Origin of the sequence: Marinobacter litoralis, from assembly GCF_003336705.1 — a bacterium.
GTDB lineage: Bacteria > Pseudomonadota > Gammaproteobacteria > Pseudomonadales > Oleiphilaceae > Marinobacter > Marinobacter litoralis.
Genome location: NZ_QMDL01000002.1, coordinates 403,554 through 622,712, shown reverse-complemented (window position 1 = coordinate 622,712; position 219,159 = coordinate 403,554). Strand labels below are relative to the sequence as shown.

General features: G+C 54.8%; 236 protein-coding genes and 1 pseudogene (2 of these 237 running past the window's edge). 122 read left to right on the top strand and 115 right to left on the bottom strand.

Annotated features, from left to right (window positions below):
- The 3 genes from DOQ08_RS08445 to gpmM form a co-directional block, all read right to left on the bottom strand.
- A protein-coding gene (locus tag DOQ08_RS08445; RefSeq protein WP_114334465.1) for a S41 family peptidase crosses the window boundary here: on the bottom strand, nt 1-393 show its start. The gene continues 1,002 nt to the left of window position 1, outside the view; the window shows 393 of its 1,395 coding nt (coding positions 1-393); the start codon lies at nt 391-393; its stop codon lies beyond the left edge, outside the window.
- Nucleotides 394-489: 96 nt separating this feature from the next.
- The gene (locus DOQ08_RS08440; protein ID WP_227537553.1) at nt 490-1,626 is read right to left on the bottom strand and encodes a murein hydrolase activator EnvC family protein; all 1,137 of its coding nucleotides are present in this window, start codon (nt 1,624-1,626) and stop codon (nt 490-492) included.
- A gap of 20 nt (nt 1,627-1,646) precedes the next feature.
- Complete coding sequence (gene gpmM / locus DOQ08_RS08435; protein ID WP_114334464.1) at nt 1,647-3,194, bottom strand: 2,3-bisphosphoglycerate-independent phosphoglycerate mutase; 1,548 nt, start codon at nt 3,192-3,194, stop codon at nt 1,647-1,649.
- Nucleotides 3,195-3,356: 162 nt separating this feature from the next.
- On the opposite strand from gpmM, the gene DOQ08_RS08430 reads away from it, so the two are divergent.
- The gene (locus tag DOQ08_RS08430; protein ID WP_114334463.1) at nt 3,357-3,773 is read left to right on the top strand and encodes a rhodanese-like domain-containing protein; all 417 of its coding nucleotides are present in this window, start codon (nt 3,357-3,359) and stop codon (nt 3,771-3,773) included.
- A gap of 137 nt (nt 3,774-3,910) precedes the next feature.
- Nucleotides 3,911-4,408, top strand: a complete 498-nt coding sequence (gene secB / locus DOQ08_RS08425) for a protein-export chaperone SecB (protein WP_114334462.1) — start codon at nt 3,911-3,913, stop codon at nt 4,406-4,408.
- Between the two features lie 67 nt (nt 4,409-4,475).
- Here the strand turns inward: secB and trmL are convergent, their stop codons facing one another.
- From trmL to traF, 4 genes are all read right to left on the bottom strand, one after another.
- On the bottom strand, nt 4,476-4,940 hold the full coding sequence (trmL, locus tag DOQ08_RS08420) for a tRNA (uridine(34)/cytosine(34)/5-carboxymethylaminomethyluridine(34)-2'-O)-methyltransferase TrmL (protein ID WP_114334461.1): 465 nt from the start codon (nt 4,938-4,940) through the stop codon (nt 4,476-4,478).
- A gap of 5 nt (nt 4,941-4,945) precedes the next feature.
- The gene (locus DOQ08_RS08415) at nt 4,946-6,124 is read right to left on the bottom strand and encodes an acetyl-CoA C-acetyltransferase (protein WP_114334460.1); all 1,179 of its coding nucleotides are present in this window, start codon (nt 6,122-6,124) and stop codon (nt 4,946-4,948) included.
- A gap of 114 nt (nt 6,125-6,238) precedes the next feature.
- A complete protein-coding gene (locus tag DOQ08_RS08410; protein WP_114334459.1) occupies nt 6,239-7,342 on the bottom strand; it encodes a multifunctional CCA tRNA nucleotidyl transferase/2'3'-cyclic phosphodiesterase/2'nucleotidase/phosphatase in 1,104 nt (367 codons plus the stop codon).
- A gap of 144 nt (nt 7,343-7,486) precedes the next feature.
- Entirely contained in the window at nt 7,487-8,755 is a 1,269-nt protein-coding gene (gene traF / locus DOQ08_RS08405) for a conjugal transfer protein TraF (RefSeq protein WP_114334458.1), read from the bottom strand.
- A 249-nt stretch (nt 8,756-9,004) separates the two neighbouring features.
- Here traF and DOQ08_RS08400 point away from each other — a divergent pair, with 249 nt between their 5' ends.
- Entirely contained in the window at nt 9,005-9,556 is a 552-nt protein-coding gene (locus tag DOQ08_RS08400; RefSeq protein ID WP_114334457.1) for an LPP20 family lipoprotein, read from the top strand.
- A 33-nt stretch (nt 9,557-9,589) separates the two neighbouring features.
- Complete coding sequence (locus tag DOQ08_RS08395; protein WP_227537552.1) at nt 9,590-10,801, top strand: flagellar assembly protein T N-terminal domain-containing protein; 1,212 nt, start codon at nt 9,590-9,592, stop codon at nt 10,799-10,801.
- Nucleotides 10,802-10,803: 2 nt separating this feature from the next.
- Here DOQ08_RS08395 and DOQ08_RS08390 read toward each other — a convergent pair whose 3' ends face one another.
- The 8 genes from DOQ08_RS08390 to trhP form a co-directional block, all read right to left on the bottom strand.
- Nucleotides 10,804-11,265, bottom strand: coding sequence for a SufE family protein (locus DOQ08_RS08390; RefSeq protein WP_114334455.1), 462 nt, complete (start codon nt 11,263-11,265; stop codon nt 10,804-10,806).
- A complete protein-coding gene (gene sufT / locus DOQ08_RS08385) occupies nt 11,262-11,804 on the bottom strand; it encodes a putative Fe-S cluster assembly protein SufT (RefSeq protein ID WP_114334454.1) in 543 nt (180 codons plus the stop codon). The genes DOQ08_RS08390 and sufT overlap by 4 nt, the downstream gene beginning before the upstream one ends.
- Nucleotides 11,805-11,822: 18 nt before the next feature.
- Complete coding sequence (locus DOQ08_RS08380) at nt 11,823-12,179, bottom strand: HesB/IscA family protein (protein ID WP_114334453.1); 357 nt, start codon at nt 12,177-12,179, stop codon at nt 11,823-11,825.
- A 12-nt stretch (nt 12,180-12,191) separates the two neighbouring features.
- Entirely contained in the window at nt 12,192-13,445 is a 1,254-nt protein-coding gene (locus tag DOQ08_RS08375) for an aminotransferase class V-fold PLP-dependent enzyme (protein ID WP_114334452.1), read from the bottom strand.
- Nucleotides 13,446-13,449: 4 nt separating this feature from the next.
- Complete coding sequence (gene sufD, locus DOQ08_RS08370; protein ID WP_114334451.1) at nt 13,450-14,736, bottom strand: Fe-S cluster assembly protein SufD; 1,287 nt, start codon at nt 14,734-14,736, stop codon at nt 13,450-13,452.
- A gap of 15 nt (nt 14,737-14,751) precedes the next feature.
- A complete protein-coding gene (gene sufC, locus DOQ08_RS08365) occupies nt 14,752-15,513 on the bottom strand; it encodes a Fe-S cluster assembly ATPase SufC (RefSeq protein WP_114334450.1) in 762 nt (253 codons plus the stop codon).
- Between the two features lie 55 nt (nt 15,514-15,568).
- A complete protein-coding gene (gene sufB, locus DOQ08_RS08360) occupies nt 15,569-17,017 on the bottom strand; it encodes a Fe-S cluster assembly protein SufB (protein ID WP_114334449.1) in 1,449 nt (482 codons plus the stop codon).
- A gap of 216 nt (nt 17,018-17,233) precedes the next feature.
- A complete protein-coding gene (gene trhP, locus DOQ08_RS08355) occupies nt 17,234-18,559 on the bottom strand; it encodes a prephenate-dependent tRNA uridine(34) hydroxylase TrhP (RefSeq protein ID WP_114334448.1) in 1,326 nt (441 codons plus the stop codon).
- A 186-nt stretch (nt 18,560-18,745) separates the two neighbouring features.
- On the opposite strand from trhP, the gene DOQ08_RS08350 reads away from it, so the two are divergent.
- Nucleotides 18,746-19,102 carry a helix-turn-helix domain-containing protein gene (locus tag DOQ08_RS08350; protein WP_114334447.1) on the top strand — a complete coding sequence of 119 codons (357 nt, stop codon included), beginning with the start codon at nt 18,746-18,748 and terminating at the stop codon, nt 19,100-19,102.
- Here the strand turns inward: DOQ08_RS08350 and fabB are convergent, their stop codons facing one another.
- The 3 genes from fabB to DOQ08_RS08335 form a co-directional block, all read right to left on the bottom strand.
- Nucleotides 19,103-20,314 carry a beta-ketoacyl-ACP synthase I gene (fabB, locus tag DOQ08_RS08345; RefSeq protein ID WP_114334446.1) on the bottom strand — a complete coding sequence of 404 codons (1,212 nt, stop codon included), beginning with the start codon at nt 20,312-20,314 and terminating at the stop codon, nt 19,103-19,105. It lies immediately after the preceding gene.
- Nucleotides 20,315-20,325: 11 nt separating this feature from the next.
- Nucleotides 20,326-20,835 (bottom strand): bifunctional 3-hydroxydecanoyl-ACP dehydratase/trans-2-decenoyl-ACP isomerase, encoded by a 510-nt coding sequence (gene fabA / locus DOQ08_RS08340; protein ID WP_114334445.1) that lies wholly within the window; start codon nt 20,833-20,835, stop codon nt 20,326-20,328.
- Between the two features lie 134 nt (nt 20,836-20,969).
- Entirely contained in the window at nt 20,970-22,154 is a 1,185-nt protein-coding gene (locus DOQ08_RS08335) for an NnrS family protein (RefSeq protein ID WP_114334444.1), read from the bottom strand.
- A gap of 124 nt (nt 22,155-22,278) precedes the next feature.
- Here DOQ08_RS08335 and DOQ08_RS08330 point away from each other — a divergent pair, with 124 nt between their 5' ends.
- The gene (locus DOQ08_RS08330) at nt 22,279-22,656 is read left to right on the top strand and encodes a SirB2 family protein (RefSeq protein WP_114334443.1); all 378 of its coding nucleotides are present in this window, start codon (nt 22,279-22,281) and stop codon (nt 22,654-22,656) included.
- 85 nt (nt 22,657-22,741) lie between these two features.
- On the opposite strand, the gene DOQ08_RS08325 is transcribed toward DOQ08_RS08330, so the two are convergent.
- The 16 genes and pseudogenes from DOQ08_RS08325 to DOQ08_RS08250 all read right to left on the bottom strand — a co-directional run bounded on the left by DOQ08_RS08325 (nt 22,742) and on the right by DOQ08_RS08250 (nt 37,171).
- Nucleotides 22,742-24,193 (bottom strand): catalase, encoded by a 1,452-nt coding sequence (locus DOQ08_RS08325; RefSeq protein ID WP_114334442.1) that lies wholly within the window; start codon nt 24,191-24,193, stop codon nt 22,742-22,744.
- An 80-nt stretch (nt 24,194-24,273) separates the two neighbouring features.
- Nucleotides 24,274-25,089: an ion transporter gene (locus DOQ08_RS08320; protein ID WP_114334441.1), complete on the bottom strand. Its 816-nt coding sequence runs from the start codon at nt 25,087-25,089 to the stop codon at nt 24,274-24,276.
- 74 nt (nt 25,090-25,163) lie between these two features.
- The gene (locus tag DOQ08_RS08315; protein WP_114334440.1) at nt 25,164-26,114 is read right to left on the bottom strand and encodes a 5-oxoprolinase subunit C family protein; all 951 of its coding nucleotides are present in this window, start codon (nt 26,112-26,114) and stop codon (nt 25,164-25,166) included.
- Nucleotides 26,111-26,803 (bottom strand): 5-oxoprolinase subunit PxpB, encoded by a 693-nt coding sequence (pxpB, locus tag DOQ08_RS08310; protein WP_114334439.1) that lies wholly within the window; start codon nt 26,801-26,803, stop codon nt 26,111-26,113. Before pxpB ends, DOQ08_RS08315 begins: the two co-directional genes overlap by 4 nt.
- Nucleotides 26,803-27,540 (bottom strand): 5-oxoprolinase subunit PxpA, encoded by a 738-nt coding sequence (locus DOQ08_RS08305; protein ID WP_114334438.1) that lies wholly within the window; start codon nt 27,538-27,540, stop codon nt 26,803-26,805. The genes pxpB and DOQ08_RS08305 overlap by 1 nt, the downstream gene beginning before the upstream one ends.
- Nucleotides 27,541-27,632: 92 nt before the next feature.
- Nucleotides 27,633-28,082 (bottom strand): EVE domain-containing protein, encoded by a 450-nt coding sequence (locus DOQ08_RS08300; RefSeq protein ID WP_114334437.1) that lies wholly within the window; start codon nt 28,080-28,082, stop codon nt 27,633-27,635.
- A 14-nt stretch (nt 28,083-28,096) separates the two neighbouring features.
- A complete protein-coding gene (gene trhA / locus DOQ08_RS08295; protein WP_114334436.1) occupies nt 28,097-28,774 on the bottom strand; it encodes a PAQR family membrane homeostasis protein TrhA in 678 nt (225 codons plus the stop codon).
- Between the two features lie 73 nt (nt 28,775-28,847).
- Nucleotides 28,848-29,564 (bottom strand): Crp/Fnr family transcriptional regulator, encoded by a 717-nt coding sequence (locus tag DOQ08_RS08290; protein ID WP_114334435.1) that lies wholly within the window; start codon nt 29,562-29,564, stop codon nt 28,848-28,850.
- 117 nt (nt 29,565-29,681) lie between these two features.
- On the bottom strand, nt 29,682-31,166 hold the full coding sequence (locus DOQ08_RS08285) for a cytochrome D1 domain-containing protein (protein ID WP_206074815.1): 1,485 nt from the start codon (nt 31,164-31,166) through the stop codon (nt 29,682-29,684).
- 66 nt (nt 31,167-31,232) lie between these two features.
- Nucleotides 31,233-32,042, bottom strand: a pseudogene (gene cobA / locus DOQ08_RS08280) (uroporphyrinogen-III C-methyltransferase); the annotation flags it as partial.
- Nucleotides 32,043-32,107: 65 nt separating this feature from the next.
- A complete protein-coding gene (nirJ, locus tag DOQ08_RS08275; protein WP_114334432.1) occupies nt 32,108-33,307 on the bottom strand; it encodes a heme d1 biosynthesis radical SAM protein NirJ in 1,200 nt (399 codons plus the stop codon).
- Nucleotides 33,308-33,427: 120 nt separating this feature from the next.
- On the bottom strand, nt 33,428-33,952 hold the full coding sequence (gene ahbB / locus DOQ08_RS08270) for a siroheme decarboxylase subunit beta (RefSeq protein WP_114334431.1): 525 nt from the start codon (nt 33,950-33,952) through the stop codon (nt 33,428-33,430).
- Nucleotides 33,927-34,427 carry an Lrp/AsnC family transcriptional regulator gene (locus tag DOQ08_RS08265; protein WP_114334730.1) on the bottom strand — a complete coding sequence of 167 codons (501 nt, stop codon included), beginning with the start codon at nt 34,425-34,427 and terminating at the stop codon, nt 33,927-33,929. Before DOQ08_RS08265 ends, ahbB (DOQ08_RS08270) begins: the two co-directional genes overlap by 26 nt.
- Entirely contained in the window at nt 34,411-34,956 is a 546-nt protein-coding gene (ahbB, locus tag DOQ08_RS08260) for a siroheme decarboxylase subunit beta (protein WP_114334430.1), read from the bottom strand. Before ahbB (DOQ08_RS08260) ends, DOQ08_RS08265 begins: the two co-directional genes overlap by 17 nt.
- Nucleotides 34,953-35,417, bottom strand: coding sequence for an AsnC family transcriptional regulator (locus DOQ08_RS08255; protein WP_114334429.1), 465 nt, complete (start codon nt 35,415-35,417; stop codon nt 34,953-34,955). The genes ahbB (DOQ08_RS08260) and DOQ08_RS08255 overlap by 4 nt, the downstream gene beginning before the upstream one ends.
- A gap of 29 nt (nt 35,418-35,446) precedes the next feature.
- Complete coding sequence (locus DOQ08_RS08250; protein WP_114334428.1) at nt 35,447-37,171, bottom strand: nitrite reductase; 1,725 nt, start codon at nt 37,169-37,171, stop codon at nt 35,447-35,449.
- 216 nt (nt 37,172-37,387) lie between these two features.
- On the opposite strand from DOQ08_RS08250, the gene DOQ08_RS08245 reads away from it, so the two are divergent.
- From DOQ08_RS08245 to DOQ08_RS08225, 5 genes are read left to right on the top strand one after another with little or no spacing between them, the layout of a single operon-like run.
- Nucleotides 37,388-37,735 carry a c-type cytochrome gene (locus tag DOQ08_RS08245; protein ID WP_227537551.1) on the top strand — a complete coding sequence of 116 codons (348 nt, stop codon included), beginning with the start codon at nt 37,388-37,390 and terminating at the stop codon, nt 37,733-37,735.
- A 33-nt stretch (nt 37,736-37,768) separates the two neighbouring features.
- A complete protein-coding gene (locus DOQ08_RS08240; RefSeq protein WP_406565355.1) occupies nt 37,769-38,959 on the top strand; it encodes a cytochrome D1 domain-containing protein in 1,191 nt (396 codons plus the stop codon).
- Nucleotides 38,960-38,984: 25 nt separating this feature from the next.
- Nucleotides 38,985-39,683 (top strand): type 2 periplasmic-binding domain-containing protein, encoded by a 699-nt coding sequence (locus tag DOQ08_RS08235; protein WP_114334426.1) that lies wholly within the window; start codon nt 38,985-38,987, stop codon nt 39,681-39,683.
- A gap of 17 nt (nt 39,684-39,700) precedes the next feature.
- The gene (locus DOQ08_RS08230) at nt 39,701-40,483 is read left to right on the top strand and encodes a CbbQ/NirQ/NorQ/GpvN family protein (protein ID WP_114334425.1); all 783 of its coding nucleotides are present in this window, start codon (nt 39,701-39,703) and stop codon (nt 40,481-40,483) included.
- Nucleotides 40,455-40,829: a hypothetical protein gene (locus DOQ08_RS08225; RefSeq protein ID WP_114334424.1), complete on the top strand. Its 375-nt coding sequence runs from the start codon at nt 40,455-40,457 to the stop codon at nt 40,827-40,829. The genes DOQ08_RS08230 and DOQ08_RS08225 overlap by 29 nt, the downstream gene beginning before the upstream one ends.
- A 155-nt stretch (nt 40,830-40,984) precedes the next feature.
- Here DOQ08_RS08225 and DOQ08_RS08220 read toward each other — a convergent pair whose 3' ends face one another.
- From DOQ08_RS08220 to DOQ08_RS08195, 6 genes are read right to left on the bottom strand one after another with little or no spacing between them, the layout of a single operon-like run.
- Complete coding sequence (locus DOQ08_RS08220) at nt 40,985-41,224, bottom strand: cytochrome C oxidase subunit IV family protein (RefSeq protein ID WP_114334423.1); 240 nt, start codon at nt 41,222-41,224, stop codon at nt 40,985-40,987.
- Between the two features lie 12 nt (nt 41,225-41,236).
- Entirely contained in the window at nt 41,237-41,812 is a 576-nt protein-coding gene (locus DOQ08_RS08215) for a cytochrome c oxidase subunit 3 (RefSeq protein WP_114334422.1), read from the bottom strand.
- A gap of 14 nt (nt 41,813-41,826) precedes the next feature.
- Nucleotides 41,827-43,650, bottom strand: a complete 1,824-nt coding sequence (locus DOQ08_RS08210) for a nitric oxide reductase activation protein NorD (protein WP_114334421.1) — start codon at nt 43,648-43,650, stop codon at nt 41,827-41,829.
- 14 nt (nt 43,651-43,664) lie between these two features.
- Nucleotides 43,665-44,615 (bottom strand): 4Fe-4S binding protein, encoded by a 951-nt coding sequence (locus tag DOQ08_RS08205; RefSeq protein ID WP_114334420.1) that lies wholly within the window; start codon nt 44,613-44,615, stop codon nt 43,665-43,667.
- A 59-nt stretch (nt 44,616-44,674) separates the two neighbouring features.
- Complete coding sequence (locus DOQ08_RS08200) at nt 44,675-46,090, bottom strand: cbb3-type cytochrome c oxidase subunit I (RefSeq protein WP_114334419.1); 1,416 nt, start codon at nt 46,088-46,090, stop codon at nt 44,675-44,677.
- A gap of 10 nt (nt 46,091-46,100) precedes the next feature.
- Entirely contained in the window at nt 46,101-46,550 is a 450-nt protein-coding gene (locus tag DOQ08_RS08195) for a c-type cytochrome (RefSeq protein ID WP_114334418.1), read from the bottom strand.
- Nucleotides 46,551-46,739: 189 nt separating this feature from the next.
- Between DOQ08_RS08195 and DOQ08_RS08190 the strand changes: the two genes are divergently transcribed.
- Nucleotides 46,740-47,657 (top strand): AEC family transporter, encoded by a 918-nt coding sequence (locus tag DOQ08_RS08190; protein ID WP_114334417.1) that lies wholly within the window; start codon nt 46,740-46,742, stop codon nt 47,655-47,657.
- Here the strand turns inward: DOQ08_RS08190 and DOQ08_RS08185 are convergent.
- The 3 genes from DOQ08_RS08185 to DOQ08_RS08175 form a co-directional block, all read right to left on the bottom strand.
- On the bottom strand, nt 47,654-48,313 hold the full coding sequence (locus DOQ08_RS08185; protein WP_114334416.1) for a cation diffusion facilitator family transporter: 660 nt from the start codon (nt 48,311-48,313) through the stop codon (nt 47,654-47,656). The genes DOQ08_RS08190 and DOQ08_RS08185 overlap by 4 nt on opposite strands.
- Nucleotides 48,314-48,392: 79 nt before the next feature.
- Nucleotides 48,393-48,854 (bottom strand): Cd(II)/Pb(II)-responsive transcriptional regulator, encoded by a 462-nt coding sequence (gene cadR, locus DOQ08_RS08180; RefSeq protein ID WP_114334415.1) that lies wholly within the window; start codon nt 48,852-48,854, stop codon nt 48,393-48,395.
- Nucleotides 48,855-48,917: 63 nt separating this feature from the next.
- Nucleotides 48,918-50,450, bottom strand: coding sequence for a cryptochrome/photolyase family protein (locus DOQ08_RS08175; protein WP_114334414.1), 1,533 nt, complete (start codon nt 50,448-50,450; stop codon nt 48,918-48,920).
- 177 nt (nt 50,451-50,627) lie between these two features.
- Between DOQ08_RS08175 and hemN the strand changes: the two genes are divergently transcribed.
- The 3 genes from hemN to DOQ08_RS16060 all read left to right on the top strand — a co-directional run bounded on the left by hemN (nt 50,628) and on the right by DOQ08_RS16060 (nt 54,364).
- Complete coding sequence (gene hemN / locus DOQ08_RS08170) at nt 50,628-52,037, top strand: oxygen-independent coproporphyrinogen III oxidase (protein ID WP_114334413.1); 1,410 nt, start codon at nt 50,628-50,630, stop codon at nt 52,035-52,037.
- A 516-nt stretch (nt 52,038-52,553) separates the two neighbouring features.
- Nucleotides 52,554-54,233, top strand: coding sequence for a sodium:solute symporter family protein (locus DOQ08_RS08165; RefSeq protein WP_114334412.1), 1,680 nt, complete (start codon nt 52,554-52,556; stop codon nt 54,231-54,233).
- The gene (locus DOQ08_RS16060) at nt 54,230-54,364 is read left to right on the top strand and encodes a putative transporter small subunit (RefSeq protein ID WP_227537550.1); all 135 of its coding nucleotides are present in this window, start codon (nt 54,230-54,232) and stop codon (nt 54,362-54,364) included. Before DOQ08_RS08165 ends, DOQ08_RS16060 begins: the two co-directional genes overlap by 4 nt.
- Nucleotides 54,365-54,423: 59 nt before the next feature.
- Here DOQ08_RS16060 and DOQ08_RS08160 read toward each other — a convergent pair whose 3' ends face one another.
- The gene (locus tag DOQ08_RS08160; protein WP_114334411.1) at nt 54,424-57,150 is read right to left on the bottom strand and encodes an EAL domain-containing protein; all 2,727 of its coding nucleotides are present in this window, start codon (nt 57,148-57,150) and stop codon (nt 54,424-54,426) included.
- Nucleotides 57,151-57,389: 239 nt separating this feature from the next.
- Here DOQ08_RS08160 and ubiU point away from each other — a divergent pair, with 239 nt between their 5' ends.
- Complete coding sequence (gene ubiU, locus DOQ08_RS08155) at nt 57,390-58,385, top strand: ubiquinone anaerobic biosynthesis protein UbiU (RefSeq protein WP_114334410.1); 996 nt, start codon at nt 57,390-57,392, stop codon at nt 58,383-58,385.
- Between the two features lie 12 nt (nt 58,386-58,397).
- Complete coding sequence (locus tag DOQ08_RS08150; RefSeq protein WP_114334409.1) at nt 58,398-59,291, top strand: U32 family peptidase; 894 nt, start codon at nt 58,398-58,400, stop codon at nt 59,289-59,291.
- Nucleotides 59,292-59,317: 26 nt separating this feature from the next.
- On the opposite strand, the gene DOQ08_RS08145 is transcribed toward DOQ08_RS08150, so the two are convergent.
- Nucleotides 59,318-59,764: a hypothetical protein gene (locus DOQ08_RS08145; RefSeq protein ID WP_114334408.1), complete on the bottom strand. Its 447-nt coding sequence runs from the start codon at nt 59,762-59,764 to the stop codon at nt 59,318-59,320.
- Between the two features lie 206 nt (nt 59,765-59,970).
- Between DOQ08_RS08145 and DOQ08_RS08140 the strand changes: the two genes are divergently transcribed.
- Together DOQ08_RS08140 and DOQ08_RS08135 are read left to right on the top strand one after the other, a co-directional pair.
- Nucleotides 59,971-60,333, top strand: a complete 363-nt coding sequence (locus tag DOQ08_RS08140; protein ID WP_114334407.1) for a DUF488 domain-containing protein — start codon at nt 59,971-59,973, stop codon at nt 60,331-60,333.
- Between the two features lie 55 nt (nt 60,334-60,388).
- Nucleotides 60,389-61,567, top strand: a complete 1,179-nt coding sequence (locus DOQ08_RS08135) for an L-lactate dehydrogenase (protein ID WP_114334406.1) — start codon at nt 60,389-60,391, stop codon at nt 61,565-61,567.
- On the opposite strand, the gene ubiT is transcribed toward DOQ08_RS08135, so the two are convergent.
- From ubiT to DOQ08_RS08120, 3 genes are all read right to left on the bottom strand, one after another.
- A complete protein-coding gene (gene ubiT / locus DOQ08_RS08130) occupies nt 61,564-62,070 on the bottom strand; it encodes a ubiquinone anaerobic biosynthesis accessory factor UbiT (RefSeq protein ID WP_114334405.1) in 507 nt (168 codons plus the stop codon). The two genes, DOQ08_RS08135 and ubiT, sit on opposite strands and share 4 nt — an antisense overlap.
- A gap of 69 nt (nt 62,071-62,139) precedes the next feature.
- Entirely contained in the window at nt 62,140-62,799 is a 660-nt protein-coding gene (gene narL / locus DOQ08_RS08125; protein WP_114334404.1) for a two-component system response regulator NarL, read from the bottom strand.
- Between the two features lie 29 nt (nt 62,800-62,828).
- Nucleotides 62,829-64,682, bottom strand: a complete 1,854-nt coding sequence (locus DOQ08_RS08120) for a HAMP domain-containing protein (protein WP_227537549.1) — start codon at nt 64,680-64,682, stop codon at nt 62,829-62,831.
- A gap of 189 nt (nt 64,683-64,871) precedes the next feature.
- On the opposite strand from DOQ08_RS08120, the gene DOQ08_RS08115 reads away from it, so the two are divergent.
- The 8 genes from DOQ08_RS08115 to DOQ08_RS08075 all read left to right on the top strand — a co-directional run bounded on the left by DOQ08_RS08115 (nt 64,872) and on the right by DOQ08_RS08075 (nt 75,255).
- Nucleotides 64,872-66,119, top strand: coding sequence for an MFS transporter (locus tag DOQ08_RS08115; protein ID WP_114334402.1), 1,248 nt, complete (start codon nt 64,872-64,874; stop codon nt 66,117-66,119).
- Between the two features lie 240 nt (nt 66,120-66,359).
- Nucleotides 66,360-67,025: a Crp/Fnr family transcriptional regulator gene (locus tag DOQ08_RS08110; protein ID WP_227537548.1), complete on the top strand. Its 666-nt coding sequence runs from the start codon at nt 66,360-66,362 to the stop codon at nt 67,023-67,025.
- Between the two features lie 158 nt (nt 67,026-67,183).
- Nucleotides 67,184-69,295, top strand: coding sequence for a transcriptional regulator NosR (nosR, locus tag DOQ08_RS08105; RefSeq protein ID WP_114334728.1), 2,112 nt, complete (start codon nt 67,184-67,186; stop codon nt 69,293-69,295).
- Nucleotides 69,296-69,367: 72 nt separating this feature from the next.
- On the top strand, nt 69,368-71,263 hold the full coding sequence (gene nosZ / locus DOQ08_RS08100; RefSeq protein WP_114334400.1) for a TAT-dependent nitrous-oxide reductase: 1,896 nt from the start codon (nt 69,368-69,370) through the stop codon (nt 71,261-71,263).
- A 308-nt stretch (nt 71,264-71,571) separates the two neighbouring features.
- Nucleotides 71,572-72,840: a nitrous oxide reductase family maturation protein NosD gene (locus DOQ08_RS08090; protein WP_114334398.1), complete on the top strand. Its 1,269-nt coding sequence runs from the start codon at nt 71,572-71,574 to the stop codon at nt 72,838-72,840.
- Nucleotides 72,837-73,769, top strand: coding sequence for an ABC transporter ATP-binding protein (locus DOQ08_RS08085; RefSeq protein WP_114334397.1), 933 nt, complete (start codon nt 72,837-72,839; stop codon nt 73,767-73,769). The genes DOQ08_RS08090 and DOQ08_RS08085 overlap by 4 nt, the downstream gene beginning before the upstream one ends.
- On the top strand, nt 73,766-74,596 hold the full coding sequence (locus DOQ08_RS08080) for an ABC transporter permease (protein ID WP_114334396.1): 831 nt from the start codon (nt 73,766-73,768) through the stop codon (nt 74,594-74,596). The genes DOQ08_RS08085 and DOQ08_RS08080 overlap by 4 nt, the downstream gene beginning before the upstream one ends.
- Before the next feature lie 23 nt (nt 74,597-74,619).
- Nucleotides 74,620-75,255 (top strand): nitrous oxide reductase accessory protein NosL, encoded by a 636-nt coding sequence (locus DOQ08_RS08075; RefSeq protein WP_114334395.1) that lies wholly within the window; start codon nt 74,620-74,622, stop codon nt 75,253-75,255.
- A gap of 222 nt (nt 75,256-75,477) precedes the next feature.
- On the opposite strand, the gene moaA is transcribed toward DOQ08_RS08075, so the two are convergent.
- Nucleotides 75,478-76,470 carry a GTP 3',8-cyclase MoaA gene (gene moaA, locus DOQ08_RS08070; protein ID WP_114334394.1) on the bottom strand — a complete coding sequence of 331 codons (993 nt, stop codon included), beginning with the start codon at nt 76,468-76,470 and terminating at the stop codon, nt 75,478-75,480.
- A 471-nt stretch (nt 76,471-76,941) separates the two neighbouring features.
- Here moaA and DOQ08_RS08060 point away from each other — a divergent pair, with 471 nt between their 5' ends.
- The 3 genes from DOQ08_RS08060 to DOQ08_RS08050 all read left to right on the top strand — a co-directional run bounded on the left by DOQ08_RS08060 (nt 76,942) and on the right by DOQ08_RS08050 (nt 79,723).
- A complete protein-coding gene (locus tag DOQ08_RS08060) occupies nt 76,942-77,304 on the top strand; it encodes a YbaN family protein (protein ID WP_114334393.1) in 363 nt (120 codons plus the stop codon).
- A 16-nt stretch (nt 77,305-77,320) separates the two neighbouring features.
- The gene (locus DOQ08_RS08055) at nt 77,321-77,761 is read left to right on the top strand and encodes an Rrf2 family transcriptional regulator (protein ID WP_114334392.1); all 441 of its coding nucleotides are present in this window, start codon (nt 77,321-77,323) and stop codon (nt 77,759-77,761) included.
- Between the two features lie 114 nt (nt 77,762-77,875).
- Nucleotides 77,876-79,723: a sensor domain-containing diguanylate cyclase gene (locus DOQ08_RS08050; protein WP_114334391.1), complete on the top strand. Its 1,848-nt coding sequence runs from the start codon at nt 77,876-77,878 to the stop codon at nt 79,721-79,723.
- Here the strand turns inward: DOQ08_RS08050 and DOQ08_RS08045 are convergent.
- Nucleotides 79,698-80,771, bottom strand: coding sequence for a fatty acid desaturase family protein (locus DOQ08_RS08045; protein ID WP_114334390.1), 1,074 nt, complete (start codon nt 80,769-80,771; stop codon nt 79,698-79,700). The two genes, DOQ08_RS08050 and DOQ08_RS08045, sit on opposite strands and share 26 nt — an antisense overlap.
- A gap of 49 nt (nt 80,772-80,820) precedes the next feature.
- A complete protein-coding gene (locus tag DOQ08_RS08040) occupies nt 80,821-81,927 on the bottom strand; it encodes a ferredoxin reductase (RefSeq protein WP_114334389.1) in 1,107 nt (368 codons plus the stop codon).
- Nucleotides 81,928-82,125: 198 nt separating this feature from the next.
- Between DOQ08_RS08040 and DOQ08_RS08035 the strand changes: the two genes are divergently transcribed.
- Complete coding sequence (locus DOQ08_RS08035) at nt 82,126-82,749, top strand: TetR family transcriptional regulator (RefSeq protein ID WP_114334388.1); 624 nt, start codon at nt 82,126-82,128, stop codon at nt 82,747-82,749.
- A gap of 3 nt (nt 82,750-82,752) precedes the next feature.
- Here the strand turns inward: DOQ08_RS08035 and DOQ08_RS08030 are convergent, their stop codons facing one another.
- The 5 genes from DOQ08_RS08030 to tmpT all read right to left on the bottom strand — a co-directional run bounded on the left by DOQ08_RS08030 (nt 82,753) and on the right by tmpT (nt 89,956).
- Complete coding sequence (locus DOQ08_RS08030; protein ID WP_114334387.1) at nt 82,753-84,186, bottom strand: WS/DGAT/MGAT family O-acyltransferase; 1,434 nt, start codon at nt 84,184-84,186, stop codon at nt 82,753-82,755.
- Between the two features lie 143 nt (nt 84,187-84,329).
- The gene (locus tag DOQ08_RS08025; RefSeq protein ID WP_114334386.1) at nt 84,330-85,886 is read right to left on the bottom strand and encodes a SpoVR family protein; all 1,557 of its coding nucleotides are present in this window, start codon (nt 85,884-85,886) and stop codon (nt 84,330-84,332) included.
- A complete protein-coding gene (locus DOQ08_RS08020; RefSeq protein WP_206074813.1) occupies nt 85,883-87,172 on the bottom strand; it encodes a YeaH/YhbH family protein in 1,290 nt (429 codons plus the stop codon). The genes DOQ08_RS08025 and DOQ08_RS08020 overlap by 4 nt, the downstream gene beginning before the upstream one ends.
- Nucleotides 87,173-87,198: 26 nt before the next feature.
- Nucleotides 87,199-89,121 (bottom strand): PrkA family serine protein kinase, encoded by a 1,923-nt coding sequence (locus DOQ08_RS08015; protein WP_114334384.1) that lies wholly within the window; start codon nt 89,119-89,121, stop codon nt 87,199-87,201.
- A gap of 175 nt (nt 89,122-89,296) precedes the next feature.
- Nucleotides 89,297-89,956, bottom strand: coding sequence for a thiopurine S-methyltransferase (tmpT, locus tag DOQ08_RS08010; protein WP_114334383.1), 660 nt, complete (start codon nt 89,954-89,956; stop codon nt 89,297-89,299).
- Nucleotides 89,957-90,029: 73 nt separating this feature from the next.
- Between tmpT and DOQ08_RS08005 the strand changes: the two genes are divergently transcribed.
- Together DOQ08_RS08005 and DOQ08_RS08000 are read left to right on the top strand one after the other, a co-directional pair.
- Nucleotides 90,030-90,962 (top strand): D-2-hydroxyacid dehydrogenase, encoded by a 933-nt coding sequence (locus DOQ08_RS08005; RefSeq protein ID WP_114334382.1) that lies wholly within the window; start codon nt 90,030-90,032, stop codon nt 90,960-90,962.
- A 74-nt stretch (nt 90,963-91,036) separates the two neighbouring features.
- Nucleotides 91,037-92,347, top strand: coding sequence for a YihY/virulence factor BrkB family protein (locus tag DOQ08_RS08000; protein ID WP_114334381.1), 1,311 nt, complete (start codon nt 91,037-91,039; stop codon nt 92,345-92,347).
- Nucleotides 92,348-92,374: 27 nt separating this feature from the next.
- Here DOQ08_RS08000 and DOQ08_RS07995 read toward each other — a convergent pair whose 3' ends face one another.
- The 4 genes from DOQ08_RS07995 to DOQ08_RS07980 all read right to left on the bottom strand — a co-directional run bounded on the left by DOQ08_RS07995 (nt 92,375) and on the right by DOQ08_RS07980 (nt 96,964).
- Nucleotides 92,375-93,412, bottom strand: coding sequence for an HDOD domain-containing protein (locus tag DOQ08_RS07995; protein WP_114334380.1), 1,038 nt, complete (start codon nt 93,410-93,412; stop codon nt 92,375-92,377).
- Nucleotides 93,413-93,497: 85 nt separating this feature from the next.
- A complete protein-coding gene (locus DOQ08_RS07990; RefSeq protein WP_114334379.1) occupies nt 93,498-94,727 on the bottom strand; it encodes a hypothetical protein in 1,230 nt (409 codons plus the stop codon).
- Nucleotides 94,728-94,864: 137 nt separating this feature from the next.
- Nucleotides 94,865-95,599, bottom strand: coding sequence for a 16S rRNA (uracil(1498)-N(3))-methyltransferase (locus tag DOQ08_RS07985; protein WP_114334378.1), 735 nt, complete (start codon nt 95,597-95,599; stop codon nt 94,865-94,867).
- Between the two features lie 15 nt (nt 95,600-95,614).
- Nucleotides 95,615-96,964: an adenosylmethionine--8-amino-7-oxononanoate transaminase gene (locus tag DOQ08_RS07980; RefSeq protein WP_114334377.1), complete on the bottom strand. Its 1,350-nt coding sequence runs from the start codon at nt 96,962-96,964 to the stop codon at nt 95,615-95,617.
- A gap of 250 nt (nt 96,965-97,214) precedes the next feature.
- On the opposite strand from DOQ08_RS07980, the gene DOQ08_RS07975 reads away from it, so the two are divergent.
- A complete protein-coding gene (locus DOQ08_RS07975) occupies nt 97,215-97,703 on the top strand; it encodes a DUF2505 domain-containing protein (RefSeq protein ID WP_114334376.1) in 489 nt (162 codons plus the stop codon).
- A gap of 82 nt (nt 97,704-97,785) precedes the next feature.
- On the opposite strand, the gene DOQ08_RS07970 is transcribed toward DOQ08_RS07975, so the two are convergent.
- The 8 genes from DOQ08_RS07970 to DOQ08_RS07935 form a co-directional block, all read right to left on the bottom strand.
- Nucleotides 97,786-98,556, bottom strand: coding sequence for a putative 4-mercaptohistidine N1-methyltransferase (locus DOQ08_RS07970; protein ID WP_227537547.1), 771 nt, complete (start codon nt 98,554-98,556; stop codon nt 97,786-97,788).
- Nucleotides 98,557-98,650: 94 nt separating this feature from the next.
- Nucleotides 98,651-99,397: an amino acid ABC transporter ATP-binding protein gene (locus DOQ08_RS07965; RefSeq protein WP_114334374.1), complete on the bottom strand. Its 747-nt coding sequence runs from the start codon at nt 99,395-99,397 to the stop codon at nt 98,651-98,653.
- A 13-nt stretch (nt 99,398-99,410) separates the two neighbouring features.
- A complete protein-coding gene (locus DOQ08_RS07960; RefSeq protein WP_114334373.1) occupies nt 99,411-100,082 on the bottom strand; it encodes an amino acid ABC transporter permease in 672 nt (223 codons plus the stop codon).
- A 71-nt stretch (nt 100,083-100,153) separates the two neighbouring features.
- Nucleotides 100,154-100,909: a transporter substrate-binding domain-containing protein gene (locus tag DOQ08_RS07955; protein WP_114334372.1), complete on the bottom strand. Its 756-nt coding sequence runs from the start codon at nt 100,907-100,909 to the stop codon at nt 100,154-100,156.
- Between the two features lie 217 nt (nt 100,910-101,126).
- Entirely contained in the window at nt 101,127-101,996 is an 870-nt protein-coding gene (metF, locus tag DOQ08_RS07950) for a methylenetetrahydrofolate reductase [NAD(P)H] (RefSeq protein WP_114334371.1), read from the bottom strand.
- A 12-nt stretch (nt 101,997-102,008) separates the two neighbouring features.
- A complete protein-coding gene (gene ahcY, locus DOQ08_RS07945; RefSeq protein ID WP_114334370.1) occupies nt 102,009-103,382 on the bottom strand; it encodes an adenosylhomocysteinase in 1,374 nt (457 codons plus the stop codon).
- 60 nt (nt 103,383-103,442) lie between these two features.
- The gene (metK, locus tag DOQ08_RS07940; RefSeq protein WP_114334369.1) at nt 103,443-104,633 is read right to left on the bottom strand and encodes a methionine adenosyltransferase; all 1,191 of its coding nucleotides are present in this window, start codon (nt 104,631-104,633) and stop codon (nt 103,443-103,445) included.
- A gap of 118 nt (nt 104,634-104,751) precedes the next feature.
- On the bottom strand, nt 104,752-105,780 hold the full coding sequence (locus DOQ08_RS07935; RefSeq protein WP_114334368.1) for a metalloregulator ArsR/SmtB family transcription factor: 1,029 nt from the start codon (nt 105,778-105,780) through the stop codon (nt 104,752-104,754).
- 181 nt (nt 105,781-105,961) lie between these two features.
- Here DOQ08_RS07935 and tkt point away from each other — a divergent pair, with 181 nt between their 5' ends.
- The 11 genes from tkt (at nt 105,962) to DOQ08_RS07885 (ending at nt 115,743) form a co-directional block, all read left to right on the top strand.
- Nucleotides 105,962-107,962 carry a transketolase gene (gene tkt / locus DOQ08_RS07930; RefSeq protein WP_114334367.1) on the top strand — a complete coding sequence of 667 codons (2,001 nt, stop codon included), beginning with the start codon at nt 105,962-105,964 and terminating at the stop codon, nt 107,960-107,962.
- On the top strand, nt 107,962-108,990 hold the full coding sequence (locus tag DOQ08_RS07925; protein ID WP_114334366.1) for a type I glyceraldehyde-3-phosphate dehydrogenase: 1,029 nt from the start codon (nt 107,962-107,964) through the stop codon (nt 108,988-108,990). The genes tkt and DOQ08_RS07925 overlap by 1 nt, the downstream gene beginning before the upstream one ends.
- A gap of 63 nt (nt 108,991-109,053) precedes the next feature.
- A complete protein-coding gene (locus DOQ08_RS07920) occupies nt 109,054-110,214 on the top strand; it encodes a phosphoglycerate kinase (protein WP_114334365.1) in 1,161 nt (386 codons plus the stop codon).
- A 221-nt stretch (nt 110,215-110,435) separates the two neighbouring features.
- On the top strand, nt 110,436-111,500 hold the full coding sequence (gene fba / locus DOQ08_RS07915) for a class II fructose-bisphosphate aldolase (RefSeq protein WP_114334364.1): 1,065 nt from the start codon (nt 110,436-110,438) through the stop codon (nt 111,498-111,500).
- A 151-nt stretch (nt 111,501-111,651) separates the two neighbouring features.
- Nucleotides 111,652-112,857, top strand: coding sequence for an iron-containing alcohol dehydrogenase (locus DOQ08_RS07910; RefSeq protein WP_114334363.1), 1,206 nt, complete (start codon nt 111,652-111,654; stop codon nt 112,855-112,857).
- Nucleotides 112,858-112,926: 69 nt separating this feature from the next.
- Entirely contained in the window at nt 112,927-113,181 is a 255-nt protein-coding gene (locus tag DOQ08_RS07905; RefSeq protein ID WP_114334362.1) for a Rho-binding antiterminator, read from the top strand.
- Between the two features lie 12 nt (nt 113,182-113,193).
- Entirely contained in the window at nt 113,194-113,460 is a 267-nt protein-coding gene (locus DOQ08_RS07900) for a DksA/TraR family C4-type zinc finger protein (RefSeq protein ID WP_114334361.1), read from the top strand.
- Nucleotides 113,461-113,517: 57 nt separating this feature from the next.
- Nucleotides 113,518-113,769: a TMEM175 family protein gene (locus DOQ08_RS15985; RefSeq protein WP_206074810.1), complete on the top strand. Its 252-nt coding sequence runs from the start codon at nt 113,518-113,520 to the stop codon at nt 113,767-113,769.
- 87 nt (nt 113,770-113,856) lie between these two features.
- Nucleotides 113,857-114,096: a hypothetical protein gene (locus DOQ08_RS15980; RefSeq protein ID WP_206074809.1), complete on the top strand. Its 240-nt coding sequence runs from the start codon at nt 113,857-113,859 to the stop codon at nt 114,094-114,096.
- Nucleotides 114,097-114,201: 105 nt separating this feature from the next.
- Complete coding sequence (locus tag DOQ08_RS07890) at nt 114,202-114,708, top strand: hypothetical protein (RefSeq protein WP_114334360.1); 507 nt, start codon at nt 114,202-114,204, stop codon at nt 114,706-114,708.
- Between the two features lie 66 nt (nt 114,709-114,774).
- Nucleotides 114,775-115,743, top strand: coding sequence for a surface lipoprotein assembly modifier (locus tag DOQ08_RS07885; RefSeq protein WP_165823631.1), 969 nt, complete (start codon nt 114,775-114,777; stop codon nt 115,741-115,743).
- Here the strand turns inward: DOQ08_RS07885 and DOQ08_RS07880 are convergent.
- Complete coding sequence (locus DOQ08_RS07880) at nt 115,721-117,088, bottom strand: S8 family serine peptidase (RefSeq protein WP_114334358.1); 1,368 nt, start codon at nt 117,086-117,088, stop codon at nt 115,721-115,723. The genes DOQ08_RS07885 and DOQ08_RS07880 overlap by 23 nt on opposite strands.
- Before the next feature lie 127 nt (nt 117,089-117,215).
- On the opposite strand from DOQ08_RS07880, the gene DOQ08_RS07875 reads away from it, so the two are divergent.
- Both DOQ08_RS07875 and DOQ08_RS07870 read left to right on the top strand, forming a co-directional pair.
- Complete coding sequence (locus DOQ08_RS07875; RefSeq protein WP_114334357.1) at nt 117,216-117,707, top strand: RNA polymerase sigma factor; 492 nt, start codon at nt 117,216-117,218, stop codon at nt 117,705-117,707.
- The gene (locus DOQ08_RS07870; protein WP_114334356.1) at nt 117,704-118,438 is read left to right on the top strand and encodes an anti-sigma factor family protein; all 735 of its coding nucleotides are present in this window, start codon (nt 117,704-117,706) and stop codon (nt 118,436-118,438) included. The genes DOQ08_RS07875 and DOQ08_RS07870 overlap by 4 nt, the downstream gene beginning before the upstream one ends.
- A 32-nt stretch (nt 118,439-118,470) precedes the next feature.
- Here DOQ08_RS07870 and DOQ08_RS07865 read toward each other — a convergent pair whose 3' ends face one another.
- The 5 genes from DOQ08_RS07865 to DOQ08_RS07845 all read right to left on the bottom strand — a co-directional run bounded on the left by DOQ08_RS07865 (nt 118,471) and on the right by DOQ08_RS07845 (nt 122,933).
- A complete protein-coding gene (locus DOQ08_RS07865) occupies nt 118,471-118,911 on the bottom strand; it encodes a hemerythrin domain-containing protein (RefSeq protein ID WP_114334355.1) in 441 nt (146 codons plus the stop codon).
- Nucleotides 118,912-118,988: 77 nt separating this feature from the next.
- Nucleotides 118,989-119,597 carry a DUF2894 domain-containing protein gene (locus tag DOQ08_RS07860; RefSeq protein WP_114334354.1) on the bottom strand — a complete coding sequence of 203 codons (609 nt, stop codon included), beginning with the start codon at nt 119,595-119,597 and terminating at the stop codon, nt 118,989-118,991.
- Nucleotides 119,597-120,253, bottom strand: a complete 657-nt coding sequence (locus tag DOQ08_RS07855; protein ID WP_114334353.1) for an OmpA family protein — start codon at nt 120,251-120,253, stop codon at nt 119,597-119,599. Before DOQ08_RS07855 ends, DOQ08_RS07860 begins: the two co-directional genes overlap by 1 nt.
- The gene (locus tag DOQ08_RS07850; RefSeq protein ID WP_114334352.1) at nt 120,253-122,244 is read right to left on the bottom strand and encodes a DUF802 domain-containing protein; all 1,992 of its coding nucleotides are present in this window, start codon (nt 122,242-122,244) and stop codon (nt 120,253-120,255) included. Before DOQ08_RS07850 ends, DOQ08_RS07855 begins: the two co-directional genes overlap by 1 nt.
- The gene (locus DOQ08_RS07845; RefSeq protein WP_227537546.1) at nt 122,241-122,933 is read right to left on the bottom strand and encodes a DUF3348 family protein; all 693 of its coding nucleotides are present in this window, start codon (nt 122,931-122,933) and stop codon (nt 122,241-122,243) included. The genes DOQ08_RS07850 and DOQ08_RS07845 overlap by 4 nt, the downstream gene beginning before the upstream one ends.
- A gap of 194 nt (nt 122,934-123,127) precedes the next feature.
- Here DOQ08_RS07845 and DOQ08_RS07840 point away from each other — a divergent pair, with 194 nt between their 5' ends.
- From DOQ08_RS07840 to DOQ08_RS07795, 9 genes are all read left to right on the top strand, one after another.
- On the top strand, nt 123,128-124,093 hold the full coding sequence (locus DOQ08_RS07840) for a DnaJ C-terminal domain-containing protein (RefSeq protein WP_114334351.1): 966 nt from the start codon (nt 123,128-123,130) through the stop codon (nt 124,091-124,093).
- 14 nt (nt 124,094-124,107) lie between these two features.
- Nucleotides 124,108-124,452 (top strand): chaperone modulator CbpM, encoded by a 345-nt coding sequence (locus DOQ08_RS07835; RefSeq protein WP_114334350.1) that lies wholly within the window; start codon nt 124,108-124,110, stop codon nt 124,450-124,452.
- 159 nt (nt 124,453-124,611) lie between these two features.
- On the top strand, nt 124,612-126,033 hold the full coding sequence (locus DOQ08_RS07830; protein WP_114334349.1) for a DUF5666 domain-containing protein: 1,422 nt from the start codon (nt 124,612-124,614) through the stop codon (nt 126,031-126,033).
- 78 nt (nt 126,034-126,111) lie between these two features.
- Nucleotides 126,112-127,032: a DUF6502 family protein gene (locus DOQ08_RS07825; protein ID WP_227537545.1), complete on the top strand. Its 921-nt coding sequence runs from the start codon at nt 126,112-126,114 to the stop codon at nt 127,030-127,032.
- Nucleotides 127,013-128,440, top strand: coding sequence for a DUF5666 domain-containing protein (locus DOQ08_RS07820; RefSeq protein WP_114334348.1), 1,428 nt, complete (start codon nt 127,013-127,015; stop codon nt 128,438-128,440). The genes DOQ08_RS07825 and DOQ08_RS07820 overlap by 20 nt, the downstream gene beginning before the upstream one ends.
- 40 nt (nt 128,441-128,480) lie before the next feature.
- Nucleotides 128,481-129,062: an acyl carrier protein phosphodiesterase gene (locus tag DOQ08_RS07815; protein WP_114334347.1), complete on the top strand. Its 582-nt coding sequence runs from the start codon at nt 128,481-128,483 to the stop codon at nt 129,060-129,062.
- 13 nt (nt 129,063-129,075) lie between these two features.
- Nucleotides 129,076-129,807 carry a DsbA family protein gene (locus DOQ08_RS07810; protein ID WP_114334346.1) on the top strand — a complete coding sequence of 244 codons (732 nt, stop codon included), beginning with the start codon at nt 129,076-129,078 and terminating at the stop codon, nt 129,805-129,807.
- A 278-nt stretch (nt 129,808-130,085) separates the two neighbouring features.
- Entirely contained in the window at nt 130,086-131,105 is a 1,020-nt protein-coding gene (gene trhO, locus DOQ08_RS07800; protein WP_114334344.1) for an oxygen-dependent tRNA uridine(34) hydroxylase TrhO, read from the top strand.
- A 25-nt stretch (nt 131,106-131,130) separates the two neighbouring features.
- Complete coding sequence (locus DOQ08_RS07795) at nt 131,131-131,865, top strand: DUF481 domain-containing protein (protein WP_114334343.1); 735 nt, start codon at nt 131,131-131,133, stop codon at nt 131,863-131,865.
- 76 nt (nt 131,866-131,941) lie between these two features.
- Here DOQ08_RS07795 and DOQ08_RS07790 read toward each other — a convergent pair whose 3' ends face one another.
- From DOQ08_RS07790 to DOQ08_RS07780, 3 genes are all read right to left on the bottom strand, one after another.
- Nucleotides 131,942-132,889: a YbgA family protein gene (locus DOQ08_RS07790; protein ID WP_114334342.1), complete on the bottom strand. Its 948-nt coding sequence runs from the start codon at nt 132,887-132,889 to the stop codon at nt 131,942-131,944.
- Nucleotides 132,890-132,974: 85 nt separating this feature from the next.
- Nucleotides 132,975-133,988 (bottom strand): DUF6160 family protein, encoded by a 1,014-nt coding sequence (locus tag DOQ08_RS07785; protein WP_114334341.1) that lies wholly within the window; start codon nt 133,986-133,988, stop codon nt 132,975-132,977.
- 171 nt (nt 133,989-134,159) lie between these two features.
- Nucleotides 134,160-134,816 (bottom strand): GntR family transcriptional regulator, encoded by a 657-nt coding sequence (locus DOQ08_RS07780; protein ID WP_114334340.1) that lies wholly within the window; start codon nt 134,814-134,816, stop codon nt 134,160-134,162.
- Nucleotides 134,817-134,972: 156 nt separating this feature from the next.
- Between DOQ08_RS07780 and gloA the strand changes: the two genes are divergently transcribed.
- Nucleotides 134,973-135,521: a lactoylglutathione lyase gene (gene gloA, locus DOQ08_RS07775; protein ID WP_114334339.1), complete on the top strand. Its 549-nt coding sequence runs from the start codon at nt 134,973-134,975 to the stop codon at nt 135,519-135,521.
- Between the two features lie 26 nt (nt 135,522-135,547).
- Here gloA and DOQ08_RS07770 read toward each other — a convergent pair whose 3' ends face one another.
- Nucleotides 135,548-136,492, bottom strand: a complete 945-nt coding sequence (locus tag DOQ08_RS07770) for a DMT family transporter (RefSeq protein WP_114334338.1) — start codon at nt 136,490-136,492, stop codon at nt 135,548-135,550.
- 101 nt (nt 136,493-136,593) lie between these two features.
- Nucleotides 136,594-136,866: a ComEA family DNA-binding protein gene (locus tag DOQ08_RS07765; protein WP_114334337.1), complete on the bottom strand. Its 273-nt coding sequence runs from the start codon at nt 136,864-136,866 to the stop codon at nt 136,594-136,596.
- A 634-nt stretch (nt 136,867-137,500) separates the two neighbouring features.
- Here DOQ08_RS07765 and urtA point away from each other — a divergent pair.
- The 20 genes from urtA to DOQ08_RS07665 all read left to right on the top strand — a co-directional run bounded on the left by urtA (nt 137,501) and on the right by DOQ08_RS07665 (nt 154,774).
- Nucleotides 137,501-138,799 (top strand): urea ABC transporter substrate-binding protein, encoded by a 1,299-nt coding sequence (urtA, locus tag DOQ08_RS07760; RefSeq protein ID WP_114334336.1) that lies wholly within the window; start codon nt 137,501-137,503, stop codon nt 138,797-138,799.
- Nucleotides 138,800-138,872: 73 nt separating this feature from the next.
- A complete protein-coding gene (gene urtB / locus DOQ08_RS07755) occupies nt 138,873-140,477 on the top strand; it encodes an urea ABC transporter permease subunit UrtB (RefSeq protein WP_114334335.1) in 1,605 nt (534 codons plus the stop codon).
- A 3-nt stretch (nt 140,478-140,480) separates the two neighbouring features.
- Nucleotides 140,481-141,620 (top strand): urea ABC transporter permease subunit UrtC, encoded by a 1,140-nt coding sequence (urtC, locus tag DOQ08_RS07750; RefSeq protein WP_114334334.1) that lies wholly within the window; start codon nt 140,481-140,483, stop codon nt 141,618-141,620.
- A complete protein-coding gene (gene urtD / locus DOQ08_RS07745) occupies nt 141,617-142,441 on the top strand; it encodes an urea ABC transporter ATP-binding protein UrtD (protein ID WP_114334333.1) in 825 nt (274 codons plus the stop codon). The genes urtC and urtD overlap by 4 nt, the downstream gene beginning before the upstream one ends.
- On the top strand, nt 142,441-143,139 hold the full coding sequence (gene urtE, locus DOQ08_RS07740; RefSeq protein ID WP_114334332.1) for an urea ABC transporter ATP-binding subunit UrtE: 699 nt from the start codon (nt 142,441-142,443) through the stop codon (nt 143,137-143,139). The genes urtD and urtE overlap by 1 nt, the downstream gene beginning before the upstream one ends.
- A complete protein-coding gene (locus DOQ08_RS07735) occupies nt 143,136-144,032 on the top strand; it encodes an urease accessory protein UreD (RefSeq protein WP_114334331.1) in 897 nt (298 codons plus the stop codon). Before urtE ends, DOQ08_RS07735 begins: the two co-directional genes overlap by 4 nt.
- A gap of 28 nt (nt 144,033-144,060) precedes the next feature.
- The gene (gene ureA, locus DOQ08_RS07730; RefSeq protein WP_114334330.1) at nt 144,061-144,363 is read left to right on the top strand and encodes an urease subunit gamma; all 303 of its coding nucleotides are present in this window, start codon (nt 144,061-144,063) and stop codon (nt 144,361-144,363) included.
- 10 nt (nt 144,364-144,373) lie between these two features.
- On the top strand, nt 144,374-144,691 hold the full coding sequence (locus DOQ08_RS07725) for an urease subunit beta (protein ID WP_114334329.1): 318 nt from the start codon (nt 144,374-144,376) through the stop codon (nt 144,689-144,691).
- A gap of 147 nt (nt 144,692-144,838) precedes the next feature.
- Nucleotides 144,839-146,542: an urease subunit alpha gene (gene ureC, locus DOQ08_RS07720; RefSeq protein WP_114334328.1), complete on the top strand. Its 1,704-nt coding sequence runs from the start codon at nt 144,839-144,841 to the stop codon at nt 146,540-146,542.
- A 22-nt stretch (nt 146,543-146,564) separates the two neighbouring features.
- A complete protein-coding gene (gene ureE / locus DOQ08_RS07715) occupies nt 146,565-147,113 on the top strand; it encodes an urease accessory protein UreE (protein ID WP_114334327.1) in 549 nt (182 codons plus the stop codon).
- Nucleotides 147,085-147,798, top strand: coding sequence for an urease accessory protein UreF (locus DOQ08_RS07710; RefSeq protein WP_114334326.1), 714 nt, complete (start codon nt 147,085-147,087; stop codon nt 147,796-147,798). The genes ureE and DOQ08_RS07710 overlap by 29 nt, the downstream gene beginning before the upstream one ends.
- Before the next feature lie 23 nt (nt 147,799-147,821).
- Nucleotides 147,822-148,460, top strand: coding sequence for an urease accessory protein UreG (ureG, locus tag DOQ08_RS07705; protein WP_114334325.1), 639 nt, complete (start codon nt 147,822-147,824; stop codon nt 148,458-148,460).
- Nucleotides 148,461-148,503: 43 nt separating this feature from the next.
- Entirely contained in the window at nt 148,504-149,079 is a 576-nt protein-coding gene (locus DOQ08_RS07700) for a HupE/UreJ family protein (protein ID WP_114334324.1), read from the top strand.
- A gap of 166 nt (nt 149,080-149,245) precedes the next feature.
- Complete coding sequence (locus DOQ08_RS07695; RefSeq protein WP_114334323.1) at nt 149,246-150,028, top strand: nuclease-related domain-containing protein; 783 nt, start codon at nt 149,246-149,248, stop codon at nt 150,026-150,028.
- Nucleotides 150,029-150,034: 6 nt separating this feature from the next.
- Nucleotides 150,035-150,535: a hypothetical protein gene (locus DOQ08_RS07690; protein ID WP_114334322.1), complete on the top strand. Its 501-nt coding sequence runs from the start codon at nt 150,035-150,037 to the stop codon at nt 150,533-150,535.
- 304 nt (nt 150,536-150,839) lie between these two features.
- Complete coding sequence (locus DOQ08_RS07685; protein WP_114334321.1) at nt 150,840-151,874, top strand: DUF2806 domain-containing protein; 1,035 nt, start codon at nt 150,840-150,842, stop codon at nt 151,872-151,874.
- 99 nt (nt 151,875-151,973) lie between these two features.
- Nucleotides 151,974-152,591 carry a hypothetical protein gene (locus tag DOQ08_RS07680; protein WP_114334320.1) on the top strand — a complete coding sequence of 206 codons (618 nt, stop codon included), beginning with the start codon at nt 151,974-151,976 and terminating at the stop codon, nt 152,589-152,591.
- A gap of 273 nt (nt 152,592-152,864) precedes the next feature.
- Nucleotides 152,865-153,410 (top strand): PIN domain-containing protein, encoded by a 546-nt coding sequence (locus tag DOQ08_RS07675; protein WP_114334319.1) that lies wholly within the window; start codon nt 152,865-152,867, stop codon nt 153,408-153,410.
- Between the two features lie 69 nt (nt 153,411-153,479).
- Nucleotides 153,480-154,409, top strand: coding sequence for an NERD domain-containing protein (locus tag DOQ08_RS07670; RefSeq protein ID WP_114334318.1), 930 nt, complete (start codon nt 153,480-153,482; stop codon nt 154,407-154,409).
- Nucleotides 154,410-154,471: 62 nt separating this feature from the next.
- The gene (locus DOQ08_RS07665; protein WP_114334317.1) at nt 154,472-154,774 is read left to right on the top strand and encodes a hypothetical protein; all 303 of its coding nucleotides are present in this window, start codon (nt 154,472-154,474) and stop codon (nt 154,772-154,774) included.
- Between the two features lie 8 nt (nt 154,775-154,782).
- On the opposite strand, the gene DOQ08_RS07660 is transcribed toward DOQ08_RS07665, so the two are convergent.
- The 5 genes from DOQ08_RS07660 to DOQ08_RS07640 all read right to left on the bottom strand — a co-directional run bounded on the left by DOQ08_RS07660 (nt 154,783) and on the right by DOQ08_RS07640 (nt 158,092).
- On the bottom strand, nt 154,783-155,289 hold the full coding sequence (locus DOQ08_RS07660; RefSeq protein WP_114334316.1) for an MOSC domain-containing protein: 507 nt from the start codon (nt 155,287-155,289) through the stop codon (nt 154,783-154,785).
- On the bottom strand, nt 155,282-155,827 hold the full coding sequence (locus DOQ08_RS07655) for a nucleoside 2-deoxyribosyltransferase (protein ID WP_114334315.1): 546 nt from the start codon (nt 155,825-155,827) through the stop codon (nt 155,282-155,284). Before DOQ08_RS07655 ends, DOQ08_RS07660 begins: the two co-directional genes overlap by 8 nt.
- A gap of 36 nt (nt 155,828-155,863) precedes the next feature.
- Complete coding sequence (locus DOQ08_RS07650) at nt 155,864-157,210, bottom strand: hypothetical protein (protein ID WP_114334725.1); 1,347 nt, start codon at nt 157,208-157,210, stop codon at nt 155,864-155,866.
- A 232-nt stretch (nt 157,211-157,442) separates the two neighbouring features.
- Complete coding sequence (locus tag DOQ08_RS07645; RefSeq protein ID WP_114334314.1) at nt 157,443-157,799, bottom strand: type II toxin-antitoxin system RelE/ParE family toxin; 357 nt, start codon at nt 157,797-157,799, stop codon at nt 157,443-157,445.
- Between the two features lie 5 nt (nt 157,800-157,804).
- On the bottom strand, nt 157,805-158,092 hold the full coding sequence (locus DOQ08_RS07640; protein ID WP_114334313.1) for a type II toxin-antitoxin system ParD family antitoxin: 288 nt from the start codon (nt 158,090-158,092) through the stop codon (nt 157,805-157,807).
- Nucleotides 158,093-158,389: 297 nt separating this feature from the next.
- On the opposite strand from DOQ08_RS07640, the gene DOQ08_RS07635 reads away from it, so the two are divergent.
- The 3 genes from DOQ08_RS07635 to DOQ08_RS07625 all read left to right on the top strand — a co-directional run bounded on the left by DOQ08_RS07635 (nt 158,390) and on the right by DOQ08_RS07625 (nt 159,762).
- Nucleotides 158,390-158,635: a hypothetical protein gene (locus DOQ08_RS07635; protein WP_206074807.1), complete on the top strand. Its 246-nt coding sequence runs from the start codon at nt 158,390-158,392 to the stop codon at nt 158,633-158,635.
- 214 nt (nt 158,636-158,849) lie between these two features.
- Nucleotides 158,850-159,290, top strand: coding sequence for a thioredoxin TrxC (gene trxC, locus DOQ08_RS07630; RefSeq protein WP_114334312.1), 441 nt, complete (start codon nt 158,850-158,852; stop codon nt 159,288-159,290).
- Between the two features lie 169 nt (nt 159,291-159,459).
- On the top strand, nt 159,460-159,762 hold the full coding sequence (locus DOQ08_RS07625; RefSeq protein WP_114334311.1) for a glycine zipper domain-containing protein: 303 nt from the start codon (nt 159,460-159,462) through the stop codon (nt 159,760-159,762).
- Between the two features lie 257 nt (nt 159,763-160,019).
- Here the strand turns inward: DOQ08_RS07625 and DOQ08_RS07620 are convergent, their stop codons facing one another.
- Nucleotides 160,020-160,217, bottom strand: coding sequence for a hypothetical protein (locus DOQ08_RS07620; protein ID WP_133297162.1), 198 nt, complete (start codon nt 160,215-160,217; stop codon nt 160,020-160,022).
- A 224-nt stretch (nt 160,218-160,441) separates the two neighbouring features.
- Between DOQ08_RS07620 and DOQ08_RS07615 the strand changes: the two genes are divergently transcribed.
- From DOQ08_RS07615 to DOQ08_RS07585, 7 genes are all read left to right on the top strand, one after another.
- Nucleotides 160,442-161,704 carry a dicarboxylate/amino acid:cation symporter gene (locus DOQ08_RS07615; RefSeq protein ID WP_114334309.1) on the top strand — a complete coding sequence of 421 codons (1,263 nt, stop codon included), beginning with the start codon at nt 160,442-160,444 and terminating at the stop codon, nt 161,702-161,704.
- Nucleotides 161,705-161,761: 57 nt separating this feature from the next.
- Complete coding sequence (locus DOQ08_RS07610; RefSeq protein ID WP_114334308.1) at nt 161,762-162,241, top strand: FKBP-type peptidyl-prolyl cis-trans isomerase; 480 nt, start codon at nt 161,762-161,764, stop codon at nt 162,239-162,241.
- Nucleotides 162,242-162,244: 3 nt separating this feature from the next.
- On the top strand, nt 162,245-162,748 hold the full coding sequence (locus DOQ08_RS07605) for a CPCC family cysteine-rich protein (RefSeq protein ID WP_133297161.1): 504 nt from the start codon (nt 162,245-162,247) through the stop codon (nt 162,746-162,748).
- A gap of 109 nt (nt 162,749-162,857) precedes the next feature.
- Nucleotides 162,858-163,808 (top strand): hypothetical protein, encoded by a 951-nt coding sequence (locus DOQ08_RS07600; protein WP_114334306.1) that lies wholly within the window; start codon nt 162,858-162,860, stop codon nt 163,806-163,808.
- Nucleotides 163,805-164,923, top strand: coding sequence for a hypothetical protein (locus tag DOQ08_RS07595; protein WP_114334305.1), 1,119 nt, complete (start codon nt 163,805-163,807; stop codon nt 164,921-164,923). The genes DOQ08_RS07600 and DOQ08_RS07595 overlap by 4 nt, the downstream gene beginning before the upstream one ends.
- Nucleotides 164,924-165,051: 128 nt before the next feature.
- On the top strand, nt 165,052-165,276 hold the full coding sequence (locus DOQ08_RS07590; RefSeq protein ID WP_114334304.1) for a hypothetical protein: 225 nt from the start codon (nt 165,052-165,054) through the stop codon (nt 165,274-165,276).
- Between the two features lie 5 nt (nt 165,277-165,281).
- Complete coding sequence (locus DOQ08_RS07585; protein ID WP_133297160.1) at nt 165,282-165,947, top strand: ferredoxin reductase domain-containing protein; 666 nt, start codon at nt 165,282-165,284, stop codon at nt 165,945-165,947.
- 129 nt (nt 165,948-166,076) lie between these two features.
- On the opposite strand, the gene DOQ08_RS07580 is transcribed toward DOQ08_RS07585, so the two are convergent.
- A complete protein-coding gene (locus DOQ08_RS07580) occupies nt 166,077-166,388 on the bottom strand; it encodes a hypothetical protein (RefSeq protein ID WP_114334302.1) in 312 nt (103 codons plus the stop codon).
- A gap of 219 nt (nt 166,389-166,607) precedes the next feature.
- Here DOQ08_RS07580 and DOQ08_RS07575 point away from each other — a divergent pair, with 219 nt between their 5' ends.
- The 4 genes from DOQ08_RS07575 to DOQ08_RS07560 all read left to right on the top strand — a co-directional run bounded on the left by DOQ08_RS07575 (nt 166,608) and on the right by DOQ08_RS07560 (nt 170,521).
- Nucleotides 166,608-167,030, top strand: a complete 423-nt coding sequence (locus DOQ08_RS07575) for a hypothetical protein (protein ID WP_114334301.1) — start codon at nt 166,608-166,610, stop codon at nt 167,028-167,030.
- 15 nt (nt 167,031-167,045) lie between these two features.
- Nucleotides 167,046-167,357, top strand: coding sequence for a hypothetical protein (locus DOQ08_RS07570; RefSeq protein ID WP_114334300.1), 312 nt, complete (start codon nt 167,046-167,048; stop codon nt 167,355-167,357).
- Nucleotides 167,358-167,417: 60 nt separating this feature from the next.
- Nucleotides 167,418-169,187 carry a DEAD/DEAH box helicase gene (locus tag DOQ08_RS07565; RefSeq protein WP_114334723.1) on the top strand — a complete coding sequence of 590 codons (1,770 nt, stop codon included), beginning with the start codon at nt 167,418-167,420 and terminating at the stop codon, nt 169,185-169,187.
- Between the two features lie 158 nt (nt 169,188-169,345).
- Nucleotides 169,346-170,521, top strand: a complete 1,176-nt coding sequence (locus tag DOQ08_RS07560; protein ID WP_114334299.1) for a helix-turn-helix transcriptional regulator — start codon at nt 169,346-169,348, stop codon at nt 170,519-170,521.
- Between the two features lie 64 nt (nt 170,522-170,585).
- Here the strand turns inward: DOQ08_RS07560 and DOQ08_RS07555 are convergent, their stop codons facing one another.
- Nucleotides 170,586-172,289, bottom strand: a complete 1,704-nt coding sequence (locus DOQ08_RS07555; protein WP_114334298.1) for a hypothetical protein — start codon at nt 172,287-172,289, stop codon at nt 170,586-170,588.
- Between the two features lie 106 nt (nt 172,290-172,395).
- Between DOQ08_RS07555 and mtgA the strand changes: the two genes are divergently transcribed.
- The gene (mtgA, locus tag DOQ08_RS07550; RefSeq protein ID WP_114334297.1) at nt 172,396-173,100 is read left to right on the top strand and encodes a monofunctional biosynthetic peptidoglycan transglycosylase; all 705 of its coding nucleotides are present in this window, start codon (nt 172,396-172,398) and stop codon (nt 173,098-173,100) included.
- A 108-nt stretch (nt 173,101-173,208) separates the two neighbouring features.
- Nucleotides 173,209-173,367 carry a hypothetical protein gene (locus tag DOQ08_RS15945; protein WP_165823629.1) on the top strand — a complete coding sequence of 53 codons (159 nt, stop codon included), beginning with the start codon at nt 173,209-173,211 and terminating at the stop codon, nt 173,365-173,367.
- 70 nt (nt 173,368-173,437) lie between these two features.
- Here DOQ08_RS15945 and DOQ08_RS07545 read toward each other — a convergent pair whose 3' ends face one another.
- The 10 genes from DOQ08_RS07545 to DOQ08_RS07500 all read right to left on the bottom strand — a co-directional run bounded on the left by DOQ08_RS07545 (nt 173,438) and on the right by DOQ08_RS07500 (nt 180,989).
- Nucleotides 173,438-173,644, bottom strand: a complete 207-nt coding sequence (locus tag DOQ08_RS07545; RefSeq protein WP_114334296.1) for a cold-shock protein — start codon at nt 173,642-173,644, stop codon at nt 173,438-173,440.
- 184 nt (nt 173,645-173,828) lie between these two features.
- Nucleotides 173,829-174,626 carry a DeoR/GlpR family DNA-binding transcription regulator gene (locus DOQ08_RS07540; protein WP_114334295.1) on the bottom strand — a complete coding sequence of 266 codons (798 nt, stop codon included), beginning with the start codon at nt 174,624-174,626 and terminating at the stop codon, nt 173,829-173,831.
- A 16-nt stretch (nt 174,627-174,642) separates the two neighbouring features.
- Nucleotides 174,643-175,416 carry an HAD-IIB family hydrolase gene (locus tag DOQ08_RS07535; RefSeq protein ID WP_114334294.1) on the bottom strand — a complete coding sequence of 258 codons (774 nt, stop codon included), beginning with the start codon at nt 175,414-175,416 and terminating at the stop codon, nt 174,643-174,645.
- 71 nt (nt 175,417-175,487) lie between these two features.
- Entirely contained in the window at nt 175,488-176,297 is an 810-nt protein-coding gene (gene phnE / locus DOQ08_RS07530; protein ID WP_114334293.1) for a phosphonate ABC transporter, permease protein PhnE, read from the bottom strand.
- Entirely contained in the window at nt 176,291-177,109 is an 819-nt protein-coding gene (gene phnE / locus DOQ08_RS07525; RefSeq protein ID WP_114334292.1) for a phosphonate ABC transporter, permease protein PhnE, read from the bottom strand. The genes phnE (DOQ08_RS07530) and phnE (DOQ08_RS07525) overlap by 7 nt, the downstream gene beginning before the upstream one ends.
- Nucleotides 177,106-177,900 (bottom strand): phosphonate ABC transporter ATP-binding protein, encoded by a 795-nt coding sequence (phnC, locus tag DOQ08_RS07520; protein WP_114334291.1) that lies wholly within the window; start codon nt 177,898-177,900, stop codon nt 177,106-177,108. The genes phnE (DOQ08_RS07525) and phnC overlap by 4 nt, the downstream gene beginning before the upstream one ends.
- Before the next feature lie 53 nt (nt 177,901-177,953).
- Nucleotides 177,954-178,946, bottom strand: a complete 993-nt coding sequence (phnD, locus tag DOQ08_RS07515; protein WP_114334290.1) for a phosphate/phosphite/phosphonate ABC transporter substrate-binding protein — start codon at nt 178,944-178,946, stop codon at nt 177,954-177,956.
- Nucleotides 178,947-179,155: 209 nt separating this feature from the next.
- Entirely contained in the window at nt 179,156-179,824 is a 669-nt protein-coding gene (locus tag DOQ08_RS07510; RefSeq protein ID WP_114334289.1) for a glutathione S-transferase family protein, read from the bottom strand.
- A 77-nt stretch (nt 179,825-179,901) separates the two neighbouring features.
- Nucleotides 179,902-180,381 carry a nucleoside deaminase gene (locus tag DOQ08_RS07505; protein WP_114334288.1) on the bottom strand — a complete coding sequence of 160 codons (480 nt, stop codon included), beginning with the start codon at nt 180,379-180,381 and terminating at the stop codon, nt 179,902-179,904.
- Nucleotides 180,378-180,989, bottom strand: coding sequence for a DUF938 domain-containing protein (locus tag DOQ08_RS07500; protein WP_114334287.1), 612 nt, complete (start codon nt 180,987-180,989; stop codon nt 180,378-180,380). The genes DOQ08_RS07505 and DOQ08_RS07500 overlap by 4 nt, the downstream gene beginning before the upstream one ends.
- A gap of 146 nt (nt 180,990-181,135) precedes the next feature.
- Between DOQ08_RS07500 and DOQ08_RS07495 the strand changes: the two genes are divergently transcribed.
- From DOQ08_RS07495 to DOQ08_RS07485, 3 genes are all read left to right on the top strand, one after another.
- Nucleotides 181,136-181,774 carry a DUF1294 domain-containing protein gene (locus tag DOQ08_RS07495; protein ID WP_114334722.1) on the top strand — a complete coding sequence of 213 codons (639 nt, stop codon included), beginning with the start codon at nt 181,136-181,138 and terminating at the stop codon, nt 181,772-181,774.
- Between the two features lie 37 nt (nt 181,775-181,811).
- Nucleotides 181,812-182,765 carry an adenosine deaminase gene (locus DOQ08_RS07490; protein ID WP_114334286.1) on the top strand — a complete coding sequence of 318 codons (954 nt, stop codon included), beginning with the start codon at nt 181,812-181,814 and terminating at the stop codon, nt 182,763-182,765.
- Nucleotides 182,766-182,834: 69 nt separating this feature from the next.
- On the top strand, nt 182,835-183,734 hold the full coding sequence (locus tag DOQ08_RS07485; protein ID WP_165823627.1) for an alpha/beta fold hydrolase: 900 nt from the start codon (nt 182,835-182,837) through the stop codon (nt 183,732-183,734).
- 30 nt (nt 183,735-183,764) lie between these two features.
- Here the strand turns inward: DOQ08_RS07485 and DOQ08_RS07480 are convergent, their stop codons facing one another.
- Complete coding sequence (locus DOQ08_RS07480; RefSeq protein ID WP_114334284.1) at nt 183,765-184,262, bottom strand: DUF2780 domain-containing protein; 498 nt, start codon at nt 184,260-184,262, stop codon at nt 183,765-183,767.
- Nucleotides 184,263-184,439: 177 nt separating this feature from the next.
- Here DOQ08_RS07480 and DOQ08_RS07475 point away from each other — a divergent pair, with 177 nt between their 5' ends.
- The 8 genes from DOQ08_RS07475 (at nt 184,440) to DOQ08_RS07440 (ending at nt 188,489) form a co-directional block, all read left to right on the top strand.
- On the top strand, nt 184,440-185,174 hold the full coding sequence (locus DOQ08_RS07475) for a ZIP family metal transporter (protein ID WP_114334721.1): 735 nt from the start codon (nt 184,440-184,442) through the stop codon (nt 185,172-185,174).
- Between the two features lie 77 nt (nt 185,175-185,251).
- Nucleotides 185,252-185,704 carry a GatB/YqeY domain-containing protein gene (locus DOQ08_RS07470; RefSeq protein WP_114334283.1) on the top strand — a complete coding sequence of 151 codons (453 nt, stop codon included), beginning with the start codon at nt 185,252-185,254 and terminating at the stop codon, nt 185,702-185,704.
- 39 nt (nt 185,705-185,743) lie between these two features.
- Complete coding sequence (locus DOQ08_RS07465) at nt 185,744-186,130, top strand: DUF2750 domain-containing protein (RefSeq protein ID WP_114334282.1); 387 nt, start codon at nt 185,744-185,746, stop codon at nt 186,128-186,130.
- Between the two features lie 126 nt (nt 186,131-186,256).
- On the top strand, nt 186,257-186,580 hold the full coding sequence (locus tag DOQ08_RS07460) for a DUF883 family protein (protein ID WP_114334281.1): 324 nt from the start codon (nt 186,257-186,259) through the stop codon (nt 186,578-186,580).
- A 2-nt stretch (nt 186,581-186,582) separates the two neighbouring features.
- On the top strand, nt 186,583-187,071 hold the full coding sequence (locus DOQ08_RS07455; RefSeq protein ID WP_114334280.1) for a hypothetical protein: 489 nt from the start codon (nt 186,583-186,585) through the stop codon (nt 187,069-187,071).
- Nucleotides 187,072-187,194: 123 nt separating this feature from the next.
- Nucleotides 187,195-187,539, top strand: coding sequence for a PBPRA1643 family SWIM/SEC-C metal-binding motif protein (locus DOQ08_RS07450; RefSeq protein WP_114334279.1), 345 nt, complete (start codon nt 187,195-187,197; stop codon nt 187,537-187,539).
- A gap of 27 nt (nt 187,540-187,566) precedes the next feature.
- Nucleotides 187,567-187,998, top strand: coding sequence for a DUF3010 family protein (locus DOQ08_RS07445; protein WP_114334278.1), 432 nt, complete (start codon nt 187,567-187,569; stop codon nt 187,996-187,998).
- Between the two features lie 32 nt (nt 187,999-188,030).
- Nucleotides 188,031-188,489, top strand: coding sequence for a DUF4112 domain-containing protein (locus DOQ08_RS07440; protein ID WP_206074806.1), 459 nt, complete (start codon nt 188,031-188,033; stop codon nt 188,487-188,489).
- Between the two features lie 45 nt (nt 188,490-188,534).
- Here DOQ08_RS07440 and DOQ08_RS07435 read toward each other — a convergent pair whose 3' ends face one another.
- Together DOQ08_RS07435 and arfB are read right to left on the bottom strand one after the other, a co-directional pair.
- Nucleotides 188,535-188,738: a DUF3185 family protein gene (locus DOQ08_RS07435; protein WP_114334277.1), complete on the bottom strand. Its 204-nt coding sequence runs from the start codon at nt 188,736-188,738 to the stop codon at nt 188,535-188,537.
- A 165-nt stretch (nt 188,739-188,903) separates the two neighbouring features.
- On the bottom strand, nt 188,904-189,317 hold the full coding sequence (gene arfB, locus DOQ08_RS07430) for an alternative ribosome rescue aminoacyl-tRNA hydrolase ArfB (RefSeq protein WP_114334276.1): 414 nt from the start codon (nt 189,315-189,317) through the stop codon (nt 188,904-188,906).
- Between the two features lie 105 nt (nt 189,318-189,422).
- Between arfB and DOQ08_RS07425 the strand changes: the two genes are divergently transcribed.
- Entirely contained in the window at nt 189,423-190,097 is a 675-nt protein-coding gene (locus tag DOQ08_RS07425) for an NAD(P)H-binding protein (RefSeq protein ID WP_114334719.1), read from the top strand.
- On the opposite strand, the gene DOQ08_RS07420 is transcribed toward DOQ08_RS07425, so the two are convergent.
- Together DOQ08_RS07420 and DOQ08_RS07415 are read right to left on the bottom strand one after the other, a co-directional pair.
- A complete protein-coding gene (locus tag DOQ08_RS07420) occupies nt 190,083-190,766 on the bottom strand; it encodes a PspA/IM30 family protein (RefSeq protein WP_114334275.1) in 684 nt (227 codons plus the stop codon). The genes DOQ08_RS07425 and DOQ08_RS07420 overlap by 15 nt on opposite strands.
- A gap of 4 nt (nt 190,767-190,770) precedes the next feature.
- A complete protein-coding gene (locus DOQ08_RS07415) occupies nt 190,771-191,040 on the bottom strand; it encodes a YiaA/YiaB family inner membrane protein (protein ID WP_114334274.1) in 270 nt (89 codons plus the stop codon).
- Nucleotides 191,041-191,194: 154 nt separating this feature from the next.
- Here DOQ08_RS07415 and DOQ08_RS07410 point away from each other — a divergent pair, with 154 nt between their 5' ends.
- From DOQ08_RS07410 to efpL, 6 genes are all read left to right on the top strand, one after another.
- A complete protein-coding gene (locus tag DOQ08_RS07410) occupies nt 191,195-191,959 on the top strand; it encodes a helix-turn-helix domain-containing protein (RefSeq protein WP_114334273.1) in 765 nt (254 codons plus the stop codon).
- A gap of 107 nt (nt 191,960-192,066) precedes the next feature.
- Entirely contained in the window at nt 192,067-192,867 is an 801-nt protein-coding gene (locus DOQ08_RS07405; protein WP_114334272.1) for an SDR family oxidoreductase, read from the top strand.
- 16 nt (nt 192,868-192,883) lie between these two features.
- The gene (locus tag DOQ08_RS07400; protein ID WP_114334271.1) at nt 192,884-193,261 is read left to right on the top strand and encodes a hypothetical protein; all 378 of its coding nucleotides are present in this window, start codon (nt 192,884-192,886) and stop codon (nt 193,259-193,261) included.
- Between the two features lie 100 nt (nt 193,262-193,361).
- Nucleotides 193,362-194,060 carry a crotonase/enoyl-CoA hydratase family protein gene (locus DOQ08_RS07395; RefSeq protein ID WP_114334270.1) on the top strand — a complete coding sequence of 233 codons (699 nt, stop codon included), beginning with the start codon at nt 193,362-193,364 and terminating at the stop codon, nt 194,058-194,060.
- Between the two features lie 575 nt (nt 194,061-194,635).
- Nucleotides 194,636-195,133 carry an acyl-CoA thioesterase gene (locus DOQ08_RS07390; RefSeq protein ID WP_114334269.1) on the top strand — a complete coding sequence of 166 codons (498 nt, stop codon included), beginning with the start codon at nt 194,636-194,638 and terminating at the stop codon, nt 195,131-195,133.
- Nucleotides 195,134-195,205: 72 nt separating this feature from the next.
- Nucleotides 195,206-195,772, top strand: a complete 567-nt coding sequence (gene efpL / locus DOQ08_RS07385; protein ID WP_114334268.1) for an elongation factor P-like protein EfpL — start codon at nt 195,206-195,208, stop codon at nt 195,770-195,772.
- Nucleotides 195,773-195,815: 43 nt separating this feature from the next.
- Here efpL and DOQ08_RS07380 read toward each other — a convergent pair whose 3' ends face one another.
- Together DOQ08_RS07380 and DOQ08_RS07375 are read right to left on the bottom strand one after the other, a co-directional pair.
- Nucleotides 195,816-196,583 carry a spermidine synthase gene (locus DOQ08_RS07380; RefSeq protein WP_227537542.1) on the bottom strand — a complete coding sequence of 256 codons (768 nt, stop codon included), beginning with the start codon at nt 196,581-196,583 and terminating at the stop codon, nt 195,816-195,818.
- Nucleotides 196,583-197,296: a lytic transglycosylase domain-containing protein gene (locus DOQ08_RS07375; RefSeq protein ID WP_114334717.1), complete on the bottom strand. Its 714-nt coding sequence runs from the start codon at nt 197,294-197,296 to the stop codon at nt 196,583-196,585. Before DOQ08_RS07375 ends, DOQ08_RS07380 begins: the two co-directional genes overlap by 1 nt.
- A 158-nt stretch (nt 197,297-197,454) precedes the next feature.
- Between DOQ08_RS07375 and DOQ08_RS07370 the strand changes: the two genes are divergently transcribed.
- On the top strand, nt 197,455-197,694 hold the full coding sequence (locus tag DOQ08_RS07370; RefSeq protein ID WP_114334267.1) for a TIGR02647 family protein: 240 nt from the start codon (nt 197,455-197,457) through the stop codon (nt 197,692-197,694).
- Between the two features lie 59 nt (nt 197,695-197,753).
- On the opposite strand, the gene DOQ08_RS07365 is transcribed toward DOQ08_RS07370, so the two are convergent.
- From DOQ08_RS07365 to DOQ08_RS07355, 3 genes are all read right to left on the bottom strand, one after another.
- On the bottom strand, nt 197,754-197,930 hold the full coding sequence (locus DOQ08_RS07365) for a DUF1328 domain-containing protein (RefSeq protein WP_114334266.1): 177 nt from the start codon (nt 197,928-197,930) through the stop codon (nt 197,754-197,756).
- 104 nt (nt 197,931-198,034) lie between these two features.
- A complete protein-coding gene (locus DOQ08_RS07360) occupies nt 198,035-198,487 on the bottom strand; it encodes a hypothetical protein (RefSeq protein ID WP_114334265.1) in 453 nt (150 codons plus the stop codon).
- Nucleotides 198,484-200,169, bottom strand: a complete 1,686-nt coding sequence (locus tag DOQ08_RS07355) for a L,D-transpeptidase family protein (RefSeq protein ID WP_227537541.1) — start codon at nt 200,167-200,169, stop codon at nt 198,484-198,486. Before DOQ08_RS07355 ends, DOQ08_RS07360 begins: the two co-directional genes overlap by 4 nt.
- A gap of 64 nt (nt 200,170-200,233) precedes the next feature.
- On the opposite strand from DOQ08_RS07355, the gene DOQ08_RS07350 reads away from it, so the two are divergent.
- Complete coding sequence (locus DOQ08_RS07350) at nt 200,234-201,010, top strand: TSUP family transporter (RefSeq protein WP_114334264.1); 777 nt, start codon at nt 200,234-200,236, stop codon at nt 201,008-201,010.
- Nucleotides 201,011-201,295: 285 nt separating this feature from the next.
- On the top strand, nt 201,296-202,978 hold the full coding sequence (locus tag DOQ08_RS07345) for an AMP-binding protein (RefSeq protein ID WP_114334263.1): 1,683 nt from the start codon (nt 201,296-201,298) through the stop codon (nt 202,976-202,978).
- A gap of 69 nt (nt 202,979-203,047) precedes the next feature.
- Here the strand turns inward: DOQ08_RS07345 and DOQ08_RS07340 are convergent, their stop codons facing one another.
- Entirely contained in the window at nt 203,048-203,242 is a 195-nt protein-coding gene (locus tag DOQ08_RS07340; protein WP_114334262.1) for a hypothetical protein, read from the bottom strand.
- Nucleotides 203,243-203,360: 118 nt separating this feature from the next.
- Here DOQ08_RS07340 and DOQ08_RS07335 point away from each other — a divergent pair, with 118 nt between their 5' ends.
- Together DOQ08_RS07335 and DOQ08_RS07330 are read left to right on the top strand one after the other, a co-directional pair.
- Complete coding sequence (locus DOQ08_RS07335; RefSeq protein WP_114334261.1) at nt 203,361-204,260, top strand: LysR family transcriptional regulator; 900 nt, start codon at nt 203,361-203,363, stop codon at nt 204,258-204,260.
- 162 nt (nt 204,261-204,422) lie between these two features.
- Nucleotides 204,423-205,253 carry a DUF2059 domain-containing protein gene (locus DOQ08_RS07330; RefSeq protein ID WP_114334260.1) on the top strand — a complete coding sequence of 277 codons (831 nt, stop codon included), beginning with the start codon at nt 204,423-204,425 and terminating at the stop codon, nt 205,251-205,253.
- Between the two features lie 45 nt (nt 205,254-205,298).
- Here the strand turns inward: DOQ08_RS07330 and DOQ08_RS07325 are convergent, their stop codons facing one another.
- Complete coding sequence (locus DOQ08_RS07325; RefSeq protein ID WP_114334259.1) at nt 205,299-205,577, bottom strand: peptidylprolyl isomerase; 279 nt, start codon at nt 205,575-205,577, stop codon at nt 205,299-205,301.
- Between the two features lie 183 nt (nt 205,578-205,760).
- Here DOQ08_RS07325 and DOQ08_RS07320 point away from each other — a divergent pair, with 183 nt between their 5' ends.
- The 4 genes from DOQ08_RS07320 (at nt 205,761) to DOQ08_RS07305 (ending at nt 209,339) form a co-directional block, all read left to right on the top strand.
- Complete coding sequence (locus tag DOQ08_RS07320; protein ID WP_114334258.1) at nt 205,761-207,347, top strand: ABC-F family ATPase; 1,587 nt, start codon at nt 205,761-205,763, stop codon at nt 207,345-207,347.
- Between the two features lie 213 nt (nt 207,348-207,560).
- Complete coding sequence (locus DOQ08_RS07315) at nt 207,561-208,130, top strand: DUF1415 domain-containing protein (RefSeq protein WP_114334257.1); 570 nt, start codon at nt 207,561-207,563, stop codon at nt 208,128-208,130.
- Nucleotides 208,131-208,319: 189 nt separating this feature from the next.
- Nucleotides 208,320-209,051 (top strand): polyamine aminopropyltransferase, encoded by a 732-nt coding sequence (locus DOQ08_RS07310; protein WP_114334256.1) that lies wholly within the window; start codon nt 208,320-208,322, stop codon nt 209,049-209,051.
- A gap of 72 nt (nt 209,052-209,123) precedes the next feature.
- Nucleotides 209,124-209,339, top strand: a complete 216-nt coding sequence (locus DOQ08_RS07305) for a dodecin (RefSeq protein ID WP_114334255.1) — start codon at nt 209,124-209,126, stop codon at nt 209,337-209,339.
- A 65-nt stretch (nt 209,340-209,404) separates the two neighbouring features.
- On the opposite strand, the gene DOQ08_RS07300 is transcribed toward DOQ08_RS07305, so the two are convergent.
- The 3 genes from DOQ08_RS07300 to DOQ08_RS07290 all read right to left on the bottom strand — a co-directional run bounded on the left by DOQ08_RS07300 (nt 209,405) and on the right by DOQ08_RS07290 (nt 215,580).
- Entirely contained in the window at nt 209,405-210,817 is a 1,413-nt protein-coding gene (locus DOQ08_RS07300) for a sodium-dependent transporter (RefSeq protein WP_114334254.1), read from the bottom strand.
- Between the two features lie 92 nt (nt 210,818-210,909).
- The gene (locus DOQ08_RS07295; RefSeq protein WP_114334253.1) at nt 210,910-212,010 is read right to left on the bottom strand and encodes a Leu/Phe/Val dehydrogenase; all 1,101 of its coding nucleotides are present in this window, start codon (nt 212,008-212,010) and stop codon (nt 210,910-210,912) included.
- A 66-nt stretch (nt 212,011-212,076) separates the two neighbouring features.
- Nucleotides 212,077-215,580 carry an indolepyruvate ferredoxin oxidoreductase family protein gene (locus DOQ08_RS07290; RefSeq protein ID WP_114334252.1) on the bottom strand — a complete coding sequence of 1,168 codons (3,504 nt, stop codon included), beginning with the start codon at nt 215,578-215,580 and terminating at the stop codon, nt 212,077-212,079.
- Between the two features lie 304 nt (nt 215,581-215,884).
- Between DOQ08_RS07290 and DOQ08_RS07285 the strand changes: the two genes are divergently transcribed.
- Nucleotides 215,885-216,631: an AzlC family ABC transporter permease gene (locus tag DOQ08_RS07285; protein WP_114334251.1), complete on the top strand. Its 747-nt coding sequence runs from the start codon at nt 215,885-215,887 to the stop codon at nt 216,629-216,631.
- On the top strand, nt 216,621-216,932 hold the full coding sequence (locus DOQ08_RS07280; protein ID WP_114334250.1) for an AzlD family protein: 312 nt from the start codon (nt 216,621-216,623) through the stop codon (nt 216,930-216,932). Before DOQ08_RS07285 ends, DOQ08_RS07280 begins: the two co-directional genes overlap by 11 nt.
- Nucleotides 216,933-216,951: 19 nt before the next feature.
- Here DOQ08_RS07280 and DOQ08_RS07275 read toward each other — a convergent pair whose 3' ends face one another.
- From DOQ08_RS07275 to DOQ08_RS07265, 3 genes are all read right to left on the bottom strand, one after another.
- A complete protein-coding gene (locus tag DOQ08_RS07275; RefSeq protein WP_114334249.1) occupies nt 216,952-217,617 on the bottom strand; it encodes a hypothetical protein in 666 nt (221 codons plus the stop codon).
- Between the two features lie 48 nt (nt 217,618-217,665).
- Nucleotides 217,666-218,823: a GNAT family N-acetyltransferase gene (locus tag DOQ08_RS07270; protein WP_206074804.1), complete on the bottom strand. Its 1,158-nt coding sequence runs from the start codon at nt 218,821-218,823 to the stop codon at nt 217,666-217,668.
- Nucleotides 218,824-218,884: 61 nt separating this feature from the next.
- Nucleotides 218,885-219,159, bottom strand: partial view of a hypothetical protein gene (locus DOQ08_RS07265; protein ID WP_114334247.1) — the 3' portion only. 61 nt of this gene lie beyond the right edge of the window; 275 of the gene's 336 nt are visible here — the last part of the coding sequence; its start codon lies off the right edge, out of view; the stop codon is at nt 218,885-218,887.

The following is a 219,159-nucleotide window of genomic DNA, read 5'->3' as shown; positions in this document are numbered from 1 at the left end:
AATGCCCAAACCGCCAAATTCGCCGGAGGTGCTTTCTTCAAGCTCTTCGTAGTCTTTCGGGGCAAGGTAGGTTGAGTGCGGGTCCAGGTCGGAGAGCATGCCTTTGATCGCGCTTTCAAGCAGCTTGCTGTCTGACACTTCTTCGACGTAAGCGCCTTTGATGCGGGCAAATACTTCGGTGAACTTGCGCAGGTCTTCCAGTGGAAGCTGTTTTTCCGGGTCCGGTAATTTCAGTTCAACTCGCTGCCCGTCCTGAAGCCCCTGGATCACCTCATGAGGTTGGGTGTCATTGTCTTGAGCAAACGCCAGTCCGGGAAGGGTGAAAAAACAGGTGGCCACGAGTGCGAGAGAACGTAATGGTGAAATCTGGAGAGAGCTTGGGACCCGTTTCATTCACATATCCTGTTTTGTTTCCAATAGTTGGACGGGAAAGTTGTTTGCCACAGTATGGCGTTCACACGAACGTTTGTCAGCCTTTCAGTTCTCAGCTTAAAGTTTGTTTAGCCAAGAGGTTGGATTAACCGGCTTTCCGTTCTTGCGCACTTCAAAATAGAGCGCAGGATCTTGGGTGCCTCCGGTGCGGCCAGCCAAGGCGATGGTTTGGCCGGGTGTAACCCAGTCGCCCGGAGCCGTGAACAGGCTGCTGCTGTGGCCGTACAGTGTCATGTAGCCGTCGCCGTGGTCGATGATGGTCATCAGGCCAAAACCACGAAGCCAGTTGGCAAAGACAACCCGGCCATGATGTACCGCCGTTACCTCGGCCTCTTCCTGAGTGTTAATGATCATACCGTTTCGGCGCAGCTTGCCGTCTGCGTACAGAGCACCGTATGGGCTGACCACTTTGCCTCGTACCGGCCAGCCAAGTTTACTGCGTTGTGATTTGAAGGGCCGCGACTCGTTGGGGGAAGGGATGTTGGCGATCGCCTGCTGCACTTCGTCCAATAGTTTTTCCAATCGTTCCTGATCGGCTTCAAGATTCTTCTTTTCGCTGCGACGGTCTTTTATGTCGCTCTTTAGGGCAGCTAAGGTTTTGCTTCGCTCTTTCCGGCTCTCGGCGAGGCGGTTTTGGCGCTGTTCCAGGCTGGCTTCGGTGTTAGCCAGCTCGACCCTTGTGGCTTGTACTTCCGCGCGAGCAGCTTTTAGTTCGCGAAGGCTGCGCTGGAAGGCTTCCAGCCGCTCGACGGTATCTTTGCTCAGATATTCGTAATAGGTCATGGTGCGGGCAAGATTGCCCGGCTCGGTTTCGTTCAGTAAGACTTTCAGGGCAGGGGCTTCGCCTTCCATCCAGGCGGCCCGAATTTGCTTCATCAGGCTTTGACGCTGAACGTTCAGGGTTTCGGTGAGTTCGTTCTCTTGCTTTTTCAGCGTTTGCAGGCGGCTCTTCTGCTCGGCAGCTTGTCGGCGCAGCTCCCGGCGTTCGCGGGTCAGTTTGCTGATGTTTCGCTCGGTGGCGGCGAGTTGTTGTTCCAGCTTGGAGCGGTCTTCTTCTGCATCGGCCAGCCACTCATCTATGTTGGCGATGCGCTTCTTCAACGCTTCAACCTGTTCGGGCGTGACGTCTTGCTCGGCGTATAGCGGCGCAGCCCCCAAAGTGAGGGCCAGCGCCAAGGCAATGAGACGTTTCAAAATGCTCGCCGTTATACCGATCAGCCTATCTCAGCCAAATTTTGGCCGGTCATCTCTTCCGGCGCTTTGTCACCCATCAGGGTCAGCAGCGTAGGGGCAATGTCGCTCAGGCTGCCGTTGTCTTTCAGGGTGATGGTGCGCGGGCCGGTGTAAACCAGCGGTACCGGGCCGATGGTGTGAGAGGTGTGAACCTGGCCGGAGTTGGGGTCGGTCATTTGCTCGCAGTTGCCATGGTCTGCTGTGATCAGTGCTTCACCGCCCACTTCGTCCAGTGCTTCAACCACGCGCTGAACGCACTGGTCGAGACATTCGGCCGCTTTGATGGCTGCGTCCAGCTTGCCGGTATGGCCAACCATGTCGCCATTGGCGTAGTTGCACACGATCAGGTCGTACTTACCGCTCTTGATAGCGTCCACCAGCTTGTCGGTGACCTCAGGTGCGCTCATTTCCGGCTGCAAGTCGTAGGTGGCCACTTTCGGAGAGGGCACCAGAATACGATCTTCGCCTTCAAACGGTGTTTCCATACCGCCGTTGAAGAAGAAGGTCACGTGGGCGTATTTTTCAGTTTCGGAAATGCGTAGCTGGGTTTTGCCCAGTTTCGCCATGTATTCGCCCAAACCGTTCGTGAGTTGCTCGGGCGGGTAGGCACAAGAGGTTTTAATGTCGGCGGCGTATTCAGTCAGCATGACGAAATCGGCCAGTTCCGGATGCTTGCGGCGATCGAAACCGTCAAAATCCGGCTCTACGAAAGTGCGGGTCATTTCCCGGGCGCGGTCCGCACGGAAGTTCATGAACAGAACGGCGTCGCCATCGTTAATGGTGCCTTCCGGTTGGCCATCTTTATGAATGCGGGTCGCTTTCACGAACTCGTCGTTTTCGCCGCGCTCATAGGCTTGCTCCAGTGCGGAGATCGGGTCACCGAAGGTGAATTCTGCATCGCCCAGAGTCATGACGTTGTAGGCGCTTTCGACACGGTCCCAGCGATTATCGCGGTCCATGGCGAAGTAGCGCCCAACGATGCTGGCAACGCGGCCAACGCCGAGGCTTTCCATTTTGGCCGCGGCTTTTTCCAGTGACGGGCGAGCGCTGCGTGGCGGCATGTCGCGGCCATCCAGAAACGCGTGGATATACACTTCTTTTGCGCCGCGTGCGGCCGCCAGTTCAGCAGCAGCCAGGATATGATCTTCGTGGCTGTGAACACCGCCGGGAGACAGCAGGCCCATAATGTGCACCGCTTTGCCGTTGTTGGCGGCTTTATCAATCGCGTTGCACAAGGCCGGGTTGTTTTGGAACTCGCCGTCTTCCAGGTCTTTGTCGATGCGCGTCAGGCTCTGATACACCACCCGGCCAGCGCCGAGGTTCATGTGGCCGACTTCCGAGTTGCCCATCTGGCCTTGTGGCAGGCCAACAAACATACCTGAGGTGTTAATCAGGGTTTTCGGCTGGTTCTGCCAGAGTTTGTCCCAAAACGGGGTGTTGGCGTTCGAGATGGCGTTGTCATCAGCCGGGTCACGGTGGCCCCAGCCGTCGAGGATAATCAGTGCAGTGGGCTTGCGCGTCGCGGTCATCGTATTGTCCGGTTGGTTGTAGATTGAACGAATAAAAAGTGGGGTAGATTGTAACCGTTTTCATTTGCGCAGGCCACGCAGTAACGCTCGAGGCTGCCCGCCTTCTTTGAGCGGGTGTGGGTGTGTATAATCCGGCCAAACTAATTTTCAGGGTAGCGCTCCATGGATCGTTTGTTTGAATTCGTTGTTAATCACTACATTCTGGTATCAATTTTTGTCGCGCTGATTCTGGCGATTCTGGCCCTAGAATCTCGTCGCGGTGGCGCAAAAATTTCAGCCCAAGGTGCGGTCACTTTGATTAACCGGGAAGAAGCCGTGGTGCTGGATATCCGTGATCGCAAAGAATTCGGAGAAGGGCGCATTACGGGTTCGATCAACATTCCACTGAGCGGTTTGAAAGATCGTCTGAACGAACTGAACAAGCACAAAGAAAAGCAGATTGTGGTCGTGGATAAAATGGGCCAGCACTCTGCCATGGCCGTCAAGCAGCTTAAAGAAGCCGGGTTTTCGGACGTTGTTCGCCTGAACGGCGGCATTGCTGACTGGAAAGCCAGTAACTTGCCGGTGGTTAAGAAGTAATAGGGCTTGATCTGATCGGCGATCTATCGCACTGTTTCACATTACTTGTCCGGGGCAGGCGGTAGACTGTTCTGGCAAAGCGTGACTAGGACAATGGGCTTTGCCCATGCTACGAAATAAAAACGAAAGGACGGATCATGGCTGAGAATCAGCAAGCCGCAGGCAACGAAAACCAGAATCAACCCCAGTTTGCCCTTCAGCGTATTTACGTGAAGGACCTCTCTTTTGAATCGCCGAATGCGCCGATGGTGTTTCAGGAGCAGTGGAAGCCGCAGGTAAATCTGGACCTGAATACCTCTCACACCAAAGTTAGCGACAATCAGTACGAAGTGGTGCTGTCGATGACCGTGACCGCTAAACTGGGCGAGAAAGTTGCCTACATTGTTGAGATCCAGCAGGCAGGCGTCTTTATGGTAGCGGGTATTGAGGGGCCTCAGCTTGGCCAGATGCTAGGAGCCTACTGCCCGACCATTCTGTTCCCCTACGCCCGTGAAGCCATTGATGGTGCGGTCGGCAAAGGCAGCTTCCCGGCTTTGATGCTGGCACCGGTGAATTTCGATGCGATCTACGCTCAGGCGCTGAAAAAGAAGCAGGAAGAAGCGGCTGGTGAGGCCGGGGCAGAGCAAACGCACTAAGCGTTTCTCGCGTCCAGACATAAAAAAACCGGCAGATTAGCCGGTTTTTTTTGTCTGCTTGAAAGGCTCAGGTTGCGCCGGGAAAGCCCAGCTGGCGCCATGCTTCATACACCACCAACGCCGCCGTATTGGACAGGTTCAGGCTACGACTGTCGGGTTGCATAGGTACCCGCAGCCGATGACTTTCTTCCAATCCTTCACGAACATCTACGGGTAAGCCACGAGTCTCGGGGCCGAACATCAGGTAATCACCGTCCTGATAGGCGACCTCATGGTAATGGCGAGAACCTTTAGTTGTAAGACCGAACAGCCGCGCAGGCCGTTCAGTTTCGAGAAAACTCGCGTAATCCTTGTGGATCTTTACCGTGGCGTATTCGCTGTAGTCCAACCCGGCCCGGCGCATCTGTTTGTCTTCGAGAGAGAATCCCAAAGGCTCAATAAGGTGCAGCTGGCAGCCGGTGTTGGCGCAAAGCCGGATGATATTGCCGGTGTTCGGCGGTATCTCCGGCTCGTATAAGACAACGTGTAACACCCGCCTTAGCGCTCTACTGCCAAGGCAACGCCCATGCCACCACCGATGCACAAGGTAGCCAGACCTTTCTTGACATCACGGCGCTGCATTTCGTGCAGCAGGGTAACCAGAATCCGGCAGCCGGACGCACCAATGGGGTGGCCAAGGGCGATGGCGCCGCCGTTAACGTTCACCTTGCTGGTGTCCCAGCCCATATCCCGGTTAACGGAAATGGCTTGCGCCGCAAAGGCTTCGTTGGCTTCGACCAGATCCAGGTCTGCCGCGGTCCAGCCGGCACGCTCCAGGCAACGCTGGCTGGCAGGAATTGGGCCGGTGCCCATGATGGTAGGATCAACGCCGGCATTGGCGTGGGCTTTGATCGTGGCTAACGGGGTTAAGCCCAGCTCTTTGGCTTTCTCGGCGCTGCAAACCATAACGGCGGCCGCACCGTCGTTCAACGAGGATGCGTTGCCGGCGGTGACAGAGCCGTCTTTCTTGAACGCTGGGCGCAGTTTGGCCAGACCTTCAGCAGATACGCCATCCCGTGGGCATTCATCTTTATCAACCACGATCGGGTCGCCCTTCCGCTGCGGAATGCTGACCGGAACGATCTGGCCGTCAAAGCGTCCGTCGTTCTGAGCAGCCACAGCTTTTTGTTGGGATGCCGCGGCGAATTCATCTTGTTCTTCACGGCTGATACCGTACTTCTCAACAATGTTCTCGGCGGTGATGCCCATGTGGTAGTCGTTAAAGGCATCCCAAAGGCCGTCGGTGATCATGGTATCCACCATGTTCCAGTTGCCCATGCGCTGGCCGTTGCGGCTATTGGGCAGTACGTGGGGAGCCTGGCTCATGTTTTCCTGACCACCGGCAATGATCATCTCGGCATCGCCACAGCGAATAGACTGAACGGCCATATGAACGGCCTTCAGGCCGGAGCCGCAAACCTTGTTGATGGTCATGGCCGGAACCGACGCAGGGAGCCCTGCGTGAATGCTGGCTTGGCGAGCCGGGTTCTGGCCGCTGCCGGCGGTCAGTACCTGTCCGAGGATGACTTCGTTGATCTGCTCGCCGGAAACGCCTGTGTCTTCAATCAGGGCTTTGATAACAGCCGCGCCGAGCTGGTCAGCACGAACGCTCGACAAGCCACCACCAAAACTGCCGATGGCGGTACGTTTTGCAGCAACAATGACAACATCACGCATGGAATCTCTCCGTTATATATATGCAGGTTCAGCCGGTCGGCTGCCCGGGAATGAAAAGTATTGGCAGCTATTGTAGCCGGAAAGCATGAGTGCGCCAAAACCACCAAAGTCGAGTTATGGTGCCATGGCTCGCGTAATACGCGTGAGCCGCTCATTGCGGATGGCATCGCCCAGCTCTTTGCCCTTGAAGCCTTGTTTTAGCAAATCTTGCGGGCTTACACCCTGCGCCGATTCAGCCGCAATGCTCAATGGCTTCACATGCTGTTGATGGGGCGTGCAGGCGAGAGAAGCTAATAGCTGCTCAAAGCGCTCAGGCCGGCGCCACAAGTCCGCTTGGTCAAACATGTCCAACACGGCTTCAGGGGGCAGGGCCCCGCTGTTGTGTTTTGAAAGCCAGCCGCTGAACCGACACACCAGCCGGGTGAGATCCCGGCAGTCGTTCGGGCTTTTCATGGCCTTTGCTCGGGCGCTGGCTTCTGGTTCAGGTAGAGCGCTTAGCAATGCCGCGAATCGCTGGGCGGTTGTGCTGTTTTGGGCGCTTATGCATTGCAAAGCTTGAAGGCCAGCTTCGAAACGTTCGGTGTCGGCCAGTTCGGGCGTCAAAATGTTCAGGGCTCCCAGCTCGTGCAGTACCTGAAAAAAGATTGCGGGGGATTTTTCGTGCAGCGCACGCTGAACTTCCTGCCACACGCGCTCCGGCACCAAATGCTCCAACTCACCGCTGCGAATCATGTTGCGCATCAATGCCATGGTGTCCGGGCAGATGGTGAAACCTAGCGGGTGGAAGCGGGCGGCGAAACGGGCCGTTCTCAGAATACGCAATGGGTCTTCGGCAAAAGCCTCGGACACGTGCCTCAGGGTTTTTTGTTCCAAATCGGCCAGGCCGTTGAACGGATCGACCAAGGTGCCATCTTCGCGCTCGGCCATGGCGTTGATGGTCAGGTCCCGGCGTAACAGGTCTTCTTCAAGCGTGACGTCTGGAGCGCTATACACGGTAAACCCGTGGTAGCCGTGGCCCTGTTTTCTCTCTGTGCGCGCAAGGGCATATTCTTCTCCGGTTTTCGGGTGCAGAAAAACCGGGAAATCGGCCCCCACTTGGCGGTAGCCCTTTTTTGTCATGGCCTCCGGCGTAGCGCCGACCACCACCCAGTCGCGATCTTTGACCGGAATGCCCAGCCGCCCGTCGCGCACTGCGCCGCCCACAAGGTAGATTTCCATGGAGTTCGCCCTGATTGGTATTAGGTGCCGTATTTGGCTGAAATCGTAGGCGGGATTATCGGTGCGTTAGGGAAGTGACGCAAATCGGAGGGCAGGGAAAGTGTTCGGGGGCCGCTTGCGTGCCCCCGAAGTAACTGACGTTGTTCAGAAGGCTGCGCCAAACTCGATAGCGGCACCAACATCGGCGCTGCTGTACAGAGCGCCGATGTCCAGGCGAGCGCCCATTAGGTTCAGGCCGAAACCGGCGGTGAACTGGGTGGTCTCTTCAACGCCGTCGTTATCGTTGTTGCTGGCAAGGTTGTGGCGAACACCAGCACGCAACTGGGCGTAGCGCCAGGCATCAAATTCGGCACCTACCGCCAGCCATTGGGTATCGTCTTCGTAGCCGAAGGCTTCTTTCTTGGTGAGGTCCAGCTCAGCGGTTACCATGTGATAGGCGCCTTTGTGGGCAATGCCGGCGGTGACCATTGGGTTGAGTTCGAGGGTGTGCTTTTCTTCCATCTTACTAGGGTCGGAACTGACAGCAGAATCCAGCTCCATCGGGATCAGGTTTTTCACCACTACGCCGGCGTTCCATTCCTGCTGCTCACCGAACGCGTATGCGGCACCGATGTCCAGGTTGAAGCCGCTTTTTTCCGTTTGGTATTCGTCGCTGTCAAATTCGTCGTCTTCAAAACCGGAAACGGTTTCGGTGTATTGAAACGTGCGCAGTTCAACGTATTTCGGTGTGACGCCCAGCTGGAAACTTTCGCCGTTATTCAGCTCAATCGTTTTGGCGACGCTGATGCCGGCTTCAACCACTGCCGAGGCGAGGATTCGGCCACGAGACTTAAGATCCCGGTCCAGGTCTGCAAGCAAGAGTTCCGCGGTTGTGGCGTTCTCTAACTCTTCCAGATAGGCATTGTCGTCCTCGTCAAACTCACCTCGAACAGTTGCGCGGAGACTCGCGTTCGTCATAAAGCCAACGGAAATAGAGTCCGTAGGGATCGCGAAGGCTAAGCCAAGGCCGGCGTCAACACGGACGGTGTCTTTGTCGAATTTGTTCATCCGCTCACGAAGGTCTCTCGCCAAGTCACGAGCTTCCTGCGAATTGGAAGCACGGTTTAGCTCCTGAAACTCATCAATCACATCCTGAATGCCGTCAATCTGGTCAACGGTTTCTTCTTCATCGGCCGCTCGAACGTTCACGGATGGCAACATCAACCCAAAATCATCGGCCCAGTCGTGTTGCTGTGAGGCCATCATGGCCGGGTTGGCGCTTGGTGCGGCAGAAGGTGCGGCTACCGCGACACCGGTTCCTGCCATGGCAAAGGAGCGCGACGACATGAAGGCTTGAGGGCTGGCTAAAGCGGAAGTGGTGGCGATGGATAGGCCGATGGCCAGGGACAGTTTGTTAAAGCGATTGACGTTCATGCAGAGCCTGCTGTGTATGTTGTTGTGTGCTACAGAAAACAGATTATTAGAAGGTTAGGCTAGAGGAGTAGGATAAACAGCACTCAAGGCGTAACGGTTTGTTTTAGATTCGTAAACAGGGGCAAGAATCTGCCGGTTTGTTGGCCAACGAGCGTAGGCTATTTTGAAAATCCTTTTTAATCATTTGGTTATCCATAATGGCGTGATTTTTTCATGATTATGGGAAATCTGTTTTTCGGAGACGAGATAATGACACTGAGATGGCGCTTTCTGCCCGTCTTGCTAGCCATGATGTTGGTTGGCTGTGCAACCGGAGGCCGGCCGGATACCTCGGATGAGTTTGAGCCTATCGTGGTTCAAGTCAGCGGTTTTGGTGTCTACGGGCAAGCCCAACAAGGCCGCTCTAACCCCAAACAGCGGCTGATGGCGCTCAGGGCCTCGAAGCTGGACGCCTATCGCAATCTGGCTGAGCGGGTATACGGAACCGTGATCTATGGCCATTCTACGGTGGATGAATTTGTACTGAGGGACGACAGCTTCCGAGCCTACGTGGATAGCTACATTCGTGGGGCCCGCACCTTGTCTGTGAATGAGCATCCCGGGGGCGTCGTTGAAACCGTTATGGAGTTGAAGCTTGAACCCCGATTCCTCAAATGCGCATCTGAAGTGGCAGATGACCAGGTGAGAGATGTCTGCGCAATTCCGATGCCCAGCCACTACGAACCTAAAAAAGACGTGGCAATTAATAAGGCCAATGAGGCGGAAGGCCAAAAAGTTGATTCACTCTATTATCTGGATTAAGCCAGCTGTGCGTCGGCTGGTATTGGGAGCATTATGATTCGCATCGTTATGTTGTGTGTGATGGTGGTTTGCTCAGGTTGGGCTGGCGCCACGGTTCTTGAGGGTGTGGGGCATGCCAACATCCGCGAGGATAACCTGGATCAGGCCCGTGCCGAAGCCCGGCAAGCTGCGATGCGAGACTTGGCGTTGCAGTACCAAACTCAAGTTACCACTCGGGATACGGTTGAAAACGGGCAGTTGACGGAATCTAAAACCGAGCTGTCTTCTAAGGTGGAGCTCCGTAACGCGACCATAGTTGACGAATATCGGCGTGGAAATTTGTTGCGGGTGGTTGTTCGGGCTGAACTTTCCGGTGAATCTGCAGGCGGTAGCGCGAGCTGTAAGGCCGGAGAGGCTTCCGGGCTGCGTAAGCGGGTAGCCGTAACGGGCTTCCCGATTGTCGTACCATCTCAAGGCGGCGATCCCGGGCTCGATGATGCCGGTGAGCAATTGCCGCAAGCGTTGGTTGCGCGAATGCAAAAACAGGGCACGCTGCAGGTACTGGGTGCTACATCGCTTCGCCTGTTCAGTCATTTGCCGGATGCGCCTACAACTCAGAGCAACATGGCCAGCAATCGACTGACTAACGTCGTGCAGTTGGCTCGCGAGCTGGGTGCACAGTTTGTCGTGACCGGCGTTATTCGAGATATGGGGCTGGTAGATCCGGATGCTTGGGGCACATCGGTCTTTGAAAAAATGCAGAGAAGGTTAGGTTTTGGCGATAAAACCCGACGCTTCGAAGCAGAGGTTATGGTGTTTGACGGCTTCAGTGGCTCACCGGTATTCAGGAAGCGATTTGAAACCGCTGCCAATTGGACACCAACCGGCAGTGGTACGGCTGGCTTTGCTTCAGCGGGGTTTGAGAATAGTGAGTGGGGAGCCGCTGTTTCGGGAGTGATCGACGAGATGACGGCCGCTGTTGGGGATGCGCTGAACTGCCAGCCATTTATGGCCAGTATCACGCGCGTGACTGACGATAAGATTACCCTGGCATCTGGCGCTACCGCTGGCTTACGCCCCGGTGATCAATTGAATGTCTATCGCAGCCAGCGCTACTTTGATTCACTGGGTGGCACGCCGGAGCTGGCCGATGCCGGGGTGATGATTACGCTGGACAGCGTTCACCCCGATTTTAGTACCGGTCGCATTGGCACCATCGGACCGCAGGTCAACATCCAGCGGGACGATCTGGCGATTATCTGGTGATCTCAGGCAGCGGCTTCGGCCGCTGCAATGTCCCGAATCTTGCCGACCATGGCGCGTAGGCCGTTGCCGCGAGTGGGGGAGATATGGCGCATCAGGTCGAGCTGCTCGAACAGTTCGTCAATGTCGGTCGCCAGCAAGTCGCGGGGCGACTTGGCGTTGAGCGCCACAAGAATGATGGCAGCCAAGCCGCGAACGATCATGGCATCAGAATCAATCAACAGGAACAGCTTGCCGCTGTCTTCATCGTACTGATGAATAACCCATACCTGGCTTTGGCAGCCATGCACGTAGTTCTCTTCAGTGCGAGCCTCATCCGGAAATTCAGGTAACTGCTTGCCCAGATCGATGATGAAGGCGTAGCGATCTTCCCAGTCGTCCAGAAACTCGAAAGCGTCCAGAACGTCTTCCAATGTGGTTTTTTGGCCGAGAGGGTTGTCCAGAAATTGCTGTTTGCTAGCGGTCATAGCATACCCAGTTCAAGTTTGGCTTCGTCGGTCAGCATGTCGTTGTTCCAGGGCGGATCAAAGGTGAGCTCTACCGTCACCTTGTCCACATTGGGCACGTGCTCTACTTTACGCTTCACGTCGTCGGTAATCACCGGACCCATGCCGCAGCCGGCGGCGGTCAGAGTCATTTTGATGTAAACGTGGTTGCCGTCTTCGGTGCCGTTTTCGATCTTGCACTCGTAAATCAGCCCCAGATCGACCACGTTGACCGGGATTTCCGGGTCGTAGGCGCTGCGCATGGCTTCCCAGACCTGATTTTCATTCACCGTGCCATCGGCAGGTGTTTCGAAGCTACTTTCCAGCGGTTTTTTGCCCAGCGCGTCTGCGTCGTGGCCTTCGATGCGAGCCAGATTACCGTTGACCGCAACGGTGAATGTGCCGCCCAAAGATTGGGTGATGGTCACGAAGGTATCTGCAGGAATCATGATTTCCGTTCCCACAGGCACCAATCGTGCTTCCACTTCGCGCTTCGTCAGGACAACTTCCCGTTCTTGCATGCTCAATAAAGCCTCTTTTTACGACACCGTAAAGCTTTCGCCGCAGCCACATTCCGCAGTCGCGTTGGGGTTGCGGAAGCGAAACAGGGAGTTGACTCCCTCGGTGACAAAGTCGATTTCAATACCGTTAACCAGGGGCAGATGTTCCTGCTTTACATAAACATCCACACCGTCGATGGGGAAAATTTGGTCGTCGGCTGCGGACTCTTCTACCCACTCGGTTTCATATTTGAAGCCGGAGCAGCCGCTCTTTCTGATGGTGAGGCGAATGCCTTTGGCTTCCGGTTTCTTATCCAATTGTTTGCGAACGTGTTTGACGGCCGTCGGCGTCATGGTCACTGTGACATCGTTCGGGGTGAAGACTTCGGCTGACATGTTTCCACCTCCTCAGGTAAACAGGCGCTGAATTTTCTGAAGGCCGGCGAACAATTGCTCGACCTCTTCCAACGTATTGTAGAATGCGAATGAAGCCCGAGCTGTACCGGGAACTCCGTAGAAGTCCATTAATGGCATGGCGCAGTGATGGCCGGTGCGAATGGCGATGCCTTGCTGATCCAACAGGGTGCCGATGTCGCTGGGGTGTAGCCCGGCGATCTTGAACGACATGACCGGCACTTTTTTTGCGGCGGTGCCGATAATTTCCATGCCTGGTACTGTACTTACTAACTCGTTGGCACGGGCCAGAAGGGCGTTCTCAGCCGCTTCCATGGCCTTCCGGTCAAGGTTGTCCAGATAGCGGATGGCCGCAGCCAGGCCTACTGCTTCAGCAATAGCCGGTGTGCCTGCCTCGAATTTGTAGGGCAGAACGTTCCAGGTGGTACGCTCGAACGACACCCGTTCGATCATCTCGCCGCCGCCCTGATAGGGGGGCATTTGTTCCAGCAATTCCGCGCGACCGTACAGTACACCGATGCCGGTGGGGCCGAACAGTTTGTGGGACGAGAACACGTAGAAATCACAATCCAAAGCCTGAACGTCAGGCTTAAAGTGGGGTACCGCCTGGGCGCCGTCGATCAACGTCAGTGCGCCCTGATCTTTAGCTTTCTTAATCAGAGAGGCAATCGGGTTCACGGTACCCAATACGTTGGATACGTGAGTGATCGCCAGAATGCGGGTGCGCTCATTCAACAGACTGTTGAAGGCGTCCAGATCCAATTCGCCAGCGGAGTTAACCGGCACCGGAACCACCTTGGCACCTGTGCGTTCGGCCACCATCTGCCAGGGCACGATGTTGGCGTGGTGTTCCATGTGGCTAACCAGAATCTCGTCACCTTCTTTCAGGCGAGGAGCCAAACCGTTAGCGACCAGGTTGATGGCTTCGGTGGTACCGCGGGTCCAGATGATTTCGCGCGAGCTGGGCGCGTTTACAAAGCTGCGAACGGTTTCCCGAGCACCTTCAAAAGCCGCTGTAGCGCGATCGCCCAGAGTGTGAGCGCCCCGGTGTACATTGGAGTGCATTTCCCGGTAGTAACGGTCCATGGCGTCTAACACGGCAATCGGCTTTTGGGCCGAGGCGCCGTTGTCCAGATACACCAACGGCTTCCCGTTAACCTCTTGGGCCAGAATGGGGAAGTCGCGCCGGATGCGTTCTACATCAAACGCTTTGGTGCTGGTGTTGTTTGCCATGGACAGATCGCTCATGCCTTCAGATCTCCTGGAAGGTTTGCTCGAAGAATTCGTTCAGACGTGCCTGGGCCGTATCCCGCACCACTTCGAGCGGTATCTGGCTAACCAGTTCGTTGATGAATGCCATGGTGAGCAGTACGTTTGCATCACGGCGACCAATACCCCGTGACAGCAGGTAGAAAATGGATTCTTCGTCCAGCTGGCCGATGGTGGCACCGTGGGCACACTTCACATCGTCGGCGTAGATTTCCAGTTCCGGCTTGGTGTCGATCTCGGCACCGTTGTTCAGCAACAGGTTTTTGTTATTCATATCCGCAAAGGATTTTTGTGCGTCCTGATGGATATGAATACGACCATTGAAGATCGCGTGGGACTGGTCGGCTGCGATGTTGCGATAGGTTTCTTCGCTGTTACAGTTGGCCGCTACGTGATCAATGGAGGTGTGGTTGTCGTAGTGCTGTTTGCCTTGAGTAACCACAACGCCGTTAAGCTTGGTTTCGGCTTCTTCGCCAACCAGACGCACCTGCAGATCGTGCCGGCGCAGCGGGCCGCCAAAGCCAACGCAGTGGCTTTCGAAACGCGAACCGTGGTTCTGGACCACGCCAGTGGCACCGATATGCTGAACCGATTCACCTTCCATGTTCAGGCGAATGCTGGTCACGTTTGCGCTGTCTGCCAAAGTGAATTCGGTCACTGTGTTAACGAACGCAGGCGCATTGCCACTGGAGGTGTACTCTTCTACCAGCGTGATCTGGCTGTTTGCTCCGGCTTCTACAAAGATGCGCGGGAAGGCCGAGCCAGTGGCATCTGCCGCGGTTTCATGAATGATGAACAGCGGCTGGTCCAAAACCGCTCCGGCTTCAAGCCGCACCAGCAAACCGTCGTCAAAACGGGCACCGTTCAAGCGAGCGAATTGCGCCTGATCGTGGTCCAGAGTACTGCCGAGTTGGAGGGCGAGTACATCCGCTTCTTCGTTACTGAGATCACTGAAGCTCTGAATGGTGATGCCATCCAGATCAGGATAATCACTGGCTTCAGGGATCAAAATCCCGTTGCGGAAGACGACTTTGTAGCCGGACACCGCCAGGCTGTTGCCAGTTTTGCCCTCTGCAGGCAGGGAAATGGCCATCTCGTCTGACAGCTTCAAATACTTGCTGGAGTACTTCCAGTTTTCGGTTTTACGGGTGGGCAATGGCATATCGACCAAAAGACTCGCCCGTTGTTTGCGCAGCGCCAGCAGCGGTTCAGGCAGTGTTTGCCCGGCCGGATGCAGGAAGGCGCTGGAAAGCATAGGTGCTTGTTTCATTCCGCGGCCTCCTGATCAGTTGCTGGTTTCTTCGTCGTTGATTCCCAACCAGCCGTAACCGCGTTCTTCCAATTCGAGTGCCAGTTCACGGCCACCGGATTTAACGATCCGGCCGCCTGCCAATACGTGCACGTAGTCTGGCACGATGTGGTTAAGCAGGCGCTGGTAGTGGGTCACCATCAGGATGGCGCGATCTTCAGCACGCAGGGCGTTAACGCCGTTGGAGACTACTTGCAGTGCGTCGATGTCGAGGCCTGAGTCGGTTTCGTCCAGAATCGCCAGCTTCGGCTGAAGCAGCAAGGCTTGCATGATTTCGTTACGCTTTTTCTCACCACCGGAGAAATCTTCGTTAACACCACGCTTCAGGAACGAAGGGTCCAAATCCACTTGCTTGGAAACTTCTTTCGCCTGCTTCATGAATTCGGCCGCGTTCATTTCTTCTTCGCCGCGGTGTTTGCGCATGGCGTTAACGGCGGTGCGAAGGAACTGAAGGTTGCTCACGCCGGGAATTTCGACCGGGTATTGGAACGCCAGGAAAACGCCTTCGCGAGCGCGTTCTTCGATGGCGAGGTCCAGCAGGTTTTCACCGTTCAGGGTGACTTCACCGCTGGTGACTTCAAATGCCTCGTTGCCTGCCAGAACCTGTGACAGGGTGCTCTTACCGGAACCGTTGGGGCCCATGATGGCGTGAACTTCCCCGGGCTTGACGTCCAGGTTGATGCCTTTGAGGATTTCTTTGTCCTCAACGGATGCGTGCAGGTTTTTGATGCTCAGCATTTGTTGCTTCTCTCTTTTAACCGTCTGAATTCTTTGTGTTTGCCGTGGTGCTAACTTAACCAACCGAGCCTTCGAGGCTCACTTCCAGTAGTTTGCCGGCTTCTACCGCAAACTCCATCGGCAGCTCTTTGAACACCTCTTTACAGAAGCCGTTCACGATCATGGAAACGGCCTGCTCCGGGTCGATACCGCGCTGGCGGCAGAGGAACATCTGCTCGTCGCTGACCTTGGAGGTGGTGGCTTCGTGTTCCACGATGGCCGACTTGTTCTTGCTTTCGATGTACGGGAAGGTGTGGGCGCCACAGCGGTCGCCGATCAGCAGCGAATCACACTGGGTAAAGTTACGTGCGCCATCGGCAGCAGGACCGAATTTCACCAGTCCGCGGTATGCGTTTGAGCTGCGACCTGCCGAAATACCTTTGGAAATGATGGTGCTCCGGGTGTTTTTGCCCAGATGGATCATCTTGGTACCGGTGTCTGCCTGCTGATAGTTGTGGGTCAATGCGACGGAGTAAAACTCGCCGACACTGTTTTCACCACGCAGTACACAGCTCGGATATTTCCAGGTGATGGCGGAGCCGGTTTCGACCTGCGTCCAGGACACTTTGGAGTTCTTGCCGATACAGGCGGCGCGTTTGGTTACAAAATTGTAGATGCCGCCTTTGCCGTGCTCATCGCCCGGGTACCAGTTCTGTACCGTAGAGTACTTAACCTGGGCATCGTCGAGGACAACGATTTCAACAACCGCCGCGTGCAGCTGGTTTTCGTCCCGCATGGGGGCGGTGCAACCTTCCAGGTAACTCACGTAGCTGCCTTCTTCGGCAACGATCAGCGTGCGTTCGAACTGACCGGTGTTGGCAGCGTTGATCCGGAAATAGGTGGACAGCTCCATGGGGCAGCGAACGCCTTTGGGGATGTACACGAAAGAGCCGTCAGAGAAGACCGCCGAGTTCAACGCGGCGAAGTAGTTGTCGCCAGCAGGAACCACGCTGCCCAGGTATTTCTTGATCAATTCTGGATGCTTATGCACAGCTTCGGAAATCGGGCAGAAAATAACGCCGGCTTTTTCCAGAGGTTCTTTGAACGTGGTGGCTACAGACACGGAGTCAAAAACCGCATCAACCGCAACGCCGGCCAGTTTGGCGCGTTCGTGCAGAGGAATGCCCAGCTTTTCATAGGTGCGCAGCAGCTCTGGATCGACTTCGTCCAGGCTCTGGGGCATGTCTTCTTTTTTCTTGGGCGCTGAATAATAGGAAATGTCGTTGTAGTCCACTTTCGGGAAATCAACGTGGGCCCATTCGGGTTCTTCCATATCCAGCCAACGACGATATGCTTTTAGGCGCCATTCAAGCATGAACTCCGGTTCTTGCTTGATTTCTGACAGGCGGCGGATTACATCTTCATTGAGGCCGGGTTCGAAGGTGTCTGATTCAATTTCGGTCACGAAACCGTGTTCGTATTCCCGTTTGATCAGCTCTTTCACCTCATTGTCGGTGGTCGCCATGATCGTCGCTCCGTAATTCTCTCATCTGGGGCATGGTGCCCTGTGTTTCGCCGGGGGAGCCAAATGAATAAAGGGGCTCCTCCCAATGCTTCTGGCGAATGATTATACAATACCAGAGTAATTTAGTCAGGTATTAAATCGGCCGTGTAGGGATTATACCTTAATCAAACGTGCAGCCCTACTTATGAGCTGCACGCCGGGAACGTTCGGACGGGGTTAAGTGGTGGGCAGAATGCGTGTCAAATAACTAAAGCGAAGAGCGTTTGGCAGCCCTTGGGGTTTGGGGATGCGTACGATGTGCCCACTACCCGGTGCGCAGGTCATGGTGTCTCCGTTGCGGTTCTGCATGGTGCTGGCGGTAAACCGCAGGTTTCCGGCAGGGTTGATCAGTTCAAGTTGGTCACCCGGTGAAAATTTGTTTTTCACATCAATGCTTAGCCACTGGTCGTCGGCATCTGTAATGGTGCCAACCACTTGCTGAGTGCCAAGAAAGGATGATCCTTGCTCGTAACTCTGGTACTCCTGGGGCACATGGCGACGCAGGAAACCTTCCGTGTAGCCACGGTTCGAGAGTGCCTCCAGCTCATCCATCATTTGCATGTCGAACGGCTTGCCGGCAACCGCGTCGTCGATGGCGCGGCGGTAGGTTTGAGTGGTGCGAGCAACATAGTAGGTGCTCTTGGTGCGGCCTTCGATTTTCAGCGAATGCACGCCCATGTTGACCAGTTCAGCTACGTGTTGAACGGCCCGTAAATCTTTCGAGTTCATGATGTAAGTGCCGTGCTCGTCCTCGTAAGCCGGAATATAGCTGCCCGGACGGTTCGGCTCTTCCAGCAGTATTTCTTTAGGCTCGAAGGACTGCACGTTTTGTTCAGGCGAGCTGGCAGTGGTGGCAATCAGGTCACCGGTTTGATCGGTGGCGTGGGCCACGGGCTGGTAATTCCAGCGGCAAGCGTTAGTGCAGGCGCCTTGGTTGGCGTCGCGGTGATTCATGTAGCCGGAGAGCAGGCAGCGGCCCGAGTAAGCCATGCATAAAGCGCCGTGAACGAACACCTCCAGTTCCATCTCCGGTACTTTTTTCCGAATTTCGCGGATTTCATGAAGTGCGAGTTCCCGGGACAAGATTACGCGGCTGATGCCTTGTCGTCGCCAAAATTCCACGGTCGCCCAGTTGACCGCGTTCGCTTGCACAGAAAGATGGATAGCTTGGTCGGGCCAGGCCTCTTTGACCAGCATGATTAAGCCAGGATCCGACATGATGAGGGCATCCGGCTTTTGCTCAAGAATGGGGGCAAGGTCCCTAAGGTAGCTGCGCACCTTGTCATTATGAGGCGCAATGTTTGATACCAGATAGAACTGTTTCCCCAGCTCATGGGCTCTGGCGATGCCGGCACCCAATGCTTCAACGTTTTTGAAACTGTTGTTTCTTACTCGCAGGGAGTACCGGGGTTGGCCAGCGTATACCGCATCCGCTCCGTAGGCGAAGGCGGTTTCCAGGTGTTCGGGAGTGCCGGCAGGGGCGAGCAGTTCCGGGGTTTTCATGGTTTCTCCGAGAGTGTGGGGGCGGGTGGGGCTGTGGTGATTTTAACCGGGTCGCATTTTGCCGGAATGTGGTGCCTTTTCTATTGATCTTGCTCAAAGGTCTTATTGATCCTTTTCAGCTAACATGTGTACGCTGACGAGCATGTACTATGCTCAAAGCTTAACGGGTAGTGGGAGGGAAGAATTATGGGATCAGGTAATGTGTCGCCGGATGCGGCAAAGAGGTCTTTGGGTGCCCGGGTCAGTTTGTTGATCAAGATCCATTTGGCGCGAGGAAAAGTCGGGGTTGAAACCGTTTCGGGCCAATTGAATATGAGCCGTTACACGTTGCACAAGAAATTGCGTCAGGAAGGGGTGACGTTTGCGGCGTTGTTGGAGCAGGTTCGCCGAGAGCAGGCGATTACTTATATGAAAGACAAATCCAAGCCGTTGGTAGAAATTGCCGAACAGCTTGGTTTTTCGGAATTGAGTGCATTCAGCCGGGCGTTCAAACGCTGGATGGGAACGCCGCCGGCTGAATATCGTTCGCTTCGTATGTCCTGATCAGACTTTCTTGAAAATCAGGGTGGCGTTCGTGCCGCCAAAGCCAAAGCTGTTACTCATTACCAAATCCAGATTCTGGTTGTCCATGCGCTCCCGGACGATCGGGAAGCCTTCAGCACCTTCGTCCAGATTCTGGATGTTGGCCGATGGTGCGATAAAGCCTTCTCTTTGCATAATCAGCGAGTAAATGGCTTCGTGTACACCCGCAGCGCCCAGAGCGTGACCGCACAGGGGTTTGGTGGAGCTCAGGGGCGGAATCTTGTCGCCAAAGGTTTTTCTGAGTGCCTGCAGTTCTGTGATATCACCGGCAGGAGTGCTGGTGCCGTGGGTGTTGATGTATTTAATCTCGCCATCAACGTTGGCCATTGCCTGCTGCATGCAGCGAATGGCACCTTCGCCACTTGGCGCAACCATGTCGGCGCCGTCTGATGTTGCACCAAAACCGACTAGCTCGCCCAGGATGGTCGCGCCTCGCGCTTCCGCATGCTCCAACGCTTCCAGTACCAAGGTGCCGCCACCGCCAGAAATGACAAAACCATCGCGGTCGGCATCGTAGGTACGAGAGGCCAGTTCCGGCGTGTCGTTGTACTTGGTGGACAGCGCGCCCATGGCATCGAACATCAGGCTGAGGGTCCAGTGGATATCTTCACCACCACCCGCGAGCATGACATCCTGACGGCCCAGTGCAATCTGATCAGCGGCGTGGCCAATGCAGTGTGCGCTGGTGGCGCAGGCAGAGGTAATGCCGTAATTGATGCCGGTAATGCCGAACGCGGTGGTGATAGAGGCGTTGATGGCGCTGCCCATCGTGCGTGGGACGCGGTAGGGACCAACCCGGCGAATACCTTTGTTGCGATGGGTGTCGATGGAATCGAGCAACTCAACAGTTGATGCACCGCCAGTGCCGAACACGGCCCCTGTGGTGTTGGCGCGAATTTGTTCGTCGGTCAGGCCAGCCTGCTCAATGGCTTCTTTGGTGGCTAGATAACTGTAACCGGCTGCCGGGCACATGAAGCGCCAGATCTTGCGATCAATCAGCTCTGACAGGTTGAGATCAATTTTGCCGGAAACGTGGCTGCGCAAACCGTTGTCGCGGGCCTCTTCGCTGATCGCAATACCTGAGCGTGACTCGCGCAGAGATTCGGCGACTTCTTTTTGATTGGTTCCAAGGCTGGAGACAATTCCCATGCCAGTGATTACAACACGACGCATCTTGCTAGCTCCTAAAAGTCGTCAGTGGAGGTGAACAGGCCAACCCGCAGATCTTTGGCGGTGTATATTTCACGACCATCCACTTCCATTCGGGCATCCGCAATCGCCATGGTTAATTTACGGCGAATCAGGCGTTTAATATCCAGATAATAGGTGACCTTTTTATTGCTAGGCAGCACCTGACCAAAGAATTTCACTTCACCGGCACCCAGTGCCCGACCTTTGCCTTCGCCTCCGCCCCAAGCCAGGAAGAAGCCAACCAGTTGCCACATGGCATCTAGGCCCAGACAGCCCGGCATGACCGGGTCGCCCTGGAAGTGAACTTTGAAAAACCAGAGATCCGGATTGATATCCAGCTCGGCTATCAGGCTGCCTTTACCGTACAGACCGTCATCAGCCCCAACGTGGGTAATGCGATCGACCATCAGCATTTCGTCGATGGGCAAACGCATATCGCCGGGGAACAATTCGCCATGACCGCAACGGATCAGGTCTTCTTTGTCAAAGTGATCAGGGTACATATTGCAGGTGTCTCTGTTTCAATATTTGATACACCTACTTTAGCGCCTGATACGAAAACAGCTATTGACCTTTAGTGGATGATTGCAAAATTGACACGCCTGTTTGATTTCCGTCACGGTTGTCTAGAGCTGATTCAGCCCTCTTTGCCGTCTGCTCTCGGGCTCGCCAGAACACCGGTGTAGCGAATGAGGAATACGCCGTATGCAAACACCCAAAGCACGGTGCTCGAGCCAATGCCCGGGTGCCATGGGATAACTTCGAGAGCGGTCAGCACCCGGATAAGTGCCGCCAACTGAATGGCAACAAACGCCGCCACCATGCCTCTCGGTAACTGGAGCGGGCGGCCGGTGTGGCCGAGGGATACTCGGGCAATCACACCCAGTATCAAACAGCCGACTGCGCCAGTGCCTGCCGCGTGACTCCACGCGCTTGAGGGCCATCCGGCCAACAGCGAGCCGGCCAGAAGAATCAAAGCTACAGGCACCCAGAGTAAGGACAGATGCAAAATCCAGAGCAAGGGTTCCGAGCGCGCGAGCCAGCCTTTCCAGTTAAACAGGCGAGTGAGCATTAGTCCGGCTGCGATCAGAGCGAGAATGGCTGTCAGGATTTGCCAGCCGGTAACCAGTGAGGCCATCAATACAACCATGGCGAGCAAATTGACCAGATCCAGCGGTGCAATCATTTTCACGCGAGACGCATCGTAACCACGCTGACGCAGCCAGCCAGCGGTAAATGCCGGCGTGATTCGGCCGCCCACGATGCTGATCAAAGCCATTGCCATAATCAGTGCGCCGTAACTGAAAGACATGTCGAGTCGGGTAACGAAGCCGACCTGCATCAGCCAGAGCAGGCCGAGTACGGCCAGAATCATGAGCTGCCGTTTTTGCCGTGCATGCCAGATGCGCCAGCCAGCATCGATCATCACCAGAGGTAAAAAGGCCAGATTGACGGCGTGTACTAACAGCTCTGGCAGGCTGCCGCCCAGCGCCAGCAGCAAACGCCCGGCCAGCCAGACGGCCCACAGCAACATCAGCGGAATCCCGTGTATGCGCTCTGTTTGGGTCCAGACACAAACAGCGGTCAGCAAAAATCCGGCAATGGCGGCGGATAAAAAGCCGAACAGCATTTCGTGTTGATGCCAGAACAGTGCGGGCATGGCCAAGGGCAGTTGAATGACCCCGGACACTTCCAGCACCCAGAGCGGAATGCCGACAAGCGTTAGCACTGTCATTGACAGGAAGAAGATCCGGAACGGATAGGCGAACAGTTGCTTAAGGCTCGCGCCGCTTTGTTCTGCAGAGGTTGGGTGCGCCTGCATAGATGTCTCCCATATACATATATTTTACGTATATGTTAATCCCCCGGTTATTTATTCACCATACCTGCTTGGGGGTATTTTGCGTACAATGGCGGCAACATTCTGAAGGAAAAGGGAAGTTTGAATGACCGCCTATATGATTTTAAAGCACTTGCACATGACTGCCGCGTATCTGACCATAACCTTGTTCGCGCTGAGATTGCTGCTGGACGTTGTTGGCCGCCCGGGTTGGCGGGAAACACCCCTGCGTTGGATTCCCCATGCTAACGATACCGTTCTGTTGGTAGCGGCCATCGCTCTGTTGTTTGTGGCGGGTTACGCATCAAGCATGCCGGGCTGGCTGATTGCCAAGATCGTGTTGTTGGTGGGTTATATTGTTGCAGGTGTGTTTGCCATCAAACCCAAGTTTTCCACGCCGGTTCGGGTGATTGCTGCCATTCTTGCCCTGGTGCAGGTGAGCGCCATTTTCCATTTGGCCATGGCTAAGCCGTTGCTGGGTTAACGCTCAAGGCTAAAAACCCCGGTAGAAAGAAAACGCCCATGCTTCTGTTCGAGGCATGGGCGTTTTTTATGGCTGTGTTTTCCGTTTATTTGGGTACTTTCAAACCCATTGCTTTCGCAACGCCTTCGCCGTAGGCGGGATCTGCTTTCGCGCAATGTCCGATATGCCTCAGCTTGATCTCTTCGGGCACGCCGTCCATGTTGCGGGCGGTGTTTTCAAACAGTACTTGCTGCTGTTCGGGGCTCATCAGACGGAACAGGTTGCCCGGTTGCGTGAAGTAGTCCGGTTCTGTTTCCCAGAAGTCGAAGCGATCTGCATCACCTTCCAGAGCGAGTGGCGGTTCGGAGAAGTCTGGCTGCTCCTGCCATTCACCGTAGCTGTTTGGCTCGTAGTGCAAGCGGCTACCCTGGTTGCCATCTACCCGCATCAGACCGTCCCGGTGATAACTGTGGAACGGGCAGCGTGGTGTGTTGACCGGGATTTGTGAGTGATTAACCCCCAAACGATAGCGTTGCGCATCGCCGTAGGAAAACAGGCGACCCTGTAGCATTCGGTCGGGCGAGAAGCCAATGCCCGGAACGACATGCGCCGGGTTGAATGCAGCCTGCTCAACATCAGCAAAGTAGTTCTCAGGGTTTTTGTTCAATTCGAAGTAGCCGACCTCGATAAGCGGGTAATCGCCTTTAGGCCAAACTTTGGTCAGGTCGAAGGGGTGGTAGGGCACTTTCGCCGCGTCCGCTTCCGGCATGATTTGCACATACATGGTCCAGCGCGGGAAATCGCCGCCCTCGATGGCTTCGTACAGATCACGTTGGGAGCTTTCGCGGTCCTGACCAACCAGTTCAGCGGCTTCCTGGTCTGTCAGATTTTTGATGCCTTGCTGGGTCTTAAAGTGGAACTTCACCCAGTAGCGTTCATTGTCCGGACTGATGAAGCTGAACGTATGTGAGCCGAAACCATGCATATGACGGTAGGACGCCGGGATTCCGCGGTCACTCATCACGATGGTGACTTGGTGCAAGGCTTCCGGCAAACCTGTCCAGAAATCCCAGTTATTGGTTGGGCTGCGCATGTTGGTGCGCGGATCTCGTTTTACCGCATGGTTCAGATCAGGGAATTTTAGCGGGTCGCGGAAGAAGAAAACCGGGGTGTTGTTGCCCACCAAATCCCAGTTGCCCTGTTCGGTATAAAAGCGCATCGCAAACCCGCGAATATCACGCTCGGCATCGGCTGCGCCACGCTCGCCGGCGACCGTTGAAAAGCGCACAAACATGTCGGTTTTCTTGCCGATCTCGCTAAACAGAGCGGCTTTGGTGTATTGAGTAATGTCTTGGGTTACGGTGAATTGGCCGAACGCGCCCGAACCTTTAGCGTGCATGCGCCGTTCCGGGATTACCTCACGGTCGAAGTGCGCCATCTTTTCCAGAAACCAGGCGTCTTGCAGTAATATCGGGCCCCGCGGACCAGCGGTTAGGCTGTCTTGGTTGTTCGCGATCGGGCAGCCTGAAACAGACGTTAACTTGGGCTTATCGGCCATGTTTTTCTCCTCTGATAAGTGGGAAAACTAATCTAGAGAGTAGAAGATAAAGCCAGTTGAAGCCAACGCCTGCCCGCAAATCACCGCTCCAGTTTCTCGCTCAGTTCATCAAGTTTGCGCTGAACCGATTGGAGTTGCTGCACGATTTGGTCACGTTCATCGTGGGCCTTCTGTGCCGCCTCAGCATTTTGCTCCTCGCCCATTACTTCCAGAATCGCCCCGATCATCATGTTCAGAAATACGAACGCGGTGAGGAATATAAAAGTGAGATAGAAAATCCAACTGAGTGGATAATCTGCCATGGTGGCGTACATGACATCGGTCCAGTCTTCGAACGTGGCCACCCGGAATAGGGTGAGCATCGATATGGCCACATCGCCCCAGAGTTCCTCATCCACGCTGGCGAAGAACATCGAGCCAATCGCCGCGTAGATGTAAAAGATGATGAACATCAGCAGCGCGATGTAGCCCATTCGGGGAATGGCTTTGAGCAGCGAGTTAATCAGGAATCGAAGTTCGGGCACCACGGAAACCAGTCGCAAAACCCTGAATACCCGAAGCAGTCGGCCCAGCAGTACCGCCTCGGAATTGTCGAGCGGGATCAAACTGCCGATGACCACTAAGGTATCGAAGAGGTTCCAGCCATCCATCAAAAACCGGCGTTTGGTCGGGCAGGCGGCGAAACGGAAGAGTATTTCGACCAAAAAAAACAGCGTGATGGCGTTGTCCAGCACCGTCAGGGATTGCTCGACGATCGGCGGTAAATCATAGGTTTTCGCGCCAATGGTCAGGGCGGAAAGAATGATGATGGCAATGACCGCGCCTTGAAAAATCTTGCTGGATTCAATGCGCTTGAGTTGTTCAAAACTGTTGGAAGAGGACAGCTCAACAGACATCACTAGGGCTCCGGGTAAAAGAATCGAGGCAATTCTAATGCTCTGGTGCGGCTGGTGGTAGCTTTGTGTTCAGGTCAGACTGAGCCAGCGGTTCTGAAAAATGCCAGAAACTGACGTTCTTCCTGCTGGGCTTCCGGTAAGGGTATTTCCCGGAAACGAAGCTGGGTTCCCGGTGGTCGCTGGGCCAGGGCATCCAAGCTTCGCGGCGTAACCGCGCCCAGCTTTGGGTAACCACCGATGGTTTGCCGGTCGTTGAGCAGAATGATGGGCTGGCCATCTGCCGGCACCTGAATGGCGCCCAAACTGGTGCCTTCTGAAATCAGTGTGCGGTCTGCAACTTCCAAAGCGGGGCCGGTAAGTCGCGCGCCCATGCGGTCAGCTTGGGGGCTCAAGGTATAGATGTTATCAAAGAAGGTCTCAAACACGGCTTCGGAAAACCGATCGACCTGTGCGCAGGAAATCACGTTCAGAGTCAGCGGCTCGTGGTAATCGGGAATCCATTGGCTGGGGATCTTTCGATTTGCGGCCGGCGGGGTGGCATCACTACACGGTATAAGGTCGCCTTGCCCAAGCGGTTGGCCATTGCTGTGAAGACCGCCAGTCCCTTCGCGGACTACCGTGGCGCAACTGTTGCCCAGATCCGTGTTGACTATAAAGCCGCCGCGTACGGCAAAATAGGAGCGGACACCGGCACGAGGCGCACTTAAGGACACGCTATCTCCGGCGTTCACTCGGATGGTGGTCCAGAGTGGTTTTGGCTTGCCGTTCACCGTGAGCTGAACCTCGGCACCGGTCACGACAATTTGGGTGTTCAATCCACTGGTGAATGCCGCTCCACCAAAGGTGATTTCCAACGCGGGTGTTCCGTACCTGTTGCCTAATAAACGATTCGCCCAGGCCCATGCATGCCGATCCATGGCCCCGCCCGAGGTGAGCCCCATGTGCATCACACCGCGGCGGCCCGCATCTTGCAGCAAGGTGAAAAAACCTGGTTTGGTTACATGGAAACCCGCATGTGAGCTCATTCGATCTGCCCGCCCAGAGCGAGGAATTCGTCTCGCGAGATTGCTCGAAACCGCACTTGCTGCCCCGCGCTTAACAGCGATGGTTGCTCCCGACGGGCGTCAAACAGGGAGATCGGCGTGCGGCCAATCAGATTCCAGCCCCCGGGTGATGCCATTGGATAAATTGCGGTTTGCCGATCAGCGATCCCAAGGCTGCCAGCGGGGACGTTTGCACGAGGCGTGGCAAGCCGAGGTGTTTCCAGTTCTTGCGGAACTTCGCCTAAATAGGCAAACCCGGGTGCGAAACCGATCGCAAACACGTGGTAAAGCTGATTGCTGTGGCGTTGAATCACTTGCTTGACGGATAAAGCCGATCGTGCAGCAATCGCTTCAAGGTCGGGGCCTACACTGGGGTGATAAAACACAGGGATGTCGATGATGCCTGTGTCCTTTTGCTCTGCAGCGTGTTCCGGTAAGTCATCCAGTGTGGATTTTACATCTGCGAGCAGGCTTGAATAATCGTCGTTCAGCAAGTCATAGCGCAGTAAGAGCGATGTATAAGAAGGCACCAGATCAACAAGGCGCGGTCCAAGTTTGCTTGATAACGCTTCGGAGGCGACGCGAATCTTTTCAGTGAGCGCGATATCGATACGGTCGCCAAAATACAGGGTGAGGGTATCGATACCGGTCACCTGACACTGCCAGCGCATTAATGAAGGTCCTTCAGCGCCTTGCGGATCGCTTCAACAGCGGCGATTGAATCGGGGTTATCGCCGTGCACGCACAAAGAATCCGCTTCAAGTTGCAGTGGTTTGCCACTGATCGTTTGTATTGGTGTGCCGGCTGCAAGATTGCGTGCCTGTTCAACGATGGTGGCGGAGTCTTTGTGAACGGCACCAGCTTGAGTTCGCGGAACAATAAATCCGCGTTCGTCATAGCCTCGGTCGGCAAAGGCTTCGAGGATAAGCGGCACGCCATGTTTTTCGCACAGGGCTTTCAGAGTGCTGTTGTCGGCGGTAGACATGGCCATCAGAGCGAGGTCGTGGGGCGAGCATCTCAGAGCTTGCAGAATGCTTTCGAGTATTTTTTCGTCGCGCATCATGTCGTTATACAGCGCACCGTGGGGTTTTACGTAACTTACGAGGCCCCCTTGGGAGGCCGCAATATGGTTAAGTGCGCCGATCTGGTAACTGATCATGGCGGTGATTTCGTCGGGCTGAAGCGTCATCGAGCGTCGGCCAAAGCCTTGCAGGTCTGGATAAGACGGGTGCGCGCCAAGGGCCACGCCGTGGCTGAGCGCTAACTGAACTGTGCGCTGCATGGTAACCGGGTCACCGGCATGGAAACCGCAGGCAATGTTGGCCTGGTCGATGAACGGCATGACCTGCTCGTCTATACCCATGGTCCAGGCTCCAAAGCTTTCACCTAAATCGCAATTCAGTAACATGGCAGTCTCCGAAAGGGGGCATAACCAGACGTTGTGCTCTTTATATACTACCTGATCCTAACCGAAGAGCGGTGTTTGGCACGTTAAGCAGGCTATCCGAGAATACGCTGCCATTCGTCCTCGCTGACAGGCATAACGGAAAGTCGGTTGCCTTTGCGCACCAAGGGCAAATCTTCTAAACCGTCCATGTTTTTCAGGCGATCCAAAGAAATCAGTTTCGGGAGTTTTTTTACGAACTGCATATCAACGGCTTGCCAGCGGGGCTGTTCGTGTGTGCTTTTGGGGTCGTGGTAGGGCGACTCGGCATCAAATTGTGCCGGGTCAGGGTAGGCGCTTTTTGTGACCCGAACGATACCTGCAATGCCAATGTGCTTGCAGCTGGCGTGGTAGATAAAGACTTGGTCGCCTTCGGCCATCTGCCGCAGAAAATTGCGAGCCTGATAATTGCGAACGCCATCCCAAGGAATACTGGCGTCGGGTTTCTGCGCAAAATCATCGATGCTGCATTCAGACGGTTCCGTTTTTACCAACCATTTGGCCATGCGTATCGAACCCTTTAGACGGTGTATGGAAGCACGCCAACATAGATGGCGCCGAAATGGCAGGCACTGCCGCCGATAACAAACAGGTGCCAAACCGCGTGCATGTAGGGGATTCGGTCTGCAAGATAAAACACCACGCCCGTGGTATAAACGATACCTCCCGCAACGGTTAGGTATAGGGCCGTTTCACTTAGGCTGGCGGCCAAATCTGAAGAAGCAAAAGTAATTAACCAGCCCATCGCTACGTAGATGCCAACGCGAGCCAGTTTAAAGCGGTTTTTAAAGATCACCTTTAATACCACGCCGGTAAACGCCAGTGACCAGATCACCGCGAACAACGTCCAGCCGGTTGTGCCGCGCATGTTGACCAGCAAAAACGGGGTGTAGGTGCCGGCGATTAACAGGAATATGGCGCAGTGGTCCAGCGTCTTATAGAGGGACTTTAATTGCGGACTACGGGCGCCGTGATACAGAGCGGAAGCCATATAAAGTAGTATCAGCGATGAGCCAAATACGCTGAAACTGACGATCTTCCAGATGTCGCCCATCTGACTGGCACCGGCAATCAGCGCAGTGGTGCCGATAACACTCAAAACGGCACCCAGTCCGTGCGTGGCGCTGTTGATCCATTCTTCGATGCGGTCGTGGGCGATGTTTGTGGTTGTTCCGCCGGGGTTTAATTCTTGTGTCATCTGCGTCACCTGACTCATCCGCTGAATAAATAATGCGATTGAGCGTACAGGTGTACGCAGAGATTTTCCATTACTAATCGCGGTTTCCCACAGCGTTTTTGTTAGCCGTTTTAAGGCGGGAGAAGGTTGCAGGAACAACTCCCAGCCACGCTGCCAGTTGGTTGTCGGGCACTCGCTTTACGAGCTCCGGATATTCTTCAAGCAAAAGCGCGTACCGTTCCTGGGCTGGCATGGTCTGTTTACGAAATTCCCGCATGCTGGTCAGTTCTGCTATCTCTTCCGTAAGCATTAACGCAAATTTGGCCCATAGGCCGTCGCCATGGCGCTGTATCGCTGAGCGAAAGGCTGAGAAATCTGCTACCCAGAGCGTTGCCGGAACAACGCTGGTGAGGCACAGGGTGTTACGAACGGTTCTGGCGCGACCAAATACTGGCCAGACCAGGTCGCCCTCTGTGAAAAAGTGATGAACCGCTACTTTGCCGGATGAGGATTCCCGGAATAAACGCAATATTCCGTACTGGATAAGATAAACGTTCGACCAAGAGCGGTCGTGCTTTTCCAGCGGAGTTTCGGCATCAACACGACGCTGATGAAACAGGCGGGCTATGTCGCTCAGAAACAGAGCTTCGTTGGTGTTTTGTTTTTCGTTCAGACAAATGCCAAAGGCACGACTAAGTCCGTTCAGCAGGGCGACTTCCGCAGGCGCCGCGCTGTCATGAATAATCTCCGGATCGTCATCGCCCAGCAAGCAGGGGGCAGAGGCCAGAGGTGGCTTGGTTCTGCTGTTCATTTTCTAACCCCTTTGAGGTGACTTAGATCAATTATCCTACCATAAAACAAATATTCCAAATGACTTTAATGGTTAATGGTATTTCATTTGGCCGATGAGGACTCAAACCTTCAAAGATCAGTGACTGGTGCCCTCTTCGTAATTGATCTTATTCCACACGTTGTACTTGCCAGAGGGTTTTTTCATCGGGATCCGTTTTTCTTCTTCCAGTGTGTCCGCGTCGTACACGATGATGGCACCGTCGTTATCCCAGACACTCAATAGAAGCTTCTCGCCGTATCGATCAAACTCCACGTGGGCCGCTACTTTGCCGGGTGCGGGCTGTAGGGTTTTCACGATTTCCAGTGTCTGCTTGTCGATAATGTGCACCTTGTCGGCATTGGGCCCAAAGAATACATCGGCCCAGGCATAGCGAGAGTTTTCATGGCTGCGCATGAAGAACCCTGGGCCTTCGGTTTTCAGGGTTTTGATAACCTCCCAAGTGTCCATGTCGATGATGGAAATGGCACCGGCCCGGAAATGCGGTGTGGCCATTACGCGCCGGCCTTGATACTCCCAGGTAATGCCTGAGCCCAGATGTGGCATGCCCGGCAATGGCAATTCGGCGGTTGTCTTCCCGGTGTCCAGATCGATTACCACGCCGTGCTTGCCATCTCGCGCTGCGCCGATCAGGTGCTGGTAGCCGGGGTCGAAGAAAAAATCGTCCAGCAGGGTGTCGGTGGTCATTCGGCGGAGTTGGGCTTTATTGTCTTGCACCGTAACTTCCCAGGCTTCGGGAATGTCTTTTAGGGCTGCGATAAAGCTACCTCTGGGCGGAGCGGTATAAACCGCGCTGACTCGCGAGCTTTCGCCCTGAGCGTTCTCTACCGGAATGAAATCGAGAAGATCGAGATTGTCGGCATCAAACAGCACTAGTGTGTGGGGAAGGTAATTGGCGGCCATGACATATTGGCCATCCGCAGAGACGGCGATATTACGCATGTTGATACCGGCACGAACCTCGGCAACCACTTTCAGGTTATAAATGTCGTATTTGGTGATCCAGCCGTCCCGAGAGCCAAAATAGACAAAGCGACCATCCGGGCTGTATTTAGGCCCGCCGTGCAGCGCGAACCGGCTGGGGAAGCGGTGAATAGGCTCCATGTTGTCACCGTCCAGCAAGGTGACATGGTGATCGCCAATTTCAACCACCAGAAACAGGTTCATCATGTCGGCTTCGAACACCGGGTCATCTGGCAGTGTGCCGGCGGCATGATTCACCACCTGACTGTTCCGGATTTCAGGGCGGCCCCACTTGAGTTCGTGGCTCGGCGGCTGGTAGATGTACTTCGTCAGGTCAGCGATTTGCTGGTCGTTGAGAATGTCCTTGTAGCCGCCCATCTGGGTGGCTGGCCGGCCTTCGCGAATGACTCGCTCAGCTTCGGTTTGTTTCAAGCGCCCAAGATTCTCTGGCAACAAGGCCGGACCCATTCCGCCCAAGCGGTCAGGACCATGACATGCGGCACATTGTTGAAGGTAGAGCGTCTCGATGCCGGAATCATTTGCATTAGCGGCTTGCCACGGCAAGGCAAGAAATGCGCCTGCCAGCAGCAGGCTTTTCATCAGGTTTGCTCGGGTTTGATAACACATCACCAGCAGAGGCTCCCGGTCAGGCTATGTAGGTCGGTTTCAGGCAGGTAAGCGGCTGCCAGTTATTGCTGTGCGGTTGGTCAGTGCGCTGTGCCAGCCAGCTTGCGCCGGGCGGGCGAGTTTTTCTGCCAGCTGCACCACTTCACCCACAATAATCAGCGTTGGCGGTTGGAAATCTTCACGATCAATGGTGTCCACGAGGTCGTTCAGCGTGGTCACTGTCATGTGTTGAAGAGGGGTGGTGCCGCGCTCAACCAGAGCAACCGGACAGTTGCCGTCAAGCCCATGAGCGGTCAGTTCACGCACGATGGTGGGCGCGTTGTGTAGCCCCATGTAAAACACGCGGGTTTGCCCCGGTGCGGCCAGAACCTGCCAGTTCAGCTCCAGGGCATGATCGGCTTTGCGGTGGCCGGTAACAAAGGTCACGCTTTGGGCGTAATCCCGGTGAGTCAGCGGGATGCCGCAGTAAGATGAGCATCCGGCCGCCGAGGTAATGCCCGGTACCACGAGGAAGTCGATGTCGTTTTCCACCAAAAACTCGGCTTCTTCGCCGCCTCTCCCGAAGATGTACGGGTCGCCTCCTTTCAGACGAACCACGCGGCGCTGCTGGATGGCCAGCTTTACGAGTAAATCGTTGGTTTCGTCTTGTGGCACAAAGTGACAGCCGCTGGCTTTACCAACGTGGATTCGTTCTGCTCCGGGCTTCACCAGCTCCATAATCTGGGGTGACACGAGCCGGTCGTAAACAATGGCATCGGCTTGCTGAATCAGCATCAGGGCTCTAAGTGTGAGCAGACCGGGATCGCCGGGGCCGGCACCAACAATGGCGACTTCTCCCGGGCGCAAGGGTTGTTCGGCCAGTTGGAATTCCACCAGGCACTTTTGTCGTGGAGCTGTGTTCATGGTGTCGTTCCTTACAAGTTATTGACCGGGATTTCGATCGCTGCGGCAGCCACCCGCCTTGGCATGCTTTCTACAACACCAATTTCTTCGTTGGTGAGGTAGCAGCCGGGGTCTTCTTCCCAGAAATCGCGAGAGATGTTGTAAGCCCGAACCCGGGTGTTGCCGTTACAGATGTTCAGGAACTTGCACTCGGCGCAGCGGCCTTTGACCGGGCGAGGGTGTTGGCGGAAACCCTGCATTAACGGGTCTTTGGTTTCGGACCAGATTTCCGAGAACGGCGTTTCCCGAACGTTTCCGAGGTTGTAGTCCCACCAGAAGGTGTCGGGATGCACGGTGCCCAGATTGTCGATGTTGGAAATGTTCACGCCGGAAGAGTTGCCGCCCCAATTGGTCAGGCGTTCGGTCAGTGCATCGACCTGATCCGGGTAATGCTCTTTCGCCCACTCGATCAGGAACGGGCCGTCGGCATCGTTGTTGCCGGTGACGTACTCCCGCTCAATGCCGCGCTGAAGTTCGTTGTGGCAGTGGTTGAACAGCAGCGTCATGGCGTCGCGCGTCATGTCGTACCAGGCATCGCGCTTGCGGTTTCGGCCCCCGCGGCCGGAGTAGTTCAGGTGCGACAGGTAGAATTTGTCGATGTCGTGTTCATCGAGCATTTCCAGCATCGCTGGCAGCTCCGGGTAGTTGTCTTGTGTCAGCGTGAAGCGCAAGCCAACTTTAATGCCCGCTTGTTTGCACAGTGCAACCGCGTGCATGGATTCCCGGAAAGCGCCTTTCTTCTGACGGAATTCGTCGTGGGTCTTTTCCAGGCCGTCGATGCTGATGCCTACGTAGTCGTAACCGACGGCTTTGATCTTGTCGATGTTGTCTTCGGTGATCAGCGTGCCGTTGGTGGACAGCCCCACGTAAAAGCCCATTTCTTTTGCCCGGTGGGAAATGTCGAAAATGTCCGGTCGCATGAGAGGTTCGCCGCCCGACAGAATCAGAACCGGCACACCGTAGGCTTTGAGATCGTCCATCACGGTGTAGACTTCCTGAGTGCTTAACTCGCCTTTGAAATCGATGTCGGCGGAGATCGAATAGCAGTGTTTGCAGGTCAGGTTGCAGCGCCGGATCAGGTTCCAGATTACCACCGGACCGCTGGGTTTAGGGATCGCGCGGACCGGAGTCGGGTTCATCAGGGTTTTGATGTAACGGGTCATGCGGAACATAAAATTCTCTCTTTCATCAGGCGGGGCGTTGCGGGCCCTCCGGGCTGGCCGTTAGCGGCTCTCTATACTGTTCACTATCCCCTCTGGTGCCGGTGGTATCTATACCTTTGATGGAGTACTTCAAGGGGTAGGTTGCTGTTTTCTTAACCGTAATCCGGTTTTTTTCAGGATCGCGGAGCTGTAAAGAATGGTGTTGCCTGAACAGGTGTCGCCCAGCAGCGCTTTTATCCGTTGCGCTTTTTCTTCAACCTCTTCGCGGCTGGTGCCGTGCACCATGGCAAACAGGTTAAAGCTCCAATAGGGCAGGTGGCGGGGGCGTCGGTAGCAGTGGCTGACGAAGGGCAGGTCACCGACTTGCTGGCCCATTTCTGCGATGGCTTCATCGTTCACGTCCCAAACCGTCATGCCGTTGTAGCGGTAGCCCAGTTTGTAATGGTCGGGCACCGCAGCTACGCGCCGGATTACACCGCTGTTTTGCATTTCCTGAAAGCGGGCCAGCACGTCTTCGGGGGCCATATTGAGCTGGCGGCCGAGTTCGCCCCAAGGGTCTGGAACCAGCGGCAATCCTTCTTGTGTGGCCATGATCAGTTCGCGGTCTTGCTGCGTGAGGGGGCGCTGCTCAGACTTCAAAGTGGAGGTTGACATGAAACTCTTGCTCCTTGGGCATGTTGTAAACGGGGTGGCCCGTGAGCGCTTCGATACGCTGAATGGTGTCGGCAATACCATCGGGTGTTTCCGTTGCCAGCACGAACCACATATTCAGTTCGTGTTCCCGGCGATAGTTATGGGCCACTTCCGGAAAGCTGTTCACTTGTTCCGTGACTCGCTCAAAGTCTTCTGAGGGAATGCGCATGGCGGCCAGAGTCAGGCCACCGCCCATTTCGCCGGCGTGAAACATCGGGCCGAATCGAGTCAGAGTGCCATTGGCTAATAGTGCTTTTAGGGTGTCTAACAGCATTTGCTCGCTGATGCCGAGTTCTTCCGCAACATCCCGGTAGGGTGCCGGAGTCAGTGGCAGGCCGTATTGCAGACGATTGATAACAGCGCGTTCTGTGTCGGTGAATTCGGGGATTTCGGTTGAGCTGTTCCCGCGGTTGGATGGCTTAGCTATTGCTGACATAGCGCCCTCCCCGTTGAAGATAAGCTTTGTTGCTGAACAGCACTGAATGGCGAATGTCGGCCAGATCGTGTGTTTCGATCATTTGCTCAAGCTGCCCCAACACACGCTCCCGGTTTACACCGTGAATCATGCAGAACAGGTTGTAGGGCCAGTCGGGCAATCGTCTGGGGCGCTGGTAGCACAAGGTCACGAAGGGAACCGCGGCCAGTGTTTTTCCGAGTTGGCTCACGTTTTCGTCGGGAACATCCCACACCACCATGGCGTTGGCGGTATAGCCGAGGGTGCGGTGTTTCACGATCAGGCCGTTACGCTTGATCAGGCCTTGCTGTTGCCAGTGTTCGACCGCACCCAGCACCTGTTGTTCGGTCAGGCCGGTTCGCCTGGCCAGTTCCAGATAGGGGCGTGGTGTCAGCGGGAGGCCTTCTTCAAGATGCTGACGGAGCCGTAATAACCCCCAGGCGCTGAAGGCTTCGGTGTTAAACAGAAAATTGCCGGTTTGGCGGTTCGGCTGTGGGGCTGGGGTGGTCATGATAGTGCGTCCCAGTCGATGTCGAAGCCCAGGTCGATGTGATAGCCCTCAACCATGGGAAGCCTGAGTATGGGCAACTTCAAACGCTGCTCCAGCTCGTCCAGCCGTTCGTCCAGAGTGTGTTCATCCGGGGCGGTCATCACGAACCAGAGATTGAATGGGTGCTCCCGCGCGTAATTGTGATTTACGCCGGGAGCTTCGTTGATCCGGGCTGCAACCGTATCCATTTCGGTGGGGTCGGCAGCCACGGCAGCCAGCAGGCTGGCGCCTGCCCGGCTGTGTTCAAACACCGGGCCAACCCGGCTGAGAACCTGGTGCTCCTGGAGCGAGGCCAAGCGGCAGATCACTTCGTCCTCGGAAATGCCCAGGCTACGGGCCATTTCCAGGTAAGGGCGCTCACACACCGGCAAATTGCGCTGGTAGTGATCGATCAACTGTTTGTCTACGGAGTCCAGTCTCATCAGGTTGTCTCCTCCGGGCCGGAGCCGGATCAGTACACGTCGTGCTGAGTGTTGTAAGTGTTGAACTTACCGGTCGGGGTGACCATGTAGTCGCCCTTGATGACCTTCTTCAGCTTGCGTGTTTTGTCGTCAACCACAACGATGGCGGAGTTCTTGTCGGAAGTGTTCCAAACAGAGAACCAGACTTCGTCGCCCGCTTTGTTGTATTCCGGCTGAACCACACGCTTAGGGCCTTCACCCAGTTTTGCCCATTCGGCAATGGGCAGTACTTCATAGCCCGCATCGAAGTTGTTGATATCGAATACCGCTACGCTCTGACTGACGGCTTCAGCGGGGTTCAGAGCAGTGTCTACCCACAGGTTGGTGGACTTGGGGTGGGTCTTCACGAACAGTGAACCACCACCTTGACCGTCAACCGTGCGTACCACTTTCCAGGCCTTATCCGGGTGGCCGTCGGGGTCGGTGCCGATCATCTGGATGGTTTGATCACCCAGGTGAGAGGTGGCCCACACAGGTCCATGCTCGGGGTCTACAAAGTTAGCACCACGGCCCGGGTGAGGGATTTTGCCCACTTCAACCATGGCTTCCAGGTTACGGTCTTTGGCATCAACCACTGCAATCTTGTTGGAGTTGTTGGCCGCAGACATGAAGTAACGCATGCTGCCGTCCCAGCCGCCATCGTGCAGGAACTCGGCTGCATCAATAGAAGCGATGTTCATGTTGCTCAGATCTTCGTAGTTCGCCAGCAGGATTTTGCCGGTTTCTTTTACGTTGATGATGAACTCGGGATGCTCGTGTGAAGACACAATCGCAGCAACACGCGGCTCAGGATGGTATTCCTGATTACTTACGGTCATGCCACGGGTACTGACAATTTTCTTGGGCTCAAGGGTGTCGCCATCCATGATCACGAACTGGGGTGGCCAGTAGGTGCCGGCAATGGCGTACTTGTCTTCCCAGCCTTTGTACTTGGAGGTTTCAACCGAGCGCGCTTCCATGCCAACTTTGATCTTGGCAACGGTTTGCGGCTCTTCCATCCACAGGTCGATCATGTTGATCAGAGCGTCACGGCCAATCACCATCACGTAACGACCGGAGGCAGACATCCGGGAGATGTGTACCGCGTAGCCGGTGTCGATGATTTTCACGACTTCCTTGGAATCGCCGTCGATCAGGGCAATCTTACCGGCGTCACGCAGGGTGACACTGAATATGTTTTCCAGATCCAGATCGTTCATCTGCTTGGTTGGGCGATCTTCCGGTGCCACGATGACTTCCCAGGTGTTCTTCATGTCAGCCAGGCTGAACTCGGGAGGCTGTGGTGGCTCGTGCATGATGTACTTGGCCATCAGCTCTACGGTTGCTTCATCGAAGTCACCGGAGGTCAGCCAGTTCGGCATACCGGCCGGGGAGCCATAGCTGATAAAGGCTTTCAGGTAATCAATTCCGCGCTCCTGAGTAATGTCCGGAGTCAGTGGCTTACCGGTAGCGCCTTTACGCAAAACACCGTGACAACCGGCGCAGCGCTGGAAGTAAATTTCCTTGGCTTTTTCAAACTCGGCATCGGTCAGATCCGGTGCGCCGGGGCTGCGGACAACCTTCGCAGACTCGGCGTCAACGGCACTAGCAGTTCCCTCATAAGCGAGGGAGGTGCCGTCCACGTGCTTCTCGGCAGCGTGGGCAGACATTACGCCGAGCGACGTAACGGCCACGGCCAGCGCCAGTGGTTTCATAATCATTTTGGTCACTCTCATCGGGTTCTCTCCTTGGGCTTTGCGAGTACTGCTAGGGTTCTCTTATTACGACTTATGGACATTGATTTATGTCAGAAAAATTTGGTTAAGCAAGAGAGTACCTCCCCATGGGTATGCCCAAAGATCACTAGCTACCTCTGCCGAATTTAAGCAATATCAAGGCTGAGATTTGGTAGGCGTTTCAGCATGCCGTTGCAGGTTCCCGGAGGTTTTCGAATGGCTCGTAGGATGGGTGACAGGTTCAGGTATTTGCTGCTTATGGTCGTGCTGACCCTATGGCCGGCTTTTGCCCATTCTGCAGAAAAGAAAACGGAGGCCGAGCTTCGTAACTTTGTTGTTCAGGATTGTGGTTCTTGCCATGGGTTAACGTTCAAAGGTGGTCTGGGGCCGCCGTTGCGACCTTCCGATATCGAGCAGCTGCCAGTGGCTGCGATCGAAGCGATTATTCGCGAAGGTGTGCCCGGAACGGCCATGCCTCCCTGGAAAGCGTTGCTGACCGATGACGACATGGCGTGGATTAGCCGCCAGCTGAAATCCGGCGCGCTGCTTGAAAAGACCCGCTAATTAAATGAGCAAGGATTGACCATGACAAAGTTAATGTGCCGGATTGTAATGATGATTGCCGTGGCCGCGTTAGTCGGCTGTCAGGCACTGCAGTCTCAGCAACCTCTGCCGCTTCGAGGCACCGGAGATCTGGGGCTGATCATCGAGCGGGCTACCGGTTCCGTGCTGGTGGTCGATCACACCGAGCGCGATGTACTGGGGCGTGTGGAAGGTTTGGGAGACTTGTCTCACGCCTCGGTGGTGTATTCCCGGGATGCTCGTTATGGCTATGTCTTTGGTCGTGATGGCGGGCTGACCAAAGTCGATTTGCTGACCATGACAATCGCGAACCGCGTGATCCAGTCGGGCAACAGCATTGGTGGCGCCATCTCTCAGGATGGGCGCTATGTTGCTGTGTCCAATTACGAGCCCGGCGGCGTGAATATCTTCGATAGCGAAACCCTCGAAACCGTGTTGGAAATACCCGCGTCTTACGTTAATGCGCAGGGTGAGCAAGACCAATCCAAAACCGTTGGCCTGGTGGATGCACCTGGCAACCACTTTGTTTTCAGCCTGTTTGAAGCTGGTGAAATCTGGACCGTGGACATGATGGCAACGCCGCCTGAAATCACGCGCTTCGATGCCGGTAAAGAACCCTACGATTCCCTGATTACCCCCGATGGCCGCTACTACATTGCCGGCTTGTTTGGTGAAGACGGTCTGTCGATGATGGACTTGTGGCACCCGGAGCAGGGCGCCAAAACCATCCTTCCGGGTTATGGCAAAGGTGAACAGCGCCTCCCGGTATACAAAATGCCGCACTTGGAAGGCTGGGCGATTGCGGATGGCCAGGCCTTTGTGCCCGCTGTAGGTCGCCATGAAGTGCTGGTGGCAGATATGAAGGACTGGAACATGGTGCAGCGCATTCCCGTTCAGGGCCAGCCGGTATTCGTGATGTCCAGCCCGGATAACCGCCAGATCTGGGTCAGCTTTGCACACCCGAAAAACAACGTAGTACAGGTTATTGATTCCCAGAGCCGCGAAATCATCCGAACCCTGGAGCCGGGTCAATCCGTGTTGCACATGGAATTCACCCCCCGCGGCGAAGAGGTGTGGGTGTCATCACGGGATAGCAATCGCATTACCGTTTACAACACTCGGACTTTAGAGGAAGTGACGACTTTGCCGGCACAGAAGCCCAGCGGAATCTTTTTTACCAACCGGGCTCATGCGCTGGGGTTGTAGTCTGAAACCGGTGGCCGGGTGCGTCATGGCTCTGCTGGCGGCAGTGCCAGCCGCAGAGGCCGGTGGCCTAGTGCAGTTGAAGGTGCAAACCGAAGCTCGATCAACGGTGGTTTCGAAGAACCGGCTCGAAAGATTTCTAGCTGAAAACGGTTGTCAGGCTGAGCTGGTGTTTGACCAAGGCGCGCCCAGCCATCTGAGCTTTAGCCGCGGCCAAGGTGTGGGGCAGCCTCTGCTTTTAGCGGTTAACCGAGAAAGTACAGCTCCGACCCCTGTCTGGGTCACCCGCGCGACCGCCGGAGTACGAGCTTTGGCGGAGTTACGGGGGCGAGACGTGTCGGTGGTTGCAGGCTCCGATCCGATAGGAAACCGTTTGGCGTTGGCCGCCTTGGCGGAAAAAGGCGTGGAGCCAGGCCCCGGCCAACGGTACGAAACCGCCGATTACAGTTCGGCCTTGGGATTACTGCTGCATAACAACACCCATGCCTCGGTTTCCGAACTGGGTTTCGTGCGGCCGTTTGTGGCATCGCAAGGACTGGTTATCACCTGGCAGGGGCAGCCGGTAGAAGGTGCGGGCTGGTATGCAGGTCGCCTTCATACAAAGGCGAATACAGATACTGACCGTTGTTTGACCGCATTGGCGAACCTTGAGCGAGAAGACGACCGCCAGACATTTCAAATTTTTCCGGAGTGGGTGTACCGATTTGTTGCGCCTCAATCCAAGTGAAACAAGGAACCATACCCATGACGTTTTACCAACCAGCAGGAAACGAAGTAGAGCTGTTCCGTGCTGCCGCTGAAAACAGCTTGCCCGTGCTTATCAAAGGCCCGACAGGATGCGGTAAAACCCGTTTCGTGCGCTACATGGCCGAGCAGCTGGGGCGCCCGGTTTATACCGTCGCCTGCCACGACGACCTCACCGCATCTGACCTCGTTGGCCGCCACCTGATCGGCCCCGAAGGCACCTATTGGCAAGATGGCCCACTGACCCGAGCGGTCAGAGAAGGCGCCATCTGCTACCTTGATGAAGTGGTGGAGGCGAGAAAAGACACCACCGTGGTATTGCACCCGCTGGCGGATGACCGAAGAGAACTCCCAATCGAACGCACCGGCGAACTCCTGCAAGCCGCACCCGGCTTTATGTTGGTAGTGTCATACAACCCGGGTTACCAGAGCCTTCTGAAAGGCATGAAACCAAGCACCCGGCAGCGTTTTGTGTCTATGAGCTTCGACTACCCGGAGCCGGAAGTAGAACAAGTGATTGTGCAGAAAGAATCCGGATGTGACAGTGCCTTGGCCAAGCAACTGGTGGATTTGGCGACTTCTCTACGGAAACTCAAAGATCACGATTTGGAAGAAGCGGCTTCAACACGGCTACTGATCCACACGGCATACCTGATGCACTCAGGAATGTCCCCTGTGGAAGCCTGTCGAGCTGCGATGATCGAACCGTTGTCGGATGACGCGGTTACTGTAAATGCACTCATGGAGGTGGTGTATGCCTTATTCGGGCAGTCGGAAGAGTGAATCCCCCGGAGCCATTGCTCCGGTCGCGTGGTACTTACTGAACTTACTGGCCCTGCCGATCATCGGCTTTGTGGTTCTGCTGACCATCATGCTGAAATCAGCAGACGCCAGCCCGTTACGGCAAGCCCACAGCAAAGCAGCCGTTTATATGTCCATCCTCGGCGCGATATTGATCGGTTCAGGTGTGGGCATATCCTGGATGATGTTCGGCAACACCGGTAACTTCTGGACCTTCGCCATCGTGTGGGCCATCGTTTTGCACACATCGTTCGTGCTGTGGGGCATGATTGCCTTGGCGCAGGCTATTGGGAATAAGCCGCCGTATTTTCCTCGGCGGCTTTTGTGATTTTGCAGAACCGAACTTGAAGGTCAGAGGGCGGGAGTGGAGTAGTCGATCCAAAAATGTGCGCAGCCATGGATGGCGGAGCAGAAGCGTCACATGGACGTGCCGAAGGAGCGGTTTTTGGATCGACTACTCCACTCCCGCCTAACTCCAAAAAATCAACTCGCCAAATGAATCCCAGCCAAAACCGCCACCACAACAACAGCCCACCCCTGGGAAGCCAGCCTCCACCCCCAAGGAGAATGCTTCATCTCCATAAAGTGATCCACCAGCAGCACCGCCTTCACCAACACCAAACCAAACACCATCCAAACCAAAATCCCCGGATCCACGCCCGCCTGCATAGCAACAACCGGCCCCATGGTGCACAACATCAGAATGATATAAACCGCCAGCATCAGCCAGACTCCTTAAGCCAGAACGTAAAGCACCGGAAACAACACCAGCCACACCAAATCAACCATATGCCAATACGAAGCACCGGATTCCATACCATTCATGTCATCGCCGGTGTACTCACCTTTTTTCACCTTAACCGCCAACACCACCAAAATAATCTGGCCCAACACCACATGCATAAAGTGAAAAAACGTCAGGAAAAAATAGAACATAAAGAACGCATCGGTTCCCAGGTTGTAGCCGTTGGAATACAGCTGCGCGTATTCCCAAACCTTACCGAACGTGTAAATAGACGAAGCCGCCACCGCCCACCACAACAGCCCCGCCGTACCTGCCCGGTGATCACGGAAACGATGCACCGCCAAAGCAACGAAATAACTGGCCGTGATCAGACCAATGGTATTCACCAAGCCCGTCCATGGGTGAAGCGCCTCCCGACCTGCCGAAAAAGTGGCCGGGTCCATGCTTCGGGCAACGCCGAAGCCGATGAACATAATGCCGAACACCGCCAGTTCCGCAAAAATAAAGAACCAGACGGCAATATCGCCTGGTAAATGCCGATTACGAACGGCCACACCGTCAGACATCGCTAAACACTCCGTTATCGAGTCAGATTCAGATAAAGCTTGGGTAACTGAGCGGGCAGTTGTGTGGGGTCTTTGATCACCACGAAGTTAGAGCTGCCGAACACATACGGCAGGTACTCATTGGCCTCTTCGTCGATGGTCACGCAGAAGGGCGTAATTCCCGCTTTCTGGGCCTCTTGAACCGCCATACGTGTGTCCTCAACACCGTATCGGCCTTCGTATAAATCCAAATCGTTCGGCTTGCCATCGGTTAGCAGCAGAAGAATTCTCTGGTGCTCGGGTCGGCCCTGAAGTAGCTTGATGGACTGGCGAATTGCGGCGCCCATGCGGGTGTAGTAGCCCGGTTCCAACGCCTGAATTCTTCCCCGTGTTGTGTCGTTGTACGGCTCGTCAAACGACTTGATGTGATGAAAGCGCACGTGATCCCGGCGGCGTGAAGAGAACGCAAAGATAGCAAACGGGTCGCGGCTGGCGGTCAACGCCTCGCTTAGCAATTGCAAACCATCGCGAGCCACATCGATAACCCGCAGGTTGTTGTTGATGTAAGTGTCGGTGGACAAAGAAACATCGGTTAACACCAAGCACGCCAAATCCCGCTGGTTGTGCTTGCATTGTCGGAACAGCTTTTGGTCCACCTCGCCAATCCCGCGCCGGAATTGCACCGTGCGATCCAGGCAGGCGTCTAAATCCAGTTCTTCACCGTCTAGCTGCCGGCGCTCCCATTGACGTAACGGCTTGAGAGAACTGAATTGCCGGCGCAATGTTTGAGCGGAGCGCTTTAAGTGTTCAGGCAGCGGTGAAGGCACAGCTTCTTTACTCAGCATGGGCTGCAGGCAGCAGAACTTTTCACGAAATGCCTGGCGGCGCCAATCCCACTCCGGCAGGTGAATGCCCGGGCCTAGATACAGGTCATCGTTTTCTTCGGACGGTAAATCTAGGTCGAATTTAATAGCGGAAGAAGCTTCGCGGCGATCTTTCGACACAGAGATCATGTCCATATCTTCCGCCACCGCATCAGCATCATCTTCATCGCTGTCATCGCCGGCTCGGTCAACGGGAATAAACTCGGACCAGGTAAACAGGTTTTCCAGCCGGAACAGCATGATGCCTTGGTCTTTGTCGAAGGCATCAACCCGTTCGGCCCGGCGGCGCTTGCGCTTTTTGGCCAAACCGCCGGATTTGGATTGTGTGTTATCGTCGCCCAGAATTTGCCCGGTCACTTTGCCTCGCCCTAACACGGGGTAAAGCCAAAGCACCACGGGCCACGGGTCGGTGAGGGCCTCGGGCAGGTCATCCACGCTGCCCGGATGAATCAGGGCTTGGCGAATAGCGGCTTCACGCTTGGCTTCTTTGCCAGAAAGACTCTCCGGAGTGGGGCGCCATTGCAAGGCGTGCTTTACCAGCCGTTGGTACATTGGCTCAAGGCCGGGCCAACGGGCAAGTAACTCCAGAACCATCGCCTGATTGCCTTTCAGCCAACTGTAGTTGCTGACCTCGCCTAACGAAGCCAAAGCGGCCAGCCAAAGATAAAGTTCTCTGTTCAGTTTTTTCGAGGGGAACAGCGCCAGCTGGTCCGGTAAGCGCAAGCTTTCGTCATCCCGCCAGGCCAACTCGAATTTACGGTGCGTGCCCGCAAGCTTTTGCAGGAACTTACGGCGAATCTGAAAATGACGGGGCTCTGCCGTTACCAGACTCAGCGCCGGGTCACCGCCCATGGCGCGGAACAGCACGCCCAAGGTGCGAGCCTCGTCTTTCAGGTGCACGGCGTATTCCGGGAATTCGCCCATGGCCTGGCGGGTCACATAATCGTGCCACTTTAATCCGACCCACTCTTCCATATCGACTCCTTAACTCAGGCTCGCGGTTGACGCGGCTTGGTATCAATTTCACGCACCGGGATTAAGACCGTTTGCTTGCCCGGTATTCCGGGCTCCCAGGTCAGTAGAGAGCCTTCCGGATTGTCTTTTTGTACTTCGCGACAAGCACTTACACATTGCAGGCATTGCGTGCAGGAAAACTTGGCGCGCTTATGGCTGCGGGTAGGCAGCCGCATAGGGCAGGCTTCGTCGCAGGCCTTGGTGCAGTCACGGCAAGCCGCCGCGCGTTTGGTGTCGAAGGTGACGACCTTGCCCTTGCCATTGGCCATCCAGGCAATGCTCTGTACCAGCCCGACGGCGCAGCCGTATTTGCAGAACAAATGGCGTGCAAACAGGAAATCAAACGTGAACGCTGCGCTGGCAACGCCGAGAAAAATAGCCGGATACAAACCGATTTGGCCGGTTACCAGATCGGTATACAGCGGAAGCGGAGGCAACAGGTAAGACAGCAACGCCAAGGCCCATGAAAAACCGATAAGCGCACATACCAGCGTCAGGCCGGCCCAGTGAATGGCTTTGCCCGTGCTGCCTTTGTTTAGGGCTTCCCAAAGAGTAGGGCGGCCGGTGATGCGAGTCATTAGGCCGTTGATGGTCTCAACCACCGAAAAGTGTGGGCACAGCCAGCCGCAGTATAAACGGCCCCATTTGAACGCGATCCAGAGCGCGAGGGGCACTAACACAAGAATGGGCAGGATGAACCAGAACAAAATCTGCCCGGCGACTTCGGCTGGCGAGCTTTGCGCCACCCAGTCGAGGTGCAGATTAAACGAAAGCGGGAAACCAAAAAGAACAAAGTGGGTTTCGGTCAGGTCGTAGCGGAAGATGTTGAGTACAGGCGCGAGCAAAAACAGCAGGAAAAAGGCACCGCGGGTGATCAGGCGCTTCTGCTGGAGCGTGTCTTTAGGATTGACGGTTTGCGCATGCACGGAGTTGGTCCAAAGTTGATGTGAGTGCCGGGGCCCGAAGGCCCCGGCGGTTTGCTTTATCAGGACTCAGCGTTGGCGGGGCCACGGACTTCTTCAGCGGGGCCAGCCTGACCCTTGATGAAGAAGCTGCCGAAGTACACCACCAAACCAGCCATGAAGAAGCAGCCAGCCACCAGACGCATCCAGTAGAAAATGGCAATCTGATCCTGGCCTGCCATGAACGACATAGCACTGCCGCTTTCCGGTATGCGTTGCAGCCAAACCTGCAGTACGCCAGCGCCGGTCAGGAACAAAGTGATGAATACCATGGAGATGGTCATCAACCAGAAGCCCCACATTTCAACAATTTGTGCAGTGTTGCTGTTGCCGTAAGGACGGCCACGCATAATGGGCACCGCGTAGGAAATGATGGTCAGCACGATCATGACATAGGCGCCGTAGAACGCCATGTGGCCGTGAGCTGCCGTGATCTGGCTACCGTGAGTGTAGTAGTTCACCGGAGCGAGAGTGTGCAGGAAGCCCCAGACACCAGCACCGAGGAACGCCATAACCGTTGTACCCATGGCCCACAGAGTGGCGGCTTTGTTCGGGTGGTTCCGGCGCCGACGGTTGATCATGTTGAAAGCGAACACCACCATCATGAAGAACGGTAAAGGCTCGATTGCCGAGAACACAGAACCCAGCCACAGCCAGTACTCGGGCGGCCCAATGTAGAAGAAATGGTGACCGGTACCGATGATGCCGGAGATCAGTGCCATGGCGATGATCAGGTACAACCACTTTTCGATGACCTCACGGTCTACACCGGTGAGCTTGATCAGAACGTAGGCCAGAATGGCACCCATGATCAGCTCCCACACGCCTTCAACCCACAGGTGAACAACAAACCACCAGAAGTACTTGTCTGTGGTGAGGTTGCTCGGGTTGTAGAAAGAGAATAACCACAGTACTGCCAAACCGACCAAACCGGTGATCAGCACGATGTTGACGACGGTTTTACGGCCCTTCAGCGCTGTCATGGCAATGTTGTAGAGGAACGCCACGACCACAACCGCTATACCGATCTTGGTTATAGTGGGCTGTTCAAGGAATTCCCGACCCATGGTGGGCAACAGTTTGTTGAGTGTTACGTCCGCCAGAGTGGCGTAGTCCACAAACAGATAGCCCAGAATGGTCAGCGTACCGGCCGCGGCAAATACCCAGAACAGAATCCAGGCCAGCAGCGGGCTGTGCAGTTCAGTTTGAGCTTCTTCCGGGACCATGTAGTAGGTTGCGCCCATAAAACCGAATAGCAGCCAGACAATCAGCAGGTTGGTGTGCACCATGCGCGCGACGTTGAACGGGATTTCCGGAAACAGGAAGTCGCCAACAACGTATTGGAGCCCGAGAATCAGGCCGAACAGGATCTGACCGGCAAACAGAACCAGGGCAAAAATGAAGTAGGGCATTGCTACCCGTTGAGATTCGTATTTCATGTCTGCTTCCTTAGCCTTCGATGTTTGGCGGCCAGTTGTTGTCGTCGATCTTGGACGTCCATTCCAGGAACGCAGCCAGAGCATCGATGTCTTCATCGCTTAGATTGAAGTTCGGCATTTGGCGGCGGCCAGGGATGTTCGTCGGCATCGCGTTCATCCACGCGCGCATGTAAGACTTGAAAACTTCGGTATCGCTAGCGCCGCGACGGTCAAACACGTTCGCAAGTTCGGGGGCAAAATATGCACCTTCACCCATCAACGAATGACAGCCCACGCAGTTATTGGTCTCCCAAATGTGTTTGCCGTGTACGACTTGCTCGGTGATCTGGTCGCGGTTATCCCGCTCGGGCATAGCCCGAAGCTGTGTGTCAAAAGTCAGGGCCAAGAACAACAGGACGAAGAACGCACTTCCTCCCAGATATATGTTCCTGGCCATGCTTTTGGTAAAGCGCTCGGCCATGGGTTTCTCTCCTTGGTTGTTAGAAATAACTGACTGCGGCACTAGGATATAAAGATGTATTTGTGATGCTGTTGATCATTATCAAAGATGGTCAGCCGTTTCTCTATTGCGCCGGGGAGTTACCTCCACATAGGTAGGTGGTAGACTGCCCCGCTTGTAGTATTCGTTGGTAATTGCCTTGGAGGCACCATGGCAGCTGCGCTGGCCCTGTTCATAAAACTTCTACCTCTCTACGTAACGGTTGCCCTTGGCTGGGTGGCAGGGCGCTATCTGGAGGTCAGCGGAAAGCACATTGCAGGCATGATGTTGTACATCGTGACACCCTCTGTGGTGTTCTCTGGCGTGATGGCAGCCCCCCTGTCTGCCGAGGTGATTCTGCTGCCATTTCTGGTGATGGGTTTTTGCACCCTGATCGCCTTGCTGCACATGGTGTTCGCTCGCAAACTTTTGAGCGATGGCAGTGAAGTGGTCATACCTTTGACGGTGGGAACAGGCAACACCGGTTATTTCGGTATCCCGGTTGCGTTGTTGCTGTTCGGGGAGCAGGGGCTGGCGATTTATATCGTTTGCATGCTGGGTACGACCTTGTTTGAAAACTCCGTCGGGTTTTATCTGGCTGCTCGGGGGAAATACAGCGTTCGGGATGCGCTGGTTCGGGTGGCAAAGCTACCTTCGGTCTATGCCTTTGTGCTGGCTGTTTTACTGAACCTTTCGCAAGTCGGCATTCCTGATCCGTTCGTTCCGCTCTTTGATAACTTGCGCGGTGCCTACAGCATATTGGGCATGATGATCATCGGGATGAGCATTCTGAGCTTCAGGGGGCTGGCCGGAAACCCGGTGTTTACCGGGTTGGCGTTTTTCGGAAAGTTTGTTTCCTGGCCGGTGCTGGCTTTAGGTTTCTGGTGGCTCGACGCGAATGTTCTGGGGATCTACGACCAAGCAGTACACCAAGCCATTTTCCTGATTTCCATCACACCGATTGCAGCTAATACCGTGGTGATTGCCACGCTGCTGGACGCATCACCCCAGCAGGCGGCCGGTACCACACTTCTCAGTACATTGTTTGCGCTTGGCTTTATTCCGGTGATGGTTTCACTGGTGCTTTAATGGCTGTGTGATGGCGATGTCGTCACCTCGTGGGCCACGTTCTCAGCGCGGGCAGCGGCAATATCTTTTCGGGCATGGCGCACCACACTGATCCCGGCAGTAATGGCCAGCGAACCCATGATTGCAGCCACGGCGAGGTCCGGCCATGCGGTACCTGTGCCGAACACACCCAGTGCCGCGCCCATAACGGCGATGTTGCTGATGGCATCGTTGCGACTGCATAGCCACACCGAGCGCATATCGGAATCGCCTTCCCGAAACTTGAACAACACAACCGCCACGCAAACGTTGGCCACCAGTGCGAGGAAACCGACGCTACCCATGGTGAAAGGTTCCGGTGTGGTGCCTGCCTCCAGCACCCACAGTGCCCGGGCCCAGACGACTGCGCCAAACAGGGCCATGGTAATGCCTTTGACCATGGCCGCACGGCCACGCCACAGCATGCCCATTGAAAGAACCGTAAGCGAAAGAATGTAGTTGGCGCTATCGCCGAAGAAGTCGATGGCGTCGGCCATCAGCGATACCGAACCGGACGAAAGGCTGGCAACGCCTTCCACCAGAAACATGGCAAGGTTCACCCATAGCGCAAACCACAAAGCGCGACGGAAGCCGGGTGCGGGTGTTTTGGGTGTAGGGGTAGAGCAGGAACAAGCCATAGTGACCTCCAATGAATCAATGTCACCATTAAAAACCCTGTAGTTGCTACAGGGTCAAGCCCTTTGAACGATGATCTGCCTAGCCACCGTTACTGGCTCCATGAGTGCCGGGTACATGATTGTGGGGCTCCGTATCAGAGAGTTTTTCCAACTCGGTATTCAGGCCGTCAAGAATGCCGCAATCGCTGATGGCCCCGGGAGATGCGCAGGCACGCTGAAGGCTTACCAAAGTTTGTTCAAGGCTGGCTAGCTCCTGAAGGCGAGCCCGAACATGGGAAAGATGGCGGGCGAGCAGCGCATCCACTTCCGAACAGTCGGCGGTGGGCTTTTCGGCCAGCCGAAGCAATTCGCGAATTTCGTCTTGCGCCATATCCAGATTGCGACACCGCCGGATAAACAACAGGCGTTCCAGGTGTGCTTTGGCGTAACTTCGGTATCCGTTTTCCCTGCGCTCCGGGGCTGGCATCAGGCCGATCTTTTCGTAATAACGAATGGTTTCGACGGGCACGTTGGCTTGTTGGGAAAGTGCGCCGATTTTCATGCTCTACCTCATTTAGCTTAAGGGGCTCACTGTTACCCACTTTATGGGTTAGGTAAACCCTCGCTACAGCTCCTCAATGTGTTCGAGCAACCAGTTTGCCCGCTTTATCAGCGCCTCGCGCCGTTCCGGTTTCTGCTTGTCCCAGTTCCGATACATCATGCCCATGCGATGATTGTTGGCGAAATCGTCCCGGTGGCGATCGATGAAGTGCCAATAAAGCGCGTTGAAGGGGCAGGCATCATCTTCCGTTGCCTTGTTAACTTTGTAGTGGCAGTTGGCGCAATGGTCCGACATACGATGTATGTATTTGCCGCTTGCAGCGTAGGGTTTGGAACCCAAATAGCCACCATCAGCGTGCATGACCATGCCGAGCACATTGGGCAGCTCCACCCAATCGTAGGCGTCTGCATACACCGCAAGATACCAGTCACAGATTTCCTCGGGTTTGACCCCGGCCAGAAGCGCGAAGTTGCCGGTGACCATTAAGCGCTGAATGTGATGGGCATAGGCGTTCCGGTAAGTGGCGTCGATTGCCTTGTGCATGCACCGCATTTTGGTGTCGCCGGTCCAGTAGAACCAAGGCAGTTTTCGGGTATTGCCCAAGCGGTTCTCCTGAGCATAGCCGGGCATTAACAACCAGTAGATGCCACGCACAAACTCTCTCCAGCCAAGGATTTGTCGGACAAAACCTTCGACTGCGTTTAACGGGGCCTGGCCTGAATGCCAAGAACGGACAGCGGCTTTGCAGGCGTCCATCGGGTCGAGTAAGCCTGCGTTCAAGTAGGGCGATAGAATGGCGTGAAACAGCCAGTCTTCCGTGTCAGACATCGCGTCTTGATAGTCTCCGAAGCACGGCAGGGCGAAATCGATGAAATGTTCCAGTGCTTGCTGGGCTTGTTCGGCGGTGACCGCGAAATGGAAATCGTCGGTTGTGCCAAAATGTTCTGAAAAATGCTCATCCACTTGTTTGATGACGGCTTGGGTGATGTCGTCGGGTTCGACCCGAAACGGGCCGGGGGCGGGAGGCTTGCCGGTCCACTTCTTGCGGTTGTCTGCATCGTAATTCCAGTGGCCGCCCTCCGGTTGCCCGTCTGGAGTCATTAAAAGGCCCGTTTTCTTGCGCATCTCCCGATAAAAGAATTCCATGCGCAATTGTTTTTTGCCGTCCGCCCATTCGGCAAACTCTTTGTGGCTGCAGATAAACCGGGTGTCCGGACGAATTTCGACGGGAATGCCCAGCGTTTTGTGCCACTGGCTGATTTGGCGATGTAAACGCCATTCACCGCATTCGGTGGTAATCAGGCGCTTCGGTTGGTGCTGTTGCACCGCAGTGGCGATGACTTGTTGCAGAGACTGCGCCGGGTTATTCGGGTGGTAGGGTTGATACTGAACCCGCCAACCGTGCTTTTCTAACTCCTGGGCGAAGTGCCTCATGGCACTGAACACGAGCACCAGCTTTTTCTTGTGATGATTGGTGTAGCTGGCTTCTTCATGAACCTCGGCCATCACAATCAGGTCGTTTTCCTGGTCAGCGCCTTCAAGGGCAGACAGGGTTGTGCTGAGCTGATCACCAAGAATCAAAATGAGGTTGGCCATAGGGTTCTCCGGCAAAGTTTATCCTTAAGGGGTAGATGAACTACGCCATGAGCACAAGTTTGGTTTAAAGCGCCCAGTGATAAGCTTTACTGATCCGTATCAAACGATACAACGGGCCGCCAAGGCATAATCTCCGCCTTCCGGTTGACCGCTTTACCTGACGTTAGAGTTACCACTATGGCTTCATCGATTTCTGCAGAGAGTAATCTGCCCGCCTTTATATGGGACGAGGCACTGATTCGTCGTTACGACCTCAGTGGCCCACGATACACCTCCTATCCGACGGCGGTGGAGTTTACTCAGGAATATTCTATCGAAGACATGGTGAAGGCCGCCGGTCGCAGCAAAGCAGCGGGTGGGCCGATTTCGCTTTATACCCACCTACCGTTCTGCGCACACCTCTGTTACTACTGCGCCTGTAACAAGGTAATTACGAAAAAGCGCGACAAAGCCATGCCTTACGTCGAGCGGGTTCTGAAAGAAGCGGCGATCCAGTCAAAGCTCTTTGGTGCCGATCGGCCGGTGCAGCAGTTGCATTGGGGCGGTGGTACGCCTACGTTCCTGCCGAAAGATGTGATGCAGCATCTGATGGAAGGCTATGGGCAACTGTTCAATCTGCAATCCGGGGACGATCGGGATTACAGCGTTGAAATTGATCCTCGTGAAGTGGATCAAGATACCCTGCCTACCTTATGGGAGCTTGGGTTCAACCGCATTAGCCTGGGCGTGCAGGACGTAAACCCGAAGGTGCAGAAGGCGGTCAATCGCATTCAGCCCCGGGAAATGACAGAAGGTGTGTTGAACGAAGCGCGCCGTCTTGGTTTCCGTTCCATCAATCTGGATCTGATTTACGGGTTGCCACACCAGACTCCCGAAAGCTTCGCAGAGACGTTGGAATCGGTGATTGAAATGTCGCCAGACAGGCTGTCGGTATTCAGCTACGCACACCTGCCGGATCGCTTCTATCCGCAAACCCGGATACTGGCCGACACCCTGCCGACCCCTCAGCAAAAGCTGACCATTCTTCACAATACCATCAACCGGTTGCTCGAAGCGGGTTACGAATACATCGGCATGGACCACTTTGCCAAACCCGATGACAGCTTGGCGGTTGCCCAGCGCGAGGGGCGTTTGCATCGGAATTTTCAGGGCTATACTACTCACGCCGATTGCGACCTGGTGTCGCTAGGCGTGTCGGCCATTGGTCAAACCGACGATGCGTATTTCCAGAACAATCATGATCTGCCGTCCTGGGAAGCCTCGATTGATGCCGGGCAGTTGGCCATCGTACGCGGCGTGGGGCTGAGCCGGGATGACCGTATTCGTCGCTGGGTTATCGGCCAGTTGATTTGCCAGTTCCGCCTGGATCGCAAGCAGTTTGCCGACCAATGGAATGAAGACCTTGACCGCTACTTTGCGGATGAAATGGCGCGCTTGAAGCCGATGATTCAAGACGAACTGATTGCCGATGCCGGTTCTGTGTTGCAGGTACAGCCCGCTGGAAGATTGTTAATTCGAGCAATTTGTCAGATTTTCGATCTGTACCGAAAAGAGGGCGCCAGCCAGCGATTTTCCCGGATCATCTGAACACAACAAACCTGATGTTAATCAATAAACAGGGCTGCCTTCGGGTGGCCCTGTTTGCATTGGGCCATTGAGCAGTCTGGAAAAGAATATGAGTTAGTACTTGTGTTGCACACTAATGTTCTGCCCTCTACAGACTAGACAATGTGCCGTAAAATGCGTATGGTTTTTCGGCCTCACGTCTGGGCTTCTATGTGATTAACCTGAAACTCAATACATAGAAGGCGTTCGTTTCGAGAAACAGAGCAACCTCTGGATTCCGGAACGATCGTCAGTTTGTTTTGCTTCTGGTTAAAAGGATTGAAAATACCATGACATCTAAAGAATTTTCAGAGCTTTTGCCTCGCCTTAGTATTCCTTAGCTACGTTTAGCTGCCGGGCACCTTGGCCCGCTTCCTGTTGCCCTACGCGACACCCCCGCTTGAGCGGAAACGACAGCTCCCTGCTCGATTCTTGGCGACCGAAATGAATCGTTCGGGCAGACAGCGGTTTTTTGTTTCTTCGAAAAGAGGTTGAGTCTTGAACGAGAACGGATTTACCCAGTTTTCTACAGTAACCGTGCTGTTACTGCTTGCTGCCTTCTATGGCGGTACCTACTTGCTGACTTTGCTGATCCGCAAAGACAAGGAAGATACGTCCGGCTTTATGGTGGCAGGGCACCAGGTCGGTTTCGGAATGGGGGCGGCCAGTATGACCGCGACCTGGATCTGGGCTGCGTCGTTCTACGCGGCGGCTACATCTGGCTACACCTACGGCGTGTCGGGGCCGATTCACTACGGTTTCTGGGGCGCGCTGATGATTCTGTTCATCTATCCGTTCGGTCGCCGTTTCCGCGAACTAGCCCCCAACGGACATACCTTGGGCGAGCTTATTCATGCCCGTCACGGTTCCTCCAGTCAGCTGATTCTGGCCGGCTCCAACGTGCTGGGCAGCATTATCAGTTTGATGGTGAACTTCACGGCCGCGGGTGCTCTGGTGTCTGTGCTGTCGCCTTTGTCTTTTGAAACGGGCGTTATCGTTGCAGGCGTGGGCGTGTTGTCTTATACCTTGACCTCTGGTTTCCGTGCCTCGGTGTTTACCGACTTTGCCCAGCTGGTGGCATTGATGGCCATCGCTGTCGTGATTATTCCGGCCGTGCTGTTTTCCGCGGGTGGCCCAAGTGTGATGGTAGAAGGCCTAAGCCGCATGACCGACGAGCAGGCCAGCTTGTTCTCGGTAGACGCGATCATGAATCAGGGCGCGCCTTTCTTCGTGGCCGTATTGGCTTATGCCATTGGTAACCAGACCATTTCCCAGCGCCTGTTTGCGGTGCGTGAGAAGAACATCAAATCGACGTTTGTAACCGCAACGATTGGCTACGGTGCCATTGTAATCGGGCTGGGCATGATCGGTTTGATGGCGCTGTCGGTGGGTGTTGAGCCATTAAATGGCGAAATGAACAATCTGATTCCGCAGATGGTTTCCACCTATCTGTCGCCGTTCTTCGTGGCCCTGTTCTTTGTGCTGGTGATCGGTTCTTTGTCTTCGACGGCGGACTCCGACCTGTCGGCACTGTCCACCATTATGATGGCCGATGTGTACGGCAAGAATATCGCCAAGAATAACCCCAATCCGAAAATCATGATGATGGTTGGTCGGATCACCATGATCGTGGCCACGGTTGCGGGCCTGATTTTCGCCAGCTTCTCGTTGGATATTCTGGTGATGCTGGTGTTTGTCGGTGCCTTGTGGGGTGCGATTGTATTCCCGGTCATCGTCAGCTGCTTCTGGGACCGAGTCACCAACGCAGCCTTCACCTGGTCGGTTGTGGTGGCAATGGCCTTCTTCTGCATTGCCCGCTTCGAGTTGGTAGAGATGACAGGGCTGACCGTGCTGCTGTTTGAAGTTCTGGCTTCTGCAGGCGGCGCTGTGGTGATCGGCATGATGGTGTTCGGTTTCTTCGGCCGTTCAGCCGGGCTGATTGCCGGTGCAATCACCTTGGTACTGATGCTGATTTTTGCCACCGGCTTCCTGCGTGACTACATGGTATTGGTGGCGTCGCTCACCGCATACGGTGCCAGCGCTGTGGTTTGCACAGCAATGACACTGCTCAGCAAAGAAGAGCGTTTTGACTTTGATTTGATCGAAAAACGGGTCGGTTGCTACGACGAAGCAGGCACCGACGAAACTGTTGATATGATCCCGGAGGGTGCAAAATGACAAACGAATTGGTTTATGGTGCGTATATCCTGGTTTGGCCGGCTCTGACGTTAGGCGTGCTGGCGGTTATCTGTGGCGCAGTAGCACGGGATGCCCGTCACTGCCGCAAATCGGATGAAGATTTGATCTGATTAACAATCAGGCAGTCTTTGCGAAAAGCAGCCCTTCGGGGCTGTTTTTTTTACGCCCACTATTTATCAAGCCAGCTTTGAGCGCTGTGCCAGCCTGCCAGCCATTCGCGAACCTGCGCAGCAGGCATGGGCCGGCCAATACCGAAGCCTTGTCCGGCAAGGCAACCGAGTGCGACCAGCTCTTTACCCTGTTCCTCGGTTTCTACCCCTTCTGCAATGACCTGAAAACCAAACGCATCCGCCAGCCCGATAATGCCTCGTACGATCGCTTTGCTACCTGCCTCACGCTGCATGTCGCGGACAAAGCACTGGTCGATTTTCAGGGTTTCAGCCGGAAGCTGCTTCAAATAATTCAACGACGCATAGCCCGTCCCGAAATCATCCAATGAGGCGCGAATGCCCAGTGCCCGGCACTGTTCAAGCACATTGCTGGCAAGCTGAATGTCGTTGATGGCGGCGCTTTCCAGAATCTCGAGTTCGAGATCTGCGGGGTCAAACCCCGAATGGCTGTGAATCTGCTCTTCCAGGAGCGGCACGAAGTTCGGAGCCAGCAACTGCAAAGAATTGATGTTTACGCTAACGGAGGTGCGTATACCCTCAGACTTCCAGCGTTCGATCTGGGCAATAGCCGTTTGAATGACCCAATTGCCCACGGTGATGGAAATCGGATGGTTTTCAATGTGAGGAAGAAACTCCCCGGGCGGCACCAACCCCCGGTTGGGGTCTTGCCACCGGAGCAGGGCCTCGAAACCAAGGACGTCACCGGTTTGCATATTGACCTTGGGCTGGAAATGCAAAACCAGTTCATCGTTATCCAGTGCATTCTCTATCTGTTTTAGCAGCTGTGATAACGCGTTCTCGCTACGGTCTTTTTCGGAATCAAACCAGATCAAGCGCCCGCGCCCGTTGCGCTTAGCGTCATGCAGAGCTTGTACGGCATGGCGGATGAGGGTGTCGCCGTCAGAGCTGTCTTCCGGAAAGTAGGTGGCGCCAATGCTGCTTCCCACCGAAATCGACTGACCGTCGAGGTTGATGGGTTTGGCAAGATCATTCTGGACACGCTCAAGAATCTGACTGACCAGTGTGATGTTGCTAACGGATTCCAACACCAGCAGGAATTCATCGCCGCCGGTACGGGCCAGGGAATCGACCTCACGTAAATTGGCAAGCAAGCGTTGACCAACGATCTCGAGTAACTGATCGCCCACATGGTGGCCATGGCGTTCGTTGATATGTCTGAAATGGTCAATATCCAGCGCCGCCACAACCACTCCTTTTCCTCTGTGTGAGGACAGATTCAGTGCGTGCCTAAGTCGATCTCGGATCAGTGCCTCGTTGGGCAACTTGGTAAGGGGATCGTGGTATGCGCTGAACTCCAGTTGCGCCTCGTGTTGCCGGGCTCGTTCAGTGATATCTGAAGACACCGATACGTAATAATCGGTGATGCCTTTTCGGTTTTTAACGGCACTGATGGTGGTCCATTCTGCGTAAAACTCACCATTTTTTCGACGGTTCCATATTTCGCCTTGCCAGCTGCCGGTGCCGATTAGTTGTGTCCACAGTCGCTTATAAAAGGCCTTGTCTTGCCGCCCGGACTGCAGAATCCGGGAGTTTTTGCCCAGAACCTCCCGCCGGGTGTAGCCGGTAATGTCGGTAAAAGCTTTGTTTACTTCAACGATGTTGGCATTTCGATCCGCGATGGTCACTCGGTCATGGCTGTGATCAAAGATTGCTTCAGCGAGTTGCAGCTGCGTTTTAATGTGCCGGAACACCAGATACGCAAAGCCCAGGCTGCCCATCAGGATTAGCGGCGACAAGATAATGTAGCGCCACAAGTGCCGCTGGGCGTTGGCGCGCATGCGCGATGTTTCCTGAAGAATATCCTGTGCGAGTACGGATTCGGTTTTGCTGAGTTTGGCGATACGCTCGCTTTGATGACTGACCCAATCCTGCAATGACGTGCTTTTTAAAATAGCGGTTTTGTCTGGTGCGTTGATCAGTTGGTCGCGGAATTGCACGCTTTCAGGAACAATGGGAAGAGCCTGCAGGCCTTTGCGTGAATCGGTTTGTGTATCCAGCATAATGCGGGCACTGAACTGGCGCCCCGCGTTAAAGATCAGCTCTTGACGCTGGCTTTCGGTGAGCGATTGACTGATCAGAGCGCTAGAAATAAGCACACGCTCCTGCGCGACAAGCTCTTTTAATCGGTTGATAAGGAAGTAAGCACGCAGTTTTCGACCAACGTGGTTCAAGTTGGTTTGTTCTGAAAGGTGGCTGATCAGTTCGTTCAGCGCGTCAACGTGGTGCGTTAAGTAGGTACGGACCTCGCTGCTGGAAATGCTCAGTGAATCGATGCGCTGCCGGAAACTTGGCAAGCGTGCCAGCGCTTTCGCCCGGCGTTGTAGGCTTTCTTTAAAATTCGATTCCGCTGAGGAATGGCCGGGCTCAGCCAGAGCTGCTTTTAGCGTCATCAGTTTCTGGTCTGTAATTGCGCGCGCTTCTATAACCTTCTCGGTGTGGAGTTTTCCCCCGCTTGCAACATAGACGCTGCTGGCGGCACGTTCGTTTTGCAGTGCACTTACCAAAAAGCCCGCATCAACAGCGTGTTGGGTATCGTCCTCAAGTGCGGCAAGCTTTTGGGCACTTTGATAAAGCGTCAGACCATTGGTCAGAGATAACCAGGCCACGGCGATAAACAACGGTGTAAAGGTCAGGAAAGCACGGGTCGCCAAGGGAAGTTTGTCGAATCGCCGAATCGCCCTTTCAATACAGTTTCTGAGGAGCATCTATCCGTATACCCTGAGCCGAGCGTGAGTTTCGTGATACTTGATTAAATAACCATGATTAAAATGTGGTTAATGGTACGGATTCAGTCTATTCGGGTCACCGATTCACTGGATATCTTTGGTATTAATTGACCTCCGACAGGTATCTTTAAGCTCGCTTTGAGGCTCGCTGATATCGGTCAAGGTGGTTTTTCGAGGGCACCGGTACTGTGCGGAAACGTTTTTCAGTGGAGAAAGCCATGGAACTTGTCTGCCCCGCCGGAAGTCTGCCCGCTCTGAAAACCGCAGTGGATCATGGCGCAGATGCTGTGTATCTCGGTTTCCGGGACAGTACCAATGCTCGCCAATTCGCCGGCCTTAACTTTAACGACAAGCGTGCCGGTGAAGGAATCGAATACGCTCATTCGAAAGGTAGCAGAGTTTTTTGTGCAATCAACACGTACCCCCAACCCGATGGGTGGGAGCAGTGGAAATCGGCTGTGGATCGCGCGGCCAGTCTGGGGGTGGATGCCATAATTCTGGCGGATATGGGGTTGCTGGATTACGCCGCGAATAAATACCCGCATATACCCCGGCACCTTTCGGTTCAGGGCTCCGCCACCAGTTACGAAGCGCTTTCTTTTTACAAAGACAATTTTGACATCCGCCGGGCGGTTTTGCCTCGGGTTCTCTCGCTGGATCAGGTTCGGGCAGTGGCTAAGCATAGCCCCGTTGAGCTGGAAGTTTTTGCCTTTGGCAGTTTGTGCATCATGGCAGAAGGGCGCTGTTATCTGTCGTCCTATCTGACCGATGAATCTCCCAACACACGTGGTGCTTGTTCGCCTGCCAAAGCGGTGCGTTGGCAAGAAACCCCGGAAGGGCTGGAGTCTCGACTGAACGATGTGTTGATTGACCGTTACGGCCCGGGCGAGTCAGCCGGCTACCCAACGTTGTGTAAGGGACGGTTTGACGTTGAAGGCAGTGTCTATCATGCCATCGAAGAGCCCGTCAGCCTCAATACCATGGATTTGTTGCCCGACCTGAAGGCATTGGGCATCAGCGCGGTCAAGATCGAAGGGCGGCAACGCAGCCCGGCTTACATTGCGGATGTGGCTCGTACCTGGCGCCAGGCTTTGGATGAGCTGGATGCGCACCCCGATATGTTTACGGTGGACCCCGCATGGCGCAATACCTTGTCTGGCCTTTCCGAAGGAGGCTTGACCACCATTGGTGCTTACCATCGAAAATGGAAATGAGGGGCTGTGATTATGATGAAACTATCTCTGGGCCCGATCCTTTGGTTTTGGTCCAAGCAAAGTGTCTTTGATTTTTACGCCAAGGCGGCGGAATGGCCGGTTGATACTGTTTATTTGGGAGAAGTCGTTTGCTCCCGACGGCGAGAACTGAAGCCGGATGACTGGATTGACCTTGCCAGAGATTTAAAAGCCTGCGGCAAAGAGGTGGTGCTCTCAACCTTGACGTTGATTGAATCTGAAGCCGACTTGAGACGGCTACGCCGATTTTGCGAGCAGGGCGAGTTCATGGTGGAAGCCAATGACCAAAGCGCCTTGCAGGTGGCGGTTCGGAATCGCATACCGTTTGTCACCGGGCCTTCCATGAATATCTACAACACGGCCACGTTGAAGATTCTGGTCAATCAGGGCCTGCAAGGTTGGAATCTACCGGTTGAATTAGGCCGGGACACACTGAACTCACTGATTCGTGAGCTGGAACAGGAAGGGCTGGATTTACCAGCGGAAGTCTTTTCGTGGGGATTCTTGCCACTCGCCTGGTCGTCCCGCTGCTTTACGGCACGGCATTACAACTTGCCGAAAGACAACTGTGAATTCCGGTGCCTTGAGCATCCGGATGGCATGGAACTGCGTTCCCGTGAGAGTCAGGAGCTGTTTCGTTTGAACGGCATTTCCACCCTGTCGGGATCACGCTACGACTTGATGCGGGAACTGCCCGAGATGGAGCGGATGGGCGTATCAACGGTTCGCTTGAGCCCTGAGTATCAAGGTATGGAAGATGTGGTGAAACGATTTGATCAGGTTCGGCGAGGCGAGATGCCAGACACGGATCCGTTGCAGCTGGTGGAAGCGCCACCTTGCGATGGCTATTGGTATGGCCGCCCGGGTATGGATCAGGTCAGACGCTGACGCAGCCTTTGCTACAGGGGCTGGCTTTATTGCCAGACCCCGAGCAGAGCACCGGAGCCCAGCACGAACGACCCACCCACTTCGGCAACAACCAATGCAATCATGAAGCCGTGAACTAGCCACCCCGGCAGGGTTGATTGGCCCAGTTTGTGGGGCTTGCGCAGCTGGTTGCTGGTGTCTCTTAAAATGCCGTGAATGATGTAGGTGCCAATGGCTAAACCGAAAAAGCCCAAGGCACTTACGGCCGCTAGGGTATTCACCCAATCTGTATACACGCTATAACTGGCGAACCATCCCAAGAGCAGGGCGGCAAAGCTGTACATCAGCGAGCTGCGATGCGCGATGTCTACGTATCTTGGCGCGGCAGCTTTCGGGCTGGTGGCCATGCACCAGTATTTCCAGATACCGGTTAATAACCCTGTCATAAAAAAGATAAAAGCGGCGGTGAGACAAAGCTTTTCGGCCAGACTCATTGAATTCAGTCCTTGCATGGGGGCCAAGAGGGCATCGTGGCGAGGTAGTTTGTTATGCGTTCGTCAGGCTTGAAATCTATCAGAACGGGTAGGCTGATAATAGTCAGCTTGGGCCAGTGTTGGGCTTGTGCGGTTCGGGGGCGAATTTTGAAACAACGCCGGGCACGGAGTAGTCTCTGGGATGTGTCTTCAGTTTGGAGCCTGTTATGGATATTCGACTAAAAAGAGCCTACGACGCGGCTGCTCGCTCAGACGGCCCACGAATTCTGGTTGACCGTATCTGGCCGCGAGGTGTCTCGAAAGAGGCTGCGGACATTGCCCATTGGTTAAAAGGACTGTCGCCGTCCACCGAGCTGCGGAAATGGTTCGATCACGACCCCGACAAATGGGACGAGTTTCAAAAGCGTTACCTCAAAGAGTTGAAGGCAGACGAAGCCTCTGATGATCTTGAAACCTTTAAAAACCTGCTGGCGGAACAGAAACGCATCACTTTAGTCTTTGCTGCAAAAGACACCGAGCACAATAATGCGGTTGCCCTGAAAGCCTTTGTGCAAGAAGATAAGCTTTAAGCTTCATCTCTACTAAAAACAACGGGCTGTAATCCCAATAATAAGAGTGCCAGCCATGCTCGCTCCCGCATCTGTTTCTGACTATCGTTTGTTGGCCAGGCGAAAGCTACCGCGCATGCTGTTTGATTATCTCGACGGTGGTGCCTTCTCTGAGCAGACTTTGGCGGACAACCGTCGGGCCTATAACCAATGGTGTTTTCGCCAGCGGGTAATGACCGATGTTGCTCAGGTTGATACCGCTACGGAGTTAGTCGGCGCGCCAGTCAGCTTGCCTTTGGTCATGGCGCCGATGGGGTTATCCGGTATGTTGGCCAAGCGCGGAGAGGCTCAGGCGGCCAAGGCAGGTGCGAGTGCAGGTATCCCTTTTTGTTTAAGTACCGTGGGCATTTGTTCAGTGGAAGAGGTGGCTCGGGAGGCCCCGAATGCCAACCTCTGGTTTCAGCTCTATGTGTTGAAAGACCGGGGCTTCTCTGCAGATTTGCTGGCCCGTGCCTGGCAATCCGGCTATAAATCACTGGTGTTTACGGTAGACCTGGCGCGCCTTGGGCTGCGTTATCGTGATGTCCGGAACGGCATGAATGGCAATCTGTCGGTGCCCGCAAAGCTCCGTAAAGCTCTGGATTTAGTGAGCCATCCCCGTTGGTTGGCCGATGTTGCCATCGGCGGAAAACCGCTGACCTTTGGCAATCTCGCCAGTGTGGTGCCATCCGGCCGCAAACCGGAGGATTTCAAGGCGTGGGTAGAAAGCCAGTTTGATCCTTCGGTGACTTGGCATGATCTGGATTGGATTCGCGAAAACTGGCCCGGTAAGTTGGTTATAAAAGGCATTATGGAAAGCGACGATGCGCGCGCGGCCATTGGGGTTGGTGCCGATGCCATTGTGGTTTCCAATCACGGAGGTCGACAACTGGAAGGCGCGCCGGCCAGTTTGAATGTGTTGCCGGCGATAGCCGAAGCGGTTGAGGGCAAATGCCAGGTGTTGGTCGATGGTGGTGTTCAAACCGGGCAGGATCTGGTGCGTGCGTTGTGTCTGGGTGCGGATGGTTGTTTGATGGGGCGGCCGTGGGGGTATGCGCTGGCAGCCGGCGGGCAGAACGCAGTCGAAAACCTGTTGCACAATATCCGGCTGGAAACGGAACTTACCCTGTCACTCATGGGCAAAACGTCGATCAGCCAACTCAGCCGTTCAGACATACTGTCGCCGACCGAAGTGCAGTCGATGAGCGGTGTTTAGCGTGTTCGGAACAAAAACTCCCGCAGCTGCAGGTTCCACTCCAGGCTGTCGAGCAGGTTTTTCAGCGCCAGGCCCAGCTCGGTGTCTCCCTCAATCACCAACCGGCGCTGGAAGAACAGTTGGTCTGGATCCTGTTTGCGCTCCGCCAAGGTTTTAAACGCTGCAAGCGACCCTCGAATGGTCGCTTCACCTTTACCTTCGATGACACGGAGCCGGCCTGCCCAGAAACCAAGCGTGATGCCAGGTTGGCCTCCGTTTATTTCAAGGCGAATTCGTCGGCCTTCAAACTCATCAAATTCTCCCTCTTTTATTGCGTCAGCAAACAGCCGGTTCAGAGGCGCTTCAGCAACCAGTTGTTTGATTGGCACTGGAATAGCATTGTCGACGGCCCCGAGCAGGGGGCTGGGAGACGGCAGATATTCCTGAAGTAACGCGACCAAGTCACGCGCCGGGAGTGGCGGTAAACTTGAAGGGGTAGGGAATCGGGGCAGGCTCAGGCGCATGTCGAACTCCAACGGTAGATTTGACCGGCGCAGGATATCCGAACGCGTGCCCGAGCGATTTGATATAGCTCAGCCCCGGTGCAAACCTTCTTCGACAGCCCACACGGCAACTTCCACGCGAGACCGCAGGTTCAGTTTCTTCAGTAGGTGTTTCACGTGCACTTTTACGGTGCCGTCGCTGATGTCCAATTTGCGGCCAATCATTTTGTTCGACAGGCCTTCAGCGATTAGCTTAAGGATGTCTTTTTCGCGGGGTGTCAGGCTGTCGTAGTCAGGCCGCGATGACTTTTGGGGCTTGTTGGAGCGCAACGCTTCTGCAAGCAGGGTGGTCAGACGATCACTGATCACCAGTTTGCCTACCGCTGCCTGGTGCAGTTGGGCGATCATATCTTCGGGTTCCATGTCTTTCAGCAAGTAGCCGTCGGCACCGGCACGTAAAGCGGCCACCACGTCGTCTTCCTGATCCGATACGGTAAACATGATGATGCGGGAACTGATGTTGTGTTCACGCAGTTTTCTCAGAGCCTCAATGCCATCCATTTCCGGCATGTTCAGATCCATAAGGATCAGATCCGGCTCCAGTTTCAAGGCCAGCTCAATGCCTTCAGCGCCGCTGTTGGCTTCACCGGCTACGTTCATGTCGGGTTCCAGCTCGATTAACTGTTTGATGCCCCGGCGTAACAGCGGGTGATCATCAATCAAAAGAATGCTTGCAGGTGTTTCAGCCATAGAGGGTCTCATTGAAAGTCTGTCTGGTTTCAGGCGTAGCTTGTTTGGCTCGGGATGAGGCTACGACTTTTCGGAATAAATGTTAAGGAAACTTCAACGCCACCGGTGGCGCGATTCTGTACCTTGAGTTCGCCGCCGAGGGTGCGGGCTCGGTCAGCCATGATGATAAGGCCATAGTGATTAATAGGCTGAGTATCGTCAGGCAATCCGTTTCCGTTATCTCTGATGCAAGCCCGAACCTCCGGAGATTCGAAGGTTACGTGTACTGAAATGTCGGTTGCGTCGGCATGTTTAACGGCATTAGCGAGTCCCTCCCGAATAATCTGCAACGTATGAATTTCTTCGTTCGGAGAGAGTGTCTGTGGCGGAAGGTTAAATTCAAATTGCACTGGCTTGTCCAAGCGCTCGGAAAATTCATCAATGGTCTTGTTCAGTGCGCTGGCAAGATCAGGCGTGTCCAGTTTGAGCCGGAAAGTGGCCAGCAGTTCACGCAATTGGCGGTAGGCACTGTTCAGGCCTGTGCTGAATTCATTCAGGATGTCTTCGTGGGCGGCTTGGTGTTCGCCGGGTATTTCAAGCCGGCGCAGTCGGGTCACCTGCATTTTGAGGTAAGACAGCGATTGAGCCAGAGAATCGTGCAACTCCCTGGCGATCACGGTGCGCTCTTCCGCCAGAGTTTGCTGTTGCTCTTCGGTGATTTGCTTCTCCAGAAAAATGGCCGTTGCCAGTTGATCGGTCAGAGTTTCCAGCAGTCGTCTGGATGTGGCGGGTAAACCCTTGTCGGCCGGATACCATACCTCCAAAGTGCCAAGAATCTGGCCGGGTATGCGGATGGGTAAAAGCAATCTTCGCCCATCGTTATCCTGGGCGGGCAGTTCGTCATAAGCTTCGGGGGTAACCAAGCAAGCATTGCAGTGGTGGTCGCGGCAATAGAAAGGGCGTTTCTGGCTGGCGGTTGTTACCGCTTCCACGGGTTCGTCGGTTTCTTTGTCGTGCAGGTACAGTTTGATCGGGCCGATGCGCAGGATTTTTTCAAGTTCCTGCAGCATAGGAATCGCGCCGCTGCACAGATCGTGGTTGGCAAACAGACTGCGGCTTGTGGCGTGCATCACCTGCAGCGCCGTGTGGCTGATTTCCAGCTCTTCGGTTTTTTCCCGAGCCCGGTCTTCCAGTTCTTGGTAGGTCAGCGCGAGCTCGCCGGTCATTTGGTCAAAGGCGTGGCCAAGTTGTGCCAGTTCATCGGAGCCCTTCAGGTTGGCTCGCTGGGTAAAATCTTGTTCGCCAACAGCGCTGGCAATACTGACCAGTTTTCTGAGCGGGCGTAATACCCGGTTTTTGAGATCGAGAAACAAAGCGACCACGATAAGCACTGAAAATATCAGGCTTATGATCTGTATTAGATGTAAAAGGTCTATTCGGGCCTCGGTTCGCTCTTCAAGCATTAGCACCAGTTTATTGACTTCTTCGGTAAAGCGGTCCACCTCGGCAATCATCGGCGCGGTTATCTGCGTGCCTTGTGGACGAGATTCCATCATTGGCCGCAGGTTGTTTTTCCAAAGATTGATAATAAGGCGGTGTTGCTGTGCCAAAGGGTGCTCACTGCCGCCGGGTATTAATGAAGTGATGGCTGCAGTCGAGAGTTGGTTTTCATAGGCGCTATAGAGATCGATACCTTGTGACGTTTCAGGCCGTGCCGGCAAAACGCCCTTCCGGGTCAGCAGCTGATTGGCTCCCATGCGCAGCGCCCCGGCGGCGTTGATGGCGGTTGCGCTGCCCTCAATACTTTTCGATATGGCGAGCGTCGCGGACATGCTGACGATGGAGGTCAAGACAATAGCGCTGACTGCCAGACTAATCCGGTTTACTAAGGGGCTTTTTACCATGATTAAAAACGGGGGCCGTGTTGTATCTTGAAGATGCTTAAGCGTCTTAAGAGTATGACTCTAAAATCGGATTCCCGATACCTCTTTGAGGATAGTCAATTACCTCAGGAGGCTGTATCCCATCATAGCCTTTGACCCAAAAACTGCAAAAAGCTGAAACTAGCGAATGGCATAGAAAAGGGTCGCCACATGCTTGAACAACAAGAAAGGGACGAAGAAAAGCGCGCCTCGCTCGCCATCATTCTGCCATTGGCGGTGACCGGTTTTATTGTCGCCGCGGGGTGTTGGACCCTGTTTGCGGTGGTGGGTGTCCACTTAAGGGCAGAGCTGGCTTTAAACAGCGTGCAATTTGGAATTTTGTTGGCGGCACCTATGGCATCAGGTGCTTTGTTGGCAATACCGGCCGGTTTAGCTGCCCAGCGGTATGGTGCCCGGGCTGTAATGCTCTGGTGTCTCACTGGTCTTGCGTTGTGCATGGTGCTGTTTCTGGTCGCCAGTAATTTTATCAGTTACTTGGTTGTCGCCAGCGGGCTCGGCCTGGCTGGGGGCTTCTACAGTGCGGGCCTGCAGTTTGTGACCAGTCATTGCCAGACGAAGCATATGGGATTCGTGTTGGGTCTGTTCGGGGCCGGAGTGACGGGCGCAGGGCTCAGCTATTATCTCGTTCCTTTGTTTCATTATGCCTACACCTGGCAAGGTGTTCCGTTGGTTTACCTTGTTGTTTTGCTGTTAGTGACCACCCTGTTAGTGCTGGTTACCGATAACGAACCGGATAGCCAGGAATCGGTTCAAATCCCCCCGATGCAGCACTTGTTGCTGATCATTCGCCAAGGGCAGGCGTTGTGGTTCTGCCTTTATTTTGGCGTGGTGGCCGGTAGTTTTTTCTCTCTAGCGCTGTGGTTGCCGGACTTTCTATCCGCGCAGTTTCGTTTGGATCTGGGGGCCGGTGCCGGTTTGGCTCAGTGGTTCGTGGTTCCGGGAGCGTTGGCTCAAATCGCCGGGGGCGGTTTGTCGGATATTTTCGGTAGTGTGAAAGTCGTCACACGATCATTGACCCTCTGCTTATTAGCGCTTGCCGGCCTTTCTTTGCCATCCACCACATTGTTCGTTGCAGGTGCCGACGGTGTTGTAGCTATGCACTTCGCGCTACCGCTTGTGATGGAGAGCCTGATGGTGGTCACGTTGGGTGTTGCCATGGGCTGTGCCATGGGAGGTCTTCAGCGAAAGGTCATCCTTGCGAATCGGGATCAAGCGGCCTTGTTCGCCGGGTTTTTGCTGGTAGCCGCCTGCTCGGTGGCCTTCATCTTACTCGTTGTGTTTTCTGCTATTTATCAATGGTTAGGTATGCCGGGGGCTGTGTTCATGATCCTGCTGCTGCTGTTAAGTGCCAGCTTGATCCTGCTCGTCAAGAATCTACGTCGCTTTGCAAACTATTGAGTTAAGTCAAATACCCGCAAGGATGCTCAGAACTACCCCCATAGAGGGAGCGCATTTCGGTTGGCATGCTCCTAACATCTAAAACAAGATTTTGAATGCATGAATGCATGAATGCATGAATGCATGAATGCATGAATGCGCCCAGAGGACGAGTCCATGGTGATAACGCAAGCCGCGGTTAATCGAACAAAAAAGCCGGTATTGGTTGCTGTAAACAATTCTATAAGTGCGGAACAGAGCATGCAGACTCTGCGTGCCCATACGTTGTTCCGGTTAATGCAGCCGGAAGATGTGGATTCCCTCATTCAGCAGTCACGCCGTATTCGCTTGGGACATCATCAGCTTTTGTACCGCCAGGGTATGCCGGCCCACCACTTCTTTTTCGTGATCTCGGGCCGCCTTCGTTTATATCGCCTTGACTCATCAGGCGTGGATCGCACGTTGGATAGCATTGCGCCGGGAGACTGCTTTGCGGAAACCATGATTTACGCAGATCCGGCGGAATACGCCTGTTATGCCGAAGCCCTTAAGTCCAGTGATGTCCTGATGATTCCGGTCTCGGCTTACAAAGCACTTTTGGATGCAAAACCTGCCTATGCGCAAGCCGCATTGCGTCATTTCGCCATGCGAGCGGTTACTCGTTTTCATGACCTTGAAATCATGACTGTACAGAGCGCGCGGGAGCGGTTGATTCGTTACCTCATTGATCTGCTTCCTGAGGGTATTTCAAAGGGCGGAGAGGTTGAGCTGCCGTTGCCAAAGTGTCTGGTGGCGTCGCGCCTTGCCATGCAGCCTGAAACCTTCTCTCGTATTTTGTCGGATTTGAAGTCCAGTGGACTGGTGCGGGTAAACCGCAGTCGGCTGTACATCGCTGACCCGCAGCGTTTGATCGAAATCAGCCATTAATGCCTTGAAATTCTGGCGATTTCAGGTGGCTCACTCCTCTAGAGCTATTCAAATAGAGGTATTTGATTTATCTCATTATTGATCCACCCTGTGTTGTATTCGTTGAGAGTTTGGGGGTTTAAGTGGTTACCGCATTACGTATTTGTTTTGCTCTGCTGATGATGGTGTCATCAGCGGTGATGGCGATGCCTCTGAAAGACTATGAGCCCGTTTCCGGTCGTCAGGTTATCCAGAAAGCGATGCCTGAAGTCACGGATGTTCAGCCGCGTGAATCGAATCGTGCTATCCAGGAACTCTACGCTGGCGAAGAGTTGGTCGGTTATGCCTATCAGACCCTGGATTTTGTACAAACCCCCGCTTATTCCGGAAAACCCCTGAATGCCATGGTGGTGCTTGATGCGGAGGGCGAGATCACCGGTGCCCGTGTTATCCACCACGACGAACCGATTCTTCTGATCGGTATTCCCGAAGCCAAAATGCACGCCTTTACCGATCAGTACACCGGTCTTAAAGCAGACCAGCGTGTCACCGTGGGCGGTAAATCGTCGGAGCGCCGGGTGGCAGTGGATGGTTTGTCCGGTGCAACGGTAACGGTGATGGTCATCAACGAAGTCATCATGAAAACCGCCCACCGGGTGGGCGGTGAACTGGGACTGGTTGAAGTCACTGCCGGGAGCAAACGGCCGCCACTGGCCGAGGTTGATCAGAGCACGTTTGAAGAAAAAAACTGGGAACAACTCACCGGAGATGGCTCGATCCGCCGGATGCACCTGACCCGGGGTATGGTGGACGATGCATTCAAGGGTGGCCCGGCCGAGGGCATAGAGACAGCAGCCCCAGAACAGCGCGATGAAACCTTTATTGATCTGTATGCCGCTTATCTGGATGCACCCACCATTGGCCGAAATCTGCTGGGTGACAGCCAGTACAAGTGGCTGATGTCCGAATTGAACGACGGCGAACATGCGATTGCCGTTATGGCCAAAGGCATCTATTCCTTCCGGGGCTCAGGCTATGTGCGCGGCGGTATTTTTGACCGGGTTCAGATCCGCCAGTTTGGCGACACCTTTAACTTCCGTGACCTCGACTATCACCGTTTGAGCGATGTCTATCTTGAAGGCATGCCGCGCTTGCCGGAAATGGCCATCTACATCATTCGCCAGCAGTACAACTTCGACCCCGGTACGCCTTGGTCATTGGAACTGACCATCAAACGCCAAACCGGCCCCCTCGACAGCGAGTTCGCGGTGGTGCCGCTGGAATACCAGTTGCCTGAGCAATATTACACCCGCGCCGAGGTGGAGTTGTCCGAGGAAGAGTGGTTGGAAGAACAGCCGTTGTGGGTTCAGGTGTGGTACCAGAAAGAGTTTCAGATCATCTTTTTGGCCCTAGGCATTGGCGTGCTGCTGTTCATCCTTTTCTTCCAGGATTGGCTAGTGAAAAAGCCGAAGGTTATGCGCTGGATTCGTCACGCGTTCCTGACCTACACCTTGTTCTTTATTGGCTGGTACGCGCTGGGTCAGCTGTCCATCGTGAACGTGCTGACCTTCGTGAACAGTCTGATCTCCGGGTTCACCTGGGAAACCTTCCTGATCGACCCGATGCTGTTTGTGCTCTGGTCGGTGGTGGCGGGCATCGTGTTGCTTTGGGGGCGAGCCGTGTACTGCGGCTGGCTGTGCCCATTCGGAGCTCTGCAGGAGTTGATTAATGAAATCGCCCGCAAGCTGAAAGTGCCTCAGTACACCGTGCCTTTTGCCTGGCATGAGCGCATGTGGGCCATCAAATACATCATCCTGTTGGTGTTGTTCGGGGTGTCGCTCGAATCTTTAGGCACGGCGGAGCAAATGGCTGAGGTAGAGCCGTTCAAAACCGCGATTACCTTGCGTTTTGACCGCAGCTGGCCGTTCGTGACCTACGCAGTGCTGTTGCTGATCGTGAACATCTTCACTCGCAAAGTTTATTGCCGCTACCTGTGCCCACTGGGTGCCGCACTGGCGCTACCCACCAAGTTACGGGTGTTCGATTGGCTCAAACGCCGCAAGGAATGTGGTAATCCCTGCCGCTTGTGCGACCACGAGTGTGAAGTTCAGGCGATTCACCCGGATGGCCACATCAATTACATGGAATGCCATTACTGCCTGGATTGCCAGATGACTTATTTCGACGACCACAAGTGCCCACCGCTGATTGTGAAGCGCCGTGGTAAACGTCGAGGCCGAAACGCACCGGGGCGCCCGGAAGAAATTCCAGTTGTTCAGGTGCACGAGTAAGTACCGGAGCCGTCAAGCTGTTCCGGACAGAATGAGAAGCAAACCGCCATACCAATAATGGAGTTGGACGCTATGAAGAAAAGAGATGAACTGAGCAAGGATACTGCCGAGGTTCCTGAAAGCGGTCTGAGCCGTCGTCGTTTTATGGGCGCTGCCGCTTTGGCGGGCGTTGCAGGTGCAACCGGCCTTGGCACATCGATCATGAGCCGGGAAGCGTTTGCGGCCGCAGCTCAGGAAGCGAAGAACAAGATTCACATCGAGCCCGGTGAACTGGATGAGTACTACGGCTTCTGGAGTGGTGGTCACCAGGGCGAGGTGCGTGTTTTGGGCGTGCCGTCCATGCGTGAGCTGATGCGTATCCCGGTGTTTAACGTAGATTCTGCGACCGGCTGGGGTATTACCAACGAAAGTAAGGCGATTCTTGGCGGCGACCAGCAGTACCTGAATGGCGACTGTCACCACCCGCACATTTCCATGGAAGATGGTCGTTACGACGGTAAATATCTGTTCATCAACGACAAAGCCAACACTCGTGTCGCACGTATTCGTCTGGACATCATGAAGACAGACAAGATCACTCACGTGCCGAACGTTCAGGCGATTCACGGTCTGCGTCTGCAGAAAGTGCCCCGCACGAACTATGTTTTCTGTAACGCCGAATTTGTGATTCCACAGCCTAACGATGGCAGTGAATACAGCCTGGAAAACAGCTACACCATGTTCAGCGCGATTGATGCCGAAACCATGGAAGTAGCCTGGCAGGTGCTGGTAGACGGCAACCTGGATAACACCGATGCCGACTACACCGGTAAGTACGCCGCATCTACTTGCTACAACTCAGAGCGCGCACTAGACCTGGCCGGCACTATGCGTAACGACCGCGACTGGGTGGTTGTGTTCAACATCGAGCGCATCGCGGCCGCCGTAAAGGCTGGCAAGTTCAAGACAATTGGTGACTCTAAGGTTCCGGTTGTTGATGGTCGTGGCAAATCCGAGTTCACCCGTTACATTCCTGTGCCCAAGAACCCGCACGGTTTGAACACCTCACCGGACGGCAAGTACTTCATTGCTAACGGAAAGCTGTCGCCGACTGTCTCTATCATTGCGATCGACAAGCTGGACGATCTGTTTGACGACAAGATTGAGCTGCGCGACACCATCGTGGCGGAGCCAGAGTTAGGTCTTGGGCCTCTGCACACCACTTTCGACGGTCGTGGCAACGCGTACACCACGCTGTTTATCGACAGTCAGGTGTGTAAGTGGAACATTGCGGATGCGATCAAGCACTACAACGGCGAGAAGGTGAATTACATTCGCCAGAAGCTGGATGTGCATTACCAGCCTGGTCACAACCATGCGTCGTTGACGGAATCTCGCGATGCAGATGGTAAGTGGTTGGTGGTTTTGTCGAAGTTCTCGAAAGACCGTTTCTTGCCCGTTGGCCCTCTGCATCCGGAGAACGATCAGTTGATCGATATTTCCGGTGACGAGATGAAGCTGGTTCACGATGGCCCGACGTTCGCTGAGCCGCACGACTGTATTTTGGTTCGTCGTGATCAGATCAAGACTAAGAAGATTTACGATCGTCAGGACCCGTTCTTTGCCAGCTGTCGTGAGCAGGCGAAGAAGGATGGTGTGACTCTGGAAGCCGATAACAAGGTGATCCGTGATGGCAATAAGGTGCGTGTTTACATGACCTCTGTTGCACCGACTTACGGGTTGACTGAGTTTAAGGTTAAGGCCGGGGATGAGGTGACGGTTTATGTGACCAACCTTGATACCATCGAGGATGTGACTCACGGTTTTTGTATGGTGAATCATGGTGTGAGTATGGAGGTGAGTCCTCAGCAGACTGCGTCTGTGACCTTTACCGCTGGTAAGCCCGGTGTGTACTGGTATTACTGCAACTGGTTCTGCCATGCGCTGCACATGGAGATGGGTGGTCGCATGTTGGTAGAGAAGGCTTAATTAGCGTCTCTTTGAATTGGGGCCTCGTTTTCGGGGCCCCTGTATTTGTGCTTGGGAGTAGCAACCCAAGTGGAGAAGCCTTTCCAAAACACGCTCCTTCGGCCCCCCTTCGGGGTCCGGCCCGCAATCATAGATTGCGGTCGTTCAGCTTTCGCATGAAGCTTATGCTTCATAAGCACTCGGCTGAACCCATGTGGCGCTTCTGCTCCGCCATCCATGGCTCCGCACAGTTTTGGAAAGGCTTCCCCACTTGGCTTGCCGTACATTGGGTGCGGAGTCTTAGAGTTCCACTTTTTAGAGAAGCATTGATGCACCAAATATTGCGTTATGGGGTGGCCCTGATAGTCGCTCTTTTATCGCTCGCCGCCAGCGCGGACCTGCAAGAACGGCTTGATAACCTGCCGCCGGGTTCGTCTATTGAACTTCCACCAGAAATACTGCCGCCTCTGACTATCCGAGTGCCCGGAGTCACTGTGTCTTGTGCGCCGGAAACGGTGATTGATGGTGGCGGGCAGGGTAATGCGGTGGATATTCTGGTTGAGAAGGTGACCTTTTCAGGCTGCACCGTGAAGAACTGGGGGAGGGATTTGAACCAGTTGGATGCGGGGATTTTTGTGGCTCGGGAGGCTCGTGGTTCGGTGGTTGCGGATAACCGTCTGCAGGGGCCGGCGTTTGGGGTTTGGTTGGATGCGACGCCGGATGTGACGGTGCGGAATAACCACATTCGGGGTGAGGTGAGTATTCGGTCGCAGGATCGCGGTAATGGTATTCATTTGTTTAATACCACCGGGGCGTTGATTGAGGGGAATGATATTTCCCAGACCCGGGATGCGATTTATATCGAGACGGCGAATAAGAACGAGATTCGCAACAATGTGATGACGGACCTGCGTTACGGCATTCATTACATGTATTCGATGCATAACCTGCTTGAGGGGAATGTTACCCGCGGTACCCGTACCGGATATGCGCTGATGCAGAGTAAGTACTTGCGGGTGATTAATAACCGTTCCGAGAACGATGAAAACTACGGCATTTTGATGAATTTCATTACCAATTCGACGCTGCGGGGCAATGTGGTGATCGGGGTGTCGGAAGGGCAAGTCGGTCAGGTGATGATTTCAGGCGGCGAAGGCAAGGCGGTGTTTATCTATAACTCCTTGTACAACGTGTTTGAAGGTAATTTGTTTGCGGACAGCAATATTGGCATTCACCTGACCGCCGGTTCAGAGGAAAACGAGGTGTTTAACAATGCCTTTGTGAATAACGAGCGTCAGGTGAAGTACGTGGCGACGCGCACGCAGTCCTGGGCCAAGGATGGACGAGGGAATTTCTGGAGTGATTACCTGGGCTGGGATCGGGATCAGGACGGGCTAGGTGATGTGCCCTACGAGCCCAACGACAACGTAGACCGCCTGCTTTGGAAGTACCCGGAAGCGAAGGTGCTGATGTTCAGCCCGTCGGTTGATGTATTGCGTTGGGTGCAAGATGCTTTTCCGGTGGTGAAATCCGCCGGGGTAAGTGACCCCCATCCCTTGATGCGAATTCCCGAGTATCTGCAATCGGAGATCCGATGAACTGTTTTCAGCTTGAGAATGTCAGCCACCGTTACGACAAGACAACGGTGCTTCGTGGTATTGATCTGCGCCTGAAGCCGGGAGAAATCCTCGGGCTGTTCGGACACAACGGGGCGGGTAAAACCACATCGATCAAATTAATTCTGGGGCTTATGAAACCAAGCGAAGGCAAGGTGACGGTGCTTGACGGCGAAGCCGGCGATCCACACATCAGCCAGCACATTGGTTATTTGCCCGAGAACGTGATGTTTTATCCACAGCTGACCGGGCGTGAGATTTTGAGCCATTTTGCCCGCCTCAAAGGTGCTCCTTTGAACCAAGTGCCGGAGTTGCTGGAGCAGGTGGGCTTGGGCGATGCCATGAACGCCCGAACCAAAACCTACTCAAAAGGCATGCGCCAGCGTTTGGGGCTTGCTCAGGCCTTATTAGGCAAACCCAAGTTGTTGATGCTGGACGAACCCACCGTAGGGTTGGACCCGGTTGCCACGGCAGACTTGTATCGTTTGTTGCGGGACCTGCGGAATGAAGGTACAGGGATTGTGTTGTGCTCGCACGTGCTGCCTGGTGTAGAGCCGTACATCGACCGCGCGGCTATTCTTACCGGTGGCACTTTGAAGGCTGCGGGTGATTTACCGGCATTACGCCGGCAGGCCAATATGCCCGTAACACTTACGGTGAAGCCTGCCGGAAGTTTGTCGGAGTTGGAAAGGGTGATTCATCAAGCAAAACAAAGTACCGGTTTGATGATGAAAAATGACCACGGAACTCTGCAAGTGGACGTGCGCCCCAGCGATAAAATGGCTCTGATCCAAACATTGATGCAATCGGGCGAAGTCGCCGATCTGGGTATTCACCAGCCGAGCCTGGAAGACATCTACGTCCACTTTATCGGCTCGGGTGGTTTGGCTCATCGGGGAGGCAGCCAATGAACTCAATATGGACCATCGCTCGAAAAGAGCTCAGTGACAGCTTCCGCAACCGCTGGTTGGTGGCGATTTCGCTGGTGTTTGCCACACTGGCGCTCGGCATCGCCTGGTTTGGTGCCGCCGCATCCGGGCAAGTGGGCTACGGGTCCACACCGGCCACCATCGCCAGCCTCGCCAGTTTGGGCATCTTTCTGATCCCCCTGATTGCACTGCTGCTGGCGTATGACGCCATCGTAGGGGAAGAAGAGGGCGGCACATTGCTGCTGCTCATGACCTACCCTTTGAGCAAAAGCCAACTGTTGTTGGGTAAATTCCTTGGCCACGGCCTCACCTTGGCCTTGGCGACGCTGATAGGCTTCGGCGTTGCAGGTGTTGCCATTGCCGTACTGGTAGACGGCGTGGCCGTCGGTGCGCTGGCTGTAGCCATGGGTCGATTCATTGGATCAACCATCTTATTGGGGTGGGGCTTTATTGCATTGGCCTACCTCGTCAGCGTGCGAGTCAGCGAAAAACCCATCGCAGCCGGCATGGCCCTAGCCATCTGGTTCTTCTTCGTATTGATCTTTGATTTGGTGCTGCTGGGTGCGCTGGTGGCCAGCGAAGGAAAACTCAATCCTGAACTACTGCCATGGCTGCTGATGTTAAACCCCACCGACATCTACCGCTTGCTCAACATCGTCGCCTTCGGCGACAGCACACAACTCAGCGGCGTACTCAGCCTCGGCTCCGACCTACCCATCGGCACCGGCGGATTATGGTTAGGCCTCGGTTTGTGGTGCGCCATCCCGCTGACCGGCGCGCTATTACTGTTTAGAAACCGAAAAATATAACCAAGACCGGAGAAACACCAAACATGGTAAACAAAACCAAAGCCTGGCTACTTGCTGCGCTGACCGCCATCGCAATCACCGGCTGCTCTGATGCCGAACAGCAAGTACTTGCCAAACCCGACCCGGTCCACTTTGAATCCGGCGACGAATGCCACGTCTGCGGCATGGCCATCGCCAACTTCCCGGGCCCCAAAGCACAAGCCTTCACAGAACGTGAACAGAACATCCGAAAGTTCTGCTCAACCAAAGACATGCTCGCGTGGTTCCTGCAACCTGAAAATGAAAACCGCGACCACACCCTCTACGTACACGACATGGCCCAAACCGAATGGGAACACCCTGAAGACGCGCACCTGATCGACGCCCGAGAAGCCTTCTACGTAGCCGGCTCCAACCGCAATGGCGCCATGGGCCCAACCCTGGCCTCCTTCGCCACCGAAACCAGCGCCACCGACTTCGCGTCGCAATACGGCGGCCAAGTACTGGCGTTCGCGGACATCACCCTAGAACACCTGAATACCGGTATGCCGATGCACGGTGCGCACGACGTGGGTGGAATGGACGCGATGGAAGGAATGCATGAAGATCACGAAATGGGAGATATGACGGAGAGCGAAATCATGGATCAAAGCCATGATAGTCACGGTATGGAGCATTGATCTGGTGGCTGCTCGTTGTTTCTAATGAGATGAGAAGGCATAAAAGAAGACTGCGCCCAAGTTAGGGCTAGTCGGTGAGGGCTCTCCTTCCAAAAATGTGCGCAGCCATGGATGGCGAAGCAGAAGCGCCACATGGATGTGCCGAAGGAGCGGTTTTTGGAAGGAGAGCCCTCGCTGACGCTAACTCCCAACTTGAAGGCTAAAAAGCGGGAAGTCCCACCTTCACCCCCCAGTCATATTCATAAACCGAAGAATCTCCACCTCCCCGTCACTGGAAAAATGATGCCGCTCCGGCTTCAAATCCATCGCCGCAATAATCGCCTCCCGAAGCCGCTCATCATCCCCCGGATGCTCCCGCAATAAAGGCAACAAATCCATAGAATGCTCATTACCAAGGCACAACAAAAGCCGCCCCTCCACCGTCACCCGAACCCGATTACACGTCGAACAAAAATTATGCGAATGCGGAGAAATAAACCCAATGCGCGAAGAACTATCCCGCATCCGGTAATAACGCGAAGGCCCGCCAGAATCATCATCCGTCAGCTCAAGCTCATGGTGCCGGGCAATAATCGCCCGAACCTCCTCACTCGTACACAGCGCCAAGCCACGATCATGCTCGGAAATCTCGCCAAGAGGCATCTCCTCAATGAACGTAATATCCAAACCCTTCGCGCGAGCAAACTCAACCAGCTCCGGAATTTCCTCCTCATTACGGCCCTTCATCACCACCGTATTGAGCTTAATTCGCTTAAACCCGGCGTCTTTAGCCGCATCAATACCGTCTAAAACCTGGCTAAGCTTACCGGTGCGAGTGATCGCCTTGAACTTCTCCGCATCCAGCGAATCCAGACTGATATTGAGCCGATCCAGACCGCCTTTACGCAATCCCTCCGCCAAAGCCGGTAACTGGCTGCCATTGGTGGTCATTGCAAAATCACGCAAACCGTAACTGCCGATCTCCTCAACAAGATCCACAACGCCCTTACGAACCAATGGCTCACCGCCCGTCAGGCGAATTTTCCGAGTGCCCAAGGCCACAAAATTACGAGCGACCTGAGCGATCTCCTCAAGTGACATGATCTTTTCTCGCGGAAGAAAGGTCATCGTTTCCGCCATACAGTACACACACCGAAAATCGCAGCGATCCGTCACCGACAGGCGGACATAGTTCACTGTGCGACCAAAACGGTCTGTCAGCACGGATTGCGACATGGCATGGACCTCTAACCGCGTGGATGAGTTGTAAGTCTTAATACCATTATGGCAAAGCAGGCAGGCTGTCCGATACACACATCAACCATCAATTAACGCGAACGCCAGTTGATCTATGTTATTTGGCCTCCTTGTAACCAGACCCGCGCCACCCTATAACATAGATGTGAAATAAATGTTATAAAGTGAGGTCGCGATGATGGAACAATATGAGAAATGGTTGGCCGTGGCGAATAACAGCATACTGGCCTCTATTGGAGGATTGCTTTTAACGGTTCTTGTTGCCTACCCATTGGCAAATGCCTTCTCACTAGGGGTCCAAATTCTGGCCCACATTGGAACGTTGTTTTTTGCAGTCGGCGTGAAAGTCTCGTACGTGGCAAGGCTAACTTTCCTTAGCAAGCTGGGCAGACCTGTCCACTGAACCACGGTATAATAGGTGTAAGTGGAAACTATTGTGGAGCATTAGCGGTGCATCTAGGCAGAACCGGGTTTCGCGTTCTTGCGTATCTTTCAGCTGCGGTGGCGGTTGTTGGAGTCGTGTTGCCGCTACTGCCAACAACGCCATTTGTTTTGCTGGCTGCCTATTTTGCCAGTAAGGGGTCACCGGCCTTTGCCCTTTGGCTTGAGGGGCATCCTCGTTTTGGGCCCGCAATCGAACAATGGCGGCTGAGGCGCGCGATACCCACCCGGGCGAAAGTACTGGCTTGCAGCATGATGGCGGTAAGCTGGAGCATTTTGTTTCTTATGGGGTTTCCGGTGGCGGTTCTGGTGACGTCAGGATTATGCCTTCTGGGTGTTGCGACCTACATGGTTACCCGTCCTTCTTATTAATGCTCTGGAGCCTTTCATGCACATTACCCGCTATACAGATTACTCGTTAAGAGTACTGATTTATCTGGCGGCTCAGGAAGAAGATCGGTTGTCGACGATTCAGGAAATTGCGGACAGCTACGGGATTTCAAAAAACCACCTGATGAAAGTTGTGCACCAGCTCAACAAAAAACAGTACATAGAAACAGTGCGCGGGAAAAACGGCGGAATGCGTTTATACCGGGCGCCTCACGATATAAACATCGGCGCCCTGGTGCGTGAAACCGAGCAACACCTAGATCTTGTTGAGTGCTTCTCAGGGAACGGCGCTTGTAAGATCACGCCGGTGTGTGGTTTGAAAAACATTTTTGATGAAGCACTGCAGGCATTTCTTGATGTGCTTGATAAATATACGCTTGCAGACACCATTCAAAGCAAGGATCGACCGGAATTGCTTCGCTTGCTACAGGTTGTGTAGTGGCGCGATACATATCGTAACGAACAAACGCTATTCCTTACGCTTAATACACGTCAAGTCAGCTATTATTTAGGTTCGCACATAGAACCAGATAATTCATGATTCGGGGTCCCCTTGATTCGTCTGCTGTTAGTTGTAATGCTGGCTTTCAGCTCGTTGCAGGTATTTGCTGCAGGGGCTTCCGATAGCTTGTCTGTCAGGCTGGATCGGGCAAGTGACGAGATTGATCTTTCCCGAAAGCTCGCTTACTACGAAGACCCTACCTCCAATCTGACTATTTATCAGATCAAACGGCGTTGGCCTGAACTTGGCTCCAAAGAGGCTCCGCAAAGCGCCTATAATTTTGGCTTCAGCAGCTCGACCTATTGGTTTCACACCCGCGTGGAAAACGTTTCCAGCCCGAACGATCGGTGGGTGATTGAAGCTCTGTATCCGATTATCGATCAAATGGAATTGTTTATTGTTCGAGCGACGGGCCCGGTGGAACGCCAGATTGCGGGTGATTCCGTACCGTTTCACCGACGTGCGAAGGATCATCACAACATCAATTTCGGTCTCGATTTGAGTCGAGGCGAAGCTGTCGATTTGTACTTCCGCGTGAAAACCAGTGGCGCGGTGCAAATGCGCACCAAGCTATGGAGTTTGGACGGCTTTAGTTACGCAGACCATCAGGAACGATTTGTTCTGGGACTGTTTTACGGCTTGCTGGCGGCCATGCTGATCTTCAGTCTTCTGGTCTACCTTTCGATTCGAGACACCAACTACCTTTGGTATTCGGGGTATATTCTTAACTATGGTGCTCTTCAATTCAGTCTGAATGGCCTTTCTTTCGAGCATCTGTGGCCGAATTCTCCTTGGTGGAACAACCGCTCCGTCGCCGTTTTTATCGCATCGGGCATGGTTTTTGTGCTGAGCTTCGCACGGTCGTTTTTGGCGCTGAAAACCAACGCGCCGATCTTGAATCGAGTTTTTCTTTTCATGATCGGGACTTTTGTGCTGGCGACTGTGGCGCCAATTGTTGCGCCGGATTACGCACCGGTTATACGTTTTAATAGTTTTGTCGCGGTTATGGCAGCAATACTGGTGATGTTTGCCGGAGGTTTGTGCCTGTATCGGAATTTCAGACCAGCGCGCTTTTTTATGTTGGCATGGACGGCATTGCTGGCGGGCATGTTGATCTATTTGTTTAAAACGTTTGGCGTGCTGCCCGCTAATTTTGTAACCGAATATGCCATTCAGATTGGTTCAGCGTTCGAGGTTATTTTGTTGTCGATAGCGCTGGCGGACCGTTTGCGTCATATGTCTCAGGAAGCACAAAAAATCCAGCGTGAAATGAATACGGTGCTTGAATCCCGTGTTGCGGAGCGCACGGCCGCTTTGGAATCCGCGAACCGGCAGCTGGAAATGTTGAGCTCGACCGACGGACTAACAGGCCTGTTCAACCGGCGTTACTTTGACACACATTTACGGAAGGAAGTATTTCGGTGCCGGCGCAGAGGGGCTTTGGCGCTCATCATGCTGGACGTTGACCACTTCAAAGCGGTTAACGACAACCTGGGGCATCAGGCCGGAGACAAATGCCTGCGCAAATTGGCGGATAAACTAATCAACCTTGTTCAGCGCGAAACCGACATTATTTGCCGTTATGGCGGCGAAGAGTTCGCATTGGTATTGCCATACACCGATGCGGTGGGGGCCAAGCAGCTAGCCGAAAAAATTCGGGCCAGCATTGAATCCGATCTTTGGTTCGAATGGGAAGGTGAGGCCCAATCGGTGACCGTGAGCATTGGTGTGGCCGTGGTCGGATCGGGCTCTGCGGTTGAGCCCGATGACGTGGTGGCGGCAGCCGACGAGGCGCTTTATACCTCTAAAACGGAAGGCCGAAACAGAGTGACCGCCATGGACGTAAGCGGCCACTCGGTCGGCTCAGCCGAAGTTAAGCCACAGCTGGCCGGCGAGTAATTCGCTCCGGCAAGGAGTAACGGAGGATGCGTTTTAGCACCGTGCTGTACTGTTTTCCGAAACTGCCAGTGTTGTAGTGGATACCGTGCTTTCGGCACACGGTTTGAACCTTTTCTGATATTTCCGGGTAGCGATGGGCGGGCAAGTCCGGGAAGACGTGGTGCTCAATCTGAAAACTTAGGTGCCCACTCATGATGTGCAGCCATTTCCCGCCGGTAAAATTGGACGACCCCGTCAGCTGCCGAAGATACCAATGGCCTTTGCTTTCCCCTTCAGCTTCCTCCTCGGTAAACGTTTCCGCATCCTGCGTGAAATGCCCGCAAAAGATCACCGTAGACGACCACAAATTGCGAATCAGATTGGCTCCGGCGTTGCCGGCGAGCACGATTGGGGCAACGGGTAAGGTCAAAGCAGGGAAGAACACATAATCTTTAAACGCCTGGCGACCCGCTTTCTTGGCGGCGAGTCTCAGAAACGGGCGCTTCTCTTTCAGATGACTTTTCCCATGGCTCAACTTTTCCGCTTCCAGTTCGTGCAGCGCAACCCCCCACTGGAACAGGATGCTCAACGCCGCATAGTTCAGGATCTGAAAGGTGTGACGGGGTTTCCAGGGTTCGTCGTTGCTCAATCTGAGCACTGCGTAACCGTAGTCCCGGTCTTTGCCAATCACGTTGGTATACGTGTGGTGCTCGAAGTTGTGCGTGCGGCGCCAGGATTCGCTGGAACAGGCGGTATCCCACTCGTAGGTCTGGGAGTTCAGGCTGGGGTCGTTCATCCAGTCGTACTGGCCGTGCATAACATTGTGGCCGATTTCCATGTTCTCGAGGATTTTAGCGAGACCCAATGACGCAGTCGCCGCAAGAAATACCGGTGGAATGAAACCGAACGGCATCAATAGTCTGCCGCCCACTTCGAGTTTTCGGTGCAGGCGAACCATGCTGCGGATGTGATTGGCATCTCGTTCTCCGAGATCGGCCAGCACCTCGTCACGGATGGCGTCGAGGTCTTTTTGAAGCTCGTCCAGCTGTTGGTCACTTAGCGTATTCATTCTGTACTCCTGGTAGCCAGTCCGGCCACAGTGCAAATAGTAAAAAGAGTTATGCTTCCAGAGCCACCGGGCCCTGGGGGACGGAAATGCATAATTGAACGCTCTCGGCACCGGAGCCGGAGGTCTTGCCCGTCAGCCGATTCACCACCGTGCCGCTGGTTTTCGTGCAGGTGCATTGGTGGCATATACCCATGCGGCAGCCATGCCGGGGCGTCAGGCCTGCGGCTTCGGCTATCTCCAGTAAATTGGCGTCGCCTTTAGAGTCCACGGACAGATTGCTTTTGCTGAACGTCACTTCACCGCCGATGTCGGTAGAAGCAAGCTGAGCCGGAGCCGGTGGCGCGAAGAAGGTGCTGTGTTGTCGGTCATTGGAAACGCCGCGCTGGCTAAGCTGATCCGTGGCTAACTCCATCAGACCTTTGGGCCCGCACAGAAAGATCTCACGGTCTGCCAGGCCTGGGATCAAATCCAGATCCTGCCCCGTCAGATAGCGAGGCTCTGAACCCTCGTGGGTGGTGATGATGTTCAGGGCGAAAGACGGGTAGCGATTACGCAACGCGATCAGCCTTTCCTCACCGATCACATCGCTTTGAGTGCGCACGTAATAGAGCAGCGTGACGGCCCCTGGATAATCTTCCAGAGCCATGGTTTCAAGATGGCTAAGGATCGGAGTAATGCCGCTGCCGCCTGCAATGAACAGAACGGATCTCTTCTCCTCCGGAATCAGAAAATCGCCAAAAGCTTCCGACAGCCCGATTACGTCACCCGTTTTCAGCTCGTCGTGAAGCCAATTCGTGACTAGCCCGCCGGGTAAACGCTTGATGGTCAGGGTTATCAGCCCCTGATTTCTCCAGAGGGCCGGTGAGCTGGACAGGCTGAAGGTTCGGGTCCGTCGAACACCGTTGATGTCGATGCCTACGTTCAGGTGTTGGCCAGCTTTGAAACCACCCCAACGATGAGCCGGTTTCAACACAAAGGTCTTGGTGTCTGCGGTTTCTTCGGTGATTCGCTCTACCCGGGCCGGTGTGTATTGTTGCGCCCACATGGGGTTGATGGCGGTGGTCAAAGGATCAAAAAATGCGCCGGGGTCTTCGCGGTTCAGTAATTGCCGGCCTAGCCAGTGTATCGCTTTGGACGGGGTGATTTTTGCCAGCATGGTATGTCTCCAGGTGCATAGGCTAAAGCTGAGAAGTCTTGTGTACAGTTGTTCACTTAATGTGTACGACTGTACACAAGCGCCTGACCCTGAGCAATGGTTTGTGTTGAAAGCTGGCTCAAAATGACAAGTCGGGAAGGTTTTTAATCGAGCGAATGTGTACACTTGTGAACCTGATATTGTTGTACGGACAGAACCATGGCAGATGTACAAAGGCGGCGACCGGGAGAAACTCGCGAAAAGCTGATGACGGCGGCACTGACGCTGGTGGGTAAAGGGCGACACTTCGCCAGCATCGGTATTCGGGAAGTGACGCGGCAGGCAGGTGTGGTGCCCACATCCTTTTATAGACACTTTCGAAGTGTTGATGATTTGGGGTTGCAGCTGGTCGATGAGCTGGGGTTGGTGTTGCGCAGGATGATGCGTGAAGCTCGGGAAAACGTGCTGCAAGCCGACAAACTGATTGAAGAATCGGTGGGTATATTTGTGGCCCACGCCTTGGCCAATCGCAACTTTTTCATGTTTATGGCGCAAGGACTGGCGGGGGAAAGCCGTGCCGTTCAGGAAGGGATTCGCAGCGAAATGCGGTTTTTTGCCAGTGAGTTGGCCAACGATTTGCGCCGGCTCAAATTACTGCCACATCTGAGTGATTCGGACTTGGATATGACGTGTGAGCTGGTGGTTCGGACAGTCGCCTTCAGCTTGACTGATATTCTCAGTATTTCACCGGAAGACGACTACCAGATCGAGCTGGTGCGCAAGCGCACCACCCGATTTTTGCAGCTTATCCTTATCGGGGCTGGCCACTGGGAGAGTAGCTAGACCTTACTGCTTCTTTTTGCGAGCCTGAGCTTTCTTTGGCTTTGGCGGCAGAATCAGAGCTTCCAGTTCATCCAAAGCTTCGCCAGTGAACACCGCGATTTTCTGCATGCTGGGAAGGGTGTCCCGGCAACCGGTGTAGCCAAAGTTGAGCGTGCCCGCATAGCTTAGGCAGGTAATGTTCAGCGCACCACCGTGAGCAATCAGCGAAACGGGATAGGTCGCCTCCAGTTTTGCTCCTTCAAAGTACAAGGTTTCTTGTGGCCCCGGTACGTTGGAAATGGTCACGTTGAATACCGGACGCATGCGCCCGCCCAATCCCGACATCAGCTGCAGAATGTAAGGCGACATGAGCAGCATGGTGTATTGCGTAAGTGCCTTTTTGGGCAGCTGCTGCAAGTGTTCCTTGGCGCGGCGGCAGGATTCTTTGATTTGCTGAAGGCGATTCAACGGATCGGCTTCGTTGGTTGCCAGCGTAGCAATCATGAAACTGATTTGAGTGCCCGTTCCCTGATCGTCAGCCGGGCGGATGTTGACCGGTATACCGGCCGTCAACGACGTATCAGGAAGGCTGTTCTGTTCGAGCAGGAAACGGCGTAAAGCGGTTCCACACAAATACAAAACAATGTCGTTCAGCGAACCGCCGGAGGCGTGAGCCAATGCTTTAATACGGTCCACTGGATAATGCTGGGTAGCGAGCCGGCGCTGGCCTTTTACCCGGTGGTTCAGAATCGATACCGGCCCGGTAAACGGAGCCGTCAGGCCATCTTCAGGGTGCAAAGCAGACTGGGCCAGGCGGTTACCGGCCTGCCATAACCGAGGTGCCATATCGACTTGGAGCTTCAAGGCTTCCATGGCTTGAGAGAAAGCACCGGGTACGCTGGCCTCCCGGTCACCTTTGTGGGCTCTGCGTTTTTTGGGCTGAACCGCCCAAGGTGGCGGCATGTTCCGAAGGTCCGGATCGGTTGTCAGAACGCGCTGCATCAATCGTACACCGCTGATGCCATCAATCATCGAGTGATGCATTTTGGTATACAGCGCAAACCGATTGTTTTCCAGCCCTTCAATAACATGGCATTCCCAGAGTGGCCGGGCAAAATCCAGAGGGTTTGAGTGAAGGCGCGATACCAGAATACCGAGTTCCCGTTCACCGCCAGGGCGGGGCAGTGCGGAATGCCTGACGTGGTAATCGAGGTCGATGTCTTTATCTTTTTTCCATGAGGGGGCAATCACTCGGCCGAGAAAACCTGACCAAGCCAGTTTGTCTCCCCAGGGTGCAGCCACATCATGAGATTCCTTCATGCGGGTGACCATGTCCCGCAGATAGGTTTCAGATGCCCCTTCGGGTAATGAAAAAATCTGCAGATTGCCCACATGCATGGGGGTGTCTTCAGACTCTACGGCTAACCAAGACGCATCCAGGGTGTTGAGGCGTGCCATTCCTTTGTTCTCTCCGTCAATGTGTTAGTTCTAATTATGAGCGTTAGTATACCGATTAGTAGACGACACCTCGATGAAAAGCGTTCCGGTGATATCGCTCTTTTTTAGTTCTTTAAGCTATAAGCTAAAGGGACGAGGGGCATTCAATCGTCATCGACGGACTCAGGTGGGCAGCGGTGAGTGTTTTGTACCTTGCCGTTGTCCACCGTTTCGAGAAAAACATCGAACCCCCAAAGCCGGTGAACGTGACGAAGAACCTCATCGGTGTGTTTGTCCAAGGGGATATGATCCACAGGTATGTGCCGCAGTGTTAGTGAGCGATCGCCCCGTACATCCACATTCCAAACCTGAATGTTCGGTTCCCGATAGCTCAGATTGTATTGTGCGGCCAGTTTTTCACGCAGTGCCCGGTAGCCGGTTTCATCGTGAATCGCGGTGACCGTGTAGTGGTTTTCGGTGTCGTCGTCTTCAATGGCAAACAATTTGAGATCCCGCATTACCTTAGGTGAAAGGTATTGCAGAATGAAGCTCTCGTCTTTGAAATTCCGCATGGCGAAATGAAGCGTTTCCAGCCAGTCTGTACCTGCGATGTCAGGGAACCACTCGCGGTCCTCGTCGGTGGGGGTTTCGCACATCCGCCGTAAATCTGTGTAGATCGAGAACCCAAGCGTGTAAGGGTTGATGCCTGAATACCATGGGCTGTTGAACGGAGGTTGGTAGACAACCGACGTATGGCTTTGCAGGAACTCCAGCATGAAGCCATCATTCACCAGGCTTTTTTCGTACAAACGGTGCAGCAGCGTGTAGTGCCAAAAGCTGGCCCAGCCTTCGTTCATCACCTGAGTTTGCCGCTGGGGATAAAAGTACTGCGCTAGCTTCCGCACAATACGCACCAGTTCTCGTTGCCAGGTTTCCAGTAAAGGCGCGTTCTTTTCAATGAAGTACAGCAGGTTTTCTTGTGGCTCAGAGGGGAACCGGGGTTTGCGTTTAACCGGGTCGTCTTCTTCCGGTTTCGGAATGGTGCGCCATAGGTCGTTGATCCGCCGTTGTTGGTATTCCTCTCGTTCGGTTTGCCTGAGAATTTCTTCCTCGGCCGAGATAGGAGACGGGCGTTTGTAGCGGTCTACGCCATAATTCATCAGAGCATGACAGGAGTCGAGAATCTCTTCGACGGCATCAATGCCATAGCGCTCTTCGCACTCAGACACATAGTTTCGGGCGAACACCAGGTAGTCGATGATGGCGTTGGCGTCTGTCCAGGTCCTGAACAGATAATTGCCTTTGAAAAAGGAGTTGTGGCCATAGCTGGCGTGAGCAACAACCAGTGCCTGCATGGGCAGGGTGTTCTCTTCCATCAGGTAAGCGATGCAAGGGTTGGAGTTGATCACAATCTCGTAGGCCAGTCCCATTTGGCCTCTTTGGTACCCTTTGGACGTTTGCAGAAACTGCTTGCCGAACGACCAATGGTTGTAGCCTACCGGCATGCCCACCGAGCTGTAGGCATCCATCATTTGTTCTGCGGTGATCACCTCTATTTGGTTGGGGTAGGTGTCCAGCCCAAACTCGGCGGCACATTCTGCGATGGCTTCATCGTATTTTTGGATCAGTTCAAAAGTCCATTCCGAACTGGTCGAAATGGGTTTGCCGGCCCGTGGCTCAGGGCCGTCCAGATCGTTGGGGCGATCCATTGATTCATTCATGCAGCTTTCCTCTCGAACAGCTTCCGGAAAACCGGGTATATGTCCGCTGGGTCAGCAATCTGTTGCATGGCAAAGCTTTGCGGGTGCTCCGCCATCAGTTTTTCGTATTCATACCAGAGGGTCTGATGATCCAGCGGTGTGATCTCGATGTACGAGTAGTATTGCACTTGCGGCAAAATGCCTTCTGCTAACAGTTTGCCGCAGGTGGGTGAGTCATCGTTCCAGTTGTCGCCGTCAGAGGCCTGCGCGGCGTAGATGTTCCATTCCGCAGGCGAGTATCTGTCTTCGATAATTTTCCGCATCAGCTTCAGCGCGCTTGAAACAATGGTGCCGCCGGTTTCGCGAGAGTAGAAAAATTCTTCCTCGGTGACTTCTTTCGCACTGGTGTGATGGCGAATAAACACGACATCGATTTTCTTGTAGTTCTTTTTCAAAAACATGTAGAGAAGAATGAAAAAGCGCTTGGCGATGTCTTTGTGCATCTGGGTCATCGAGCCGGAGACATCCATCAGGCAGAACATCACCGCACTGGTCGCAGGCTTCGGCTGTTTTTGGTGCTGCCGGTAGCGCAGGTCGATTTCATCGATGAACGGGATACGTTTTACGTTGGCTTTGAGTTCCGCAATTTCTTCCATCAGTGCTTTGATTTGGTCCTCGTGACTGAAGGCTGGGTCCAAATCATCCGGCGCTGTTTTCAGGGCCTCTAACTGCGCTTCCAGATCGCGGATCTTTTTCTTTCGAGCGCCACTCAAGCCCAGTCGTCGGGCGTGAGCTCCGCGCAGTGAACGAACGACATCAAGTTTTGCCGGCACGCCCTGGCTGGTGAAGCCCGCCCGCACGAAACTGAAGGATTCAGTATCTTTAAGTTTCTTGCGGGCAAGGTTTGGCAATTCCAGGTCGTCGAACAGGAATTCCAGAAACTCTTCCTGAGTGATCTGGAACACGAATTCGTCCATGCCTTCGCCATCGGGGCTGGCTTGTCCTTGGCCCTGGCCTCGACCAGCGCCGCCTTCGGGTTTGGCGATGGTGTCACCGGCGACCCATTCTTGGTTGCCGGGGTGCACCGCGTCACGGCGTCCACCTGCGCCATGTCGGAAGGTTGGCTCCTGTATATCTTTTGAAGGGATGCTGACCTTTTCGCCCCGCTCTACATCGGTGATGGAACGGCGCTGAACAGCTTCCGAAACCGCCTTCTTTATGTGGTGTCGGTAGCGGCGCAGGAACCGTTCCCGGTTCACCGCGCTCTTGTTTTTACCGTTGAGGCGCCGGTCGACTATGTGGGTCATGCCCATATTACTGCTCCCGCTGGTCGTTAATGGGACTTACGTACACGCAGATACCACTCGGCAAGCAAGCGGACCTGTTTCTCGGTGTAACCCCGATCGACCATGCGTTCGACAAATTGTTTGTGCTTGTTCTGATCCTCCTGACTGGCTTTCGGATTGAACGAGATAACCGGTAGCAAGTCTTCGGTGTTCGAGAACATTTTCTTCTCGATCACGCTGCGCAGCTTTTCATAGCTGAGCCAGGACGGGTTCTCCCCATGATTGTTGGCACGGGCCCGCAGCACGAAATTGACCACTTCGTTGCGGAAATCTTTCGGATTGCTGATGCCTGCCGGTTTTTCGATTTTCTCCAGTTCGTCGTTGATGGAAGAGCGATCCAGAATGTCGCCGGTTTCCGGGTCGCGGAATTCCTGATCCTGAATCCACAGGTCGGCGTAGGTGACGTAGCGGTCGAACAGGTTCTGGCCGTACTCGCTGTAGCTCTCCAGATACGCCGTCTGGATTTCCTTGCCGATGAACTGGACATAATGCGGTGCCAGATACTCTTTGATGAAGCGCAGGTATTTTTCCTGGGTATCCGCCGCGTACTGTTCCTGCTCGATCTGTTTTTCCAGCACATACAGCAGGTGAACCGGGTTGGCCGCGATTTCCGTGGTGTCGAAGTTGAAGACTTTCGACAAAATCTTGAAGGCGAAACGGGTGGACAAGCCATCCATGCCTTCCATAACCCCAGCCGCATCCCGATATTCCTGAATGGATTTGGCTTTCGGGTCGGTGTCTTTGATGTTCTGGCCGTCGTACACCTTCATTTTGGAGAAAATACTCGAATTTTCCGGGTCTTTGATCCGGGACAGCACCGAGAACTGAGCCAGCATATCCAAGGTGTCCGGAGCGCAGGGCGCACCAGCCAGAGAACTGTTCTTGAGCAATTTACGGTAGATCTCGATCTCTTCGGTCACCCGCACGCAGTACGGCACTTTGACGATATACACCCGATCGAGAAAGGCTTCGTTGTGTTTGTTATTGCGGAAGGTTTGCCACTCGGATTCGTTAGAGTGGGCCAGTATCACCCCGTCAAAGGGCACCGATCCCATGCCTTCGGTGGTGTTGTAGTTGCCTTCCTGAGTGGCCGTTAGTAGTGGGTGCAGCACTTTGATCGGAGCTTTAAACATCTCCACGAACTCCAGCAAACCCTGGTTGGCTTTGCAGAGGCCACCGCTGAAGCTGTAGGCATCCGGATCATCTTGCGAGAAATCCTCGAGCATGCGGATGTTGACCTTGCCAACCAGCGCGGAAATGTCCTGGTTGTTGTCGTCGCCCGGTTCGGTTTTCGAGACGGCAATCTGGTCGAGAATCGAAGGGTAGCGTTTCACAACCCGGAACTGGCTGATGTCGCCGCCATACTCGTGCAAACGTTTAACCGCCCATGGCGACATGATGCTTTTCAGGTAGCGGCCCGGGATGCCGTATTCTTCTTCCAGAATCGGACCATCTTCGTCGGGGTTAAAAAGACCCAGCGGGCTTTCGTTTACCGGTGAATCTTTGATGGCGTAGAAAGGCACTTTTTGCATCAGTGCTTTCAGTTTTTCGGCGAGGGACGATTTGCCGCCACCGACCGGGCCCAGCAGGTAGAGAATCTGTTTCTTCTCTTCCAGCCCTTGGGCGGCATGGCGGAAAAACGACACGATGTTTTCCACGGCTTCTTCCATGCCATAGAACTCGTCGAATTCCGGATAACGCTTGATGACTTTATTGGAAAAAATACGTGAGAGGCGAGGGTCTCGGGAGGTGTCAATCAGTTCCGGCTCGCCGATGGCAATTAACATACGCTCCGCGGCGGAGGCGTAGGCGGTTGGATCGTTTTTGCAGATCTCCAGGTATTCCTCAAGAGAGAATTCTTCTTCCTGAGTTTGTGCATACCGGTCTTTGAAATGCTGCAGAATGCTCATAGATACCCTCGCTTACATTCGCTTGTTATAGACAGTTCTAACTCACGCAGTGTCTCCGTAGCGCCCCGGCTGTTGACGTTCCGGGGCCGTGTGAATGGTTGAATGGTTTGTTTAATTTGAGCTTAGTTCAGACTCGTGAGGTTGGACAGGTCGAGTGCTGAATGGGTTCATTAAATTATGTTTTGGTGAGCTTGAACACGCTTTCCGTGGCGCCTTTGCTTAGTCCTTTTCGCTTGGCGAACGGGCTGTCGTGAGCCATGTCTTGCTTGTGTATGCGGGTGATCGAGTAGTCTTCGGAAAAGAGCTGATGCACTTCATCATCGCTGACGCTGAAGGGAGGCCCCTTCATTTCGTTGTTGTCGTAATCGAGGGTGATCAACAAAATAGTGGTGTTATCGGGAGTGACGGCTGTCAGGTGGTTCACATAATCTTTGCGCATTTCCGGTGGTAGCGCTATCAGGGCGGCTCTGTCGTAAACTAGGCGGATGTGCTTGAGGTCTTGCGGTACCAGCTGAAAAAAATCGCCGCACCAAAGTTGCAGGTTACCGTGGGTGAATGTGGTGAACGGCTCGCCGGGGCTAACCATCGCTTTTTCGCCGGCTTCTTCGAAGAAGTCCTTGCAAGCTACGTCGCTGAGCTCTACACCAATGATAGGATGGCCGCGGTCGTGTAGCCACCACATATCGTGGGCTTTGCCGCACAGCGGTACAAACACCGCATCGGTCCCTGAGCCGGCCAGTTCTGGCCAGTGATCGTGCAGGTACTGGTTGACGGTGCCTTCGTGAAAGCCAATTTGTTCTTTGGCCCAGCGTTCGTGCCAGAATTCGTGCTCCATGGTGCGCCTCCGGGATTGATCAGTTTGTTTCAGTCTAGCTTAATCTGTTCATCGCTTGAGACAGGAGAAAAGTATGAAAGCCGTTTTTCTGGACGCCAAAACCCTTGGCGATGATGTGGACTTGTCCTCCATTGACAGGGTAACGGGCGGATTAACTTGTCACGAGCGTACCGCGCCGGACCAGGTCTTGGAGCGCATTCGTGGGTTCGACACCGTGCTGGTGAACAAGGTCGTGTTGGGGCGGGAGCACTTTGAAGCCTGCCCGGAACTGAACACCATCGCGGTGGTGGCAACCGGTTTGAACAATATTGATCTTGAGGCTGCAAAAGCGCACGACATTGCCGTTCTCAACGTGACCAACTACGGCCGTTCCACCGTCGCGCAACATACGATGGCGTTGATTTTGGCATTGGCTACGCGTTTGCTGGATTACAACCGGGATGCCCGAAACGGCACCTGGGCGCGCAGCGACATGTTCTGTCTGATGGACCATCCAATCATGGAACTGGAGGGCAAAACCCTCGGTATTCTGGGCTATGGCGATTTGGGGCAGGGTGTCGCTGAGCGAGCGAAAGCGTTTGGAATGAACGTGCTGCTGGGGTGCCGTCCGGGCCAGGAAACCGGCAGTGTGGATGGTTATCCGCGCATTCCGCTGGATGAGCTGTTGGCGCAGGCGGATGTGTTATCGCTGCACTGTTTGCTGACGGACGAAACTCGCAACTTGATTGGCGAGAGAGAGCTGGGGCTGATGAAGCCGACAGCGTTGCTGATAAACACCAGCCGGGGAGGTTTGGTTGATGAACGTGCGTTGGCAAATGCGTTGAGGCAGGGGCAAATTGCCGGGGCAGGGTTCGATGTATTAACCGAAGAGCCTCCGCGCAACGGTAACCCGCTGCTGGCTGAGGATATTCCGAATCTGATCGTGACACCTCACTCCGCCTGGGCCAGTCGAGAGGCCCGGCAGCGGATTGTGGGCATTACCGCGAAAAATCTGAAAGCGGTTTAAAATGAGGAACAGCGGGTTGTTTACGGCCATCTGCCTGATAAGCTGTAGAAAAGACAAACAAAGTAGGACTCTACGTGGCGTCTACCCAATTTAAAGAGCGGCTTCAGGCCGCTGAAGACTGGATTCTTTCTAACCCTAATCCGCCTCAATCCTGGCCGTGGACATGGCTGTATAAGTCTGGCCGGTCTTTGTATGCATTGGTTCGGGATGTCATCAGCGGTCAGCTCACTCTCCATTCCATGAGTCTGGTTTACACAACGCTTCTGAGTATCGTGCCGTTGCTGGCACTCAGTTTCTCGGTGCTCAAAGCGTTGGGCGTGCATCAGCGCATGGAGCCGTTTCTGTACCAGTTCTTCCAGCCGATGGGGCCGCAGGGTATCGAAATTGCTGAGCAGATCCTCGGGTTCGTCGACAACATTAAGGTTGGGGTGTTGGGGTCGGTGGGGCTGGCGATGCTGGTTTATACCGTGATCTCGCTGGTCCAGAAAATCGAACGCTCCTTCAACATGATCTGGCGCGTTCCCGATATGCGCTCCATGGCACAGCGATTCAGCAACTATCTCAGTGTGATCATGATTGGTCCGCTGTTGATGGTTTCTGCGGTTGGTGCAACCGCCACTTTGCTGTCTTCGAGCTTGGCCCAGCAGTTGATGGCTATAGAGCCCTTTGGTTCGCTGATTGTTCTCGCCAGTCGTTTAACACCGTTCTTCTTGGTGGTAGCCGCGTTCACGTTTGTCTACATCTTCATTCCCAACACACGGGTTAAGTTCCGCTATGCCTTCATGGCGGGTCTGCTCGCGGGTATTTTATGGCAGGCAGGGGGAATGCTGTTTGCCTCGTTCGTAGCGGGATCGGCGAAGTACGCTGCCATCTATTCGGGCTTTGCGGTCGGGATCATTCTGCTGATTTGGATCTATCTGAACTGGATGATTTTGCTGCTGGGAGCCAGTTTGGCCTACTACATGCAGAACCCGGGATCGGTGGCGAAGAAGCGCAATGTGCAAATGGCGCCAGAGTTGCAGGAGCGCGTGGGCTTGGCGTTGATGTGGATGGTGGCGAAGCCATTCAGCCGCGGAGAACCGGCACCGCAGCAAGAGTCGTTGGAGCACGAATTACGAGTGCCGGGTGAGGTCACGCGTCGCATCAGCGACAAATTGATCCGGGCGGGTATTCTGAGTCTAGCCGGGCGCAACGGCGATCAACTGGTGCCGGGACGCGCGCTCGACCTGATTACGGTTGACTCAGTGTTGCAGGTGATCCGTCGTGATGAAGACCGGGTGGTTGATCGGCTACCCGGGAATGCCTTGCCGGCCCAGCTAATTGAATTGTCCCGTGGCCGTGATGATGTCAGCTTTGCTGAATTGCTCGGTGAGAAAAAACAATAGCGAGCCGCTTTGACGGCTCCGCTAAGTTTACTGGTCGGTTTTGCCATCTTTGAGCATGGTCAGAACGGCCGCTCGGACTTGATCAAGCTGTTGAGGTGAGATGTGCACAAGCTTCAGCAGATCCTCTTCGGCCAGGTTGCGCTGCCGGGCATGGCGCAAAACTTCCCGGGTACCCACCAACAGTCCATCCAGCAGCGGCCAGTTTTCCTGTTTTGGAGCCGGCCGTTCGGCCGATAGTAGCCACGCGTGGTATTTCGGCGGCAACGCCCAAATATTGGCCAGTAACTGGCACGTGGCCCATTGGTGTTGTGCTAAAGCTAGCCTGAACAATGCGGGCTCCGGCTCATTTTCAATATTTTGAGCTCTGCAGATGGCGGCGACTTCCCGGCGTATGGTGATGTAGGCCAGAGAGGGCAGCAATCCCACCATAAAGTGAGCGCTTGTATCGTCGTTGTGAATTCTTGCAATCATCTCGGCGGACCGGGCGCAGGTCAGTCCCCAGCGCCATGCTCTTTGCGCGAAGAGCGCTTCCGAACTGTTTCTGGCGGCCATCATCGGGCGCATGACCGCCGCTGTAATCACGTTTCGGATACCGTTGAGCCCGAGAACAAAAACCGCTTGGTCAACCGATTCGATCAGATAATCTCCCGGCTTGAACTGCGGGCTGTTGGCTACCTGAAGCAGCTGGTCGGTCAGGGACGGGTCACTCAGGATGATGTCGGTGACGTGCTTTCGATCTGTGGTTTCCGCAGACAGTGCTCGCATGAGCATTGGTAAGGTGCCGGGTTTGCGCGGCAGCTCTTCCAGGGCGTTGGTTTGCAACCGGCGTTCTAACTCGGCCAGCACCTTGTCAGCGCTGGATGCGGTCTTTTTAAGTTGGGCCGGTTGAACGTCCAGTAGCCAGCAAAACAGATGCGCTTCCAGGCGAGGGGGAGCTTTGGCTGAAGAGTCTTCGCTGGCGGATGGCTCACTGGCCGGATGGTTGAACAAGCGGGTTTCTTGCATAGTTTGCACGGGCGGTTTTTTCGCAAACAAGCCTGAAACCCAAGAGATAAATCCCGGCATCCATTGCCTCCGAACGGGTATGTCTTGAGTGATTTGTCCTGTGAGTATAGATATGTGCAGCTTCTCTGCACAGTATTCCTTAGTTTTACAGGAGGGCGTCGCCGAAAATAAAGATCAGCTGGCCGATACCGGCTGCCATTCCGAGGAACGCGCCAACCAGGATCAATTTGATTTCGTCTTCCTGAAAACAGGGGCGTAGCAGGTCCTGGAACTCTTCTGATGAGAGCGCAACCATCCTTTCCACCATTATGGATTCAACCGCGCGAGCCCGGTCTTTTTCAAACGCCGGGTTGTCGAAGGAGCTGTGCGAGATACTAATGGCTTTTTCACCTACCTGATTCTTCAGTGCTGCAAAACCGGTGGGACCGAAGGCCATTTGAGTGAAAGCTTTGCCCAGGCCGGCGGTCTCGTCGACCAGCGGTTTGATGTGTTTTTTTACCATGTTGCGAGCGCGATCGCCTTTCGGACCTTCCAGTATGCCCTGAATGATGTTGCCTACGGTAAGGATCTCGTGAGTCACAATGTGGCAGAAAGACTGAGCCACCTCCGGCTGACGCTTTAGAAAGAGGCCTTGAACCTTTAGTGGGCCGATTGTGTGTTGTTTTAAGGGGCGGAATATCACGTTCAGGGCGATCCAGTTGGTCGCCCATCCGACCAGCAGGCCAAATACCGGGAGTACCCAGACGGCTGGATAGAGATACCAAACCGCCATTTGGATAAGCCCGAAGAGAAAACCGAAGTACAGACCGGAATTAATAATGAACCGAAATTCAACATCGCCGCATTCCAGAAAAATTCGATTAAGCAGGCGTTTATCTTTGGCCAGACGATCGATCACCATGCCTTTGATATCGAGCAAATCTTCGATGTTATAGGCGATATCCTGAACCAGGTTGTCAACCAGTTGCGGAGTGGCTTTTCTGACCCGTTCGTACACCAGCTTGCGTGCCGACGAGGGCAGATTCTCCCAAAAGGTGGGGTGTTCTCTGAGCATGAGTTCGTCGACGTATTCTTCAACGCGCGGTTCAACGGTGTAGATGATGTGGGCAGCGAGAACGTTCGGATCTATCTGCTCGAAAATTTCCTCAACGGTGCCGATTTTGGAGATGGTGGCATCGACGCTGATGGCCGCCATTTTTCTGGCCTTCGAGGGAATGATGCCCTGCCAGCCGAGCAAGGGCGGCTTGCCGATGAATTCCAAAGGATAGAATGTCATCTTGATGGCCAGCCAATTGGTACCCCATCCGATCATAGCGGCGATTACAGGAATGCTGAGGTACTGCCAGAATTCCGGGGTAGAAAATAAATCTGTCATCCTGAGCTCGCATCGTCAGTTGTTATTGCCAGAAGGGTTTCGGCTGGCTGTTGATAAGCTATGAATGATGTGGAGCACAGCAGGTTCTGTCAATGACTGAGCTGCCGCTAAAATTGCGTGTCACGGTCATGAATCGGTTAACCGCCGATGTCTCCCCACAACCACTGGCAAAGCGCCATGGCGGCAACCGGAGCGGTTTCCGTGCGTAGAACCCGGGGGCCAAGGGCGACCGGCAGAAAGCCGCTATGCTCGGCTTGGGCGATCTCGTCGGCGGTTAGTCCGCCTTCAGGTCCGATCATCAGGGCAACGTTGGCAGGTGTGTCGAGCGTGTTCAAAGATTGCTCTGTGCGGTGGTGAAGCACCAGTCGCAGATCGCAGGATTGGCTGTATTCCAGCCATTCCTCGACCGACATCACCGGTAATATCTCGGGCACCTTTGCTCGGCCACATTGTTCGGCCGCGCTGATTGCAACCTGTTGCCAGTGGCGCAGACGTTTTTCTTCACGGTCGCCTTTCAGTTTCACGTCGCTGCGCTGGGTGCTCAGCGGCACAATGGTGGTGACGCCCATTTCCACCGCTTTCTGAACCGCGTAATCCATGCGGTCACCTTTCGACAAGGTTTGCCCGAGGGTGATATTTAGTGGCGATTCTGTTGCATTGTCCTCACGGCTCAGGACTTCAACCGTGACATTCTTCTTGCTGGCCTGAGTGATGGTTGTGCGGTAATCGCAGCCATCGTTATTGAAGAGCCGCAACTCCTGCCCCGGCTGCATGCGCAGTACCCTGCCAACGTGATTTGCGGCGTTTTCATCGAGTTCACACTGGCTGCCCACGTTCAGAGGGCTGTCGGTGAAAATTCTGGGTATACGCATGGGGGCCGGTGCTCCTTAGCCTTTTACGGCGATGTCAATGCCTTCAGTTGCCACCTGAGCAAGATGACGAATCTGCTCTTCAGTGATGACATAAGGGGGCATGAAATATACCACGTTCCCCAGTGGACGTAGCAGGGCTTCGCGCGTCAGTGAGTGTTGGTACACTTTCAGGCCACGGCGCTCCTGCCAGGGGAACGGGGTCTTGGACGCCTTGTCTTTGACCATCTCGATGGCCAGGGTCATGCCGTGTTGGCGGATGTCGCCGACGTGGGGATGGTCGGCCAAATGCGCGACGGACTCGGCCATGCAACGAGACAGCTGACGATTCTTCTCGATGACGTTGTCGTCCCGGAAAATGTCCAGCGTGGCCAGGGCGACGGCACAGCCGATGGGATTACCGGTGTAACTGTGGCTGTGCAGGAAGGCTTTCAGAGTTTCGTAGTCATCATAGAACGCATCGTAGACGGTATCGGTGGTCAGCACGACCGAGAGCGGCAGGTAGCCTGCCGTCAGGCCTTTGGACAAACACATGAAGTCAGGCGTGATGCCGGATTGTTCACAGGCAAACATAGTGCCGGTGCGGCCAAAGCCGACGGCGATTTCATCGGCTATCAGGTGCACGCCATAGCGGTCACAGGCCTCACGCAGCTTGGTGTGGTAAATCGGGTGGTGCATGCGCATGCCGCCGGCACACTGGATTAAAGGCTCCACCACAACCGCGCAGATTTCATCGTGTTTTTCGGCCAGCAGTTTTTCCATCGCCTCGAACTGACGCAAGGCGTAGGCTTCATCGGTTTCTCCGGGCTCTGCATTGTAGGCATCCGGGGAAGGTGCCGTGATCACTTCCATCAGCAACGGCTGGTAGGTGTCTTTGTACAAACCAACATCGCCGAGCGCCAAAGCGCCCAGGGTTTCACCGTGGTAGCTGTTGCTCAGGTTCACAAAGTTCTTTTTGCCCGGCTTGCCCAGATTCTTCCAGTAATGAAAGCTCATCTTGAGCGCAGCCTCGATGGCCGATGATCCGTTGTCGGCATAAAAGCACTTATTGAGGCCTTCCGGTGTTACCTCAATCAGTCGCTCTGAAAGATTCACCACGGGTTCATGGGTGAAACCGGCAAGAATGACGTGTTCCAGTTCACTAACCTGCTGCTGAATCGCCGCGTTGATTCTGGGGTTCGAATGGCCGAAAAGGTTGACCCACCAAGAGCTGACCGCGTCGATAAACCGGTTGTTTTCGAAATCTTCCAGCCAAACACCTTCGCCACGTTTGATGGGGACAAGCGGCAGGGTTTCGTGGTCTTTCATTTGGGTGCAGGGGTGCCACACAGATTTGAGGCCGCGGGCGACCAGGTCAGCATTACGCATAGGGCGGGGCTCCAGTAGGGCAGTTGTTTGAAGATCAAAGTTGTTCGCTGTTAACCAGTCCGGATAATACAGTTAACAGCGGCTGCTGACTACCGGGGCACATTGAACGACACGCGCCGAAAAGCCAGCTCGGAAGAATTAAAGTGTGATCCATTCGCTCTGGCCTCCTTGCCAGAGCGCGCCGACCTCAGGGCCAATGCTGAAGATCCTGTGTGTCGCAACAATAGCGTCATCATACGATGGAGGATTTATGGAACTGACACTTGAGCATTCATACGATGCGGGGCTTGATCACGTGATCAGCCACTTTTTTTCAGAAGAACTGATTCTTGCCAAGAACGAGAAAGTGGGAGCTCGCAACGTAAAAGTTGTCGATGTGCAAAAGGACTCCGTCGCCGGAAAGCTGGTTGTCGAACGTGAAATGCAGGCTTCGGCCGAGGTGCCGGGAATACTTGCCAGTTTTCATCGTGAGTGGAACGAAGTCCGTCAGGAAGAGCATTGGGTCAAAAAAGATGACGGCGAGTGGCACTGCGAGTTTCGGGTGAAAGTTGAAGGTGTCCCTGCCAAGATCAAAGGCGTTATGCGTGTTCAGGGCAATGGGGATCGCTGCATTAACTACATCAACATCAACGTGAAGTCTGATGTACCCTTTTTAGGTAAAAAGATTGCGCGCTTCCTGGCGGATGACACCCGTACCAAGATCAATGAGGAGCACGAGGCCATTGTGTCTTTGCTTTGAAGGCGATATTGAGCCTGCCCCCGTTATAGTGGCAGGCTCATCATGTATTGGCGAGCCGGAAGGCCTGGCCCGCAAATATTGCTTACCGCGGCCGTCGTTCCCAAAGGGTCACTTCCGATAAGGTATGTTGGTATTTGTGCTGGGTCTCTCGGATCACAAAGGGCACCTTTTCTGGCGCCTGTATGAGTCGGAAATTCGGGGTCAATAACTCTTTCAGACCGTCTAAGGTGGTGTAATCTTCACCGTCCTTTTTGAATCCCCCGATCCACTCTTCTTTCGGAGTGTGCTCTTCCAGCCAGGTATAAGGCGAGGCAATCAACAGAATGCCGCCGTTGTTTATGCGCTGGTGGATGCTGTTCAAGAAGCGTTTGGGTTTGTACAGCCGGTCAATCAGGTTGGCGGCCAGCACCAGGTCGTATCTCGTAAAACGCTCTTCCAGATTACAGGCATCGCCCTGATGAAAAGATACCTTCGGCGCGGAGGCATCCAGCCCCAAGTCTTTCAACGACCGTGTACGCTCGCTTACCAGCTCACCTTCTTCGGTTAGCGGATAGCGAACTGAACCTTGTTTCGCCATTTCAGAGGCCAGATTAACGAAGTTGGCCGAGAAGTCGATGCCTTCCACTTTGCTAAACTGCCTTGCCAACTCGAAGCTTGCGCGGCCGCAGGCACAGCCTAAATCCAGTGCTTTGCCGGTGGGTTTGTTTTCCATGGCATCGAGTGCACGCTCCGCAAGAGCTTTCGGGAAATTTTCCACGCCATACCAAGTGTCGCCAAAGTGGAATTCTGCGTATTCAGCCAGCAACCGGTTACTTTCGTAGTAGGCGTGGGGCTGAGGGGCTGATAGGGTCATGATTGGAAACAATCCTCTTGAAACAGAAACCCCGACTTCGTGCGTTCTCGCGAATAGCCGAAATCGGGGCATCGGGGTAGGAAAGGGCGGCTCGTTAGTGTGCCAAGACCCGGGACAAGAACGCTTGCGTCCTTTCGTTTTGCGGGTTGTCGAAGACATCGGAAGGTTTGCCTTCTTCGACAATCTGCCCTTCGTGAATGTATATGACCCGGTCTGCCACTTCGCGGGCGAAGCCCATTTCGTGGGTCACCACCATCATGGTCATGCCTTCTTTGGCCAACTCTCGCATGACATCCAGCACTTCGCCGATCATTTCCGGATCCAGCGCCGAGGTGGGCTCGTCGAACAGCATCAGCCTGGGCTCCATGGCCAGCGCCCGGGCAATCGCTACCCGTTGCTGCTGCCCACCCGATAGCTGGCTGGGGTACTTGTCGGCTTGATTGCCAATGCCCACGCGCTCCAGAAGACGCTCGGCTGTGGCGTTGGCCACAACCTGAGAGGTGTTTTTCACCTTCATCGGGGCCAGCATGATGTTCTTTCTCACCGTAAGGTGAGGGAACAGGTTGAACTGCTGGAACACCATGCCTACTTCCTTGCGGATCTCGGCCAGAGTTTTCTGGTTGCCGCCCTTGGGGGCCAAGGCATGGCTATCGACATTCAGGGTGCCGGATTCGTACTCTTCCAGACCGTTTACACAGCGAATCAGGGTGGATTTTCCGGAGCCGCTGGCTCCGATGATGACCACCACCTCGCCTTGTTCAACGGACAGGTCGATATCTTTAAGGACATGCAGTTTGCCAAAATATTTATTCATGCCCTTCATCGTGACTATCTGAGTCATGGTTCGGATTCCTTCAGACGGATGCAAGGCCGCGACGTTCCATCAGTCGCAGAACCAGAGACAAGGACAAGGTAATTGCCAGATACATTAAGGCCACCACAAAATACACCTCAAAGGCGGTAAAGGTGTTGGCAATGTAAACCTGACCCTGGCGAACCAGTTCGCCAACGCCAATCACCGAGAACAGGGATGTGTCCTTGATGCTGACGATGGCTTGGTTGCCAAGTGGCGGGATCATGCGTCGGAAGGCCTGAGGCCAGATGATCGACCAGAACGTCTGTGTGCGTGACAAGCCCAAAGACAGGCCCGCTTCGCTTTGGCCCTTGGCGATGGACTGTACGCCACCACGAACCACTTCCGAAATATAGGCACCCGAGTTCAGCGCGATGGCGGCTATACCCGCGGTGAGCGGATCAATCGGGCCGCCGACCAAGTCGGGCAAGCCGTAGAAGATGAACAGTACCTGCACCAGAATGGGTGTGCCGCGAAAGATTTCGATGTAAGCCGTGGCCGGCCAGCGCAAAAACCATTTTTTGTTGATGCTGAGCAAGCCGAAAATGATGCCCAGAATAAACCCGATGGCGAGGCCACCGAAGGAAATCATCAGGGTGTAAGGGATACCCTTGGCGAGATAGGGAATGGAATGTATCGCTGCCTGCCAGTCAAACTGAAACTGGAATTCCACAGTGTGTGTCTCCGTTGGGTTGGGAGTAACCGGTCAGGGTGTTGTGCACCCTGGCCGGTACGAGTGGAGGTTTATTTGTCTTCAGGCATCGGTCCGAACCATTTTTCGTAAATGGTTTTGTAGGTGCCGTCGTCTTTGATTTCAGCCAAGGCTTCGTTGACCGGGCCAACCCACTTGCTGCCTTTCTTCAGGGCAATGCCGTACTGCTGGCCTTCGTAAAGTGGACCCACCACTTTGACCTTACCTTTACCTTTGGTGCTGGCAAAGTAGCCGACGTTTGGTGCGTCGTAGAATACCGCGTCAACCGCGCGGGACATCAATGCCATGTACATGTCGGAGCTGCCCGGGTAAGGGGTTACGCCGTCATCGTCGTCGAGGGTTTTCATCAGGTAGTCGTAGCTGGTACTACCGATTTTCGAGCCGATCTTTTTGCCTTCAAGATCGGACATCTCGTCCATGTCGGAGTCGGTACGAACCAGAATTCGGAGGCCGGAATCGTAATACGGGTCGGAGAAATCAACGATCTCGCCGCGCTCTTCGGTAATGGTGATACCCGCGATGGCGATGTCTACGTTGCCCGTTTGCAGGGCGGGGATAATGCCGTTGAAGTCCATGGTGTTCAGGTCGTAGTCAAAACCTGCCCGCTCAGCCACCTCGGCGATGATTTCCATGTCGAAACCGATCATTTCGCCGGTTTCCTGGTCCATCATTTCAAATGGAACGAAACTGGGGTCTGTAACTACGCGAAGGGTTTCTGCACTGACCGACGTTGCGGCCACGGATAGTGCTAAACCTGCGCCCAGTGTTTTTAGCCATTTGCTGCTCATGCTTTCTCCTAGCTTTTGTTATGGCTCCTTCTGCCCGATAAGACAGGCCGCTATTACGCAGAATTGTGTTTGCGCGTCACGGGGAGCGTTAATGGGATTGCATCAGATACACTCTAGACTAAAAAACGAGGAGTTTCAGGTGATCAGGGGGGATTCATTGGCAGAATAAAAAAGAAAAACTCTCTCCCGGGACGGGAGAGAGTCGGTGGAGAAAAGATCAGAAGGAAATCTTTTCCCGGTCGGTAATACCCAGATTCTTCCAGATCGAAAGGCTTGGTTCGGTCTGGTTCAGGGTGTAGAAGTGCAGTCCGGGTGCGCCGGCCTTAAGCAGGTCTTCGCACATACGGGTTACCACTTCTTCGCCGAATTTCCGGATGCTGACGGTGTCATCTCCGTAGGCTTCCAGCTGCTTACGAATCCAGCGCGGAATTTCGGCACCGCACATGTCAGAGAAGCGCACCAGGCTTGAGAAGTTGACGATGGGCATGATGCCCGGCACCACCGGAATGGTGATGTTCATCTTCTCCAGACGGTCGATGAAGTAGAAGTAGCTGTCCGCGTTAAAGAAGTACTGGGTGATTGCGCTGTTGGCGCCAGCCTGTACCTTGCGGGCAAAATTCTTCAGATCATCTTCCGCGCTGCGAGCCTGCGGGTGGAATTCCGGGTAGGCGGCCACTTCGAGGTTGAAGTGATCACCGCTGTGTTCCCGAATAAACTCGACCAGCTCGTTGGCGTAGCGCAGCTCCCCAGAAGCCCCCATGCCAGAAGGCAGGTCGCCCCGCAGGGCAACAATCCGGTTAATGCCGTTCGCTTTATACTCATCCAGCAGTTGACTGATCTCTTCGCGGCTGCCGCCCACGCAGGACAAGTGTGGTGCTGTGGAAATGCCCTGTTGATGCAAATTCAGCACAGTTTCTATTGTGCGGTCACGGGTTGAGCCGCCGGCGCCGAAGGTTACCGAGAAAAAGTCCGGGTTCACCTCGGCGAGTTGGTCGCGAACAACCTGGAGTTTTTCTTTGCCCGCATCTGTCTTGGGCGGGAAAAACTCGAAGCTGAAGCGCCGTTTGAATTGTTTTTGGGATTGCATGATTCTGTCCGCTTAGTACCTGTATGTTTCTGGCTTGTACGGGCCTTCTACCGGCACGCCGATGTATTTGGCCTGGTCCGGAGTCATCTTGGTGATCACACCACCGAAACCTTCAACCATGGCGCGAGCCACTTCTTCGTCCAGCTGCTTAGGCAGAACCTGAACGTAAACGCCCTTGGCTTTGGCGTCTTCCGGCAGGTCGGCAAACTTGCGCTCGAACAGGTACATCTGTGCCAGTACCTGGTTGGCGAACGAGCCGTCCATGATCCGTGAGGGGTGGCCGGTTGCGTTGCCCAGGTTCACCAGGCGGCCTTCAGACAGCAGAATCAGGTGGTCGTTAGTGGCTTTGTCGCGGTAGATCAGATGTACCTGCGGTTTAACCTCGTCCCACTCCCAGTTCTTGCGCATGTAAGCGGTGTCGATTTCATTGTCAAAGTGGCCGATGTTGCACACTACTGCGCCGCTCTTCAGGGCTTTCAGCATGTTGGCGTCGCACACATTGACGTTACCGGTGGTGGTAACCAGCAGATCGGTGGTGCCCAGCAGGTCCGCGTTGATGCCTTGCTCGGTGCCGGTGTTGATGCCGTCGATGTACGGAGAAACAACTTCAAAACCGTCCATGCAGGCTTGCATGGCACAGATTGGATCCGCTTCGGTGACTTTTACGATCATGCCTTCCTGACGCAGGGACAGAGCCGAGCCTTTACCTACGTCGCCGTAGCCGATAACCAGTGCTTTCTTGCCTGACAGCAGGTGGTCGGTGGCACGTTTGATGGCGTCGTTCAGGCTGTGGCGGCAGCCGTACTTGTTGTCGTTCTTGGACTTGGTAACAGAGTCGTTCACGTTGATCGCCGGGATTTTCAGGGTGCCGTCGCGCAGCATTTCCTGAAGACGGTGAACACCGGTGGTGGTTTCTTCGGTCACGCCGTGGCAGTTAGCAATGATCTGCGGGTACTCTTTGTGCAGCAGTTCGGTCAGATCGCCGCCGTCGTCCAGGATCATGTTGGGTTCCCAGCCGTCTACGTCTGCGCCAACGGTCTTGTGCAGGCACCATTCGTATTCTTCGTCGGTTTCACCTTTCCAGGCGAATACAGGAATGCCTTGGGCGGCGATGGCGGCTGCGGCCTGATCCTGAGTCGAGAAGATGTTGCACGAAGACCAACGAACGTTCGCACCCAGTTCAACCAGTGTTTCGATCAACACGGCGGTCTGGATGGTCATGTGGATGCAGCCCATGATGTTGGCGCCTTTCAGCGGCTGCTCGGCTTTGTACTTTTCGCGCAGCTTCATGAGGGCAGGCATTTCGCCTTCGGCGATGTGTACTTCTTTACGCCCCCAATCTGCCAGGGCGATATCGCGTACTTTGTAGTCGTCGAAGTTGCTCATAGGTGTTCTCCGGTTGGTTCTGTTTGGGCGCATGAACTCCGTCATGCGCCTGAAGCTTGTTTAGATGCCCGCAGCGTCTTTAAGAGCCGCTGCGCGGTCAGTCTTTTCCCATGGGAAGGCGGTGAAAGTTTTGCCGCCAACCGTCATTTCGTATGGGTCACGGCCGAAGTGGCCGTAGGCTGCTGTGGCCCGGTACATGGGGTGCAGCAGGTCGAGCATGTTGGTGATGGCATAGGGGCGCAGGTCGAAGTGTGCGCGTACCAGATCAACGATCTTTTCATCGCTGAGCTTGCCGGTGCCGAAGGTGTTCAACGAGATAGATGTCGGCTGTGCGACACCGATGGCGTAGGACACCTGAATCTCACATTTCTCGGCCAGACCGGCAGCAACGATGTTCTTGGCAACGTATCGGCCTGCGTAAGCCGCAGAGCGGTCAACTTTCGAGGGGTCTTTGCCGGAGAAGGCACCGCCACCGTGGCGAGCCATGCCGCCGTATGTATCTACGATGATCTTACGGCCGGTCAGACCACAGTCACCTACCGGGCCGCCGATCACAAACTTGCCTGTCGGGTTGATGTGGAACTGGGTGTCTTTGTGCAGCAGTTCAGGCGGCAGAGTGTGCTTGACGATCAGCTCCATCACCGCTTCTTTCAGGTCTTCCTGGCTGACGTCCGGATCGTGCTGGGTAGACAGTACAACGGCATCAATGCCGACCACTTTGCCGTTTTCATAACGACAGGTTACCTGGCTCTTGGCATCCGGGCGCAGCCACGGCAGCAGTCCGCTCTTGCGGGCTTCGGCCTGGCGCTGAACCAAACGGTGGGAGAAGGTGATCGGTGCAGGCATCAGTACGTCAGTTTCGTTGCTGGCGTAGCCGAACATCAGGCCTTGGTCACCGGCACCTTGGTCTTCAGGCTTCTGGCGGTCAACGCCCTGAGCGATTTCGACGGACTGCTTGCCGATGATGTTGATCACGCCACAGGTGTCGCCATCAAAGCCAACATCCGAAGAGGTGTAGCCGATGTCTTTGATCACGCCGCGAACCAAGTCTTCCAGATCAACCCAGGCGCTGGTGGTGATTTCACCGCCGACAATGGCAACGCCGGTCTTTACCATGGTTTCACAGGCAACTCGGGCGTGCGGATCGTCGGTCAGGATGGTGTCCAGGACCGCATCAGAGATTTGATCCGCCAGTTTGTCCGGGTGGCCTTCGGAGACCGATTCAGAAGTAAAGATGTTGTAATCAGACATGTGTGTGTCCCTCTGTGAGCGTTTTCAAATTCGTTCCGGCGTCGTCAGGGGTGATCTGCCAGGTGTTTTTGCGTTTTTTAAGGTGTAGGTATTACTACTTACTTCTATATCAATTTTTTTAGATATTCCGTGATGTGCGTGCGTTTCGAGCCATTTTCGTGGTTTTCCAGAACTCTCTAACCTGTATCTGGAAGCCGTTGCGCAGCCCGATAAACAGCTGCTCGCCGGCGTTCAATCCAGCATCGGCGGCCCAAGCGGTCAGTTCCTCGGGCTCAAAGCCTAACCAAAGATCGCCGCAGTTTTCTTTTGCCCAATCCTGATCGTGGCTGCATAGGTCACTGATAATGAAGCAGCCGCCGTTGTTCATCAGGGCTGCTGCGTCCAGAAATATGTCCGCCGGGCTGGGGACGTGGTGCAGCACCATATTGGCCACAATCAGATCAAAAGCATCGCCGCTGGCCAGCACGGTATCCGTTACGCCTTCGATTAAATCGACGTTGTTCAGCCGCTCTTCAATGCACGTACGGGTGGCCTTGGCGAGCATGTCTTTGCTGTTGTCCAGGCCCACAACATGCTCGAAAAGTTCCGACAAAACAGGCAAAAAGCCGCCTTCGCCCGGTCCAATCTCCAATACGCTTTGCCAGTTCTGTTGGCTCACTCGTTTGCGAATCAGCTCAGCCGTTGGGTCGGCGTACAAATCAAACGCAGCAATCAACTCTTGCTGTTCCCGGAACTGCGCAGAGTGGCGCGAGAAAAATGCCTGCGACTGTTCCGCTCGTTGCGCGCGTATTGCTTCGATTTTTTCGATCAGCGCAGACGGCAGCGGGACACGGTCAACCGTCTCAAAAATCTGCCGAATGGCTTGGTCCGCCAGTTTCACGCTGTCCAGGTGCAGAGGACGACGGTAAAAAATGGCGTTGCCTTCCCGCTGGGGCTCCAGTAATCCGGCCTTGTGCATCACCTTCAGGTGATGGCTCATGCCCGACTGGCGCATATCAAACAGTTGGCTCAACTCAAGCACACCGAATGTGTCACGGCGCAGCACCCGCAGGATCTCAAGGCGTAAAGGGTCACCGCTTGCTTTGAAGATCGGTGCCAGTGCCTCAACGGATGAGGTTTCGGGTGCGTGTGTATTGAGTGATGTCATGGCGGAAGAGTGTAGGGGGGTTCGGTTGATCGATCAATAGCCATATCAATTTTTTTTGATATAGATTTATTCTTGTCTGAAATTTGCCCCCGGATACCCTAATCGGCGAAAATACGCGCCTTCTTTTTAAGCAGTTTTTGCAGCTTGAAGTCTTGTCCTGAAAAACACTGGAGAATTGTCAATGCCGTCTCGTAAAGATCTCGCCAACGCCATACGCGCGCTGAGCATGGATGCGGTTCAGAAAGCCAAATCCGGCCACCCGGGTGCGCCCATGGGAATGGCAGATATCGCCGAGGTACTGTGGAACGATTACCTGAGCCATAACCCGGCTAACCCGCAATGGGCTAACCGTGACCGCTTTATTTTGTCTAACGGCCACGGCTCCATGCTGCAGTACTCCCTGCTGCACCTGAGCGGGTACGACGTGTCGATTGACGACATTAAGAACTTCCGTCAGCTGCACTCGAAAACACCGGGGCATCCTGAGTACGGCTACACTCCAGGTGTAGAAACCACCACTGGCCCGCTGGGTCAGGGTATTGCGAACGCCGTTGGCTTCGCCTTGGCTGAAAAGGCCATGGCGGCGCAGTTCAACCGTCCGGGTCACGACATTGTTGACCACTACACCTATGCATTCCTGGGCGACGGCTGCCTGATGGAAGGTATTTCTCACGAAGTGGCGTCTCTGGCCGGTACCTTGGGCTTGGGCAAACTGGTGTTTTTCTACGACGACAACGGCATTTCCATCGACGGCGAAGTGGAAGGCTGGTTTACCGACAATACTCCGCAGCGTTTTGAATCCTACGGTTGGCACGTTATCCCGAACGTTGACGGCCACGATGCAGACGCTATTCGTGCCGCTGTCGAAGCTGCGCGTGCGAACACTGAGCAGCCGACACTGATTTGCTGCAAGACCATCATCGGCTTCGGTTCCCCGAACAAACAGGGCAAAGAGGATTGTCACGGTGCCCCGCTGGGTGACGATGAAATCGCTCTGACCCGTGAAGCGCTGGGCTGGAAGCACGGTGCGTTTGAAGTGCCTGAAGACATCTACGCAGCCTGGAACGGCAAAGAGAAAGGTGCAGCGGCTGAGGGCGCCTGGAATGAGAAGTTCGCGGCCTATGAAAAGGCGGAGCCAGAACTGGCGGCTGAGTTCAAGCGCCGTATGGCGGGTGAGCTGCCTGCAGATTTCGCTGAGAAAGCGCAAGCCTACATTCAGGAATGCCAGGACAAGGGCGACACCATCGCTTCCCGAAAGGCCTCCCAGAATGCTTTGAACGCCTACGGCCCGCTTCTGCCGGAACTGATGGGCGGCTCTGCCGACCTGGCCGGTTCCAACCTGACCATCTGGTCTGGCTGTAAAGGTGTGACCAAAGACGACGCCTCTGGCAACTACATCTATTACGGTGTGCGTGAGTTCGGCATGGCCGCGATCATGAACGGTATGGCTCTGCACGGGGGCTTTGTGCCTTACGGCGCCACCTTCCTGATCTTCATGGAATACTGCCGTAACGCCGTGCGCATGGCGGCACTGATGAAGCAGCGCTCCATCTTCGTATTTACCCACGACTCTATCGGTCTGGGTGAAGACGGCCCGACTCACCAGCCGATTGAGCAGCTGGCCAGCCTGCGCACCACACCGAACATGAGCACCTGGCGCCCGGCCGATGCGGTTGAATCTGCGGTTGCATGGAAATCTGCGCTGGAGCGTAACGATGGCCCTACGGCCATGGTGTTCTCCCGCCAAGGTCTGCCGCATCAGGATCGTGACGCCGAGCAGCTGGCGAACGTTGCTAAAGGTGGCTACGTGCTGTCCGACAGCGAAGGCACACCTGAGCTGATTCTGATTGCCACCGGCTCCGAAGTAGGTCTGGCGCAAGACGTGGCCGGCAAACTGCGTGAGCAGGGTAAAGCCGTCCGTGTGGTTTCCATGCCGTCTACTGACGTGTTCGATGCCCAGAGCGCTGAATACAAGCAGCAAGTACTGCCGCTGGAAGTGACCAACCGCATTGCTATCGAAGCCAGCATCGCTGACTACTGGTACAAGTACGTTGGCCTGGACGGTCGGGTTGTAGGCATGACCACCTTCGGTGAGTCTGCGCCTGCCGGTGAGCTGTTCAAGGAATTCGGCTTCACTGTCGAAAACATCCTCGAAGTGGCTGCTGAACTGCTGGACGCTTAATGAGCAACTCAAAGCCTTTTCGAATTGCTATCAACGGGTACGGCCGTATCGGCCAGTGCGTGTTGCGAGCGTTGTATGAGAACGGCTTCCGCGACCACCTGCAGGTGGTCGCGATTAACGAGTTGTCGGACATCGACACCATTGCCCACCTGACCAAATACGATTCCACCCACGGGCGGCTCAACGGAAAGGTGGCTGTGGACGGCAATGACTTGGTGGTGAACGGTGACCGTATCCGAGTGCTGCGCCACCCGGACCCGGAAGATCTGCCCTGGCGATTGCTGGATGTGGATCTGGTTCTGGAATGTTCCGGAGCCTATTCCGACCGGGCAACCGCAGAAAAGCACATTGCCTCCGGTGCCAAACGCTTGTTGTTCTCGCAGCCGGGTGAAGCGGATGTAGACCGCACTGTGGTGTATGGCATTAACGACAACGCTCTGACCCAAGAAGATGTCATTGTTGCTGCCGGTTCCTGCACCACCAATTGCCTGGTGCCGGTAATCAAAGTGCTGGACGACGCCTTCGGTGTAGAGCAGGGCAGTACCACCACCATCCACGCCGCGATGAACGACCAGCCAGTGATCGACGCCTACCACCATCAGGACCTGCGCCGAACTCGCAGTGCGCTGCACAATATGGTGCCTGTCGATACCGGCTTGGCTCGTGGCATTGAACGGTTGTTACCGCACATGGAAGGCCGTTTCAGTTCCGTGGCCATTCGAGTGCCCACACTGAACGTGTCGGCTATCGATATGGTCGTGAATGTGAGCGAAAGCACCGACGTAGCGGCCGTAAACCAGCTCCTGAAAAACGTCGCCGAAGGGCCGCTTGCAGGCATTCTTGACTACACTGATGAACTGCTGGCGAGTTCCGACTTTAACCACGACTCCCATTCCGGAGTGGTTGATGGCGGGCAGACACGAGTGACCGGCGGCACCATGGTGAAGGTGCTGTGCTGGTTTGATAACGAATGGGGCTTCGCCAACCGAATGCTGAATGTCAGCCAGGCTTGGCTAAGTAAACCTTGATGCATACAACGGGGCCAGTCCCCACCCAAGATACGACTGAATCCATAACTACGGACCTTGATTATGGCCATCAAAAAAATGACTGACCTGAACCTCGCCGGCAAGCGGGTTCTGATTCGTGAAGACCTGAACGTACCGGTGAAAGACGGCAAAGTATCCAGCGATGCCCGCATCCGTGCCTCACTGCCCACCATCAAAGCAGCGAAAGACGCCGGCGCGAAAGTCATGCTGATGTCCCATCTCGGCCGTCCGGAAGAAGGCGTATACGACGAAGCGTCTTCCATGAAACCGGTAGCCGACCACCTGTCCACCATGCTGGGTCAGGAAGTTCGCCTGATTAAAGATTACCTCGGCGGTGTTGAAGTGGCCGATGGCGAAGTCGTTCTGTTCGAGAACGTGCGCTTCAACAAAGGCGAAAAGAAAGACAACGAAGACCTGGCCAAGCAATATGCGGCCCTGTGCGACATCTACGTGATGGACGCCTTCGGCACCGCTCACCGCGCCCAGGCTTCCACCCACGGTGTGGCCAAATTTGCCCCTGAAGCTTGCGCTGGCCCGCTGCTGGCGGCAGAACTAGACGCTCTTGGTAAAGCTCTGGATAACCCGGCCAAACCCGTGGTTGCCATCGTTGGTGGCTCCAAAGTCTCCACCAAACTGGACGTACTCAACGCATTGGAAAAAGTCTGCGACCAGATCATCGTAGGCGGCGGCATCGCCAACACCTTCCTGGCGGCCGCAGGCCACCCGGTTGGTAAATCCCTGTGCGAACACGACCTGATCGACACCGCCAAAGACATCGCCAGTCGCGTAGAAATCCCGCTGCCGGTTGACGTAGTCGTTGCCAGCGAATTCGCCGAAACCGCCACTGCAACCGTCAGAAACATCTCCGACGTAACCGCCGACGACATGATCCTCGACGTAGGCCCGGAAACTGCTGGCCAATTTGCTGAACTGCTTAAGAACGCCAAAACTATCCTCTGGAACGGCCCGGTTGGCGTATTCGAATTCGACCAGTTCGGCAACGGCACCAAAGCCCTCGCTGAAGCCATCGCCCAAAGCGATGCCTTCTCACTGGCCGGCGGCGGAGACACCGTGGCAGCCGTTGACAAATACGATATAGCTGACAAGATCTCCTACATCTCAACTGGCGGCGGTGCCTTCCTGGAATTCGTAGAAGGCAAAACCCTGCCGGCAGTAGCTGTGCTGGAAGAAAGAGGCGCCTGATTTCAGTCATAACTGAAAAAAGGATGGCATAGAAACAAGTAAGAATCGCAAGGAGGGAGGGGGAACGGTTTCGCGGAATTTCGAAGGCCAAGGATGGCCTGAGAGAAGCGCACATGGATGTGCTCGTAGCGGTTCCGCGAAACCGTTCCCCCTTCATCCGCAGCAGACTCCCAGATAGCAGTCTGCTCCAAACATTAATAGTCTAATGAAGGAGACAACCCATGGCCCTGATATCGCTGCGGCAACTTCTGGACCACGCCGCCGAGCATGGTTACGGTGTGCCAGCCTTTAACGTAAACAACCTCGAACAAATGCGCGCCATCATGGAAGCCGCCGACAAAACCGACTCCCCAGTTATTGTTCAGGCCTCTGCCGGTGCCCGCAAATACGCCGGCGCGCCCTTCCTGCGTCACCTGATCCTGGCCGCCATCGAAGAATGGCCGCACATCCCAGTGGTAATGCACCAGGACCACGGCACCAGCCCGGCCGTATGCCAGCGCTCCATCCAGCTTGGCTTCAGCTCCGTCATGATGGACGGATCGCTGGGTGAAGACGGCAAAACCCCGACCAGCTACGAATACAACGTAGACGTCACTCGCCGCACAGTCGAAATGGCGCACGCGTGCGGTGTTTCCGTAGAAGGCGAACTGGGCTGCCTGGGCTCTCTGGAAACCGGCCAAGCCGGTGAAGAAGACGGCATTGGCGCCGAAGGCACCCTGGACATGGACCAGATGCTGACCGACCCGGAAGAAGCGGCAGACTTCGTGGAAAAAACCCACGTAGACGCATTGGCCATCGCCATCGGCACCAGCCACGGCGCCTACAAGTTCACCCGTCCACCAACGGGCGACATCCTGGCGATCGAGCAGATCAAAGCGATCCACAAGCGCATCCCCGATACCCACCTGGTCATGCACGGCTCCAGCTCCGTACCCCAGGAATGGCTGAAAGTAATCAACGAATTCGGCGGTGAAATCCCGGAAACCTACGGTGTACCGGTCGAAGAAATCGTTGAAGGCATCAAGCACGGCGTGCGTAAAGTAAACATCGACACCGACTTGCGCTTGGCAAGCACCGGCGCGGTTCGTCGCTTCATGGCGCAGAACCCAGCCGAGTTTGACCCGCGTAAATTCCTGAAGGCCACCATGGTAGCGATGACCGACATTTGTGTTGCTCGCTACGAAGCCTTCGGCTGTGCCGGTCAGGCCAGCAAGATTAAGCCGCTGAACCTCGAGCAAATGTTTGAGCGTTACGAGGCTGGTGAGCTGGACCCGAAAGTAAAGTAAGCCTGCAGTAAAAGTGCCCCGGAACCACCCGGGGCACTTAATTTCTCCCCTCCCTCGAAATTTCCTGAAAATAGTAGCTTTGTGAGCAAGGTTAGCGTTTTTGGCTATATTTAATGGCTAATACTCAACATGCTAACTAAAGCAGCTACCTATGATTTTCGAGAAAATTACCGTCGCGCGCTCTAAAGCGCAGTTGTCCGCACTCAAACTGGTCGTGAAGCTGATCCCCGCCCCCGTGCCCTACATGTTTTTGGGTGGGCAGGCTCGTTTTCAGCTACTAGAGCATATTGCGCGCCATGGCTTAAACAAGGTGTTGATCGTCACCGATGCCGCATTGTTTGAGTTGGGTGTTGTGAACCCTCTGCAGCAAAAGCTTAGTGAGTTAGGTGTTGAAGCGGCTGTGTATAGCGGGGTGCTGCCAGACCCAGACTTCAGCGTGGTCCAAAATGGCCTCGCCATGCTCAGAGAGAATAATTGCGATGCGGTCTTGGCGGTGGGCGGGGGCTCGTCGATTGATGCGGCAAAGGTGATCGCACTCGCTGCTAACAACAAAAAAACGCCTCAAGAGCTCGTGGGAGTTATTAAAGCTCGCAAGCCGGCGTTGCCTCTGTTTGTTATTCCAACCACCGCAGGCACCGGCTCTGAGGTAACGATCGGTGCTGTCATCTCAGACGAAAAAACCCACATCAAAAATCTGGTGATCGACCCCAAAGTCGTGCCCCTGGCTGCCGCGCTTGATTCTGAAATTATGGCCGGAATGCCCAAGACGGTTACCGCAGACACAGGAATCGATGCACTGACCCACTGCCTGGAGTCCTGGATCAGTGATTTTTCCAACGAAGAAACCGAGATGTACTCTGGTTCTGGCGTGAAACTCGTCCTGCAAAATCTAGAGCGGGCCTGTGACAACGGGCAAGACCTCGCCGCTCGTGAAGCGATGGCGCTGGCGGCAAACTACGGTGGCTTGGCACTCAATAAAACCGGGTTGGGCTATGTCCATGCAATAGCGCATCAATTGGGAACTCAATATGGCGTACCTCACGGCCGTGCCAACGCGATCGTGTTGCCGCACGTATTGGAAGTGAACCGCCCCTTTGCCGCCGGCCGTTTGGCAGCGCTGGCGCGACTTTGTGGGTTTGAGGCGAATACCGACGAGGAGGCTGCAGATAAACTGATCCAGCGGGTGAAAGACTTATTGCGGGCGCTGCCTATGCACCTTGAAGTAGACGGTATGGACGAACAGCACTTCTCGGTGATTGCTGATGCGGCCATGAAGGAAGCTCACGGAACTTATGCCGTACCGGGGTATCTCAACAAAGAGGAAATCATCCGTATTCTGCATGCGATTAAAGGCTGACGAAGGAAAACGAGTGTTCATGCGGTATAGGTCAGAATCTGGCAACGCAGTCACTGAATGGTGAGAGCAATGATGACGTGTGATCAGCAGGACTACATAGAAATAGCCTGTATGTATCGGTATCCGATCAAGCTAGTGATGACATCAGGCGAAGTGGTTGAAGGTGTCGGAGTGGATACAGCGTACGATGAGCGCAGAGACGAATGCATCAAAGTGGATTCCAACGGTGTCGTTCGTTTGATTCCGTTAGACCTCATCTCATCGCTCGAAGTGTGTGTGGATAACCCGAACTTTCAACATGTTTCTTTTAAAAACAGCAACTAGCAGGTGATTGACATGGCCGGCGGTTGGGCTCGAGACGGAGCCGTACAAGATCAGATAGATGCCACCGTTGAAGACGCAGTCGAACAGGCTCGGAGTAATCTCCACTCCGGAGAAAGCGCTGAGTTCTGTATTGAGTGTGACGAACCCATTCCAGAAGGAAGGCGCACAGCCATTCCCGGCGTTCAGCTGTGCATCGCCTGTCAGTCGAAATTAGAAACCAAGGGCAGCGGCACGGGCGGCATCAACCGGCGAGGCAGTAAAGACAGCCAATTACGATGATTTCATGATTTTTATACATTTGCCGGAAATTGCCGGTATAACAAACGCGATGTATTGATGGGAAAGGGTAGGTTAGAAGCGTTTAGTGATGGTGTGTTGGCCATCATCATCACCATCATGGTGCTGGAATTGCAGGTGCCAGATGGTTCGGATATGGATTCGTTGGTTGCATTGTTACCGAATTTTCTGAGTTACGTTCTCAGCTTCGTTTACGTTGGCATTTACTGGAATAACCATCATCACTTGCTGCATGCAGCGGGGCGCCCGTCGGGTGCAGTACTTTGGGCGAACCTGAACCTGCTCTTCTAGCTCTCGCTGTTTCCTTTCTCTACCGCCTGGATGGGCGGCAATCATTTTGAGGCGCTGCCAACGGCCATCTATGGCGTGGTGTTGTTTATGGCGGCCATTTCTTATCACATCCTGCAACGCTGCATCATGGCGACGGATGGTTGCAGCTCTGTTCTTCGTAAAGCCATTGGCGAAGACTGGAAAGGCAAGTTGTCCATGGTCCTATACCTGACCGGCGCCGGGTTGTCGTTCGTGTTTCACTGGGCGGCGCAGGCTATATATGTAGGGCTGGCTTTGTTGTGGTTGGTGCCGGATAAGCGAATTGAGCGAGCGATGAACGAGAGCTGAGCGACGTTTTCAAAAAAGTTTTATTTTTTTGGGAATAAAGTTTCAGCCCAGTCGTCTTCCTGATGAAAACTGCCCATAAGGGTTCATCCAAAGGAGGACGAAATTATGAAAAAGCACATTTTGACTTTTGCGATCTGTTCTATCCTTTCTACCAGCGCACTTGCTGCTGAGGGAGCCGCTTCCGCTAACGTTCAGGCCGATGCAAACATGAGCGCCAGCGCCAATGGTAACGAGGGCGTTTCAGCTCAGGGCAGCGGATCAGCGTCTGCGCAGGGCAATGTGAACGGTGAGGCCGCGCGTCGCGAAGCTTCTGAGCAAGGCCAGGCTGCCAGCAACGAAGCACGCCAGAAAACAAATGCCGCGGTGAGTGCTGGTGTTGAAGCGGGCCAGAAAGCCAAAGGTAAAGCCAACGCCACAGCCGATGCCGCTGTGAGCAAGGCTGCCGAAAAGCGAGCGGCTGCAAAAGATCGCGTGAACGAAGCGCGCAGCTCTGAAATTCGCGTTGAAACCAATCAGCAAATTGGTACCTCCGTTTCGGATTCCGTGAAAGGCGAAGTCCGTAATTCCGTTAAAGGAGCTGTGAAAGGCTCCACCAGTGGCGGAGTACTCTAATCACGCCGTTTAATGATAGCCGGGCCGGTACAGGCCCGGCTTTTTTCTGGCCAGGAGAACCCTGTCATGCGAGTAAAACAACCCCTTTATAAGCTGCCACTTGCGGTCGCTATGGCTGTGTCAGCCTCTGCGCTCTGGGCATCGGAGCATGCCGAACTGAACGGTCATGTGGCGGCTGGCATGGAGCACGACAACAACCTGACGGTTGACGAACTGAACAGTTCTTCAGATAACAGCGATGAAGCCTGGGTCTTCGATGCCGGGCTGGAAGCCATTTTAAAACCCACCAAGGCACTGAACCTGGCACTGGACTATTCGGTGTCCGGTAGCCGCTACCAAACCTACGACGAATTCGATCAGGATATCCATCTGGCCTCTGCGGATCTGAGTTACGATTTTGATCCGGTTACTGTGGGTGCGAGTTACCACTATTCCCACGCCACTTTAGATTCGGATCCGTTTTTGGATTTCACGCGCACCAGCGTTTACCTCGGCAGCCTTCTGGGGGATAGCACATACCTGATGGTGAGTCTGCAGGACAAAACCAAAGAATTTGAGGACAGCGACGCGCGGGATGCCGACATTAAAGGCGCCAGTTTTGATGCCTTTTTCTTCTTCAACGATGCCCGCAGCCACCTGCTGTTCGGTATAGACGGGGATCAGGAAGACGCAGAGGCCGATGCCTATGACAACCGGCTCATTCGTGTGCGTGTAAGTTGGGTGCACAAGTTCCAGATGGCGGATCAGGAAAATCGCCTGCGGTTGAAATGGCGTTACGAAGACCGTGAGTACGATGAGGTGGTGATCGCGGCTGATGAACCCTTGTTGAGCAATCCGTTTACCGAAGATTTACAGGAACGCACTTCGGAGCAGCGCGCAGACCAAGCCTGGATTGTGGAAGCCGGCTGGCGGATTGGGCTGAACGAAGTGCTTAGCCTCGAGCCAAAGGTATCCTACGGCCATTACACCTCAAACGTAGAGTCTGCGGATTACGATAAAACCGTGGCGGGCGTTACCCTTCGGGCTGATTTCTGAACCGCTCGGATTGATCATCGAGGAAGCCGTGGCCAAAACTCGGGTCACGGCCCTCGTCACCCAGATCTTCAGCCTTGTTGATCAGCACTTGTATCGCTTGGGCTTTGCTCAACCGTGGTAATGAACAGGCGAGTAGGGCAGTGACCACCGGGGCCGCCAACGAGGTGCCGCTATCTTGAACCAAACCGCCGTTCGGGTGGGCAACCGGAACGTCAACACCCAAAGCGGCGAAGGACACGTGCTCTCCCCGGTTTGCCCACCGGTATAACGCTCTCGCGTTATCCACCGCCGTCACACCGATCACGCCCTCATACGCTGCAGGGTACAGCGGTGGCGCCGCGGGTCCTTCGTTGCCCACAGCCGCTACCAATAAAGGGCCCCTCTGCTGCAAACGCTTGATGGCGGCAGCCAGAATCTGGTTGTCCGGGCCAGTCAGGCTGATATTAATGACCGATGTGTTTTGTTTCGCCAGCCAGTTTAACCCGTCCAGTAAATGAGCGAGAGTCGCTCCCGAAGTTGCCTCAGAGCCCTCGTAAAACACCGATGCGTTAAAAAGAGTCGCGCCAGGTAACCGAGGTTGGGTTTGCGGCGTTGATGCCCCCACCAGCACGCTGGCAACGGCGGTGCCGTGGGCCCGAGGTGCTGTCAGTTCACCGGTCTGATTCTGCACCGTTAAAAACGGTTTCTGAACGATGTCAGCCTGGCTAAACGCAGGGTGTTCGTTGCTGATGACCGTATCCACCATGCCGATTCGAACGGAATCCGTACAAAGCATAGACACGGCTGGCACCTCGTTCGCCGGAGCTGTGCGGGAAGAACGACTTTGCGGGCTGTAAATATGGTTACGGTCGAGCCGTTCGGATAACTCCGGAAGAAGTTCTTGCAGGGCTGCTCTGGAGTCCATATCCGGACGGACCCGAAATCGCACCACCCTCAGCCCCAAGCCTTCGAGCTTCTGTTGCTCAAGGATCGTGATGCCGGGGCGCCGAAGCAGGTCCAGTTCACTTTCTGTGGCCGTGGTCAGCCATTGCCTCGCTACCGCTCGCGAACCATCGCTCTGGCGAGCTTCGTAGAAAGCGGTGTCGCCATTACGGGTGCGGACCGGCAACAGGTCTGACAGTTGTCTTTGCAACTGTTCCGGTAGCTCGTCGGCGTTAACGATGCGCTCGTGAGTACGCTCCGTGATCTTGCGCTCCACCAGTGCTTCCGCCCGCCGCTCGATTTGTTCGGTAATGCTGTCAATTCGCCCGTCAATTAGGTCGCCGGGGCCGGCGCCTTGAGCCAATCCCGGGGTCAGCGGCAAGGCCAGCAACATCAGCCAGTGGAACGTTGGTCGCTTAATCATCGTGTAGATCCACGTAAAGAAGAGTTTCTAACAGAACAACGGTTGGATAGAAAAATTATTCCCGATCACAGGGAATAAATCCGGCTTTGACTCGTTGTACAGGTAACACATATCGATAAAGGGCGCCATGCGACAGGAAATTACGGAACTACTGCCGAGTTTGAGACGCTTCGCCTATTCGTTGAGCGGTTCTGCCGCGGATGCAGATGATCTGCTTCAAAACACGGTAGAGCGACTGTTGAGCCGGCCGCGTCCGGATGATGCCGATATTACCCGTTGGGCATTCCGGGTGTGCCGTAACGTCTGGATAGACGAGTGTCGGGCTCGGAAAGTTCGTCGCGAAGCGACTGAGCACCCGGAGCTCAGCGAAGGTCAGGTCTTCGATGGCGACAAGCAGGTAGCCAATGAAATGGAGGTCAACCGGGTGGATCAGGCGATGAGCCAGCTACCGGAAGACCAACGCCAGATCATATCGCTGGTGGCGGTTCAGGGGCTGTCTTATCAGGCTGTCGCTGACATTCTGTCGGTGCCCAAAGGTACAGTAATGAGCCGGCTGGCTCGTGCGCGCGGCGCATTAAGCGAGGCGCTGGCGCCTGGAACAACGAGGATCGAGCAATGACCAACTTGGATGAAAAACTCTCTGCCTTTCTGGATGGCGAATTACTCGCCGAGGAAATGCAGCAGATGCGTGAACGTTTAGCGGTGGAGCCCGCGTTGGCAGCTCGTCTGAGTGAGTTGTCGATGGTTGATCAGGCATTGCAGGCGCACTACGGAGAAATCGACGACCGGCCGCTGCCTGCGGCCATCACACAGTTGTTGGGCGTGACCGACAATCAGCCGGAACAACCCCCGAACAACGTGATTCGCTTGCTGCTACGGGAACGGCTTCGCGCTCATACCGGGAAGGCCATTGCGGCCGCTTTGGTCGGTGGCTTTGCCTTGGCTCAGTGGCTGTCGCTGCCTACGATGGATGCGGATGCCTCCTGGCGGGAGGTGGCGCAGGTACTGGAATCAACGCCCAGCGGCACGAACTATACCTTGGCGAGCGGAGAGCAGCTGACACCGCGGCTGACGTTCGTGAATCACGACGGAGAATATTGCCGCCAGTTTCGGGTGCAGGGTGATGCCGGGCGTTCTGAAAACATTGCGTGCCGAAGCGGTGCCGGTACCGAGGAATGGGATTTAGCCGTGCGTCTGGAGTTGGCCGATACGGTTTCGGGGGACCGCTATCAAACGGCCAGTGGCGGCTCGGCGTTGGATGACACTCTGGATAAAATGATCGCCGGCCCGCTGTTGGCACCGGAAGAAGAGCGGCGCTTGATTGAGCTTCAGTGGTCGCCTAACCACTGAAGCGTAGCTGCAGCAGAAGTGCTTGTTGGCAATCAAGCACTTCTGCGCTTTTCCATATCATTGCGGTACTGACTGCCTAGATCTTCTTTCTGTTGATCCGTCAGTACTTTGCCGCCCATCTGAAACACTTCCTGCTCTTCTTCTTCCAGATGATGGCTGACGAGGTGCTGAAGCTCTTTGAACAGCTGCAGCCATTGCGGGCTGGAATAGTCGGTCTTTTCAAGCTGCTCAATGCATTCATCAATGTCGTGGTGCTCGGCAACGCTGTGGCGGGCTTTGTCCTGGGTTTGCTCGTGTTGCATCAGGTGGGCGTAGAAATGCTTTTCTTCAGCGGCGGCATGTTCGGTCAGTTCGGTTTTCAGTTTTGCAAATCCCTGTCGGCGGACTTGCTCATCGCCAGAGGTGTCAGCCAGCTGCTCCAGCAATTCCCGTTGTACATCGTGATCCTGTCTCAGGGCTTCGAACACGTTCACTATGGCTCTCCTTTTCAGCTTGAATGCAGGGGAAAGTGTAGAACACATTCGAGATGGCTGTATTTCTGCTTGTTAATCTAGATTTTCCGCCCCAGCTTCTCGAGCGCCATCAGCGTATCGGTGTAATTCACCATCCGGTTGAGATACTCCGGAGACAACCGCTGCATTTCGGCAATGGCTCGGCTGACCAACCGGTGGGCGTTCATCGGGCCGGCATCGGCGGGGATGTCTTCGATAGCGTGTTGAATGCGATCTTGAAGGGCTTGAACGCCGTGCTCGGCGGTTGCGCGGGCCATCGCTTTCAACGGTTGCGGGCGGTTTGGCGCGGCTTGTGGGCGTTCAATTTCTTCCTCACCCGTGGCCCCGAAAATTAATCGCTCGATCGCCGAACGGGGCGCTTGTGCGGGCGTGCCATCTTGAGCCTGGTTGAGCGTGTTAATTAACTCGAGCAACGGAGAGGGTGGGCGAGGTTCGGCCGCCGGCGGTTGCTTGGTATTTTCACGCGCTCTAGCCTGTAGTTCGGCGACGGCTCGCTCCAGTTTGCTCCAATGCGCTGTGCCCTGAAGCCCTTTCGCACGCAGTCGTTGTTCGAGCGTTGCCAAATAGTGGAAACGAACCGGGTCTGCTTGGTCTGCGCCGGTCGCTTGAAGCGGTGCAAGCAGGGAAGTTTCCGCCACATCAGACATCAGCTTTCGGCTTCCGTTTCGGAGTCTGCATCGGTGTCGCTGGTGGCTCTGGGCACGGTGCTGATTTCCACGCGCCGGTTCTGAGCGCGGGACTCGGCATCCACATTCGGTACGGCGGGGTGGTGTGCGCCAAAAGCGGCGGCGAAGACCCGGTCGTTCGGCAGGCCCAGTTCCATCAGCGTGCGCGTTACGGTGAGCGCACGCTGCGCCGACAGTCCCCAGTTGTCCTGGTACCGGCTGCTCCGATGCATCGGTAAATCATCGGTAAAGCCGCTGACCATCAGCAGTTCATCGTGTTGGGTCAGGTAGGTTTTCAGCGGGACCACCAGCGATTCCAACACCTCAACGCCGTCCGCTTGTAGCTGATCCGAATTCAGCTCGAACAGCACGTTGCCGCTGATGCCGATTCGCCCATTGCTGAAGGTCACCAAGCCTTTGGTGAGCGGGTCTTCGAGGGCTTGTTCCAGTGCAATCCGCCGTTCTTCCTCGGCTTCCCGTTTGGCTTTTTCTTCCGCCAAAGATTGGCTGAGTTCGAGTTGGACACCAATCACCCAAACCAGTATCAGCACCAGAATGCCCACTAAGGCGGCCATCAGGTCGGAGAAAATCGCCCAGATCGGCGTGGACTGCTGTTCGTTGCCCTCCAGATGCTCCATCAGTTGGCTCCGCTTGTCTCAAGCTCGCCACTGCGGAGTGCCGCGGCGGCCTCGATGACATCCTTCTGGGAGCTGACGGACAAATCGATGACTTCCCGGGCTTGTGCCACGTAGTAAGCCAATTGCTCGTCGTGGCGACTGCCGGCGTTATCCAGAGCTTTTTGAATGTTGCTCAGGCTGTCTTGCAGTTGCGCGTTGGAGACGCTGAACAACTCGACGGCCTTGAGGAACGCATCGCTGAGCGCGCCCACTTCCTGACTGCTGCCGGTGAGGTCTTCGCTCAGCTTGCCGAGCTGTTGGCTCTGCTCCTCAATCAGCACATTGAAGCGTTCGCTGATGCCCGAGAGCGTTTCACCGGCGCCGCTGATCAGCGAATCCACCGCCTGACGTTGGTTATCGGCATTGCTGCGTTGGGATTCCAACAGGCTATCGAGTTCCTGCACCAAGCGCTGGCGCTCTTCCAGCAGCTGGTTTTCCCGCTCGCTGTTGCGTGCCATCTCGGTTTGCAGCTGGGAGATCACCTGCGCCGCGGCTTTTGGTGTTTCTGAAGCGGTTTCAATCAGGCGGGTCATCGGCGCTTCAAGTCCGGAGCCTAGCTCGCCCAGGTGCTTGGCAACAGTGGCTTCCAGTTGCGCCAACCGGTCATTCGCGGCTTCGCCACGAGCAACTTCTTGTTCATGCAGAGTGGTTAACTGCTCGCTGATGCGGTTGATGAGTGCATCCAGACCTTGTTGCTGTTGGCTGGCAATCTTGGTGCTCTCGTCCCGGAACTTGGACTGGTATTCCTGCAGCGTACTCTGCAGATTGGTCATTAACTTTTCTGCCGATTGTTGTTGCTGTTCAACGGCCGTTTGCCAGTGCTGTGCGGTTTGCTGTGTGGCTTGTTGAACCTGCTCCAATAGCTGCTTCTGGGCTTGTTGGGAGGCTTCTTGCAACGCTTGGTTGTGGTCGGCAGAGGCTTGCTGCTGGGCCTGAAGGTTCTGTTGCCAGTTCTCGCCCGCCTCTTGAGTGGTTTTCTGGAACGCCTGGCTAAGTTCTGCCAGTTGCTGCTGGGTGGTGGCTGCCCAGTCTTCATGAAGTTTGCCCGCACTGGCTTGCAAGGTGGTCATGGCGTTGCTGACAATCGGTTCAATGCGATCTGCCGTCAGGCGGGTGCTGGACTCCAATGCTTTCTCTAACGAATCGGCCACAGAGCCGGCCAAGGACTGGTAGTGATCGCCCACGGTGCTGTGGAATTCCTGCTGGTTTCGGGTCAGAGACTGTTCCAATTGCTGGCCGAGCTGCTCCATACGGGCGGTCATGCTTTCCATGGCAGACGCCATTTTGGGCAGGGCTTCCGCCTGAGATTCCAGTGCTGCGAAAGCTTGCTGGCGTTGGTAATCCGCCGACAGGTGATGCAGTCGCTGGCGCAGTGTTTTGTCCAATTGGCGGGAAACCTGTAGGCGTTCACGTCGGCTTAGGGTGGAGGCCAGGCCAAGCATGGCCGAAGCCGCAACACCCGCAATGGAGGTGCCGAAGGCCAGGCTAAGCCCTGCAATCGGAGCTGCCAGCGCGCTACGAATGACGCTGAGTTCGGTACTGCCATCCAGCGCGGATGCGGCACCGCTCAAGGTCACAATCATGCCGGCGAAGGTGCCCAGCAGACCCAGCATAACCAACAGGCCAACCAGATAAGGCGTGAACTGCGGGCTGGGCAGGGCGGCAAAATGCCCGTCAATGCGCCGCTGCACGGAGAATTGAACTTGCTCCGGCAGGCCTGCTAGCCAATCGGTCAGTTGCTCGCGGCTTTCTGGCGTTCCATTGAGTTTATCGGCCAGTTTGCGGGTGGTGTTGCGAAAGCCCGTCAGCTCCACAAAACCCAAGGTATAAACCACGGCAATGATGATCGTGACGGAAAGAGCCAGCAGGTCAGAACCGATGAAACGCTGGCCAATCCAGGCCGTTACGCCCAGACCGATAACAAATGCGAATAAAAAGAAAAGTCTGCTCATGGAGAGTCCGTTACCTCGTTGTGGCAGGCCTCTAGTAACCCCAAAACCGGCTCCAGCCGAACATCCAGTTCAGCGAGTAATAAATTCTGCGCGTCTTCGCAGTAACGGTGGAGCCGTTCGTCCAGCGTAAGGCCGGTGTCGTGGGGTGATTCAGAGGGTGTTTGTAAGGTTTGGAATCGCTGCTCCAGAACCTTGGATACATGGGAAAAACACTGGGCGGTGTAGCTGGCCATGGTGTGGTCGAATACCGAATCCAGTTCCGCCAGACGAGCAAGGTCCTGATTGTGCTCTTTCATAGCCTTGCGGACTTTGTCTCTGAGCTGGCGGCTGGAGGCGGCAACTTTGCGCTGATGCACCAGCCAGGCGTTCAGATAGGGCTCGGATGTGGGGTGATCGCCGGGCTCGACTTCATCGCCGTAGCTGCCGATCTTGCGCCGCAGTGCCCTGCGTATGTTGATTAACTCTTTCGTCAGCTGCTCGAAAACCGGCTCTTGATTCATGCCTGGCTGGCGGCTTCGAAAAGCTGTCGCGGCATCCAGCGTCATGGTATCCCCAAGCCCGAATAAACGGCTCAGGCGCTCTGCGAAACAGGGCAGCTTTTCCGATTTTGAAGAAGAATCGTCGATGGCAAGAAGCTGCAGCAGCCGGCCATGAGTACTGCCGGATTGTACAGGGGCCATTCGAGTCATGAAGTACACCGGGTTCGAGGATCGATTAGATGACGAATGTCGGATTATCAGGGAGCGATATTCTACTGTCTATCCACGGGGAATGATAATGACGCCTGCGTACAAAACCGCATAGGAGGCCCGCCTTGTTTTTTTCCAGCCAGAGACAATAGTAATAAGCAGTGAACAACGATTAGCCAATAGAGAGAGGTACCATGGACTTTAAAGACTATTACGCCGTTCTCGGTGTGAGTGAGTCTGCCTCACCTGAAGACATTAAAAAGGCCTATCGGAAGCTGGCTCGGAAATACCACCCGGATGTCAGCAAAGAAGACGATGCTACCGATAAATTTCAGGACGTTGGCGAAGCCTACGAGGTGCTGAAAGACCCTGAAAAACGGGCCGAATATGACCAGCTTCGCAAGTACGGAGCCCGCGATGATGGCTCTTTCCAGCCGCCCCCGGGCTGGCAAAGCGCGTCCGGGTTTGGCGGTGGTGGTTACACCGAAGCCGATGCCGGTCGGTTCAGTGACTTCTTTGAACAGATGTTTGGCGGCGGTCAGCACGCGGGCACCGGCTTCGGTGGTGGCGGCTTTCGCCAAAGCGTAAGAATGCGAGGCGAAGACGTGCATGCCCGGCTGGCGCTGTTTCTGGAAGAAGCCCTGAATGGCTGTGATAAGCAGGTGTCGTTCACGGTGCGCGAGGTGGATGATCACGGCCGTCTGGTGCCTCGCCAGAAAACACTGAAAGTGAAAATTCCAGCCGGCATGCGCGATGGCCAGCACATCCGGCTTAAAGGGCAAGGCGCGCCGGGAATGGGTGGTGGTGCGCCCGGGGACCTGTTTCTCGAGATAGAGCTGGCGCCGCATCCGCACTTCACCGTTGAAGGTGGCGACGTGTTGGTAACAGTGCCCATCGCCCCCTGGGAGGCCGCGCTTGGGGCAACCGTCACCGTGCCTACCGTTGGCGGAAAGGTGAACGTAAAAGTTCCCAAAGGCTCCACCAGTGGCCGCAAGCTGCGGTTGAAAGGCAAGGGTTTTCCCGGCAAGCACCCGGGGGACCAGATCGTGATTCTGCAGGTCGCCATGCCGGAACAGCATTCAGCTGAGGCGAATCAGCTCTATGAGAAGCTGGCCGAGCTGGAAAAGAATTTCAATCCACGTAGCAAACTGCATCTGTAGGCGGGGGCAAGGATATGACCAACAAAACCCAGATCCTGACCGTGGAAATCATCGACAACGGAGGTCGCACCTTTACCCTCAAAGAAGTGTGCGAGCGGGGCAATTGCCATGCTGAGTTTGTCATCAAACTGGTGAACTACGGCATTTTAGTGCCGGTTGAGGATGTTCCGGAGGCTCGCGAGTGGCAGTTTGATGCGGGCGCCCTTAATCGCCTTCAGAAAGCGCTGCGCCTGCAGCGAGACTTGAAACTCAACCTGCCGGGGTTGGCGGTTTCCTTAGACCTGCTCGATGAGCTTCACGAAATGCGCCGGGAAGTGGCCCGGTTGAATCAACGAGTTCACCAGCTGATGGGTGATTAAGCCCGGGGGGTAGGCTTCCACCTACCCCCTACCCCCTCCCTCACAAAACCTTCATGTGAAATTTCTGGACAACCCAAAGTTTTGGGATTAAATTCCCAATTAAGGTTTTGGGAAAATAATCCCAATAATAGAGTTGGCCCGAACATGAGGGGAATCGAGATGAAGCGTAATGGACTTTCTGTAGCAGTGAAGATGATCGTGATGGGTGCGGTAGCGGGCTCGCTGATCGCGTGCGGCGGCTCAGGTTCCGGCAGTGGTTCGTCCGCGAGCTCAGGCAACGATGGCCGTAGCGTGGGTGCCGTCACCGGGTTCGGCAGTGTTTACGTCAACGGTACGCGTTTCAAAACCGATGGCACAGTAACCAGCAACGACGGTCTCGAGCGCGAAGACCAACTCCATAAGGGTATGGTGCTCAAGGTTAATGGCAGCTGGAATGGTCAAGGTGAAGGTCAAGCCCGCGATATTTCATACGACGATACGCTTCGCGGCCCGTTGACCGAAGCAAGTTGGGACAGCGCGGCTCAAACCGGCCACTTGACTCTGCTGAACCAGAACGTAGCGCTTGACGGAAAAACCGTGTTCCGCGGCGCAACGGCGGGTGAGCTGGCTGCGAATCCGATGGGTTACCGGGTGCGTGTGAGTGGCTGGCGCACCAGTGAAGGTCAGTTCCGTGCCAGTTATGTCGGCGCAAAATTGATCGACGGAGATTTTGAAGACAGTAACGAGGCGGAGCTAGAGGGTATCGTGGCTGACCTTGATGCAACGGCACAAACCTTCACCATCAGCGGGTTGAGTGTTGATTACCAGCTGGCCAGCGGCGATGACGATTTTGATCTGGCCGATCTCGAAAATGGCATGGCGGTTGAAGTCGAAGGTTACCTGCAGGCTGGCGTGTTAATGGCCAAGGAAATCGAGAAGGAAGACGATCTTTTCGAAGATGACGACGACGTAGAAATCTCGGGTGACATCTTCGCGTTCGATGAATCTACCAGCACCTTTATGATCAATGGCGTGCAGGTGCAGTTCTCTGACGACACCGAATTCGACGACATGGACAGCGATACCCTTCAAGACGGAACCTACGTGAAGGTCGAAGGCGAGTTCCGTAACGGCGTTCTCATCGCTGAGGAAATTGAAGGCCAGGAAGGCGATGCCGAACTGAGCGGCAAGATTCAGGCGTTTGATCGCGAGAACGAAATTCTGACCGTCAGTGGTGTCAAAGTCTGGCTGACGGACACCACGCTCATCGAGACAGATTCAGACGAGCGCCGAAGCCGCGAAGACGACCTGAACGCGCTTCAGATTGGTGATTTTGTGGAAGTAGAAGGGCGTCAGCGTGATACCGATGGCGGCTATCTGGAAGCCTATGCCATTGAAGTTGAAGACGATGAAGACGGCAACGTGGCTGAAATCGAAGGGCGTGTTGATGCGAAAGGGCAAACCTCTTTAACCATCATGAACCTGGACATTCTGTTCGGTGCCTACAGCGCAGCGGGTGTTAGCGTGGGTGACGAAGTGGAAATCGAATACACCCAAAATGCCGGCGGTGACTTCGAACTGGCCAGCGACGTGAGTGAATAAGCACTCAGGTAAGAAAGGGCTGCCGGTGAGGCGGCCCTTTCTGGCTTTCAGGACGGCTATGGGAATACAATCCCAAACATGACGACAACCAACACGAATCCTCTGCATAAAGCGCTGTACCGCATACTCCGGCCGTTGGCCCGGTTGCTGTTGCGCAATGGTATCCCGTTCAGTGAATTTGCTGATCTGGTGAAGCGTGCCTATGTGGAGGCCGCCCTCGAAGATTTTACCGATGGGCGACGCAAACCAACAGATTCCAGAGCCGCCGTGATGACGGGGCTCACTCGCAAAGAAGTAAAGCGGCAGCGAGATCTTTTGGCCGGTGAACACTCAGGCAGTGACGGCCGCTCCCATGCCAACCGCGCTTCCCGAGTGGTATCGGGCTGGGTTCGGGACGGCGCCTTTCAGGCGGCTGATGGCCAGCCTGCTATGTTGTCCTTTGAAGGCGACGGCAGTTTCACCGAACTGGTGCGCAAGTACAGCGGCGACATGCCGCCACGAGCCGTATTGGATGAATTGTTTCGCGTGGGCGTTGTCTCCGCGGATGAGCAAACCGGCAAGTTGTACCTTCAGAAACGTGCGTATGTACCAACAGGCGACAGCGAAGAAATGCTGCAGATCTTTGGTGAAGACGTGTCAGACCTGGTGGCAACGATTGATCATAACCTGACCGACAGCCAGCCCGGCCGGGCGCCGCTGTTTCAGAGAACCCTGACCTACGACAACATCCCCCCGGAAGTCATTGTGCGTTGGCAACAGTTTGCGGCAGAGAAATCGCAGCGATTGCTGGAAGAACTGGACCAATGGCTGGCCCCTTACGATCAGGATCTGTCGCAATCCTCCGCCAATCACTCAGGGGAGCGGGTGCGCACCGGCGTGGGTGTGTTTTATTTCGAAGATCCGATTCAGGCGCGCAGCGCTGCTGATTCCACTTTATCTGATGACCATCACCAGCCCAAATCGCTGGCAGGAGACCCCAATGAATCCGGTATCCACTAAAAAACGCCTGACGCTGAGACTCACTCCGATCGCGCTTGGCATTCTGGCTGCCTGCGGAGGTGGTGGTGGCACCAGCGTTGCGGATGGCGGCATTCGCGGCACGGGCTCCAGTGTTGGTCCGGTATCGGGTTTTGGCAGCGTCTTTGTCAATGGCGTGAAATTTGAAACCCGCGACATCGTAAACCAGCGTGTTGAGAGCAACGACGAAATTTCGACCGAAGGTGACCTTGAAAAAGGCATGATCTTACGGATCGAAGGGAAGTGGAATAAAGACGGCTCCGGCAACGCCGAAGCCCTGAAATACGACGACACCTTCCGCGGGCCGGTGACGGATATTGTAGTGCCCGACGAAAGCACAGGCACGCCCGGTAGTTTCCGTGTATTGGGACAGACGATCAGCTACGACCGGCGCACGGTAGTACGTGTCAAAGATGGCAACCTCACCGAAGGCATGACGGTACGAGTCAGCGCCTGGCGGACGGCAGACGGATACCGCGCCAGCTTCATAGGTAGTGCCACCACGGGCTCGGATTTTCCGCTGGAGCTGGAAGGGCGAATCGACGAGGTTCAGTTAGATAAGTTCCGGATTGGTGATCAGTGGATTCGTGGCGGCCAGGGCGTCAGTTATCCCGGAGACCTCACGATCAATGACATCGTGAAAGGCGCATTGGTTGAGGTGGAAGGCCGCTTCCTCTCCGAGGGTGGCGATGTCACCGCAGCCGAGATCCGTTATTCAGATGATCGTCGATTCCTCCGTGAGGAAGGTGGCGAAATAGAAATGACAGGCCCCGTGCAGTCTTTGAATGTTTCCGGCTCGACATTCTCACTGAACGGCGTTCAGGTTGATTATGACAACGAAACCGAGTTCGATGATTTCGCCCGTTCACGTATCGCCGACGGCTTGCTGGTACAGGTGGAGGGTGAAATTAGAACTGGCCGACTCTATGCAGAAGAAATTGACCTCTTTGAGGGCAATGCTGAAGTTGAAGCCGGTGTTCTGTCCCCCTTTGAAGGTTCGGCAGAAAACGAGCTGAACGTCGGGGGAGTACGAGTTCGGATTACCAACAACACCTTGATCGACCGGGACGATGACGACCAAACGCCGCTTTCTGAGGCGAATTTCCTCGAAGTGGAAGGCATCGAACGTGAAGATGCGAATGGCACCTTCTTCCTTGAAGCGCTTAACATCGAAATCGAATCTGAAGACAGCGGTGAGTATGAGCTAACCGGGCAGTTAACCGCGGACGACCCAAACTCCAGAAAACTTACTGTTCTGGGCGTCGAGATAACCTACGATCAAAACGTAGGAAGTGAAAACGAAGGCTGGCGCGACTGTGCCGTTGTAAGCGTCGAATACCAAAAAGTCACCGACGGGTTTCAGGCAATCGGAATCGAATGCGATGATTAAGGCTATGTGATTTTGCACTAGCCCGAGGGAGCACTAACCCATGAATCATCTTGCCCACACGTTTCTCGCGCCGGACTCCGCCGAGGCTCGGGTGGGCAGCATTCTCGGAGATTTCACCCGAGGTGTTGATTGGTCAGACTTGCCTGCACCAGTGCTGGACGGTGTGCGGCACCACTTGGCGGTGGATACCTTCACCGACCAACACCCGCAGGTACTGGCCAGCAAACAACTCTTCTCCAAGCAACGCCGGCGCTTTGCCGGTGTCGCGTTAGACATCCTCTACGACCACTTCTTACTGCGCCACTGGCATCGTTATAGCGATTTCGAACAAACCGCGTTCATTCATACCGTATATCGGGAACTTAGTGCCCACGAGCCGGTCATGCCTCCCGCAATGATCAAAGTTACCCGACGCATGGTGGAACACGACTGGTTTAGTGCCTATCAGGAATTGGACAACATCGGATTCGCCCTGGATCGGGTAGCCGAACGCATCCGCTTTCCCAATCAATTTACTGGAATAATTGATGAAATTCGGGAGAATGAGTGCGAACTAGAGGCGAATTTCTTGCAGTTCTTCCCGGAGCTTCAAACCTTCGCCCGCCAGTTTCCGGACACCTAACAAGGAGCCCAAAATGGGTGAAGCAAAGCGACGCAAACAAACGGGCGCCCCTGCGCCGCGTAATCAAGGAAATAAAAAACCTGCACTGATCGCCATTGCGGTGGTGGTTGTCGTGGCAGTGATTGCTGCGGTCTACTTCATGACCACGCCTCCTGCACCTACCTCTAGCAACCTGCCGGTGGCCGCTAAGAACGCCGACCAGTTTCCGGCTATTTTCGATCAATACGGTACCTCGGTCGGTGCAGAAGATGCCCCTGTGGTGGTGCGTGAATTCGCCGATTATCAGTGCCCGGCCTGCGCCCGTTTCTCTGAAGCCAGTCAGCGCCTGAAAAAAGAATACGTTGATTCCGGCAAAGTGCGTTTCGTTTACTTTGACCTGCCACTGCGCCAGCACGCCAACGCCATGCCAGCCGCCCAAGCGGCACGTTGCGCCGGTGATCAGGGCGAATACTGGGCCATGCACGACAAGCTCTACGGTTCGCAATCCTCCTGGAGCGGATCGAACGACCCGGTCGCCACCTTCACCCGCTACGCCAACGACCTAGGCCTTGAAGAGCGCCGCTTCCGCCGCTGCATGACCACAGAACTGCACAAAGAAGCCGTTGAACAAAGCCTGCAAGTGGCTATGCAACTGCGCGTAGCCAGCACGCCAACGGTACTGGTCGATAACATCCAGTTGACCCGTCCCGGTTGGGGCCAGCTATCCGCAGTAGTCGAGCGTGAACTAAACAAAGCCGAAGACTAAAGACTCTCCAACCCCCGCACAGAGATAGCCCTGTGCGAGGGGGAGCTTTCCAAAATCGTGCGCAGCCATGGATGGCGGAGCCGAGCGTACAAGGATGTATCCACAGCGTATTTTGGAAAGCTCCCCCTCGCATAGGGCGGCAACAAGGCACCGTTCACGGAAAGCCCTAACTTGAACCCACCCCAAAGTGCGTTAAAATCGCCCCCGAAGCTGGCACCAAGCCCGCGATAACCATCAATCATGCTCCGGATTTACGATCCGGCCCGCAGGAGAGCATTATGAGCAACAACGTTGTTGTCTGCGCACTCTATAAGTTCGCAGTTGTAAACGATTACAAAGACCTACGCGACCCACTGCTAAACCTGATGCTGAAAAAAGACGTGCACGGCACACTGCTGCTGGCTCGTGAAGGCATCAACGGCACCATCGCCGGCAGCCGCGAAGGCATCGACGCCGTTAAAGCCTGGATCGCCAGCGACGAACGATTCGACGGCATCGACTACAAAGAATCCTTCGTAGAATTTCAGCCCTTCAAACGCACCAAGGTCAAACTCAAGAAAGAGATTGTCACCATGGGCGTGGAAGGCATCGACCCCAAACGAGTAGTGGGTACCTACGTAGATCCCAAAGAATGGAACGAGCTGATTTCCGACCCGGAAGTGCTGGTAGTTGATACCCGTAACCAGTACGAAGTCGAGATCGGTACCTTCCAAAACGCGCTCAACCCCGCCACCGACACCTTCCGCGAATTCCCGGAATACGTGAAGCAGAACCTGGACCCGGCCAAACACAAAAAGGTCGCCATGTTCTGCACCGGCGGCATTCGTTGTGAAAAATCCACGGCGTACCTGAAAGAGCAGGGCTTTGAGGAGGTTTACCACCTGAAAGGCGGCATCCTGAAATATCTCGAAGAAGTGCCCCAAGAACAAAGCCTGTGGAAAGGTGAATGTTTTGTATTTGATGATCGGGTCACGGTTAATCACAATCTCGAACGGGGTGATTACGACCAGTGCCACGCGTGCCGTCGCCCGATCACCGAAGACGACAAGCTACGTCCCGAGTACGAGCAAGGCGTGAGCTGCCATCAGTGCATTGAATCACTGACCGAAGAACAGAAAGCCCGGTTCAAAGAGCGCGAGCACCAAATGCGTTTGGCCGAGCAGCGTGGTGAAGCCCACGTGGGTGGCGAGGCTGCCCGAATTATTGCCGAACGAAAAGCACGCAAGCAGGCAGAGCGTGAACGTCAGGCGCGGAAAAGCCTTGAAGGCGAGCGCGCCCGTAAATCGGCGTCATCGTAATACCAAACCGAACTAAGGAGACGTTATGTTGATCAGGAAGCCAGTGGTTATCGCTTGTTTGGCGCTGGCCCCCATGGTGCAGGCCCAAGAAAGTGAAAACTGGGAAGGTGAGGCCGAGTTGGGCGTGTTGATGACATCCGGCAACACCGACGAAACCAAGGTGAACGGCCGCCTGGGCCTGATCAACGACCGGGAAGTTTGGCGTAACAGCGGCGAGTTCAGCACCAAGTACACCGAGGCAGACGACGAAACCACTGCCGAGGAGTACAGAGCGGCGCTGGAAACCAACTACAAGTTCGACGAACAGCAGTACTGGTTCTTGCGCGGTAACTGGGAAGACGATCGCTTCTCGGGTTACGAGTTCGAATCATCCGTCACCACCGGTTACGGAAACCGGGTGTGGCAATCGGGCAAGCGCTCATTCCTGGACCTCTCTGCGGGTGCCGGTTATCGCTACAACAAGCGCATGGAAGTTGATCCGGATACCGGCCGGGATGTGGAAGAAGACGCTATTGCGCGTTTGGCCGCACAGTTCGATTACGGCTTGTCTGAAAACTCGCTGTTCCGTCAGAAGTTGAGCACCGAAATCGGCCTGGACGACAACAACACGATTTCCAAATCGGAAACCTCGTTGCAGAGCTCCATCATGAACAACCTGTCCATGAAGGTGGCTTACCGGGTCAAGCACGTATCCGATGCTCCCGAAGGGTCAGAGAAGACCGACACGGAACTGGCGGTGTCACTGCTCTACGGTTTCTAAACAAACCAGTTCGAGCATAAAAAAGGGGCAGGTGGTTTGAAACCATCTGCCCCTTTTTGTTTTTTCAGCGGTTCAGTTATACGTTGTTCCTCAAACCCAACTCGTCAGGGTAGGGCGTGAGGTATTTCTGAGTGCTCAAATAGTCCACAGGCTCCCGGCGTTGTGCCAAGCGCAGCAGCGTCATCGGTACAACCAGCGGCACTTCGCCGCGGTGATAAGCGTCAATCTGCTCTAACAGTACGGTTTTGTCTGCCGCACTCATGTCATTTTTCAGGTAACCGAGCAAATGGTTCATGGCGTTCACATGAGCGCCCCTACTGACACGCTGGGTCATGGCTTCCATAAAGCCGCGAATATAGTGGTCTGCTATGTCTTCTAAGGGTTCGGACTTCATATCAGCTAGCATCGGGCCAAGCTGGCGGTAAATCTTCTCGGAATGGGCCAGCAGCGCGAATTTGTAGCGCCTGTGGAAATCCTGCAGGGATTGTTTGGTGAGCTTGTCGCCGGCCACGTTCAGCATCCAGTCGTCGTAAGCAAACACCCGCTCAATGAAGTTTTCCCGCAGTACGTTGTCGTTCAAGCGGCCCTCTTCTTCAACCGGCATTAGCGGGTAAGCTTTCATTAGTGCCTCGGCAAACAGGCCGCGGCCATCCCGGTTCATCACTTTGCCGTCGGCATCGTGAATTTTGATGCGTTCCATGCCGCAGCTGGGCGATTTGGCCATCAGAATATAGCCGCGCAAATCTGCTAAAGACGGCATCACCTGCTGAATGAAATCATCCATCGCTTCAGTATGGTCGGCGGTGCCTTTGTTGTCGGTCAGGCGTAACTCGCCGTCTTTTTCGCGCAGATGAATCGCGGGGCGGGGTACCCCTAAACCGGCCTCAAGCTCGGGGCAGATAGAGCGGAAATCAAAATGCTGAGCGAGCACTTTTGTGCAATAACGGGAATGTTTGTGGCCACCATCGTAGCGAACTTCCTTGCCTAGCAGGCAAGTGCTTATGCCAACGGGAATATTGCTCACTGAATGCTCCTTATGCTGCGCCGAAGAAACTGGCGTAGAAAGTACGTCATTACAGTGTAAACCGATCAATAATAACTGCCAGCAGTTAGTGGCCGTAAACCATGATCGTTGTGTTTTTAATGGCAAAGTCCGTGAATTGCACGGAACCGATGCTGGTGCCGCCCACTTTGAAAACAGGCATATCGATGTCGGCACGGAACTCAACATCGTGAATGGATAAGCCGCTTTTGCCCGAACCGGCACTGGTGCCCTGAGACAGCTTCGCGGTGGCGCTGGCCATGCCAAAGTGGCCAAGGGTGTCGTTACCCCGGCGGTTATGAATCTGCAAACCTTCAATGCCCACCGCGGCAAAGTTGAAAATGAAGATCAGGTCAGCGGCATCCCAATTCAGGCTGCCGTTGGTGATTTCAAAGTGTGTATCCAATTGCAGCTCAGAGCCCGATACCGTGTTGCCATTGCCCAGTGTTCGAGTAGAGGTGCCGCCATTTCGAATGATCAGATCGGTAGGGCCAACATAGCCTTGAAGCAGAATGTTGGAGAACAGGTTGGCACTGCCTTCCGAGCCGGACGTGGTCAGGCTGTCTATGCCCAATTCAAAATCAACCGCTCTCAGATAATCGTTCAGGTTGGTGGGATCACCATAATCGGTGGCGCCCAGATGAATCACCATATCCCCGCTGTTGAAGGCTTTGCCGTAACTGCCGCCCATCGAGTATTTGGCGAGAGCATCGGCAACATCGGGGTTAGACGTATCCAGTTGGCCCGCAGCGGCGCGGCGGGCTATTTCTGAAAACCCATGCTCCAGTACTTCGCCGTCGCCGGCGATATCGACGGTCAGCCTCAAGTTGTCTAGGGTGGTGTCGTTGTGGCCCGATAAGCGAAACCCGTTAACGCTGAGGGCGCCTTCGTCGGTCCAGGTGATGCGATCGATATTGAGCTTGGTTTCCAGCTCAATGGTCACACCGGCTTGTCCTGTAACCGATGACAAGGTGGAGTCCGTTAACGGCTTGAAATCAGCGAAGGCAGACAGCGGGAGTGCGGCTCCACCGGCAAAACACAAGCCGGTAATAAATTGACAGAGAGGAATACGAGTAAACATGTTGGCCCCGGTTCAGACGGTTTGTTTTTGTTATAGCAGCGGCGGAGACGCCAACTGATTGCCCGCAGGGACAACAAAACCAAGGCTGCGGTGAGCGTTATTTGAACAGTCTTACTGTAGAGCGAGTAACGCCATCAAACTGTGACGCTTGTCCCAATGTGGCAGGCGGCGTTAAGCCAAAGCTTGTTGGATCAGCTGTTTCTGGTGTTCTGCGAACATTTCGATCAGCTCGCGAACCTTAACCGTGTCACGGGCCAACACAGCGGGCTGCAATTCGCTGAAGAAACGACGGGTGTGCGCAAGACCCTGCCGATACCGTTGGGCGCTCAGATAATAAGCGCGGCTGACTGCAGGTTTGAAGTTAGACAGCGATTCGGTGAGGTAGGGATTACCGACCACCTCGCAGCAGGCTTCCATTACGCCAAAGCTGGCTTCTACAACGGCGGTCAGGTCGTCCCCATGGTTTTGAATTTGGGTAATAACCTGTTGCACAGCCGCCATCACGGCAGGCTTGTCGTCTTCCTGCCAGCGCTCGCACAACCGAGTGGCCAGCATGATCAGCAGGTGCATGTATACGTCGTACAACTCCGCGGCATACTCTGCGTTGATCTGCGTTGCGGACGCGCCCTTGCGAGGGGTGATCTCCACCAGGTGCCAGCGTTCAAGGGTGTACAGCGCTTCTTTCACCGACGCCCGGCTTACCTTGAGCTCGGTTGCCAGGTTGGCTTCCTGGATACGCTGGCCCGGCTGAATCTGCCCCGTCATGATGCGTTTGGCCATGTAGCCGGCAATTTGTTCGGCCAGGGTGTTTGGCGCTTGAAAATCCATGATTGATAACTCTTTAAATCGGATGGCGAAGCCTAGTGTGGGTAACGACCCTGCAGCATATCATATGCTAAGTAACTGTACGTGGGGGCTTGAAAAGGCCACCATCCGAACGCATATATTACGGTTCAAGTCTGAACCAGATTGGGATGACCCATTATGCCAAAGCATTTCGAACAGGCCGTTGGCCTGCATGACGCGCCGGTTCCTGAAACCGAAGGTTACGTGTTTAACCAAACCATGCTGCGAATTAAAGATCCCGAGCGTTCGCTGGACTTTTATTCCCGAGTGATGGGCATGCGCTTGGTGCGTAAACTGGACTTCCCGGAAATGAAGTTCACGCTGTATTTTCTGGCGTATCTGGACGATGCCGAAGCCGAGCGAGTGCCGGCCGATGACGGCCACCGGACGACTTACACCTTTGGCCGCGAAGCCATGTTGGAGCTGACCCACAACTGGGGCACCGAAGACGACCCGGATTTCGCCTACCACAATGGTAACGACCAGCCGCAAGGGTTTGGCCATATCGGCGTTGCCGTGCCGGATGTTTACAGCGCCTGTGAACGTTTCGAGCAACTCGGTGTCGAGTTTGTGAAGCGCCCGGACGACGGCAAAATGAAAGGCTTGGCGTTTATCAAAGACCCGGATGGATATTGGATCGAGATCCTGCAGCCAAACATGCTGGAAAAGCAGCGTAAGGGCGGCTAAGCCTCACCCCGCGCCGAGTGCCGGAATCAGCCGTTCTGGTTGGCTCCGGCCGCGGTGTTGCTGCGCGACGCAACAATCACCGCCACCACCAACACAATGGCTCCTGCCACCCCCACCGTACCCAGCATTTCCCCCAGAATAAGCCACGCCAACAGCGCCACAAACAAAGGCTCCAACGTAACCACAATGCTGGACAGCGTTGCCGGTGTGCTTTTGATACCGGTAAAGAACATCAGGTAACCAATGCCCGTGGGCACCACCCCGATGTAACACACCATCAGCCAATGCTTCAAAGCCATGGTTTGCAGAGCGGCAAAACCGCCGGTGAGTAATACCACGGGCAACAGCAAAAGTGCTGCGGTGAAGAAACAGATAAACGCCGTGGTGAAGGCGGGCGTGCCGACCGAGTTGTAACGGCTGGTCAGTGTGAACCCGGTGTAAACCGCAGCGGCCAGTAGGGACATTAAAATGCCCGCGAGCCGTAGGGTGCCGGTTGTGTCGATGTCGCCCAGCACCAGCATCCCGGTGCCGAAAACAGCCGCTATCGCTGCAACCAGAGTTGTAAGGGTGGGCCGTTCACCCAATAGCGGCGCGGCAAGAATGGCGACGAAGACAGGCGGCAGGCAAAGGGAAATCAGCGTGGCAATTCCCGCCCCGGACAAATCCACCGCAACCAGATAACTGCCCTGATAAAGAGCCTGAAACAGCCCAAGGGCCGCCAACGGCAACAGCGCTTTCAAGCTGAGCGAACGTAAAGAACTTCCCACGGCGTTTCCGTGTGGATTATCTCTACAGAGTTGGCGCTGTTCCCGGCGCATCAGCACCCAGAAAAACGGCAACGCCACGACTAGGCGCAAGAAGGCCAAGGTGAGGGGCGCGAGATTAGAACCGCCGAACAGGAATTTCGCAACAATGCTGGTGGTCGCCCAAAGCAGGGCCGCCAGAGCAATTAACAGAACGCCTCGAATCATAAAGCTTGCCAAGCCACAGAGAATTAACCGAGCAGACTAACAGTGGCTGACAGACTTCGCCATAGGCGAATAGAAGGGGGCAGGGTGCCCCCGGGGAAGGCTTATTTCACGGCTAAGCGTTGGGCATTTTTCTCAACGGTGCGGGCACCAATACCTTTCACATTGGCCAGGTCTTCAACAGACGCAAATGGTCCGTTGGCTTCACGGTAAGCCACAATGGCTTCGGCTTTACTCTGGCCAATACCGCTCAGGGCTGACAGTGTGGTGGCGTTGGCGGCATTAATATTGATGGTGCTTGGCTCGTTGGCGTGGGCAAAGCCGGTGGCCAGGCTGAACAGCAAAACGAGAGTGGCAAAAATAGAGGTGTGTTTCATGGATGATTCCTGATTGTGCAGTCTGTTTTTTATCGATCAATCAGGTGAGACAACCCAGTGGTTGCTGGAACTGCGAAGCGACTGGCATTTCGAAGAATCAGAAAGCAGGAAAGCAGATGGGCTGATGCACGGAAGAGGACACAATCCGTGTGCCCCTTAAATTCCGTGGCTGACCCCTGCCTGATCCGTCAGGCTGTGCATCATCCTGCGCACGTCATCCCTGGTTCATCCCTGTACGCCCTGTTCCTTCGGGCAACTCTCAAATCCTTGAGTTTCCATCCCTGAGCCAACATCCGTGCTGGCTTGTCATCCCTGACAACAATCAGTCTACGCAGGGCCGGTATATTAAGAATCGGACATAATCTCCCCGCCGTGTGCGAAATATCTCACAAGCGTGTGCGTTTCGAGGTGAATGATGGTTCATTATTTGGCGCGCACCAGAACAGAGCGCCTTAGCATCACTGGCACCAAAATCAGGCCTAAAAGGCGAAATAGCCAAGATTTAACGCTTGGGATATCGGGCTGACGTTCTTTTAAGTGATTGTTTTATATTGGGTTTTGTGTGAGTTGGAACGGCGAATGCAATCGTCCGTCTACGATTGAACCTCATTATCCAACTAAAAGGACGTGCACCATGAGCCTGAAAAAACACGTAAAGCTAGGCCTGTCTGCCTTGGCACTGTCGGTTTCCTTCCACGCCCTGGCGGCGGAAGATCCCATCAAAGTGGGTGTGCTGCACTCTCTGTCCGGCACCATGGCGATCAGTGAAACTGCACTGAAAGACACCATGCTGATGCTGATCGAAAAACAGAATGCTGCCGGTGGCGTGCTGGGCCGCAAGCTTGAGCCGGTCGTGGTCGATCCTGCGTCCAACTGGCCGCTGTTTGCCGAGAAAGCCCGGGAATTGCTGGAAAAAGAAAAAGTAGACGTGATTTTCGGTAACTGGACGTCTGTGTCCCGTAAATCGGTGCTGCCGGTCATCGAAGAACTGAACGGCCTACTGTTCTACCCGGTGCAGTACGAGGGTGAAGAGTCTTCTGAAAACGTGTTCTACACCGGTGCAGCGCCCAACCAGCAGGCGATTCCTGCGGTGGACTACCTGATGAATGATCTGGGCGTTGAGCGCTGGGTACTGGCGGGCACCGATTACGTATACCCTCGCACCACCAACAAGGTTCTGGAAACCTACCTGAAAGACAAAGGCGTGGCCGCCGACGACATCATGATCAACTACACCCCGTTTGGTCATTCTGATTGGCAGTCCATCGTTTCCGACATCAAAAAGTTCGGCAGCGCCGGCAAGAAAACCGCGGTGGTGTCCACCATCAACGGCGACGCCAACGTGCCTTTCTACCGTGAACTGGGCAACCAGGGCATTTCTGCGTCCGACATTCCGGTGGTGGCCTTCTCGGTGGGCGAACAGGAACTGGCGGGTATCGACACCGGCCCTCTGGTGGGCCACTTGGCCGCGTGGAACTACTTCATGAGCGTGGATACCGACGCTAACTACGACTTCATCGACGCCTGGGTGGAATTCAAGGGTGACGAAGCGGCCGTGACCAACGACCCGATGGAAGCGCACTACATTGGTTTCAACATGTACGTTGAGGCAGTCAAGAAAGCAGGCACCGCCGACGTAGACGCAGTAAAAGACGCCATCATCGGCGTGAGCGTACCCAACCTCACCGGCGGCTACGCCACCATGATGCCGAACCACCACATCACCAAGCCGGTGCTGATTGGTGAGATTCAGGACAACGGTCAATTCTCGGTAGTGTGGGAAACCCCGTCTACCGTGGCTGGCGATGCCTGGTCTGACTTCCTGCCCGGCTCGAAAGACCTCATCAGTGATTGGCGCGCACCGCTGCGCTGCGGCAACTTCAATGTGGTCACCGGAACCTGCGGCAGCTCGGCAGATGTAGCGGCCCAGTAACGCTTTGATCCGGGCAGGCCTTAACGCTTGCCCGGTTTTTTTAATTTCATTTCATCGCCAACAGGAATGAATCATGAGCATCTTTCGATTGCTCGCCGGGCTAGTCATTGTCTGGTGTATAGCTTTTGGGCCGTCGCTGACGACCGCCCAAGTACAGGACGACGCAGCGCAAGTGCTGTTGCAAAGGCTCGTAGAAGCCAGCAACGCCGAGCGAACGGCGGTTCTGAAACACATTTCCGAAAGCGGTGACGAGCGTGCCCGAGGATGGCTGGAAGCCTTCTCCGCGGGGAAGCTCGCTACCGTTAAAGAGAGCGGTGCCACAGTGCTCGTTCTGAACAACGTAGGCCGAAACTGGACCATCGCCAGTGCTTTGAACGGCGAGGACATGGGCAAAGTATCACGCCGTGATCTGGCCACCGTTCGAGTGAATAACTCACTGCGTAAAGAGGTAGAAGGCCTGCTCGCCGTAATCGACCTGACCGCCGCCAACCCGGACGTTCGGTTAGCGGCGGCCCGTGACCTGCTGGGCGAAGTCGATGGTGCACTGGCGAGCCTAATTGAGCAGCGTGTTCAGGTGGAAGACAGCTCCGCCGTGCGCGATATGCTCACCACCGCTCTGGCAATTCACCAGTTAGAGCAGGGCGACGTCAGCGCTGTTGAAACCCTGTCGGGCAGTTTGAATGCCAACGCCCGCGCTGCGCTCAACAACGCCAGCAATAGCGACGACCCAGCCCTTGCAGCAGCAGCGGTCAAAGCGCTCGAAAGCATTGAGCAAAAACTGAAAATGAACCGCGCCGCCGAAACCTTGTACTTCGGCTTGTCTCTCGGTTCGGTACTGGTACTGGCCGCCATCGGTCTGGCCATCACCTTTGGCGTGATGGGGGTGATCAACATGGCCCACGGTGAGCTGATCATGCTGGGCGCTTACACCGCCTGGGGCATGCAGCAACTGTTTCCCGGCCAGCCCGGCTTGGCGTTGATTCTGTCGATTCCGGCGGGCTTTCTGGTCGCGGCGCTGGCGGGCATCGCCATCGAACGCAGCGTTATCCAGTACCTCAAAGGCCGCCCCCTCGAAACCCTGTTGGCCACCTTCGGCATCAGCCTGATTCTGCAGCAACTGGTGCGCACCTTGGTGTCTCCGCTGAACCGCTCGGTGGTCACACCGGACTGGATGAGCGGGTCGATCATGATCAACGAAGCCCTGTCGCTGACTCTGAACCGCCTCTACGTCATTGGCTTTGCCTTGGTGGTGTTCGCGGGGCTGATGCTGATCATGCGCAAAACCCGCCTCGGCCTTGAGGTGCGCGCTGTTACCCAAAACCGCGCCATGGCCCGCTCCATGGGCATCAAAGCCACCAAAGTAGACATTCTCACTTTTGCCTTGGGCTCCGGCGTTGCGGGCCTGGCCGGTGTGGCGCTGTCACAAATCACCAACGTGGGGCCGAACCTGGGCCAGAACTACATCATCGATTCGTTCATGGTAGTGGTGTTCGGCGGTGTCGGCAATCTCTGGGGCACCTTGGTGGCCGGGCTCACGCTGGGCACCATCAATCAGGTTCTGGAACCTTGGGCTGGCGCGGTACTGGCCAAGATCATGGTGTTGGTCATGATCATCCTGTTCATTCAAAAACGGCCGAAGGGGCTCTTCCCCCAGAAAGGCCGGGCCGCGGAGGGCTGAGTTATGGCTTCATCACAAACCTGGCTGTTCCGGCCGTTTCAGGAACGTTCCACCCAGATATTCCTTGGCGTGTTGTTCAGCGCCTTGGTACTGGTCACTTTTCTGCACCTGTTCATGCCACAAGACAGCGCGCTGCACGTCAGCGCTTACACCGTAACCTTGCTGGGCAAGTATTTGTGCTACGCCCTGCTGGCGGTCGCCGTGGACCTGGTGTGGGGTTATCTCGGTATTCTGAGCCTAGGGCACGGTGCCTTCTTCGCCCTCGGCGGCTACGCCATGGGCATGTACCTGATGCGCCAAATCGGCGATCGCGGCACCTACGGCGACCCGCTGTTGCCAGACTTCATGGTGTTCCTGAACTGGCAGGAGCTGCCTTGGTACTGGCTTGGCTTCGATATGGCCTGGTTCGCCTTCATCATGGTGCTGCTGGCACCCGGCTTATTGGCCTTGGTGTTTGGCTTCTTGGCGTTCCGCTCCCGGGTCACCGGCGTGTACCTGTCGATCATCACCCAGGCGCTGACCTTCGCCCTGATGCTGGCGTTCTTCCGCAACGAAATGGGTTTTGGCGGCAACAACGGCCTGACCGACTTCCGGGACATCCTCGGCTTTAATCTGCGCAGCGATGCCTCAAGGCTCGGCTTGTTCATTGCCACCGGCGTGGCGCTGGCCATCGGCTACGTGATTTGCCGGGGCATTGTCACCAGCAAGCTGGGCCGGGTGAGTGTTGCCTGCCGGGATGCCGAAGCACGCACGCGATTCCTGGGATACCGGGTAGAGCGGGTGCAGCTGTTCGTCTTTGTGGTATCCGCCATGCTGGCGGGCGTTGCGGGGGCTTTGTATGTGCCACAAGTGGGCATCATCAACCCCAGCGAATTCTCGCCATTGTTCTCCATTGAAATCGTGGTGTGGGTGGCCTTGGGTGGCCGCGCAACCCTCTATGGGGCGGTTATTGGTGCCATTCTGGTGAACTACGCGAAAACCGTGTTCACCGGTGTGATGCCGGATGCCTGGCTGTTCGCCCTTGGCGCACTGTTTGTGCTGGTGACCGTGTTCCTGCCCAAAGGCATTGCGGGCCTGTTGCAAAAAGACCGGAAAACCGACACCGCTGACGACGCGCCAGCTGCACAGGAGGCCACCGCATGAGCATGTTCGAGCAACTGACCAACCGTGAGCGGGTGTTCGAATTTCTGGAGCCCGCCCAATCCCCGGTAGACGTGCGCCACGGCCCGATTCTGTACATGGAAGATGTGAACGTGAGCTTCGATGGCTTCCATGCCATCAACAACCTCAACCTCACCATCGACGACGGCGAACTGCGCTGCATCATCGGCCCCAACGGCGCCGGGAAAACCACCATGATGGACATCATCACCGGTAAAACCCGCCCGGATAACGGCTCGGTATGGTTCGGCAGCCGCCATAACCTGCTGACCATGAACGAGCCGGAAATCGCCAGTTTGGGCATCGGCCGCAAGTTCCAGAAACCGACCGTGTTTGAAGCCCTCACCGTGTTCGAAAACCTCGAACTGGCGATGGCCACCAACAAAGGCATCTGGCCCACACTCACCGCCATCCTGAAGCCGGAGCACCGGGATCGCATTGGCGAGGTACTGGAAACCATCAAGCTGGAACCCCTGTGCCACAAACCCGCAGGCATTCTTTCCCACGGCCAGAAACAGTGGCTGGAGATCGGCATGCTGCTGATGCAAAAGCCACGGCTGTTGCTGGTGGACGAGCCGGTCGCGGGCATGACCGAACAGGAAATGGAACGCACCGCCGAACTGCTTACCAGCCTGGCCGGCAAGCAGTCGGTTGTGGTGGTGGAGCACGACATGGGCTTTGTGCGCTCCATCGCCCGCAAAGTCACCGTGCTGCACCAAGGCAGCGTACTGGCGGAAGGCACCATGGACCAGGTGTCGAACGACCCGGAAGTCATCAAAGTGTACCTGGGGGAAGAGGCCTGATGCTCAAGATCGAGAAACTCAACCAATACTACGGCGAAAGCCACACCCTCTGGGACCTGGAACTCGACATCCCCCAAGGCCAATGCACCTGCGTGATGGGGCGAAACGGCGTGGGTAAAACCACGCTGATGAAATGCATCATGGGTGAAGAAACCGTCAAAAGCGGCAACATGGCATTGGCGGGCGACGTGGAACTCACCCAAAAGAAAATCGAAGACCGCTCCCGCTTGGGCATCGGCTACGTGCCCCAAGGCCGGCAGATTTTTCCGCTGCTGACCGTCGAAGAAAATCTGCGCACTGGCCTGGCGGTACGAAAAGACGGCAGCAAGAAAATCCCCGAACGCATCTACGAGCTGTTCCCGGTGCTCAAAGAAATGAAACACCGCCGCGGCGGCGACCTCTCCGGCGGCCAGCAACAGCAGCTGGCCATCGGCCGGGCGCTGGTGATTGAACCGAAGCTGCTGATCCTCGACGAGCCGGGTGAGGGCATACAACCCAACATCGTGGCGCAGATTGGCGAAGTGATTCGCAAACTGATCGAAGAAGACGGCCTGACGGTGCTGCTGGTGGAACAAAAACTCCCGTTCGCCCGAAAATACGCCGACCGCTTCGCCATCCTCGACCGGGGCCGGCGAGTCGCGGAAGGGGAAATTGCAGGCCTGAGCGACGAGCTGATCAAAAAGCACCTGACCGTATGACCGCGTACCAACCCATCGCGACCCATAGCTCTGGCCATCGGTTCGATACCGAACGGCGCTGGGCGGCCTCACTGTCCCTCGGTTTCGAATCCCGAAACGAGGGCAGTGCAGAGCCGGTCACCCGCATGGTGCGCCGCCGGCACACGGGCCCCTTGCGGGTACAGCGCCCGTTCTATCCGGAAGGCAAACACGGCTGCTGCCACGTGTACCTGCTGCATCCGCCCGGCGGTTTGGTCAGTGGTGACCAACTGCGCATCGAAGCCACCGTAGCCGAAGGCGGCCACACCCTGCTGACCACCCCGGCCGCCGCCAAACTCTACAAAGCCGACAGCCACGGCGTAGCCTGGGCGCAGCACACCCGATTGCAGGTGGCCAAAGACGCAACGCTGGAATACCTGCCCCAAGAAACCATCGCCTTTGACGGCTCCCGGGGCGAACAAACCACCACCGTTGAACTGGAAAGCGGTGCCAAAACCCTCGGATGGGAAGTGCTCGCCCTCGGCCGCCCGGCCAGCGAACTGCCCTTCGTCACCGGCGCGCTGGAACAACGCTTTCACCTGAGCCTAGATGGCAAACCTCTATGGCTGGAACGCCAGTTACTGGACCCAACCCATCGCCGGTTCACCGGCCATTGGGGCCAGGGCGGTGCCACCGTCCAAGCAACACTCTGGGCGGTTGGTCTGAGCGATGAAGCGGCCGCCATCGAAGCCCTCAGAGAACAGCTTCCGGACCACAACCGCTGGGCCGTGACCCGCCGCAGAGGCGTGCTGTTACTGCGCTACCTCGGAACCGAACGCAACGAAGCCTGGGCCCTGTGCGAACAAGCCTGGCACCTGCTGCGGCCCATGCTCACCGGCTTACCGGCCCACACACCCAGAATCTGGCTCACCTGAAGCCCAACAAATAACAACGGAACACGTTATGGAACTCACCCCCAGAGACAAAGACAAACTGCTGCTGTTCACCGCCGCCCTGCTGGCCGAACGCCGCAAAGCCAAAGGCCTGAAACTGAACTACCCCGAAGCCATCGCCCTGATCAGCGCCGAAATCATGGAAGGCGCCCGCGAAGGCCGCACCGTAGCCGAACTCATGAGCGCCGGCACCGAAATCCTCACCCGTGAAGACGTCATGGACGGCATCGCCGACATGATCCACGAAGTGCAAGTGGAAGCCACCTTCCCGGACGGAACGAAACTCGTCACCGTCCACAACCCAATAGTGTAAGGACCGCGTCATGACTCCCGGTGAATTCCAAATCCGCGAAGGCGACATCGAACTCTGCGCCGGCCGCGAACGCGTCACGCTGGACGTCGCCAACACCGGCGACCGCCCCATACAAATCGGCTCCCACTACCACTTCGCCGAAGCCAACCCCGCACTCAACTTCGACCGAGCCAAAGCCCGCGGTTTGCGGCTAGACGTTGCCGCCGGCACCGCCATCCGTTTCGAACCCGGCCAAACCCGCTCCGTCACCCTGATTCCGTTCGTTGGCAAACGAAAAATCTATGGATTCCGTGGCGAAGTAATGGGCCCGCTGGACTCCACGAAATAGCTAAGAGGGACGAGCGGGTAAGGCTTTCCAGGAATGTGCGGAGGCATGGATGCCGGAGAACAAGCGCCACATGGATGTGCCGCTAGGAGCGGTTCCTGGAAAGCCTTACCCGATCGGCCCCGGCACCCAATTTCATAGAGGAATAACATGAAAATAAGCAGACAAGCCTACGCCGACATGTACGGCCCCACCGTGGGTGACCGCGTGCGCCTGGGCGACACCGAACTGTGGATCGAAGTAGAACAAGACCACACCCACTACGGCGACGAAGTAAAATTCGGCGGCGGCAAAGTCATCCGCGACGGCATGGGCCAAAGCCAGCGTGCAGACGATGCCGTCATGGACACCGTCATCACCAACGCCCTAATCCTGGACTGGTGGGGCATCGTCAAAGCCGACGTAGGCATCCAAAAAGGCCGCATCGCCGCCATCGGCAAAGCCGGCAACCCCGACACCCAGCCAGACGTCACCATCGTCATCGGCCCCGGCACTGAAATCATTGCCGGCGAAGGCAAGATCCTCACCGCTGGCGGCATCGACCCCCACATCCACTTCATCTGCCCCCAACAGGTAGAAGAAGCCCTGATGAGCGGCATCACCACCATGCTCGGGGGTGGCACCGGCCCGGCCACCGGCACCAACGCCACCACCTGCACCCCCGGTGCCTGGCACATGGGTAAAATGCTGCAAGCCGTTGATAGCCTGCCCGTGAACATCGGCTTTTTGGGCAAAGGCAACGCCAGCCTCCCCGAAGGGCTGGAAGCGCAAATCAAAGCCGGTGTCATCGGCCTCAAACTGCACGAAGACTGGGGCACCAGCCCGGCCAGCATCGACAACTGCCTGACCGTGGCGGACCAGTACGACATCCAGGTGGCCATCCACACCGACACCCTGAACGAATCCGGCTTCGTGGAAGACACCCTCGCCGCGTTCAAAGGCCGCTGCATCCACACCTTCCACACCGAAGGCGCGGGCGGCGGCCACGCACCCGACATAATCACCGCCTGCTCCAAGGATTACGTACTGCCGTCGTCCACCAACCCGACCCGGCCCTACACCGTAAACACCGTAGACGAACACCTCGACATGCTGATGGTGTGCCACCACTTGGACCCGAACATCCCCGAAGACGTGGCCTTCGCTGACTCCCGCATCCGCCGGGAAACCATCGCCGCCGAAGACATCCTGCACGATATCGGCGTGATCTCCATGATCTCCTCCGACTCCCAGGCCATGGGCCGGGTGGGCGAAGTGGTGTGTCGCACCTGGCAAACCGCCCACAAAATGAAAGTGCAGCGCGGCCTATTGCCGGAAGACCAGGAACGAGGCGCCGACAACTTCCGCGCCAAACGCTACATCGCCAAATACACCATCAACTCTGCCATCACTCACGGCATCGCCCACGAAGTTGGCTCGGTGGAAGTGGGCAAACTGGCGGACTTGGTGCTGTGGAGCCCTGCCTTCTTTGGCGTAAAACCGGCCACCATCCTCAAGGGCGGCATGATTGCGGCCGCTCCCATGGGTGACCCGAATGCCTCGATTCCCACACCGCAGCCGGTGCATTACCGCCCCATGTTCGGCGCCTTCGGCAAAGCCGCCAGTGCCACCCGCCTGACCTTCGTCAGCCAGGCCGCGCTGGACGCCAACATTGGTGAAGAGCTGGGGTTAGACAGCCCCTTGTCCGCCTGCAAAGGCGTGCGGAGTGTTCGCAAAAAAGACATGAAACTGAACGACGCGTGCCCGCACATCACCGTGGACCCGCAAACCTACGAAGTACACGCAGACGGCGAACTGCTCACCTGTGAGCCCGCCACCGAACTGCCCCTGGCCCAGCGCTACCATTTGTTCTGAGCCGGGAATTGGAGAACCGATTATGTTGGAACTAACAAAACGCCTTGGCGATGCGAACCACGCCGGGATCGACCCCGGCGAGATTCTGGACAACCTGACTCTGCCCTACGAGCTGCGCATCCGCGGCCGTTTGCGGGCGAGCACCGAAACCAAGGTAGACGTAGGCCTGTTTTTAGATCGCGGCCCGGTGCTTCGCGACGGCGACCTGCTGCAAGCCAAAACCGGCGAGATCGTCTGCATTCGCGCCGCCGAAGAACAGGTAGTCACCGCCCGCATCGAAAACGGCCAGCCACTGGCGCGCCTGTGTTACCACTTGGGCAATCGCCACGTAACGCTGGCCATCGGCATGGACGAGCAGGGCGCATACGTGCGCATCACCCCGGACCACGTACTGGAAGAACTGGCGGAACGTTTGGGCGCAACCCTGACCCACCACACTGCCCCGTTCGACCCGGAACCCGGTGCCTACACCCAAGCCGGGTATTCCCACGGGCATGGCCAAAGCCACAGCCATTCACACGATCACGACCACGGGCACAGCCATGGCCACAACCACGCACATGCCCACTGAGGCCGCCACCCCGCAGGGGAGTGATCTGGCATTGCTGGGCCTGATGCAACTGGTCAGCCCGGCACTGCCCATCGGCGCCTTTGCCTGGTCACAAGGTTTGGAAAGTGCCTTTGAATTGGGTTGGGTGAACAACGAAGCCGAACTGGCCCAGTGGATTGAAGGCGTACTCGAAGATGGCCTCAGCCGCTGCGAACTGCCCCTGCTGGTGCGGCTGCAAAACGCCTGGGCCAACAGCGATGCCGAAGCGCTGGCGCAGTGGAACGACTGGCTGCACGCTACCCGGGAAACCGCCGAACTGAGCGACGAAGACAGCCGCCTTGGCGCGGCCCTTGTGACCCTGCTGCGCAACTTGGAGCTGCTGCCCAAGCCACACCTGATACCGGAAGACCCCGGCTACATCACCATGTTCGCCTGGGTGGCCCACCAGCGGTGTGTGCCCGTGCGCCAAACCCTGCTCGGCTTCGCCTGGGCCTGGCTGGAAAACCAGCTGGCGGTGGCCTGCAAAGCGCTGCCTCTAGGCCACACCTCCGCCCAGCGCATCATCGAACAGCTGCGGCCGCAACTGGCAATCGCAGTGGACACAGCGTTGGAACGGAACGATCACGAACTCGGGCCCATCCTGCCGGGATTGGCGCTCGGAAGTGCCTTACACGAAACACAGTATTCACGGCTTTTCAGAAGCTGAAGAACGATTGAGGAGACATAGCTATGACACATTGTTTGAGAGTTGGAGTCGGCGGCCCGGTAGGCTCGGGTAAAACCGCCTTGCTGCGCCAGTTGTGCAAAGCCCTGCGCAACCACTACAACATCGCCGTGGTCACCAACGACATCTACACCCGGGAAGACGCCGACTTCCTCCTGCGCCACGAAGCCTTGGACGCAGACCGCATCCTCGGCGTGGAAACCGGCGGCTGCCCGCACACCGCCATCCGCGAAGACGCCTCCATGAACCTGGCGGCGATTGACGATCTGCAAAGCCGTCACCCGGATCTGGAACTGGTGCTGGTGGAATCCGGCGGCGATAACCTGTCTGCCACCTTCAGCCCGGAACTGAGCGACCTCACCCTGTACGTGATCGACGTATCTGCCGGTGACAAAATCCCCCGCAAAGGCGGCCCCGGCATCACTAAATCCGACCTGCTGATCATCAACAAGATCGACATCGCCGAACAGGTACACGCCTCCCTAGACATCATGGAACGGGACAGCAAAAAAATGCGGGGCGAACGCCCCTTCGTGTTCACTAACCTGTACGACGGAGTAGGGCTGGAAACCATCATCAGCTTCATCCTCGAACGCGGCATGCTGCCGGAAAGACGCCCCGAAAAACTGGCCAAAGAAGCCTGAGCAACCTAACTAAAACGATTTTAGAACCACCAGGAGCAACACAATGAAACTGACTTCAAAACTACTCACCGCCGCCGCGCTACTAACTGCCTCTGCATCCGCCATGGCCCACCCCGGCCACACCGAAGGCGGCTTCACCAGCGGGTTACTGCACCCAATGTTAGGCCTGGATCACCTGCTGGCCATGGCCGCCATTGGCTTCTGGAGCGTGCGCCAAAACAAACTCATGAAAAACGCGACCCCAGCCTTCGTGATCGGGGGAATGATAGGCGGCGCAGCCCTCGCTTGGGGCGGCCTGAGCGTGCCCGGCGTTGAAACCGGCATCACCTTCTCAGTATTGGTGGCCGGCATCCTCATTGCCACGCTGGCGAAACTTCCGACTGCCGTGGGTGGCACCCTGGTTGGCGCGTTCATGCTGTTCCACGGCTTTGCCCACGGCGCAGAAATGCCCGAAGGCGCAACACTGGCGGCGTACCTGGCTGGCTTCTCCATCGCCACCCTTGCGATCACCTTGGTTGGGCGTGGGCTGGGTGGCCTGATGTTGAAAGCCGATAGCCGCTTCAGCCGTGGGGTAGGTGGTGTGCTGGCGGTTGCGGGGGCGTATTTGGCGGCGGCCTAATACCCACACGTTCACTAAAGTAGCAGACAAGGCCGCTAGGGAAACCAAGCGGCTTTTTACGTAATGGGTTTTCACATTTTTGACATCGAGGGGTAGTCAGCTTGCTTAACGGTAGGTTAATGTGTAGCTATAGAAAACGGACTTTTGCCGCTGTTAAGGATAACGGATGGACTTCGCTCAGGTATTACAGCCTCTTTTTAGTAACCTCTGGTACCTGATCCCGCTAGTCATCTTCGCGGCGCTCATCAAATCGCCTTGGTTCAAAGGGAAAGCCGGGGAAGCGGTGATTAACCTATCCGCCCGAATCTTTCTAGACAAAGCCCGTTATCACCTAATCAAGAACGTTACCCTGCCAACTGAGGACGGCACTACCCAGATCGACCACATCATCGTTTCCCGTTACGGCGTTTTTGTGGTGGAAACCAAGAATATGAAAGGCTGGATCTTCGGGAACGAGAAGCAACGCTTCTGGACACAGAAAATCTACAAGCACTCTCAGAAGTTCCAGAACCCGCTGCACCAAAACTACAAACACGTAAAAACGCTACAAAGCCTCTTGAGTCTGAGAGATGAGCAGATTTGTTCGTTAGTGGTTTTTGTGGGCGACTCCACGTTTAAAACGCCTATGCCCGCTAATGTTACTCACGGCGGTAACTATATTCGCTTTATCAAAAGCTACACAGAAGACCGACTTACAGAAAGCGAAGTTACGTCCGTTTTCGATGCCATCGAGTCTGGCCGTTTGGCAGCAACCTTCAAAAACCATCGTCAACATACTGCGCATGTTAAGCGGATTGTGGCGAAAAAGGAGAATGAGCCTAAGTGTCCGAAATGCCATGACAGCATGGTAAAGCGGACGGTGAAACGTGGGGCTAATGTCGGGAACGAATTTCTGGGGTGTAAGGCCTTTCCGGCCTGTCGCGGAATCTTGAATCTAAAGGCGGAGTGAGAAGAGTTGGACCCGATTTCTTATGTGTTTTCGGCGTACCTGAATGCGGTACAGACTGGCGTAGAAACGCATTTTTCCGAGTCTCGCAATATCCATGTGACACCGGTTGAAATCGTGTACGAAGGCGAAACCATAGCCTTCCAGCACCAAATTTGGCGAATTCGTGATCAGAGTGTATGCGGTAATGTCAGGCAGGATCTTCAGCGCTTCTCCAAATGCACAGTGAAAGCAAAAAGATTGTTCGGTGCGCTTTGTTCGGAGTTGTCCCAAGGGGCAAGTCAGGACCCAAAGCGCGCAAGGCTACGGACTATGTATTGCAATGCGTCGATGTCGTTTAAGCCGACAATCGCCAGTGTGGGTTTGGCAACGAAAACGAATGAGCTGGATTCTGCGCGACAAGCTTGTAATGCAGCTACGATCGCTGCGATGGGGAGCAGAGAACCTGCGGTTCTCAGAAAGAAGAAAGAGCTGTGTGAGGCGTATGAGGCGATGAAGGCTGCGAGGTAGCGTGTGCGTACCTACAGAAGGAGCTTGCCGCTTTAGCTCGTTGTTTCAGCCGGTTGGAGATTACATGGCGCTGGCTGTCTTTTTGTCTGGGAGCATGAAGATAATGCTCTGTAATAACACCATCGCCCGCGCGTCGTTATTGCAATGATGTGTATGTCACGCGAATACATTAGGATTCGCAGGCTTTTTTTAAGGTTATGATTTTTCGTTAAATTTTATGTGATTGGTGGCGCGGATTGTGGCAGTCAACTTGTTGCAATAACTAAGCGCTCTACCTAATCACTGTTAAGAATAAGAGGGAAATATGGACTATCCCGGTGAGAAATTGCTTATCAAGCTTTGGGAAACACTTGCTGAGAAAGGTGTTGGCTCACTCCTGATTCCATGGCAGGAGAAAAGGGTTGCAAAGGCACGCATTGAAATCCGAAAGAGCGAAATGCTTCAAATTGCGCAAGTTGAAAAAGAAGTCGAAGCCATTAAAGCAGGAAAATACTCTCTTAAAGGCAGTGATTCGAACAAACTCTTGAATGCACCGCCGGAAAGAGTAGATGAGTTGGGCAGAGTTGAGCCAACTTTAAACCTTGATGATCTTGCGACGAGCGTGATGAATAACGATCTCTCCGAAGGGATTAGGAGAGAAACAAACATTGCTAAGGCAATATTGAATGCCGAGGACGTTCTGCAGAATGATGCTCAGGAGCCTTCGGAAGATCCGGTAGAGGATGATTGGCTATTCGCCTGGAGAGACTATGCAGGGCGAGTATCTTCGAGTGAGCTTCAAGATTTGTGGGGTCGGATTCTGGCCGGTGAGGTGAAACAGCCAGGGTCGTACTCCATGCGTACTCTAGAATTCTTGAAAGGACTCTCAAGGTCTGAAGCGTTGTTAATTAGCAAGCTGGCGCGTTTTGTTATTGCCTCAAGAATCTTCCGAGAGAAAGACAAATTTCTAGAGAGTGAAGGGATAAATTTTTCTAAGTTGATGTTTCTGCAAGATATCGGAGTGTTGTCTGGCGTTGAGGCAACCGGGCTGACATCTTCTATAGGGAGCTTATCAGAAGACATGTTTTTCCAGGCAATCACTGCTAATAATAAGGTGATGCTTCTTGAGAACGACGACCCTAAAAAACAAGTAAAAATGCCTGTTTATCTTTTAACCCAGATTGGAACAGAAGTGCTCAAGCTCGCCAGTTTCGATATCCACCCCGAATACCTTGAGTCAGTCGCCAAGGATTTCGTACGCCAGGGCTTTACGGTCAAACTTGCAGATTGGGTTCAACAAACTGCTAATTCCGGTCAGTTCTTCAATGCCGTGGAAATTACGCTTGAACAAAATTCTTAACCAATTGGTGAAGCCGACCGGTACTGCGCTGAGCTGCGCACCGGCGGCTTACCTACGGCGTTAAGCACCAAAGTCTAGGAAGTGTATCTGGAAAGCATGATGAATGATGATTTAGAGAAAATAATCAAGAATCTAGACTCAGAAGCGGTAGTAGCTCTGAATTCTACGATTCGAAAAATCGTACTCTCACATCAAAATTTTCACGAAGCCACCACTGGATCGATGTTGAGCGAAGAAACCCAACGACAACGGAAAAATCTGCTTTCAACTTCTCTGTTTGCTTACATTGTGACTTGGGCGGGAGTTTTTCCCGAGAAAGTGTCATGGCTCGGAATTGAGCTAACTGATACTAATGCATCGATAATTTATGCAGGTCTCGCTTTGATCTTGATGTATCTATTTAGATCATTTTGGTGGAGAGCCGATTTAGAGTTCTCTAATTCTCGAATAAGGCGAAAGAATGCTGCGTTATTGCATGACTTGGACGCAGCCTCTGCTATAAACGAGCTAAGGGAGATTAATGAGGAATTGGCTGACGCTGTGCATTCTGAGTTCTCGTCAGAATTGTTTTCTAGTAATGAGAGCGATCCATATAGAGCTTCGATAATGGGGCTAAATTTTAAATCTAGGTTTTTTGAGTTGCGGCTCCCTCAGATAGTATTCATTGGAGCAGTAATTTCATGCACTTACTTTATGTTCAAAGTTTCAGGTGCGTAAAATCGAAGGCAACGTGGCTGTTATTGCAGTGTGGGTATGCCTTCATTCACGTGCGCTATTGATTCGTTTGATGCCGCCGGGACTACTTTGTCGAACTATACAAAAGGCTCGTCAACTGACGTGCTTAACCAGTGGGTGAAGCTGACCGTGGACTTACCCCGGTCTACGGCCTCCACCGGACCGGTTTTCCGCTGCACTCCGAACCGGCCGCTGAACCATTGGCGTTGGACATTTATAAAGGTCTGATATAGAAACGACATAGGACGTTAAGTAATGAAATGGGCTTTCATCGACTACGAGAACGTAGGTAATCTCGGCAAGGTCAATCTCTCAGAGTATGAGCGGGTCATCGTGTTCCTTGGCGCCAAGCAGCCCAAGTTGGACTTCATGGATACGAAGTACGATAAACCGATCAATATGGTGGTCATTCAGTTAAAGGCTACGCAGGCGAATAACCTCGATTTCCACCTTGCCTATTACCTCGGAAAGTTCGATGCTCAGGCCGACCGAACGGTGGCGTTTGAGGTGATCAGCAACGATTCGGGGTTTTCGCCGTTGATTGCCCACATCAAGTGCAGTGGGCGGGTCTGCAAGCAGGTGAAAATTGCCGGTGCTTCTGGTGAAACTCAGAAGCTGATCAAAAACTTATCTGCCAGGCCCAAAGAGAAGCGACCGCAGAAGGTCGCAAGCCTTCGCAACCACATCGCTTCTCACCTCCGGCTCCAGGGAAACGAAGTGGCTATTCAGAAAGCCCTTAATCAACTGGTACAGGCTAAGTTTCTGAAGGTGTCTGATACCGGCGTGGAGTATTTGGCCTGAAGGAAAAAATCGGGTCAATTATATTTTGGCGTGGGCACTTAAAGGATTACGGGTACAGGAGACGTAGTAATGCCTGATTACAAAAGGATGGCAGGGGAAAAACAGGAGTCACAGGTTTCCTATTTCCTTGACCGGTACTTCGGCAGTAACGATAACTACAGAATCCTCAATGATCTTGTGATTGAGGTGAATGGTTTTAACTCCCAGATTGATCATCTGGTCGTTTACAAAGCCGGCTTTATTGTCGTTGAAAGTAAGAGTATTCAGGGGGCTGTGCGGGTAAATTCCTTGGGTGAATGGGAGCGGTCCTATAAAGGTGAATGGTTCGGCATACCTTCTCCGGTGCAGCAAGCCGCAGTGCAGATAGACAACCTCAAGGCTCTTCTTCAGGAACATCGCTCCGAGCTGCTCGGGAAGCTTCTGGGCCTGCAACAAAGTTTTGGTTTGCGCCAATACAAAACGGTGATCGCGATTTCCAGTTCTGCGCGGTTGGATCGTGACAATATACCGGCTGATATCTCACAACATATCGTTAAAACTGAGTTTCTTGTCGATAAGATCAAAGATCTTACCCAAGCTGCGAGCAGCGGCCTGAAAAGCTTCGCCAAGAGTGAGCCGCGCTTTACAGCAGACGAGATGGATAGGATCTATTCGTTCCTGAAGAACTACCAGCGGTCTGGTGAACCAGTACCAGTAACGGACACCAAGCCAGTCGCTGAGCACGCGGAAGTGCCAAAAACGCTTGGCCAAGATTTCGTAACAGTGAGCTGTAAAAAATGCGGTGAGACCGATGCTCTCGCGGCGCAATATGGACGCTTCGGCTATTATGTTGTGTGCGCCAAGTGCTCAACAAATACCGCCCTCAAGCATGGCTGCCCCGCTTGTGGCGCAGCTTCTACCAAGACTCGAAAATCAAGATCTGATATGTATCTGGATTGTCAGTCTTGCCAAAAGAGCATCCCGTTTGCGGTTAAATGGGGCGATGGGGCTTCTAGTTGAGAAAACTGGGGGAGGCGGTTTGCTTTCCCCCAATATCCAAACAGCCCAACCATGAGTGTTCTATGAAATTCCTAATCCTCGCCATTTTCGCCGCCATCACCGCCTTCCTAATCTGGCGCAGCAAGCAAAACACCGATCCCACCGAACAGGCCTGCGCCATCGAAATCGGCAACTTACTCAAAGCCGATTCCGATGCTTCGCCGCAAGCCATCGCCGATATCTTCATGAAGCACGGCATTGATCCTTCGCGCTGCCAAAATGTGGGCGCAATGGTGATGCCGCAGTTACGCAAAAATGGCCTAAAGCCGGAAGATGCTCGCATCGTGATGGGGCAGGTGAGGGCGGCTTACCCTCTCGTTCGCTAGGCCGTTGTTCACGCCTGTGAGGATGTGAGCAATGCCTGCACCTCGTCGCCAAGTGCCACCTCGCCCCCGTCAACCACACGCGCGGTAATGCCGCCGTGCCCGCGCATGGCGTTATAGCCACCGGGCCCAAGCGTTGTCTCCATCTTGCTGCAGGGGTGGCATTGGCCGGTGTATTCCAGCACCACGCTGCCAATCCGGAACGTTTTGCCTTTCAGCGCCAGCAGGTTCAGGCCAGAGACGACGATGTTGCGCCGGAATACCTCGGGTTCTATGGCTTCTCGCTGAAGGAAGGAGCCAATGGTGTGAAGGTGTTCTTGCTGAATGAGGGTGACCTGGCGTTTGCTGGTTTCGCGCCCGGCGAATCGGTCGCCTTCCAAGCCCGTGCCCGGGGTGATCGCCACGCGCTCGATTGCCTGCATGGGCTCTCCGCGAGCGGGGCGGATGCCAATCCATTCCACGCGTCCGCGTTGGGGAAGAGTGTCTAGCAGGGTTTGAAGGGGAGTTGGTTCAGGCATGGGCAAACGCTCGCACGCAGTTGCGGAACAGCTCTGCCGAGAAAAACCGGTGTTCGCTTGGCTGCTGCGCCACGAACAGTTGGCCGCCGGATTCGCGGATGCCACCCTCGATCATCAGGTTATCGCTCATTTCGAAGTCTTCAATGGCATGGCCGTGTTCATCCCGGTCGGTCGCTCCGGCTCGGTCGCGATAGTTCCGGCTGTCTAGAGTGAACCCGAAAGCGGGTTTGCCCTGGCTAATCATGTAGCCCACTTCAAACACGGTGCCCGGGTCTGCGCTGATGCCCCGAAACGGCGTGAGGTTGGCAATGATGGCGTCGCAGCTGTCCATCAGTTCGCGGTTGGCCTGGTAGATTCGGTGGCCGCGTTCGGGTTTTGCTTCGTGATCTGAAAAGGTCAGGGCGGTGTCCAGTGGGTCTACGCCTTCATATCCGGCTTCCTGAAGAATGCGCTTTTTCTCGGCCACGATGGCCTTGTGTTCTTCGGTAGGGAAGAACACTTCGGGGCCGGCGAGGTAGATGCGTTTTGGTGTTGTCATGTGAACACAGGCTATCACTTCAGTAAAAGAACAAGTCTACTCGTCCAGTACCAAGTCCTCATCCTGTGAGTTTGCTATAGATTCCGTTTTTGTGATCTTTGGAGGCGGCGGTGTCCAGGCTTTTAGCAACTGGCCTGCTTCCTGATAAAAGTGCGGAACTGCTTTTTCTAATTCCTCAACAAAAACTTTCCTGCCACTGAACTTTCCAGCTAGGTCCAGTTCGTAAACGACCTCAAGTGTCGTTGCCGCAGTTTTTGATGTGTCCGATTCCAGTAGCTCAGGTGAATCTCGTAAATCTTTCAGTGCTTGATAAGTGGTTTCTGCTTTGCCTGGTCGAGTTGCTCGAATGAAGAATCCGGCGGGCTCGGTTTTCTTCAGTTGGCGCAGAAGCCAGTTCACTCGGGCTTTGGTGCTTTGCTTGTCCTTGGGTGCCGCAAGGCGCATTGAACAGTAGATCATTCTTCGTTGAAGGTCAGCGGTCACTTCCAGATCTGCCGCCGCGTTGATGATGCTGAGTGCACAGGTGAGAATTGGTGTTTTGCAGAAAGCCTCGGCATCGTCTTTTACTCGTTTGGCGGGGTCCAGACGGTGTTCGTTTTTCAGCTTCAGTGACACATCGCTACCGGTTAAACGGGACATTATAAGGCAAAGATCCCGTTGTTCCTGATGCCAGGCTGCAATCGTGTTCTGAACTTCATCACTGGCTTTGGCTAGTGGAGCATTGCTCTTCACTTTGTTGACGACGTCTTTCCATTCCGCATTCATCTGGTCAAAGTGGCTGATGCCGGAACGGTCGCTTTCGAGATAACGGAGTATCTCGCTGAGGATGAACACCTGGTCTACGTCTTCAACGCTGTCGTTTTTGAGCAGAAGCTGGCACTGGGTACGAATAAAGGCCCAAGACCAATGAAATAGCTCCACAGACTTGGTGGCGTTTTTCGGAAGCTTTACAGGGTGGTGAGTCGGTAGGGCTGCAAATTGGTTGGTGATGGTGATCACAGCGTCTAAGCCGTGGGTTTTCGCCTGCTGGAGGTAACGGGATACCTGTTCCTCACCGATGGTATCGTTGTTCACTTTGGCTTCAATCAATGCTCGCCACTCGCGCCGCCCAGTGCGGAGAATCAGGAGTCCGTCCGGCCGGTCTTTCTGTTTGGCTGCCTTCTTGTCTTCGTTCTGGAAAACCACTTCGGTCCAAGCTTCTAGGGTGGCGGTTGTGCCCACTCGGACATTCAACGATTTGAGCAGTGCCTGGCGTAATTCGAGTACTGAGCGCAAGCCCGCAAGTAGAACGGAGACGGATTTCTGTTCTCGGGCGCTGTCTGCAGCTATTGGGATAAGTCGAGCGGGTTCCCCGCCAGTGAGGAATTCAGGACGGTTGGTCACGGCTAGCTCCATGCTTTTATTAGATTTAGGTTCCTATTCAAGCGTAGCAGTGATTATTCTTTTTGCCTCAGTACGGAGTCAGAATTTAACGGTGTGCCCTGTCATCGTCCATTTTTGCATCAAGTTTCCCGAGGACGCGTGGCACGTGGCTTATGAAGGGTTAACCCTAGGTTCCCAACACAGTTATCCACAGCTTTTGTGAGTAACTAAAGAACCGATACTGAATCCGGTGTCATTGGGACTGGGCTGCTTCTTTAATCTGCGTTTCTGGATCCATTCTTTCATGCAGGATTCGGAGGATAATGACTGAGTTTTCGTTCCCTTTAACATCAAACCGAAGATACAAATGATGTGGGGACCGTTTTCCTTTTCTTGATAGCGGGTAGGTCAGTAAGTGAGGTTGAATGTCACCCCTATCCTTAAGTAGCGGAGCGTTTAAGCCGTTGGCTTCAAGTTCTTGCAACGCATTCTGTATCTGCTTGGTATAGCGTCGAAGTTGCAGGTTGCCAAACTGGCTGAGGGTTTCGTCCAGAATGCTGTCAAGATCAGCGAGTGCTGTGTCTGTGAGGATAACCTTCCATGGTTCCATTGTGCTTAGGCGTCCGTTTTCTTTTTGACGATATGCTCAGCTCTGTCTGCGAGATAATTGGCAAATTCATCGCCAGTAAACTGGCGGGTTTTACCGGATTCTACATCTCGCTCGCCATGACTGATGGCTTCCCGCAGCTCGTTCATTTTTGAGAGATAGGCGGATTCGGCCTCTTCCACCATCCGAAGGCCTGTTCGCAAAACTTCGCTCGCATTCTGATAACGACCGGATTCAACCAGTCGGTCTACCACTTCTGATTGGTGATTGGTAAGGACAATATTTCTCGTAGCCATCGCGGTAATCCTGGAAAGTCTCCATTGGCATAATATGCCAATGAGTTTGCCTAGGCAATTGATTGGTATTGTAGGTTTTAGCATCAATTTCCCCGAGCCATTGTGCCGCGGGGCTTTCACGTGGTTAACCCTAGGTTCCCAACACAGTTATCCACAGCTTTTGTGAGTAAAGTTCGTGGTAATACCGGTTAATTCATAAGCCAGTACTAACCAGAATTCGTAGCGGCTTTGAGTTCAGCAGCCCATCGAGGCTTGGTCGTCTATACTCTATGGGGGCGTGTGAATAAAGGGGGAGCTATGATGCGTTATCTTGCGGTTCTGTTATTCACCGTGTTTTTTGCGGGCAGTGTTCTCGCTAGCCAGTGTCCCACGCTGGTACACGAGATTGATCAACAACTGAAGTCAGCACAACTGGACAGTGCAACGGAAGCCCGGGTGAAGGAGCTCCGGGATCGGGGTGAATTGCTGCACAAACAGGGTAAGCATGCCGAGTCTGTAAAGGTGCTTAATAAAGCAATCGATGAGCTGGACGCTGCGATGTAACTATTCCAGTACGCTTGGCCAGTTCGCGTCCGCCTGCTGAATGAGTCTTTCGGGGTCTGCCAGCCATAGGTTTTAAAGAGTCTGGTTGTAGCTCAGGAGCAGGCGGCCGTCCCTGTTGCCTCCGCACGACAGTCCCGCAGCTTATCGCGTTGCTTGATTTCTCTTCTTATGCCCTGATTATTCCTACAACTAACCAATCAGAGGCAGATGCATCATGACTAACGTTCGACACCTGGTATGTCCCCATTGCGACAAAGTGAACCGTGTACCTGCCGACAAGCTGTCAGCCGGCGGCAATTGTGGTGCCTGCAAACAACCGCTGTGGCCAGATCAGGTACTGGAGTTAACGGAACAGAGCTTTGCTGCCCACACAAAACGCAGCGATGTGCCCGTGCTGGTGGACTTCTGGGCCAGTTGGTGTGGCCCGTGTAAAGCGATGGCTCCCCAGTTCGAGCAAGCTGCGAGAGACTGGAATGGGAAAGTGCGCTTTGCCAAGCTGAACACCGAACAAGCGCCTGGGCCATCCGGTCAGTTTGCGATTCGCAGTATTCCTACCGTGATTTTGTTTCAGAACGGCCGGGAAGTCGCCCGCCAAAGCGGTGCCATGAATCAGGCGCAGATTAATCAGTGGCTGCAATCCAAAAGTATTAGTTAAATAATCGTAACGTATTGAAATGTAAATAAAAGGTAAGGGCGCGCCCTCGTGTGTTTCTGATAATCTCGAATGGTTCAAAACTGAAAAGTGCCTGATGGGGCGCTGGAGAACTGCTCTTCTGCCTTTCATCTCGGGCAGGTCAGGCTACCTGAACCAGGGGATTAAGATCATGAACATGAAATCACTGCTCGTATTTCTGTCTCTGAGTGCTGCCTCATTGGGAGCCGCTGCCGATGAAACCGCCGATGCGGCGCTGGGTGGCGGTATTGGCGGCGCAATTGGGGCTGCCATTGGCAACGAGGTAGGTGGCAGAGATGGCGCTATTCTCGGCGGAGCCGTGGGTGCGGCAACGGGAGCAGCCATTACCACCAAAGACCACAGAGAACACGATCGCGATTACGATCGCCGTTCTTACCAGAAGTCTCGTGGCCATTTCTGCCCACCGGGCCAAGCGAAAAAGGGCAACTGCTGAAACGCGACGAGCCTGCTATTTGATCTGTGTGTCCCGTCCTAAACTAAGTTGACGGTTTTAGCATCAATTTCCCCGAGCCCCCATAGCACGGGGCTTTTGAGTGGTTAACCCGAGGTTCCCAACACAGTTATCCACAGCTTTTGTGAGTAAACTTCGTGGTGATACCGGTTAATTGATAAGCCAGTACTAACCAGAATCTGTTGGTCTTGTCAGGTTGGAACATCGAAGCGTTCGATGAGCTGGACGCTTCGAGGCCACTATTCAAGAACTTCTGGCCAATTGGCGTTCGCCTGCTGAATGAACCCATCGGGATTCTCCAGCCATCGGTCCTGTATGGACTGACTGTAGTTTAGGTACAAGCGGTCGTCCCGGTTGCTCGGTTTGACCGGCAGCGGTTTGGCGTGTTCCCGCCGTTGGTCATGTTGCCGCTGTTGAGACGGATTCTCTATATCCATATAGCCTTCATATATAGGCCATTTTTGCATCAAATCTTTCGAGCCCTTGCGCCACAAGGCTTATGGCGGTTTAACCCTAGGTTCCCAACAATCTTATCCACAGCTTCTGTGCGTAACGTACGTGGGAATACCGGTTTACCCATAGCCCGGTGCTGACCAGAATCCCCCGCCTTACGTATTTAATCGCTTGCTCATTAACGGGCCAGGGTTTAACGGGAGCCCCTATGAAAGCTGTACTTGATGTTTATCTGAAGTCTTCACTGGTGCTGCGCATTGGCATTGCGTTGGTTCTGGGTTTGGTGGTCGGCCTTGTCGGCGGGCCGGTGGTGGCCGAATGGTTGAATCCGCTCGGGGAGCTGTTGCTGAAGCTGTTGAAGTTTCTGATCGTGCCGATTGTGCTGTTTACCCTGATGGTGGGAATCAATCAGGCCAACCTTTCCAGCATGGGCCGTGTCGGCCGGAAGCTGCTGGGTTTCTATGTGCTGACTTCGGCGCTGGCCATTGCGGTGGGGCTGGCAGTGGCTTCCTTATTCGAGCCCGGTAATGGTCTGGAATTATCGTCGTCGGCCACCGTCGAGGTGCCGGATAACCCGGGCTTTGTACAGGTGCTGTTGAACATTGTGCCTGCCAATATTGTGGAAGCGTTTGCCAAGCCGAACCTGCTGGGGATTATTTTCACCGCGATTGTGTTTGGTGTGGCCCTGCTGAAACTGCGGGAGTCAGATGCTCACTGCGAATCGGCGGAAAAGTTGTACGGCGTGGTGTCTGGCCTGAACGATGTCACTATGAAGGTGATGTCTGGGGTTCTCCAATACGTGCCGATTGGCGTGTTTGCGATTGTTGCCAGTACCGCCGGTGCGCAGGGTATGGCGACGATACTGGCGCTGGGCGATATGGTGTTGGTGTTGTACATCGCTCTGGCGGTGCAGTTGGTGGTTTATGCGGTTCTGATGCGCCTGAATGGTGTTAGCCTACGCGACTTTATTCGTGAAGCACGGGCACCGGTCGCCACGGCCTTCGCGACCCAGAGCAGTTCCGGGACTCTGCCATTGACGCTAAACGCAGCCCGTCGTATGGGAATCCCGCAGCGTATCTATGGTTTCAGCTTGCCGTTGGGTGCCACCATCAATATGGATGGCGCGGCGATCCGTATTGCCATTTCCGCTGTGTTTGCGGCCAATGTGGTGGGGGTGCCGCTGGATTTGGTCACCATGCTTGAAATTGTGCTGATCGGTACTCTGGCGTCTATCGGCACCGCGGGTGTTCCGGGCGCGGGTATCGTCATGATTGCCACGGTGTTTGCCCAGGTAGGGCTGCCGATTGAAACCGTGGCCTTACTGGTATCGATTGACGCACTTGTCGGTATGGGCGCCACGGCCATGAACGTCACTGGGGACTTGGTAGTTACCTCAGTGATTGGCCGTTCTGAAGAGAAGCATGAGACGGTGCCGGAAAACTCGATGGAACTGGAGCAACAGTTGTCTTAGGGCGCTGATGCCACAGCTGGTTATAATGCCGTACTTTTAACCGTTGCAGAGAATCTTATGCAAATCGAAAAGAATAAAGTGGTTTTGTTCCACTACAGTGTGCGTGATGAACAGGACAACGTTGTTGAAACCTCCCGTGGAGGTCAGCCGAATGCTTACCTGCATGGCCACGGCGGTGTTATCCAAGGTTTGGAAGAAGCCCTTGAAGGCCGCGAAACGGGCGAAGTTTTCAGCGTAACCATCAGCCCGGAAAAAGCCTATGGGCCCCGCAAACCGGATGCCATTCAACGAGTGCCGGTGAAGCATTTGATGGGAGCCAAGCGCTGGAAGAAAGGCATGGTTGCTCAAGTTCAAACCGAGCAGGGCCCGCGCCATGTGGTGGTTGCCAAGGTCGGTCTTAAGTTTGCGGATGTGGACACCAATCACCCGATGGCCGGTAGAACCCTGACCTTCGATATCGAGATCATCGAAGTGCGCGATGCCGATGCCGAAGAGATTGCCCACGGCCACGCCCATGGGCCGGGTGGGCATCACTGAGTCGTGTCTAGCTCTGATTGGCGTGAAGAGCGTCCGGTTGAATTTGAACGGCGTCGGGCATTCTTTATGGCGGCGGGCGGCCCCGTTGTTTTGAATAAACGCACGAAGGTTGAGCGGGTGCCTTGCCCTTGTTGCGGCTATCCAACGCTGAAGCAAAGAGGGCGTTACGAAATCTGTTGTCTTTGTATTTGGGAGGACGACGGAGAAGACGATGACAACACCCACCAGTGGGGCGGTGGACCAAATGGCGAGTACACTCTGACCGAAGCAAGGGCTAATGTGCGGGCGTTTGGCACTATGTATAACCCCAAACGCAACACCACGCTGACCGGTAACGATGGTCCAGAGGTGCTAAGTTTGAAACAGGAATTACGAGCCTTGTTTGATGGTTTACTGTCCTTGCCTGACAATGAGCGCGCTAGCCATTGGAAGAGCATTCTTGATAAAGAGCGAGCGTTGCGAAAAGCTGAACAGCGGCAGATGACACTTGCGCGTGGGCGTGGTTGAATATGTGCACAGAATAAAAACATAAAACAAAACTGTGTGTGACGGTTTTAGGATATAACAGTCCGTTACTCACGTCAGTTGCATACTGGACACTTGGCCTAATAAAAAAATGACAAGCTCCCGAATTGTTTCTGTTTTGCTCTCCCTTACCTTGTTTGCACTGACGGGCTGCGGCACTACCCATTCACACACGCGTAATGGTGTTTCGCAGGTTGAGGATTGGCAGCCGGAATACGAAGCCAAGCAGACTTCGGTTAAGGATGTAACCTTTAAATCGTCGACATTGTTCGTGGGCGATGGCTGGTATGTGATGGAACTGGAACAGACGTATTTGGTTCAAAAAGTGCTCTACGACCAGCCGGTTTACTATTCTCGGTACAGTAAAGAACCGAATCTCTTATACATTCTGAATCCATTTCTCTGGCTCATCTGCCTTGATAAGCCCTCCGAATGTTTTGGCCGAGAGGGGGAGTGGTCTGGCCCTTACGATAATGGCGACAAGACCGTAGCTCGAGTCATCGATCAGGAGTCGCGTTCCGGTTACCTTGCTCATCCGTCTGCCGAATTGAAGGTTTCGGTAGTCGCAAGCAATCAAGCACGGGAGTGGCGTGAGACGTTTCAGCCGCGTATATCCGGTGGCAAGGCTTCGATTAATCTTAAAGAGGCGCTGGAAAGCGCTCCGTTTAAGCCCACATCTGTCGTTGTTCATGGAGAATTGCGCGCGGGAGATGTGTCGACCTCCCACACTTCTCTTTACAAGCAAGCAACACTTGACCGCCTCAATCTTTTTTCTGAAAGCTGGCTGAGCAAGCCGGAACTGTATACCCATTATGTTCACCAGATCCGCTCGTGTATGAATGAGTCTGACTACAAATGTGCGGTTCAGCAGTTCTTCAAGATTCAGGCGTTGAGGATTCAGCTACCGGATACCTTCTATTTTCATTTTGCCAAGGCCCTGTCCCGGGTCGGGGACACCGATAATGCCCGCAAAGCAGCTCAGATGTATCTAAAGGATTCTCGCCATATGGCTTATGCGGCTGAAGCGGAGGCTTACCTATGACCATGTACGGTGTTTATCTGGGGCGATTCCTGAAGATCAAACGCGTCTTGTTTATGGCACTCGGTTATTGTCTCTCTTTCTCGGTGGTGCACGCTGCGGTTATTCCCCCGACGGCGGGGCCCCATACGGTGAGCTTCAGCGCGGATCAGATCACGGTGAAAGATGACACCACCGGTTACTCCGCGGTTGTTCAGGTTGAAAGTCGGCTTACTCTTGGGGTGCTTGTTGGGGAACCGGTATACACCTGTGTGGCGGCCTGGAAACTGTTGTCTGTTGCGGCTGGAGACGATGGGTTTGATGCGGGGCTCACGGGGGCAGCCGAAGGCTCTTTTGGCGCGGGGAAACTGCCTCCTTCTGTATTACGGGATATCACGCTTTCCGATGTGGATATTGCCTACCCTCTGGCACCTGGGCTGCCGATTAACAGCTCATCACTGTTCGTGTGTGATGCGGGTATTATGAGAGCGGCGGGATCTGATAAACCGAGCTTTAATTTTCCTTCCAGTCCGTTGTGGCGCGAGTTGTTTTGGAACGATCTGACCAACCGTCATGAGCATCCGGATACTGCGAAAAAACTGTATGCCGATATGCTTGCAGCCTATGAAACGAGGGCCATACAAAACAGCAATGCTTTTTCATGGAGCGGCTCGCATGCAAATAAATGGGGCAGCTCTGTGCGTTCGGCATCTATCAATCTTTGGGCTGTGAAAAGCTGGTTGCATACGGTGTTGCAAGAGCAGGCAGAAACAGCGCGCAGAAAGGCTGAAGCCGTTGCAAAGGAAAGCGAGGTTTTGGTCGATCAGCGTGGGGCAGTGAATAATGATTCCTTCGATACGTTTATGACGGCGGTTTACAAGAAAGAGGAAGCTAAGCAGGCCTTAGCTAATCTGGAGCACCGAAAAATCAAGGTACCCGATAGCGCCCGAGTATCGCGAGAGCAGATGATGGTGGATTTTCGGAATTCCAGCTGTGCTGACCGAGCCAGTCTGGCGGCCCTGAACCGGGATTGGGATGCTGGATCCAGGATGCAACAGACACTGGTCGGTTGTGCCACGCCTCGGTCAGCTCCTGTGTATAACCAAGGTACGCTCAAGTTAACGCCACGCAAATATTGATGACAAAGCACGTTTCGAATGAGCTGCGGGCGGGCGTCACTGAGGCGTGTACTAACGGCCACCTCTTTGCCAAGACTTCTTAGGCAGACTAGATTAAATAGTCGGGGGAAGTAAACGAGGCAAGGTAGATGAAAGCGTTCTGTTTGATCATTGCTTACCTTGTTGCTGTCACCTTTCCATTGATCTTGTCTGCCTCGGTCGGCGGGCCGCCTCGCCAGTTTCACAAGGAACTGGCGTCTGGCCTTGGCATACTGGCTTTCTCCATGGTGCTCATGGAGTTCATTCTGTCGGGTCGTTACTTACGGTTTACCTGCTGGTGCCCCTTCTGCAGAATGCACGGCCCTGGCGCGTGACTTCCGTGACTCAATTGACACCAGAGCAGTGGGAATTGACTGTAAAACCGGATGGTCACCGTGGTTTTGACTACAAAGCAGGGCAATTCGTCTGGCTGAATGTGGGCCACAACCCGTTCTCGATAAAAGAGAATCCGTTTTCCATTTGCTCGGCACCGGCAAGTGGCTCGGAGCTATCTTTTATGATCCGAGAACTCGGCGATTTCACACGAACCATCGGCCAGATAAAACCCGGAACCGGTGCGTATCTCGATGGCCCTTATGGCAATCTTTCCGTGCAGGGGCGTACTGAGCCCGGGATTGCATTTATTGCCGGTGGCGTTGGCTTGGCTCCGCTGCTGAGTATGCTCAGGCAGCTGCGGCTGAGCGACGATTCGCGCAAGGTGAGGGTGCTCTATGGCAATCGGGTGATCGAGCAGATTGCTTATCGCGATGAGCTGAATGCGGGCGATGTGGTTTATGTGTTGTCAGAACCGCCGAAAGCCTGGCCCGGAGAGGTCGGCCTTATCGATGCCGCGCTGCTGGATCGGGTGTTTTCAGAGACGGAGTTCAGCGAGTGGCTGTTCGTGATGTGCGGCCCGAGGGGCATGATGGACGGCGTTGAAGATCACTTGATCAAAAGAGGCACGCCCTCGCACCGTATTTTGTCGGAGCGCTTTAACTATGACTAACCCCATCAAACGATTGAGCCCGCGAGGGCGGGTGTCTATGATCATCTGGGCGCTGAATATTACATTGTTCCTTGCCCTTCTTGTTTTCGTGCTGCGGTAATCGATGACCTGAGATAAACCAGGAACGCTCTATTCTTCCTTTGCCATGTCATCCGCCGACCGCATTTTCATTTTATCTTTCTTTTTCATATCGGAGCGGCCGTCTTTTTTCGGGTCCATTTCGTCAGCTTTGCCTGTGGGGTCGCCGGCATTGTATTTCGATTTTGTGGACTCTTCGTGCCGCTCAGAATCCTGGCTTCCCTGTTTCGCGTGTTTATCCATATCCTGCTCACCCAAGTCCTTATTCTCATTGCCGTGATGGGCGGCGAGCAAGCCGGTTGAGCCCAAGGCTATGAACGGTGTGATCAGAGCATAGAGCGCAAGTGCATGGAGCTTTTTCATAGTACTCTCCTTCGTATAAGATGCTTAGCGCGGGGGATATGTCCGCTATGGATGCTTCATCGCAGCCTCTCTCCATGGCGTTGGTTTGATAAAGGAGAACGAGCTGCCACGACATATGGAGTGCCGGATGATCTCTTGATTTAAGTTCAGGGAACGGTGCTTATCAACTCGAGATGGTGACCTCGAACGCCGGATATCACTTAACGATTAGGCTCTTTTGTGTATAAATTTAACGCTCTGCTGTTTTTCTCCCTCTCACTCGTAGCCGGCTGCACGAATGTCGTCAGCGATGTGGCCAGAAGCATTCATCCGGCGGCCGCTTCTTCTTTGCGGGCAACTACGCTGTTCTCGGCGGCGAGTGAGTTCTTCAGCGAGGCGGGTTACCAGTGCAATGTCTACCCTGACCCTAGTGCCCTTCGTTGCACGAAAGAACTTCGCGATCTTTATATCCATCAGAGCCAAGCGGTGGTGCAGATCTATCCCCGCGATGAAGCGTACCCCCATACTCTGGTGACCAGCCGATGGGATGAAGGTCTGATTCCGGGTGAGTTTATTTCCAGCGAGTTCACTAATCCTGACGTAAAGGCGTTTTGTGAGTATCTGCACGCACACGCGTTGGGTAGTTGCCGGATAATCAAATAGTAAAAGGAGTGACTAATGGCTTTTGGGTGGGTAGTAGCAGGCACGGTTGGCCAGTTTCTTCTGGCATATATGATGTTTATGTTGGTGGTGTTCGCGTTCAGTGCTGTTGGCAGCACTCACCGGATCTCGCCGTTTGATTCGTCGGTGTTGGATTCGGCCATGTACTCCGTGCCTGCAAGCTGTATTGTCAGTGCGATCGTTGTGATTGTGCTGTATCGAATGGGTGCGGGAAAGCTGGCGTACCTTTGGTACACGGCTCCGTTGGTTTTGTTTTCGGGGTATTTGGTTTACATCAGGCTGTTTATTGAGCCGGATTCCAATCTGTAATTCCTCACGTCGAACCGCTGTAAAGAGAGTTTTGGCCATTCAACGATTAAGCCCATGCCCATGAACGCCCCCTTCAAACTGCGCCCCTACCAGCAAGAAGCCGTCGAGGCTACGCTGAAGCATTTCCGTAAATCGGATGAATCTGCGGTGATCGTGCTGCCAACCGGTGCGGGTAAAAGCCTGGTGATTGCGGAGTTGGCGCGCCTGGCCAAGCGCAAGATTCTGGTGCTGACTCATGTAAAAGAGCTGGTGGAGCAGAACCACGCCAAGTACGAGAGCTATGGGTTAACGGGCGGGATTTTTTCCGCCGGGCTGAAGCGCAAGGACAACCGGCATCAGGTCACCTTTGCCAGCGTGCAGTCGGTTTCAGCGAATCTCGATCAGTTCAAAGATGAATACTCGCTGGTGATCATCGACGAATGCCATCGCGTAAGCGGCGAGGACACCAGCCAGTATCAGCGCATTATCGAGTTGCTGAAGCAGCAGAACGATTCCCTCAAAGTGCTAGGGCTAACCGCCACGCCATACCGGCTGGCCATGGGCTGGATTTACCGCTATCACTACCGGGGCTTTGTGCGCAGTGAGCAAGACAAACCTTTTGTGCATTGCATTTACGAGCTGCCGCTCAGTTATATGATCAATCGCGGGTATCTCACCAAGCCGGAACTGGTGAATGCGGCAGTCGCGCAGTACGATTTTTCTACGCTGGCGCAGGACCGTTTTGGCGAATACGCCGAGAAGGATGTGAACGAGTTACTGAGCAAACATCAGCGCGTTACCCGAGCCATTATCGAGCAGGTAATGGAGCTGGCCGCTGAGCGTAAGGCGGTGATGATTTTCGCGGCCACGGTGGCGCACGCGAAGGAGATTACGGGCTACTTGCCGGATCAGGAAACCGCGTTGATTACCGGCGCGACGGATCTGGCTGAGCGGGATTCGCTGATTCAGCGCTTCAAGCAGCGACAGTTGAAGTATCTGGTGAATGTGTCGGTGCTTACTACCGGCTTCGACGCGCCTCATGTGGATTTCATCGCCATTCTTAGGCCTACCCAGTCTGTCAGCCTGTACCAGCAAATCGTCGGCCGCGGTCTGCGTTTGGATGACGGCAAGCAGGATTGTCTGGTGATTGATTACGCGGGCAACAGCGTGAATTTGCATCACCCGGAAGTGGGCGAGAAAAAGCCGGATCCCGACAGCGAGCCGGTGCAGGTGTTTTGCCCGGGGTGTGGGTTCGCCAATATTTTCTGGGGAAAAACCGACAGCGAAGGCCGGGTTATTGAACACTACGGTCGCCGCTGCCAAGGCCTGCTGGAGCCTGCGGAAGAAGGCGGGCCGTCAACGCAGAACGAACGCCCCGAGCAATGCGATTACCGTTTCCGGTTCAAAGCGTGCCCGCACTGCGGTGCCGAGAACGACATTGCCGCCCGCAACTGCCATCAGTGCAAAGGCGCGATCATCGACCCGGACGATCAGCTGCGGGATGCCCTGAGGCTCAAGAACGCCATGGTCATCCGCTGTGCCGGTGTGACCTCATCGGCCAAGGGCGATAAGCTCAAAATCACTTACCATGGCGAAGACGGGGAAGAACTGAACGAGTCGTTCGACTTCGGCAGACCGGCGCAGCGCAGCGTTTTCAATAAACTCTTCGGGCGGCGTTACGCGAACGGCCAGGCACCCAAAGAGTTCAGCAAGGTCGAACACGTGCTTGAATCGGAGGCTTTGATGCCAGCGCCTGATTTCGTCATTGCCCGTAAGCACAAGCATTATTGGCAGGTGCAAGAGCGTATTTTTGATTATCGGGGTCAATACCGGAAAGCCAACGAGGTGTAGGAGCGATCGGCGAATTTGCAGTGGCCGATCTGAAAACTCGTTCTAATATAAACAATAAAAGACCCGGAGTGATTCGAGGGACTTGAATTCACCATGCGCGAAACGCCTTCGAAAAGCTCCTTATGTCTAGCTGTTAAAGGGAATGAAGGGCTGCTGTTGTGACCAGGGTGATAACGGATTCGCTGAACATCAAAGCAGGAGAGTTTGAGGGTTATAACCGGCTCGTCACCATCTTGTACCGCTGTTTGCATACCAACCAAGGCTTCCAGCCTTTCTTTGATGAATTCCGAAAACAGTTCCGGTGTCTTCAGGGGGGGATTCTAGGGTTGACCCACGAACCTATGCAGATGGCATACGGCTGGACCTTCGGATACCCGGAAGGGTTCGAGCAATGGTTTTTAAACAGTGGCTTGGCAGCAAAAGACGACGCGCTGTTGCATTTCAGCGCGCTACCCCCACGACAGTTTGATTCGTTAGCCGGCTGCAATCCCGACGTAGATATTCTAAGCGTGGTTAACGGGGAAACCCGTGAATGGGTAAAGGCCGTGGGGCTTGGTGATAGTGCCGGTATGCTGGTCAGTGAGGGGCCCGCTGCCAAGGTGGTGTTTCTGGCGAACCGTCATCGAGATGAAGGCCACTATACATCGACAGAGCTTATGCAGATGAACATGCTGGCCCCGCACATTGAAAATGCAGTTGGTTTGTTCCATAAGATTTATCAGTCACGAACTCAGCACGAAACCTTGGCGATGGCATTGGATCAGGTTGGCAAACCCATGATCGTGCTGGATGAAATGGCTCGTGTGGTGCGCTGCAACGCCGCAGCAGACGCGGTGCTGAGTTCCCATCCTCGCTTGTTCGTTACCGAACAAAGCGATGTGCGTCTGCAAAGTCGGCACCAAGGATTTAACCGACAACTGAATGATGCCATTCTGACGAGCATTTTCAATGCCCGGGACGGTATTCAGGACATGATCGCGCTGTTTGATCAGTCGGGTGATGAGCGATTGGCCGTCTGTGTTACCCCATTATCGATGGAAGCGGAACTTGATTCTGCGGAGGCGCTCGGCCAATACGGTGCTCTGGTAGAGCTGGTTCCTTTCTCTGCAACACGAGCACCCGATATCGGCAAACTCAAACGGCTTTTTAGCTGCACGCATGCCGAAGCGATTACGGCAGGGCATTTGATGCACGGGTTGAGTATTAATGAGGTTGCTGAAGCGGAAGGATTATCTGTGCATACCGTCAGAGGTTATGTGAAGAATCTTCTGGCGAAGAATGGTTATCGCCGCCAGGCGGAGCTGGTTGGTGCGCTAGTCAGGGCGTTAGGCTGATGTAAGCCCCATCCCGAGCATGCTTTGTCATTGCACCGGGATGGAGGTTTTTCAATTTTGGTTGTTATTTAATGGGTTGGTCATCAATGTCTGTGATGAACTGAAGTTCGAGCGGGTCAACACCATCAAGATGTACCAGGAACCGGGCGTCTTCGCCTTCAACCTTCAGGAAGCGCCAGTGGCCATAGTCGCCGGATGTGCCGTCCGTTTCGGTGAACACAAGCGCGCCAGAGGTGCTGACATCCCAAGTGCCCGCTACGTTGTCCTCGCCGGAGCTATCGAATTGCATCTGGCCAGTACGCTCACCATTTTCCGTGCGAAGATCCACGGTAATACGCTGGCTGGACGAAAACTCCAGGTCGTAAGTGCCTTCTTGGCCGGGCTCAACCAAATCGCTGAAAGCGAAGAAGTAGCTTTCCTTAGCCATGTCGCCCGGGTAGAGGTCGGCTTCTACGTAAACAGGCTTGGTGTCACCTTCGAAATCCCGAAGATCAACCGCGTATCGGCCCAAGCGCACCAGTGTGAAGTTGTCCTGGCTGTTGGCATTATCAGTTAATGTCAGCTCGCCTGTGGGATGCAAGATGGCGGGGCCGTTTACCGGGCCGTTGCCATCGTTGGCCGGGTTGTCGTAGAAACCGCCTGGTCCGTCCAGATCGACGGTGACGTTGCTGACCGCAAAGGTCTCGCCGTCGAAGCTGTAGCTCCCCCATTCGGAGGAAACTCCGACAGGGCTGCTGCCGTAAGTCTCTTGATTTAGGTTGTGTGCTATTACGTAATTGTTGTCGTCCAGAATGGTCAACACGTTGTGAGCGTTTTGGCCGTCAATTTCTCCCTCGCCAAGGTACCAGCTGCCCACCAGACTATCGCGCTCGTTTCGAATCGGTTCGAAGACAACTTGTTCGTTATCACCGGTCGAGGTGAGTTCCAGGCCGCCGTTCACCAGTTTCATGGTCCAGGTAGCGGTTTCATTGACGTCTGCCAGGCCGCCGCTGCGGTCGGAATCGCTGAGTACGGTCAGGTTAAGGTCACCTGATGCGTTATCCCAATCGTAGGTGCCGTATTCGCCGGTTCCAGCTTGCTGGTCACCGTCATCGGCATCGCGATGAACGATCAGATATTGGTCGCCGTTGAAGAAGGTCAGAACGTTGACGTTGCCGTTTGGCTCAACGAACTTCCAGCTGCCGGTGAGCTCGCCATTCTGTGAAGCTTGGAAGTGGGCTATCGCAGCGGTTTTGTCGATCAGGGTTTTGTTGGTGCCCTGAAGTGCCGTATTGGCCTGAGTTTCGAAGTCGGATTCGCTTAGGCTCGGGTCGAGGGCAACGTCTTTTAGCGCGGTGTGCACTGCAGGAAGGATGTTAATGCCGTTACCTGGGTCACCGTCGTCATCCAGTGTTTGTAGCAGGCGCAATATGTTGATGACTGTTTGGTCTTCATTCCAGTTGGCGGTGCCGCTGCCCATATCTGCGGGAGTAATGCGACCGGTTGCAGTCACGGGTGGCAGGTTGATGCCACCGACACTGAACGTTACCTTGTCACCGGCTTGATACTTGTATTCACCCAGATTGTTGGTTTGGCCTGTTTGTCCGCTAGGCGATGTTGCATAGTTAATACCTGCTACGGCACTGTCAACGAACACGCCGGTATCGTTCTCGCCTGCGGGTGGGGGTGTTGATGATGAGCCGCCGCCGGATGAGCTGCTGCCGCTGCATCCCGTTAAGGCGATAGAGGAAATAACTGCTGTCAGAGCCCAGTTCTTGAATTCTTTCATAAAAACTCCTTTTTAAGAAAACTGCCGCTGAAGGGGCTCTGGAAAGCTAACATGGATAAACTTTCATAAACTGCCCCCATTTGGGGGGAGCTAATTAGGAAAGCGAATGAAAAAAAAGACCAAGAATTCCTTTGCGCAAAGAATACTGCGGCTTTTTCTTTGGTGCGCAGCAGGTGCGGTGGCATTGATTTTTTCCGTGATTTTGTTGTTTCGATTTGTAAACCCGCCCACGAGCGCCTTTATGCTGAGTTACCAGCTAAGCGATGCGAAGCCTGCGCTGCAGCACCAATGGGTGCCCCTGTCGGAAATTTCAGACTGGATGCCCTTGGCAGTGATGGCCAGTGAAGATCAACGGTTCCTAGAACACCACGGGGTCGATTTTCAGGCGGTGCAAAAAGCAGTGTCGGAGTATCAGGCCGGTGAGGGGTTGCGGGGTGCCAGTACCATTACCCAGCAAACGGCCAAGAATTTGTTTCTGTGGAACGGCAGGAGCTTCGTGCGAAAGGCCATTGAGGCCGGCTTGGCGCTGACCATTGATGCGCTTTGGCCAAAACGGCGCATTCTTGAGGTGTACCTGAACATCGCAGAATTCGGCACGGGCATCTATGGCGTGCAGGCTGCCAGCCGAGCTTACTACGGCATTCCCGCTGGTGTGTTGTCTGCTCGCCAGGCGGCACAGTTGGCTGCGGTATTACCCAACCCCAAGGTGTTGAGCGTAAGTGCTCCCTCGGTTTATGTGCAAGAACGCGTATCGTGGATACAGAGGCAGATGGGGCAGTTGTCGCGTTGGGGTTATCTGGATGCGCTCTAGTTTTCTTTTACTTTATTGTTTTGTTTATATTTCAAACAATTTATTTCCAGATCCTATACTATAGAAGCTTAGGTTGGTAAATAAAGCGAAGTGGAAGGGGTAATTATAATGAGTAAGAAAAACGAAAAAGCGACTTTAACTTCAGCCACGATTGAAGAACAGACCGCTGCGTTTTTAAAGGCGGGTGGTACTGTTGAGCAAGTAGGTAAGGGCAAGAGTGGGCAAACGTTCCCCACGGGTTCAAGACAGATCAGTCTGAAGAAGTAGTAGAGTATTCTGATCGCAATAAAAAAAGGCAGCCTAGGCTGCCTTTTTTAGATTACGTTGTCCCTGTTAATTACAGGCCTACAACGTTCTCTGCCTGAGGACCTTTCTGGCCGTCAGTTACGGTGAACTCTACTTGCTGGCCTTCAGCCAGAGTCTTGAATCCGCCGCCTTGAATAGCGCTGTAGTGAACAAAAACGTCTGGGCCGCTTTCACGAGTGATAAAGCCAAAACCTTTTGCTTCGTTGAAGAACTTAACGGTGCCGGTAACTGTAGACATAATAAATAACCTGATTTTAATCAATAATTTGCCGCCAAGAGATCGTTGTGATCTTTGATCAGCGAAATGCGGAAACATAAAAACGTGCAGGGTCAAAAACAGGACTAGAAGTATGACTACTTGAAAGGTCTTATTCGTGAAATGCTTTGCTAAATCTTTCCAACGAGAGACAAGGTACGCGAATTCAGAGCCGTTGCAAAGGTTTTTTACAATTATTTTCGAAATTGCATTCGATGATCTCGATAGACCCGGGCAGGCCGACTCGCTTCTTGTTCGGAATCTTGTCGGTATAAAAGCGGTCCACGTAGTTGAACGAGGCGACTTTGCAGTGGGAATCGTGGGTCCACTTGCTGTGGTCAGCAGCCAGTAAGCGGGTTTTGGTATTAGCAATGATGGCCCGGCTGACCTCCGCTTCGCGGATTTCGTGATCCATCAGGCCGTGGACCAAATCCATGCTGCCGGTACTCACAATGCCGAAGTCGGTGGTGAAAGAACTAAAGAAGTTTGTCACTTCCGGCCCCACCACATCGTGATGGGCGTGGCGGTATATGCCCCCCGACACAATCACTTCAATGCCGGGGTTCGGCGAAAGTGCGGCCGCCACCCGAAAGTTGTTGGTTAATATACGCAGTGCCTTGTGACCAAGCAGTGCTTGGGCAATCAGCTCTATGGTGCTGCCTACCCCAAGACTGACCGTGGCACCTTCCGGTACGTCGGCGGCAACGCGGCTGGCTATTTGCTGTTTGGCGAGCAGGTTGGCAACAGGCGCTTCGGGTAAGGCGGCTAGGGTTTGCACTGGCTTGGCGGGCAAGCTGACACCGCCGTAGCGGCGCCGCAATAAGCCCTGCTCGCACATTTTGTTGATGTCACGTCGAATGGTTTGCGTGGTCACGCCAAAACGCTGCGCAATGTCTTCAACTTCGACATGCTCCTGTTCATGCACCCATTCAAGGATGCAACGCTGGCGTTCTTTGGCGCTCATCAGACTCCGTGCTCAATCAAGTGCGATGTTGCAGCCAGACCTCAGCCATTTCAGCAAAGCCCAAGCCCGATGGCTGGCTGGCAATCGCGGCCGGTTGGTGCGACATCACAGGTAAATGCTTGCGAATGTTAGCGACCCCGACGCTCATTGGAAAGTTGCGGAACATGCTTTCGTCGTTCGGCGCATCACCAATGAAGATGGCTCGTTTCTGTACAGCTTCGACATCCAGCCCCAACAACTCTTGGCCGACCCGAAGGGACATGGTGGATTTGTCGAACTCACCGAGCCAGATGTTGATGTGGATTGAGCTTTGCCGAACACTGAATCCTTGAGCCACCAGTGGGTCGTGTATGGCTTTCACCTGTTCCGGTGTTAGTGATTCCTGCTGGTTATAGTCCACCGCCACATCTACAAAGCGGAAGGATTGGTCGGTGGCCAGCTTGGGCTCGAAGTCCAATTGCAGAGCGGAAACGGCGTCCAGAATGGCTTGTTGGTCGCGGCGGTGCTTGGCTTCGTTCTCCCAAAAGTGCCAGGCAACAGTCTGTGGGGCTGTGCGCTCGGCATAGAAGGCACCGCCTTCGCCAATCACCGCTTTAACGGGCCAGGTGCGAATGATCTGATCGCACCAGCCTGCACAGCCACCGGTTACCGGGATGATGCTAATGCCGGCTTCGGCCAAACGGCAGAGGGCAAGATAGGTTTCTGGCAACAGCCGGCCACCGGTGGTGAGTGTGTCGTCCACATCGGTGAACAGAATGTCGGCAGTGCCAAAATCGATAAGGTCTTTCATAGAAGGGGGATTCCAGTTCACAGCGTGAGTGCTTGTCGCCCAAAAGGGTTCAGGCGACAAGCACTTCAAGGTCAGATCACTTTCTTACGCAGGACGCTGGTCAGCGCCTCGCCTAAAATGACCAATACAACAATGGCAAGCAGGATGGTTGCAACGGTTTGCCAGGCGAACATGTCTATAGAGCCTTGCAGCAGTACCCCGATGCCACCGGCGCCCACCAAACCCAACACCGTGGATTCGCGGATGTTGATGTCCCAGCGCAGAATGATGATGGCAAAGAAGGCCGGCATAACCTGCGGCACAATTGCGTACAGCACCACTTTCATTTTGCTGGCGCCGGTCGCTTCCATGGCTTCAACCGGGCGGCGATCAATCTCTTCAATCGCTTCGCCCATCAGCTTGCCGATGAAGCCCACAGAGCGGAACATCACCGCCAAGATGCCGGCCAGCACACCGGGGCCAAAAATGGCTACGAACAGAAGTGCCCAGATGATGGTGTTCACCGAGCGGCTGGAAACCAGAATGAACCGGCCAAGCCACAGGGTTGCCTTGTTGGGCGTGGTGTTCTGCGCCGCAATGTAAGACACTGGCAAGGCGATGAAGATTGTCAGCATGGTAGACAGCGTGGCGATGTGGACGGTTTCCAGCATGGCGGAGAAAATCGCATCCCATTTGCTGAACTCCGGTGGCCACATGCGTGCGCCTAAACTTTGGATCTGGTTCGGGGCATCCCATACCCAGGGCCAAAAGATGTCGATGTCGCTTACGGCCCAGACAACGGCGATCAGGGTGACCAGGTAGACCACATAGCGCGTAAGCTGTTCTTTACGGTTGTAACGCGACCACACTCGGTCGGTCAGTTTAGCTGCGTGATCTACCATACTTTTTTCCTCACCCATCCGCTCAAGCCTTCACTGACCAGAATGATCGCAATGATCATCAACAGAATGGCAAAAGCGAAATCGTAATCGTAACGTCCGAACGCATTCATCAAGGTGCCACCGATACCACCGGCACCAACAATGCCAACCACGGCCGACGCGCGAAGGTTACTGTCGAGCTGGTACATAGACAGGCCGATCTGGCGTGGCATGATCTGCGGGAAAACTCCATACACCAGAATTTTCATGTACCCCGCACCCACAGAGCGCATGGCTTCTACTTGGCCCCAGTCGATTTCTTCAATCTCTTCCGCCAGTAGCTTGGCCACAAACCCGATGGAATACAGGGTTAGGGTAAGAATGCCCGCCATGGGGCCAAAGCCCACAGCCGCAACGAACAGAATGGCGACGATCACCGGGTGAAAGCTGCGGGAGACGATAATGAGCGTGCGGCCTACCAGATACACAGGCAGCGGAGCGACGTTACGAGCCGCCATCACCGCGATGGGTATGGACAGCAGAACGCCAAGCAGGGTGGCCAAAAAAGCGATCTGGAAGCTTTCTTTGAAACCTGTCCATAACAACTCGGCGCGTTCAAAGCTGGGAGGGAAAGCGCCGCCAAAAATTTTGCCTGCTCGGGGCAAGCCTTCGGCAATGCGCTGCCAGTCAAATGGCAAAGTGGAGAACGCCCAGTACAGGTAGGCCAGGATGATCACGCCCAAGCCATAGCGAATCCAGGGATTGGCTATAAAAGGGGGCTTTTTCCAGACTCTGCCCGATGTTGTATCGGATGCAGTTCTGCCGGATGTCATGCGGAAGCCTCCTCGGTTGGGGATGCGGGTTCACCGGCATCTTCTTCCGGTGATTCAATGCCGCCGTAGATGGCATCGAGGGCGTCCTGGTTGAAGTCTTTGGGTTCGCCGTCAAAAATCATTTGCCCGTGACGCATACCGACAATGCGGTCGGTGTACATGCGGGCTTGCGTGACGTTGTGAATGTTAATCAGTACTGGCAAGGACATTTCACTGGCCAGGCTTTGCAGCAGGCTCATGATTTGTTGCGAGGTTTTCGGGTCCAGCGAGGCGGTGGGCTCGTCGGCCAGTAGAATTTCCGGTTCTTGCATCAGGGCTCGAACCACAGCCACACGCTGGCGTTCACCACCCGACAGCTGGTCCGCACGTTTATCAGCGTAGTGAGCAATACCCACACGCTCCATAAGGCTGAACGCACGGTCAATATCGGATTGCGGGAAGCGACGAGTCAACGCCTGAAAGAAAGACACATAACCCAAGCGCCCGGACAGCACGTTTTCCATGACGGTTAATCGGTCGATCAGGTTAAAGCCCTGAAACACCATGCCGATGCGCCGGCGGGAATGACGCAGCTCGCTGCCTCGCAGATTGACCAATTCGTGGCCGTTCAGTTTGATCGACCCCGAGGTGGGCTCAACCAACCGGTTGATACAGCGCAGCAGGGTACTTTTACCAGCGCCGGAGGCGCCGACGATGGATACAACACTGCTACCCTCGACCGTCAGATTCAGGCCTTTAAGCACAGGCTCATTTTGCCCGTAACGCTTTACGAGGTTGGTAATCTCTAACATGTGGTTAACTCCGGGTAGAGCCTCTGGCGGTTTGCCAGAGGCTCCTGGTCTGCTTATTTGAGGTTTTCGCGGGTGTACTGGACGCCGTTAGAGGCTTGAATGGTACGGATGACCTTCCAGTTGTCTTTGTAGTTGATGGGGATGAAGGTTTCTACGCCTTCAAACTCTTCACCCAGCTCGGTTCCTGCGAACTTGAAGGTGTAAAAAGCTTCCCGGATTTTCTCAACCAGATCAGGATGCAGGTTGTGCGCGTGGTTGTAAGATGTGGTCGGGAAACGGTCGGATTCCCAAACCAGACGCACATCTTCGGTGTCGTATAAACCGCGGGCAGCCATGCGCTCTACCACTTCAGATGCGACCGGCGCAGCGTCGTAGTCTTTGGCGACAACGCCCAGCATGGATTGGTCATGGCTGCCGGAGAAGGTGATTTCATAGTCTTCACCGGGGACAATGCCGAGTTCCGGGAACAGAGCGCGTGGTGCCTGGTTGCCGGAGTTCGACGTTGGCGAGGTGTGGGCAACACGCTTGCCTTTCAGGTCGGTGATTTCATGAATGTCGGAGTCGCTGTGGGTATAAACCTGCAGGGAGTAACCGAACTGGCCTGAATCCGAACCCATCAATGCAAAGGGAACTGCACCGGCCAAGTTCACCGCAAAAGGCGTGGGGCCTGTTGAGAAACCAGCAATATGCAGACGGCCGCTGCGCATGGCTTCTACTTGAGCTGAGTTGGATTGAACGGCAAAGAAGCGAACGTCACGGCCGGTCACTTCTGACAGGTGATCAATGAACGGCTTCCAGATGTCGGAGTAAATAGCGGGGTCTTCAACCGGTGTGTAAGCAAAAATCAACGTGTCGGGATCGTTCCACTTCGACTTATCTTTAGGCAGGTCGGCAACCATGTCGCCGTTTTCGTCGCAATACAGAGTGTCCAGTGCGCCCCTTTCGCAGTCTGCCAATGCCTGACCGCTAAAGCCTGTCATCAAAACGGATGCCGCCAAGGCAGCAGTGGGCAGTACCCCGGGAAGTTTCTTCTTCTGGAAATTCATTGTGATTCTCCGTGGGGGAGCGGTCCATGCGTTTTTACTGAACATCTGGGAGGGCCGGCTCCATTGGTTTTTATTTCTAGATGTTCAATTGAACATTTATGGTAACAGCATACGTCTATTAGGCAAGATAGTTCGTTTCTGAGATCACGGGAGAATAAATCGAAGAGAGGCAGAGAAAGGATGGAGGGCGGGGTGCCCTCCATTGTTAGCTAGGCGAAGTCATACTCTCCGCCTTTTTCCAGCGCAGTTTGGTAAGCCGGCCGGGCGTGCACGCGTTCTACCCAAGCGGTAATATTGGGCCGGTTCTTGCCAACGATGCCGCGAGCAACGGAGGCTTCCAGCGGGAAACTCATCTGAATATCCGCCGCGCTGAGGTTATCCCCCAGGAACCATGTGTTCTTCGCTAGATGGGCTTCGACAAAATCCAGGTGGGTTTTGATCATCGGGCCAATGAAGATTTCATTGGTTTTATCTGAAATACCTTTGGCCACGGGTTTGATGAAGAAGGGCATCGGGCTGGTTTTGATCTTCTCGAAGACCAAGCGCATCACCAGTGGCGGCATCAGGGAGCCTTCGGCGTAATGCAGCCAATAGGTGTAATCCAGCCAGGCCTGGCCACCGGCTTCTGGCAGCATGGTGTCTTTGCCGTAGGTGTGGGCCAGGTATTCGATAATGGCACCCGATTCCGCCACCACCAGATCACCGTCGGTGATGACTGGCGATTTGCCCAGCGGATGTACTTTCTTGAGGCTTTCCGGTGCCAGCATGGTTTTGGCATCACGCTCGTAACGCTTGATCTCGTAAGGTACGCCCAATTCTTCCAGCATCCAGAGAATGCGTTGGGAGCGAGAGTTGTTCAGGTGGTGGACGGTAATCATGCAGAACTCCATTTGCATTGGAATTAAATTAAGACTGATAGAGTAGTCTTAAACGGCTTTTTTGGATCACTTCATGGTCAACGACCTGCATGATACTGTTTCTGCAGCAGTTGAATCGCTTCAGCCTGTTCCGGAAACGGGCCTTCAACCGTTACGTTCGGCACTACGCTGTTGATGGGCAGTGTTGCTACCGGGGGTTGTGCCACGCCCATATCATCCAGCCAGGTGCTGAGCTGTTCCGAAGAACTGGCGTAAACGATGCGGCCCAGGCCCACCCAGCCGTGAGCGGCGGCGCACATTGGGCAGTGCTCGCCCGAGGTGTACACGGTGGATTCGGCGCGCTCTTCAGGTGTCATGTTGGTAGCGGCCCAACGCGCAATGGCAAACTCGGGGTGTTGAGTGCTATCGCCGCCGGCGGTGAGGTTGTGGCCTTCGTACCTTACATTGTCGTTTGCATCGACCAGCACCGACCCGAATGGCGGGTTGCCGGATTCCAGGGCTTCTGCTGCCAGTTCAACGCATCGGTCCAGATAATTAATATCAACTTGATTGCTCATAACGTGCTCCTCTTTACCCTGAAAACCAGCAGTTGGTTGTTTGCGGGCATCGCGTGTTTTTCCGACAGGGTCAACCCCGCATCTTCTGCCAGTTTACTGATATCTTCTAAATCCCGGATGCCCATATGGGCCGCTTTGGCCTTCAAGTGTTGGTCAAATTGCGCGTTGCTCTCGCTGGTATAGCGGCCCTGAGCGTTGAACGGGCCATACAAACAAAAAGCGCCTTCCTTGGGCAGGCGTTCGCCAATGTTGCGGAACATGTGCTCGACCTCGTCCCAAGCCATAATGTGGGCAGTGTTCGCCGAGAATGCCCAAGTGAAGGCTTCGACGGGCCATGGGGAGGTTGCTACATCCAGCTCAATTACGGGCAGGATATTGGGTAACGCAGCTTGCGCCAACCGAGCGCGACAGCTATCCACCGCATGGGGGTGGTCGGTTGGTTGCCACTGCAGGTGAGGCATGGCCAGGGAGAAGTGCACCGCGTGCTGCCCGGTGCCAGTGCCAATTTCCAATACTTTTCCCGAAGCAATAAAGACCTCTTGAAGCCTTTCGAGAATGGGCGCTTTGTTGTTTTCACAAGCCTGAGAAAAGGGGAGGCCGGTGGTCATTGCCTGTTATCTCCTGTTGCCGAACTCTGTGTCCAGATTGGGTGTGAAGCGCTTGTGCAAACGAATCCCTCGGGGCTGCGCGCGTATATAATGCAATGATACCGATGAGAAAAAACGACATCGTTGCCATCTTTAAGGAGCATACATTGAATCAGAAAGGATCACTCACGTCATGGAACGACACCAAAGGCTTTGGTTTTATCACTCCGGAAAACGGTGGCGATCGCGTTTTCGCACACATTAGTGCTTATCAGGGGCAGGGCCGACCTTCTTCGGGCCGCCAGGTCAATTTCGCACTCACCAAAGACAAGCAGGGGCGGCTTCGGGCATCGCAGTTTCAGTATGCGGGCGCGGCTCGCTTAGGTGCCTCGGTCGCGCCGGGTGTTTGGTGGGCGTTGTTGATTGCCGCAGGGGTGTTAGGTGCACTTTCGTTATTAAGTTGGCTGGGTTACGTGCCGCTGCTGGTACCCGCGGCTTATGGCGTGATGAGCCTGATTACGTTCCTGATGTACGCTGTTGATAAAGGTGCGGCGGAACGGGGTAATCGGCGGGTGCCGGAGGGGCGGTTGCACTTGTTTGAGCTTCTCTGTGGCTGGCCGGGAGCTTTGGTAGGCCAGCAGTTTTTTCGTCACAAAACCCGAAAAACCTCGTTTCAGGCAACCTTCTGGTTACAGGTGCTTCTAAATCTCGCCGTGCTTGGCTGGTTGCTGACCTGGCCGGAAGCGGAAAGCGCGCGGCAGGCACTGGGTATAAAGCCGGTTTGGCTGATCCAGATGTCGCTGTGAATACCATCCACTGAAAAGCTGAACCACAGAGGCGATGATGAACGAAGACTGGCTGAAAGCGTTACCGAAAGCGGAGCTGCATCTGCATCTTGAAGGTGCCCTTGAGCCCGAACTGATGTTTACGCTGGCCCGGCGTAATGGCATTGAGTTGCCGTGGAGCGATGTTGATGCGCTGCGCCAAGCTTATTCCTTCAATAACCTGCAAGAGTTTCTGGATCTGTATTATCAGGGCGCCAACGTGCTGCGCACGGAGCAGGATTTCTACGACCTCACCTGGGCGTACCTGCAGAAATGTCAGGCGCAAGGCGTGGTGCATGTTGAGCCTTTCTACGACCCCCAAACCCATACTGAGCGCGGCATTCCCTTTGAGGTGGCTATCAATGGCATCTGCACTGCCCTGCGTGATGGGCGCGAACAGTTAGGCATTTCCAGCGGGCTGATCCTTAGCTTCCTGAGGCACTTGTCGGAAGACGATGCTTTCCGCACGCTTGAGCAGGCGATGCCGTTTCGTGATCAGTTCTTTGCGGTGGGGCTGGACAGCTCTGAACAGGGCCACCCTCCCAGCAAGTTTGAACGGGTGTTTGCCAAGGCGAGGGCCGAGGGGTTGCTGGCAGTTGCCCACGCCGGAGAGGAAGGGCCGCCAGAATACATCTGGCAAGCGCTGGATTTGCTGAAAGTGAGCCGTATAGACCACGGCGTGCGTGCCGCTGAAGATCCGAGGTTGCTCGACAGGCTGGCGGATGAGCAAATTCCGCTAACCGTGTGCCCGTTGTCGAACACCAAGCTACAAGTGTTTTCGGACATGAGCGAACACAACATTCTGGAATTGTTGGAGCGCGGCTTGAAGGTCACCGTGAACTCGGATGACCCATCCTATTTCGGTGGCTACGTGTTGGAGAACTTTCTGGCGCTGCGCGACGGTTTGGGGATGACCGAACAGCAGGCCCGGCAGCTCGCGCAAAACAGTATGGATGCTCGGTTGGCCTTCTAAACCCATTGTGCTGCCCTAAACACCCCATAGACAATGGCCTCCATCGATCGCAATGGAGTTAACGCAAAGATGGCACGAGTAACCGCGCACGACGGCGCCAAGCTGAAAGTACGGGAAATCGGGCGGGGCCCGGTGGTGATTTTGCTTCATGGCTTTGGCATGGAGAGCCGCCATTGGTTGCCGATTGTGTTGCCGTTGGCGCATAAGTTCCGGTTTGTACTGCCAGACTTTAGAGGGTTTGGTGGGTCTTCGCGGCTGAACTGCAGCGAGCCCTGCGTCCTGACCAGTCACGCCAAGGATCTGGATGCCGTCATCCGCGCCTACAGTCACGGCAAGCCGGTGGGCTTGGGCGGTATCTCTATGGGGGCCAGTACATCCCTTCGCTATATGGAAATGTTCGGCACCGATACCATTCGGCATTACGTCCACATTGATCAGGCTCCGCGTATATCTCATGCCCCGGATTGGCCTTGGGGGATTTTTGGAGAGCAGGGGCCGGAGCGAATTCGGGGCTGGCAACCGTTACTGGATACGGTGTCGAAGATTGACCCTCAAACTCCCTATGAGGCGCTACCGGTATCGCTGCGAAAACAGTTGCATGAGAATTTGGCCGGTTTCATGGGCGCGGCGCTGAGTCGCGATTGGATGAAATGGAGCGCGGGGCAGCTGATGCGTGTACCACAAGTTGCCCGGCAGCTTGTGCCGTTGGATAACTGGCACACCTTGTATCAGCACATGCGAGCTTACACAGAGCGTGAATACGATTTCCGAAACCTTCTGCCAACCTTGGATGTGCCGACCACGGTGATCGCGGGACGTCGTTCGGAAATGTACCCGTGGGAGGGGCAGGCGCGCATGGCCGCTGCGTTGCCTAACGCGAGGCTGGTGACACTTGAGAACAGTGGGCACGTGCCGCTGATTGACCAACCCATCGCCTGTATCCGAACGCTGGGTAAAGCGTTCGGATAAGGGGACTCTAACGGCTACTCGGGTGCCGGATTATTCAGCCGGTGCCCACAGCCCCTGCAGTTGCCCCAGCAGTGAAGAGCCGATGCCCTGATTGCCCAGGAAGCCGAGAATAACGGGAACAAACTGCTGCACCATGGCGGCATCCATTCCCAAAGCCGAGAAGGCTGACTGAACCCCATCCATTGATGAAATATTCGAAAGCAGGCCTTCAGTCAGCCCGCCACCGCCGCCCAGAAGGCTGGATAGGCCGGAAGCTTCGCTGTTCAGGTTGCTGACGGTGTCTTGTCCCAGTTGGTTCTGAGCCAGCTGCAGCAAGGCACCGGTGCCTCCCACAGCTTGCGCTTGAGTTACACCCAGTTCGTTGGTTAGCTGGCCTACCAGCTGTTGGGCTTCACCATTGACTTCGGTGGTCTGAGAAAGAGCCATTGCGCCGGTAGAAAGGGCTTCGTTCAGGCCAAAGGCGCTGGCGCCGGGGGCTAACAGGTAGATACTGGAGACTAAGAGAAATTGCTTGAGAATTGCATTCATGCGGGCTTCCTGATTTTGAGTGTGCGAGCGAATGCGTTTTATATTGGGGCAATGCGAATCTTTTTACAGTGCTGGAAACCGAAACATTCCGAAATGGTAATGAGGGGCCGGATTTTGGTTTTTAAATCAGTGCGCTTATGCTGTTGCTCAGGATGAGCGACTAGGATGGTATCGAGCATGGTTGAGGCCCTTCAGGCTAACGGTTTGTTGCAGATTTTATTACTTACGTTGATGGCCGGGGCGGCCATGCCCGTAGGGGCGGCTTTAGCCTCGGTGGAGCGAATTCACCCGGGGTGGCTGGAATCCGAGCTGCATCACAGCGTGATTGCTTTTGGTGGCGGCGCACTCTTGGCGGCCGTGGCGCTTGTACTGGTGCCAGAGGGAACCGCCAATCTGCCGATACCAACGGTGGTTGCCTGTTTCGCCGCGGGCGGGATCACGTTTATGTTGATCGATCGCTGGCTGGCGGCCAATGGCTCGTCGGCTAGCCAGTTGGTGGCTATGCTGACGGACTTTGTGCCGGAGGCCTTGGCGCTTGGGGCGACGTTTTCTGTCTCCAGCGAGGGCGGGGTGTTGCTGGCCGGTATTATCGCACTTCAGAATTTACCGGAAGGGTTCAACTCGTATCGGGAGCTAGCCCAGTCAACCCATTATCGTGGGCTTAAGATCGTGGGCATTTTTGCCCTGATGGCGGTACTTGGCCCCGCCGCAGGCGCTGCGGGCTATTTCCTGTTGTCAGACTCCCATCAGTTAGTGTCTGGGATTATGCTGTTTGCGGCGGGTGGCATTCTCTACATTATCTTTCAGGACATCGCCCCGCAGTCGCGGCTGGAGAAACACTGGGGCCCACCTCTGGGTGCGGTGGCTGGTTTCCTGTTGGGTTTGATTGGGTCGATGATGCTATCAGGGTAGGACGTAGGCCGCCGGTGCGGTTATTATGCCGGTCTTCCTATAAAGCATACCCCCATACATAGAACAGGAGCCCGACGATGGCAGAAGCATTACTCAAGGAACAGCTTGGCACTGCGGTAAAAAATGCTATGCGTAACAAGGAGCGGGAGCGCTTGGTTACCTTGCGCATGGCTCAGGCGGCGGTGAAACAGATCGAAGTTGATGAGCGCCGAGAGCTTGGAGACGATGACGTTCTGAAAGTGCTCGACAAGATGCTCAAACAACGCCGCGATGCGGCCAGTCAGTATGATGACGCCGGTCGTGCCGAGTTGGCCGATAAAGAGCGCGCAGAAATGAAGATCATTGAAGAGTTCATGCCCGCAGCTTTGACCGACGAAGAGTTGGAAGGCCTGATCCGTGACGCGGTAAGTTCAACCGGCGCTCAGGGCATGCAGGACATGGGCAAGGTCATGAACGAGTTGCGCCCCAAGGTTACCGGACGGGTGGACATGGGGCAGCTGAGCCAAAAAGTTCGCGCTGCTCTGGCATAAATACAGGCCGAAAGGCCGCATTCCCACAAGGAATTCGTAATGAGTGATAACCCGTTAGCCCAGATTCTCGAGATGGATGGCGAGGAACGATACGACTACTTTCTGGATGCCGTCGTGGAAGAACGCGAGCTCTGGATTCTGGTCAATTCAGACAATCAATTTCTGAAGATTGTGTCAGAGGAAGACGGCGTTGGTTATCTCCCGGTATGGCCAAGTGAGGATTTTGCGGCCGACTACGCCAGTGGTTCCGGTGATCTTGCGCCGAAATCACTGTCACTGCCGGACTTCTTCAAGAAGTGGGTGCCCGGCCTAAGTCGCGACAAGCTCGAAGTTGGCGTGTTTCCCGGTGCCGACAGCGAACTCTGGATTACCGGGCCCGAAGCACTGAAGAGCGATCTTCAGGATGTGTTGTCCGGTTCGTTCTGAACGGGAGATTAACAAGTCCTCATTTCAGCGTTCGATCCTTGTGCTAGATTGAGGTTAGCCATCCATATTCACTCGCGGGTGGCGAAGCCGAAATAGCAGTAATCGATACTGATAAGGAGGCACGAAATGGAAGCGAAATCGGATAAGACCGAGTACGATCAGGTTCGCGAGGATCTGAAGAAACTTCAGGAAGATCTTTCCACGCTCGCCAAAAGTGTGGCTGATGGCCAGAAGGGCAACATCAGTCATCTGCGGGATGAAATTCGACGGGAAAGCCTTGCCGCGTTTGATCAGGTAAAGCAGCGCGGAGACGAAGCGCTCACCCGGGTCCGGGATGCCAGCGGCAAAGCGGTCGAGAGTGTGGAACATAAGATTGAGGAGCGGCCCTTCCTCAGTATTGTGCTTATGTTCCTTGCCGGTGTGTTGGTTGGTCGGTTTCTGGACCGCTGATCATGCCCGATTCGGATAAGTTACAAGGCGCCCTGCGCAAAGCCGTTGCTGCGTTTTTAGGCTTTATGTTGGGCTTTGTGTTGTTGGTTGCCTTGTTGCTCACCGGCTTTTACTTGCTCGTCAATGCCGCCACCATAGCGCTGACTCCTTATTTGGGCGGGGCTGGTGCTCTGGCAGTGACGGGCTTGTCCTGCCTGTTGTTATTGTTCCTTTTTTTCTATCGCATGACTCGGCCATTGCCTTCAAAATCGTCAGAGGGCTCGGCTGACCCGTCGAGTAGTACTCCGATTGAAGCCGTTAAGCGGCTCATTCAGAAAAATCCGTTGGAAGCGGCGATGGCGGCCTTTGCCTTGGGTGTTGTTGAGCAGGGGGATCCGCGAATGAAGTCTCTGCTGATACAGGGTGGCATGGCGCTGGCCAAAGAAGCCGAAAGGCAACAGGGAGAGAGCGGTGCTGAAAGCGAGCCCCCGGGAGCGGCGAACGATAGCTGATGCCCTAAAGATTTCCGCAGTTGCCTATATCTCCCATTCCTTAAGCGTGTTAAAACGTCGTCGCCCAGCTAGGGGATCGTAATCGGCGAGTCAGGGCGCATTTTCATTTATCAGGGTTTCAGCATGTCAGACAAATTTTTCTACAAAGGCCGGCAAGACGCGCGTCAGCATCACACGACCTACGGCGGCTTTAAAACCAACGCCAGCCAAAAGAGTGGCAGCGAGAAGTTCCCGTTATCCTTGGTGGTGACCAGTGAGGCTCGTAAAAAAGAGGTAGAAGCCCAGGTGGCTGAAGCCAACCTCTACGCCAACATTACCGTTGATACCCGTGAAGGTGCCGTGGAATCGATGGGTGAATTAACCGCGATTTTGAACAAGGGCGAGACGGTTACGGTAGCCAAGACGCCTTCGCGCAATGATCCGTGCAGCTGTGGTAGCGGGCTGAAGTTCAAGAAGTGCTGCGGTTAAAGCAGGATTAAGATTGGGACGGTATCTATGACGATTTGTGGTGTTGAACTGAGCGGCAGCGATGCCGTGGTGTGTTTGTTGAGTTTAGATCGTGGCCAGTTCAGTTTGCCGGAGTGCAAAGTGCGCAAGCTGTCGCTGCCCAAAAATCACACCCGGGAAGACCTGAAGCAATTCCAGAAAGCATTTTCCGAGTTGATGACGGAACACGGAGTAACCAGTGTCGCGATCAAAGAGCGGATGCCGAAAGGTAAGTTTGCCGGCGGCGCGATCAGCTTCAAGCTGGAGGCAGCTATTCAGTTGATTGCCGATGTGGAGTTAGACGTTCGATTGCTGACGCCCGCACTGATCAAATCCACGCTGGCTTCCAAACCGCTGCCGATTCCCTTCTCCGAGACCGGGCTGAAGGTGTTTCAGGAAACGGCGTTCACCGCGGCCTACGTTGGGCAGATGACGAAGTAATCGGGTGATTCCCCCTCAAGTACGGAGCGCACGTGGCAAAAGCCCCCATTGAAGCAAGGCAGCGAGCAACGCTTAAGCGGCTGGATAAGTTCAGCCGCTTTACCGACAGCAGCATTGGCATACCCTTCACCAAGTTCAAAATTGGTGCGGAGGCCATTATTGGTGTGGTGCCGGTGGTGGGCGACGTGGCCGGCTTGGTGCTGGCGAGTTATGTGTTGGTGGAAGCCCAGCGAGCAGGGGCAAGCAAAGGGGTTAAGTTGCGCATGCTCCGGAATATGGGGATCGACTTTGTGGGTGGCTTGTTGCCGGTCTTCGGCGATGCCTTTGATGCGATTTTTAAAGCGAATACTCGCAATACGCGGTTGCTGAGAAACTATCTGGAGAAGCAGCTTGAGATAGAGCCGCCTGCGCCGCCATTCCCCTGGAAAACGCTGATTTGGCTGTCTGTGCTGTTCGCCTTGGTGACGGGAGGGTTAACCCTGCTGTTTTAAAGCCCGCCGGGAGCCACAGCTCCCGGCAAACGTGATTGGGGTGAGTTATTTCTTCAGAAACGTAAGAAATGCACCTGCAACGGTGATCGCCGCGCCGCCAATCAGATACCACATGGTCTCGTCAGTGAAGCGTCCGCTAACCGCTTCGGTGAGCTGGTTTCCAACGGATTGGGTGGACTGGTAGCCGAAATACAGCAAGATGACGCCGACAACCAGCATCACAATTCCAATCAGCTTTGAGCTTCCCATGGCAGATTCCTTGTAGTGTTAGTGTTTGATTTTGAACTGCTGTTACTCAATGAGTACCAGAAGGTATAGTCAAAAAACAACGCGTTTTCAGGCCTTTTCCATTTTAGAGCAGCCCAAGCTGGGGCCTTGCCACTGCGGGCAGCCGAGGTAGTAGGGCAGAGGCATTTAGATCTTGACCTTACCTCTAAGCGCCTTGGTTTTACCTTTCTGGGTTTTCTTGTCCACGCGCCGCCGCTGGGAACCTTTGGTGGGGCGCGTCGGGCGCCGTGCTTTTTGGATTTTCACCGCTTCCAAAATCAGTTCTTTCAGGCGTTCCAGAGCGTCTTCTTTGTTGAGTTCCAGGGTGCGGGAGGACTGTGCCTTGATGATCACAATGCCTTCTTTGCTGATGCGTTGGTCGGAAAACGCCATCAGTCGTTCTTTATAGAAAGGCGGCAAGGAAGAGCGCTGAATGTCGAAGCGAAGGTGCACCGCCGAGGCCACCTTGTTGACGTTTTGGCCGCCGGGGCCTTGGGCTCGAATTTGCGTGATTTCGATTTCCCAGTCGGCAATTTCTACGGCGTTGGAGATTTTCAGCATAGGGCGTACGTAGTTGGTGTGATGATCAGCTTGCGCTTCCTGTTAGTATCATCCTACGCAATCAGCGCCGCGATCAGAAGTGGCGAAACAGCAACGGAGCGCTTTATGAAGGTTATGGTTCTGGGTTCGACCGGGTTAACGGGTGGTTTGTTAGTGAAGAAGCTGCTGGGTAATCCCGCTATTACGACCGTAGTGGCGCCGGTGCGCCGGCCTTTGGAATGGAGTCATCCGAACCTGGAATCGCCTGTTATCGATTTTGATGACATGGAAGCCCATGCCGGGGTGTTCAACGTTGATGTGCTCGTGTGTTGCTTGGGCACCACCATCAAAAAAGCCGGTTCTCAAGAAGCGTTCCGAAAGGTGGATTACAGCTACGCCCTGAATGCCGCCAGTTTGGCGAAAGAAGCGGGCGCGAAAGCCTGTATTTTGATGTCGGCCATCGGGGCGTCTTCGCGCTCCTCCGTGTTTTATAACCGGGTGAAAGGCGAACTGGAAGACGCCATTCGGACGCTGGAGTTTTCTTACTTTTCCATCTATCAGCCCAGCTTGCTTCTGGGCCAGCGGGAGGAGCATCGCACGGCCGAGGCATTGGGTATGGCGGTAATGCCGGCAGCCAATCTCGCCTTGGTCGGGTCGCTTCGCAAGTACCGTGCGATTGAGGCAGAGACGATTGCAGCGGCCATGACGAACGAGGTTTCTCGTATCGATGCTGGCCGCTGCGCTGGTGTGAACGTGTTTGTGCGACAGTATTCAGACATTGTGGCATTAGCGGGCTTTTAAGCGGGCCAACACTTTTTCTCCGCTACTTGCTCCGTTGTCGATGCCCGCAGCTTTCAGGCGGGCATTCAGATTCCCGTTGTTTTGTTCGTTATCCAGCTCGGTCAAGGCGGCTTCTACGTCTTCTGCTTCCGTTTGACGAGCGCGAATGCGATCAGCAGATACGTTCAAGTCTTCCATGTGACTGTGCAGCCCTGTTGCGTGGCCCCGAAGCTGGCGAGTGACTTGTTCAGCATGTCGATTGGTTTTTGCCAGTCGCATTTCACTGTGAAAATGTTTCAGCGCTCGGCCGGAATCCCTCAGCTGGCGGCGCAGCTGGGTTTCTTGTTGCTGAAGCTTGGCGTGCTGTTGTTGCTGGCGTTGCAGCACGGTTTCATCCTCTGCAATCAGGTTGGCCAGTTCCAGCGCCAGAGCCTCTTCGTTTTGTTCCAATGCCTGGCTGGCTTGCTGCTCCCGTTTGCTAATGGCAGCTTGCAGGCCGGTATTGTCGCGTTCTAGGCGGGTTTTCTCGGCCATTAGGTGCGCCAGCTCTCTTTTTGATCGCGCAATGGCTTGCTCGGCGTCTCGCAGTTCCTGCTCAAAGATACGAATGTCGTTAGCCTCTACCAGCTTTGCCACCGGTTCGTGGGCTGATGCCCGAAAGAGCGTGTTCAGTTTGCGCCAAATGCTCATGGTGTTACTCCCCGTATTCTTTCAGCAGCTGATGGGTGCGAGCTTCGGAAATGCGGTTCGCAATTCGGCTCTGCTCGTGTTCATCGCGCAGTGTTTTCGACAGTGTGATGGTGGTGCTGACAAGAAACAGAGCGCTGATCGCCATGTAGCCTTTTATCACGATATCAACGGGCGCAAGCACCACACCTGCGGCGGCGGCAAATAGTGCAATTGCGAATGAAACCTTCACAAAAAATACCCAGGAGTTGGAGTTGCTCTTCAGTTCGCTATCCATGATGTTTTCCTCATTGGCGTTGTTGTTGGGACACCTGAACTGTGCGCTATCGCTGAATGCGCCGCGAGCGATTCCCCAAAGGTATTGGTGGCGTATCTATGGAGTATCGAATAGTGATACTTTCTGGGGTTGGAACTCGATGGGAGGAGAATCCATGGCGCAAACCAGTGCCATTGTCGGTGAGCTTAAACGACAACTACGGTCTCATGGCCTGACTTACCAAGACGTGGCTGAAGCCTTGGACCTGTCAGAGGCGAGCGTTAAACGCCTGTTTTCCGATAAACAGTTCTCGCTTAAGCGTCTTGACCAGATTTGCACACTGATGGGTATGGAGATCAGTGATCTCGTGCGCAAGCTTGCGCCAGACCCCAAGGTCGAGCAGTTGAGCCTGGAGCAGGAGCAGGAATTGGTGTCGGATGTGCGGCTGTTACTGGTGGCCGTCTGCGCCATGAACCGTTGGCAGTTCCAGGAGATTCATCAGGTTTACGATGTGTCGGAAACGGATTTGATTGGCTACCTCGCCAAGCTGGATCGCATGGGGGTGCTGGAACTGCTACCCGGGAACCGGTTCAAGCTGTTGGTGAGCCACGATTTCGCCTGGCAGCCGGGCGGGCCCATACAGAAATTTTTCGAAGCCGAAGTGCAGCAGGATTTTCTGAAATGCCGGTTTAATCACCCGGGTGAACTGAGGTTGTTCGTGAGTGGCATGCTGTCCACCCAGTCCAACGAGGTGGTTCAGCAGAAGCTCAAGCGGTTGGCTCTGGAGTTCCGGCACTGCCATGAAGAAGATCTCGCGTTGCCTTTGGAGCACCGTTTTGGCGTGAGCCTGTTGATGGCCATGCGTCCATGGGAGATCGAGGCCTTTGACAGTTTCCGGCGGCCGGAGGCGTTGAAGGAGTACCCACCGTTTAGCCGTTGAGGTCAATGTGGGGTTTTGCCACCGGACGTTTGAGGAGGCGGAGCGCTTTTCTGCTAGTATCCGTGCGCATCAATAATAACTATGTGTTGCCTGTTGGAGGCTTGTTTATGACGGCTCAAACCGTTTGGATTACCGGCGCTTCGTCGGGTATTGGTGAAGCGCTGGCGCTTCAGTACGCGAAAGATGGCGCAGGGTTGGTGTTATCGGCCCGTCGCAAAGATGAGTTGCAGCGTGTGGCCGATCGTTGTGTTGACGCCGGTTTGCCGGAAGATAATATTCTGGTGCTTCCGTTGGATGTCACGGATTGGGCTTCTCACGAAGCGTCCGCGCAAACGGTGGTGGATCGCTTCGGAGCGATTGATCTGCTGGTCAATAACGCGGGCCTGTCGCAGGGTTCGTTGTGCGCAGAGACCGATATGTCGGTCTACCAAAAGCTGATGGATGTGGACGTAATGGGCCAGATTGCCCTGACCAAGGCGGTACTGCCACACATGCTAAAGCGCGGCAAAGGTCACCTGGCTGTAACGGCTAGTGTTGCCGGCAAAGTAGGCGTGCCCAAAATGACGGGCTATTGCGCAGCCAAACACGCGATGGTCGGCTTTTTTGATGCTTTGCGCGCAGAAGTGGAAAGCAGCGGCTTGCACGTGTCTACCATCCTCCCGGGCTTTATCCGTACCAACATTGCCAAAAACTCTTTGTCTGCCGATGGCACCCCTCATGGTGAAACGGACAGCGACGTTGCCAGTGGCATGGATGTGGATGAATGCGCGGCCGTGATTTTTAAAGGTCTGAAAGCCCGCAAGCGTGAAATTCCTGTGGGTAAGGGCAAAGAAATGGCGGCACTTTGGGTGAAGCGACTTTCACCGGAGTTGATTTTCCGCCTGACACGCCGGGGCAAACACTCATGAAAAGCGAGCTTTACTGATGAAATTTCCCATCGTTACCGTGACCTTGGTCGTTGCGGCACTGGGGTATGTGTTTTGGAACCAGACCCAGCCTGACCCGGCTCAGGTTGGTGCGGCCGATTTCGCCAATCTCGAGGCCAAACCGGTAGACCGCAGTGCGGTGGTGGATCTGGCCATTTCCCGGATACAGGATTTGTGTGAAGAAGCTACGGCAAACGCAGACAGCTCTGAGGCAGAAGAAGAGTGTGTTGCGCTTGCAGAATCCCGCACCTCGTCCTGTCGCCGGGCGGTGTATGATCGCTTTCCGGAAAAGGTGCGGTCTGATGCGGTTTTCAGAGACGTCTCGATTACCACAATGAACTGCCTAGTTCGACAATCCGGGGTTGTTCAGCCCTAGACGGCTTTACAGTGCGATTGATTGCGTTGCCGAAGCTCGGCCTAACGTATAGAGTTAACAAACGCTCACTTTATTTGATGAAATTGATGAGGACACCACGGTGACTGAACTCGTAACTTACGAACTGAACGATGGCATTGCCACGATTACTCTGAACAATGGCAAGGCTAACGCCCTGAGCCACGATGTGTTTGAAGCGCTGAACGCCGCACTCGACCGTGCCGAAGAAGACAAGGCAATTGTTATCCTGACAGGGCAGCCCGGCATGTTCTCCGGCGGGTACGACCTGAAAGAAATGCAGAAAGGCATAGATGCGGCCATGGCTCTGGTGAAAGTGGGGTCCACGCTGACTCGTCGCCTGGCGGCATTCCCGACACCGGTGATTGCTGCGTGTAATGGTCATGCAATTGCCAAAGGCGTCTTTGTGCTGTTGTCTGTGGATTACCGCATTGGTGTAGAAGGCAACTTTAAACTGGGCCTGAACGAAGTGGCGATCGGGATGACCATGCACCACGCGGGTATTGAGATCGCTCGCCACCGTATGCCTGCGCCTTATTTCTACCGCTCCGTGGTGAATGCAGAAATCTTCAACCCGGAAAGTGCGACCGCCGCCGGTATTCTGGATGAAGTGGTTGCACCAGAGCAGCTGATGGAGCGTGCAAAAGCCGTTGCCTCCCAATACAAGCAGCTGAACATGCGCGCGCACAAGCAAACCAAGCTAAAGGTGAAGGCCGAATATCTGGCCACACTGGATCGCGCCATTGAACAAGACACAGATAAGTCTGATTTGATGGGGTGATGGGTTTCGGCGGTCGTAGAGAATACGGCCGCTCAACTTATCCTTGCTCAAATTACCGTCATATTCCGCAAACCCAGTTATACCAAGCCTTCCAGCCGTGTGTCCTGACCTTGCTAACACAGTTTTCCACAGAGTTTGTGGGTAACTGCCTCTCGTTATCCCCAGCGATCCTGAAAAAATGCCCGATTTAGCTTGCTTTTAACCGTGAAAAACGGGTGATTCTGTATTTTTATGATCCGGTATCCGGCTTGGTTAAATTACCTACAAATCCCGTAAGCCCGCTCGTAGAGCGGTTTTAGCCTATATGTCCTTACCTTGCTAACACAGTTGTCCACAGAATTTGTGCGTAAGTGGTGGGGGTTATCCCCATGACGCTCGGGATAAAGCCTGCAGCTGTGTATTACTTCAACGAGCGCCCTTTTTTGCGCGTTTTTATGTGTTAATCTCTACCTTGGTTAAATTACCGACAAATCGCTATAGCCCGCTCTTGGAGCGGTTGTAGCCTATATGTCCTTACCTTGCTAACACAGTTGTCCACAGTATTTGTGAGTAATTAACAGAAGGAAAACCTTTCGATGTCTGAAAAACCGGCCAAGCCCGTTTCGGCTTCCGCCATTGAGAAGCATGTGTATAAAGTGTTTCCCAACGATATGAACTCACACGATACGGTGTTCGGCGGCATGATCATGGCAAAGTGCGACCGTTTGGCGTTGGTTGTGGCCGAGCGGCACTCAGCGCATGTGTGTGTGACGGCTGCGGTCGATTCCATCCACTTTCGTGCACCCGCAAGAGGTAAGGATACCCTGTTGTTCAGTTTGACCCTGAACCGCAGCTGGGGCTCTTCTATGGAGATCGGTGCGCGGGTGGAAGCAGAGAACAGCTACACCGGTGATGTTCGGCACATCCTGTCTGCGTTTTTCACCTTTGTGGCCGTAGATGAAGAGGGTAAGCCGGTGGATGTTCCGGAGGTGATTCCGGAAACGAGTGAGCAGCGCCGGCGGTACGCCAACGCTGAAATCCGAAGGGCGGGTCGCCTGCAAACACGCGAGCAGCTTACCAAGGCGAATAGCTGAGTAAAGTCGCATATTTAGCGCAGTCGTGGTATATCACGCCCACGGTGATCAACTTATATTGGAATAGGTGACATGCCAAAAGCGAGTGAGATTAAAAAGAACCAAGCGGTTGAGTTTGATGGACGTGCGTTTTTCGTAAAAGACATCGAGCGTTCGGTGCCACAGGGCCGTGCCGGTGGCAGCCTTTATCGCATGCGTCTTTATGATGTGGTAACTGGCCAAAAGGTCGATGAAACCTTCAAAGATTCAGACATGTTGAATCTGGCCGATTTGGTTCGCCGTCCGGTTATGTTTTCCTATGCCGACGGTGACGAGTACGTCTTCATGGACAACGAAGACTTCACTCAGTACATGTTGAATAAGAGTGCTATTGAAGAAGAGCTTCTGTTCATCACAGAGGAAACCCAGGGTGTGATGGCCATTCTGGTTAGCGATACCCCGGTGGCTTTGGATTTGCCGCCAACGGTTGAGCTAACCATTGAGGAAACCGATCCCTCTGTGAAGGGCGGTTCCGCAACGGCTCGTACCAAACCTGCGCACCTGACCACGGGTCTGGTTGTGCAAGTGCCTGAGCACATTTCCACAGGCGACCGTATCAAGGTCAACGTGGAAGAGCGTAAGTTCCTGAGCCGGGCCTGATTCTGGTTTATGAACACGGTAGAGAGGGGCTCTGAGCCTCTCTCTACAGCTCCAACACTTCCAGTTTTTTCCTCAGTTTTGCCCAACCGATGGGTAATCGCTTTTCCAACTCTGCGCATCGCGACGATTCTATTGTAACGTTGCTGAACCCTTGCTTGCTGCCGTAAATCACCCAGTTGTTGGTTTTGCTTCTGAACACCAAGAGCAGCGGAAACTGGCGCCGCAGTTCCCGAACCAAATTACCGTTGGCCTCTGGCATCTTGTGGTAGTTCAGCGCGAGCCAGCCTTTGCTTGTGAGGGCGCGGCTGCAGGCTTTTATGAACTGCCTTTGAGCTTGGGCAGGGCTCATCCTATCCGCACTGTAGAGATCTGTGAGGATCATGTCGGTGCTGGCTTCTGGCAGGTTGTCCACAGCCAGGCGGGCATCTTGAATGGTTATATGCAGCCGATCGCTGCTGGGTAAGGCAAACCACTTGCGGGCAATCTCCGCCACTTTCTCACGCAACTCGAATACCTGGATATCGCTACGGGGCAGGAGCTTATGTAAACCGTGGGCGAGCACACCACCGCCCAGTCCCAGCACAGTGACATGCTGAGGTTCGTGAAAGGCGATGGGGAGCAGCATGGCGCGGTTGTATTCATGCACAGGCAGATTGGGGGTGGCGCGCACGATCTTGCTTTGCTCAAACACCGAATCGAAACTGAGAATGCGGTGTTTGCGGTCGTCGATCACCAGAATATTGCCGTATTTATCCCGGTCCACATGAACAATGTCGCCGGGAATGGCGATCGTGCTAATCGGATTTCTCATTAGTGGGCTGTGTAACGCTGATGCAGGATGCCTACGCGTTCTACGTAGGCTTTGGTTTCAGCGTAAGGCGGAATGCCTTTGTAGCGGCCTACCGCGCCGGGGCCAGCGTTATAGGCCGCTGTGGCGAGGCGCGTGTCACCTTTGAAACGCGTTAGCATCTGCGAGAGATAATTTACGCCGCCCCGAATATTTTCCGAGATTTGCATCGGGTTTTTTACGCCGAGTTCTTTTGCCGTGCCGGGCATGAGCTGCATCAAACCTTGAGCACCCACGGGGGAGATCGCCTGTGGATTAAATGCGGATTCGGCATGAATAACGGCGCGCACCAATGCCGGGTCTACGCCGAATTCCTTGGCGGCGGTTTTAATCTCGTTTTTGAACGGGCTGAGAAACAGCGGTGTTTTACGCCAGTCCACGGTGGAGTTGGGGTCGCAGGCGTAGCAATGGAAGCTGATCACATCAAAATCTGAGTGGGTTGGTCGTTGGCTGCTGTAGGCAACAACGCCGTGCTGATCTTTATAGCGGTACACGGTCTCACTTTTGGTGGATGGCCGTGGTTGGCTTTTGCTTATGACGTTGGTGAACTCCACACGCCCGTCGGGGTGTACAACCCGTTTGATGGTATCGGCGACCGCGCCAGTATTCGCCGCCCCAAAAATAACGGTGATCAGGGCGATAGCGAAACATTTATTTGTGGTAAGGCTCGACTTCATTTCATGACCGGAATGCTGAATCTGAGGCTTCAATGTACCGTTATTGCCAACGGACATGTACCGTGAAGTGTAGGCTTTTTGTTTGTTTGTGAGAAATTTCGCTCGGAAGGGATTATTTCCGCTATGCTGCAAAGAAGATACCTAACAAGGAGTTTTTTATGCCTTTCTCGCCGGTTCATCTTGCTGAATTGAATCTGTTGTTGCAGTTTCCTTCTACCTCAACTCAAGAGGGCATTAAAGTACACGCCAGTCAGGCGGCTCCGGAAACCGTTCGGGCAGCTGCGTCTTTGTTCTCGAAGGGGCTGATTTCGCAGGAAGACGGTGGTTATTTAACGCCTATGGGGTGTGAGGCGGTTGAATTGACTCAGAAGCTGCAGGCCATGTTGGCCAGCGACTGAATGCCAAGCGATACCATGGCCCTGTTTGATCAGGGCCATGTACAGCTCTGGGTGTGGCTCTAGACCTTCGGGCCTTTTCCTTTGAGCACGTTCACCAGTACAGATACCACGAGCAGTACTAAAAAGATAAAAAACAGAATTTTGGCAAAGCCTGCAGCGGTTCCGGCAATGCCGCCAAAACCCAACACGCCCGCAATGATTGCTACAACGAGACACACTAAAGCCCAGTAGAGCATTTACTATCCTCCTTTTTGCAATGCCCTATAAACGTGGCACAACTTTGGCGTTCCCGCAATTCAAGGTGTGGAACCTTAAGGGATAGTCATTGTTTGGTCAGGTTTTAGTCTGTTTCCTCAAGCGGGTACACCGAGCGAGCCAGTGTTGGCGAACAACCAATCACGCCCCGGGCTTTCTTGTGCGCGTGCAAATACCAGCGTTGGCCGCCACGGGTGAAGGTGTCGCGTTTTACCTCAAAGATTGCGGTTTCCACAGTGGCAGGAATAGGCTGTCCATCAGCCAGGCGGTAGACGCAGGCCGTGCCCAGGGTGGCCGCTTGGCCGACTGCCAGAGTAATAAAACCATCACTTCGAACGGCCGGCTTGCGCCCGTTTACATCGGTGATTTTCAGGCAGGGGCCGTAATGTACTCGGTCGTTATCGCCTACGGCCTCTTGCAGACAATGTTGAGCACTGAGCAGCACCAGATTGTCGCCAATGTCGGGGGCTGTTCCGGGCAGGTTCTGGCATGCCGTCAGCGAGGCGGCTGCGAGCAGGGGAAGGAGTGTTCGAGTCATCGCTTGCTCCTGGGGGTAAGTTGCAGGTTTCCTTGGGCATCGGACCTCAGTGCATCGATAAGGCGGCGGTCGCGGCCGTAAACGTCTTCCCGAATTTGGAGGTTGCCGAATTTATCAACCCAAGTAGTCCAATACTGAAGGTGGACGGGCACGGGCTTGTTCAGAACAACGTTAACTGGCTCTTTAAGCTCTCTCGCCTGACTGATGTTGTCGTGGTTCCAACGGCTGTTGCCGATGAGCAATCTCTCAGCAAGCTCGAAAGGCCGCTCTACGCGGATGCAGCCGGAGCTAATGGTGCGCTCAAGCCGGCTAAAATGATATTGCCCGGGCGTGTCGTGCAGATACACCGCATGTTTGTTGGGGAACATAAACTTTACTTGGCCAAGGGAATTCGTGGGGCCGGGCTGTTGCACGAGCTGGTAGGAGAAGTTATCAGCGGACAGTGACGCCCAGTTTACCTCATCGGGGTCTATTTCCACCTGGTTGGCACCCCAGCCCTTATACACTTTGAAATTCATTCGCTTGAGGTAACTTGGGTCTGATTTAATCCTTGGCAACTGGTCCTGAATCATCAGAGTCCGAGGGACGGTCCAGGTTGGGTTGAACACCAGATAACGGATGCGGTCGCTGAATACGGGGGTTTGCCGGAACGGCCCTCCGACTATGACCCGCTGATGCAGCACTTCTTCACCGTTTTCCACCATCACCATGTCGAACCCGGCGATGTTTACCAGCACATAGGTGTCGCCCAGAGAGTCGGGTAGCCAGCGCCAGCGCTCCAGGTTGGCGTCTACCTGACGAATGCGCTCGATGGGCATCATGTTAAGAGCGGCCAGGGTTTTTCGGCCAATGATGCCGTCAGGGTCCAGACCATGACGAGCCTGGAAGGTGGGGATCGCTTGAATCAGATTGCCGGTATACAGTTGATCCACCGGGCTGCTGCCAAGCTCGTGCTGGGAGTCGTTGTCGGGAACGGGCAGGTCACCCAACAGAATCAACTGCTGACGAATGGCGGGTAGGCGCGGGTCGCTGTCACCAGGGCGTATCGTTGGCCCCGCTTCGTGTAGCGGCCAGGGTCGCCCCAGAAGGGCCGATAGCTGGCGGCGATAACTGGCCAGCCGATGGTAAGCCGGGGCCGGAGGTTTGAGCGACTGCAGAGTTTGGTACACTTGGCCGCTTTGTAATGCCTCCGCCAGCACGAGGTGGAGTTGCCGCTGCCTGCGGTTGGCTGTCCACTCGGCATCAATGGTTTGTGGATTCACTTTACCTTCCAGCAGGTGAGAGCCGAGGAGCAGGAAGGCATCCGAGAAGATCAGGTCAAGTTCGGCCGGCAGTTCCGGTGTGGTGTCGTCCTGAGATCTCTGGATAATGTCGCGCAAAGCTTCTTGATGGTAGTCGGACGGGATGAGTCCTTCGTCTGAAATTTCATTAATAGCTTTCAGTAACTCGTTTTGGGCGGCGGGTGAGGTCCAGGCCGGCTGGTAATCTCGGGCTTCATAGAATTGAGCCAGTGCGGCCCTGGCATTGAGGGGCGAGTCGCCAATGGTAACGGGATAACCCGATTGCAGGGCTTCGATGCGGCTGATAATTCGATCGTCGCTGTAGGCATTTTGCATGAACGCCAGTAGCATAATGATCAGTAGGTAGCTTTTTTTTGTTGCTGAGAGTGTTGCATCCTGCACATCGTCCTCCTCGTGAATTCCTTGCAAACCGAGCCGTCAGGCCTGCTGGAGTCTATTGTTCGTTATGTCTGATCTGTCTGTTGTTCAGTATATCCTGATTGCGCTGATCTTTGTGTGGAGCGGCTTTGTGCGTTCCGGGCTGGGGTTTGGTGGCGCGGTTCTTTCGCTGCCTTTTCTGCTCCTGGTGCTGGATGAACCCCTGGTGTTCCTTCCGATCATTTCGATTCACCTGTTGGTGTTCTCGTCGCTAACCATCTGGATGAACAATAGGAAACACGGCGATGGTCAGGGTATTGAAAAAGCCAGCACGGTGGATTGGCAGTATCTGGGGCGATTGCTCGCTATCTTGATTGTGCCGAAGCTCATTGGTGTGTTCGGTTTGATTACCCTGCCGGGCCACATACTGAGCGCAATCATTTTCGTTATTGTAGGTCTCTATTCCGTTTCGTACATCGTAAACAAGCCCTTTCGTAGCGGCAGCAAAACAGTGGATGCGGTGTTCTTGATGTTAGGCGGCTATATCAGTGGCACCTCATTAATCGGAGCACCCTTGATTATTGCGGTTGCAGCTCAGCACCTGCCCAAAGAAAAGCTGCGGGATACCTTGTTTGCCTTGTGGTTTATTCTGGTGATGATCAAGTTGGGGGCGTTTGTATGGGTTGGTGTTGATCTACAACTGATTCACCACATCTGGTTACTGCCTGCCGCGGCTGTCGGCCACGTGATTGGCCTGTACATACACGATCAGATGCTGCACGCAGAAACATCGCTGTTTTACCGGGTGCTGGGCACAGTCCTACTTGTCGTAAGCAGCATCGGGCTGGTTACAGTCTGGATGTAGCCGTTCCTATAGCGGCCTGTTCAGGAGCCAAGCATGCCTGAGTAAGCGGTGTAAAAGAATGCGCAGGAACCTAGCAGAATCAGGCTCCAAGCGGGAACAATCATCAAAGAGCGTGCCGGTCTGATCATCGCAACCTCCTTCGGTATGGCTAATCATTACGCGGTTATTGTCAATTTAGACCAATCTTGAGGAATGTCACGAATCATTTTTCAAATTTTCGTCTAGTATGGAATTGTCTACAGGGGAGTAGTTTCCAAACAATGAAAAAAATAACACGGACTCCATATGACGATAGATCCTCAGAAGCTGACATCTGCCCATTGTTTATTCTATTGGGCCGAAAAAACCCCGGATAACGTTTATCTGACCCAGCCATTCCCGGATGGGCGCACGGAAGACATCACATGGGCTCAGGCTGCGGATCAGGTTTGCCGCATTGTGGCGTACCTGAACAGCCTGGACCTTCCCGAGCGAAGCAAGATCGTAATTTTGGGTAAAAACAGTGCCCATTGGATTTTGGCTGACCTTGCGATCTGGTCAGCAGGCCACGTGAGTGTGCCTTTGTACCCCACGCTTAACGGTGATACCGCCGCCTACGTATTGGACCACAGCGACGCAAAATTGTTGTTCCTGGGCAAACTGGATGGCAAAGCTGATGGTTGGAACGATATCAAGCATCATATTCCGCAGGATTTGCCCATTATTTCGTTACCGCTTTCCCCCCGTGACGACACCCCGAAGTGGATTGATCTGGTGGCACAACACGCGCCAGCCAAACCACGATTGCCAGCCCCGGATGATCTGGCAACGATCGTATATACATCCGGAAGTACAGGTCGCCCTAAAGGAGTGATGCACAGCTTCCGAACCATGATTTCTGTTGCAGACGGTCTTCAGCAGCTGTTTCAGGTGACACCAGCCGACCGGATGTTGTCATATCTGCCGCTGGCGCATGTGGCTGAACGAGCAGCCGTAGAAACGCAATCGTTGTATTACGGTTTCCATGTTTACTTTGCCAACTCGCTGGATACCTTTCAGGAAGATTTGCAGCGGGCGAGGCCAACCATGTTTTTCTCGGTGCCTCGTCTGTGGATGAAGTTTTACCTTGGCGTAACGGCCAAGCTTCCGCTCAAAAAACAGAAAGTGCTGTTTAACATTCCCGTTCTGGGTGGACTGGTTAAAAAGAAGGTGTTGAAGCAATTGGGGCTAGATCATTGTCGGGTCGCTCTCACCGGCGCTGCGCCTTTGTCCGCCGAAATCATCAACTGGTATCGAAATCTCGGGCTTGAGTTACTCGAACTGTATGGCATGTCCGAGAATTTCGGTTATTCCCATGCCAATCGACCGGGGCAGGCTAAAGTTGGCTGTGTGGGGGTCCCCAACCCCGGTGTCGAACACCGGATTGGCGAGGGCGGCGAGATTGAAGTCAGAAGTCCGGGGCAAATGCTCGGCTACTACAAGAACGAGGAGAAGACCAAAGAGGATGTGACCAGTGATGGCTTCCTGAGAACTGGCGATATGGGTGAGATCGACGCACAGGGCTACCTGCGGATTACCGGGCGGGTGAAGGATCTGTTCAAGACCTCCAAAGGAAAGTACGTGGTGCCCGTACCAATCGAAAATCGTTTTAATCACCCGATGGCCGAAGTTGTATGTGTGGCAGGAGCTAATCAGCCTCAGCCTTGCTTGATGCTGCTGTTGTCGGAGGAGGCTCGTGCCGCGTTGGATTCAGGTATGGACCGAAATGCTTTAGAGCAAGAGTTGGCGCAAGAACTGGAGGACGTAAACGCTGCCTGTGAGCCTCATGAGAAGGTGGCATTCCTGGTGGTGGTCAAAGACCCGTGGAGCATGGAAAACGGTATGCTAACGCCCACCATGAAGATCAAGCGCAATGTGATCGAAGAGTTTTACCACCAGAAGATGGACGCTTGGTTTGCCGAAAACAGAAGGGTGGTTTGGGAGTTCTGAGCTAATTGAACGGCACAAAAAAACCGGCATGTTGTCATGCCGGTTTTTTTTTGGAATCAAAACGGGTGTTTATACGCCGCCTTGAGCCTGAGGCAGATCTTGTACAGCAGCTACGGCTTGGCGATTCGCTTTGCGCAGCTTGCGGCTTAAAAATTGTAGCCCCTGTTTAACGGCAGCGCGGGTATACTCCCGGCGCATCTCCACTCCATTGTGGAGGATGCCGGATGGCTGTGGGCGAACGCTCACGTTACGCTGATGAATCATGATGCCTTCCTCCTTGTTAGGGTGGCTGGGTTTGTTAGGTTATAAATCATTCTAGAGGTTCTTATTTGCAGTTTGAATACGTTAAACTTCGTACTCATGTTGCAAATGTGCAGTGACTATGGACTGGGATTATCTTCGATATATACGGGCTCTGGCAATAGCTGGAACCTTCGCAAAAGCCGGTGAAATACTGGGTGTACACCAAACCACTGTTTTAAGACGACTTGATCAGATGGAAGAGTCGTTGGGTGTGCAGTTTTTTGATCGCAACCGCGATGGATTACAGCTTACCGCCACCGGTGAAATGGCCTATCGAGAGGCTGAAAGGCTGGCGGTAGACATGGAAAACCTGGAGCGCAAGCTGGTTGGGCAGGACGGTGCTCCGGTCGGTAAAGTTCGAATCGCCGCAGAGGATGCGGTGATGTATGAATTGCTAAGCCCGGTTTTGGCCGCGCTGGTGCGGGAGTACCCGGAGATTGAGCTGGAAGTACTGACCGATAATGACGTGTCAAACCTGAGCCACCGCGAAGCAGATCTGACCCTGCGCCCGGAGAACAAGCCACAGGCCACGCTGGAAGGTGAACGTATCGCGGCGATTGATTCCGCGGTATACGGATCGACCAACTACTGCCGACGAAATCGCAAAATGGATATAGAGAATCATCCGGAGGCCTGTACCTGGCTGATCCCGGACGAGTCCTTTAGCCATCTGGCAACAGGAAAGTGGTACCGGAAGCATCTCAAGAACGTAAACTCCGTTATTCGCTGCAATAGCCTGCAATCGATGCATGCGTTGGCGCGGGCAGGGGCCGGGCTGGCGGTTTTGCCCTGTTACCTGGGAGAGGCCGCGAAGGAGTTACGGAGACTTTCTGATCCTTTGGAAGGGGAAAGTGTCGATCTTTGGCTGCACGTTAACCAGGATACCCAGCAAATGGCCCGGGTTAGGATCGCGATGGAGTTTCTGGTGGAGCGGCTTAAGGCTTTAGGTCCAGCCATCGAATTCAGCAACACTCTCTGAATACGTTTGTATTAACGTGCTTGTGCCGGATATCTCAACGATTTTCGCACTTGCACGGAAGCATTCCTACCAAATCGTCATCTTCAGCAGCGTTGTATGCTTGCTGAAGAGGCGGCCTGCGTGTCATAAACAGCGCTGTTCCCGTAACAGGATAAGAGTGACATGACCTTGAACGCCCTAATGAAACCTCTTTTGATCGCCGGACTGCTTGTAAGCAGCTTGGCGCAGGCAGCACCGAGTGCCCAACAGGTATTGGAAGCTTCGCCCGTGGATGACATTTTAGTGCAGTACCCGGCGATGATGGGGCAGGGAATTCGGGATGGCCTCAAGCAACGAGCGCAGGTTCCACCGATGGTGGCCGACACCATCGCGTATGTGGTGCAGAACAGTTTTCGCCCGGAAGAGATCAAGCGAAAAGTAGCCTCGAACCTTGAAGCTTCGTTAACCGATGAGCAGCTGCAACAGGTGCACGATTGGTATCAAAAACCGGTTGCGAAAAAAATCGCACGTGCCGAAGTGGCAGCCTCGGCGCCTGCCATCTGGCCGCAAATACGTAAGAAAGCCCCGGAGTTGAATAAAGCCAGTAAGGGCACTGATCGGGAAAAACGGTTCGCCCGTTTTGATCGCGCTTCCCGTGCCACCGAAAGTGCAGTTGATACCGCGATTGCGCTTCAGCTGGGATTGTCTTCGGCGATGGCGGCTTTAAGTGGTGAACCCGCGAACCCGGACGATATGCGCAAGCAACTCGAGGCGCAGCGCCCGGCCTTGAAGGGTGTGGTGGGGCAGCAAGTTTACGACAGCTATTTGTATACCTACGAGAAGATCACTCCGAACGAGATGGAGATGTATCTGGAGTTTCTGGAAAGTGATGCCGGTCAGCAGTTCACCAAGGTGGTTGCAGAGAGTGTTCAGCAGGCGGTGACGGAGCCGATTGAAAACATTGGCAACCAGCTGGCACGATTCAGGAACCTCGGGAAAGAAAACGCTCAGTGAGGGGAGTCTGCCTGTGACGTGATCGCACAGGCAGACCAACAGCCATTAGCTGCGGGAAGTCACTTCCAGCAGGTGATAGCCGAACTGGGTCTGGATAGGACCAAGAACGGTGTTCACTTCGCCGGTGAATACAGCCTTGTCAAACTCGGGAACCATCTGGCCCGGGCCGAACGAACCCAGGTCGCCGCCGTTGCGGCCTGATGGGCAAGAGGAGTGCTGCTTGGCGACTTCTGCGAAATCCTGACCGCCTTCGATGGCTTTTTTCAGTTCTTCACATTTTGCTTCGCTGTCTACCAGAATGTGGCGTGCAGTTGCTTGTGCCATGATCAATATCCTGTTGTCGGATGGGTGGAATGTCCAGAAGGTGAATGCTGCCCGTACCGCCCGCCCGAGGCAAGTGCTTTTTATGCGTGTTTCTTCGGCCTCACAGTCCTGGCTGCAAACCTGTACAATGCGCCGTTTCTTTTGCCGCCACAGCGCTGGCCCTCACGTGTATAGGTTCTTTTCTTGATTTCCACTGCCAATATCACCATGCAATTCGGGGCTAAGCCCCTGTTTGAAAACGTATCTGCCAAATTCGGCAGTGGTAACCGTTACGGCCTGATCGGCGCCAACGGCTGCGGTAAATCCACCCTGATGAAAATTCTGGGCGGCGACCTCGAGCCGTCTGCCGGCCAGGTGATGCTGGAGCCGAATGTACGCCTGGGTAAACTGCGCCAGGATCAGTTCGCTTACGAAGACTGCACGGTAATCGACACCGTGATCATGGGCCATGAAGAGCTTTGGCGCGTTAAGCAGGAACGTGACCGCATTTATTCTTTAGCGGAAATGAGCGAAGAAGACGGCATGGCCGTGGCGGATCTGGAAGTAGAATTCGCCGAAATGGACGGTTACACCGCGGAATCCCGCGCTGGTGAGCTTCTGTTGGGCCTCGACATTCCTCTGGATCAGCATTTCGGCCCCATGAGCGCCCTGGCACCGGGTTGGAAACTGCGGGTTCTATTGGCCCAAGCCCTGTTCTCTGATCCAGACGTTCTGCTGCTGGACGAGCCCACTAACCACCTGGACATCAACACCATCCGCTGGTTGGAAAGCATTCTGGTGGCGCGTAGCAGCACCATGATCATCATTTCCCACGACCGTCACTTCCTGAACAGCGTGTGCACGCACATGGCCGATCTGGATTACGGTGAGCTGCGTTTGTTCCCGGGCAACTACGACGAATACATGACCGCCGCCACACAGGCTCGCGAGCGCATGATGGCAGACAACGCCAAGAAGAAGGCTCAGATCGCAGAATTGCAGCAGTTCGTAAGCCGCTTCTCGGCCAACGCATCGAAAGCCAAGCAGGCCACTTCCCGGGCAAGGCAGATCGATAAGATTCAGTTAGAAGAAGTGAAGCCTTCCAGCCGAGTCAGTCCGTTTATCCGCTTCGAGCAGGAAAAGAAACTGCATCGTCAGGCGGTTACGCTGCTAGGCCTGACCAAAGGCTTTGACGAAGGCCCACTGTTTGAAAATCTGGATTTGCAGATTGAAGCCGGCGAGCGTGTGGCCATCATCGGCCCGAACGGTATTGGTAAAACCACGTTGTTGCAGTGTTTGGCGGGAGCTTACGAGCCGGATGCCGGTGAAGTGAAGTGGACCGACAGTGCGAAAGTGAGTTACTTCGCGCAGGACCACACCGCAGACTTTGCCCGCGATGACACGCTGACCGACTGGATGGCGCAATGGACCACCGGCGGCGAGCAGTTGGTTCGCGGCACGTTGGGTCGGATGTTGTTCTCGGGTGATGACATTGGTAAATCGGTGAAGGTGTTGTCCGGTGGTGAGCAGGGGCGGATGCTGTTCGGTAAGCTGATTCTGCAGAAGCCGAATGTGATGCTGTTGGATGAGCCCACCAACCACTTGGATATGGAGTCGATCGAGGCGTTGAACCTGGCGCTGGAGAACTATCCGGGCACGCTGATTTTCGTGAGCCACGACCGGGAGTTTGTTTCTTCCTTGGCGACTCGCATTATCGAGTTGAAGCCGGATGGGATTACGGACTTCAGTGGTAGTTACGATGATTACTTGCGGAGTCAGGGGTATCTCTGAGGTTTAGCTTGGGAGCCAGTTATTCTCCGATGCCAGACTATGGTGTTGGCGGGCATGTGGGGTGAGCCTGCCAAAAACCGCTCCTTCGGCACGTCCATGTGACGCTTCTGCTTCGCCATCCATGGCTACGCACATTTTTGGCAGGCTCACCCCACACACCCGCTCATACTGTTGAGTGGCCTTGATGTTTTCTCGAATGCTATTGGAAAACGTATGAGCGAGACTGAAATTATTGGTGCCACCCGTAAATGGGTTGAAGACGTTGTGGTTGGTTACAACCTTTGCCCGTTTGCAAAACGTGAGTTGGTGAAAGACCGGGTTCGGTTTGTGGTGACGGAAGCCAAGACCGAAGACGAACTTGTGCAGGCGCTGCATGCAGAGCTTCAACTGCTGGAAGATCAGCCGGACGTTGAAACTACATTGTTGATTCACCCGGGTGTGTTGCAGGATTTTTATGCCTACAACGAGTTTCTGGATACCGCGGATGCGTTGTTGGAATATCTGGAACTGGAAGGCATCTACCAGATCGCCAGTTTCCACCCGGATTACCAGTTTGCCGACACCGAGGCCGATGCGGCAGAGAATTACACGAACCGTTCTCCGTACCCTATGCTGCATTTGTTACGTGAAGCGAGCCTGGAGTCTGCGATTGATAACTATCCCGATGTAGACGGTATTCCCGACCGAAATATTGAAGTGATGAACAGGGAAGGCGCGGCTAAATTACAGAGCCTCCTCAAGTCTTGTTTAGCTACAAAAGAAAGCAAACGGATAGGGGAGTAGAACGCTGCGCTGGTGGGGGATCGCCTTCCAAAAATGTGCGCAGCCATGGATGGCGGAGCAGAAGCGTCACAGGGACGTGCCGAAGGAGCGGTTTTTGGAAGGCGATCCCCCACCGGCGACCCGCACTATCTCGAAGGCTAGTGACAGCAAACTCCCAAGCAAAACTAGAAAATACAAAAGAGCCAAAAAATGGGACTGCTTTTCGAACAAATAGACAGCCAACCCTCGGTGATCGGGGAAATCACCCTGCGCCGCCGCAGGATACCGGCGTTGGGTGAGCGGGACATCTACGAAGTGAAGCTGGGCGAAGAATTTCTCATGTCCAGCATGTTCGTTGACGCCGAGGTTGCGCTCTCTGATATTGGCCTGAATGAAACCGAAGGTGACAACCTCAGCGTGGTTGTTGGTGGCCTTGGTTTGGGCTACACAGCCGTCGCCGCACTCAAACACCAACGTGTTTCCGAACTGCTCGTGGTTGAATACCTCAAGCCCGTCATCGGCTGGCACCAGCAAGAACTTGTGCCCCTTGGCAAAGAACAGAACGACGACCCACGCCATCGGTACGTACACGGCAGCTTCTTCGACATGGCCGTGGAAGACCCCGCCACCGGAGGCTTCGACCCCGAAGCGCCTGGAAAACAATTTGATGCCATCCTGCTAGACATCGACCACTCGCCGAGAGCCTTGCTGCACGACTCCAGTGCCAGCTTCTACACCACCGAAAATATTAGCCTCATGGCTAGGCAGCTTAAGCCGCGCGGTGTTTTTGCCATGTGGTCAAATGAAGGTGAAGACGATGAGTTTATGGCTGTTCTGAACGAAGTATTCGAAGACGTAGCCTGCCACGTTGTCAGCTTCTTCAACCCCTTCCAAAACCGAGAATCCTTTAACACCGTCTACGTCGCCCGCAAGCCTGAGTGAGAAACTGAGGTTTGCTGGTACGCCTCTTGTCTTCTAGGCTCAAGTAAACGGAGCAAGTTGAAGGAGGTGTTTATGTCGAATCACCACGTTTACAAAAAAGTGGAAATCGTCGGTTCCTCGAAGAAAAGCATCGAAGATGCTATCGAAAATGCGCTTGGGGAATGTGGAAAAAGCGTTCGCAATATGGAGTGGTTTGAGGTGATGGAAACCCGGGGCCATATCGTGGATGGCAAGGTGGGGCATTATCAGGTGGTGCTGAAAATCGGATTTCGTATCTCTGACAGTTGAGAACCGTAAGAATTATTTTGGTGGACCATTGAAACGCCCGGGCAGCGCGCTGCCCGGGCGTTTGCTTACATCAGGTTGTAGATAAACACGATAGCCACAGCGACCGGCGTGATAAAGCGGACGGTGACAAACCACAAGTTGAACATGCCCGGTGACAGCGACAGCTCGTTTTCCATGGCTTGACGAGACATCACCCAACCGGCAAACAGCGCAACCAGCAGACCACCCAGCGGCAACAGTATGTTGGCGGTGAAGAAGTCCAGCAGATCAAAAATGGTTTTGCCTTCCAGCATCGGGATGAAGCCCAGCGGCGCTACGTCGGCCCACAAGTTCAGTGACAGCACAGACGCAATGCCCAGTGCCCAGCACACGCCACCGGCGGCGAGGGTGCTGATGACGCGGTTCATTCCCTTCTGTTCTTCCAGCCATTCCACGATGGGCTCCAGAAGCGAAATGCCCGATGTCCAGGCAGCGAACACCAGCAAGACGAAGAACAGAGTGCCGAACAACGAGCCCATAGGCATCTGACCAAAGGCCAGCGGCAGAGTCTGGAAAATCAGGCCAGGGCCCGCGCCCGGCTCCAGTCCGTTGGCAAAGACAATCGGGAAGATCGCCAAGCCGGCCAAGAGTGCCACGCCGGTATCGACCACAGACACGGTGATGGAGGTTTTGGCGATGGAAATGTTCTTCGGCAGGTAGGAGCCGTAAGCCATCATCACGGCCATGCCCAGACTCAGCGTAAAGAACGCATGACCAAGGGCCACCAGCACGCCGGAGGTGGTCAGCTTGGAGAAGTCCGGCTGGAACAGGAACGCCGCAGCCTGTCCGAAATGGCCGGTGGTCATGGCGTACCCTACGACGAGCAGCAGCAGTACAAACAGCGCCGGCATTAGAATGCTGACGGCTTTTTCAAGACCAGAGCGAACGCCCCGGGCTACGACTACCATTACCAGAGCCATAAACACGGTGTGCCAGAGCAGTAGGGTAGACGGGGTGCTCAGCAAGCCGGAGAAGATAGCGCCTACGGCCTCGGCCGATTGCCCGGCCAGCTGCCCGCTTGCGGTGGTGCCCACGTAGGATATGGCCCAGCCGCCTATCACCGAGTAGAACGACAGAATTAAGAAGCCGGCGAGAACGCCGATGGCACCGACCAGTTTCCAAGCCGGGTTAAGTCTGTCGCGTTCGGTAATGAGCCTGATGCTATTGACCGGACTGCGGCCGCCTCGGCGGCCGATCATGACTTCTGCCATCATGATGGGGATACCAACCACGGCGATACAGGCAAGGTACACCAGTACAAAGGCGCCACCACCGTTTTCTCCGGTGACGTAGGGGAACTTCCAGATGTTGCCAAGGCCAACGGCGGAACCGGTGGCAGCCAGGATAAAGGCGAGCCGAGAGGACCAGAGCCCCCGTTTCGCATTGGAGCCCTCAAGGGCTTCCGAATAGGTGGCGGAGCCGGATGAAGTGACAGACATAGTGATCTCCCGAAGGTATTGTTTTTGTTTCAGGGGTTAAAAAGGGGAGCCGCAGAACTCTGCAGCTCCCAAGGGGAAGCGCCGGGGTCAGGTTACCCGGCGCGAGCCAGTCGGCTGGGCGTTAGCCCGGCACCCGGGGCGTGCTTTCTGAAACGCTCTTCTGCCAGTTGGTTGGCGATCTCGCCGGTCGCAAGGCCGGTGCGGTCGGAGCGTTGAAATATCTCGGTCAGGGTGTCACCGATGGTGTCTACATGAGCGCGGATTTGCGCAGGTGAACCATGGGTGCGTTCGTAAAATACATCGATGATGCCGCCGGCATTGATGGCAAAGTCCGGGGCATAGAGAATGCCTCGTTGCTTAAGTGCCGCGTCGTGCTCCGGCCGGTCGAGGAGGTTGTTTGCCGCACCGGCTACGACAGCGGCACGGATCGCTGGAATGCTCTGATCATTCAGTACAGCACCCATGGCGCAAGGGGCGACAACATCAACCGGTAGGGTAAGAATGTCCTCTGACGGAACGGCTGTTGCGCCTAATTCATCGACCGCGCGCTTGAGGTTGTCGGCGTGAATGTCGGTGACCCACAGTTCGGCGCCGGCTTCTTTCAGATACCGGGCCAAGCGGAACCCAACATTGCCGATGCCCTGAACGGCCACTTTCAGACCGGTTAAATCATCGGTGCCAAGTTTGTGTTTTACGGCCGCTTTCAGGCCGATGAAGGTTCCGTAGGCGGTTACCGGTGACGGATCGCCCGTGCTGGGTAGGCCGTCAAAGCCGGTGCGGGTTGTTACACCGGCCACATGAGAGGTCTGGCGGCCCATGACTTTCAGGTCAGGCACGCTGGTACCGGAATCCTCAGCGGCAATGTACTGGCCACCTAAACTTTCCAAATGTCTGCCCATGGCTTCGAGCAAGGCTTCGGTTTTGTGTTTACGCGGGTCTCCGATGATCACAGACTTGCCGCCGCCCAGGTCCAGATTGGCGAGAGCCGATTTATAGGTCATTCCGCGCGACAAACGCAGGACATCCCTCAGGGCTTCTTCATCACTGGCGTAGGGGAACATTCGGCAACCGCCGAGCGCAGCACCCCGTGAGGTATTGTGGATGGCAATGATGCCTTTCAGGCCGGTTTCGGCATCGCAGACGAAAGACAGGTGTTCGTGGTTATCGAACTCCGGATGGCTGAATACGTTCATGGCGTTTCACCTCTTGTCGGTGGCCAACCGCTACCCTTGTGGGGCCTGCGGTGGCCGTTTTTTGTTTTAGACAGCTGCGTTGGCGATTTGTTGATGCGCCCGTTCATTAGGGCTTAATTCAGCCCGGTACTGCGCCCGTTCTTTTTGGGCCGCATGATAGGCGGCTTCTTTTACCGGCCCGTAACCGCGGATCTTCGCGGGCAGGCTGGCGAGGTTGCGGGCCGCATCGGCGTGGTCCTTGCTCAAATGTTTCAGCAGGAAAGCCACGTCCGCCTCGTACTCCCGAATGAGTTTGCGTTCCAGGCGGCGGTCGGCGGTGTATCCGAATGGGTCCAGCGGGGTGCCGCGCAGACTGCGGGCTTTCGCCAGCCAGGTGAACACCGTTTCCATCCAGGGGCCAAAGGTGTGCTTTTTCGGCCGTTCGCCGTTTTTACCGCGGCTAAGCAGAGGTGGCGCCAGATTAAATTCAAGCTCAATATCCCCCTCGAATTGTTCCTCGAGTTGCTTGCGCAGGCTGCCGTTGCTGAATAGTCGAGCAACTTCGTACTCGTCTTTGTAGGCCAACACTTTGGCGTAGTTTTCTACGATCGATCGCAATAGGAGGGGATCGCGGCCTAGTTTGTGGGCGATGGTCTGTTCAGCATTGCGCACCAGCTTCTCGTAGCGTTTGGCCAGAGAGGCATTCTGGTAATCGCTCAGGTGAGCCATGTTGCGCTGGATGAGTTGGTCAGTGGTTTCCATGACCTGCACCGGCGTGCCTTTGGGTTTCGGGAAAGCCAGCGCCATAACCCGATCAAGATCGTGAGCGGCACGACGGCCCCAGAGGAAAGCCTGTTTGTTTTTCTCAACCGCTACGTTGTTGAGCTCGATGGCACGCTCAATGGCAGCTGCGCTCAGTGGCAACAGCCCTTGTTGCCAGGCGAAGCCAACGGTAAACAGGTTCACGGCCATGCCATCGCCCATCAACGCTTTGGCCAGGTCGCCGGCATTGAGGAACCAGCTGCCATCGGGGCGGCAGGCTTCTCTGACGGTCTGTTCCATCGACTCGCCGGGGAACTGGATGTCCGGATCCCGGGTGAAGGCCGCGGGCATGGCTTTCTCGGTGTTGACTACCGCCCGTGAGAAGCGGTTATCCAGTTTCGCCAGTGCATCGTCGGTCGCAGACACCATCAGATCGAAGGCAATCATCAGGTCTGCCTCGCCGGCCGGAATGCGCACGGCGTGGATGTCCTCTTGCTTGTCACTGATGCGAATGTGACTGACCACCGCGCCAAACTTCTGAGCCAGACCAGCCTGATCCAGCACGGAAACGCCTTTGCCTTCAAGGTGAGCGGCCATGCCCAGCAGGGCACTCACGGTAACCACGCCGGTACCACCCACGCCGGTCAGCAGAATGCCGTAGGGGTTGCTGCCGGTAACGGGCGTAGGTTCCGGAAGCTCGGGGAAGTCCACCGCAGAGCTGACCCCTGCCGGTTTTTTCAGTCTGCCGCCTTTGACGGTGACAAAGCTGGGACAGAAACCGCGCACACAGGAAAAATCCTTGTTGCAGGAAGATTGGTCAATAGTGCGTTTGCGCCCGGCATCGGTTTCTTTCGGCAGAATCGACAAACAGTTGGATTGAATGCCGCAATCACCGCAGCCTTCGCACACATCGGAGTGAATCATCACGCGCTGGTCCGGGTCTTCCATGGTGCCGCGCTTGCGACGACGGCGCTTTTCGGCGGCGCAGGTTTGGTCGTAGATGATCACCGAACAGCCTTCAATCTCGCGCATTTCCCGCTGCAGAGCGTCCAGATCATCCCGGTGATGGAAGGTCGTGCGGTCGGCAAAATCCGCCCGGGACGGGTATTTGTCGATATCGTCGCTGACCACGGCAATGCGGCGTACGCCTTCGCCGTAGAGTTGGTGGCTGATTTGCTGAACCGTCAAGGTGCCGTCCACCGGCTGGCCACCGGTCATGGCGACGGCGTCGTTGTAGAGAATCTTGTAAGTGATGTTGGCACCGGAGGCGATCGCGGCTCGAATGGCTAAAATGCCGGAATGAAAGTAGGTGCCGTCGCCCAGGTTCTGAAAGACGTGTTTCTGGTTGGTAAACGGCGCTTGGCCAAGCCAGGTAACGCCTTCACCGCCCATCTGGGTGAAGGTGTCCGTGCCGCGATCCATCCAGGTGGCCATGTAGTGGCAACCAATGCCGCCAAGGGCGCGGCTGCCTTCGGGGACCTGAGTGGAGGTGTTGTGCGGGCAGCCTGAACAGAAGTGAGGCGTGCGCTCCAGCCGCTCTTTGGGCAGCGCCAGACTGTTTTCTTTTTCCGTGAGGAAGTTCAGGCGCTGCTGCAGCGTGTCGTTGCAATAGCGGCCATCCAGTCGGGACGCGATGGCACGCGCCACCATAGCGGGTGTCAGTTCGGCGATGGTTGGCAGCAGATCCTTGCCGTGATCGTCCTTTTTGCCGATCACGTTCGGGCGCTGACCATCCTGCCAGGTATAAAGTTGGGTTTTGATCTGTTCCTCGATCAAGCCCCGTTTCTCTTCAACTACCAGAATTTCTTCCAGCCCTGAAGCGAATTCATGAATGCCCTCGGGCTCCAACGGCCAAGGCATGGCGACTTTATAAACGGCCAGCCCTATGGCCTCACGTTCTTCATCGCCTAGGCCGAGGTCGGCTAACGCCTGAATAACGTCGAGATAGGCTTTGCCAGTCGTCACAATGCCCAGTCGCGGCTGTTTGGCCTCAAGTACGGTGTGGTCCAGCCGGTTGGCCCGGCAAAAAGCTTTTGCCGCTTCCAGCTTGTATCGGTGCAGGCGCTCTTCCTGCTCCATGGGCTTATCGGGCCAGCGGGAGTTCAGGCCGCCTTCCGGTAATGGAAAATGAGTGGGCGTGCGGATGTTGATCCGGCTGAGGTCCAGATTGGCGGAAATGGATGAATCCATGTTCTCGGCCAGGGCTTTGAAGCCAACCCAGCAGCCACTGAACCGCGACATCGCCCAGCCGTAAAGGCCCAGATCAAGAATGTCCTGAATGCCTGCCGGGTTCAGGACTGGCATGCCTGCATCGAGAAACGCGTAATCACTTTGGTGAGGCAAGGTGGACGATTTGCAGGCATGATCGTCGCCCGCGACCGCCAGTACGCCGCCAAACCGGGAGGTGCCGGCCGCATTACCGTGTTTGAACACGTCGCCGGTGCGATCAACGCCCGGACCTTTACCGTACCAGAGCGCAAACACGCCGTCGTAACGTGCGCCTTCGAAAATGTTGACCTGCTGGCTGCCCCAGACAGCGGTGGCACCCAGGTCTTCGTTCACACCGGGCAGAAAGTGAATGTTCCGTTCTTTGAGGTGATCCCGGGCTTTCCACAGCACCTTGTCGAAACCGCCAAGAGGAGATCCGCGATAACCGGAGATAAAACCGGCGGTATTCAGATCGTTGTTACGGTCGAGTTGGGCTTGGAGCAGGGGGAGTCTCGCCAGAGCCTGGCTACCGTTCATGTAGACCGAACCGGTATCTTTTTTCCAGACGTCGTCAAGGCTGACGGGACGCAGCCCCGTGGGGGAGCGTGAAAGATCTGACATGTCGAAATCCTCTACTACCTGGCCGGATCGCGGCGGTAGGTAATGTCTTGTTTTTGTAATCCCGGCTTTTGGCCGGATGTTAGATTTCATCGGTCCTACCCGGTGGATTACCCGGGTTGTCCTTTTGGGACTGGACGAAAAATAAACTAGATTAAGTTTACGTGTACGTCAACAGGGGTTGAGGGTTTGTGCTTTGAGAAAATGTGATTTTTACATCTAACTGTTTGAGCTGAGGGCGGAAAATAATTTTGCTTAGTGGTTTTTACCTATTCGTGTTTCTCGGGTTTCGGCTTAGTTTCTCCCGATGTCTGCTCATACTTATTCTTACCAATTTCAGCCGCACAAGGTGCGCGCTGAGTTCTTCCGGTTACTGCCTATATCCCTGTTCGTCGTCGCCTTTGGTGCCGCGTTCGGATTGGCGGCGACTCAGACCGGCCTGTCTCCGTTTCAGTCCATCCTGATGAGCTTTACGGTATTTGCCGGCGCTTCGCAGTTCGGGGCGTTGGACTTGTGGGGGGCGGAAGTGTCGGTGATTCCCATGCTGGTGGTGGTGTTTGCGATCAACGCCCGCCATCTGCTGATGGGTGCCTCGCTGTATCCCATGCTGAAAGACGTATCGCCGGCGCGTCGGTATGGCTTGTTGCTGTTCCTGACGGATGCCAACTGGGCGGTTTCGGCGCAGGATTACCAGAACGGCCGGCGTAACCTGGAAGTGATTCTGGGAGGTGGCGTGGTGTTGTGGCTGGCGTGGGTATTGGGTACGGCGTTTGGTGCCTACTTCAGTGGCTTGCTGCAAAACCCGAAAGCCTTTGGGTTGGATATGGTGCTTGGTTGTTTCCTGCTGTCGATGGTGTTGGGTGGTAAGGCCACGCCTCGGGTTGTGGTGGTGTGGTTGGTGGCAGGCGTGACGTCTCTTGCTGCCTGGAAGTGGTTGCCGGCCAACATGCACGTGGTTGTCGGCGCTTTGGCTGGCGGAGCAGTAGGGGTGTTCTGGCTGGAGCCGCGAGCCTCAGAAAACTCAGAGCAAGCAGGAGCTGAACATGACCATTGAAACCACCCCGGTCGGCGTTCTCGTTCTGATTGTGCTCATGACGTTGGTCACCTTGGTAACCCGTTTTGGCGGTGTTTTCGCTATGTCGTTTGTGAAGATCAGCCCGCGGGTTGAAAGCTTCATCAACGCCATGGCCAGTTCCGTGCTGATAGCGATCATCGTGCCTATGGCGGTGTCTGGTGATGCCGGGGCTTTGGCCGCGCTGGTGGCTACGGCGATCACCATGCTGGCAATCCGCAAGCCGCTTCCGGCGATCTCTGTAGGGTTGGTGGCCGCGGCTCTGGTGCGCTACTTCGTTTAATGGCGAGTACTGGCGTGAACTAGGAGTGTCTTATCGTGCGGTGCCGGATGGTGGAGGCCAGTTGGTTCAGTAGTTCCCGGGCTTCGCCATCGTGCAGCGTATGGCATTTATCCTGAAGCACGCGCAGGTCGTGATTGGACGGTGCGCTGGCGACTTCTTTTTTCTGGTCCAGATGCTGGCAGGCGGCCAAGTGCGCTTTTATTTCGGTATCAATCAAGCGAGAGGCCAGGTTTTCAATCGTTTCGCTGCAAAACGGGCGGTTTTGGTTCAGGTGGCTTCGGGCTTCAATGGCGGCTTGGCGCGCCTCGAGGCGTAATTCGTTTGCGGCTTCTCCTGCTTCAACAGCGCGCAGAAAAATGCCGAGCCGGTCGTGAAGATGCCACACGTTCGGCCAGATGATGTCATAGGCTGCCTTCTCGGTGCGGTAACGCTCCTGATCCAGCAGCGAGCCTTGATCCGATACCTTGGCACCGAGCGGCTGATTAAAATCGACCACGCGCATTTCGTCCACTTCCCGCCAAAGGCTATCGGCCCGTTCCCGCAGTGCATCGATTTGTTGCTTGTTGCGCCTTCGGGCACCCAGAGTCAGCAAGATGGCCAATAGCGCAAGCAATGAGGCCCCTGCGGCGAGCAGGAGCGCCAGATTGTGGAGTGGCAGCAGGGTCCATAATTGACCAGCGTCCATGGCGTTCGACCTCCGTCGAATTCCTGTCCTAGGCTTACAGTATAGAGCCTATTCCTGATCCTGTTGCCGGAAGGGCAGCACCGAGTGGGCATCGTCAAAATAGCCGATAACCTGTTCGGCTTCTTCCCGTGTAAATGCCGCAACCGCGTCCCGGAAGCCCGGGTGAAGTATGCCGTGCCAGGAGTGGGTGATGACCGGTTCGAAGCCTCGCACCAGTTTGTGTTCGCCTTGGGCGCCGGCATCGAAATGCTGAAGGCCCAGCGTCAGCGCAAGTTCAATGCCTTGGTAGTAGCAGGTTTCAAAATGCAGGTGATTGTATTCGTCCAGACAGCCCCAGTAGCGACCGTAAAGCGTAGATTCGCCGGCCAGAAACAGCGCGCCGGCAATCATTTCGCCGTCTCGTATCGCCATGATCACGTGCAGGTGCTCGGGCAGGTTCTCTCGTAACTGTGCAAAGAAGGCTTTGTTGAGGTAGGGCCGTTGGCCGCGCTTCAGGTAGGTGGCCTGATAGAACACGTAAAATGCTGACAGCACCTGATCCGAGATGTCCCGCCCGTGAATGTGGCGGAAGCCGATGCCTTGCTCCGCTACCTGCCGCCGTTCTTTGCGGATGGATTTGCGTTTGCGGGAGGTGAGCTCGGCCAAGAAGTCGTCAAAGTGTTGGTAGTTTCGGTTGTGCCAATGAAACTGGCAGCCTATGCGATGGAGCTCCTCGTCATGGCCGAGTAATGCCTGATCCGCTGCGTTGGGGAACAGCAGGTGCCAGGAGTTTGCGCCAAGCTGTGCCGTCAGGTTGGTAAGCAGGTCGTCCAGCGTTTCCGGCGTTAGCCGGGCCCGGGCTTCGTCATCCAACAGTAAGCGTGGGCCTTGAGAGGGCGTAAAGGGCACTGCGATCAGCAGTTTCGGATAGTAGGGTAGGCCATGGCGCTGATAAGCCTCCGCCCAGCCCCAATCGAACACGTACTCACCCATCGAATTGTTTTTCAGGTATGCCGGCGCCACGCCGCAAATTTGACCGTTGCGACGGAAAACCAAATGGCTGGGTGTCCAACCGGTTTCCGGGCGGGTGCAGCCGGAAGCTTCCAGCGCCTGAAAGAATTCGTAGCGAAGAAATGGGTTGGTGCAACCGGCCAGCCGCTGCCACTCCGTTTGGGGAATGTCCGCGATGCTGGCGCAGGTTGTTACCGTGATTTCGGGTGCTGCCATGGTGATATTAAGCCCTGTGAAACAATGGGCATACCATACGACAGAACCCGAGGCTTGATCACTATTTCATGTCGTCGCAGCGTTTTTCCATTTTTTTCTGCCATTTTTCCATGCGCTCGTCGTGGATCTCGCTCCAGATCACACGCTGTTCATCGGTGAGCATCAGGCGATCGGCCATTTCGGCACGATGTTCCTGCATTTCTTTCTGGCGCTCTTCCCGGTGTTCCTTGCTGAATTTCCCTTTGCCTTCCCGGAAGTCTTCGCACATTTCTTTCTTGTCGCGCTTGCCTTCGTGGTGATCCATGCCTTTGTGGTCGTGGGCCAAAGCAGCAGGGC

What these genes read in the sequence shown, in the direction of transcription:
- secB (WP_114334462.1), top strand. Translation starts at nt 3,911, where the DNA reads ATGGCTGAGAATCAGCAAGCCGCAGGCAACGAAAACCAGAATCAACCC.
- DOQ08_RS08390 (WP_114334455.1), bottom strand. Translation starts at nt 11,265, where the DNA reads ATGACCGCTAGCAAACAGCAATTTCTGGACAACCCTCTCGGCCAAAAA.
- DOQ08_RS07390 (WP_114334269.1), top strand. Translation starts at nt 194,636, where the DNA reads ATGTCTGAAAAACCGGCCAAGCCCGTTTCGGCTTCCGCCATTGAGAAG.
- DOQ08_RS08045 (WP_114334390.1), bottom strand. Translation starts at nt 80,771, where the DNA reads ATGAATACGCTAAGTGACCAACAGCTGGACGAGCTTCAAAAAGACCTC.
- DOQ08_RS07305 (WP_114334255.1), top strand. Translation starts at nt 209,124, where the DNA reads ATGTCGAATCACCACGTTTACAAAAAAGTGGAAATCGTCGGTTCCTCG.
- DOQ08_RS08215 (WP_114334422.1), bottom strand. Translation starts at nt 41,812, where the DNA reads ATGTCTGACGGTGTGGCCGTTCGTAATCGGCATTTACCAGGCGATATT.
- DOQ08_RS07970 (WP_227537547.1), bottom strand. Translation starts at nt 98,556, where the DNA reads ATGACCCTATCAGCCCCTCAGCCCCACGCCTACTACGAAAGTAACCGG.
- urtA (WP_114334336.1), top strand. Translation starts at nt 137,501, where the DNA reads ATGAGCCTGAAAAAACACGTAAAGCTAGGCCTGTCTGCCTTGGCACTG.
- phnD (WP_114334290.1), bottom strand. Translation starts at nt 178,946, where the DNA reads ATGAATTTCCAGAAGAAGAAACTTCCCGGGGTACTGCCCACTGCTGCC.
- ureC (WP_114334328.1), top strand. Translation starts at nt 144,839, where the DNA reads ATGAAAATAAGCAGACAAGCCTACGCCGACATGTACGGCCCCACCGTG.
- DOQ08_RS08375 (WP_114334452.1), bottom strand. Translation starts at nt 13,445, where the DNA reads ATGAGCGATCTGTCCATGGCAAACAACACCAGCACCAAAGCGTTTGAT.
- DOQ08_RS07665 (WP_114334317.1), top strand. Translation starts at nt 154,472, where the DNA reads ATGAAATTCCTAATCCTCGCCATTTTCGCCGCCATCACCGCCTTCCTA.
- DOQ08_RS07285 (WP_114334251.1), top strand. Translation starts at nt 215,885, where the DNA reads ATGTCTGCTCATACTTATTCTTACCAATTTCAGCCGCACAAGGTGCGC.
- DOQ08_RS07500 (WP_114334287.1), bottom strand. Translation starts at nt 180,989, where the DNA reads ATGACCACCGGCCTCCCCTTTTCTCAGGCTTGTGAAAACAACAAAGCG.
- DOQ08_RS07360 (WP_114334265.1), bottom strand. Translation starts at nt 198,487, where the DNA reads ATGACTCGAACACTCCTTCCCCTGCTCGCAGCCGCCTCGCTGACGGCA.
- DOQ08_RS08035 (WP_114334388.1), top strand. Translation starts at nt 82,126, where the DNA reads ATGGCAGATGTACAAAGGCGGCGACCGGGAGAAACTCGCGAAAAGCTG.
- DOQ08_RS08350 (WP_114334447.1), top strand. Translation starts at nt 18,746, where the DNA reads ATGGGATCAGGTAATGTGTCGCCGGATGCGGCAAAGAGGTCTTTGGGT.
- DOQ08_RS07965 (WP_114334374.1), bottom strand. Translation starts at nt 99,397, where the DNA reads ATGACTCAGATAGTCACGATGAAGGGCATGAATAAATATTTTGGCAAA.
- DOQ08_RS07655 (WP_114334315.1), bottom strand. Translation starts at nt 155,827, where the DNA reads ATGACAACACCAAAACGCATCTACCTCGCCGGCCCCGAAGTGTTCTTC.
- DOQ08_RS08200 (WP_114334419.1), bottom strand. Translation starts at nt 46,090, where the DNA reads ATGAAATACGAATCTCAACGGGTAGCAATGCCCTACTTCATTTTTGCC.
- DOQ08_RS07640 (WP_114334313.1), bottom strand. Translation starts at nt 158,092, where the DNA reads ATGGCTACGAGAAATATTGTCCTTACCAATCACCAATCAGAAGTGGTA.
- DOQ08_RS07570 (WP_114334300.1), top strand. Translation starts at nt 167,046, where the DNA reads ATGGCTTTTGGGTGGGTAGTAGCAGGCACGGTTGGCCAGTTTCTTCTG.
- ahbB (WP_114334430.1), bottom strand. Translation starts at nt 34,956, where the DNA reads ATGACCACCCCAGCCCCACAGCCGAACCGCCAAACCGGCAATTTTCTG.
- DOQ08_RS07365 (WP_114334266.1), bottom strand. Translation starts at nt 197,930, where the DNA reads ATGCTCTACTGGGCTTTAGTGTGTCTCGTTGTAGCAATCATTGCGGGC.
- DOQ08_RS07475 (WP_114334721.1), top strand. Translation starts at nt 184,440, where the DNA reads ATGGTTGAGGCCCTTCAGGCTAACGGTTTGTTGCAGATTTTATTACTT.
- urtC (WP_114334334.1), top strand. Translation starts at nt 140,481, where the DNA reads ATGGCTTCATCACAAACCTGGCTGTTCCGGCCGTTTCAGGAACGTTCC.
- DOQ08_RS08005 (WP_114334382.1), top strand. Translation starts at nt 90,030, where the DNA reads ATGAAAGCCGTTTTTCTGGACGCCAAAACCCTTGGCGATGATGTGGAC.
- trhA (WP_114334436.1), bottom strand. Translation starts at nt 28,774, where the DNA reads ATGACACAAGAATTAAACCCCGGCGGAACAACCACAAACATCGCCCAC.
- DOQ08_RS07505 (WP_114334288.1), bottom strand. Translation starts at nt 180,381, where the DNA reads ATGAGCAATCAAGTTGATATTAATTATCTGGACCGATGCGTTGAACTG.
- DOQ08_RS08300 (WP_114334437.1), bottom strand. Translation starts at nt 28,082, where the DNA reads ATGGCCAAATGGTTGGTAAAAACGGAACCGTCTGAATGCAGCATCGAT.
- ahbB (WP_114334431.1), bottom strand. Translation starts at nt 33,952, where the DNA reads ATGTCAACCTCCACTTTGAAGTCTGAGCAGCGCCCCCTCACGCAGCAA.
- DOQ08_RS08225 (WP_114334424.1), top strand. Translation starts at nt 40,455, where the DNA reads ATGCCTTATTCGGGCAGTCGGAAGAGTGAATCCCCCGGAGCCATTGCT.
- efpL (WP_114334268.1), top strand. Translation starts at nt 195,206, where the DNA reads ATGCCAAAAGCGAGTGAGATTAAAAAGAACCAAGCGGTTGAGTTTGAT.
- DOQ08_RS07685 (WP_114334321.1), top strand. Translation starts at nt 150,840, where the DNA reads ATGGACTATCCCGGTGAGAAATTGCTTATCAAGCTTTGGGAAACACTT.
- DOQ08_RS07710 (WP_114334326.1), top strand. Translation starts at nt 147,085, where the DNA reads ATGGCCACAACCACGCACATGCCCACTGAGGCCGCCACCCCGCAGGGG.
- DOQ08_RS08285 (WP_206074815.1), bottom strand. Translation starts at nt 31,166, where the DNA reads ATGAAAAGCCTGCTGCTGGCAGGCGCATTTCTTGCCTTGCCGTGGCAA.
- DOQ08_RS08190 (WP_114334417.1), top strand. Translation starts at nt 46,740, where the DNA reads ATGGCAGCTGCGCTGGCCCTGTTCATAAAACTTCTACCTCTCTACGTA.
- DOQ08_RS08160 (WP_114334411.1), bottom strand. Translation starts at nt 57,150, where the DNA reads ATGCTCCTCAGAAACTGTATTGAAAGGGCGATTCGGCGATTCGACAAA.
- gpmM (WP_114334464.1), bottom strand. Translation starts at nt 3,194, where the DNA reads ATGACCGCGACGCGCAAGCCCACTGCACTGATTATCCTCGACGGCTGG.
- narL (WP_114334404.1), bottom strand. Translation starts at nt 62,799, where the DNA reads ATGGCTGAAACACCTGCAAGCATTCTTTTGATTGATGATCACCCGCTG.
- DOQ08_RS07310 (WP_114334256.1), top strand. Translation starts at nt 208,320, where the DNA reads ATGGGACTGCTTTTCGAACAAATAGACAGCCAACCCTCGGTGATCGGG.
- fba (WP_114334364.1), top strand. Translation starts at nt 110,436, where the DNA reads ATGGCCCTGATATCGCTGCGGCAACTTCTGGACCACGCCGCCGAGCAT.
- DOQ08_RS08400 (WP_114334457.1), top strand. Translation starts at nt 9,005, where the DNA reads ATGACACTGAGATGGCGCTTTCTGCCCGTCTTGCTAGCCATGATGTTG.
- DOQ08_RS08140 (WP_114334407.1), top strand. Translation starts at nt 59,971, where the DNA reads ATGGATATTCGACTAAAAAGAGCCTACGACGCGGCTGCTCGCTCAGAC.
- moaA (WP_114334394.1), bottom strand. Translation starts at nt 76,470, where the DNA reads ATGTCGCAATCCGTGCTGACAGACCGTTTTGGTCGCACAGTGAACTAT.
- urtD (WP_114334333.1), top strand. Translation starts at nt 141,617, where the DNA reads ATGAGCATGTTCGAGCAACTGACCAACCGTGAGCGGGTGTTCGAATTT.
- DOQ08_RS08230 (WP_114334425.1), top strand. Translation starts at nt 39,701, where the DNA reads ATGACGTTTTACCAACCAGCAGGAAACGAAGTAGAGCTGTTCCGTGCT.
- DOQ08_RS07330 (WP_114334260.1), top strand. Translation starts at nt 204,423, where the DNA reads ATGACCTTGAACGCCCTAATGAAACCTCTTTTGATCGCCGGACTGCTT.
- nosZ (WP_114334400.1), top strand. Translation starts at nt 69,368, where the DNA reads ATGAAGAAAAGAGATGAACTGAGCAAGGATACTGCCGAGGTTCCTGAA.
- DOQ08_RS07350 (WP_114334264.1), top strand. Translation starts at nt 200,234, where the DNA reads ATGTCTGATCTGTCTGTTGTTCAGTATATCCTGATTGCGCTGATCTTT.
- DOQ08_RS16060 (WP_227537550.1), top strand. Translation starts at nt 54,230, where the DNA reads ATGACAAACGAATTGGTTTATGGTGCGTATATCCTGGTTTGGCCGGCT.
- DOQ08_RS08150 (WP_114334409.1), top strand. Translation starts at nt 58,398, where the DNA reads ATGATGAAACTATCTCTGGGCCCGATCCTTTGGTTTTGGTCCAAGCAA.
- tmpT (WP_114334383.1), bottom strand. Translation starts at nt 89,956, where the DNA reads ATGGAGCACGAATTCTGGCACGAACGCTGGGCCAAAGAACAAATTGGC.
- DOQ08_RS07410 (WP_114334273.1), top strand. Translation starts at nt 191,195, where the DNA reads ATGGCGCAAACCAGTGCCATTGTCGGTGAGCTTAAACGACAACTACGG.
- DOQ08_RS08120 (WP_227537549.1), bottom strand. Translation starts at nt 64,682, where the DNA reads ATGGTAAAAAGCCCCTTAGTAAACCGGATTAGTCTGGCAGTCAGCGCT.
- DOQ08_RS07345 (WP_114334263.1), top strand. Translation starts at nt 201,296, where the DNA reads ATGACGATAGATCCTCAGAAGCTGACATCTGCCCATTGTTTATTCTAT.
- ureA (WP_114334330.1), top strand. Translation starts at nt 144,061, where the DNA reads ATGGAACTCACCCCCAGAGACAAAGACAAACTGCTGCTGTTCACCGCC.
- DOQ08_RS08255 (WP_114334429.1), bottom strand. Translation starts at nt 35,417, where the DNA reads ATGAGACTGGACTCCGTAGACAAACAGTTGATCGATCACTACCAGCGC.
- DOQ08_RS07815 (WP_114334347.1), top strand. Translation starts at nt 128,481, where the DNA reads ATGAATCATCTTGCCCACACGTTTCTCGCGCCGGACTCCGCCGAGGCT.
- DOQ08_RS07370 (WP_114334267.1), top strand. Translation starts at nt 197,455, where the DNA reads ATGCCTTTCTCGCCGGTTCATCTTGCTGAATTGAATCTGTTGTTGCAG.
- DOQ08_RS07980 (WP_114334377.1), bottom strand. Translation starts at nt 96,964, where the DNA reads ATGCGTAATGCTGACCTGGTCGCCCGCGGCCTCAAATCTGTGTGGCAC.
- DOQ08_RS07645 (WP_114334314.1), bottom strand. Translation starts at nt 157,799, where the DNA reads ATGGAACCATGGAAGGTTATCCTCACAGACACAGCACTCGCTGATCTT.
- DOQ08_RS07875 (WP_114334357.1), top strand. Translation starts at nt 117,216, where the DNA reads ATGCGACAGGAAATTACGGAACTACTGCCGAGTTTGAGACGCTTCGCC.
- DOQ08_RS07985 (WP_114334378.1), bottom strand. Translation starts at nt 95,599, where the DNA reads ATGCGTATACCCAGAATTTTCACCGACAGCCCTCTGAACGTGGGCAGC.
- DOQ08_RS07905 (WP_114334362.1), top strand. Translation starts at nt 112,927, where the DNA reads ATGATGACGTGTGATCAGCAGGACTACATAGAAATAGCCTGTATGTAT.
- DOQ08_RS07445 (WP_114334278.1), top strand. Translation starts at nt 187,567, where the DNA reads ATGACGATTTGTGGTGTTGAACTGAGCGGCAGCGATGCCGTGGTGTGT.
- metK (WP_114334369.1), bottom strand. Translation starts at nt 104,633, where the DNA reads ATGTCTGATTACAACATCTTTACTTCTGAATCGGTCTCCGAAGGCCAC.
- DOQ08_RS07785 (WP_114334341.1), bottom strand. Translation starts at nt 133,988, where the DNA reads ATGTTTACTCGTATTCCTCTCTGTCAATTTATTACCGGCTTGTGTTTT.
- DOQ08_RS07955 (WP_114334372.1), bottom strand. Translation starts at nt 100,909, where the DNA reads ATGAGCAGCAAATGGCTAAAAACACTGGGCGCAGGTTTAGCACTATCC.
- DOQ08_RS07830 (WP_114334349.1), top strand. Translation starts at nt 124,612, where the DNA reads ATGAAGCGTAATGGACTTTCTGTAGCAGTGAAGATGATCGTGATGGGT.
- hemN (WP_114334413.1), top strand. Translation starts at nt 50,628, where the DNA reads ATGGCTTCATCGATTTCTGCAGAGAGTAATCTGCCCGCCTTTATATGG.
- DOQ08_RS07290 (WP_114334252.1), bottom strand. Translation starts at nt 215,580, where the DNA reads ATGTCAGATCTTTCACGCTCCCCCACGGGGCTGCGTCCCGTCAGCCTT.
- DOQ08_RS07340 (WP_114334262.1), bottom strand. Translation starts at nt 203,242, where the DNA reads ATGATTCATCAGCGTAACGTGAGCGTTCGCCCACAGCCATCCGGCATC.
- DOQ08_RS07885 (WP_165823631.1), top strand. Translation starts at nt 114,775, where the DNA reads ATGCGAGTAAAACAACCCCTTTATAAGCTGCCACTTGCGGTCGCTATG.
- phnE (WP_114334293.1), bottom strand. Translation starts at nt 176,297, where the DNA reads ATGGTAGATCACGCAGCTAAACTGACCGACCGAGTGTGGTCGCGTTAC.
- fabA (WP_114334445.1), bottom strand. Translation starts at nt 20,835, where the DNA reads ATGTACCCTGATCACTTTGACAAAGAAGACCTGATCCGTTGCGGTCAT.
- DOQ08_RS08335 (WP_114334444.1), bottom strand. Translation starts at nt 22,154, where the DNA reads ATGCAGGCGCACCCAACCTCTGCAGAACAAAGCGGCGCGAGCCTTAAG.
- DOQ08_RS08330 (WP_114334443.1), top strand. Translation starts at nt 22,279, where the DNA reads ATGACCGCCTATATGATTTTAAAGCACTTGCACATGACTGCCGCGTAT.
- DOQ08_RS07795 (WP_114334343.1), top strand. Translation starts at nt 131,131, where the DNA reads ATGTTGATCAGGAAGCCAGTGGTTATCGCTTGTTTGGCGCTGGCCCCC.
- DOQ08_RS07540 (WP_114334295.1), bottom strand. Translation starts at nt 174,626, where the DNA reads ATGAGCGCCAAAGAACGCCAGCGTTGCATCCTTGAATGGGTGCATGAA.
- DOQ08_RS08250 (WP_114334428.1), bottom strand. Translation starts at nt 37,171, where the DNA reads ATGAGAGTGACCAAAATGATTATGAAACCACTGGCGCTGGCCGTGGCC.
- DOQ08_RS07780 (WP_114334340.1), bottom strand. Translation starts at nt 134,816, where the DNA reads ATGGATTTTCAAGCGCCAAACACCCTGGCCGAACAAATTGCCGGCTAC.
- DOQ08_RS08220 (WP_114334423.1), bottom strand. Translation starts at nt 41,224, where the DNA reads ATGCTGGCGGTTTATATCATTCTGATGTTGTGCACCATGGGGCCGGTT.
- ahcY (WP_114334370.1), bottom strand. Translation starts at nt 103,382, where the DNA reads ATGAGCAACTTCGACGACTACAAAGTACGCGATATCGCCCTGGCAGAT.
- DOQ08_RS08410 (WP_114334459.1), bottom strand. Translation starts at nt 7,342, where the DNA reads ATGGAAATCTACCTTGTGGGCGGCGCAGTGCGCGACGGGCGGCTGGGC.
- DOQ08_RS07510 (WP_114334289.1), bottom strand. Translation starts at nt 179,824, where the DNA reads ATGATTACCGTCCACCACCTGAACAACTCTCGCTCCCAACGCATTCTC.
- DOQ08_RS07455 (WP_114334280.1), top strand. Translation starts at nt 186,583, where the DNA reads ATGCCCGATTCGGATAAGTTACAAGGCGCCCTGCGCAAAGCCGTTGCT.
- DOQ08_RS08145 (WP_114334408.1), bottom strand. Translation starts at nt 59,764, where the DNA reads ATGAGTCTGGCCGAAAAGCTTTGTCTCACCGCCGCTTTTATCTTTTTT.
- DOQ08_RS07900 (WP_114334361.1), top strand. Translation starts at nt 113,194, where the DNA reads ATGGCCGGCGGTTGGGCTCGAGACGGAGCCGTACAAGATCAGATAGAT.
- DOQ08_RS07485 (WP_165823627.1), top strand. Translation starts at nt 182,835, where the DNA reads ATGGCACGAGTAACCGCGCACGACGGCGCCAAGCTGAAAGTACGGGAA.
- DOQ08_RS07300 (WP_114334254.1), bottom strand. Translation starts at nt 210,817, where the DNA reads ATGTCTGTCACTTCATCCGGCTCCGCCACCTATTCGGAAGCCCTTGAG.
- DOQ08_RS07620 (WP_133297162.1), bottom strand. Translation starts at nt 160,217, where the DNA reads ATGGATATAGAGAATCCGTCTCAACAGCGGCAACATGACCAACGGCGG.
- phnE (WP_114334292.1), bottom strand. Translation starts at nt 177,109, where the DNA reads ATGACATCCGGCAGAACTGCATCCGATACAACATCGGGCAGAGTCTGG.
- DOQ08_RS08315 (WP_114334440.1), bottom strand. Translation starts at nt 26,114, where the DNA reads ATGAGCTCACATGCGGGTTTCCATGTAACCAAACCAGGTTTTTTCACC.
- DOQ08_RS07610 (WP_114334308.1), top strand. Translation starts at nt 161,762, where the DNA reads ATGCAAATCGAAAAGAATAAAGTGGTTTTGTTCCACTACAGTGTGCGT.
- DOQ08_RS07555 (WP_114334298.1), bottom strand. Translation starts at nt 172,289, where the DNA reads ATGAAAGAATTCAAGAACTGGGCTCTGACAGCAGTTATTTCCTCTATC.
- DOQ08_RS07725 (WP_114334329.1), top strand. Translation starts at nt 144,374, where the DNA reads ATGACTCCCGGTGAATTCCAAATCCGCGAAGGCGACATCGAACTCTGC.
- DOQ08_RS07380 (WP_227537542.1), bottom strand. Translation starts at nt 196,583, where the DNA reads ATGAGAAATCCGATTAGCACGATCGCCATTCCCGGCGACATTGTTCAT.
- DOQ08_RS07600 (WP_114334306.1), top strand. Translation starts at nt 162,858, where the DNA reads ATGACAAGCTCCCGAATTGTTTCTGTTTTGCTCTCCCTTACCTTGTTT.
- DOQ08_RS07465 (WP_114334282.1), top strand. Translation starts at nt 185,744, where the DNA reads ATGAGTGATAACCCGTTAGCCCAGATTCTCGAGATGGATGGCGAGGAA.
- DOQ08_RS07810 (WP_114334346.1), top strand. Translation starts at nt 129,076, where the DNA reads ATGGGTGAAGCAAAGCGACGCAAACAAACGGGCGCCCCTGCGCCGCGT.
- arfB (WP_114334276.1), bottom strand. Translation starts at nt 189,317, where the DNA reads ATGCTGAAAATCTCCAACGCCGTAGAAATTGCCGACTGGGAAATCGAA.
- trxC (WP_114334312.1), top strand. Translation starts at nt 158,850, where the DNA reads ATGACTAACGTTCGACACCTGGTATGTCCCCATTGCGACAAAGTGAAC.
- DOQ08_RS07680 (WP_114334320.1), top strand. Translation starts at nt 151,974, where the DNA reads ATGAATGATGATTTAGAGAAAATAATCAAGAATCTAGACTCAGAAGCG.
- DOQ08_RS07825 (WP_227537545.1), top strand. Translation starts at nt 126,112, where the DNA reads ATGACGACAACCAACACGAATCCTCTGCATAAAGCGCTGTACCGCATA.
- DOQ08_RS07450 (WP_114334279.1), top strand. Translation starts at nt 187,195, where the DNA reads ATGTCAGACAAATTTTTCTACAAAGGCCGGCAAGACGCGCGTCAGCAT.
- DOQ08_RS08175 (WP_114334414.1), bottom strand. Translation starts at nt 50,450, where the DNA reads ATGGCCAACCTCATTTTGATTCTTGGTGATCAGCTCAGCACAACCCTG.
- phnC (WP_114334291.1), bottom strand. Translation starts at nt 177,900, where the DNA reads ATGTTAGAGATTACCAACCTCGTAAAGCGTTACGGGCAAAATGAGCCT.
- DOQ08_RS07675 (WP_114334319.1), top strand. Translation starts at nt 152,865, where the DNA reads ATGAAATGGGCTTTCATCGACTACGAGAACGTAGGTAATCTCGGCAAG.
- DOQ08_RS07545 (WP_114334296.1), bottom strand. Translation starts at nt 173,644, where the DNA reads ATGTCTACAGTTACCGGCACCGTTAAGTTCTTCAACGAAGCAAAAGGT.
- DOQ08_RS08090 (WP_114334398.1), top strand. Translation starts at nt 71,572, where the DNA reads ATGCACCAAATATTGCGTTATGGGGTGGCCCTGATAGTCGCTCTTTTA.
- DOQ08_RS07295 (WP_114334253.1), bottom strand. Translation starts at nt 212,010, where the DNA reads ATGAACGTATTCAGCCATCCGGAGTTCGATAACCACGAACACCTGTCT.
- DOQ08_RS07935 (WP_114334368.1), bottom strand. Translation starts at nt 105,780, where the DNA reads ATGACATCACTCAATACACACGCACCCGAAACCTCATCCGTTGAGGCA.
- DOQ08_RS08430 (WP_114334463.1), top strand. Translation starts at nt 3,357, where the DNA reads ATGGATCGTTTGTTTGAATTCGTTGTTAATCACTACATTCTGGTATCA.
- DOQ08_RS07280 (WP_114334250.1), top strand. Translation starts at nt 216,621, where the DNA reads ATGACCATTGAAACCACCCCGGTCGGCGTTCTCGTTCTGATTGTGCTC.
- tkt (WP_114334367.1), top strand. Translation starts at nt 105,962, where the DNA reads ATGCCGTCTCGTAAAGATCTCGCCAACGCCATACGCGCGCTGAGCATG.
- DOQ08_RS08415 (WP_114334460.1), bottom strand. Translation starts at nt 6,124, where the DNA reads ATGCGTGATGTTGTCATTGTTGCTGCAAAACGTACCGCCATCGGCAGT.
- DOQ08_RS08015 (WP_114334384.1), bottom strand. Translation starts at nt 89,121, where the DNA reads ATGAGCATTCTGCAGCATTTCAAAGACCGGTATGCACAAACTCAGGAA.
- DOQ08_RS07850 (WP_114334352.1), bottom strand. Translation starts at nt 122,244, where the DNA reads ATGAGCAGACTTTTCTTTTTATTCGCATTTGTTATCGGTCTGGGCGTA.
- sufB (WP_114334449.1), bottom strand. Translation starts at nt 17,017, where the DNA reads ATGGCGACCACCGACAATGAGGTGAAAGAGCTGATCAAACGGGAATAC.
- pxpB (WP_114334439.1), bottom strand. Translation starts at nt 26,803, where the DNA reads ATGCGCTGGCAGTGTCAGGTGACCGGTATCGATACCCTCACCCTGTAT.
- DOQ08_RS08380 (WP_114334453.1), bottom strand. Translation starts at nt 12,179, where the DNA reads ATGTCAGCCGAAGTCTTCACCCCGAACGATGTCACAGTGACCATGACG.
- DOQ08_RS07490 (WP_114334286.1), top strand. Translation starts at nt 181,812, where the DNA reads ATGAACGAAGACTGGCTGAAAGCGTTACCGAAAGCGGAGCTGCATCTG.
- DOQ08_RS15985 (WP_206074810.1), top strand. Translation starts at nt 113,518, where the DNA reads ATGGGAAAGGGTAGGTTAGAAGCGTTTAGTGATGGTGTGTTGGCCATC.
- DOQ08_RS07420 (WP_114334275.1), bottom strand. Translation starts at nt 190,766, where the DNA reads ATGAGCATTTGGCGCAAACTGAACACGCTCTTTCGGGCATCAGCCCAC.
- DOQ08_RS07400 (WP_114334271.1), top strand. Translation starts at nt 192,884, where the DNA reads ATGAAATTTCCCATCGTTACCGTGACCTTGGTCGTTGCGGCACTGGGG.
- DOQ08_RS08240 (WP_406565355.1), top strand. Translation starts at nt 37,769, where the DNA reads ATGTGCCGGATTGTAATGATGATTGCCGTGGCCGCGTTAGTCGGCTGT.
- DOQ08_RS07840 (WP_114334351.1), top strand. Translation starts at nt 123,128, where the DNA reads ATGGACTTTAAAGACTATTACGCCGTTCTCGGTGTGAGTGAGTCTGCC.
- DOQ08_RS07700 (WP_114334324.1), top strand. Translation starts at nt 148,504, where the DNA reads ATGAAACTGACTTCAAAACTACTCACCGCCGCCGCGCTACTAACTGCC.
- DOQ08_RS07460 (WP_114334281.1), top strand. Translation starts at nt 186,257, where the DNA reads ATGGAAGCGAAATCGGATAAGACCGAGTACGATCAGGTTCGCGAGGAT.
- DOQ08_RS08265 (WP_114334730.1), bottom strand. Translation starts at nt 34,427, where the DNA reads ATGTCAGCAATAGCTAAGCCATCCAACCGCGGGAACAGCTCAACCGAA.
- DOQ08_RS07635 (WP_206074807.1), top strand. Translation starts at nt 158,390, where the DNA reads ATGATGCGTTATCTTGCGGTTCTGTTATTCACCGTGTTTTTTGCGGGC.
- DOQ08_RS07275 (WP_114334249.1), bottom strand. Translation starts at nt 217,617, where the DNA reads ATGGACGCTGGTCAATTATGGACCCTGCTGCCACTCCACAATCTGGCG.
- DOQ08_RS07435 (WP_114334277.1), bottom strand. Translation starts at nt 188,738, where the DNA reads ATGGGAAGCTCAAAGCTGATTGGAATTGTGATGCTGGTTGTCGGCGTC.
- DOQ08_RS07595 (WP_114334305.1), top strand. Translation starts at nt 163,805, where the DNA reads ATGACCATGTACGGTGTTTATCTGGGGCGATTCCTGAAGATCAAACGC.
- DOQ08_RS07480 (WP_114334284.1), bottom strand. Translation starts at nt 184,262, where the DNA reads ATGAATGCAATTCTCAAGCAATTTCTCTTAGTCTCCAGTATCTACCTG.
- DOQ08_RS07565 (WP_114334723.1), top strand. Translation starts at nt 167,418, where the DNA reads ATGAACGCCCCCTTCAAACTGCGCCCCTACCAGCAAGAAGCCGTCGAG.
- ureG (WP_114334325.1), top strand. Translation starts at nt 147,822, where the DNA reads ATGACACATTGTTTGAGAGTTGGAGTCGGCGGCCCGGTAGGCTCGGGT.
- DOQ08_RS08055 (WP_114334392.1), top strand. Translation starts at nt 77,321, where the DNA reads ATGCACATTACCCGCTATACAGATTACTCGTTAAGAGTACTGATTTAT.
- DOQ08_RS08185 (WP_114334416.1), bottom strand. Translation starts at nt 48,313, where the DNA reads ATGGCTTGTTCCTGCTCTACCCCTACACCCAAAACACCCGCACCCGGC.
- DOQ08_RS08195 (WP_114334418.1), bottom strand. Translation starts at nt 46,550, where the DNA reads ATGGCCGAGCGCTTTACCAAAAGCATGGCCAGGAACATATATCTGGGA.
- traF (WP_114334458.1), bottom strand. Translation starts at nt 8,755, where the DNA reads ATGAACGTCAATCGCTTTAACAAACTGTCCCTGGCCATCGGCCTATCC.
- sufD (WP_114334451.1), bottom strand. Translation starts at nt 14,736, where the DNA reads ATGAAACAAGCACCTATGCTTTCCAGCGCCTTCCTGCATCCGGCCGGG.
- DOQ08_RS08030 (WP_114334387.1), bottom strand. Translation starts at nt 84,186, where the DNA reads ATGGCACGCCTCAACACCCTGGATGCGTCTTGGTTAGCCGTAGAGTCT.
- mtgA (WP_114334297.1), top strand. Translation starts at nt 172,396, where the DNA reads ATGAAAAAAAAGACCAAGAATTCCTTTGCGCAAAGAATACTGCGGCTT.
- DOQ08_RS08085 (WP_114334397.1), top strand. Translation starts at nt 72,837, where the DNA reads ATGAACTGTTTTCAGCTTGAGAATGTCAGCCACCGTTACGACAAGACA.
- DOQ08_RS07870 (WP_114334356.1), top strand. Translation starts at nt 117,704, where the DNA reads ATGACCAACTTGGATGAAAAACTCTCTGCCTTTCTGGATGGCGAATTA.
- DOQ08_RS07415 (WP_114334274.1), bottom strand. Translation starts at nt 191,040, where the DNA reads ATGGATAGCGAACTGAAGAGCAACTCCAACTCCTGGGTATTTTTTGTG.
- nirJ (WP_114334432.1), bottom strand. Translation starts at nt 33,307, where the DNA reads ATGTTCCGCATGACCCGTTACATCAAAACCCTGATGAACCCGACTCCG.
- DOQ08_RS08320 (WP_114334441.1), bottom strand. Translation starts at nt 25,089, where the DNA reads ATGTCTGTTGAGCTGTCCTCTTCCAACAGTTTTGAACAACTCAAGCGC.
- DOQ08_RS07925 (WP_114334366.1), top strand. Translation starts at nt 107,962, where the DNA reads ATGAGCAACTCAAAGCCTTTTCGAATTGCTATCAACGGGTACGGCCGT.
- DOQ08_RS08115 (WP_114334402.1), top strand. Translation starts at nt 64,872, where the DNA reads ATGCTTGAACAACAAGAAAGGGACGAAGAAAAGCGCGCCTCGCTCGCC.
- DOQ08_RS08290 (WP_114334435.1), bottom strand. Translation starts at nt 29,564, where the DNA reads ATGAACAGCAGAACCAAGCCACCTCTGGCCTCTGCCCCCTGCTTGCTG.
- DOQ08_RS07625 (WP_114334311.1), top strand. Translation starts at nt 159,460, where the DNA reads ATGAACATGAAATCACTGCTCGTATTTCTGTCTCTGAGTGCTGCCTCA.
- DOQ08_RS07470 (WP_114334283.1), top strand. Translation starts at nt 185,252, where the DNA reads ATGGCAGAAGCATTACTCAAGGAACAGCTTGGCACTGCGGTAAAAAAT.
- DOQ08_RS07910 (WP_114334363.1), top strand. Translation starts at nt 111,652, where the DNA reads ATGATTTTCGAGAAAATTACCGTCGCGCGCTCTAAAGCGCAGTTGTCC.
- sufC (WP_114334450.1), bottom strand. Translation starts at nt 15,513, where the DNA reads ATGCTGAGCATCAAAAACCTGCACGCATCCGTTGAGGACAAAGAAATC.
- DOQ08_RS07835 (WP_114334350.1), top strand. Translation starts at nt 124,108, where the DNA reads ATGACCAACAAAACCCAGATCCTGACCGTGGAAATCATCGACAACGGA.
- gloA (WP_114334339.1), top strand. Translation starts at nt 134,973, where the DNA reads ATGCCAAAGCATTTCGAACAGGCCGTTGGCCTGCATGACGCGCCGGTT.
- DOQ08_RS07590 (WP_114334304.1), top strand. Translation starts at nt 165,052, where the DNA reads ATGAAAGCGTTCTGTTTGATCATTGCTTACCTTGTTGCTGTCACCTTT.
- DOQ08_RS07770 (WP_114334338.1), bottom strand. Translation starts at nt 136,492, where the DNA reads ATGATTCGAGGCGTTCTGTTAATTGCTCTGGCGGCCCTGCTTTGGGCG.
- DOQ08_RS07270 (WP_206074804.1), bottom strand. Translation starts at nt 218,823, where the DNA reads ATGGCAGCACCCGAAATCACGGTAACAACCTGCGCCAGCATCGCGGAC.
- DOQ08_RS07535 (WP_114334294.1), bottom strand. Translation starts at nt 175,416, where the DNA reads ATGAAAGACCTTATCGATTTTGGCACTGCCGACATTCTGTTCACCGAT.
- DOQ08_RS08020 (WP_206074813.1), bottom strand. Translation starts at nt 87,172, where the DNA reads ATGACCCACATAGTCGACCGGCGCCTCAACGGTAAAAACAAGAGCGCG.
- DOQ08_RS08110 (WP_227537548.1), top strand. Translation starts at nt 66,360, where the DNA reads ATGCAGACTCTGCGTGCCCATACGTTGTTCCGGTTAATGCAGCCGGAA.
- DOQ08_RS07975 (WP_114334376.1), top strand. Translation starts at nt 97,215, where the DNA reads ATGGAACTGACACTTGAGCATTCATACGATGCGGGGCTTGATCACGTG.
- DOQ08_RS07735 (WP_114334331.1), top strand. Translation starts at nt 143,136, where the DNA reads ATGACCGCGTACCAACCCATCGCGACCCATAGCTCTGGCCATCGGTTC.
- DOQ08_RS08080 (WP_114334396.1), top strand. Translation starts at nt 73,766, where the DNA reads ATGAACTCAATATGGACCATCGCTCGAAAAGAGCTCAGTGACAGCTTC.
- DOQ08_RS07695 (WP_114334323.1), top strand. Translation starts at nt 149,246, where the DNA reads ATGGACTTCGCTCAGGTATTACAGCCTCTTTTTAGTAACCTCTGGTAC.
- DOQ08_RS07660 (WP_114334316.1), bottom strand. Translation starts at nt 155,289, where the DNA reads ATGCCTGAACCAACTCCCCTTCAAACCCTGCTAGACACTCTTCCCCAA.
- DOQ08_RS07765 (WP_114334337.1), bottom strand. Translation starts at nt 136,866, where the DNA reads ATGAAACACACCTCTATTTTTGCCACTCTCGTTTTGCTGTTCAGCCTG.
- DOQ08_RS07995 (WP_114334380.1), bottom strand. Translation starts at nt 93,412, where the DNA reads ATGCCGGGATTTATCTCTTGGGTTTCAGGCTTGTTTGCGAAAAAACCG.
- DOQ08_RS07890 (WP_114334360.1), top strand. Translation starts at nt 114,202, where the DNA reads ATGAAAAAGCACATTTTGACTTTTGCGATCTGTTCTATCCTTTCTACC.
- cadR (WP_114334415.1), bottom strand. Translation starts at nt 48,854, where the DNA reads ATGAAAATCGGCGCACTTTCCCAACAAGCCAACGTGCCCGTCGAAACC.
- urtB (WP_114334335.1), top strand. Translation starts at nt 138,873, where the DNA reads ATGAGCATCTTTCGATTGCTCGCCGGGCTAGTCATTGTCTGGTGTATA.
- metF (WP_114334371.1), bottom strand. Translation starts at nt 101,996, where the DNA reads ATGCAATCCCAAAAACAATTCAAACGGCGCTTCAGCTTCGAGTTTTTC.
- DOQ08_RS07580 (WP_114334302.1), bottom strand. Translation starts at nt 166,388, where the DNA reads ATGAAAAAGCTCCATGCACTTGCGCTCTATGCTCTGATCACACCGTTC.
- DOQ08_RS07335 (WP_114334261.1), top strand. Translation starts at nt 203,361, where the DNA reads ATGGACTGGGATTATCTTCGATATATACGGGCTCTGGCAATAGCTGGA.
- DOQ08_RS07615 (WP_114334309.1), top strand. Translation starts at nt 160,442, where the DNA reads ATGAAAGCTGTACTTGATGTTTATCTGAAGTCTTCACTGGTGCTGCGC.
- DOQ08_RS07860 (WP_114334354.1), bottom strand. Translation starts at nt 119,597, where the DNA reads ATGTCTGATGTGGCGGAAACTTCCCTGCTTGCACCGCTTCAAGCGACC.
- DOQ08_RS07315 (WP_114334257.1), top strand. Translation starts at nt 207,561, where the DNA reads ATGAGCGAGACTGAAATTATTGGTGCCACCCGTAAATGGGTTGAAGAC.
- urtE (WP_114334332.1), top strand. Translation starts at nt 142,441, where the DNA reads ATGCTCAAGATCGAGAAACTCAACCAATACTACGGCGAAAGCCACACC.
- DOQ08_RS15945 (WP_165823629.1), top strand. Translation starts at nt 173,209, where the DNA reads ATGAGTAAGAAAAACGAAAAAGCGACTTTAACTTCAGCCACGATTGAA.
- trhP (WP_114334448.1), bottom strand. Translation starts at nt 18,559, where the DNA reads ATGAAAACCCCGGAACTGCTCGCCCCTGCCGGCACTCCCGAACACCTG.
- DOQ08_RS07855 (WP_114334353.1), bottom strand. Translation starts at nt 120,253, where the DNA reads ATGGAGCATCTGGAGGGCAACGAACAGCAGTCCACGCCGATCTGGGCG.
- DOQ08_RS07990 (WP_114334379.1), bottom strand. Translation starts at nt 94,727, where the DNA reads ATGACAGATTTATTTTCTACCCCGGAATTCTGGCAGTACCTCAGCATT.
- DOQ08_RS08245 (WP_227537551.1), top strand. Translation starts at nt 37,388, where the DNA reads ATGGCTCGTAGGATGGGTGACAGGTTCAGGTATTTGCTGCTTATGGTC.
- trhO (WP_114334344.1), top strand. Translation starts at nt 130,086, where the DNA reads ATGAGCAACAACGTTGTTGTCTGCGCACTCTATAAGTTCGCAGTTGTA.
- ubiU (WP_114334410.1), top strand. Translation starts at nt 57,390, where the DNA reads ATGGAACTTGTCTGCCCCGCCGGAAGTCTGCCCGCTCTGAAAACCGCA.
- DOQ08_RS08305 (WP_114334438.1), bottom strand. Translation starts at nt 27,540, where the DNA reads ATGTTACTGAATTGCGATTTAGGTGAAAGCTTTGGAGCCTGGACCATG.
- DOQ08_RS07845 (WP_227537546.1), bottom strand. Translation starts at nt 122,933, where the DNA reads ATGACTCGAATGGCCCCTGTACAATCCGGCAGTACTCATGGCCGGCTG.
- DOQ08_RS07670 (WP_114334318.1), top strand. Translation starts at nt 153,480, where the DNA reads ATGCCTGATTACAAAAGGATGGCAGGGGAAAAACAGGAGTCACAGGTT.
- DOQ08_RS08325 (WP_114334442.1), bottom strand. Translation starts at nt 24,193, where the DNA reads ATGGCCGATAAGCCCAAGTTAACGTCTGTTTCAGGCTGCCCGATCGCG.
- ubiT (WP_114334405.1), bottom strand. Translation starts at nt 62,070, where the DNA reads ATGCGCCTGAGCCTGCCCCGATTCCCTACCCCTTCAAGTTTACCGCCA.
- ureE (WP_114334327.1), top strand. Translation starts at nt 146,565, where the DNA reads ATGTTGGAACTAACAAAACGCCTTGGCGATGCGAACCACGCCGGGATC.
- DOQ08_RS07820 (WP_114334348.1), top strand. Translation starts at nt 127,013, where the DNA reads ATGAATCCGGTATCCACTAAAAAACGCCTGACGCTGAGACTCACTCCG.
- nosR (WP_114334728.1), top strand. Translation starts at nt 67,184, where the DNA reads ATGATGGTGTCATCAGCGGTGATGGCGATGCCTCTGAAAGACTATGAG.
- DOQ08_RS07405 (WP_114334272.1), top strand. Translation starts at nt 192,067, where the DNA reads ATGACGGCTCAAACCGTTTGGATTACCGGCGCTTCGTCGGGTATTGGT.
- DOQ08_RS07880 (WP_114334358.1), bottom strand. Translation starts at nt 117,088, where the DNA reads ATGATTAAGCGACCAACGTTCCACTGGCTGATGTTGCTGGCCTTGCCG.
- DOQ08_RS07325 (WP_114334259.1), bottom strand. Translation starts at nt 205,577, where the DNA reads ATGGCACAAGCAACTGCACGCCACATTCTGGTAGACAGCGAAGCAAAA.
- DOQ08_RS08025 (WP_114334386.1), bottom strand. Translation starts at nt 85,886, where the DNA reads ATGAATGAATCAATGGATCGCCCCAACGATCTGGACGGCCCTGAGCCA.
- DOQ08_RS08210 (WP_114334421.1), bottom strand. Translation starts at nt 43,650, where the DNA reads ATGGAAGAGTGGGTCGGATTAAAGTGGCACGATTATGTGACCCGCCAG.
- DOQ08_RS08040 (WP_114334389.1), bottom strand. Translation starts at nt 81,927, where the DNA reads ATGCTGGCAAAAATCACCCCGTCCAAAGCGATACACTGGCTAGGCCGG.
- DOQ08_RS08395 (WP_227537552.1), top strand. Translation starts at nt 9,590, where the DNA reads ATGATTCGCATCGTTATGTTGTGTGTGATGGTGGTTTGCTCAGGTTGG.
- DOQ08_RS08135 (WP_114334406.1), top strand. Translation starts at nt 60,389, where the DNA reads ATGCTCGCTCCCGCATCTGTTTCTGACTATCGTTTGTTGGCCAGGCGA.
- DOQ08_RS08075 (WP_114334395.1), top strand. Translation starts at nt 74,620, where the DNA reads ATGGTAAACAAAACCAAAGCCTGGCTACTTGCTGCGCTGACCGCCATC.
- DOQ08_RS07375 (WP_114334717.1), bottom strand. Translation starts at nt 197,296, where the DNA reads ATGAAGTCGAGCCTTACCACAAATAAATGTTTCGCTATCGCCCTGATC.
- sufT (WP_114334454.1), bottom strand. Translation starts at nt 11,804, where the DNA reads ATGCAAGAACGGGAAGTTGTCCTGACGAAGCGCGAAGTGGAAGCACGA.
- DOQ08_RS07920 (WP_114334365.1), top strand. Translation starts at nt 109,054, where the DNA reads ATGGCCATCAAAAAAATGACTGACCTGAACCTCGCCGGCAAGCGGGTT.
- DOQ08_RS07425 (WP_114334719.1), top strand. Translation starts at nt 189,423, where the DNA reads ATGAAGGTTATGGTTCTGGGTTCGACCGGGTTAACGGGTGGTTTGTTA.
- fabB (WP_114334446.1), bottom strand. Translation starts at nt 20,314, where the DNA reads ATGCGTCGTGTTGTAATCACTGGCATGGGAATTGTCTCCAGCCTTGGA.
- DOQ08_RS15980 (WP_206074809.1), top strand. Translation starts at nt 113,857, where the DNA reads ATGGCGGCCATTTCTTATCACATCCTGCAACGCTGCATCATGGCGACG.
- DOQ08_RS08235 (WP_114334426.1), top strand. Translation starts at nt 38,985, where the DNA reads ATGGCTCTGCTGGCGGCAGTGCCAGCCGCAGAGGCCGGTGGCCTAGTG.